The organism is Candidatus Delongbacteria bacterium, from assembly GCA_020634015.1.
Classification (GTDB): Bacteria; CAIWAD01; CAIWAD01; order CAIWAD01; family CAIWAD01; genus JACKCN01.
Genome location: JACKCN010000007.1, coordinates 1 through 190,150 on the forward strand (window position 1 = coordinate 1; position 190,150 = coordinate 190,150).

The 190,150-nt window shown below is 64.3% G+C and carries 158 protein-coding genes, 4 tRNA genes, 1 other RNA gene and 1 pseudogene; 41 read left to right on the top strand and 123 right to left on the bottom strand.

The annotated features are described in order from the left end of the window. Positions 1–252 precede the first annotated feature (252 nt). The 3 genes from H6678_12840 to H6678_12850 all read left to right on the top strand — a co-directional run bounded on the left by H6678_12840 (position 253) and on the right by H6678_12850 (position 8,212). A complete protein-coding gene (locus tag H6678_12840; GenBank protein MCB9474683.1) occupies positions 253–1,356 on the top strand; it encodes a fibronectin type III domain-containing protein in 1,104 nt (367 codons plus the stop codon). Positions 1,357–1,365: 9 nt separating this feature from the next. Further along, a complete protein-coding gene (locus tag H6678_12845) occupies positions 1,366–5,304 on the top strand; it encodes an SUMF1/EgtB/PvdO family nonheme iron enzyme (protein MCB9474684.1) in 3,939 nt (1,312 codons plus the stop codon). A 1,963-nt stretch (positions 5,305–7,267) separates the two neighbouring features. Next, positions 7,268–8,212: an SUMF1/EgtB/PvdO family nonheme iron enzyme gene (locus tag H6678_12850; protein MCB9474685.1), complete on the top strand. Its 945-nt coding sequence runs from the start codon at positions 7,268–7,270 to the stop codon at positions 8,210–8,212. 149 nt (positions 8,213–8,361) lie between these two features. Here H6678_12850 and H6678_12855 read toward each other — a convergent pair whose 3' ends face one another. The 6 genes from H6678_12855 to H6678_12880 form a co-directional block, all read right to left on the bottom strand. Further along, positions 8,362–9,075: a hypothetical protein gene (locus H6678_12855; GenBank protein MCB9474686.1), complete on the bottom strand. Its 714-nt coding sequence runs from the start codon at positions 9,073–9,075 to the stop codon at positions 8,362–8,364. Next, positions 9,072–10,028 carry a PD-(D/E)XK nuclease family protein gene (locus tag H6678_12860; protein MCB9474687.1) on the bottom strand — a complete coding sequence of 319 codons (957 nt, stop codon included), beginning with the start codon at positions 10,026–10,028 and terminating at the stop codon, positions 9,072–9,074. The genes H6678_12855 and H6678_12860 overlap by 4 nt, the downstream gene beginning before the upstream one ends. After that, the gene (locus H6678_12865; GenBank protein MCB9474688.1) at positions 10,021–10,809 is read right to left on the bottom strand and encodes a DUF932 domain-containing protein; all 789 of its coding nucleotides are present in this window, start codon (positions 10,807–10,809) and stop codon (positions 10,021–10,023) included. The genes H6678_12860 and H6678_12865 overlap by 8 nt, the downstream gene beginning before the upstream one ends. A gap of 78 nt (positions 10,810–10,887) precedes the next feature. Continuing rightward, the gene (locus H6678_12870; protein ID MCB9474689.1) at positions 10,888–11,922 is read right to left on the bottom strand and encodes a site-specific integrase; all 1,035 of its coding nucleotides are present in this window, start codon (positions 11,920–11,922) and stop codon (positions 10,888–10,890) included. 148 nt (positions 11,923–12,070) lie between these two features. Next, positions 12,071–12,158: transfer RNA gene (locus H6678_12875), tRNA-Ser, on the bottom strand. A gap of 30 nt (positions 12,159–12,188) precedes the next feature. Continuing rightward, positions 12,189–12,271, bottom strand: a tRNA-Ser gene (locus H6678_12880). 179 nt (positions 12,272–12,450) lie between these two features. Here H6678_12880 and H6678_12885 point away from each other — a divergent pair. Genes H6678_12885 through H6678_12905 form a run of 5 tightly spaced genes read left to right on the top strand, consistent with a single transcriptional unit; the run spans position 12,451 to position 17,625 of the window. After that, positions 12,451–13,578, top strand: coding sequence for a glycosyltransferase (locus H6678_12885; GenBank protein ID MCB9474690.1), 1,128 nt, complete (start codon positions 12,451–12,453; stop codon positions 13,576–13,578). Then, positions 13,578–14,921: an SPASM domain-containing protein gene (locus H6678_12890; protein ID MCB9474691.1), complete on the top strand. Its 1,344-nt coding sequence runs from the start codon at positions 13,578–13,580 to the stop codon at positions 14,919–14,921. The genes H6678_12885 and H6678_12890 overlap by 1 nt, the downstream gene beginning before the upstream one ends. Next, complete coding sequence (locus H6678_12895) at positions 14,922–15,851, top strand: flippase-like domain-containing protein (GenBank protein ID MCB9474692.1); 930 nt, start codon at positions 14,922–14,924, stop codon at positions 15,849–15,851. After that, a complete protein-coding gene (locus H6678_12900) occupies positions 15,848–16,984 on the top strand; it encodes a glycosyltransferase (protein MCB9474693.1) in 1,137 nt (378 codons plus the stop codon). Before H6678_12895 ends, H6678_12900 begins: the two co-directional genes overlap by 4 nt. Then, on the top strand, positions 16,981–17,625 hold the full coding sequence (locus tag H6678_12905; GenBank protein ID MCB9474694.1) for a polysaccharide deacetylase family protein: 645 nt from the start codon (positions 16,981–16,983) through the stop codon (positions 17,623–17,625). Before H6678_12900 ends, H6678_12905 begins: the two co-directional genes overlap by 4 nt. On the opposite strand, the gene H6678_12910 is transcribed toward H6678_12905, so the two are convergent. Then, the gene (locus H6678_12910; GenBank protein ID MCB9474695.1) at positions 17,620–18,957 is read right to left on the bottom strand and encodes an HDOD domain-containing protein; all 1,338 of its coding nucleotides are present in this window, start codon (positions 18,955–18,957) and stop codon (positions 17,620–17,622) included. The genes H6678_12905 and H6678_12910 overlap by 6 nt on opposite strands. Positions 18,958–19,139: 182 nt before the next feature. On the opposite strand from H6678_12910, the gene H6678_12915 reads away from it, so the two are divergent. The 3 genes from H6678_12915 to H6678_12925 are packed head-to-tail and all read left to right on the top strand — an operon-like array spanning position 19,140 to position 22,434. Then, positions 19,140–20,387 carry a hypothetical protein gene (locus H6678_12915; protein MCB9474696.1) on the top strand — a complete coding sequence of 416 codons (1,248 nt, stop codon included), beginning with the start codon at positions 19,140–19,142 and terminating at the stop codon, positions 20,385–20,387. A gap of 54 nt (positions 20,388–20,441) precedes the next feature. Then, entirely contained in the window at positions 20,442–21,632 is a 1,191-nt protein-coding gene (locus tag H6678_12920; protein MCB9474697.1) for a class I SAM-dependent rRNA methyltransferase, read from the top strand. Then, positions 21,523–22,434, top strand: a complete 912-nt coding sequence (locus tag H6678_12925) for a hypothetical protein (protein MCB9474698.1) — start codon at positions 21,523–21,525, stop codon at positions 22,432–22,434. Before H6678_12920 ends, H6678_12925 begins: the two co-directional genes overlap by 110 nt. A gap of 111 nt (positions 22,435–22,545) precedes the next feature. On the opposite strand, the gene H6678_12930 is transcribed toward H6678_12925, so the two are convergent. Next, positions 22,546–23,871 carry a GTPase gene (locus H6678_12930; GenBank protein ID MCB9474699.1) on the bottom strand — a complete coding sequence of 442 codons (1,326 nt, stop codon included), beginning with the start codon at positions 23,869–23,871 and terminating at the stop codon, positions 22,546–22,548. Positions 23,872–24,137: 266 nt separating this feature from the next. On the opposite strand from H6678_12930, the gene H6678_12935 reads away from it, so the two are divergent. Further along, on the top strand, positions 24,138–26,597 hold the full coding sequence (locus H6678_12935) for a TonB-dependent receptor (protein ID MCB9474700.1): 2,460 nt from the start codon (positions 24,138–24,140) through the stop codon (positions 26,595–26,597). A 221-nt stretch (positions 26,598–26,818) separates the two neighbouring features. Here the strand turns inward: H6678_12935 and lpdA are convergent, their stop codons facing one another. The 4 genes from lpdA to H6678_12955 form a co-directional block, all read right to left on the bottom strand. Continuing rightward, positions 26,819–28,219, bottom strand: a complete 1,401-nt coding sequence (gene lpdA / locus H6678_12940) for a dihydrolipoyl dehydrogenase (GenBank protein ID MCB9474701.1) — start codon at positions 28,217–28,219, stop codon at positions 26,819–26,821. A gap of 25 nt (positions 28,220–28,244) precedes the next feature. Further along, positions 28,245–29,513 (bottom strand): 2-oxoglutarate dehydrogenase complex dihydrolipoyllysine-residue succinyltransferase, encoded by a 1,269-nt coding sequence (gene odhB, locus H6678_12945; GenBank protein MCB9474702.1) that lies wholly within the window; start codon positions 29,511–29,513, stop codon positions 28,245–28,247. A 25-nt stretch (positions 29,514–29,538) separates the two neighbouring features. After that, positions 29,539–32,280, bottom strand: coding sequence for a 2-oxoglutarate dehydrogenase E1 component (locus H6678_12950; protein ID MCB9474703.1), 2,742 nt, complete (start codon positions 32,278–32,280; stop codon positions 29,539–29,541). 357 nt (positions 32,281–32,637) lie between these two features. Continuing rightward, positions 32,638–32,955, bottom strand: a complete 318-nt coding sequence (locus H6678_12955; GenBank protein MCB9474704.1) for a Dabb family protein — start codon at positions 32,953–32,955, stop codon at positions 32,638–32,640. A 170-nt stretch (positions 32,956–33,125) separates the two neighbouring features. Here H6678_12955 and H6678_12960 point away from each other — a divergent pair, with 170 nt between their 5' ends. Genes H6678_12960 through H6678_12995 form a run of 8 tightly spaced genes read left to right on the top strand, consistent with a single transcriptional unit; the run spans position 33,126 to position 40,869 of the window. After that, positions 33,126–33,905, top strand: a complete 780-nt coding sequence (locus H6678_12960; GenBank protein MCB9474705.1) for an SDR family oxidoreductase — start codon at positions 33,126–33,128, stop codon at positions 33,903–33,905. A 24-nt stretch (positions 33,906–33,929) separates the two neighbouring features. Then, positions 33,930–35,396 carry an aldehyde dehydrogenase gene (locus tag H6678_12965; protein ID MCB9474706.1) on the top strand — a complete coding sequence of 489 codons (1,467 nt, stop codon included), beginning with the start codon at positions 33,930–33,932 and terminating at the stop codon, positions 35,394–35,396. A 2-nt stretch (positions 35,397–35,398) separates the two neighbouring features. Then, complete coding sequence (locus tag H6678_12970; protein MCB9474707.1) at positions 35,399–35,833, top strand: RidA family protein; 435 nt, start codon at positions 35,399–35,401, stop codon at positions 35,831–35,833. 14 nt (positions 35,834–35,847) lie between these two features. Beyond that, positions 35,848–36,354: a 3-hydroxyanthranilate 3,4-dioxygenase gene (locus tag H6678_12975; GenBank protein MCB9474708.1), complete on the top strand. Its 507-nt coding sequence runs from the start codon at positions 35,848–35,850 to the stop codon at positions 36,352–36,354. 1 nt (position 36,355) lies between these two features. After that, positions 36,356–37,393 carry an amidohydrolase gene (locus H6678_12980; protein MCB9474709.1) on the top strand — a complete coding sequence of 346 codons (1,038 nt, stop codon included), beginning with the start codon at positions 36,356–36,358 and terminating at the stop codon, positions 37,391–37,393. Further along, on the top strand, positions 37,390–38,217 hold the full coding sequence (locus H6678_12985; GenBank protein ID MCB9474710.1) for a cyclase family protein: 828 nt from the start codon (positions 37,390–37,392) through the stop codon (positions 38,215–38,217). Before H6678_12980 ends, H6678_12985 begins: the two co-directional genes overlap by 4 nt. Further along, positions 38,214–39,500, top strand: a complete 1,287-nt coding sequence (gene kynU / locus H6678_12990; GenBank protein ID MCB9474711.1) for a kynureninase — start codon at positions 38,214–38,216, stop codon at positions 39,498–39,500. The genes H6678_12985 and kynU overlap by 4 nt, the downstream gene beginning before the upstream one ends. Position 39,501: 1 nt before the next feature. Beyond that, positions 39,502–40,869 (top strand): FAD-dependent monooxygenase, encoded by a 1,368-nt coding sequence (locus tag H6678_12995; GenBank protein ID MCB9474712.1) that lies wholly within the window; start codon positions 39,502–39,504, stop codon positions 40,867–40,869. A 122-nt stretch (positions 40,870–40,991) separates the two neighbouring features. Here the strand turns inward: H6678_12995 and H6678_13000 are convergent, their stop codons facing one another. After that, on the bottom strand, positions 40,992–41,273 hold the full coding sequence (locus H6678_13000) for a hypothetical protein (protein MCB9474713.1): 282 nt from the start codon (positions 41,271–41,273) through the stop codon (positions 40,992–40,994). A 524-nt stretch (positions 41,274–41,797) separates the two neighbouring features. Between H6678_13000 and H6678_13005 the strand changes: the two genes are divergently transcribed. Beyond that, the gene (locus H6678_13005; GenBank protein ID MCB9474714.1) at positions 41,798–43,525 is read left to right on the top strand and encodes a T9SS type A sorting domain-containing protein; all 1,728 of its coding nucleotides are present in this window, start codon (positions 41,798–41,800) and stop codon (positions 43,523–43,525) included. 52 nt (positions 43,526–43,577) lie between these two features. Here the strand turns inward: H6678_13005 and H6678_13010 are convergent, their stop codons facing one another. The 23 genes from H6678_13010 to flgB all read right to left on the bottom strand — a co-directional run bounded on the left by H6678_13010 (position 43,578) and on the right by flgB (position 62,397). Continuing rightward, positions 43,578–44,348, bottom strand: coding sequence for a hypothetical protein (locus tag H6678_13010; GenBank protein MCB9474715.1), 771 nt, complete (start codon positions 44,346–44,348; stop codon positions 43,578–43,580). A 44-nt stretch (positions 44,349–44,392) separates the two neighbouring features. Continuing rightward, positions 44,393–44,465 (bottom strand) — tRNA-Gly (locus tag H6678_13015). A gap of 48 nt (positions 44,466–44,513) precedes the next feature. Beyond that, positions 44,514–45,302, bottom strand: a complete 789-nt coding sequence (fliR, locus tag H6678_13020) for a flagellar type III secretion system protein FliR (protein MCB9474716.1) — start codon at positions 45,300–45,302, stop codon at positions 44,514–44,516. An 82-nt stretch (positions 45,303–45,384) separates the two neighbouring features. Continuing rightward, entirely contained in the window at positions 45,385–45,636 is a 252-nt protein-coding gene (gene fliQ / locus H6678_13025) for a flagellar biosynthesis protein FliQ (protein MCB9474717.1), read from the bottom strand. Positions 45,637–45,694: 58 nt separating this feature from the next. After that, the gene (fliP, locus tag H6678_13030) at positions 45,695–46,450 is read right to left on the bottom strand and encodes a flagellar type III secretion system pore protein FliP (GenBank protein ID MCB9474718.1); all 756 of its coding nucleotides are present in this window, start codon (positions 46,448–46,450) and stop codon (positions 45,695–45,697) included. Further along, positions 46,447–46,911, bottom strand: a complete 465-nt coding sequence (gene fliO / locus H6678_13035) for a flagellar biosynthetic protein FliO (protein ID MCB9474719.1) — start codon at positions 46,909–46,911, stop codon at positions 46,447–46,449. The genes fliP and fliO overlap by 4 nt, the downstream gene beginning before the upstream one ends. Continuing rightward, positions 46,911–47,897 (bottom strand): flagellar motor switch protein FliN, encoded by a 987-nt coding sequence (fliN, locus tag H6678_13040; GenBank protein ID MCB9474720.1) that lies wholly within the window; start codon positions 47,895–47,897, stop codon positions 46,911–46,913. The genes fliO and fliN overlap by 1 nt, the downstream gene beginning before the upstream one ends. Then, positions 47,897–48,961, bottom strand: a complete 1,065-nt coding sequence (fliM, locus tag H6678_13045; GenBank protein ID MCB9474721.1) for a flagellar motor switch protein FliM — start codon at positions 48,959–48,961, stop codon at positions 47,897–47,899. Before fliM ends, fliN begins: the two co-directional genes overlap by 1 nt. A 204-nt stretch (positions 48,962–49,165) precedes the next feature. Continuing rightward, entirely contained in the window at positions 49,166–49,867 is a 702-nt protein-coding gene (locus H6678_13050; GenBank protein MCB9474722.1) for a flagellar motor protein MotB, read from the bottom strand. A gap of 24 nt (positions 49,868–49,891) precedes the next feature. Beyond that, complete coding sequence (locus tag H6678_13055; GenBank protein MCB9474723.1) at positions 49,892–50,659, bottom strand: motility protein A; 768 nt, start codon at positions 50,657–50,659, stop codon at positions 49,892–49,894. Between the two features lie 287 nt (positions 50,660–50,946). Beyond that, the gene (locus tag H6678_13060; protein MCB9474724.1) at positions 50,947–52,836 is read right to left on the bottom strand and encodes a flagellar hook-basal body complex protein; all 1,890 of its coding nucleotides are present in this window, start codon (positions 52,834–52,836) and stop codon (positions 50,947–50,949) included. A gap of 54 nt (positions 52,837–52,890) precedes the next feature. Further along, on the bottom strand, positions 52,891–53,655 hold the full coding sequence (locus H6678_13065) for a hypothetical protein (GenBank protein MCB9474725.1): 765 nt from the start codon (positions 53,653–53,655) through the stop codon (positions 52,891–52,893). Further along, positions 53,652–54,728: a flagellar hook-length control protein FliK gene (locus H6678_13070; GenBank protein ID MCB9474726.1), complete on the bottom strand. Its 1,077-nt coding sequence runs from the start codon at positions 54,726–54,728 to the stop codon at positions 53,652–53,654. The genes H6678_13065 and H6678_13070 overlap by 4 nt, the downstream gene beginning before the upstream one ends. Further along, positions 54,725–55,411: a hypothetical protein gene (locus H6678_13075; protein ID MCB9474727.1), complete on the bottom strand. Its 687-nt coding sequence runs from the start codon at positions 55,409–55,411 to the stop codon at positions 54,725–54,727. Before H6678_13075 ends, H6678_13070 begins: the two co-directional genes overlap by 4 nt. 42 nt (positions 55,412–55,453) lie before the next feature. Then, on the bottom strand, positions 55,454–55,996 hold the full coding sequence (locus tag H6678_13080) for a hypothetical protein (GenBank protein MCB9474728.1): 543 nt from the start codon (positions 55,994–55,996) through the stop codon (positions 55,454–55,456). Then, positions 55,983–56,459, bottom strand: coding sequence for a flagellar export protein FliJ (fliJ, locus tag H6678_13085; GenBank protein ID MCB9474729.1), 477 nt, complete (start codon positions 56,457–56,459; stop codon positions 55,983–55,985). Before fliJ ends, H6678_13080 begins: the two co-directional genes overlap by 14 nt. Further along, entirely contained in the window at positions 56,456–57,772 is a 1,317-nt protein-coding gene (locus H6678_13090; protein ID MCB9474730.1) for a FliI/YscN family ATPase, read from the bottom strand. The genes fliJ and H6678_13090 overlap by 4 nt, the downstream gene beginning before the upstream one ends. Then, the gene (locus tag H6678_13095) at positions 57,769–58,554 is read right to left on the bottom strand and encodes a hypothetical protein (GenBank protein ID MCB9474731.1); all 786 of its coding nucleotides are present in this window, start codon (positions 58,552–58,554) and stop codon (positions 57,769–57,771) included. The genes H6678_13090 and H6678_13095 overlap by 4 nt, the downstream gene beginning before the upstream one ends. Before the next feature lie 3 nt (positions 58,555–58,557). Then, positions 58,558–59,583 carry a flagellar motor switch protein FliG gene (gene fliG / locus H6678_13100; GenBank protein ID MCB9474732.1) on the bottom strand — a complete coding sequence of 342 codons (1,026 nt, stop codon included), beginning with the start codon at positions 59,581–59,583 and terminating at the stop codon, positions 58,558–58,560. Between the two features lie 3 nt (positions 59,584–59,586). Then, positions 59,587–61,140, bottom strand: a complete 1,554-nt coding sequence (gene fliF, locus H6678_13105; protein MCB9474733.1) for a flagellar M-ring protein FliF — start codon at positions 61,138–61,140, stop codon at positions 59,587–59,589. Between the two features lie 9 nt (positions 61,141–61,149). Beyond that, positions 61,150–61,467 carry a flagellar hook-basal body complex protein FliE gene (gene fliE / locus H6678_13110; protein ID MCB9474734.1) on the bottom strand — a complete coding sequence of 106 codons (318 nt, stop codon included), beginning with the start codon at positions 61,465–61,467 and terminating at the stop codon, positions 61,150–61,152. A gap of 1 nt (position 61,468) precedes the next feature. Then, a complete protein-coding gene (flgC, locus tag H6678_13115) occupies positions 61,469–61,966 on the bottom strand; it encodes a flagellar basal body rod protein FlgC (protein MCB9474735.1) in 498 nt (165 codons plus the stop codon). An 11-nt stretch (positions 61,967–61,977) separates the two neighbouring features. Next, complete coding sequence (gene flgB / locus H6678_13120) at positions 61,978–62,397, bottom strand: flagellar basal body rod protein FlgB (GenBank protein ID MCB9474736.1); 420 nt, start codon at positions 62,395–62,397, stop codon at positions 61,978–61,980. A 316-nt stretch (positions 62,398–62,713) separates the two neighbouring features. On the opposite strand from flgB, the gene H6678_13125 reads away from it, so the two are divergent. Beyond that, complete coding sequence (locus H6678_13125) at positions 62,714–63,589, top strand: hypothetical protein (GenBank protein MCB9474737.1); 876 nt, start codon at positions 62,714–62,716, stop codon at positions 63,587–63,589. Positions 63,590–63,709: 120 nt separating this feature from the next. Here the strand turns inward: H6678_13125 and H6678_13130 are convergent, their stop codons facing one another. From H6678_13130 to H6678_13155, 6 genes are all read right to left on the bottom strand, one after another. Then, positions 63,710–65,704 (bottom strand): Ig-like domain-containing protein, encoded by a 1,995-nt coding sequence (locus H6678_13130; protein MCB9474738.1) that lies wholly within the window; start codon positions 65,702–65,704, stop codon positions 63,710–63,712. Between the two features lie 20 nt (positions 65,705–65,724). Then, positions 65,725–70,878, bottom strand: a complete 5,154-nt coding sequence (locus tag H6678_13135) for a right-handed parallel beta-helix repeat-containing protein (GenBank protein ID MCB9474739.1) — start codon at positions 70,876–70,878, stop codon at positions 65,725–65,727. 201 nt (positions 70,879–71,079) lie between these two features. Then, positions 71,080–72,216: a response regulator gene (locus H6678_13140; GenBank protein ID MCB9474740.1), complete on the bottom strand. Its 1,137-nt coding sequence runs from the start codon at positions 72,214–72,216 to the stop codon at positions 71,080–71,082. A gap of 145 nt (positions 72,217–72,361) precedes the next feature. Then, positions 72,362–73,408, bottom strand: a complete 1,047-nt coding sequence (locus tag H6678_13145; protein MCB9474741.1) for a homoserine dehydrogenase — start codon at positions 73,406–73,408, stop codon at positions 72,362–72,364. 797 nt (positions 73,409–74,205) lie between these two features. Beyond that, positions 74,206–76,434, bottom strand: coding sequence for a T9SS type A sorting domain-containing protein (locus H6678_13150; GenBank protein MCB9474742.1), 2,229 nt, complete (start codon positions 76,432–76,434; stop codon positions 74,206–74,208). 221 nt (positions 76,435–76,655) lie between these two features. Then, positions 76,656–76,877 (bottom strand): T9SS type A sorting domain-containing protein, encoded by a 222-nt coding sequence (locus tag H6678_13155; GenBank protein MCB9474743.1) that lies wholly within the window; start codon positions 76,875–76,877, stop codon positions 76,656–76,658. A 128-nt stretch (positions 76,878–77,005) separates the two neighbouring features. Here H6678_13155 and H6678_13160 point away from each other — a divergent pair, with 128 nt between their 5' ends. Next, positions 77,006–77,164 (top strand): hypothetical protein, encoded by a 159-nt coding sequence (locus H6678_13160; protein ID MCB9474744.1) that lies wholly within the window; start codon positions 77,006–77,008, stop codon positions 77,162–77,164. Between the two features lie 1,136 nt (positions 77,165–78,300). Here H6678_13160 and H6678_13165 read toward each other — a convergent pair. From H6678_13165 to H6678_13200, 8 genes are all read right to left on the bottom strand, one after another. Next, entirely contained in the window at positions 78,301–80,115 is a 1,815-nt protein-coding gene (locus tag H6678_13165; protein ID MCB9474745.1) for an excinuclease ABC subunit C, read from the bottom strand. A 9-nt stretch (positions 80,116–80,124) separates the two neighbouring features. Next, positions 80,125–80,526 carry a methylmalonyl-CoA epimerase gene (gene mce / locus H6678_13170; GenBank protein ID MCB9474746.1) on the bottom strand — a complete coding sequence of 134 codons (402 nt, stop codon included), beginning with the start codon at positions 80,524–80,526 and terminating at the stop codon, positions 80,125–80,127. Between the two features lie 142 nt (positions 80,527–80,668). Then, positions 80,669–81,478 (bottom strand): hypothetical protein, encoded by an 810-nt coding sequence (locus H6678_13175; protein ID MCB9474747.1) that lies wholly within the window; start codon positions 81,476–81,478, stop codon positions 80,669–80,671. Between the two features lie 34 nt (positions 81,479–81,512). Then, positions 81,513–82,358, bottom strand: a complete 846-nt coding sequence (locus tag H6678_13180; protein ID MCB9474748.1) for a hypothetical protein — start codon at positions 82,356–82,358, stop codon at positions 81,513–81,515. Next, positions 82,355–83,227 (bottom strand): hypothetical protein, encoded by an 873-nt coding sequence (locus H6678_13185; GenBank protein ID MCB9474749.1) that lies wholly within the window; start codon positions 83,225–83,227, stop codon positions 82,355–82,357. The genes H6678_13180 and H6678_13185 overlap by 4 nt, the downstream gene beginning before the upstream one ends. Beyond that, positions 83,224–83,967 (bottom strand): hypothetical protein, encoded by a 744-nt coding sequence (locus tag H6678_13190; protein ID MCB9474750.1) that lies wholly within the window; start codon positions 83,965–83,967, stop codon positions 83,224–83,226. Before H6678_13190 ends, H6678_13185 begins: the two co-directional genes overlap by 4 nt. Positions 83,968–84,154: 187 nt before the next feature. Then, positions 84,155–84,508, bottom strand: coding sequence for a hypothetical protein (locus tag H6678_13195; GenBank protein ID MCB9474751.1), 354 nt, complete (start codon positions 84,506–84,508; stop codon positions 84,155–84,157). A gap of 74 nt (positions 84,509–84,582) precedes the next feature. Then, a complete protein-coding gene (locus tag H6678_13200; GenBank protein MCB9474752.1) occupies positions 84,583–85,314 on the bottom strand; it encodes a hypothetical protein in 732 nt (243 codons plus the stop codon). Between the two features lie 402 nt (positions 85,315–85,716). Here H6678_13200 and H6678_13205 point away from each other — a divergent pair, with 402 nt between their 5' ends. Beyond that, a complete protein-coding gene (locus H6678_13205; GenBank protein MCB9474753.1) occupies positions 85,717–88,947 on the top strand; it encodes a C39 family peptidase in 3,231 nt (1,076 codons plus the stop codon). A 45-nt stretch (positions 88,948–88,992) separates the two neighbouring features. Here the strand turns inward: H6678_13205 and H6678_13210 are convergent, their stop codons facing one another. The 30 genes from H6678_13210 to H6678_13355 all read right to left on the bottom strand — a co-directional run bounded on the left by H6678_13210 (position 88,993) and on the right by H6678_13355 (position 119,480). Beyond that, complete coding sequence (locus H6678_13210) at positions 88,993–89,424, bottom strand: DoxX family protein (protein MCB9474754.1); 432 nt, start codon at positions 89,422–89,424, stop codon at positions 88,993–88,995. A 34-nt stretch (positions 89,425–89,458) separates the two neighbouring features. Continuing rightward, positions 89,459–90,085, bottom strand: coding sequence for a methyltransferase (locus tag H6678_13215; protein ID MCB9474755.1), 627 nt, complete (start codon positions 90,083–90,085; stop codon positions 89,459–89,461). Beyond that, the gene (locus tag H6678_13220) at positions 90,082–92,919 is read right to left on the bottom strand and encodes a hypothetical protein (protein ID MCB9474756.1); all 2,838 of its coding nucleotides are present in this window, start codon (positions 92,917–92,919) and stop codon (positions 90,082–90,084) included. The genes H6678_13215 and H6678_13220 overlap by 4 nt, the downstream gene beginning before the upstream one ends. A gap of 118 nt (positions 92,920–93,037) precedes the next feature. Next, a complete protein-coding gene (gcvPB, locus tag H6678_13225) occupies positions 93,038–94,504 on the bottom strand; it encodes an aminomethyl-transferring glycine dehydrogenase subunit GcvPB (protein MCB9474757.1) in 1,467 nt (488 codons plus the stop codon). After that, positions 94,501–95,859 carry an aminomethyl-transferring glycine dehydrogenase subunit GcvPA gene (gene gcvPA, locus H6678_13230; protein ID MCB9474758.1) on the bottom strand — a complete coding sequence of 453 codons (1,359 nt, stop codon included), beginning with the start codon at positions 95,857–95,859 and terminating at the stop codon, positions 94,501–94,503. The genes gcvPB and gcvPA overlap by 4 nt, the downstream gene beginning before the upstream one ends. 125 nt (positions 95,860–95,984) lie before the next feature. Further along, the gene (gene gcvH, locus H6678_13235) at positions 95,985–96,365 is read right to left on the bottom strand and encodes a glycine cleavage system protein GcvH (protein MCB9474759.1); all 381 of its coding nucleotides are present in this window, start codon (positions 96,363–96,365) and stop codon (positions 95,985–95,987) included. 120 nt (positions 96,366–96,485) lie between these two features. After that, positions 96,486–97,835: an acetyl-CoA carboxylase biotin carboxylase subunit gene (accC, locus tag H6678_13240; GenBank protein MCB9474760.1), complete on the bottom strand. Its 1,350-nt coding sequence runs from the start codon at positions 97,833–97,835 to the stop codon at positions 96,486–96,488. 8 nt (positions 97,836–97,843) lie between these two features. After that, positions 97,844–98,335 (bottom strand): acetyl-CoA carboxylase biotin carboxyl carrier protein, encoded by a 492-nt coding sequence (gene accB / locus H6678_13245; protein ID MCB9474761.1) that lies wholly within the window; start codon positions 98,333–98,335, stop codon positions 97,844–97,846. Positions 98,336–98,620: 285 nt separating this feature from the next. Continuing rightward, positions 98,621–99,184 (bottom strand): elongation factor P, encoded by a 564-nt coding sequence (gene efp, locus H6678_13250; protein ID MCB9474762.1) that lies wholly within the window; start codon positions 99,182–99,184, stop codon positions 98,621–98,623. Further along, complete coding sequence (gene ligA / locus H6678_13255) at positions 99,168–101,261, bottom strand: NAD-dependent DNA ligase LigA (protein ID MCB9474763.1); 2,094 nt, start codon at positions 101,259–101,261, stop codon at positions 99,168–99,170. The genes efp and ligA overlap by 17 nt, the downstream gene beginning before the upstream one ends. Positions 101,262–101,264: 3 nt before the next feature. Next, entirely contained in the window at positions 101,265–102,194 is a 930-nt protein-coding gene (locus H6678_13260) for an adenine phosphoribosyltransferase (protein MCB9474764.1), read from the bottom strand. A gap of 39 nt (positions 102,195–102,233) precedes the next feature. Then, positions 102,234–102,506 carry an acylphosphatase gene (locus tag H6678_13265; GenBank protein ID MCB9474765.1) on the bottom strand — a complete coding sequence of 91 codons (273 nt, stop codon included), beginning with the start codon at positions 102,504–102,506 and terminating at the stop codon, positions 102,234–102,236. Positions 102,507–102,509: 3 nt separating this feature from the next. Continuing rightward, on the bottom strand, positions 102,510–103,505 hold the full coding sequence (locus H6678_13270) for an NAD(P)-dependent glycerol-3-phosphate dehydrogenase (GenBank protein ID MCB9474766.1): 996 nt from the start codon (positions 103,503–103,505) through the stop codon (positions 102,510–102,512). Continuing rightward, positions 103,502–104,128, bottom strand: coding sequence for a glycerol-3-phosphate 1-O-acyltransferase PlsY (gene plsY / locus H6678_13275; protein ID MCB9474767.1), 627 nt, complete (start codon positions 104,126–104,128; stop codon positions 103,502–103,504). The genes H6678_13270 and plsY overlap by 4 nt, the downstream gene beginning before the upstream one ends. A gap of 82 nt (positions 104,129–104,210) precedes the next feature. Then, the gene (recA, locus tag H6678_13280) at positions 104,211–105,272 is read right to left on the bottom strand and encodes a recombinase RecA (protein ID MCB9474768.1); all 1,062 of its coding nucleotides are present in this window, start codon (positions 105,270–105,272) and stop codon (positions 104,211–104,213) included. A gap of 30 nt (positions 105,273–105,302) precedes the next feature. Next, entirely contained in the window at positions 105,303–105,905 is a 603-nt protein-coding gene (gene thpR, locus H6678_13285) for an RNA 2',3'-cyclic phosphodiesterase (protein MCB9474769.1), read from the bottom strand. 72 nt (positions 105,906–105,977) lie between these two features. After that, on the bottom strand, positions 105,978–107,258 hold the full coding sequence (locus H6678_13290) for a nicotinamide-nucleotide amidohydrolase family protein (protein ID MCB9474770.1): 1,281 nt from the start codon (positions 107,256–107,258) through the stop codon (positions 105,978–105,980). A gap of 160 nt (positions 107,259–107,418) precedes the next feature. Further along, positions 107,419–108,000, bottom strand: a complete 582-nt coding sequence (gene recR / locus H6678_13295) for a recombination protein RecR (GenBank protein ID MCB9474771.1) — start codon at positions 107,998–108,000, stop codon at positions 107,419–107,421. 52 nt (positions 108,001–108,052) lie between these two features. Then, entirely contained in the window at positions 108,053–109,807 is a 1,755-nt protein-coding gene (gene dnaX / locus H6678_13300) for a DNA polymerase III subunit gamma/tau (GenBank protein ID MCB9474772.1), read from the bottom strand. Between the two features lie 54 nt (positions 109,808–109,861). Then, positions 109,862–109,959, bottom strand: an RNA gene (gene ffs, locus H6678_13305) — signal recognition particle sRNA small type. Positions 109,960–110,091: 132 nt separating this feature from the next. Continuing rightward, positions 110,092–110,601: an SPOR domain-containing protein gene (locus H6678_13310; GenBank protein MCB9474773.1), complete on the bottom strand. Its 510-nt coding sequence runs from the start codon at positions 110,599–110,601 to the stop codon at positions 110,092–110,094. Then, complete coding sequence (locus H6678_13315) at positions 110,598–111,392, bottom strand: hypothetical protein (GenBank protein MCB9474774.1); 795 nt, start codon at positions 111,390–111,392, stop codon at positions 110,598–110,600. Before H6678_13315 ends, H6678_13310 begins: the two co-directional genes overlap by 4 nt. After that, positions 111,389–113,200, bottom strand: a complete 1,812-nt coding sequence (locus H6678_13320) for a protein BatD (GenBank protein ID MCB9474775.1) — start codon at positions 113,198–113,200, stop codon at positions 111,389–111,391. Before H6678_13320 ends, H6678_13315 begins: the two co-directional genes overlap by 4 nt. Continuing rightward, positions 113,197–114,027 (bottom strand): tetratricopeptide repeat protein, encoded by an 831-nt coding sequence (locus H6678_13325; GenBank protein MCB9474776.1) that lies wholly within the window; start codon positions 114,025–114,027, stop codon positions 113,197–113,199. The genes H6678_13320 and H6678_13325 overlap by 4 nt, the downstream gene beginning before the upstream one ends. Further along, a complete protein-coding gene (locus H6678_13330; protein ID MCB9474777.1) occupies positions 114,024–115,061 on the bottom strand; it encodes a VWA domain-containing protein in 1,038 nt (345 codons plus the stop codon). Before H6678_13330 ends, H6678_13325 begins: the two co-directional genes overlap by 4 nt. Further along, the gene (locus H6678_13335; protein ID MCB9474778.1) at positions 115,058–116,041 is read right to left on the bottom strand and encodes a VWA domain-containing protein; all 984 of its coding nucleotides are present in this window, start codon (positions 116,039–116,041) and stop codon (positions 115,058–115,060) included. The genes H6678_13330 and H6678_13335 overlap by 4 nt, the downstream gene beginning before the upstream one ends. Then, positions 116,038–117,015 (bottom strand): hypothetical protein, encoded by a 978-nt coding sequence (locus tag H6678_13340; protein MCB9474779.1) that lies wholly within the window; start codon positions 117,013–117,015, stop codon positions 116,038–116,040. Before H6678_13340 ends, H6678_13335 begins: the two co-directional genes overlap by 4 nt. Continuing rightward, positions 117,012–117,884, bottom strand: coding sequence for a DUF58 domain-containing protein (locus tag H6678_13345; GenBank protein MCB9474780.1), 873 nt, complete (start codon positions 117,882–117,884; stop codon positions 117,012–117,014). Before H6678_13345 ends, H6678_13340 begins: the two co-directional genes overlap by 4 nt. Before the next feature lie 3 nt (positions 117,885–117,887). Further along, positions 117,888–118,877 (bottom strand): AAA family ATPase, encoded by a 990-nt coding sequence (locus H6678_13350; protein ID MCB9474781.1) that lies wholly within the window; start codon positions 118,875–118,877, stop codon positions 117,888–117,890. Between the two features lie 180 nt (positions 118,878–119,057). After that, complete coding sequence (locus H6678_13355) at positions 119,058–119,480, bottom strand: tetratricopeptide repeat protein (GenBank protein MCB9474782.1); 423 nt, start codon at positions 119,478–119,480, stop codon at positions 119,058–119,060. 316 nt (positions 119,481–119,796) lie between these two features. Here H6678_13355 and H6678_13360 point away from each other — a divergent pair, with 316 nt between their 5' ends. Continuing rightward, positions 119,797–120,606, top strand: coding sequence for a site-specific DNA-methyltransferase (locus H6678_13360; GenBank protein MCB9474783.1), 810 nt, complete (start codon positions 119,797–119,799; stop codon positions 120,604–120,606). Positions 120,607–120,877: 271 nt separating this feature from the next. Here the strand turns inward: H6678_13360 and dnaK are convergent, their stop codons facing one another. The 9 genes from dnaK to H6678_13405 form a co-directional block, all read right to left on the bottom strand. After that, on the bottom strand, positions 120,878–122,809 hold the full coding sequence (gene dnaK / locus H6678_13365; GenBank protein MCB9474784.1) for a molecular chaperone DnaK: 1,932 nt from the start codon (positions 122,807–122,809) through the stop codon (positions 120,878–120,880). A 293-nt stretch (positions 122,810–123,102) separates the two neighbouring features. After that, a complete protein-coding gene (locus tag H6678_13370; GenBank protein MCB9474785.1) occupies positions 123,103–124,026 on the bottom strand; it encodes a lytic murein transglycosylase in 924 nt (307 codons plus the stop codon). Positions 124,027–124,075: 49 nt separating this feature from the next. Then, on the bottom strand, positions 124,076–125,008 hold the full coding sequence (locus H6678_13375; protein MCB9474786.1) for a hypothetical protein: 933 nt from the start codon (positions 125,006–125,008) through the stop codon (positions 124,076–124,078). 26 nt (positions 125,009–125,034) lie between these two features. Continuing rightward, a complete protein-coding gene (der, locus tag H6678_13380) occupies positions 125,035–126,621 on the bottom strand; it encodes a ribosome biogenesis GTPase Der (protein MCB9474787.1) in 1,587 nt (528 codons plus the stop codon). After that, the gene (locus H6678_13385; GenBank protein ID MCB9474788.1) at positions 126,618–127,133 is read right to left on the bottom strand and encodes an AI-2E family transporter; all 516 of its coding nucleotides are present in this window, start codon (positions 127,131–127,133) and stop codon (positions 126,618–126,620) included. The genes der and H6678_13385 overlap by 4 nt, the downstream gene beginning before the upstream one ends. A 401-nt stretch (positions 127,134–127,534) precedes the next feature. Further along, complete coding sequence (locus tag H6678_13390; protein MCB9474789.1) at positions 127,535–128,341, bottom strand: DUF3108 domain-containing protein; 807 nt, start codon at positions 128,339–128,341, stop codon at positions 127,535–127,537. Further along, entirely contained in the window at positions 128,338–128,955 is a 618-nt protein-coding gene (locus H6678_13395; GenBank protein ID MCB9474790.1) for a Sua5/YciO/YrdC/YwlC family protein, read from the bottom strand. Before H6678_13395 ends, H6678_13390 begins: the two co-directional genes overlap by 4 nt. Beyond that, on the bottom strand, positions 128,956–129,153 hold the full coding sequence (locus H6678_13400; GenBank protein ID MCB9474791.1) for a twin-arginine translocase TatA/TatE family subunit: 198 nt from the start codon (positions 129,151–129,153) through the stop codon (positions 128,956–128,958). A 33-nt stretch (positions 129,154–129,186) separates the two neighbouring features. After that, positions 129,187–129,627 carry a PTS sugar transporter subunit IIA gene (locus H6678_13405; protein ID MCB9474792.1) on the bottom strand — a complete coding sequence of 147 codons (441 nt, stop codon included), beginning with the start codon at positions 129,625–129,627 and terminating at the stop codon, positions 129,187–129,189. Between the two features lie 164 nt (positions 129,628–129,791). On the opposite strand from H6678_13405, the gene H6678_13410 reads away from it, so the two are divergent. Both H6678_13410 and rpsT read left to right on the top strand, forming a co-directional pair. Next, positions 129,792–129,875, top strand: a tRNA-Leu gene (locus H6678_13410). A 39-nt stretch (positions 129,876–129,914) separates the two neighbouring features. Next, positions 129,915–130,169 (top strand): 30S ribosomal protein S20, encoded by a 255-nt coding sequence (gene rpsT / locus H6678_13415; protein MCB9474793.1) that lies wholly within the window; start codon positions 129,915–129,917, stop codon positions 130,167–130,169. Positions 130,170–130,247: 78 nt separating this feature from the next. Here the strand turns inward: rpsT and H6678_13420 are convergent, their stop codons facing one another. From H6678_13420 to H6678_13515, 20 genes and pseudogenes are all read right to left on the bottom strand, one after another. Next, complete coding sequence (locus tag H6678_13420) at positions 130,248–131,648, bottom strand: cysteine--tRNA ligase (protein MCB9474794.1); 1,401 nt, start codon at positions 131,646–131,648, stop codon at positions 130,248–130,250. Further along, the gene (locus H6678_13425) at positions 131,648–132,571 is read right to left on the bottom strand and encodes a UbiA family prenyltransferase (protein MCB9474795.1); all 924 of its coding nucleotides are present in this window, start codon (positions 132,569–132,571) and stop codon (positions 131,648–131,650) included. Before H6678_13425 ends, H6678_13420 begins: the two co-directional genes overlap by 1 nt. Continuing rightward, positions 132,571–133,329, bottom strand: a complete 759-nt coding sequence (locus H6678_13430) for a hypothetical protein (protein MCB9474796.1) — start codon at positions 133,327–133,329, stop codon at positions 132,571–132,573. Before H6678_13430 ends, H6678_13425 begins: the two co-directional genes overlap by 1 nt. Continuing rightward, positions 133,326–135,319: pseudogene (locus H6678_13435) on the bottom strand (acetyl-CoA carboxylase biotin carboxylase subunit). The gene H6678_13430 and the pseudogene H6678_13435 overlap by 4 nt, the downstream one beginning before the upstream one ends. A 120-nt stretch (positions 135,320–135,439) precedes the next feature. Continuing rightward, complete coding sequence (locus H6678_13440) at positions 135,440–136,273, bottom strand: hypothetical protein (protein ID MCB9474797.1); 834 nt, start codon at positions 136,271–136,273, stop codon at positions 135,440–135,442. Beyond that, positions 136,270–139,227, bottom strand: a complete 2,958-nt coding sequence (locus H6678_13445; protein ID MCB9474798.1) for an insulinase family protein — start codon at positions 139,225–139,227, stop codon at positions 136,270–136,272. Before H6678_13445 ends, H6678_13440 begins: the two co-directional genes overlap by 4 nt. A gap of 98 nt (positions 139,228–139,325) precedes the next feature. Next, positions 139,326–142,460, bottom strand: a complete 3,135-nt coding sequence (locus H6678_13450) for a PD40 domain-containing protein (protein MCB9474799.1) — start codon at positions 142,458–142,460, stop codon at positions 139,326–139,328. Continuing rightward, entirely contained in the window at positions 142,457–143,080 is a 624-nt protein-coding gene (locus H6678_13455) for a dephospho-CoA kinase (GenBank protein ID MCB9474800.1), read from the bottom strand. The genes H6678_13450 and H6678_13455 overlap by 4 nt, the downstream gene beginning before the upstream one ends. A gap of 86 nt (positions 143,081–143,166) precedes the next feature. Further along, complete coding sequence (locus H6678_13460) at positions 143,167–147,438, bottom strand: S8 family serine peptidase (protein ID MCB9474801.1); 4,272 nt, start codon at positions 147,436–147,438, stop codon at positions 143,167–143,169. Beyond that, a complete protein-coding gene (locus tag H6678_13465; GenBank protein MCB9474802.1) occupies positions 147,419–148,357 on the bottom strand; it encodes a tetratricopeptide repeat protein in 939 nt (312 codons plus the stop codon). The genes H6678_13460 and H6678_13465 overlap by 20 nt, the downstream gene beginning before the upstream one ends. Next, positions 148,348–148,794 carry a hypothetical protein gene (locus H6678_13470; GenBank protein ID MCB9474803.1) on the bottom strand — a complete coding sequence of 149 codons (447 nt, stop codon included), beginning with the start codon at positions 148,792–148,794 and terminating at the stop codon, positions 148,348–148,350. Before H6678_13470 ends, H6678_13465 begins: the two co-directional genes overlap by 10 nt. Then, the gene (locus tag H6678_13475) at positions 148,794–149,291 is read right to left on the bottom strand and encodes a hypothetical protein (protein ID MCB9474804.1); all 498 of its coding nucleotides are present in this window, start codon (positions 149,289–149,291) and stop codon (positions 148,794–148,796) included. The genes H6678_13470 and H6678_13475 overlap by 1 nt, the downstream gene beginning before the upstream one ends. Positions 149,292–149,341: 50 nt before the next feature. Next, complete coding sequence (locus tag H6678_13480) at positions 149,342–150,439, bottom strand: sigma-54-dependent Fis family transcriptional regulator (protein ID MCB9474805.1); 1,098 nt, start codon at positions 150,437–150,439, stop codon at positions 149,342–149,344. Beyond that, the gene (locus tag H6678_13485) at positions 150,436–151,371 is read right to left on the bottom strand and encodes an NAD-dependent epimerase/dehydratase family protein (protein MCB9474806.1); all 936 of its coding nucleotides are present in this window, start codon (positions 151,369–151,371) and stop codon (positions 150,436–150,438) included. Before H6678_13485 ends, H6678_13480 begins: the two co-directional genes overlap by 4 nt. Then, the gene (gene purD, locus H6678_13490) at positions 151,368–152,654 is read right to left on the bottom strand and encodes a phosphoribosylamine--glycine ligase (protein ID MCB9474807.1); all 1,287 of its coding nucleotides are present in this window, start codon (positions 152,652–152,654) and stop codon (positions 151,368–151,370) included. Before purD ends, H6678_13485 begins: the two co-directional genes overlap by 4 nt. Positions 152,655–152,766: 112 nt before the next feature. Beyond that, positions 152,767–153,444: a hypothetical protein gene (locus H6678_13495; GenBank protein ID MCB9474808.1), complete on the bottom strand. Its 678-nt coding sequence runs from the start codon at positions 153,442–153,444 to the stop codon at positions 152,767–152,769. A gap of 94 nt (positions 153,445–153,538) precedes the next feature. Further along, complete coding sequence (uvrB, locus tag H6678_13500) at positions 153,539–155,662, bottom strand: excinuclease ABC subunit UvrB (GenBank protein MCB9474809.1); 2,124 nt, start codon at positions 155,660–155,662, stop codon at positions 153,539–153,541. Between the two features lie 158 nt (positions 155,663–155,820). After that, a complete protein-coding gene (locus H6678_13505) occupies positions 155,821–156,471 on the bottom strand; it encodes a hypothetical protein (protein MCB9474810.1) in 651 nt (216 codons plus the stop codon). Beyond that, a complete protein-coding gene (locus H6678_13510; GenBank protein MCB9474811.1) occupies positions 156,468–157,664 on the bottom strand; it encodes a hypothetical protein in 1,197 nt (398 codons plus the stop codon). Before H6678_13510 ends, H6678_13505 begins: the two co-directional genes overlap by 4 nt. Next, positions 157,664–158,023, bottom strand: a complete 360-nt coding sequence (locus H6678_13515; GenBank protein ID MCB9474812.1) for a hypothetical protein — start codon at positions 158,021–158,023, stop codon at positions 157,664–157,666. The genes H6678_13510 and H6678_13515 overlap by 1 nt, the downstream gene beginning before the upstream one ends. 249 nt (positions 158,024–158,272) lie before the next feature. Here H6678_13515 and ggt point away from each other — a divergent pair, with 249 nt between their 5' ends. From ggt to H6678_13545, 6 genes are all read left to right on the top strand, one after another. Then, positions 158,273–159,961 carry a gamma-glutamyltransferase gene (ggt, locus tag H6678_13520; protein MCB9474813.1) on the top strand — a complete coding sequence of 563 codons (1,689 nt, stop codon included), beginning with the start codon at positions 158,273–158,275 and terminating at the stop codon, positions 159,959–159,961. Beyond that, complete coding sequence (pgsW, locus tag H6678_13525) at positions 159,958–160,932, top strand: poly-gamma-glutamate system protein (protein MCB9474814.1); 975 nt, start codon at positions 159,958–159,960, stop codon at positions 160,930–160,932. Before ggt ends, pgsW begins: the two co-directional genes overlap by 4 nt. Next, the gene (locus H6678_13530) at positions 160,929–162,227 is read left to right on the top strand and encodes a TRAP transporter large permease subunit (protein MCB9474815.1); all 1,299 of its coding nucleotides are present in this window, start codon (positions 160,929–160,931) and stop codon (positions 162,225–162,227) included. The genes pgsW and H6678_13530 overlap by 4 nt, the downstream gene beginning before the upstream one ends. A 10-nt stretch (positions 162,228–162,237) precedes the next feature. Continuing rightward, a complete protein-coding gene (locus H6678_13535; protein MCB9474816.1) occupies positions 162,238–162,384 on the top strand; it encodes a hypothetical protein in 147 nt (48 codons plus the stop codon). Between the two features lie 245 nt (positions 162,385–162,629). After that, positions 162,630–163,544 carry a succinylglutamate desuccinylase/aspartoacylase family protein gene (locus tag H6678_13540; GenBank protein MCB9474817.1) on the top strand — a complete coding sequence of 305 codons (915 nt, stop codon included), beginning with the start codon at positions 162,630–162,632 and terminating at the stop codon, positions 163,542–163,544. Positions 163,545–163,763: 219 nt separating this feature from the next. Continuing rightward, positions 163,764–166,298 carry a HAMP domain-containing protein gene (locus H6678_13545; protein ID MCB9474818.1) on the top strand — a complete coding sequence of 845 codons (2,535 nt, stop codon included), beginning with the start codon at positions 163,764–163,766 and terminating at the stop codon, positions 166,296–166,298. Between the two features lie 90 nt (positions 166,299–166,388). On the opposite strand, the gene H6678_13550 is transcribed toward H6678_13545, so the two are convergent. Genes H6678_13550 through nirK form a run of 3 tightly spaced genes read right to left on the bottom strand, consistent with a single transcriptional unit; the run spans position 166,389 to position 169,298 of the window. Continuing rightward, positions 166,389–167,042, bottom strand: coding sequence for an SCO family protein (locus tag H6678_13550; protein MCB9474819.1), 654 nt, complete (start codon positions 167,040–167,042; stop codon positions 166,389–166,391). 7 nt (positions 167,043–167,049) lie between these two features. Continuing rightward, a complete protein-coding gene (locus H6678_13555) occupies positions 167,050–167,844 on the bottom strand; it encodes a formylglycine-generating enzyme family protein (protein ID MCB9474820.1) in 795 nt (264 codons plus the stop codon). Continuing rightward, the gene (gene nirK, locus H6678_13560) at positions 167,841–169,298 is read right to left on the bottom strand and encodes a nitrite reductase, copper-containing (protein MCB9474821.1); all 1,458 of its coding nucleotides are present in this window, start codon (positions 169,296–169,298) and stop codon (positions 167,841–167,843) included. Before nirK ends, H6678_13555 begins: the two co-directional genes overlap by 4 nt. 193 nt (positions 169,299–169,491) lie before the next feature. On the opposite strand from nirK, the gene H6678_13565 reads away from it, so the two are divergent. Continuing rightward, entirely contained in the window at positions 169,492–170,052 is a 561-nt protein-coding gene (locus H6678_13565) for a TetR/AcrR family transcriptional regulator (GenBank protein MCB9474822.1), read from the top strand. Between the two features lie 29 nt (positions 170,053–170,081). After that, positions 170,082–170,756, top strand: a complete 675-nt coding sequence (gene ric, locus H6678_13570; protein ID MCB9474823.1) for an iron-sulfur cluster repair di-iron protein — start codon at positions 170,082–170,084, stop codon at positions 170,754–170,756. A gap of 307 nt (positions 170,757–171,063) precedes the next feature. Here the strand turns inward: ric and H6678_13575 are convergent, their stop codons facing one another. Next, entirely contained in the window at positions 171,064–171,603 is a 540-nt protein-coding gene (locus H6678_13575) for a transposase (protein ID MCB9474824.1), read from the bottom strand. Between the two features lie 313 nt (positions 171,604–171,916). After that, a complete protein-coding gene (ychF, locus tag H6678_13580) occupies positions 171,917–173,020 on the bottom strand; it encodes a redox-regulated ATPase YchF (protein MCB9474825.1) in 1,104 nt (367 codons plus the stop codon). 171 nt (positions 173,021–173,191) lie between these two features. Between ychF and nadA the strand changes: the two genes are divergently transcribed. Genes nadA through H6678_13595 form a run of 3 tightly spaced genes read left to right on the top strand, consistent with a single transcriptional unit; the run spans position 173,192 to position 176,081 of the window. Continuing rightward, positions 173,192–174,238: a quinolinate synthase NadA gene (nadA, locus tag H6678_13585; protein ID MCB9474826.1), complete on the top strand. Its 1,047-nt coding sequence runs from the start codon at positions 173,192–173,194 to the stop codon at positions 174,236–174,238. A gap of 40 nt (positions 174,239–174,278) precedes the next feature. Beyond that, positions 174,279–175,835: an L-aspartate oxidase gene (gene nadB, locus H6678_13590; GenBank protein MCB9474827.1), complete on the top strand. Its 1,557-nt coding sequence runs from the start codon at positions 174,279–174,281 to the stop codon at positions 175,833–175,835. A gap of 48 nt (positions 175,836–175,883) precedes the next feature. Beyond that, a complete protein-coding gene (locus H6678_13595; protein MCB9474828.1) occupies positions 175,884–176,081 on the top strand; it encodes a transposase in 198 nt (65 codons plus the stop codon). A 105-nt stretch (positions 176,082–176,186) separates the two neighbouring features. Here the strand turns inward: H6678_13595 and H6678_13600 are convergent, their stop codons facing one another. From H6678_13600 to H6678_13610, 3 genes are all read right to left on the bottom strand, one after another. Further along, a complete protein-coding gene (locus tag H6678_13600; protein ID MCB9474829.1) occupies positions 176,187–176,411 on the bottom strand; it encodes a type II toxin-antitoxin system Phd/YefM family antitoxin in 225 nt (74 codons plus the stop codon). A gap of 148 nt (positions 176,412–176,559) precedes the next feature. After that, on the bottom strand, positions 176,560–176,772 hold the full coding sequence (locus H6678_13605) for a BrnA antitoxin family protein (GenBank protein MCB9474830.1): 213 nt from the start codon (positions 176,770–176,772) through the stop codon (positions 176,560–176,562). Then, the gene (locus tag H6678_13610; GenBank protein ID MCB9474831.1) at positions 176,769–177,065 is read right to left on the bottom strand and encodes a BrnT family toxin; all 297 of its coding nucleotides are present in this window, start codon (positions 177,063–177,065) and stop codon (positions 176,769–176,771) included. Before H6678_13610 ends, H6678_13605 begins: the two co-directional genes overlap by 4 nt. A 1,368-nt stretch (positions 177,066–178,433) precedes the next feature. Here H6678_13610 and H6678_13615 point away from each other — a divergent pair. Then, positions 178,434–179,111, top strand: coding sequence for an NUDIX hydrolase (locus tag H6678_13615; protein ID MCB9474832.1), 678 nt, complete (start codon positions 178,434–178,436; stop codon positions 179,109–179,111). 122 nt (positions 179,112–179,233) lie between these two features. On the opposite strand, the gene H6678_13620 is transcribed toward H6678_13615, so the two are convergent. From H6678_13620 to H6678_13635, 4 genes are read right to left on the bottom strand one after another with little or no spacing between them, the layout of a single operon-like run. Beyond that, complete coding sequence (locus H6678_13620) at positions 179,234–180,688, bottom strand: TolC family protein (protein ID MCB9474833.1); 1,455 nt, start codon at positions 180,686–180,688, stop codon at positions 179,234–179,236. 28 nt (positions 180,689–180,716) lie between these two features. Next, positions 180,717–181,958: an ABC transporter permease gene (locus H6678_13625; GenBank protein MCB9474834.1), complete on the bottom strand. Its 1,242-nt coding sequence runs from the start codon at positions 181,956–181,958 to the stop codon at positions 180,717–180,719. A gap of 24 nt (positions 181,959–181,982) precedes the next feature. Beyond that, positions 181,983–183,191 (bottom strand): efflux RND transporter periplasmic adaptor subunit, encoded by a 1,209-nt coding sequence (locus tag H6678_13630; GenBank protein MCB9474835.1) that lies wholly within the window; start codon positions 183,189–183,191, stop codon positions 181,983–181,985. After that, positions 183,191–184,582, bottom strand: coding sequence for a dipeptidase (locus H6678_13635; protein MCB9474836.1), 1,392 nt, complete (start codon positions 184,580–184,582; stop codon positions 183,191–183,193). Before H6678_13635 ends, H6678_13630 begins: the two co-directional genes overlap by 1 nt. 203 nt (positions 184,583–184,785) lie before the next feature. On the opposite strand from H6678_13635, the gene H6678_13640 reads away from it, so the two are divergent. Both H6678_13640 and H6678_13645 read left to right on the top strand, forming a co-directional pair. Beyond that, positions 184,786–185,871 carry an aldo/keto reductase gene (locus tag H6678_13640; GenBank protein ID MCB9474837.1) on the top strand — a complete coding sequence of 362 codons (1,086 nt, stop codon included), beginning with the start codon at positions 184,786–184,788 and terminating at the stop codon, positions 185,869–185,871. A gap of 345 nt (positions 185,872–186,216) precedes the next feature. Further along, on the top strand, positions 186,217–187,464 hold the full coding sequence (locus H6678_13645) for an alginate export family protein (GenBank protein ID MCB9474838.1): 1,248 nt from the start codon (positions 186,217–186,219) through the stop codon (positions 187,462–187,464). Between the two features lie 201 nt (positions 187,465–187,665). On the opposite strand, the gene rpoN is transcribed toward H6678_13645, so the two are convergent. Continuing rightward, the gene (gene rpoN / locus H6678_13650; GenBank protein MCB9474839.1) at positions 187,666–189,126 is read right to left on the bottom strand and encodes an RNA polymerase factor sigma-54; all 1,461 of its coding nucleotides are present in this window, start codon (positions 189,124–189,126) and stop codon (positions 187,666–187,668) included. Next, complete coding sequence (lptB, locus tag H6678_13655; protein ID MCB9474840.1) at positions 189,123–189,953, bottom strand: LPS export ABC transporter ATP-binding protein; 831 nt, start codon at positions 189,951–189,953, stop codon at positions 189,123–189,125. Before lptB ends, rpoN begins: the two co-directional genes overlap by 4 nt. Between the last annotated feature and the right edge of the window lie 197 nt (positions 189,954–190,150).

Here is a 190,150-nt window from a genome sequence, read left to right on the forward strand (position 1 = left end):
TCGACTAACTCCCGCATTACAGTAATTGATTGTGAAAATCTCGCTGGCGGAATTCAGGTGGGTCCGAATGCCAATGCGACACATATTTCTGGTGTCACAATACGGAATGGAAGCAGATTTAATGGGGGTGGCATAATCGCTACAAGCTCCTGCAATGTGACTAACTGCAGAATTCATGACTGCATAGCAACTGATGGTTCAAATGGCGGTGGCATATATGCATCATATACATCGTTGACGATAACGAAGTGCGTGATCTACAACTGCAGTGCGGATAACGGCGGAGGCGTCTTTCATCATGTGCCGACACATGAATCACAAAATCCTTGGTACGATATAGAAGTATCCAGATCTACAATATGCAACAATACTGGCAGACTGGTCAATACGGTTGGAGGAGTGAAATTTGATTATGCTTCAATCTTGCATGAGCATTCAAACATATTTTGGGGAAATACTGGTACTGAAGGAACTGTGTCTTCAAGTCAAATTTGGGGCAACGGCCCCAACTACCATGGGTGGAGTGACATTCAAGGATGGACGAGCGGAGTAAACGGATTGATCAACGAGGACCCGCAATTCTTGCTTGAAACTGAAGGTGATTTTCGTCTTGCCAGTACTTCGCCGTGTATCGACGCAGGACAAACAGGTTTGTTGGATCCAGATGGAGCACAAATCGAGATGGGGGCAGAGCAGTATTGCGAATCGTCAAGTCTGGCGTTCACTACACCGGAATTGATCACTACAGAACCAGGACAGGGTGCAGACTTCCAGCTAGATCTTTGGGCAACGTGTAGGCTTGTAGATGTCGACAGTCTCACAATCTCCGGTTCATCATTCTACCTTTCCAGTGGGCTATCTGTGGTTCAGCCGATGGTGTCGAACTATGTAGGTTTAGTATTCGCGCCTATAGTGCAAGGGGTTCACCGAGATACCTTGCATGTTTGGGCAGATACAGACTCAAGTAATACAGACAATCCTAGACACCATACAATTCCATTGGTCGGTGAAGCGGGCCCCATCCCCTTACCCGTTATGGATCTGTCAATCAGCATCCTTCCGGATGATTCCGCACGACTTGAATGGTCTCCTGTTACCGAAACCATCTATGGCAATCCGGTTGTACCTGACTACTACTTGATCTTCTACAACGAGCTTGATCCCCAGGTTGAGGCCTATTGGTACTACCAAGGGGCAACTGAAACACCAGGATACACGCACTTCCTTGTGACCCGCTTCCGAAGTCTGATGAGTTATCGTGTGGTTGCTTGGAAGGGGATCAATCCTGGATTGCTTGGATTTTTGCCTGGTGATCCAATCAACAGACTTTATGACTTGTCGACACAACACAACTAGGAAGAAATCATGGATAGCGAGATAAATTCTTTCACTTTTGGCTTGTTGTGCCTTTTCGTGCATTCCATCGCATTTGCACAAATACTTCGGCCAATTCACTTCTATGACTTCGACAATGGATTGGTCGAAGACCAAGTTGGTCAAGAAGATGGGACATTACTGAATGGCGCAGGTATCGTTGGTGGTCAACTCGTATTGGATGGCGTTGACGATTATGTAGAATTTGCAGAACACTTGATCCCAACCCAAGGTGATTTCACTGTATCTATGTTTGTACTGCAGGCCAATCTCCAAACATCAAATGCTGAATTCATTTCACAAGGCCAGGCCGGTGAGTTTGTTCCGTTCTATATTGGCCATCAGCATCAAAGATTGATTCGTGTTGGTGATGACTGGCAAAATAGCGGTACTCTGTTTCCCAACGACAATGCAATGCACCATGTGGCAGTAGTTAGAAGTGCAGCAGATACGAAGTTGTACTTGGATAGATCCTTTGTTTCATCTCGTGGACAGGCAATCTTGTTCTCTGCAGGAGGAACATTTACGCGAATCGGTCGGCAATATGATGGAATGGGTGAACACTTTGATGGTTTGATTGATGAAGTTGCAATTTTTGACCAAGCACTGGACCCGCTAGATATTGTCTACTTGTCGAACGGTAATCCCCAATTCCTGGGTATTGCAAACGAATCATTTGACCACGCAGGCAGCATGCCCAACGGTTGGACCATCCAATCCCAGTCAGCAACCCTTACCACCCCTTGGGTCCCTATCCAGGAAGCTGAGGATGACTGGACAATCCAAACGTCACACACGGCATTCGATCCTGTGTTCGATGAATGGCTGATCAGCCCTGTATATGACCTGACATGGTTCCAGGACATCACAATGGGGTTCACCCAGAACTACATCCATGCCGGGTCCAGTGCTGCTGTGCGCTATTCCATCAACGGTGGACTGTCTTGGAACACCTTGCAGACCTTCACCGCGTCAACCACTGGTGCTTTCAGTACCGATGTGTCCAGCTGGGCTGATGGCAGTGCCAATGTTCGGTTTGCATTCCGGTTCATCGCAAGCGCACCAACGGGCGGCTCGTTCTGGCGGATTGATGACTTCTATCTGGATGGCATCCCGGCACCACCGCATACGGATACGCCTTTGCCTTCACAACCCCCGATTCCCTGGCTTTCAACATCCGGTGTGATCGGTTGCTCCTGGCATCATCCTCAGACCGTGTCCGGATCTGATCTAGGAGTTCGGATTGATGCAAATGGAGACGGAGACTATCTGGACGGCGGAGCCGAAGACTGGACTGCACTACCCGATCAAACAGACGAAATCGATCTGCTGGTTCAATCTGCCGTCACCTTCGCGACCAATGGGCTGTACCGTTTCGAATTCCGTAGTCACAGCGGTGCAGGAGCTTGGGGATACTCCGGCACCGGTGGTGTTGAAGGCATTGCAGATGACTGGTACGTGATCGTCAATGCTGATCTGGATCCTCCTGTGTTCAGCGACTACTTGCCGATTGGTCAACCCAATCCGTCCTGGACAGCTTCCCATTCGTTCAACCTTGGCGTTACCATTGTGGACTCAGGCTCCAGCGTGGATGCTACCACACTGGATTGGCGGATCGACTGGAATCACAACGGGATCTTTGATGGGCCTTTGGAAGACTGGGCAACCCTTTCAGGGTATACGTCGGGTCCGCAGATCATTGTGCTGGAAACCTTGCAACTGACTGAAGATGGTCAGTACCGTGTGCAGTTCCGCGCAACCGATGCGGCAGGTAACACAGCCAGCAGTGACATGGTGTTGGTACGATCTGACACAACTCCACCCACCATATCCAATCTGTTCACCTCCGGAGCAAGCAACAACGCCGTCGAGCTGATCTTCTCCCTTGCAACTGACCTGAGCTTCCATGCCTATGAAGTGCATGTGTCAACGGATGCTCAAGTCACCCTTGATGATCCAATCTGGGGGCCACAACAGGATTCTGACCTGAACACCAGAACAACCACCGTGACCACTGTCGCTGGTTTGCAACCCGGTACCGGGTATTGGTTCAAGCTCTGGGCCAGGGATCAAGCGGGCAATGTCAACGTCGGATCCAATGTGGTGCAGAAGGTCACAGGCGGCACACCGCTTGCCGCTGTGCAGGATCTGCATGCTGCTGTCGATTCAAGTGGCATCCGCTTGACCTGGACTCCCCCCACTACCGATGTGAATGGAGATGTACCGGTAGCCATCGAGCGCTATGAAGTCCATGCTTCTGATTTCCCTTGGTTCACTCCCAATGCGGAAACCCGGATTGCAACCACGACAGACCCACAATACGTGATCTCCCAACAGCGAACTCAATCCATCATGGCCTTCTACCGGGTCGTTGCCATTGGCAGTGGATTGGGTGCGCCTTTGACGGGCATGCGACTGGTTCCTTCGGGTTCATTCACCATGGGTCCCGATGCCAATGGACATGGAAGTGCCCACCCGGTGACCCTGACCCATGACTTCTGGATGGACGTCACCGAAGTCACCAACCAAGACTACCTGAATGTGTTGCAGTGGGCCTATGACCAGGGCCATGTAACGGCCTCAGCCACGACGGTACAGGCTTATGGCCTGGAACTGGTCAATCTGGATGATCCGGACTGCGAGCTGGCCTTCGATACTGAAACCGGTGTGTTCACGCTGCTGGCCCGAGACCACACAACCGAATACGGGGGCCCTGGTTCAGCCTATCCCAATGGCTATGACCCCGGTAGACACCCCGTCAAGGAAGTCACATGGTATGGAGCCGCCTGTTATTGCGATTGGCGAAGTCTGCACGAAGGTCTGGTGCCGTTCTATCAAGGCAACTGGAGTACGGATTCAAGCCACAATCCCTACGCATCCGAAGGGTACAGACTGCCCACCGAAGCCGAATGGGAGTACACGGCCCGCTACAACGATGATCGCCTGTATCCCTGGGGCAACACTGAACCATTGGGATGCGAGTATGCCAACCTGAATTGTGTGGGGTGGTCGAAGACCGTCGGTCTCTATCCCTTGAGCGACAATGCATTGGGTATCAAAGACCTGATCGGAAACATCCTGGAATACACCAATGACTTCTATGGCGCTGAGTACAATCTGCTGGAAACGACTGATCCAATCGGAGTCGCTTCAGGAACACGACGGGCATGCCGTGGAAGTGACTTCGGTAATGCTCCGTTGGTGTACGCACAATCCACGACGCGTCAGGGATACACGATCGGGACAAGTCGTGCGTGGATAGGGTTTAGAGTGGTAAGGACTCGAGCAATTGTAGTTGATTCCTTGAGCATTGGGCTAGTAGGACACTACCCACTTGACGCCAATGGGATGGATTTGAGTTCCAATCTGAACCACGGCATTGTACATGGAGCTGTTGGGGCAGTGGATCGTCATGGTATCGCTGATAATGCGATGAGCTTTAACGGTGAATCAGATTACATCGACTGTGGAAGTTCGATGGACTTTGACTTCCAAGGAGCATTTTCAATCTGCGCCTGGTCACAAACAAATCATCTTCATTCAAATGCTGGGTTGGTTGGACGTTGGAATGGTGAATCAGGTGGTGTAAACCAATATGTACTTCAAGCAAACTCAACGGGAATCCATGCTCATATATTCACAACGTCTCAATTCACGCTCTCGGGAGAACCGTCGTACTTTGACGACTTGTGGCATTTCTACGTGGTGACTTGGGATGGGCAAGAATTGAGACTTTACTGTGATGCTGAACTCTCAGACGCTGTGACTACGAACAGCACTATGCAATCATCTGCTCAGGAGCTCACCATAGGCCGCTATGCAGAAGGCGTATCCGGACCACAGAACTACTTCCAAGGAAAGATCGATGAAATAAGACTGTATAGCCGTGCACTTCGACACGCCGAAGTTCTAATGCTATTCTCTGAATGAGCAGACTAAGAAAACCAGTTATCCTTTTGGTGGATGACGAATGCCGTAGCATTCGACTACGCCCTGTTGTATCATCGCGGACAACCAGCGATAGCTTTCCGAATGACCAGTACACTGGAAAACGGGAACGTGCAGAGCATTGGAGTCAGATATGAAAATCTATGTGGCCATCACAATTGCATTGGTAGTCAATACTAGCAAGGCAGAGTATTGGATTGATTTCGATCCAATCCTGTTCTCCGGCAGCGCGGCACCCGCGCACGTCTATGCGGACATCGGCTTTGCCCCTGGCAACAGCTATGAAGCCGATTTTAGCGGCCCGTCCGGCTTCCCCCTTATGTACCACGCGGTCTGGACGCGGGACGCCGAGATCCTCAGCCCCACCCCGATCAACTCGTTCACCATTGATTATGGGTGCGGCACCGAAACCGTGACGATTCCCCCATTCTCGGTCTTCTACATTCCGGGACCGGCCAATCCTCCTTGGGAACCGACCACATTCTCATCGATGTTTTGTGATGGAATAACCCCTCCTGAGCTCTATACATACCAAGAACACTTTAATGCAGGCGGGCAGCTCTCTCTTGGATGGACTGTCCAGTCCCAATCCGCCACACTGACAACACCATGGGCCCCTATCTTGGAATCCGGAAATGATTGGGCCGTCCAAACATCGCAGACCGCCTTCAGTGTCCCACAAGTGGAATGGTTGATCAGCCCTGTATTCAACATAACGGGATACCAAGACATCGAACTGGGCTACACCCACAACTACACGCATGCCAGTTCTACAGCCACTGTCAAGTACTCCACCAACGGTGGCGTAGCTTGGCAGGATCTGATGTCCTATGAGGCAACGATCAGTGGAAACGTCGTAACTGACATTTCATCTTGGGCAGACGGTGCCACCAATGTTCGATTTGCTTTTGTGTTCACGGGGCAATTCGTCGTTGGTGGGGCTTCTTGGCGCATAGATGACTTCTTTCTCAATGGCGTGCTTACCCCACCGATTGCAAATGCTCCTGTACCTTCACAGCCACCTGCTATCTGGAATGGACTTGTCGGAACGGTGGGCTGCACTTGGACACACCCGCTTGGGGTTTCCGGCTCAGACCTTGAAATTCGCATCGATTCCAATGGGGACGGGGACTATTCGGATGGAGGTTCTGAAGACTGGACTGCCTTACCTGGTACAATTGATGCAGGGACGCTGGAAGTTGCAGCACAAGTAGCCTATGCAAATGACGGCTTGCACCAAGCATTCGAATTGCGAGCCCGAAGTGGGACTAGTCTATGGGGATACAGTGGCACAAGCGGAACTGAAGGCATTTCAGATGACTGGTATGTCAGCATTGTCGAACCAGATTCCATTCCCCCCACTTCATCTACTCTGTTGACAGGCGGAAGTAGTGCAAACAGTGTGACGTTGTTGTTTTTGCCAACGGTTGAAGACCACTTCGCCCGGTACGAGTTCAGATGTTCGACTGATTCCCTGGTCGATGAATCCGATCTGCTGTGGACCGATAGCGACGATCCTACACTTGCCCAGATCGGCACTTACACGACAACGGTTACTGGTTTGGCATCCGGAACTGCATGGTACTTCCGTATGTGGGCTGTAGATCAAGCTGCTAACAGAAGCCCGGCATCCAACCGTGTTCGGAAGGTGACAGAAGGTTCGCAGGTATTTCCAGTGACTGATCTGCATGCAGCCGTTCAAGGTAACGGGATTCAACTGACTTGGACCGCACCTACCACAGATATCTACGGGCAATCCCCTGTGGCCATAGAACATTTTGAAGTGCACTCATCCGTGGATCCCTTCTTCACACCGAATGCAGGAACAAGGATTGGAACGACTTCCGGGACATCGTACTTCGTGAGCACTCCTGGTGGCGATGTTCGGTCGTGCTTCAAGGTTGTTGTTGTTGGGGCGGGGCATGGAAATCCGTTTCCTGTTCCAATGATTCTTGTACCTGCTGGCACATTCATGATGGGAGCAGACAATGGAGAAAATGCAGTACTACACGAAGTAACCCTTACAAAGTCATTTTGGCTTGGGAGATACGAAGTGACTAACCAACAGTACGTCGAGTACTTGAATTGGGCAATCAGCCATAATCGTATTCACGTTAGTGAAAGTACAATCACGGGAATTAATGTCTACTCCAATGTGACAGAACAAATACTGACAACAATTCGAAATGGATCTGGTCAGTGGTCAGAGATTAGATACATCGATAGTGAAAACCGTTTTACAGTAGAACCTAGTTCTTGGATTGCTGGTGATACAGGACCTGGGTATGCATATCCGTTAGGCTATGACCCATCCTCCTTGCCTGTTACGGCAGTGAGCTGGCACGGTGCGGCACTGTACTGCAATTGGCTGAGTAATCAGGAAAGTTTAGAAGAGTATTACGGAACTGGCAGTGGTGTGGGCATCCCAAGCAGTACCGGATCAGGAAATCCCTACAACGCCACTGGATATAGGCTGCCCACATCCGCAGAATGGGAAAGAGCGGCCCGGTACAACGACAGTAGAGAATACCCATGGGGAGACTCAGAACCTAACTGCGATCTCGCAAACTCGCGCCACGGCGGTGTTTGTTTAGGATGGACTTCTGAGGCATCTGCATACACTGAAGGGGAATCACAACTTGGCTTCAATTGTCTGGCGGGAAATGTAAATGAATGGTGCAATGATCGCGTGTATCTTTACTCCCCAAATCCTGTTACGGACCCAATTGGTAGTACTTATGCTGGAAACTCTCAAAGAGTTACTCGGGGGGGGCACTATTCTTCACCTGCATCAGAGTTACAGAACTATATGGGCCTCGATAGAGCCGATCCAGGCGTTGTAGAATGGGTCTACGGATTTCGAGTTTGCAGAGTATACGCAGTTAATTGAAGCCACAACATTGCAAACACAAAGGGATCAAGTAAGGGGCTCCCAGTTTCCCAGGAGCCCCACAGTTCACACTCTCGTCTTCCGAAACAGCAAACGAATCAAGTTGATCAGCTCGCGCAAGGCATTGGCAATGTCTTCGTTCGACCGACTCATGACTTGCCCTCCCCCGTTGCGTCACCTGGATCCGAGTAGTCATCCTTGACCACCGTGCCCAGCACATCATCGAAGACAGACCGGGCTTCCTTGACTTGTTCCAGCTCGAACTTGGTGATCAGCCGTTCCGCTGTCATTACGACTTCTGCGTAGCGATAAGGCGGACGCTGGATGTCCTTCAGCTCAAACCGTGTATTGACAGCCACGTAAGGCACTTTGCTTCGTGCCAGACGCTGCACATAACGGTTCCACTGCTTGATACTCGTCGGTGACAAGGGAAAGACCCACAGGGCTAGTTCACCCTTTTCCGTAGGGGCGAGCACCAATAACCGCACCTTGGGCTTGCAATGGCTACCAAAGCCGCTCAGGGAGCACGAGGCACACGATCCTGCTTGGGGGTTATCCACAGTAGGGTGACCATCCACCGCAGCACACAAGGGCGCTGTAGCCCCTTCTTCGAAGATGGCGCGGATGTGTTGGTGTGCAATCACAATTCCAGACAGCTTGTTGCCTTTCAGTGGTTCCTGCACATCGTTCTCGTCTTCCAGACGGGGTCCGAGATCCAGAAACAGCTTGTGTTTGCCGGAAGGTGAATGTTCGACGCGTACACGGGGCAAGGACATGCGAACACCTTCGGTCATCCGATCCAGTTCTGCTTGCAGGTCCAGTTCCAGGGATGGCAACTGTTCCAGGGTGATGATGGGGTTCATGCGATGTTCTCCAGTTGGATCAACAGATCATCCAGTTTGCCCGTTGGCAATGCTGCATCCCGTGTAGCACCTCTGCAGGCATCGGCATAGGCACAGCAGCCGCACTTCATCGGATCGGGGCTTCTGGGATGCAGACCAAGCTTGATCATCCGTGCTACGGCACTGACATCTTGTTTCAATGCCCGCAGTTGTTCTGCTGATCGTGTGGTACTGATGCGGGGATCGCCACGTTCTTCACCAGCCAGCTTGCCACCAGTAGCACGCTTGTAAGGGATGTGGTGCCGCAGGAAGTACAGGGTCTGCTTGTCTGGCATCACATTGGGGCGTATCAGCTGACCTTTGACCAAGAATGTGCCGTGCTTCAGTGCATAGGCATACAGGCCCAACTGGTAGTCCAGATCCACATAGGCTTGTGGTGGAGCTGCCTTGCTGGTCTTGAAATCCACCAGTTCCAGACTGCCATCCGGATGTTGACGCAGTTGGTCCAAGGTGCCGTTGAATGTCTGTCTCCCGACCTTGACAGCAAAGGATGCTTCGGCCAACAGGATCTTCGCATTACGGTTGTAGTCCTTGTTGCGATACCCTTCCAGAATGGCGACACCGTCCGCACGGTAGGTCTCGCGTTCAGCCAATTCGTCCTTCCACCAGATCGGCAGTGTCGGACTGTCGTTTTGTCGTGCTGTCGCCCAATGCCCGTTCAGGTCTTCGATGCGTTCCTGAGGTTGATGGGAGTCCGTGGACACTTCCCTCTCGAAGGCTTCGAGGAAGGCCGGTTCAAGATCCATGTTCCATTCTCCAGCATGCATTCGGGCTATCAGACTATGAATGGTAGTACCGAAGACGGCAGCTGGATGTCGGAAGGCCTGGCTGGTTGGATCTGTGGTTCGCAGGTGGTGTTGGTAGGAACAACGGAGCACCGAATAAATTGTGCTCTGTCTGAGCGGCTCATCCATGACGCCCTCCCGGTAAGGCGCACTTGTCCAGGAAGTAGGATGTGACCCGTCTGTTGATGCCTTCGGATGCGAAGGTGTTCATCTTGGTCAGCACATCCGTGTAGGCGTTGTAAACCTGCCACAGGCTTGTGCCTTCAAGTCCCTGAAAGATGTCAGCGATCAGGGGTCTGGATACTTCCAGGTCACGGAAAGTCTGCTGGATACCCGCGATGTTCAGACGCTTCTGTGTCATCTGCTGGAACTGGGGTGCCAAGCGGTGTACACTGCCTGCCAAGATCTTCAGACGGCTGACGGCTTCTTCCACTTCCACATCGAAGTCTTCACCGTGCGCTGCGTTGTGCTTGAAGCGGAAGCCCCCGAGCAGCTGGTCCATCAACATGCCGTTGGAACACACTAGGCGCTGCAGGTTGAAAGCAACACCGAAGCGTGCTGAACCGTCGTAGCTGTTCCAGGCATCCAGTGTCAGCGCAACGATGTCACCAGGTGCTACATCGAATGTGGCTTGCTGAAGGACCCAGCGTTGACTGAACCGTTTGCCGTCGAAGATGACGCGGCCTTCAGTGGCCTCCAGCTCGGCCTCGTGCAGGACCCGCTGGGCTGATTCGACTACACGCTGGTTCTCCACCAGGTTGTAGTCTTCGCTGACAATGCCCACTTCCTCGTGCAGGCCCTGCGGATCCAATACTATCGCGTAGCGACTGGACTGCATCCCTGACGGTGTGAACAAAGGAACCCGTTCGATGGGCGCGAACGGGTCCTTGACAGACAGTGATTTCTTCATCGATCCTCCGGTTTCTGGGTAGGTGTTTGTCACACATTCTTATGCCAGAAAAGGGGGATGGAAAACACGGATTGACAGTTACAGCCTGTCCACGGCCCATTTCAGATGATCTGGGGCCAGGTGGGCATATCGCATCGTCATTTCAAGGGTCGTATGGCCCAGCAGTTTGCTGACGGTTTCGATGCCAACTCCCTTCATTACCAGATGGGAAGCGAAGGTATGACGCCATTTGTGGACATCACCTTCCAGTCCAATCTGTCCAAGCACCTTCTTCAGCGCCTGGTAGATCTTGTCTTCATCCAGCTTGTTGCCTTTGACGCTTGAAAACAGGAATGGGTGATTGTCGCTTGCTGGTTGCCGTTTTGCGATTTCGACAGCCACCGGGTTCAGTGGAATGACTCGCGACTTGCCGGTCTTGGTGGTCCATCCATCATGTGAACTGATGTCGATGCTGGGTGGTGACGCATTCAGATTGACATCCTGGTGGCGTAGGTGAATCAGTTCTGACTTACGCAAACCAGTCAGATACAGGAACTGAAAGATATCTCGCCAACAATCGGGAGTGTGATCCAGAATGGTTTGCACTTGTTCGAAAGTCCAGTAAGGGGGTCTTTCCCCTTTGGATTCTGGGTAGGACTTCAATTTTGAAGCTGGGCTGCTTTGGATGATGTCGTCATCCACGGCCATGTTGAACAGGGATCGCAGATACTGGATATGACCATTCAACGTCTTGTTGGCTTTCCCCGACTTCAACAGGTCTTCAATGTGGGATTCCAATTGACCTCGGGTCACCTGGTCAATCCGTGTTACAGGTCGAAAGTGCTTTTCGAAGAAGGTCAGGAAGTGATTGGCGTAGATGCGGTACCGGCGTTGGCTGGATTCAGCCGTACGTCTGAATTTGACCTGAATGAATCTATCTGTCCATTCTGCCAAGGTGGGCACCACAACAGGTGTTGCCTGGGCAACTGGCCCGTCCTGATTGTCTAGGAAGATCTGCCTGGCAACCTTCTCGGCAACATCTTTCCGTGGCCCCACCACTTTCTTGATTCGCTTGCCATTGATCGTGTAGTGGACTTGGTACACAGTTTCCCCGCTGGGGTTCTTGCGGGGCACTAGTCTCGGCATTCTTGTAAGCGCCATAGGGGCCTCCGGAATCGTGTACCAAATGGGGTATCACGTCGGGAAGCTTGGCACAGATTTGGAACATTTCCAAAAAGCAAAAGCGGAACGCCTTGTTTTTCAGGACGTTCCGCTTGTGATACGGAGAGGGAGGGATTCGAACCCTCGGATGGTTTTTGACCATCACGCACTTAGCAGGCGCGCGCATTCAGCCACTCTGCCACCTCTCCAGGGATGATGTTCCGCCGTTTGGACGTCAACGGAGGAAGGGGGACTCGAACCCCCAAGGGCGCAAGCCCGGCGGTTTTCAAGACCGCTGCCTTACCAGTTAGACTATTCCTCCAGGCAGGCGCAGAATATAGCCTTCGATTCAGACAAAGCAAAGGCGACCACCCCCGAGAATCGCGCTGATCCCACTTCGCGCTCCGGAATCGGCGCCCTTGCATGAGCAGCCGGTCTCAACCATGTTGATCGGCCCTGCGAGAACGCCGTTGCATGCTGGAGACCACGGGAGAGTCGGCCTTGAATGTCTTGATCTGGACCGGACTCCTGTTGGGCCTGCCGGGCAAGCTGCTGTTGGTGGGCGAACTGCTGGCCCTGGTTCGGGCGCAGTCCGCCTTGCGCAGGGCGCGCCATGGCGGAGTGGACGGCTTTCCCGGGCCGGTGACGGTGCTGGTGGCCTTCCGCGACGAGGAGGCCGTGCTGCCCGAACTGTTCAAGGCATTGCGCGAGCAGAACCCCGTCCCGGGAGGCTTCCGGCTGGTGCTGGTGGACGATGGCTCCACGGACGCCGGGCCCACCAGAGTCCGGATGGAATTGCCGGCCTTCCCCGGCAGCCTGCTGCTGCGCAATCCGGGTCGCGGCAAGACGGCCGCGCTGGCCCATGGGCTGGAATCGATCCCCGAGGGCATCGTCGTCTACACCGACGCGGACTGCCGCCCCGAACCGGGCTGGATCGCGGGACATCTGGCTGAGCATTCCCGCGGAGCGCGGGTCGTGCTGGGCCATGTGGTGATTCCCGAACCCCGGATCGCCGCGCTGGAAAGCCTGCTGGCGTCGGCTCAAGTGCAGTCTGGATGCCTTGTGGGCCGACCGCCTTTCGCGCGTGGGGGCAACTGGTCCCTGCATGCGGCCGACCTGCGCACGGTGGGCGGATACGCGGGGCTTGAAGGCCTGGGGTCCGGCGATGACATCTATCTTCTGCAGAAACTGGTATCACAGGGCCTTCCCTGCCGCTTCCTCGCCGCCGCGGGAACCCGCGTGCATACGCGGGCACCTTTTCGTTCCGGACAGCGTACACAGCAGCGCCGGAGACGTTACGGCAAGTTGCCCGGACTGAAGGGCTGGCAACGCTGGCGGCATCTGCTGCTGGGCAGCGCCTTCCTCAGTCTGTTGCTGGAAGGACTGGCCGGCCTGGCCGGTCACGCCAGCTGGGCGGGTCCCGAACTGCTGGCGTTCTGGGCCCTGGCCTGGTGGGCTCTCGATCGCAGTGCCCGAGGACTGGGCGAACGGCGCCTGCGCCCCGACCTGCCCTGGCTGCTGCCGCTGTGGCCGATTCTGCTGTTGTATTACAGCCTGCTGGGCACTCTGGGCGGGTACCGCTGGAAGGCGGATCCCGGCCCTGGCCCGCGGCTTCAAGAGGACTCCTGATGCACGAAAATCTGCTGTTCATCAAGCATACCCTGCGGCTCTCGCGGATCTGGAACGCGTTCACGCTCTACCTCTCATATGGTCTTTCGCTCGTGTTGCGGCGTCCGATCGTCTGGGGTCTGCCCACGGTGCTGATGATCGAACCGACCAATCTCTGCAACCTCAAATGCCCGCTCTGCCCCACGGGAGCCGGTACTCTGCGGCGGCACGGGTCCTTCATGGACTTCGAACTGTACTCCAAGGTGATCGACGAGGTCTGGAGCCGCACCTTCATGATTCTGCTCTGGAACCAGGGCGAGAGTTTCATGAACAAGGACTTCCTGCGCATGGTGCGCTACGCGGCCGATCGTGGGCTCTGGACCTATGGCTCCACCAACGGCCATTACCTGGAAGACCCGGAAGCGGTGGTTCGCAGTGGACTGGGCACCCTGCTGGTCAGCGTGGACGGAGCCAGCGCCACCACCTACGAGGCTTACCGCCGCAGCGGCAATTTCGAGCAGGTGATCGGCGGATTGAAGGGGCTGGTACAGGCCAAGCGCCGGCTGAAGAGTGCCACGCCCGTGATCCATCTGCAGTTCATCATCATGCGTCACAACGAGCATGAGATTCCGGCGATCACCCGCCTGGCCCAGGAATGCGGCGTGGACCGGCTGACCCTCAAGACCGTGCAGATCTACGACGACGCCGACATTCCCATCTGGCTGCCCGACAACCTGGCCCAGAGCCGCTATCAGGTCATCGAGAGCGACGGCGAGCAGCACTTCGCGCTCAAGGGCGGCTACAAGAATCGCTGCCAGAAGCTCTGGAACCAGCCCGTGGTCAACGCCGGGGGCGAGATCGCCGTGTGCTGTTTCGACAAGGACGTGGACTTCCCCATGGGCAACATGAAGCAGCAGGGATTCCGCGAGGTCTGGCGCAGCTCGCGCTACCAGCAGTTCCGCGCCGGATTGATGGAAAACCGCAGCCGGCTCGAGATGTGTCGCAACTGCGGCGAGGGTGTCAAGCTGTTCCACGAACAGAAGGACATTCACGTGGATCTGTCGCGCACGGTCGACGAGAGCACGGTGGCGCGGCCCGACGAGAAGGAACTGGCCGAGCGCATCAAGCGCAACATCGACAGCACCCTGGAACGCATCACCCCCAGCGATCCGGCACGCACCCAGGAGCAGGAAGCCCGGTTGAAGGCCGCACAGCAAGCCCGTCCGCGCACCGCGGGCAGTCGCGAACAGCGCCGTTCGGAGCGGACCGGCGTGGCCGGCCTGTCCCTGGGTCACGGTCCTCTGCCCATCGAGGAACTGGAAGCACTGAAACGCCGCGAACGGGATGCCCGGCGGGAGCCCTGAGTGAGCAGGACCTGGAGCTGGTTGCTGCGGTTGGGCGTCACGGCCCTGGCTCTGGTTCTGGTCTTTCGCCAGGTCCAGCTGGATCAGGTGCTGGCCCAGCTCCGCATCCTGCCCGCATCGATCCTCGGGCTCTGCCTGCTGCTGCTGGTGCCCAACATCGGCTTCCAGTACCTCAAGTGGCGCACACTGCTGCGCAGCCTGCCCTCTCCTCCACCGGCGCGCGAAATCCTGCGGTCCACCTTGCTGGGCATGCTGGGCGGACTGCTGACGCCGGGTCGTGTGGGTGAGCACGCGCGCGTGCTGGTCTTCAGGGGCGTATCACGCTCGCGTCTGGCGGGGCTGTCCCTGCTGGATCGTCTGGTCTCATCCCTGGTCACCGTCGGAGCGGGCGCGCTCTGCCTCTGGCTGATGCCCCGCACGGCCTTTCCCGCACTCTTCTCCACCGGAGTGATGATCTATGGCGGAGCGTCCCTGCTGGGCCACCTGGCTGTTCTGGCTCTGCTGCTGCAGCCCAGTCGGGTGCTGGCCTGGCTCGAACGCTGGAACTGGCTGAACCGCCAGCCCCGCTGGCATCAGGTACGCGAAGGCCTTGGCGCTCTGGATGGCTCACGCCGCCTGGCGCTGCTGGGCTGGGCAGTCGCCTTCTGGCTGTGTTTCATCCTGCAGTTCAGCCTGCTGGTCGGAGGCCTGGGTTTCAGCCACCCCCTGGTGCCCGCGGCCGCCGGCAGCACCTTCTTTCTCAGCGCGCTGTTTCCCTTCAGCCTCGGCGACCTGGGCCTGCGTGAACTGTTCTCCGGCGCCCTGTACGCCTCGCTGGGCGCGGACCCCGTGATCGCGATCAGCGCCTCGCTCGTGCTCTTCAGCATCAATGCGTTGCTGCCGGCGTTGCTGGCATTGCCCTTGCTGGCAGGCGGCGGGAGGCGCTCATGAGCGCCTGGCTCTGGCTGATTCTGCCCGCGCTCTACGCCCTTGCGGTGTGGCGCCTGGGTGTGGCCCTGGCCCGACTCGCTCGCATGAAAGGCCCCACGAGTGAAGCGGGGCTGAGCCTGAGCGTGATCATCGCCTGCCGCAACGAAGAGGAATTGGTGGGTGACACACTGGCGGCCCTGCGGTCGCAGACCCTGGAACATGAGAAGCTGCAACTGATCGCCATTGACGATGGCTCCAGCGATTCCACCAGCCGAGTCCTGCAGGATGCGGCCACGCTGCCCGGCCCGAAGCTGCAGGTTCTGGCCACGGACCCGGAGCAGCGCGGCAAGAAGGCGGCGATCCTGAAAGGCCTGGAGCAGGCAAGGGGATCGATCATCGCGATTCTTGACGCCGACACCGTGGTTTCCCCACAGTGGGCAGAGAGCCTGCTCTCGGCCTTCAGCGAGCGCACAGGCCTGGTGGCGGGTGCGGCCGTGTTCCACGCCGAGCCCCGGGACCCGACATACTCTGAGAATTCGACACTGTTCCAGCGCGTTCTGCGCCTGGAGTACATGGGTCTGTTGGGAGCCGGTCTGGCGGGCTTCGCCATGGACCGCCCCTTCTTCGCCAGCGGAGCCAACATCGCCTGGCGCCGGCAGGCCTTCGAGGATGCGGGCGGATTCGAGGGCATCGCCCACATCGCCAGTGGCGACGATACCCTGTTGATCCAGCGCATGGCGCGTCGCACACAGTGGAAACTGAGGCCCTGGCTGGCCGCCGAGGCCCGGGTGCGCACGCGGGCACCTCAGAATCTTGCCCAGTTCCTGCGCCAACGGGCTCGCTGGACCAGCACGGGCGGCGACTATCCCGACCCGATCGCGATTCTGGCGGCGCTTGCGGCCTATGCCCTCTTTCTGGAACTGCCGCTGGTGCTGATTCTGGCGGTTCTCGGACAGCTGCCGGCCTGGGTGGCGATCGGTGTCTGGCTGCTGAAACTGCTGCCCGACGCCTGGTTCACCTGCCGTGCGGCCCGCGCGCTGGGCGGGAGCACGCTGCTGCACCTGTTCCCGCTGGCCTGGCTGGGCCAACTGTGCTACGGACTCTGGGTTCCCTGGCAGGCGCGTCTGGCCTTGTTGCGCTGGAGGACGCCATGACCGGCTGGTGGTACCGGGACAGCTGGCCCTGGCCACTCTGGCAGGGTGGCGTGCATCGACTGCCTCCTGCGTGTGGCAACAGTCTGCTGCTCACGTTCGACGACGGACCGTCGGAGAACAGTCTGCGGGTGTCGTCCCTGCTGGCCGAGCGCGCCCTGAAGGCCGTGTTCTTCCTGCAGGGCGAACGGGCCGCCGAGCATCCGGAGAGGGTGCGTGAGCTGATTGCCGCCGGTCACCGGATCGGCAGCCATGGCCTGCGCCACGTGCGCCATGGACGACTGTCGCCCGCGCGTGTCACACTGGAACTGACCCAGGCGCGCCAGCTGCTGGAACACCTGAGCGGGCAGTCCGTGCCCTGGTTCCGGCCGCCCTATGGGTCATGGGCGCCCTGGCTGCACGGCGCGCTGGCCGGAGCGGGGCAGCGCGCGATCTTCTGGAACCTCAACCCCAAGGACCATGCCGTCACGGCGGCGGCTCCACTCATCGACCGGGTGCTGCAACATGCCCGCCCGGCGGACATCCTGCTGCTGCACTGCACGGGACGAGGAGCGGCGCACACACTGGCGGCGCTGCCCGGGTTGCTGGATGGCTTGGAATCGAGAGGAATCGCGCTGGCCGACCCCTTCACCACGGAGCTATGAGAGCATGACCTGACGGTGGATTTCGCGCAGTGGAAGCGCGGAGAGCAAGGTTGGCAGTGCATTGGGTGACATGCCGAAGCGCGCCAGCAAGGTGGTCAGTTCCATCTCCTGCGCCATCCAGGGTTGCTGGCCTTCCCAGAGAATGCGCGAGAGCCAGTCGGACAGGCAGACCAGCGTGCAGAGGTCCCCATGCTCGGTGGCTTTGCGCGGCTCATGGTGCCAACGCACGGCCTGCACCAGAGGCTCGGCCAGTTCCCATTCCAGCGCCAGTTTCTCCCCGGCTTCGGGATGGGTGATGCCGATGACCTTGGCTTCGGCAGCCAGCAGACTCTGTTCGTCACGCAGCACACGATAGAATTCAGGTGCCACCCGGCAGACATGATGGTCGAGCACCACCTTGCCGATGTCGTGAAGCAGGCCGGCCGTATACGCGATGCGCGAGAGTTCCGGCGCCAGCAGATGGGCCAGTTCCGTGGTGATCGCCGCGCAGGCCAGCGCACCGTGGAACAGGCCGCCCCGGCTCTGGGCATAGCCCGTGTCCTGGTCGACGAAGTACCCGCTGAGCGTGGCCGCCAGAATCAGACGAATCAGTTTCTTCTCGCCCATGCGCACCAGCGCGGCATCCAGATTGCTGACTTCGTGTCCGCCCACCACTCCGGCCGCATTGCACCAGCCCAGCACGCGCGCCGTGATGACCTGATCCTTGTGGACACAGGCCGCCAGTTCCTTCATGCTGTAGGAGTCGTTGGCCAGGATGGCCAGGGTTTCCAGGGCGATCTGGGGAATCGGCTTGATCTGCTGCAGCGCATCCTGCAGGCAAAAAGCGGAATCGGCCGCCCGGGGGTCAACCAGCTCCGCCTCGGGTTCGGTGTGGATCAGGCTTGAACGGAAGTCCAGACTCTCCATGTCCAGCTCGAGCCGATAACCGCGGTTGCCGCCGGTTTCCCAGCTCAATGGAGGCAACTGACGCTGGCGCAGGAGTTCGAGGAGCCGGGAGGACAACAGGGTACCGGGCTCTTCCGACAGGCTCAGGCTGACCCCGCCCAGCTCGGCCCCGCCCGTGATCAGTCCTTCCAGATGCTCGGATCGCGCCCCGTTGCTTTCAAGTTCGTCCAGGAATCGATCCAGCATGCCTTCGCAGGATTCCGTGGACTCGAGCGCCTTGCCCAGCAGATGCAGCATGCCTCCCACACCGGCACCGCGGTCGATGAGCGCGATGCCCAGGCCGCAGCCCAGCACGGCCCGAAGCTGGCCATCCTGCCGCTGGAACACCCGGAAGTCGTCCGGTCCGAGCAGTTCCAGTGCAAAAGTTTCCTGAAGCTGGGTACTCATGGTCCCTGTTTTCTTCTGGTGTTGCAGCCCAGCATGGTGGAGGGCTCCGGCGGCGTATCGGCAGCCATGCGGGCCAGCTGAAGGGGGCCTGGCGGATTCCGGATTCTGGCCGCGATGCTCTATTTTCAGCGTCTGTCGATCGCGCCTCCAGCGGGCGTGGCAAACCCAGAGGCAACCTGACCATGAAGACTCATCGCATCACTTCCGAAGTGGGCCGCCTGCAGACCGTACTGATCCACCAACCGGGATTCGAACACCGCAAGACAGTGCCCTGGAACAAGGACGCGATGCTCTTTGACGACATCCTCGACCTGGATGCCGCCCGGCGCGAGCACCGGGGATTTGCCGACGAGCTCTCGGTCAGCGGTGTCAACGTGGTCTATCTGCTGGACCTGTTGAAGGAAGTCTGCGAGGACCGCACCCTGCGCGAAAAGGTGTACCTGAACTTCCTTGGCGAGGAACTGATGGCCCGCGTGGACCTCAAGCGCCTCGAGCCCTGGCATCTGATCCATGGCTGGCCCAACCGTTACCTGATCACTCCCGAAACTCCCGTGCCTCCACTGCCCAATCTGTACTTCACGCGCGACCCGGCCTTCGTGATCCATGACTGCCTGATCATCGCGCACCTTTTCTGGCCCGCACGCAAGCAGGAAGGCCGGCTGCTGCAGTCGGTGTTCTCGCTGCACCCCGACTGGTCACACCTCAAGGTCTACAGCGGACTGATCGAGGATCCTGAGGCGCGCGTCGAGGGCGGTGACGTGCTGGTGGCCGACGAGCACACCGTGATGGTGGGCGTGGGCGAGCGCACCAACGAGGCGGGTGTGGAACACCTGGCGCGGTTCCTGTTCGAGAATACTCCGGTCGAGCGCGTGCTGAAGGTCTTTCTGCCGGCCAAGCGCGAGTTCATGCACCTGGACACGGTGCTGACCTTCGTGGACCGCCAGCGCATTCTGACCCTGCCTTACCTCTGGGATCGGCCCGAATACTACGCGGGCGTGGCCGAGAAGGCCAAGGCGATCTGCGAGAAGTATCACCATCGCTATACCGGGCCCTCGCCCGAGGAACTGGCCCAGGGCTCGCGCCTGGAAGTGATGCACAGCGACGGGCGCCGCGAGAGTGTTTCCAATGTGCTCGAAGGACTGGCCAATCTGGAGATCATCAACCCGGACTGGACCGTCTGGGTGGGTGGGCGCCTGAACCTCTATCCTTCGCAGGAGGAGCACATCGTGGCCGCCCTGCGCGAGCAGTGGAATGACGCGGCCAACACCTTCGCGCTGGCCCCCGGACGTGTCGTGTGTTACCAGCGCAACTCGCGCACCCTGCAGGCCCTCGAGGAAGCGCACGTGGATCTGGTGACCTTCCACGGCAGCGAACTGGTGCGTGGTCGGGGTGGCGCCCGCTGCATGACCATGCCGATTTCCCGGGCCTGAGACCCTTACCATCAACCGCAAGCATCACGGTCCGTCGGGGCCGGGAAAGTCCGCGTGGAAACCCGCACCATGCGCCTGGCGCGCAACGAGGACCGTCGTCTGCGCGCCGGCCACCTCTGGATCTACAGCAACGAAGTGGACACGGCCCAGACCCCGCTGAAGCAGTTCGGCCCGGGTGAACAGGCCCGCGTCGAAACCCATTCCGGCCAGCTGCTGGGCATGGCCTTCGTCAATCCTCAATCCCTGATCTGTGGGCGAATGGTCAGCCGAGACGAGTCTCCCCTGGGACCACGTCGGCTCAAGCGTCGCCTGGAACAGGCTCTGGCACTGCGTGAGCGCCTCTTTTCCGAGCCGTGTTATCGCCTGGTGCATGGCGAGAGCGACCTGCTGCCCGGGCTGGTGGTCGACCGTTTCGGGGACCACCTGAGCGTGCAGCTGAACACGGCGGGCATGGACAGGCTGGGCGGCGAGATCGTGGACACGCTGCGCAAGCTGCTGAAACCCGCCTCGATCCTGCTGCGCAACGACAGCGGCATGCGGACCCTGGAAGGTCTGGAACGCACGGTCGAGGATGCCTTCGGTGTGACTCCCGACGAGGTGGAGCTGATCGAGAACGGCCTCCGGATGCGCGTGCCCCTGCGCCAGGGCCAGAAGACCGGCTGGTTCTACGACCAACGCCCCAACCGGGCCTGGCTGCAGGGCCATGCCCGTGATGCACGCGTGCTGGACGTGTTCAGTTATGTGGGGGCCTTCTCGCTGCAGGCCGCGGCACACGGAGCCAGCGAGGTACTGGCCGTGGACTCCTCGGCCCTCGCCCTCGATTTCGTGGCGCGCAATGCGGAGCTGAATGGTGTGGGCGACAGGGTCAGCACGCGTGTCGGTGATGCCTTTGACGTGCTCAAGGAGCTCAAGGACGAGGACCAGCGCTTCGACATCGTGGTCGTGGATCCGCCCGCCTTCATCAAACGCAAGAAGGACTCCGAGGACGGTCTGCGCGCCTATCGCCGGATCTTCGAGCTGGGCATGCGCCTGCTCAGCCCCGATGCCCTGCTGCTGGCCGCATCGTGCTCGATGCACCTCTCCCGCGACCAGATGGTGGACACACTGCGGGCCAGCGGTCGTCATCTGGACCGCCATGTCCAGATCCTGGCGGAAGGCGGCCAGGGGCCCGACCACCCGATTCACCCCGCGATCCCCGAAACCCGCTACCTCAAGGCCATGCTCTGCCGGGTCTATCTGCCCTGACCGTCAGGATTTCCTGACGCATGCTGGCAAGACGCCTGCTGCAAGGCCAGCAACCGCCGCTGGCACAGACGCCTGCTGCAAGGCCAGCAACCTCCGCTGGCACAACGCCTGCTGCAAGGCCAGCATCCTCCGCTGGCACGACGCCTGCTGCAAGGCCAGCAACCTCCGCTGGCATCATGCCTGCTGCAAGGCCAGCATCCGCCGCTGGCACAACGCCTGCTGCAAGGCCAGCATCCTCCGCTGGCACGACGCCTGCTGCAAGGCCAGCAACCGCCGCTGGCAAGACGCCTGCTGCAAGGCCAGCAACCTCCGCTGGCACAACGCCTGCTGCAAGGCCAGCATCCTCCGCTGGCACGACGCCTGCTGCAAGGCCAGCACCCTCCGCTGGCATCACGCCTGCTGCAAGGCCAGCATCCTCCGCTGGCACGACGCCTGCTGCAAGGCCAGCAACCTCCGCTGGCATCACGCCTGCTGCAAGGCCAGCATCCTCCGCTGGCAAGACGCCTGCTGCAAGGCCAGCAACCTCCGCTGGCATTACGCCTGCTGCCACGCCAGCATCCTCCGCTGGCACAACGCCTGCTGCCAGGCCAACATCCTCCGCTGGCGTCACGCATGCTGCCACGCCAGCATCCTCCGCTGGCACGACGCCTGCTGCAAGGCCAGCACCCTCCGCTGGCACAACGCCTGCTGCAAGGCCAGCAACCTCCGCTGGCATCACGCCTGCTGCAAGGCCAACAACCTCCGCTGGCGTCATGCCTGCTGCAAGGCCAGCACCCGCCGCTGGCAGGACGCCTGCTGCTAGGCCAGCATCCTCCGCTGGCATCACGCCTGCTGCAAGGCCAGCATCCTGAAGTGGCCAGAGAGAAAAGGCGCGACCCGTGGGGATCGCGCCCTTGTTCGACTTCAAGCTGGACTAGCGCGCCAGCTTCTCCAGGACGGCGGCCAGGGTGGGCTCGCCGATCTCCTGCAGTTCGTAGCCCACGCGCAGGGCGGGTTTGTCGAAGGAGATCAGGCGGCGCAGGTCGATGGGCGTGCCGATGATCACCAGATCGACCGGAGCGGCCTCGATGGTGTCCTTGAGGTCCTGGACCTGCTTGTCGCTGTAGCCCATGGCCGGCAGGATCGGGCCGGTGCCCGGGTACTTGACGAAGGTGTCATGGATCGTGCCCTTGGCGAAGGGACGCGGGTCCACGATCTCGGCAGCGCCCCAGCGCTTGGCGGCCACCCAGCCAGCACCGTAGGTCATGCCGCCGTGAGTCAGGGTGGGGCCGTCCTCGATCACCAGCACGCGCTTGCCGCGAATGCTCTCGGCATTCTCGACCGTCAGCGGACTGGCGGCTTCGATCACCACGGCCTCGGGATTGAGCTGGCGATTGATCTCGTGACACAGTTCGATCTGCTCGCGGGAGGCGCTGTCGATCTTGTTGACCACGATGGCATCGGCCATGCGCACGTTGGTTTCGCCGGGATAGAACTTCGCGGCGTGATCGGGGCGATGGGGGTCCACCACCGTGATGTGCACATCGGGAGTGTAGAAGGGCGTGTCGTTGTTGCCACCGTCCCAGATGATCACGTCCGCTTCGGCTTCGGCCTTGCGCAGGATCTTCTCATAGTCCACGCCGGCATAGATCACCAGCCCGGCGGCGATGTAGGGCTCGTACTCCTCGCGCTCTTCGATGGTCACCTTGTGAAAGTCCAGGTCCTCATAGCGCGCGAAGCGCTGCACGGCCTGGGCGGCCAGATCGCCATAGGGCATGGGATGGCGCACGGCCACCACCTTCTTGCCCATCGCCTTGAGCATGCGCACCACCTTGCGGCTGGTCTGGCTCTTGCCGCAGCCGGTCCGGCTGGCGCAGATGGCCACGATCGGCTTGGTGGAAGCGATCATGGTGCGGGCCGGGCTCAGCAGCTGGAAGTCGGCTCCGGCCGCGTTGCAGAGGCTGGCCAGATTCATCACGCGCTCGTGGGGCACATCGCTGTAGCTGAAGACGCACAGGTCGGCTTTCAGGTCCTTGATCAGACGGGCCAGCTGGCTCTCGTCCTCAATGGGAATACCGTGCGGGTACCGCGGTCCGGCCAGTTCGGGCGGGTAGCGCCGACCGTCGATGTCGGGAATCTGGGTCGCCGTGAAAGCCACCACCTCCACGTCGGCATTCTGACGGTAACAGACGTTGAAGTTGTGGAAATCCCGTCCCGCGGCGCCGAGAATGATCACTCTGCGTGCCATGCGTTCCTCCATTCATCTGGGTTGCCGAGTTTCTTCACGAGCGGCCCGAGCGTGGCAGACTGCTGACCTCGCCGGCAAACAGCACCCGGAAATCCGGAAGCGGCAGTGTCCCTTTTTTGCTCTTCCATGGACTTGATCATTGTCAGATGGAAAGGTGCCGGAACGCCATGCCCCGATCCGGGGTACGCCAGCAATGAGTCACCCTGGAAAACGTTCAGATCACCTTACCTTGGCCCACGTTTGCGGAAGAAAGCCTGCTCACAATCTCGAGGAGTTCCATGCGCACTGTGTTTTCCATCCTTCTCGCCCTGGTCATGGGCGTTCTGCCACTGGCGGCCCAGACGGCCGGCGGACGCCAAGCCGGCACGGGAGGCGCGGCACCCGGAGTTCTCAGTGGGCGCGTGCTGGACGCCGAAGTGGGCTCCCCGGTGGCCTGGGCCAATGTGGTGGTGCTGAGCACGCGGGACAGCAGCCTGATCGCGGGCACCATCACCGACACGGAAGGACGGTTCCGGCTGGACAACCTGCGCCCCGGCCCGGCACGACTGGAAGTACGTTTCATGGGCTACCACACACTGACGCTGGACAGTCTGCGTCTGCGTCCCGGTTCCCCCGCCCGTGATCTGGGCGAACTGCAGCTGCACCAGGCGGTTCTGGAAGGCGAGGAACTGACCGTGCGCACCGACAGGGCGCCCGTCGAGTACCACATCGACCGCAAGGTCGTGGCCGTGGACCAGCAACTGGCGGCCGCCGGAGGCAGCGCGGTCGAGATCCTGGAAACCGTGCCCTCGGTGGATGTGTCGATCGACGGCACGGTCAGTCTGCGCGGCAGCACTTCCTTCACCGTGCTGGTGGACGGCCGGCCCTCGGTCCTGGATGCCAACGACGCACTGGAACAGATGCCCGCCAGCTCGCTGGAGAGCATCGAGATCATCACCAACCCCAGCGCGCGCTATGACCCCGAAGGTCGCGCCGGCATGATCAACCTGATCACGCGCAAGCAGAAGCAGTCCGGCACAGGCATCCGTCTGAATGCCCGGATCGGCCAGCGCGGCAACGGGGGTGGTGACGTCACCGTGACACGCCGCGGCCAGCACGTGGATCTGGAACTGGCCGTGGACGGCAACCGACGCAACAACCCCGGAGTCAGCGAAGGCTGGGAACGCACCACACTTGCGGGACAGACCGACCTGCTCTCGTCCCGCGGGGACTTCAGCCGCGAGCGATCGGCTCTGGGCCTGCGCACGGGCCTGACCTGGCGTGCCACCGAATCCGACCAGATCCGGCTGGCGCTGCGCACGGGTACCCGCGATGGCGGACGTCGCAGCACCGAACACCTGAACCTGCAACCCGCCAGTGGCGAGGACTTCCGCAGCAACAGTGTCTCGAACTCGACCCGCGACAACCGCTTCTTCAGCACCAGCCTCGATGGGGAACATCGCTTCGCCCGCAAGGGGCACACCATTGCCCTGGGGGCCCAGCTGAGTCACCGCACGGGCGAGGAGCAATCCGAAGAACTGACCCGCGCGCTGGATGGCCGGGCGCTCTCGGGCAGCATCAGCCGCGAGGACGGGCCCCAGGACAACATGGAATTCACTCTGGATTACACGCTGCCGCTGGGGAGCGGTGAGTGGGATCAGGGCGGCGGCTCCCTGCTGGAACTGGGTGCCCGCAGCACCTTCGAAGATGGCACCGACCAGCTCTCGACTTCTGAACTGGACACATTGACCCAGTACTATGACATGCTGCCCGATGCCTCCCGCGAGATCACCACCACCGAGCGGGTCCACGCGGTTTACGGCCTGCTCAGTTCCCGCGTCGGGCCACTGGGCGTGAAGGGCGGGCTGCGCGTGGAACAGGACGACCGCACCGTGGCCGGACTGGACAGCAGCGTCACACGCCTGCAGACCGACCTCTTCCCCAGCCTGCACCTCAGCTGGGAGCTGCGTCCCGGCAATACCCTCAGCCTCAGCGGCTCCCGGCGCATCGACCGCCCGCGCGGCTGGTTCCTGGAACCCGGGCTGACCCGCGTGAACTCGTACACGGTGCGCACGGGCAACCCGGATCTCTCTCCCGAGTACATCAACTCCTTCGAACTGGGCTGGCAGCGCGTGTTCGCCGGCGGACGGTCACTGAGCACCGAAACCTGGTATCGCACCACCAGCAACCTGATGGAGTTCATGACCGTGGTCCAGCCCGACGGCAGCCGGTTGCAGTCCCCGATCAACGCGGGCAGCGAGCGCAGCCTGGGGCTGGAGCTGGGCTGGTCCCAGGACCTGAACAGCTGGTGGAACCTGAACCTGATGGGCAGCCTCTCGCGGATCCGTCTCACGGGCGACCCGCGGCTGGGCACCGGTGACTCGGACCGCTCCAGCTGGAACACGCGCATGCAGAACCGGATCAAGCTGGGTCCACTGACCCGGATCCAGCTCGATGGCAACTACCACAGCCCCCAGCCCACGACCCAGGGCGAGAGCGCGGGCTTCGCCACGGTCTCGCTCTCCGTGCGGCAGCAAAGCGCCGACCGCCGTCTGAGTCTGACCCTGCAGGCCAATGACCTGCTGGATCAGGCACGACACGAAATGACCACCCGGCGCACCGATTACAGTGCCTTCCGGCGCTTCCAGCCCGAGTCGCCCAGCCTGCAGATGATCCTGAGCTGGACCCTGGACCCCGACCGCCGCGACCGCGACAAACCCACGCGCGAGCCAATGGACTTCGAAGACGACGGCTTCTAGCCCGAAAGTCGCCGCACGTTGCCCCAGGCACTCCGCGCAGCGGAATCAGGACGTCCAAGCGATTCCGAACATGGCACCACGGCGATTTCGTTGCAGCCACCCCCTTGCAGGCGCAGCATTGAACGAAAACGGGGCCCCGCCGGGCCCCGTTTTCGTTGAATGCTGCGGACCTGAGTCAGGGAAGTCTGCGGGCCCCTCAAGGGCCCGCAGACTGAACTGACTCAGGCGTGGATGGCACGCTTGCCGGTGGCGGCCAGCGCCGCTTCCTTGACCGCTTCGGTGAAGGTGGGGTGGGCGTGAGACATCCGAGCGATATCCTCGGCGCTGGCCTTGTACTCCAGCGCGACCACTCCTTCGATGATCATGTCGGCCACGCGGGCTCCGATCATGTGCACGCCCAGAATCTCGTCGGTCGCGGCATCGGCCAGCACCTTGACGAAGCCATCATTTTCCCCGGCCGCACGGGCCCGCCCCAGGGCGCGGTAGGGAAAACTGCCCGACTTGTAGGCGCGCCCCTCGGCCTTGAGCTGCTCTTCGGTCTGGCCCACTCCGGCCACCTCGGGCCAGGTGTACACCACCCCGGGAATCGCGTTGTAGTTGATGTGCGGCTTCTGGCCGGCGATCTGTTCGGCCACCAGGGTGCCTTCTTCCTCGGCCTTGTGGGCCAGCATGGCACCGCCCACCACGTCACCGATGGCCCAGATGTGATCCACGCCCGTGCGCAGGTGGTCGTCCACCACCACGAATCCACGCTTGTCGGTGGCGACTCCGGCCTTGCCCAGTTCCAGTGCATCGGTGAAGGGCGAACGCCCCACCGCCACCAGGCAGTGGTCTCCCTTGAAAGTCACCGCGTTGCCCTTGCTGTCCTGGGCTTCCACGGTGACCCGGCGCCCCGAATTGGTGATCGAGGTCACCTTGTGCGAGAGGAAGAACTGCATGCCCTGCTTCTTGAGCACCTTCTGCAGTTCCTTGCCCAGGGCACGGTCCATGGTGGGGATCAGGCCATCCAGGTATTCGATCACGGTCACCTGGGTGCCCAGCCGGCTGTAGACGCTGCCCAGTTCCAGACCGATCACACCGCCGCCGATCACCAGCAGTTCCTTGGGCACCTTGGGCAGCTTGAGCGCCTCGGTGGACGAGATGATGCGCTTGCCGTCGAAGGGCGCAAAGGGCAGGGCCGTGGGGCGCGAGCCGGTGGCGATGATCGTGTGTGTCGTCTCGAGCCGTTCCAGCGTGCCGTTCTCGTGCTTGACCTGGATCGTGCGCGCATCCAGAAAACTGCCGATGCCCTGGTGGATCGAGATCTTGTTCTTCTTCAGCAGGAATTCCAGCCCGTTGCAGGTGTCCTGCACCACGCGGTCCTTGCGGGCCAGCATCCTGTCCCAGTCGAAGCCCACCTCACCGGTGGTGATGCCGAAGTCAGCGAAGTGAGTGCGGGCGTTGTGGAAGTGCTCGCTGGAATCCAGCAGCGCCTTGGACGGAATGCAGCCCACATTGAGGCAGGTGCCGCCGAAGGTGGGATACTTCTCCACCAGGGCGGTCTTGAGGCCCAGCTGGGCACAACGGATCGCGGCCACATAGCCTCCGGGGCCCGAGCCGATCACCGTGACGTCGTAAGTCATCGTTCCTCCGTGTTGCAGAAAAGGATCAGACCCGCAGCAGCATGCGCATCGGGTCCTCGAGCAGCTGCTTGACCCGCACCAGGAAAGTCACCGACTCGCGGCCGTCGATGATGCGGTGGTCGTAGGACAACGTGAGATACATCATCGGGCGAATCACCACCTGGCCATTGAGGGCCACCGGGCGATCGACGATGTTGTGCATGCCCAGAATGCCGCTCTGGGGTGGATTGAGAATCGGGGTGGACATCAGCGAGCCGAAGACTCCACCATTGGAAATGGTGAAGGTCCCTCCGGTCATCTCGTCAATGGTCAGCTTGTTGGTGCGGGCACGCTCGGCCAGGCGTTTGATCTCGGCCTCGATCTGGAACAGGTCCAGACTCTCGGCGTTGCGGATCACGGGCACGACCAGACCCTTGGGCGCACTGACCGCCACGCCCACGTCACAGTAGTCATGGTAGATCAGTTCGTCACCGTCGATGAAGGCATTCACCGCGGGCACTTCGGCCAGCGCCAGCGTCACGGCCCGGGTGAAGAAGGACATGAAGCCCAGCCCGACCTCGTGTTTCTGCTGGAACAGCTCCTTGTAGCGCTTGCGGGCGTCCATGATCGCGCTCATGTCCACCTCGTTGAAGGTGCTGAGCATGGCGGTCTGGTTCTTGACCGCCACCAGCCGTTCGCTCACCTTCTGGCGCAGTCGGGACATTGGCTCACGCCGCTCGTTTCTGCCGGCCGGGGAAGCCGGCTGTGCCGCAACCGACGAATCGGCCACCGGCGCCGCGGGTGCGGGGGCCGACGGAGCGACAGCCGCGGCCGGACGGGTAGCGGGGGCGGGCGCGGCGGGCCGGGCCTGATGAGCCAGCACGTCCTGTTTGGTGATCCGGCCGCCGGGGCCCGTGCCGGCCACATCGGCCGCCTTGAGTCCGGATTCTTCCAGCAGCTTGGCCGCGGCCGGACTGGGCACACCACCACGGGTGCCCGGCGCACTGGCCTCGGCGGCAGCGGCTGCGGGCTGGCTCACAGCGGCGGACTCGGCGGGTTTGCCCGGCTCTTCGCCCGTGGCCGCAGGGTCGATGCGGCCCACCACGGCACCCACGGCCACATCCTCACCGGCGGGGACCAGAATGCTCAGCCGCCCCGCCACTTCGGCGGACACGCCCAGAGTGGCCTTTTCCGATTCCACTTCCAGCAGGTCGTCATTCTTGCGGACCATGGCTCCATCGGCGTGCAGCCAGGCGGAAATGCTGACCGTGCTGATGGATTCGCCCGGGCTGGGAATGGTGATCTCGACGCTCATGAGTAACACTGCCTTTCGATTGGGCCTAGACGAAGGCCTGATGCAGGATCTCGGCCTGCTCGATTTCGTGGATCCGGTGAAAACCCGTGGCCGTCACGCTGCTTTCGCGCCGCGTGATGCCTTCCAGTTTGTGGTCGCGGAACTTGCGCAGCATGAAGGACCAGGCTCCCATGTTCTCCGGTTCTTCCTGGACCCAGACATGGCGCTCGGCCTTGCGATAGCGCGCCAGCACCGCCCGCAGCTGGTGCTCGGGCAGCGGGTAGAGTTGCTCGAGGCGCACGATGGCCACATCCTCGCGCCCGTCTTCCTGCTGCTTGGCGCGCAGTTCGTAATACAGCTTGCCCGAGCAGAGCAGGACGCGAGTGACCTTTTCAGGTGTCGTGGTCGGGTCGTCCAGCACCTCGTGGAAGCGTGTGCCTTCGGCCATGTCTTCCAGCGGGCTCTGGCAATCCTTGTGACGCAGCAGGCTCTTGGGCGACATCACGATCAGCGGTTTGCGGAAGGGCCGGTGCAGCTGGCGACGCAGCAGGTGGTAGAAGTTGGCCGGCGTGGTGCAGTTGGCCACTTGCAGATTGTACTCGGCACAGAGCTGGAGCATGCGTTCGAGGCGCGCGCTGGAATGGTCGGCACCCTGGCCCTCATACCCGTGGGGCAACAGCAGCACCAGACCGCTCATGCGCAGCCACTTGCCTTCGGCGCAGGAGAGAAACTGGTCGAAGATCACCTGGGCCGTGTTGGCGAAGTCGCCGAACTGGGCTTCCCAGATCGTCAGCCCCTGGGGTGCCGCCGTGGAGTAGCCGTACTCAAACCCCAGCACTCCGTACTCGGAAAGCGAGGAATTGAAGATCCGGAACTGGCCCTGATGGTCGCCGATGTGCACCAGCGGACGGAACTCCTCTTCGGAGTCATCCACCTTGAGCACGGCGTGTCGATGGCTGAAGGTGCCGCGTTCCACATCCTGGCCCGTGAGACGCACGGGGCGACCCTCGTCCAGCAGACTGGCGTAGGCCAGGAGCTCGCCCATCGCCCAGTCCACGCGTGAGTGGTCGCGCACCATCTCCAGACGTTCCTGGTAGATCCGGCGGATCTTGTTGAAGAAACGCGGTGCCTCGTGCAGGGTTGAAATGCGGATGCCCAGTTCGCGCAGTCGCTCCAGCTTGACTCCGGTGATCGGTGACTCCTGGAAATCCCGCGGGGTCGCCCGACGCAGACCCTGCCAGTCGCCATCCAGGGTCGAGGCCATGGGGGTCGTCTCACGCTGGCGCGCCTGCTCCAGGGCCTGTTCCAGTTCGGCGGTGAAACTCTCTTCCAGCCGGGTGGGCAACTCCGGGTTCAGGCGTTCTTCGGCCAGCAGGCGTGTCCGGTAGATCTCGAGGGGGTCGGGATGGCGCGCGATCGCCTTGTAGAGCACGGGCTGGGTGAAGCGCGGCTCGTCGCTTTCGTTGTGGCCGTACTTGCGATAGCCCAGAATGTCGATGAACACATCGCGCGAGAAGCGCTGGCGGAACTCGACCGCCAGTTCCATCACATAGATCAGGGCCTCGACATCGTCGCCGTTGACATGGAACACGGGCGAGAGGGTGGTCTTGGCGATGTCGGTGCAATAGGTGCTCGAGCGGCCGTCCAGATAGTTGGTGGTGAACCCCACCTGGTTGTTGAGCACGATGTGGATCGTGCCGCCGGTCTGGTAGCCCTTGAGCTGGGACATCTGCAGCACTTCGTAGACCACGCCCTGCCCTGAGATGGCTGCATCACCGTGGATCAGGATCGGGGCGATCCGGCGGTTGTCGCCCTCGTGGTGGAAGTCCATCTTGGCGCGCGTGCCGCCGATGGTCACCGGGTCCACGGCCTCAAGGTGCGAGGGATTGGGTGTCAGGCTCAGGTGCACATGGTGTCCCGCGGGTGTGACCACATCGCGGGAATAGCCCATGTGGTACTTGACGTCACCGGCGATGTCGTGGTCCTCGTAGCCCTTGCCCTCGAACTCCGAGAAGATGGTGGCGAAGGTCTTGCCCATCACGTTGGAAAGAATGTTCAGGCGGCCGCGGTGGGCGGTGCCGATCACGAATTCGCGGATGCCCAGGTCGGCGCCCTTGCGGATCACGGCGTCCAGGGCGGGCACCACATTCTCGACCCCTTCGATGGAAAAGCGCTTCTGCCCCACGAAGCGGCGGTGCATGAAGCGCTCGAAGAGCACGGTGCGGGTCAGCAACTGCAGCACGTGTTCCTGTTCGGCCTGACTGAAATCTCGCCGGTTGGCCTCCGACTCCATGCGCTCGCTGAGCCAACCGAAGGTGGCCGGGTCGCGCAGGTAGCGATACTCCACACCGATCGAGGCACAGTAGGTCCGCTCCATGTGGGCAATGATCTCGCGCAGGGTGGCAGGGCGCTTGAAGATGCCGCGCCCGGCCTCGAAGGTGCGTCCCAGGTCGGACTCCTCCAGCCCGAAGGCTTCCAGGGTGATCTGCCCCTCATAGACCCGACGAGTGCGCACCGGATTGGTGCGCGTGAACAGGTGCCCACGCTGGCGGTAGGCTCCGATCATGTTCAGCACACGGCTTTCCCGCATCACCTCGGAGCTGCCGCCCGCTGCATTGCCGTTGGAGCTCGAAGGCTGTCCGTCGCCATGAACAGCGCGCGCCAGATCAAAGCCCTGGAAGAAGTGTCTCCAGCCCTGATCGAGTTGCTCCGGGTTCTGCTGGTACTGCTGGTACAGTGCATCCAGGGCGGCCGGATCGGCATTGCCGACGGGCGTGTTGAAGTTCATCGGGAAACCCCTTCACGGGAGCCCGTTTCCGCAGCGCTCTGAGTCCGGGTCTCAGTCAGGCTCGAAAGACGGTTCGGGTGGGTGAGTGTCGTCATGGGCGACCGGTGCATCCGGTACGGGATTCCTTGTTGTTGTCTGTGCTCCCGTCAGGCGCAGGATTGCGGACCGGCCCATGGGACGCTGAATATACAAATCGGACCAACTGGCGGGCAGGGGCCTCGGATCCCGCATCCTGGGCGTCCGGTGAGCCTGCGCCGGCTTCCGTGCGGATGCCGGCAGAGGGCCTGAACCCGATTCCCTGGCCGGGCCTTCGTGACAGTATCGGCGGCCTGACCAGCCATGGCCAATGACCCGTGTCTACTCGTGGGCGCCGGCCAGACTGTAGTCGGCCACCCGTTTCTCGCTGCGCACCCGACTGAGCAGGTCCACCACCGCACGATGCGCCGGATGCATGCTGTAATCATCCAGCGCCTGCTGGCTGGCAAAACGGCTGTTCAGGCAGAGTTCCACCTGCTCCTCGCCGGCACCGGGGCAGAATCCCAGTTCCCAGAACTGGATCCCCGGAATCCGGTCGGGCAGGGCCGCCAGTGCGTCGGCCACTCGCTGGCGGTTCTCCTGGGCACTGCAGCCATCGGCGGTTGCTTTGAATTTCCAGAACACGATGTGACGAATCATGAATGGCTCCCGGTTGCTCATGCGCGACCGGCAAGGAGCAAACTGGACCGCGAAGCGGCAAGGGCTGGAATTGCATGCGGCAACTGATACTTTCCCCGACACCGCCGGGCGGCTTGCAAGGACCCCGGTCAACCACACCGTCCACGGACGGACAGCTTCCGGAACACCCCATGGATCTGAACCTCAGCGGACGACGCGCGCTCGTCTGCGGCGCCACCCAGGGCATCGGCCTGGCCTGCGCGCGGGAACTGGCTGCCCAGGGGGCACGCCTGACACTGGTGGCCCGCGATCCCGAGCGGCTGGCCGCACTCTGCGCCGAACTGCCCGGACTGGACCACGACTGGCTGGCGGCCGACTTCTCCCGCCCCGCCGAGCTGGAAGCCCGACTTGCGGACTGGCTGGCAGCGGGCAACCGGGCCGAAATCCTGATCAACAATACGGGGGGCCCTCCGGGCGGACCGATCAGCCAGGCCACACCCGAGGCGTTTCGTACCGCTTTCGAGATGCACCTGATCTGCGCGCACATCCTCGTGCAGGGTCTGCTGCCCGGAATGCGCGAGGCGGGCTGGGGGCGCATCGTGAACATCATCTCCACCAGCGTCAAACAGCCGCTGCCCGGACTGGGGGTGTCCAACACCGTACGGGCCGCCATGGCGGGCTGGTCCAAGACCATGGCCACCGAACTGGCTCCCTTCGGCATCACGGTGAACAATGTGCTGCCGGGCGCCACCTCCACCGGGCGGCTGGACAGTCTTGTGCGCAACCGGGCCAGTGGCAGCGGTCGCAGTGAAGACGAGATTCGCGCGGGCCTGCTCAAGGAGATTCCACTGGGCCGCTTCGCCGACCCGGCCGAGACGGCCACGGCCGTGCTGTTCTTCGCCTCGCCTGCCGCGGCCTGCATCACGGGCACCAGTCTGGCCGTGGACGGAGGTCGCACCTCCAGCCTGTGACAAGGCCCGAGATCAGGAAGTTCCATGATTCTGCCCGAACGCATTCTCAACTTCATTGACGGCGAGTTCCACGAACCGGCGGGCGGCGCCTGGCTCCAGGGCTGGGAACCGGCCACCGGTCAGCCACTCTACCGCCTGCCCGACAGCGAGGTCGAGGATCTGGACAGGGCGCTGACCGCCGCCCGGCGCGCCTTTCCCGCCTGGGCCGCCCGTTCCGTGGAAGAGCGCGCCGCGGCTCTGGACCGGGTCGCCGATGGCATCGAAGCCCGGCTGGAAGACTTCGCCTTCGCCGAGAGCACGGACAACGGCAAACCCCTGCACGTGGCCCGCAGCGTGGACATTCCCCGGGCCGTGGCCAACTTCCGCTTCTTCGCGGGGGCGATCCGCCATTTCGCCAGCGAGTCACACGCCACCTCGCCCGATCTGCTGAACCTGACCCTGCGCCAACCCATCGGGATCGTGGGCTGCATCTCGCCCTGGAATCTGCCGCTCTATCTGTTCAGCTGGAAGATCGCCCCGGCGCTGGCCGCGGGCAATTGCGTGATCGGCAAGCCATCGGAAATCACCCCGCTGACAGCCGCCCTGCTGGGCGAGGTGCTGCGCGACAGTGGGTTTCCACCGGGTGTGTGCGCCATTCTCCATGGGCGTGGCGCACAGATCGGCGCGGCGCTCTGCGCTCATCCCGAGGTGCGCGTGATCTCCTTCACGGGCGGCACCGCCACCGGAGCCGCGATCTCGCGGGTGGCCGCCCCGATGTTCAAGAAGCTCTCGCTGGAACTGGGCGGCAAGAACCCGACCCTCGTCTTCGCCGACGCCGACCGCGAGGCCGCGCTCGCCGGCGCGCTGCGCGCAGGCTTCAGCAACCAGGGCCAGATCTGCCTCTGTGGCTCGCGCCTGCTGGTGGAAGCCAGCATCTACAACGAATTCCGCGACGCGCTGCTCACGCGTGTGCAAGCACTGAAGGTGGGCGATCCGCGGCTGCCGGACACGGACCAGGGCGCGCTCGTCTCGCGCGAACACCGCGACAAGGTGCTGTCCTACATCGCCCTGGCCCGCGAGGAAGGTGGGCGCGTGCTCTGCGGGGGTGAGCCGGTGGCCCCGGAAGGACGCTGCGCCCGGGGCTGGTTCCTGCCGCCCACTCTCATCGAGGGTCTGGCGCCCGACGCCCGCTGCAACACCGAAGAAATCTTCGGCCCCGTGCTGAGCATGATGCCCTTCAGTGACGAAGCCGAGGCCCTGGCCATCGCCAACGGCACGGTCTACGGCCTGGCCAGCAGTCTCTGGACGCGCGACCTGGACCGTGCCCACCGGATGGCGGGAAGGCTGAAGGCCGGCATCGTCTGGATCAACACCTGGATGGAACGGGACCTGCGCACGCCCTTCGGCGGAGCCGGCCATTCGGGCGTGGGGCGCGAAGGCGGGGTGGAAGCCCTGCGCTTCTTCAGCGAAACCAAGAACGTCTGTCTGCGCATCAACCAGAGCGGAGAGTGAGCATGAGTCACACACCCACCGAGTTTTCCACCCAGGCCGCTCCACCCCCTGTGGGGCTCTACCCGCATGCCAGGCGCGCGGGCAATCTGCTGTTCCTCTCGGGCGTGGGGCCGCGCGCGGCCACGGGCACCGAGATCCCGGGGGTGACGTTGGACTCCTCGGGCGCGGTGGTGGCCAAGGACATCGAGGCCCAGTGCCGCTCGGTGTTCCAGAACGTGCGCACCATCCTGGAAGCGGCCGGCGCACGCTGGGAAGATCTGGTGGACGTCACGGTCTTCCTCACCGACATGACGAACGACTTTCCCGTATACAACCGGCTCTGGGCCGAGTACTTCAAGGATGTGCGCCCCTGCCGCACCACCCTTGAGATCAATTGCCTGCCCACTCCCATCGCCATCGAACTGAAGTGCATCGCGCTGATTCCCGAATCGCGCTGAACAGGAGGACCGGGATGCTGCCACCCATCAATTTCACCCAGTGGATCGAAGACCACCGTCACCTGCTCAAGCCGCCCGTGGGCAACCAGGTCGTCTACACGGACACCGAATTCATCATCATGGTGGTGGGCGGCCCCAACCAGCGCAAGGATTTTCACATCAACGAGGGTGAGGAATTCTTTCACCAGATCGAAGGCAACATGGTGCTGCGCATCATGGAAGACGGCCTGCCCCGCGAGATTCCCATCCGCGCCGGCGAAATCTTTCTGCTGCCTCCCGAGGTGCCGCACAGCCCCCAGCGCGAGGCCGGCAGCGTGGGTCTGGTCATCGAGCGTCGGCGCTACAAGGGTGAACTGGATGGATTCGCCTGGTATTGCGAACAGTGTCACGAGCCTCTGCACAGCGAATACCTGCCGCTGACCGACATCGTGACCCAGTTGCCCCAGGTCTTCCAGCGCTTTCATGCGCGCCCGGAACTGCGTCGCTGCAAGTCCTGTGGCCACGTGATGGAAACCACCTGAGATGCAGTCCTCAGCCCCCTCGATTCCGGTCGTCGACATCCATACCCATGTGCTGCCGCGCGACTGGCCCGACCTGAAGGCCCGTTATGGCTACGGCGGCTTCATCCAGCTTGAGCATTGCGGCCCGGGCTGCGCACGCATGCTGCGCGACGGGCAGTTCTTCCGCGAGATCGAGGAGAATTGCTGGGACCCGGGTGCCCGCCTGCGCGACTGCGACGCCCATGGTGTGTCACTGCAGGTCCTCTCCACCGTGCCGGTGATGTTCAGCTACTGGGCCAAAGCGGCCGACTGCCTGGACCTGTCGCGCCTGCTGAATGACCACATCGCGGGCATCGTGTCCGCCCATCCCCGGCGCTTCGCCGGCCTGGGCACGATTCCGCTTCAGGACCCACAGCTGGCGTGCCAGGAACTTCAGCGCTGCGTGACGGATCTGGGGCTTTGTGGAGTCCAGATCGGCAGTCACGTCAACCAGTGGAACCTGAACCACGAGGCGCTCTTCCCCGTGTTCCAGGAAGCCGAGCGCCTGGGCGCGGCCGTCTTCGTTCACCCTTGGGACATGCTGGGCACCAGCGAGATGAAGGACTACTGGCTGCCCTGGCTGGTGGGCATGCCCGCCGAAAGCAGCCGCGCACTGTGCTCGCTGATCTTCGGCGGAGTGCTGGAGCGCCTGCCCCGCCTGCGGCTGGCCGTGGCACACGGGGGTGGCAGTTTTCCCGCCACCCTGGGCCGGATCCAGCACGGATTCGATGTGCGCCCGGACCTCTGCGCCGTGGACAATCCGCACCCACCGCGCGAGTATCTGGGCCGCTTCTGGCTGGACACCCTGGTCCACGATCCGCGCATGCTGGACCTGCTGCTGGAAATGGTGGGCCCCCGGCGCCTGGCTCTGGGCAGCGACTATCCCTTCCCGCTGGGCGAACTGGAACCGGGTCGCCTGATCCGCGAACACAGCGGTCTGAGCGAGCACACGCGCACTCTACTGCTCTGCGACAGCGCACTGGAGTGGCTGGGACGCACACGAAAGGACTTTGGCTGGTGAGGCTCTCCTTCTCCATCGCCGGGCGCCGCTGCACGGTCGATACCACCCATGTGCACGAGCTGGCCCTGCCGCTGGATCTGGCTGGAGGCAGTCCCCGCTGGTACGGGGCCGAGGCCGCCAGTCGGCGCGCCTTCAGTGTGGGCAATTTCACGGGTGACACGCGCCTGGGTGCCAGTTGCAATGTGCGCGTGCTGGAACTGAACCCTCATTGCCAGGGCACCCACACCGAAAGCTGGGGCCATCTCTGCGACGACGCCCCCGGACTGGCCACCCTGCTGGACGAGACCCTGCTGCCGGCCAGCCTGCTCACGGTCTGGCCCGAACCGGCCGCCGACTGCCCGGACACTCTGCCGCCCACCGTGTCGCCCACGGACCGGATCCTTGGAGTGGCCGAACTGCGCCCGAGGCTGGCCGTGATCGCTGCTGGATTCAATCGCGCGCTCGTGTTGCGCTGCGGCCAGGACGACGACACCCGGCCCGATCCTCCCGCCTACGTCACGCCCGAAGGCATCCAGCTGCTGCTGGCGATGGGCGTGCAGCACCTGCTGGTGGAACTGCCCTCGCTGGACCGCCTGGACGATGGCGGCCTGCTGCGCGCACACCGCGCCTTCTGGGAACTGGACACAGGCAGCCGCCAGCAACCCCCGGTCCACGCGCGCGGTCGCAGCGTCAGCGAGCTGCTGCGGATCCCCGCAAAGCTGGCCGACGGTCCGGGTCTGCTGGAGCTGGGTCTGCCCGCCCTGGAATCCGATGCGGCCCCCAGCCGTCCGCGCTGGTACCCGCTGCTGCCCGAAGAGACCATCGACAAGGAGCTCCGACCGTGAGCCACTTTCCCGACTTCACCCTTGAAAACGCCCGCCAACTGGACCGGGCCGATTCGCTGTCCTCCTTCCGCGACCGCTTTCATCTGCCCACGGGCGCTCAGGGTGAACTGGTCTACCTCTGCGGCAATTCCCTGGGTCTGCAACCCAAGAACGTACGCCCGGCTCTCGACGAAGTGCTGGACGACTGGGCGCGGCTGGCAGTGGAAGGCCATTTCGCCGCGGCCCGCCCCTGGATGCCCTACCACAGACTCCTTGCCGCCAGTGGCGAGAAACTGGTTGGCGCCCGTCCCGGCGAAGTGGTCTTCATGAACAGCCTGAGCGTGAATCTGCACCTGCTGATGGCCAGTTTCTACCGGCCCTCGGGATCTCGCACCCGGATTCTGGTGGAAGGCGGAGCCTTCCCCTCTGACCGCTACGCCGTGGCCACCCATCTGGAGCATCATGGGCTGGATCCGGACAAGCAGATGGTGCAGCTGCGTCCACGTGAGGGCGAGGACTGTCTGCGCCCCGAGGACATCCTGGCCACCATCGAGGCCCAGGGCGACAGGCTGGCGCTGATCCTGCTGGGTGGAGTGAACTACTACACGGGCCAGGCCTTCGACATGCGGGAGATCACACGCGCCGGTCACGCGGTGGGCGCGCGGGTGGCGTTTGATCTGGCGCACGCGGCCGGCAATCTGGAACTGGCCCTGCACGACTGGAATGTGGACTGGGCCGCCTGGTGTGGCTACAAGTATCTCAATTCCGGCCCCGGCGGCATCTCGGGCGTGTTCGTGCACGAACGGCACGGCCGTGATACCACGCTGCCGCGCCTGGCGGGCTGGTGGGGCCACGACAGCGAGACCCGCTTCGCGATGCCCGAGCGTTTTCAGGCGATGGAGGGCGCCGAGGGCTGGCAGCTCAGCAATCCGCCCATCCTGCCTCTGGCCGCCTTGCGGGCCTCGCTGGAACTGTTCGACGAGGCCGGCATGCCGGCCCTGCGCGCCCGCAGTCTGCGCCTGACCGCCTGGCTCGAACAGGGGCTGGATGCGGCAAGTCGCGGCCGTTTTCGCCAGCTGACCCCGCGGGATCCCGCCCAGCGGGGCGCCCAGCTCTCGCTGCACTTCCCCGGAGGCGCCACCACCGTGATGCGGGAACTGGAAGCGGCGGGCGTGCTGGCCGACCTGCGCCGCCCGGACGTGATTCGTCTTTCGCCGGCCCCTCTGTACAATTCCTTTGAGGATTGCTGGCACGCGGTGCAGCGCCTCGATGGTCTGCCCGCCCTCAATTCCCGGAGACCCTGAGATGACATCCAGGCTTGATCTGATCGGCAGTGGACTGGCTGGCCCACTGGCCGCCACCCTGATGGCGCGCGCCGGAGTATCGGTGACCTGCTGGGATCGCCGTCCCGACCCGCGTGTGGCACAACTGGACGCCGGGCGCTCGATCAATCTGGCGCTGAGCGTGCGGGGTCTGAAAGCCCTGGCCGCTGCGGGACTGGAAGCCCGTGCCCGCGCCCTCTGCCTGCCGATGAAGGGCCGCCTGCTGCATTCGGTTGATGGCGAAACCCGCTTCGTGCCTTACGGCAGCCGTCCGGATCATGTGATCCACAGCATTTCACGCCAGGCTCTGAACCAGCTGCTGTTGAGCGCGGCGGAACACACGGGCCTGGCCCGGCTGGAATTCTCGCGCCGCCTGCACGCCGCCAATCTGGATACCGGCGAACTGGATTTTCGCTGCGGGGACGACGAGAGTCCGCTCTGCATCAAGGCGGATCACATCATCGGCAGCGACGGCTCGGGCAGCGTCCTGCGCGACGCACTGGGCACACACGCCCCCGACAACTGCCGAGTGGACCGACTGGAACACGGTTACAAGGAGCTGAGTCTGGCCGCCAGCCCCGGTGGACAGTTCCAGTTGCGCGAAGATTGCCTGCACATCTGGCCCCGCGGCGGCTGGATGCTCATTGCGCTGCCCAATCTCGACCGCAGTTTCACCTGCACATTGTTCTACCCACTGGAAGGCCCGTCCAGCTTCGCCAGCCTGAACAGTCCCGAGGCGGTGAACGAGCTTTTCGATCGTGAATTCGCCGACCTCAAGGCCCTGATGCCCGATCTGCTCGAGCAGTTCGAAGCCAATCCCGTGGGACATCTGGCCACCGTCACCACGCAGCGCTGGACTCTGGCGGACAGGCTCCTGCTCATCGGCGACGCGGCACACGCGGTGGTGCCCTTCTTCGGCCAGGGCATGAACGCCTCTTTCGAGGACGCTCTGGAGCTTGCCTGGCAACATGACAAGCTGGGCGAGGACTGGGCGGCCGTGTTCGAGGGAACCGCCAGAGCGCGCAAGGCCAACTCCGATGCGATCGCCGCGATGGCACTTGAAAACTATGTGGAAATGCGCAACACGGTGGCCGATCCGGGCTTCCAGTTGCGCAAACACGTGGAACACCGTCTGGAGCACCTGGAACCCGAGCGTTTTCTCAGCCGCTATTCGATGGTGAGTTTCAGCACCGTGCCGTATCGGCTGGCCAGGGAACGGGGACGGATCCAGCAGGAGCTGCTGGAAGAGCTGACCGCCGGCATGGAGCGCATCGGTCAGCTCGACGAAGCCCGCTCCCGGGCCCTGATTCACGAGCGACTGGTTCCACTGGCCGACCTGCCGCGGTCCTGATGCGGCAGACCGAAAACAAAACGGGCACCCGCACGTTTTTGTTGGCGGGTGCCCATTCAATCCTTAGGTTCGGCCCGGATGTGGGTTGACGGGCTTGTCAGGCCTGTCAGCTGCGCGCAGGATCATTCATCCAGTTCGAACTCCAGGACTTCTTCGTGGATCACCGCCGGCACTTCGCCATCGCGGAGACCCGGGACCCGGGGGAACAGGTTGAGTGACTGCAGCCAGTGCTCGATCGTCACGCTGGATGCGGTGCCCTGCACCTCGACGAAACCCTGGACAGTGCCCAGTTGCCGCTGGGCACTGTCCGCTTTTTCGGCCGCCGGTGTGGCCGCCCAGAGGGGCAGGGCCGGCAGCAGGGCCAGCAGCAGGACTGCGGACCGTGGAATGCGCGGGTGATTCATGATCGGTCTCCCGGTTGTGGGACGCAGGATTCGGATGTGTGTCCTGGCGTCCCGTTGTGCGTACAGCCCATCAGACACCCCCATTCGCCCAATGGTTTCAGTGACAATCCCTTTCCTGATCCACTTCGTCCCGAAATCCGCCTGCCGGGGCTTTTCCGCTTGTGCCTTAGGGCACCATCCCGGACTTTCTCCCGCATCGTCCAGGCCCGCACCTGTGACGAGCCGTCAATCCCGGCGGGTTTCTCCCCCCTTCGTCAGGTTCCGGACAAGGCCAGAGGATGCCAACCATCCCGGGGCAGGCGTGCCTGTCCGGGACGTTCACTGACGCATGAGAAGGCAATTGAACCAGAATTGGCATTCGTCTTCAAACAGCTACATTTCCGGCCCGAATTGCTTGTGGGGCAAACGTTTCCAAAGCATTCGCCCCTGAGGATTCAGAAGGAGTGCCGGACGGCCGATATCCTCCATATCCACAATCGCAGTTTGCTCATCTCACTAACCCATCCATACTTGGAGACCTCACAATGACAGTCAAGAGATCCCTGGTTCTTCACGCGACGGTTGGCCTTGCCCTGATGGGTGCCGCCAGTGCCATTGCCGACAAGGCCCCCGTGCTGCAGTGGTCCACTCCGGACAATGCCAGCCAGACCGTCCAGCCCCAGAAGCTGGTTCCCACCTTCAACACCGATGTGGACCTGATTCTCGAAGCCTTCGAAGCCGGCATGCCCGAGTCCTGGTTCCTCAACACCAACACCGGCAGCCCCGGCTGGCAGGTCGCCAATGCCGCCGGCGCCAGCAGTGATCTGGTGACCTTCCCGGATCACACCAATTTCGCCTACTGCAACAGCGATGCCGAGGGCGATGGTGTGACCATGGACGACTACATGATCACCGACCTGTTCGACATTCCCGCCGAGACCGACTGCTTCCTGAGCTACGACTACTACTTCCTGGCCGGTTCCGGCTCCTGGTACGACTTCTGCGATGTGCTGTTCAGCACCGGTGGTGGCGACTGGGAAATCCTTGCCTCCCTGACCGAGGCCACTGTCTGGACTTCGACGACTCTCGACCTCAGCGAATACGCCGGTTCCGAGATGTGCCAGGTCGCCTTCCGCTTCTGGGATGAGGGCACCTGGGCCTGGGCCGTGGGCATCGACAACGTGCGCATCTTCACCACCGTAGGCGACGAGTTCCCGCCCACCATCAGCGTGGCTCCGTACTACAACCACATGGACATCAACGCCGGCTTTGACGTGATGGCCGACATCGCGGATCCTTCGGGCGTGATGAGTGCGGACTTCATGTATCGCATGGGCCCCGGTGACTGGACCTCCATCGCCATGAGCCCGGTCGCCGGTGACACCTGGGAAGCCGCGGTCCCCGGAATCGGCGGACTGGCCAACCTGGAATGGAAGATCAGCGCCACCGACTTCTCCCCCAACGAGAACATGGCCGAGACCGCCTCGATGTTCACCGAAGTCAACAATGACGCCTGGCTGCACTACGATCTGCTGGGCGAGAGCACCAACGGTCTGGGCCTGGCCACTGGCGCCTGGCAGGCCGCGACCCTCTTCGATCCGGGTGTCTGGCCGGTCACGCTGACCGAAGTCGAGTCCGGCATCTTCCTGAACGGTGGCCCCACGAACATCACCTTCAACCTGATCATCTACAATTCCGATGGGACTGACGGCGCCCCGGGCACCGTGCTGCACACCCAGTCGGTGACCACCCCCAATGCCGAAATGGGCATCTGGACCCTGGATGCGCCGCTGGAAGTGATCGATCCCTTCTATGTGGCCATTTCGATCAGCGCCGGTGGCTATGTCTACACCGACAACGTGGGCTACCACTTCGACAACACCAGTTTCCTGTCCACGGGCACCGACTGGCAGACGGTGGAAGAGATCAACTTCCAGATCAACTGGATCATGCACGTGCACGCCACCTACGCCACCGTGGACGTCGCTCCCGAGCAGGTGCTCGTGCCCAATGGCATCCAGCTGCTGAACAGCTATCCCAACCCCTTCAACCCCAGCACCGAGATCGCCTTCCACCTGAACCATGCCCAGCAGGTCAGCGTGGATGTGTTCAACGTGCAGGGTGAGAAAGTCCGCACCCTGGCCAACCAGGCCTTCGAGGCGGGCGATCACAGCCTGACCTTCGATGCCAGCGACCTGGCCTCGGGTGTGTACGTGGCCGTGCTGAAGAGTGGCGCCGAGCAGCGCAGCATCAAGCTGACCCTCGTCCGCTAGTCCATTCTCGAGCCTACAAAGCCCCCCGGGTCCAGAGGATCCGGGGGGCTTTTCATTTGCGGTCATGGCCGATCGGATGCTGGCTTTGCAGCAGGTGTCTTGCCAGCGGAGGGTGCTGGCATGGCAGCAGGCGTTGTGCCAGCGAAGGGTGCTGGCGTGGCAGAAGGCGTGGAGCCAGCCGCGGATGCTGGTCTGGCAGCAGGCGTTTTGCCAGCGGAGGGTGCTGGCTTGGCAGCAGGCGTGACGCCAGCGGAGGGTGCTGGCCTGGCAGCAGGCGTGAAGCCAGCCGCGGATGCTGGCCTGGCAGCAGGCGTGACGACAGCGGAGGGTGCTGGCCTGGCAGCAGGCGTGACGCCAGCCGCGGATGCTGGCCATGCAGCAGGCGTGACGAGCGGCGGAGCGGAGCAGGCGTGCTGGCAGCAGCCAGGCAGTGCTGGCAGGCGCAGGCGTGACGCCAGCCGCGGATGCTGGCCATGCAGCAGGCGTGACGCCAGCCGCGGATGCTGGCCATGCAGCAGGCGTGACGACAGCGGAGGGTGCTGGCCTTGCAGCAGGCGTGACGCCAGCGGAGGGTGCTGGCCTTGCAGCAGGCGTGACGCCAGCGGAGGGTGCTGGCCTTGCAGCAGGCGTCCTGCCAGCGGAGGGTGCTGGCCTTGCAGCAGGCGTCGTGCCAGCGGAGGGTGCTGGCCTTGCAGCAGGCGTGCCAGCGGAGGGTGCTGGCCTTGCAGCAGGCGTGACGCCAGCGGAGGGTGCTGGCGTGGCAGCAGGCGTCCTGCCAGCGGAGGGTGCTGGCCTTGCAGCAGGCGTCCTGCCAGCCGCTCATGGTGTGTGATCGGACACGAAAAACCCCGCCGTAGGCGGGGCACAAGCGAGCGACGAGGTTCGAACTCGCGACAACCAGCTTGGGAAGCTGGCACTCTACCAACTGAGTTACGCTCGCAGGGCCGCAAACATAACAAACTGCCCGCTGGTGTCACAAGGGGCAGGCTCAGCCCGCCAGGCGCCTCACCAGTGCATCCAGCAGGGCGGCGGTGTGCAGGGTTTCCTGTTGCAGCCACTGGCTCAGCATGGGCAGCAGCATCACCAGCATGAAGATGCCCAGCCCGATCTTCACCGGAAATCCCACGATGAAGATGTTCATCTGGGGCACCGTGCGCGCGATGATGCCCATCGCCACCTCCGAAAGCAGCAGCGCCGCCAGGATCGGGGACGCGAGCTGCACTCCCAGAGTCAGCACGCGAGCACTCTGGCGAATGCCCTCCTGCATCAGCAATCCATCCAGGTGTGCATGGCCGATGGGCAGGATCTCCACACTCTGCCAGAGCGCCTGCAGCACCAGATGGTGTCCGTTGATCAGCAGAAAGAGCACGATCGCAAGCATGTACTGCATCTGGGAAATGATGCTGACCTGCTGGCCCGAATCCGGGTCCAGCACGCCCACGATCCCGAATCCCATCTGCATGCCCACCAGCTGGCCGGCGAACTGGACGGCAAAGAAGACCAGCTGGGCCATGAAGCCGATGAAGAGCCCGAGCAGGGCCTCCTGAACGCCCAGGCCCAGCATCTGGTACCAGTTGCCGATCACGGGAAAGTCACCGGGGTGCGTGAGAGCCAGCGGAAAGAGCAGCGCAGCAAGCGCCAGCCCCAGGCTCAGTTTGGCCTGCACGGGCACCTGTACCCCGCCGAACACCGGTGCCGCTCCCACCAGACCCAGACAGCGGATCAGCAGCAACACGAAGAGCTGCACCGAGTCCAGGGGCCAGGAAACGAAGATCACCGGGAGTCTCCTTCACAGGGAAGAGGATCGAAGAGGGACCGGAGCGAGCGGATGGTCCGGGCTCCGCATGCCGCAAAACGGCTCACACACCGCCCATCAACTGGAAGATGTTGCGGGTGAAGGCCAGCATCGACTGGATCATCCAGGGGAACAGCACCAGGATCACGGCCACCACGGCCAGGATCTTGGGGATGAAGGTCAGGGTCATCTCGTGAATCTGGGTCACGCTCTGGAACACGCCCACCGCCAGACCTATCACAAGCCCGGCCACCAGAATCGGCGCGCTCAGCAACAGCGACAGCCAGAGGGTTTCCTTGAGGATGTAGACGGCCATTTCCTGGGTCACGCGAGGTTCCTTTCTGCGGCCGACCGCCCAACGCATCCGGCGATCACTAGACCCTGAAGCCCGAGACGATCGAACCAACCAGCAGATTCCAGCCATCCACGAGCACGAAGAGCAGCACCTTGAAGGGCAGACTGATCATGATCGGGGGCAGCATCATCATGCCCATGCTCATCAGCACGGACGACACCACCATGTCGATCACCAGGAAGGGCAGAAACACCAGAAATCCCACCTGGAAACCCAGCCGCAGCTCGCTGATCATGAACCCGGGGATCACCACCGTCAACGGCAGCTCCTCGGGAGTCGACGGCCGGGGCAGCTTGGCCAGACGCACGAAGAGTCCCAGATCTTCCTCCCGCACCTGCTTGAGCATGAAGGCCTTGAACGGCACGCTGGCCTTCTGCAGGGCTTCCTGCTGGGTGATCTCGCGGGCCAGATAGGGCTGAAGTGCCTCCTGGTTCATCTCGTCGAAGGTGGGCTTCATGATGAAGAAGGTCAGGAACAGCGCCAGCCCCAGCAGCAACTGGTTGGGCGGGAGCTGCTGGGTGCCCAGGGCCTGTCTCACGAAGTGCAGGATCACGATGATCCGGGTGAAACTGGTGGCCATGATCAACAGAGCCGGCGCCAGCGCCAGCAGGGTCATCAGGAAGAGAATCTCGATGGCCACCACCATGTCGGGAGATCCCGTGCCCGCGCCGCCGAGGGCCACGGTCAACCCGGCCGGAGCTGCCGCGGCGGCCTGTCCCAGGGCGATGGCCGGCAGACCGGCAAGGCAGACGATCAGCGCCAGCATGTGTTTCATCGTGTGCCGTCCTGAGGGTCGTTGCGGAATGTGGACAGGACCGTGGCGAAGCCCGAGGCCTTGCCCGCAGCCGGTTCGATCAGCTCCTGGGCCTCGTCGCCCTCAAACCGGTCCAGAGTATGGATCCCCGCCTCGGAGACGCCCAGCACGAGCACCTTGCGCCCCACGCGCACCAGCACCACCTGACGCCGGGGTCCCAGCCCGCGCGCGGCCACCACGCCCAGCGGCGAAGGACCGACAGGCAACACGCCCGAGGCCAGCCGGAAGCGTTTCAGCAGCCAGAGCACGGCGCCCAGCAGCAGCAGCACCAGCACCACCCGAATCGCCAACTGCCCCATGCCTTCGCCCATTCCGGACGCGCCCGCGGCGGACACATCCAGCGGAAGCGTGTCCGCAGCCCGGGCAACCCGGCCCAGCAGGACCAGCCATGGGGTGACAAGCGTCAGGCGCAGGCCGTGCATCACAGTTCGGCGGGCAGCGAAGCCAGCCGCTCCTCGATCTTGACCAGCTCGGTGATGCGCACACCGAAGTTCTCGTCCACCACCACCACCTCGCCCAGGGCGAACTTCTTGCCGTTGACGTACAGCTCCACCGGTTCGCCGGTGAGCTTGTCCAGCTCGATGATCGCGCCGGGCGCCAGGTCGATGATCTCCTTGATCAGCATGCGGGTGCGGCCCAGTTCGATCACCACGGGCAGATGGATGTCCATCACGCGTTCCAGCCCCTCGGGCAGGATGCCGGCCATGCTCATGCCCCCATGGCGCGTGGGAGGCGGGAACTCCCCGAAACTGGCGGGCCGCACTTCCTTGGGCGCGGCCGCCGGGGCGGCTCCCTGTGACTCGGCAGCAGGCGCGCCGGCTCCGGCGCTGGCCGTGCGAGCCGTGCTCTCGCCCGTGATCATGCGTCCCAGACTGTCGCGCAGGCCGGGCTCGTAGAGCTTGAACATGCGGAAGTTGCCCTGGCCTTCGATCTCCACGGCGAAGCGCACCATGTGCCAGCCCGCGAACTGGCCCTCCAGCTCGGCGGCAGGCACGACGGCGGTCTGGTCCACTTCGGCGCGCAGCTCCACACCCAGCTTGGCGTTCAGCCGGCTGATCTCGGCGCCCATGACCTGGTTGATGCCCTCGAGGATTCCGTCCAGGTGTTCCTCGGGCATGAACTCCACCTGACCATCGCCCATGATCATGAAGTCGACGATCTTGGCCACCAGGGGCTTGTCCAGCAGGAAACTGATGCGGCCGGTGAGCACACGGTTGAACACCGCGTCCACGCGCACCAGCTCCTCGCTGCCCATGGCGGCCAGGTTGGCGGCGTCCGCCGTGTCCTGCCCCTCGTAGAACACCGTGGTATCCATGTTGATCACGGTCTTGAGGATCTCGGCAGCCTGCTCGGCGAACTGGAATTCCAGATTCTGGAAGGCTTCGTTGATTGCGGTGTGATCGGCCATCAGGCGTTGCCTCCAAAGAGTCGGGCGTTGGTGTCGTTGTGGATCGGATCCTCGATCTGGCTCACTTCCTTGCTGATCCGGAAGGCCTTGTGGATGCCCACCGTACCCGGACGCCCGAGGAACTTGATCTGCCCACCCACTTCCAGGGGCAGGTCGGCGTGTTCATTGATGTTGAGCGGCAGCACGTCCCCCGGCTTGAGCTGCAGATACTGGGCCATGCTCAGGCTGGTGTTGCCCAGCAGGGAGCGCAGGGTCATCGGGCTGCAATGCAGTTTGTGGATCACCTTGCGCTTGCTGTCGGAGGTGGGCGGGCGTGTGGCCAGGCTCATCCGGCTGCCCTGGGTCAGGAAAGGCAGCACCGGTTCCAGCAGGAAGTAGGGAATGCAGATGTTCAGCGGGAAGCTGAAGTTCATCACACGGATCTCGAAGAAGATCAGTGCGATGCTTTCGCTGGCAGGCGCGATCTGCACGAACTGGGGATTGCTCTCGAAGGTCTCCATGCGCAGTTTCATCGGCTGCACCATGTCCCACACATCGTTGAGACTTTCAACGAAACGGTCGATGGTGCGTGCGATCACGCTCTGCTCGATCATCGTGATTTCACGGGGCTCCGAAAGCTTCTCTCCCGTACCACCCAGCAGGCGGTCCACGATGTAGAGCACGAACTGCGGGCTGAGCTCCACGATCATCGAGCCGTTGTAGCTGGTGCTGCCCACGACGTAGATGCAGGACAGTTCGGGCAGGCTGATCTTGTACTCGGCGTAGGTCACCTGATCCATCGAGAGCAGGTTGATCTCGACCAGGCTGCGCATGGTGCTGGAGAGGAAGGTGCCCATGATGCGCGCGAATCCTTCGTGGATCGTGCGCAGGGCCCGCATGATGTCCTTGGTGATGCGGTCGGGGTGCTTGAAATCGTGGGGGCCCACATTGGCCTGCAGCGCCAGGGAACGCTTGGTATTGCCCTGGCCTTTGCCCCCCCCACCCTTCTTGCCTTCGCCAGGGTCGGAGCCCTGCACGGAAGACAGCAGGTCGTCAATCTCGTCCTGGCTGAGAATCTGGTCCATCGACATCCCGGGAGTTTGGGTCCTGCGAACTCGCTTTCCCGGGGAGATTGGCAAAGGTCGTGCCGAAAATGCGGAAGTTTGGAACTTGGCGTGGGGGCAGTGCCGAAGCCGATTCAGCGGAGGTGGCGAGGTCCGGGGGAGGGCTGGAACCGAGCGTGCAGGCAAAGGGTGCCGGGTGACGGGGCAGTTTCGACCCGGACAGGCTCAGGCTCCGGGTTTGCGGGCCGCGTAGATTTCGACCCGCCGGTTCTTGGCCCGGTTGGCGACGCTGTTGTTGGGCACCGCGGGCCGGAATTCGCCGAACCCCACGGCCACCAGACGGCGCGGTTCGTACCCTCCGGTGCGTTCCACGTACCTCAGCACGCGGGTGGCGCGGTCCACCGAGAGTTCCCAGTTGGTGGGAAAGCGCGCGGTATGGATGGGTGCGTCATCCGTGTGGCCTTCGATGCGCAGCTCCTCCACCGGATAGGTGGTCAGCACCTTGAGCACCGCGTCAATCACCGGGATGAACTGGGGTCTCAGGTCCGAGGTCCCCGGTTCGAAGAGCACCTGGTCCTGCATCACGAATCGCACGCCCGACTTGTCCCAGAAGACCTGGACCTGGTTCTCGATCTGCTGCTCCTCCAGCTCCTCGACCATTTCCTCGACAGCCTGGTTGAACTCCATGTCGCTGGTGCCGTCCGACGAATTGAACTGCACCGGACTCATCGAGGAATTGGGGTCGAAGAAGCCCTCGCCACCCTTGAGCGAGCCCATCGCCTGGCGGAACTTCACCACCTCCATGGACGAGAAGCTCACCAGCAGGATGAAGAACACCAACAGCAGACTCATCAGGTCACCATAGGTGGCCATCCAGCCCGGAGCCGTGATTTCCTTGGGTGCGCCGTCGTCCTCGTCGTCTTCCACGGGCGTCTTTCCAGATCAGGAGAGTCAGGCCTTTTCTTCCTGCTGCCGCTGATTGGGAGGCAGGAATGTATTCAGTCGGTCGGCCACGATGCGCGGATTGTCGCCGCTCTGGATGGCCAGAATGCCTTCCACGATCATCGCCTTGCGGGACTTCTCTTCCTTGGCGCGCAGGGCCAGTTTGCCCGAGACGGGCAGGCCGATCAGGTTGGCCATCATCGCGCCATAGAAGGTGGTGATCAGGGCGGTGGCCATGCCCACGCCGATCTTCGAGGGATCGTCCAGGGCCTGCAGCATCTGGATCAGTCCCACCAGCGTGCCAATCATGCCGAATGCCGGACCATAGGTCGCCACCTGCATGAAGAAATATCCGCCGTCGGAGTGGCGAGCCCCCTGGCTGCGCAGCTCGATGGCCATGATGGCCTGGATGGTCTCCGGGTCGGTGCCGTCCACGGCCAGCCGGATTCCGTTCTTGAGAAACTCGTCGGGAATCTCGGGCAGCATGCTCTCGATGGCCAGAATGCCCTCGCGGCGGGCCTTCTCCGCGATCTCGACCAGGGTGGTGATCGAGTCCTTCATCGACGGTTCCTTGTGCATCAGCGCCTTCAGGAAAACCTTGCTGGCCGACATCATGTTGCCCATGGGGAAATTCATGAACAGCGCGCCGATGGTGCCCCCCAGAACGATCAGCAGGGAGCCCACGTCAAAGAAGAACAGAGCTCCCGGCTTGGACGCGATCGCGAAGATCACGAAGCCGTAACCAAGCAGGAGTCCGATCAGGGTTGAAAGGTCCATCCGGGGCAGTTTCCCTTGAGATCACCAGACTGTCCGAAGCCCGACCTGTCCATTCCGTCACACGGGATCCACGTGACGCCGGCCGGGCAAGGGGCCTTTTCCTTATCGGCGACACACCGCGAAACTTGGGCCGCGAGGGCTCCGGAAGCAGCTTTGGACCGTTCTGTCAGAAGAAACCGCGAGGGCCGGAAGAAATGACCCCTTCTTCCGCGGAAACCCCTTCCCCCATCCGGTCACGGACGGGAGTAGGAGAATCCGGCGCATCCACTCACGAATCAGGCCAGGGTCTAGCGCTTGATCCGGATGACTTCGTCCAGCAGGGTATCGGCCGTGGTGATGATCTTGGCCGCGGCCTGGTATCCACGCTGGGCCACGATCATCTCGGTGAATTCCCGGGTCAGGTCGGCGTTGGACATTTCCAGATAGCCGGACTGGATCGAGGTGCTGTTGTTGAGTCCGGCCTGGATCAGACGGGCCTGCCCGCTGGCCCCGTTGGCCACGTAGGCACTCTCGCCCGCGGCGGTCAGGCCCTGCTCGTTGGCGAAGTCGGCCAGCACCAGTTGGGCCAGCGTGCGGCTGTGCCCATTGGTGAAGGCGCCCACGACGGTGCCGTCTTCCTGGATTTCCAGCTGCTCGAGCATGCCCATCGCGAACCCATCCTGGGCGTAGGCCTGGGTGCTGAAGTCTCGCGAACTCTGGGTGATGCCGTTGTTGCTGCCGATGGTGCCGGGGTCCAGCACGAGAGTCACTTCGGCCGCCCCGCCCGTCGGCAGGAAACTGAGGCCACTGGCTCCGCCATCGTAGGTGAACGTGGCCAGATTGCCCGCGCTGTCAAAGGATACGCTGCCGCTGCCGCCCCCACTGATCGTGGCGCCAGCCACATCGGCGTTCCAGAGCCAGGTGTTGTCCTCGGAAGAGCGGGTGAAGGTCACGTCCAGAGGCCAGGGCGTGCCCAGACTGTCGTACACCGTGATCGAGGTGCTGTGACTCGTGGGCTGGATTTCCAGGCTGAAACTGCCGTCGGTGAACCCGCCACTGGCCGACTCGATCATCAGGCCGTTGGGCAGCTCCAGCTGGCTCACCGCTCCGCTGCTGCTGCTGGTGACCTCGGTGATCGGTCCCAGGGAAAAGCTCTGGGTCTGGCCGTCCACGGCCAGAAAACTGCCGCTGGCCATCAGCTCGCCCGTTCCCTGAAGGGACACGGGAGCGCCAAGGGCCGAGTCGAGCGCCGCACCGGTGATCTCGAGACTGTTGCCCGCGCCCCAGACCTCGCCCACCAGCTGCAGGGTTCCCGACTGCGTGTTCCAGCCAAAGCCGGGAATCTGGTTTTCCATGCGCGTCAGCAGGTCCTCGAGGGTCGAGTCCAGGGTCAGCCCGTCCAGACTCACGCTGCGGTCCGAGCTTTCCCCTTCCTGCACGCGCAGGCTGGTCAGCTGGTCCAGCAGACTGGAGTCGCTGATCCAGGTGCTCAGAGGAGACTGCAGATCCGCGGTGGTCCGGGTGGTATCCTGGAGGCCCTGGCTGATCGTGTTGACCACGGTCACATCCAGGCTGCCACCCACACCGGCGGTGGTGGTGCCACTCACCGAACTGGCGTTGGCCGTGTTGCCCGCCAGCAGCGAGGCGGTGGACTGGCTGGCATCGGCGTCCAGATTGCTGCGGAACATCACGCGACCGGTGGCCTGGGGTTCTTCCTTCATGCCCAGTGGCAATGTGATCGCCCCGTAATCGGCCAGCGGGCCGAAATTGCCCGAGGCATCGGCCATCAGGCCCATCACCGAATTGCCGCCCGCATCCACCAGCGTGCCCAGGGCATTGAAGACGAAGGCGCCGTTGCGCGTGTACATGGTGCGCCCGTTGTCTTCGGTCATGAAGTAGCCCCGCCCCATCAGGGCCAGGTCGGTGACCTGCCCGGTCAGTTCCAGGCTGCCCTGTTCGTGGATCCGGTCGATCGAGCCCACGCTGGAGCCCAGACCCACCTGCAGCGGATTGCGGCCCTGGCTGGCATCCGAGGGGCCGGTGGCGTCCCGCAGGGTCTGGGAGAAACTGTCCTGCAGATTCACCCGACTGCGCTTGAAGCCCGTCGTGTTGGCGTTGGCCACGTTGTTGCCCACCACTTCCAGCTTGGTCTGCTGGTTGCGCAAGCCGGCGACTCCCGTGTACAAAGATCTCAGCATGGTTCACCTCACCGTTGGCGGCCCCGGCAGGCGGGACCGCAATCCTGTCACACTCTAGATGTTCTGACGCAAGCGATCGCCGGCACTGTTTCCGGGCACGACCACGAAGGGATCCTCGGGATCCGGACCGGGCTCCACCCCGGCATCTCCACCGGTCTCGCGCACTTCGCTGACCTGGGAGAGACTCAGTTCCATGCCGTCCAGCACCAGCCAGGCGATGCCGTCACGGAAACGCACACTGTCCACGGGAGCCACGATCAGGGCCCGCGCGGACAGGCTGGCTCCGGCGGTGTCCTCGCCCTCGATGCGGACGTGATAGGTCCCGTCGGGCAGGGTCCGGCCGTTGGCGTCCTTGCCGTCCCAGGCAATCTCTTCGGCGGGATCGTCCACCTCGAGCACGCGCACCACGCGTCCATCCTCGTCCGTGATGCTCAGGCTGAGGTGGCTGGGGGGCGAGGAAGCTTCCCAGTGGATCACGGTTCCGGAACCATCCAGGCGCACGCGGTCGTCCACGGCCACCACGGTCTGACCAATCAGGCCCGCAGCCATGTTGCTCTGCAGGGCACCGGCCACGGCCATGTCCTGCTCGAGGCCGTTCTGCAGGCTGGCGTTCATGTTCTCCAGCTGCTCCAGGCTGCTGAACTGGGCCAGCTGGCTCGAGAACTGCTGGTTGTCCACCGGATTCAGCGGGTCCTGATTGGCCAGCTGGGTCACCAGCAGACGCAGGAAGTCGTCCTTGCCCAGGGCCGACGCGCTGCCCGTGCCGCTGTCGAGTCGGCTGCCCGTGGTGGCGTACCCGGTGGGGGAAATGGTGCTCATGGGGTCTCCTCCCGTTGCTGGGCCGCCAGGGTTTCCTGGAAGGCCGATTCCATGCGGTCGCGCGCCAGCTGCCAGCCTGACTGGCGTGGATCACGCCCGGGTTGCCGTCCCTGGGACTGGCCGTCCCGGTTGTCCGGGTTGGCCTGTTCGTGACGGGTTTCGCCGCTGGAGAGCAGGTCCACCTTGTCCAGGCGGATTCCGCTGGCTGCCAGCTGGTCCTTCAGTTCGCCCAGAGCCTGCTCGATGCGGCGCCGGGGTTCCGGGTGCTCCACCAGAATCCGGATCTGGACTCCGCCATCGCGCTGCTCCAGACTCAGCTGCAGAGTGCCCAGTTCGGGCGGTTTGAGCTGGATCAGGGCTTCGCTCTTCTCCTTGCCTTCGCCCACCAGAAAGCGGATCTGGCCGCAGAGCGTATCCAGCAGGCCGCGCAGGTCACGCACTTCCATGCGTGAGTCGCCGGCCTCGGCCACCAGAGCCTTGAAACTTGCCGCAGAGCGCACACCCGTGTCAGCGACGGCGTTCCCCGCAAGTGCTCCAGGTACCGGTACGTCGGGAATCTCGACCCGCGGGGCGGCCGGGACTCGCCGGGTCTGGACCATTCCCGGCAGTTTCAGCGCCGGGACCGTCGGGGTCACCTTCTGGCTCACGCTTCCTGCGTGTGCCAGTCGGGAAGCCAGGCCGGCGGCTTCGGTTCGCCCCAGCAGACTGGTTTCGGGCAGGCGGAACAGCAGGGCTCCCCGCCGCTGGGGCAGCAGGATCAGGGGAATCGTCCTGCCTTCGGGCAGGCGAAATCCGCTGCCCTGGCGGGCCAGCGCGGCCCGCGCGGAGGGGCCTTCGGGTTTCCTGCGATCGGCGGCGGCCTTGCTGGCGGCGCGTGCTTCCTCGATACCGGTCGTGGCATGGGGCTGTGGCACGGCGGGCGAGTTCAGCAGTCCGGCCAGCTGCTGGGCGAAGCTGGCGGCCACGGTCTGGGTGCCATCCGGGTTCTCGGCCTGAGCGTTGCCGCCGCTCTTCAGGGGAGCCTCGGTCATGCTGGCCTGCCCACCGGCGGGGATCACGGGAAGTCCGATCATCGCCGCTGGCCCGCCTGTTTGAGAGTGGCGCGTTCGCGAATCAGCCGGGCGATTTCCGCCGCCTTTTCCGGGGGCATGGCCGCCAGAATCTTGGCGGCCGTGCGCTCCTCGATGCTCAGCAGGATTCCGGCCACCGCCGCGTTGTCCATCTTCAGCATCACGGGCGCGGCCTTGGCGGGCTGCATGGATCCGAAGACCCGGGAGAGACGCTCCAGGTCCTGGTCCTTCAGGTCCACCTTGCGGTCGTCCATGGTGCCCAGCTCGGCCTGGAGCTGCTGCAGGCGCGTGGTGAGAGCCTCGGTGGAATCCTTGAGGATCGCCACTTCCTCGTTCTTCTCGAGCACGTGATCCACCAGCTCGTCCACCACGATGCTCAGGCTGTCCTGGAGCAGGCTGTCGACCACGGCCACCGTGTCGGCGACCAGTTCTTCCTGGACCTGGGCCAGAGGCACCGTGACCTGGCTGCGCACATTGCGGAAGTAGAAGAACATGCCCGTGTTGACAATGGCCATCGAGAGCAGGAAACCAGCCACGATCAGGAGCGTGGTCTTGCGTTTGCCCTTGCCTTCGGCCTTCGCGGACTCGTCACCCGCCGGGTTCTCGTCACCGGGCTTGCCGCCCTTGCCCGGATTCAGGCCGTCGGGCTCGCTGTCCTTGTCCGGCTTCTTTGACGCCTTGGCCATGATTGCTCCTCATCAGACTTGTCCGCCGGGCGGACCCGCGGTCTACGATCCCGGGGTGAAACGGGAGGCCATTTCCCTGGGCAGTGAATCCAGCAGGGCACGCCGCTGCCGGGGTTCCAACCTGCCCAGGACACGGGCTCCTTCCTGCGTTCCCAGCCGTTCCAGCATCCGGGCCGCTCCACGACTGGGCAGGTGACGCAGGGTCGAGGCCAGCAGGTCCAGATCTTCGTCGGCCAGCACGCGTACACGCGCCGGTGTGGTATCCACCGCCTCGGGCAGGCGACGGGCCGCGCCGCGTCCCAGACTGTCTTCCCGCGTCTGCTGCTCGCGCCGTGCGCTCAGCCGTTCCTGCACACGCTGGGCGATCTCGCGGTGCAGCGAATCGGCCAGCAGGGAATCACGACGCATGTGCGCCAGACTGTCCGCCGGTTGACGCAGGCGCGCCAGAGGTTCCTCGAAGCGCGTGCGGAAATCCTCTCGGTACCACCAGTACCCGGCCGCGGCCAACGCGCCCGCGAGCAGAAAGGCCAACAGGGCGGGCAACACGCTGCCCCGGCTGCCGCCGTCAGGTTCAGCGCTGCTCATGGTCTTCCCCGGGTGTGGCCCGCTTGCGGCGCCACCAGAGCCTGCCACCGGTTTCATCCAGTTCGCCCTGCTCGAGGCGCTTTTCCTCGAAGGCGCGGTCTTCCTGCCAGTTCTCCTCCAGCCGGTCGAGCACACGACGCTCCTTGAGCGCCTCCAGCAACCGCTCGCGCGCCACCCGCAGCCGTGGTTCCAGCTCCACCAGACGGCGATTGCGCAGGGCCAGCACACTCTCCTGACGGGTGAGATACCCCGACAGCAGGGACCAGCGTGAGACCTGAAGCCCCTGCTCCAGCTCCTGTCCCAGTTGTTCACGTGCCTCTTCCAGATGCCCGCGTGCCTCTTCCAGTGCCTGGATCCGCAAGCGCTGCTCGCCCAGTTCGCGGGCCAGTTCCTGGCGTCTGCGTTCTTCCAGGCGGGTTTTCAGGGCCTGCAGCCGGGCCAGTCGGAAACGAGTGGAACTCATGCCAGGGCCGCTTCCAGTTGCTCGAGCGTCGTCTCGAACCCACAACCGTCGGCGACGGCCTGGGCCAGAAAGGCCTCGATGCGGGGCATGCGGGCCAGCGCGCCATCGATCTCGGCGCTGCTGCCTTTCTGGTAGGCGCCCACCTGCACCAGATCGAGGGCATCCTCGTGTACGGCCAGATCCTTCAGCAGCTTGCGCGCCAGTTGCTTCTGCGTGTGTGAGGCCAGCACACTCATCAGGCGGCTGATGCTGGCCAGACAATCGATTGCCGGATAGCGGCCGCGGTCGGCCAGCTTGCGCGAGAGCACGATGTGCCCGTCGAGAATGCTGCGTGCGGCATCGGCAATCGGATCCATCAGGTCATCGCCATCCACGAGCACCGTGTAGAAGGCCGTGATGCTGCCCGCATCGGAGGTGCCCGCCCGTTCCAGCAGGGTTGGCAGGAGAGTGAATACCGAGGGTGTATACCCCTTGCTGGTGGGGGGTTCGCCCGCCGAGAGGCCGATCTCGCGCTGGGCCATGGCCACCCGGGTCAGGCTGTCCATCATCAGCAGCACGTCCAGACCCCGGTCGCGGAAACTCTCGGCCACCGCGGTGGCCAGCAGGGCCGCCCGCTTCTTCTGGAGGGGCGAGCGGTCGCTGGTGACCGCAATCACCACCGAGCGCGCCAGGCCCTCGGGACCCAGTTCTTCCTCAATGAACTCCCGCACCTCGCGCCCGCGCTCGCCCACCAGGGCGATCACGCTCAGGTCGGCGTTCGTGTTGCGCGCGATCATGCCCAGCAGGGTGGACTTGCCCACACCCGAGCCAGCGAAGATGCCCACGCGCTGCCCGCGTCCGCAGGTCAGCAGGCCGTCGATGGCCCGCACACCCGTGGTCAGGCGTTCGCGGATCCGGGGCCGGGCCAGCGGCGAGGGCGGTTCCCGATGCAGGGGGGCCTGGCCATTGACCAGCAGCGGCCCCAGCCCGTCGATGGGACGGCCCAGCTCGTCGATCACGCGGCCCCGCAATCCGTCGCCACAGGGCACGGTCGGACTCTGGGGACTCAGGCGCACCCGGTCCCCCGGGGTGATGCCCGTCAGTTCGCCCAGCGGCATCAGCAGAGTGGTGGCCCCTCGAAAGCCCACGATCTCGGCCTGCATGTCCTGGCGTCCCGCGCGCGAGCATTCGATGCGGCAGGAATCTCCCAGCGACCCGGCAGGACCGCGGCTCTCCACCAGGATGCCCGTGACGCGGTCGACGATGCCATGCACGGGCCAGGGTGCCCGCAGGGTCGCGCGGCTCAGCAGACGTGTGCTGGTGGCGGCGTTCATGGCTGCTCTCCCGAGGGGGGCAGCTGGGGCAGCTGGGGCAGCTCGGCTTCGCTCAGCTCTTCGGCGTCCAGCGCTTCCAGCAGCACCTGCTCCAGTTCCTCCAGCATCTCGCCGGGCACGGCTTCCACCAGGCCACGAGCCAGTTCCAGACGGCAACTGCCCCGAGGCACTTCGGGGCTGGCCAACCATTCGATGCGCCCGCCCAGATCCCGCTGCAGGGCCGCCAGACCTTCGTCCTTGAGCAGCAGCTGGCGATCTTCGGGATGCAGGCGGAAACGGTAAGTGCTCTCGCCCACCCAGTAGTCCAGCAGGCGGCGGATCTGGCCCTTGAGCGCCTCTCCGGGCAAGCCGGGTTCGCGGCCCAGCACGCGCCCGGCCATCCAGCGGGCGAAGCGCAGCAGTTCGCGATCGGCATCACGCTGCTGATGGCGACCGCGCTCGCGCATTTCCGCCTCCAGGGTCTGCAGCAGAGTGAACTGGGCCAGCAGTTCCTGGCGGGCTTCCGCGCGCCCCGACTCGCGTCCCTGCTCGAAGGATGAATCCTGAGCGGACTTGAGATCGTTGGAGAATTCCCCATAAAGGTCAACGATTTGCGAACGAAGGGCATCGCGCTCGGCCTGCAGGCTGGCGATGCGTCGACGGTACACCAGCAGGGCGATGTCCTCGCGACGCCGCCGCTCGTCGCGCTGGCTGAAGTCGGCCTGTTCCTGACGGTTGGCGGTGTCCAGCCAGACAGGGGAGCCGGCAATCGTCTGTTCGGATGAGAGCAGGGGTGTCGTCATGGATCAGACCATCATGTCGCTGCCACCGGAGTCGCCCAGTGTCAGCTGACCTTCTTCTTCCATGCGCCTCACCACCTCGATGATGCGCTGCTGCACTTCCTCCACCTCCCGCAGGCGCACCGGCGGCATGTATTCCAGTTCTTCGCGGATCATTTCCGCCGCACGGCTCGAGATGTTGCTGAGCAGCTTGTTGCCCAGTTCGTTCGAGCAGGCCTTGAGGGCCATGGTCAGATCCTTGTTGTCCACTTCCTTGAGCAGCTTCTGGATGCTGCGGTCGTCCAGGCTGATCAGGTCCTCGAAGGTGAACATCAGGTTCTTGATCTCGCTGGAGAGGCTCGGGTCCACCTGCGACAGGCCGGCCAGCACGGTCTTTTCCACCGTGTTGCCCGAGTAGTTCAGAATCTCGGCGGCGGCCTTGACACCACCCAGCTTGCTGGCGGCCTTGCTGAAGTCGATGTTGCGTTCCAGCACGCGCTCGACGCTCTGGATGGTGTCGGGGCTGACGCGCTCCATGCGGGCGAAACGCAGCACCACTTCCTGCTGCACCTCGGCCGGCAGGTTGCTGAGAATGTCCGCCGCCTGGGTGGGGGCCAGCTGGGTCATCACCAGGGCGATGGTCTGGGGGTGTTCGCGCTGCAGGAAACTGAGCAGCTGGGACGGATCCACATCCTTCAAGACATTGAACCCCTTGATCTGCAGGCTGGCCTTGACACGCTTGATGACTTCGATCGCGCGGGTTTCGCCCAGGGCCTCCTGCAGGACCGACTGGGCGTAGCTGATGCCACCTTCGGAAATGAAATCGGTGGCCATGACCATGTCGTGAAAGTCCAGCAGCGATGAATTGAGCACTTCCACGCGCACGTTGCTGAGCTGGATGATCTGGGAGACGATGGCCTCCACGTCGGAATTGTCGAGAAACTTCAGGATCTCACTCGCCGCCTCGGTGCCGACGGTGATCATGAAGGCGGCCACCCGCTGCAGGGAGGTCAGCGACTCGTACTCTTCCTGGACATTGCGTTCAATCGTCATCTCTCAGTTCCCCAACCAGGCTTTGACAAGTTTGGCCGCTTCTTCAGGGTGATTCTTGCAGTAGCCCACGACCTTGGCATGCAGCTTGAGGCGCTTGCGCTGCTCGGGCGAGCGTCCGGCCTCGGCATCCATCAGCAGGGTGCTGTCGTCCACCTCGGCCTCGGGCTCTTCGAGACCTTCCTCGGTCATGATCAGGCTGCGCTTCTCGTCGAAGGCCTGGCTGATGGTGTGGTTGATCCTGGCCAGGGTGCTGCGCAGGACGCTCAGGAAAATCAGGATGCCCGCCAGGAAGAGCACCTTGCGCAGAATGTCCAGCCAGACATCCTGGGTCTTCAGCTGCCGCAGCAACGTGTTCTCGGTTTCTTCCTGGGTCGAGTCGAAGGCGATGTTCTGCGCCACGATCTGGTCACCACGCCGATCGTCAAAGCCCACGGCGGTCTTGACGATCTGTTCCAGCTTCTGCATTTCCTCGGGCGTGCGGGGCACATAGGTGGTTTCGCCCTCGCCACCGGGCACGTAGTTGCCGTCCACGACCAGCGAGATGCTCAGCCGGCGGATGGCCCCGTACTCGCCCTTGAGGTGTTCGAGAATCTCGTTGACCTCGTAGTTGGTCACCGAATTCTCCTGGGCCGTCTGCGAGGTGTCCTGGGCGCTCGAGGACTCTTCCTGGCGCTCCTGGCTGCGCACCACCTGATTCTGGGGATCGAAGGTGCGACTGGTCTTTTCCAGCACGGTGAAGTCCAGCTCGGAGGACACGCGCACCACCGAATGCCCCTTGCCCAGCACCTGATCCAGCAGGTCCTGGGCGGCCTTGGAGAGGTAATTGTCCTTGCGCCGGGTCAGCTCGAGCTGCTTGTTGGTTTCGCCGAAGGCTCCTTCCGACTCGGTGCTGGCCTCGGTGAGCAGGCGACCCGCGCCATCCACGACCGTGACCCGACCGGGGTGCAGGCCTTCGACGCTGGAGGCGACCAGGGCCACCACGCCTTCCACTTCGGCACGGGGCACGTTGCGATTGGGGTCGGTGATCACCGTGACACTGGCGGTCACGGGAATCTCCTCGTCGCTGAACAGGCTGGGCTTGGGAGTGACCACGTGCACGGTGGCCCGAGTGACCCAGTCCAGCTCGGAGATCGTGCGCGCCAGCTCTCCTTCGAGAGCGCGTTTCTCCATCATCGCCATTTCCCGGTCGCTGATGCCCAGACGCTGCTTGTCCAGCAGATCGTAACCGGGAGTGCGTGCCACCGGTCCGCCCTTGGCGGCCAGCTTGACCCGCACACGGTAGAGATCCGCCCGATGGACCTCGATGGCCGTGCCACCCTTGGTCAGGCGGTTGGGCACGGTCTGGGCCTCGAGCTCGTCGATCACGCGGGCCGACTCGACCTCGCTGAGACCGGAATAGAGCACGGCCCAGTCGGGCCGGGTGGCCCAGTGCAGCAGGCCACCCGCCAGCAGCAGGGCCAGCAGTCCGCCTCCGCCGACCAGCAGCAGCTGGCGGCGCCCCACGCGACGCGCGTACTCGATGAGGGGACCGAAGGTCTGGTTGAACCACTCGGGCATGGACGGCTCCTAGATCTGCATCCGCATGATTTCCTTGTACCCGTCCAGCAGCTTGTTGCGCACTTCCACCAGGAAGCTGAAGCTGGTGCGCGCCTTCTGCAGGGCCAGCATGGCGTCGTGCACGTGTTCCACCTCGCCGGCCATGAACCGCAGGGCCATGTCGTTGGCGCTCACCTGCTGTTCGTTGACTCCGTGCACCACATCCTTCAGTGTGTCACCGAAGCTGGGGCCATTGCCCGGACCCGTATCGCGCAGGCGCGGCAGGCCCTGGGTCTCAAGCCCGCCCGAACTGGCGCGGATCCGTTCCAGGGGTGATACCATGGCCATCTCAGATCTCCAGGGATTTGGCGGCGATGTCCTTGGCGGCCTTCATTGCGGTCAGGTTGGCTTCCCAGGCCCGCGACGCGAGCACCAGGTTGGTCATCTCCTCCACCACGTTGATGTCCGGATAGGCCACGTAGCCGTTCTCGTCCGCGTCCGGGTGATCCGGATCGTATTCCAGCCGCGGACGCCGGTTCTGGACTTCGACGCGTTCGCTCACACCGCGCAGCTCGCGCTCGGAATCCGCGATCCGGTCGCCCGACAGATGCCCGGGATGGGTCGCCTGCAGACGGCCGCGCACTCCCTCGGGAAATCCGATCGGCTCGGGGTTCTCTTCCATCACCACGATCCTGGGCTGGTAGGGTCCGCCATTGGCACCGCGGGTGGTGGTGGCGTTGGCCAGGTTCTCACTGATCGCGTCCATCCGGCGCCGCTGGGCACTCAGGCCGCTGCGGCTGATGTTCAGGCTGTGGAACACGGTGGGATCGGCCGGGCTGGTCTTCATGGCGCGGGCTCCTAACGTGTGCCACGGATGGCCAGTTGCAGGGTGTCGAAGGACCCCCGCACCAGCCGCGTGGTGTAGTTGAAGGTCAGCAGGGCCCGGGAGAGCTCGGTCATTTCCCGGTCGATGTCCACGTTGTTGTGTCCGTTCCAGTAGTCCTGCGCGGAATCGATCTCGAGCTCGGCGTCCACCTCGGCCAGTTCACCGGGCTTGGGCAGGTGATCGGGATGGGTCCGGATCAGGCCGTCCGAATCGGTGCCCAGGGCTTCCTTGAGCTGATCCTCGAAGCTGACGGTGCGCCGCTCGTAGCCATCGGTTTCCGCATTGGCCACGTTGTTGGCGATGGCTTTCTGGCGCAGGGCGTAGGCATCCAGCCCTTTCCCGGCCAGGGGAATCACGGTACGGTCGAACAGCAGGCGTTCAGTGGTGCTCATGGGACATTCCTTGGCTGTATCGTGCGTGCCCCCACGGACTGTGTCTGGGCAGGGACGGACTGCCGGGGCTTCAAGCAATTGCCGTGCCATGCAGGTGAAATCGTCCAGGCTCTTGTAAACAAAGGGGTTCAGTTCCAAACTGCGGAAGTTTTGAACTGGAGGAACGGGGCCGGAATTGCCACCGGATTCCCGGGGAGGGGAAAATTTCGCCCCACTCGCGGGAGTGGGCGGACTTGCCAAAAACACTACCTTTGCCCGTCGCTGACCGGCCTTCCTGCCGGAATGACTCTGCACCACATCTCGAAAGGATCCTGACATGCGTGTCGTGCCACGTTTGATCGCTCTGCTCAGCCTCGCCGTGGTTCTGGGAGGATGTGTGGCGGGCCAGCAACTCATGCAGGCGATGGCGCAGGAGATGCAACGCCAGAACATGGGGCAGGAACTGGGGGTGCATCAGCCCGGCAAGACGGCGACGGCCCTGAATGCGGCCAAGCCCGACAGTGCGTCGGCCGAGCTCGATTCGCTGTTCAAGCTGATCTCGCAGGATGTGGGCATCAATCCCGACGAAGGCCATGTGCAGAAGCTGATCTGGCGCACCCGCGTGATCCGGATGAACGCCGAGACCGCACGCCAGGCGATCCAGAACTGTCGGACGGAGATCTTCAACATCGCGGCCAACACCGAGCAGCTCCGTGCTCTCAAGGAGATGGACGCACAGATCGACACCGCGCAAGGTGCGGCCAAGGACGAGCTGATCGCCGCGCGCAAGCGCTACGAGGAAGCCGCCATCGATTCGGCCCGCAACGACGGCAGCCTCGAGCAGAAGCGTCTGGGCACCGACCAGGCGGCTCGCGTGGGCCTGCTGCTGTACAACCTGGGCGTGGCGGGCATCTGCGACAATCTGGCCCTGCGCCACCTGCCCAACATTGACAACGACTTCAAGGAAGTGAAGGCCGACCTCTTCGATCGCGGCGGCTCCAACGCCCTCTGGGCGGGCATGAGCCTGGGTGTGTACGCCAAGGAATTCCTCGCCATCCCGGGCGACCTGATCCACTTCGGCATCGAATTGCCCAAGCAGCTCTTCGCGATCGGCAATCTGGTGGGCACCATTGGCGTGCTCAAGAAGAACAACCAGATCGAGGAACGGGAAGCCAAGCCCGGCGACAGTTTCCAGTCGCTTGAAGAGTTCTGAGCACTCCATGATCCCGCAATGAAAACCGCGGCCGGGGGCATGCCCCTCGGCCGCGGTTCTGCATGCATGGCGTGTGTCTCCAGTGGAGCCGGTCGGCGGAGCCCCCCGGACTCCCGTGTGCTAGCGAAGCAGGGTGATTCTCCGGGAGAGGCTGCGGCCTTCGTGCTCCAGAAGCAGCAGGTAACTGCCGCTGGCCGCGGGCGCCCCGCCGGCAGTCCGTCCGTTCCAGACCAGCGAGTGCATGCCAGCTGGCTGTGCGCTGTCGAGCAACTGGACCGTCCTGCGTCCCTGCAGGTCGTACACGGCCAGACTCACATGACCGGCCGCGGCGGTGCGGAACGCGATCCGGGTCTCGGGATTGAAGGGGTTGGGCCAGTTGGGCAGCAGCTCCAACCCACCGGGAGTGGTGACCGGGGGCTCCTCCACACCCGTGCCGGCCATCACCAGCACACTTCCGTTGCTGCGGCGCACCACGGGATAGCCCTCGTCGAACAGCGCCTCACTCAGTTGCAGACTCAGGGTCTGGCCGGGAATCGCTTCGGGGTCCAGTTCGCAGACGAACCAGATCAGGGGCAGGCCCGCCGTGTCGGGAATCTGGCCCGAGACCGAGAAGGCCGCACTCAGCGAGTCCCCGAAGAAGGCCGTGTCGCCCAGATTCTCGCAGAGACTGTTCTCGGTGACCACGCCCGTGATGTTCAGCACTCCGGCGGTCCAGCTCAGGGCGCACTCGAAGGACTGCACGCTCAGGCCCACCAGGCTGTCGCAGTGCAGGGGCACCAGCGCGCTGCCGCCCTGGGCCACTTCCACGGACGTGCCCAGCCGGAGATCCAGATCCACCACCTGCCAGAAACCGGTCTCGGCGGTCTGCCCCAGCTCGTCAATGCCGGAGATCCTGGTCTGCCCTCCGCTGAGCGCGTGAAACACACCACCGGCATCCACGATGCCCACCAGCGGGTCGCTGCTGCTCCAGCTGATCGCGCCGTTGGGGGTACCCGTCACGCTCACGGTCTGCGATTCTCCGCGCTTCAAGGTGGGACTCAGAGGTCCCAGCGTGTACGTGCCGGTGGCCGCCAGATTCACGGTGCCATTGCTGCGCAGCACGCTGTTGTTCTCGTCCAGGCTGGCCTGGTCCAGGGTCACGGCGTTGAAGAGCGAGCTGCCCGGGGTGCTGTGAAGTCGCAGAATCAGCAGCGTCCCCTCGCCATTGAGCACGCTGGCATCGGCTCCGACCACGGTGATCAGGTTGCCATTCTGCACGGCCTGCAGGCCCGCCCAGTTCTCGCAGAGGGTGCCCGCCGTCTCCACACCCAGCAGACTCAGCCGGTTCGAGCCCAGATTCACGGTGCACTGCAGACTGTTGAAACCGCGGGAGTCGGGATTGTCGAGCATCAGCTGCAATTCAAGGTCGCTGCCCGCGGTGCCCGTCAGATCGACCACCGAGATCCCATGACTGTAGACCGTGATCAGCTGGCTCTGGCCGTGTGATCCGGCACCATCATCCAGCAGGACCCGGGTCTGGCCCTGGCCGCCCGCAGTGAACACCCCGCCGGCATCCACGCTGCCAACGCCAGGATTGAGGCTGCTCCAGACCAGAGGTGGCACGGCGGCCACGCAGGTGTAGGGCACCGTGTCCCCAATCAGCAGGTTCTGCACTACGTTGGGTTGCAGGGTCAGCACCGGGGGTGGCGAATGGGTCAGGTACCCCTGATCCAGTCCGACCGAGGGTCCGCCCTCGTTGATGATCACGTTGGACATGCTGGACCAGCCAGTGCCCGAGATCAGCGCACGCACTTCCACCAGAACACCGGTTCCGCTGAGCACGTTGCTCGAGGACGCTGCCAGTTGCAGCAGATTGCCATTCGTGGACACGCTCAGGTCCGCGCCTTGCTGGTTCAGCATGCCACTGACCGGGTCGACACCCAGGGCGGTCCAGTTGCCGGGCAGAGCCAGCTCCAGTTCCAGCGCCAGAGCGGCGTCCGTCACCGGAATGCTGGCGAGAATCGGGATCAGCACTTCCGTGCCGGTGGGCACCGCGAAGGTCTGGTCTTCTATGGTCAGGCTGGCGGCCCTGCCCACAAGGGGCAGGACCAGCAGCAGGCCGAGCAGGGTTCGCATGAGTCGTTCTCCCTGGCTTGTCATTTGAGCAGGGTCATGCGCAGGGTCCCGTGGACCGTGGCTGACTCAAGACTCAGGATGTACACGCCCGACGCCACTCCCAGACCGGCCTGGTTGGTTCCGTCCCAGCGCAGTTCGTGGTGCCCGGCGGGCAGCGGCCCCTGGTGCAGCGAGCGCACACGCTGACCGGCGATGTTGTACACCGTCAGGCTCAGGTTCTGGGCCTGGGGCAGGTCAAAGGCGATATGAGTGGCCGGGTTGAAGGGGTTGGGCCAGTTGGGATACAGCTTGAAGCTGGCGGGCAGCTCGCTGGCCACCTCCGTGCTCGCTCCCAGGGTATGACCGTTGACCCAGGCACCTTCCAGTTCCAGCAGCGACTCGACGGGCTGGGCACCCAGGACGTGCACCTGCAGCTGCAGGGCCTCTTCCAGCGGACTCAGGGTGGCCAGGGCCACGCGCAGCTCGCCCGCTTCGCTGTGCCAGCGCAGGGTCACACCGGGCTGGCTGCAGCTCACGTCCACGATCTCCAGCGCCGTGTCGTCAATGCTCCAGTGAGCTTCGAATCCCTTGAGCGTGTTCTCTCCCGTCAGCTGCAGCTCCAGCACCCAGCCATCGCCTTCGGGACGGGCCTGGGCATCCAGTTCGGTGTCCGGATCGAAGGGCTCTTCCGGGGTGGCCGAGAGCTCGCCGGGGAAGGTGGTGAGGCTGCCCACCACATACTGCAGGATGTAGGCCGGGTCCACCGCGTCCACCACACCGTCACCGGTCACATCGGCCACCGCCAGCTGCAGCGGGGTCAGGACGATGCCACCCACCAGATGGCTCAGCACCAGACTGGCGTCGTAGGCATGGATCTCGCCGTTCAGGCTCACGTCACCCAGGCGGGGCAACTGCAGTACGGTGGTCCAGGGCTCGTAGTCCACATAGTCGGAGACGACGTCGCCCAGTCCGCCGGGATTGTAGAAGCCACCGTTGCCGGTGTCATCGCTGGCGTCCAGCGGTCCGCTGCTGTCGCCCCACCAGTTGTTCTCGGCCACCACGGTGATCGAGGTGTTGGTGTTCTTCACCCCGTAGTACAGGTTGTTGATGAAGTCGCAGCCGCTGATCACCGGGTTGCTGGCACCGCGGCAGGACACGCCGATGTTGCCGTCGGTGAAGGAGCAGTTGGTGATGCTGGGGCTGGCGCTGTTGGCGTCGATGGCGCCGTAGGTGTTGCCATAGCCCCAATAGCGGAACATGCACCAGTCGAAGTTGCAGAGCGCGTCCCAGGAATCGCTGTCCACGTAGATCGCGTTGTTCTGGCGCGAGGGCGAGGTGGCGTTGCCGTCGGTGTTGGTGTCGCCTCCGTAGTAGTCATCCGCGATGTGGGTGAAGATGATCTGCTGGTCGGGGTCGGATCCGCCAATGGCATTGATGCCCTTGTGCACCAGAATCGAGCGACCGTTGACGCCCTTGATCACGATGCCCGGCGCGATCGAGAGTTCGGCGCTGCTGCCCACGGTCAGGTTGTCTTCCAGCACGTAGACCAGGTTGGCGATGCCGTCGCTGGACTTCTGCACCATCGAGATGTTCTGGGCCAGGGTCTCGCCCTTGATGCCGATGCCCTGGTACCCATTGCCATAGCCGAAGACGGTGGACGAGTAGTCCACGTTGCTCACCAGCGACTGGTACACGGGGCTGTACTGGGAATTGTCAATGGTGACCGTGTTCATCACTGGCTGGCTGTTGCCGTCGAAGAACACTCCGTGCTGGCAATTGTCGAAGAGGCTGTTGTTGATGGTGGGCGAGGCACTGGTGCACTTGACGCCGGAATAGGCATGGCGGAACTCGCTGTTCTCGATCAGGCAGTTGGCGTCCACGCTGATGTCGGCGAACTGCACCCCATTCCAGTTGGTGTACAGGGGCGTGGTGGCCAGACCGTTGTCCTGGGTGTCCAGCGGGTTGCCCACCGTGTCATCGGCCAGTCCGACCAAGGTCACGCCGTCCATTGCCAGGCTGCCGTTGACCAGCACCGTTGCGCTGGCGCACTTGATCACCACGCCCGGATCGATGTCCAGGTGGGTGGTGGAATTGACAGTCAGCGTCCCGGAGAGGTAACGCGTGATGTTGGTGTAGCCACCAAAGTCCATGGGCTGCAGCACGGTGTTGACCGCGAGCGCCTCGGGATAGATCTCGACCGCCTGGACTTCCACGTTGAAGAACTGGTTGCCGCTGAAGGAAGGAGTGGACACCAGGGACATGCGTACCGGGCAGACATCCATGTTGACGAAGGTGTTGTCTTCCACGATCGGTGCCGCGGCGCCGATGATGTCCAGACCCCAGCGCCCGTTGGTGATTTCGCAGTTGCGGACTTCCGGCGAGGCCGAAAGGCAGCGGATCAGACCGTAGTACTGGCCCGCCCAGCCTCCATAGCGGACCACCGCGTGCTCCAGCACGCTGTTGTTGCCCGAGGACTCCTGGAATGTGATCCAGCCCCAGTTGGCGACGCTGGGCGAGGTGCCGCTGCCGTCTTCGTTGGTGTCGCCACCCACCGCATCGTCCAGCACCGAGGTCAGCACCACCCGGTTGTTGACCTGACCGAGCATGCTCAGGTCACCCAGCACGCTGATGTTGCCATAGGTCAGGAATTTGGCCACCACGCCTTCGTCCATGATCAGGTGGCCACTTTCCTGGATGATGAAGGTGGTCAGGAAGAGGTAGGTGAAGTTGTTCACTCCCGCCACGTTGCGCTGGGGCAGGGTGGCGGTCACGGTCAGAGGCTCGCTGATGATGCCCAGAGCGAAGTAGCCATTGTTGACGAAGGTGTTGTTGAAGGAAATCACCGGATTGGAGGTCACGGCCATGTAGATCGGTGTGCTCTGACTGCTCTGGATGGTGCAGTCGCTGATCGTGGGGGCACTGGTGCCGCGGATCGAGACTCCGAAATAGTTTGCCGTGAGAATGCTGTTGTCGATGGTCGGCGCCGAGTTCTCGCAGCGGATCGCGCCGTCGCTGCTGGTGCCACCGTAGGAGATCAGCGCATTGGAGATGTGGCAGTTGGGGTCATCGGCGGTGGCCCGGAAGTCGATGCTGCCCCAGTTGGAATAGCTCGGGCTGGTGGCGCTGCCGTCGTTGTTGGTGTCGGCCGGATCACCGTGGTTGTCGTCCTTGAGCGAGGTGATCACCACCGGGTCGGTGAGCGTGCCTACCGCTTCCAGGCTGCCGTCCACCAGAATGTCCACACCGGCGGCGCGCACCTTGAGCACCACGCCCGGATCAATGATCAGGTGGGTGCCGCTGTCGATGCGCAGGTCATCTTCCAGCAGATAGGTGATGTTGCCGTAACCGGCCAGGCTGCGCTGGAACAGGGTGCAGCTGGTGCCCAGATACTCGCCCAGGATTCCCAGACTGGTCCAGGCATTGTTGCTGTATACGATGTTGCTGAAGGTGGGCGTGGCCGCCACCGACATGGTGATCGGCGAACGGTCGTGGTTGCTGAAGGTGCAGTCGCTCACCACCGGGTTGCTGTTGCCGAAGATCATCAGGCCATGGTCGTTGTTGTCAAAGAAATCACAGTCGGCAATCGTGGGCGAGCTGTCGAAGAGGCCCACGGCCGCCCAGCGGTACATGCCGTCCAGATTCGTGTGCCAGTACCCTCCGGCGTAGCGGATGTTGAGATGGTCCAGCCCGCCGGTCGAGCTTGTATACGCGATCCCGCGCCAGTCTCCGGCTGCGGGCGAGGTGATGCTGCCGTCGTTGTTGGTGTCCGCCGGGTTGCCCCAGTTGTCGTCCTTGACGCTGGTGAAGGTCACCGGCTGGGCCAGCGTGCCATTGATGTTGAGAGTGCCGCTGTTGATCGAGAGGCCATAACTGGCGCTGGTGAACTTGACCACCACCCCGGGATCCACGGTCAGCGCGAGGCCGCTGGGCACGGTGATGTTGCCGGCCACCACGTAGGTCACATTGGGCACACTGGTGAAATTGCGCACGGGCAGGAACCCATTGGAACTGAGGGTCTCGGGAATGATCCCGATGGCGTCATAGCCATTGTTCGAGGTGCTGAAATCGTTGCCACTCATCACGGGCAGCGAGCTCAGGCTCATGTAGATCGGGGTGTTGGTGGCCACCGCGAAGTTGCAGTTGGTGATGTTGGGCGTCGAGACCCCGGTCATGTGCAGCGGATAGGTGCTGTTGCTGAACAGACAGTTGTCGAAACTGGGGCCGGCGTTCTCGGTGTAGATCGCCGAGGTGCCGAAACGCACGGTGGTGTATTCCATGGTGCAACCGGCATCGTTGGAGTCACCGTAATAGTAGATGCGCTGCCAGTTGGCGGCCGCGGGCGAGCTGGCGGGGCCGTCGCCGTTGGTATCACCCAGCACATTGTCGTCGCGGATGCTGGTGATCCAGTTGTTCTGCAGGGCCGTGCCGTTGCAGGCGAAACTGCCGTGTACATAGAGATAGGAAGAGATGGCCATCTTGAGCACGGTGCCCGCGGCCAGGCTGAGCGTGCGTCCCACCGGGATGGTCACGGAGCTGGCGAAATGATAGGCCACGTCGGTGTTGCTGTCCAGCTGGATGTCCTGGGACAGGATGCCGAAGTTGCAGTAGATCTGGGGATAATCGTTGTTCACCAGACCGTTGGTGCCGGTCAGGTTCAGAGTCATGGCCGAGGTGTTCAGCGAGAGTGGGTAGCGCGTGTTCTCCACGCTGCAGGTGTTCATGCTGAGGTTGCCACCCGTGCTGACGCTGATGCCGTCCCAGGCGGAATCGGAGATGGTGCAATGGTCCATGGTCAGTGTGTGCCCGGTGACGGCCACCTGGGCCACGCTGCTCAGGGAGCCGCCGTTGCGGATGCTGACATGGGCCAGCGAGCTGGAGAGCCCCGAACTGCGGAACTGGATTTCACGCCAGCTTCCCGCTCCACCGGTTCCATCGATGGTGATCGGGTCCACGGCGGTTCCGGCCGCCTGGATGCAGCCATCCACGAGCAGATAGTAGTTGCCGTCAACGATCAGCTCGACGCCGGGGTCGATCGTCAGGGTGTGTCCGGACGTGATCTGGGTGTTGCCCGTGATGTGCCAGGGTGATCCGGCCACGTCCAGCGTCAGGTCGCTGGCCACGGTTGTGGGCACGGAATCAGCCAGGGCCACCCGGCTCAGGGCCATCAGGCACAGGATGAACAAGGGTCTGCGCATGTCGAACTCCTTTATGGCGATGCTGGGATTGCTGCATGTGGTTCCCGCAGGAACGGCCCAAAGATTCACTTGAGGGGGCAGTCACGATGTGATACCGGACACCTTTGACAACTTAGGCAGAAAGCTGGGCCAGGCGTTCGCGCTGACTTCACCGATGATGCGGTATGGAGAACTGGACGGAAGGGAGAATCGAAGACGGGGTCAGCGGCGGTCGAGGGCGGTGTCCTTGAGATAGGCATAGGCGCCACCGCTTTCGGAATCAGGGTCGGTACAGGCATCCTTGATTGCCAGGATTTCACCCAGGTGGTCCAGGAAGCAGTCCAGCACGCGCGGGTCAAAGTGGCGCGCCCGGCCTTCACGCAGAATGCCCACGGCCTTCTCCACCGAGAAGGCCCGTTTGTAGGGACGCTCGGAAGTCAGGGCGTCGAACACATCGGCCACCGCACAGATCCGGCCCCAGAGGGGAATATCTTCTCCGGCCAGTCCGCTGGGATAGCCACTGCCGTCCCATTTCTCATGGTGGCTGAGGGCGATCACCCGGCCTGCCTGAAGCAGCGTCGAGGGCGAGCCCTCGAGAATCCGTGCTCCCAGCAGGGTGTGCTGCTTCATGATCAGGAACTCGTTCTCGGTCAGCTTGCCCGGCTTCAGCAGGACGGAATCGGGGATGCCGATCTTGCCCACGTCGTGCATCGGGCTGGCCACGCGCAGCGTGTCGACTTCGGCAGCCGGGCACCCCATGGCACGTGCAAGCAACTCACTGTACCGGCTCATCCGCTCGATGTGCTGGGCCGTGTCCTCGTCCTTGAATTCGGCGGCCAGCACCAGGCGTTTGATGGTGTCGATGTGGGCATGCCAGGTTTCGCGATTGGCCAGTTCCAGTTCGGCCGTGCGCAGCTGGACCTTCATCTCCAGCTCGTCCTTGTGCTGACGCAGCGAGTCCTGGGCGGCCTTCATGCGCAGCTGGGTACGTGTGCGCACGCGCAGTTCCGTGATGTCAACCGGCTTGTTGATGAAGTCGTTGGCGCCTGCCTGGATGGCATGCAGGCGGTCTTCGCGGCTGGCCATCGAGGTGACCATCACGATCGGCAGCTCGTTGTAGTCGCGCTGCTTGCGGATCTGGCGCACCACCTCGAAGCCATCCATGCCGGGCAGCATGACATCCAGCAGGACCAGATCGAAAGGCTGGTCCATGCGGGCCAGCGCCTCGCGCCCGGTGGTGGCCGTCTCGACAAGGCAGCCGAAGGATTCCATCAGCTCCTGTACGAGACGCAGCACAGCAGGCTCATCGTCCACGATCAGGATGCGCGGGGATCCCGGAAAGTCCGTTTCGTGCAGCATGGTCTCCTGGCGCCTGGAAAGTTCCGGAAATGCCCTGGGCCTGCCGTGACTCGGGTCGAGCGGCCGTCGACATTTTATCGGAGCGCCCATCCCCGAATTGACCATCTCCAACGGAATTTCCCGTACTGCCAGGTTTGACCAGTCCTCAGTGACGCATCTCGCCACAGAATCGCGCGATGTTGAGCAGATCGGCCAGAATGCCCGAAGCTGTCTGGGCCGCTCCGGCTCCCGGACCACGCAACAGGACGCGCCCCAGCGGCTGGGTCGTCAGTTCCAGAGCGTTCTCGTTGCCGTTGACCGAGGCCAGCAGGTCGCCGGGCGCCAGTTCCTCGAGTCCGACGCTGGCCTCCAGGCTGTCACCCACCTTGTTCAGCCGGGCAATCAGCTTCAGGGCCCCGCCCTTCTCGCGGGCCGCCAGCAGCTTCTCGGCAGTGACCCCCACAATGCCCGAGGTCCTGACCGCACTGGCCGGGAGCTCCTGGCCGTGGATCACGCGCGCCAGGATCATGACCTTGCTGCGCGCATCCCAGCCTTCCACATCGGCGCGGGGATCGGCTTCGAGGTAGCCCAGTTCCCGGGCGGCTTCCAGAGCCTTCTCCCAGGGCACTCCCGCCTCCAGCTCAGCCAGCAGATAATTGGTGGTGCCGTTGAGAATTCCGCGCAGCCCGGGCACGTCCTGTCCCGCCAGCCCCTCACGCAGCAGACTGAGCACGGGTGTCCCGGAGAACACGGTAGCCTCGGCGCGCAGCAGGCGACCCCGGCTGACCGCCAGATCTTCCAGTTCGTTCCAGCCGAAGAGCGCGGGCGCCTTGTCGGCCAGCACCAGATGGCGACTGGCCTTGAGCGCCAGGCGGCAACGGTCGAGAGCAGGCTGGCCGTCCAGCAGGTTGCCCGGTCCCATCTCCACGTGGATGTCCGCGGGCAGGATGCTGCAGAGTTCGAAGGGGTCCAGATCACGACGCAGACCCAGCCCCTCGGGATACTCGGCCAGCGACCGCTCGCGACCCAACTCGGCCAGCGCATCCAGATTGAGCCCCTGGGGGTGATACAGACTGCCCCGCGCACCGGTCTGCACGCCCACCACCCGGAAGCGCGCCGCTCCGGGCATGCTTTCGCGCAGCTTCTGGCGCTGCAGCAGTGTGATCAGCCCCTGGCCCACGGTCCCCAGTCCGAACAGCATCAGTCGCAGCATGGGCTTCGCCCCCGTTTTCCTTGAGTGTTTCCCGCCGCGTTCCGCGGCCCCGTTGGCAACGCCCCAAAGGTACCAACAACCGCCTGAAGCCGACCCGCAGAAACGTCGCCCCGGAAGAAGCCCCCCCACACACGTGATCCTGTCATCTGACTTTCCGGCGAAATCCGGGTCGCCCGGAACGGGGACTGTGGGCATCGGCCGCTCCGGAGTGCTCGAACACTCAATCTTCCCCTTTCTCTGGTATCCTGTCACAGACTCGATTCCGTGATGTCCTCCTTGGCCCGGGACGGCCTCCCGTGACGCATCGTTTTCCACCTTTCTTTGGACGGGTCCAAAGAAAGGTGGAGCCAAAGAAAGACCCTCTTCGCAGGCCCCGCGCCGCGCAAACTTGGCCCGCGATGCGGTCCGGCGATCAAGCGCGGCGGCCCACGTGAATGCCCGACCGTTCCGTCTCGATGGTTCCGCCACCGGCGTCACCGCTTTGGAAGGGGGATTGAATCTTGGGGAAATCGACGGAGTCTCGGGGTGGATAGTTATTCGGCCAGCTCATCGCGCCAGCCCGTGGATTCCCCACGGGTCATGGATGTGTGATGCCCAGTTCGGGGCCTGGCAGTAGACAATTGCCTGGCGAGGCGAAGCCAGAATCCCTTCCCTCGCGCAGCGGGGGAAGGCCTGCCGAAGGCAGGTGGGATGGGGGCTGGATGTATGACATGGCAGGCGATGGTGTGTGGATTGACGGGGCGACACATCCCAAAGCGTCGCTTTGGGCTGAGGAAACAATGCCCCTTCGGGGCGTCCTATTTCAGCAGCAGGATCTTCTGCGTCCGCGATTCCCCGCCTGCAGACAGCTTCACGATGTAGACTCCGCTGGCCAAATCACCGGCATCCCATTGCACATGATGCTCGCCCGCGCTCTCCAGTCCGGAAACGAGTGTCCGCACCTTCTGCCCCAGCACGTTGTACACGGACAGTTCAACCTGCAGCGGGCGGTTGAGGACATAGCCCAGAGTGGTCACGGGGTTGAAGGGATTGGGGTGGGCCGGGTGCAGCACGAAGGTGGACGGTTGCGTCACAAGCGCCTTGCGCGGGGAGCGCACGGCCACCAGATGCTCCAGGGTGCCCGCATGCGGTCCTCCGGTGTAGCCGATGTCGTTGCGCAGGTTGCCCTGGCTGGGCCATAGGGCGAAGCCGGGGTTCTCGGGGTCTTCGATGTCGTCGTAGGTTGTGTCGGGGTCTCCTCCGTCGACCAGTGAGCCGTTCAGTGCGGGCAGAAATCCGCCTTCGATGTCCGGGTCGAAAGGCCAGGCCGAGTCTACCACGATGCCAGGGCCCATCGTGTGTGGCACTACAGGCAGATAACAGTACTCCCACTGAGCCCAGACCTGCTGCCCGGGATCGGACTGTTCGTGCTCCAGCTCAATGAACTGGCAGTTCGACACAGCCAGATTCCGGATCACGGTCTGTGAGTAGTCTCCATAGGACGGCTTGACGATAAAGGGGACATCGCTGTTCACCACCGTGCAATTGCGCATTTCACCGGAATCGAAACAGTTCATGCTCAAGGCGGCTTGCCAACTCGCAGAAATGGGCGTGGCCAAATCCTCCGCTTGTTGCCCATCGACCAGTATGTTCTCCATCACCCACGAAAGGGCACCCGCAAACACTCCTCGGCGACGGTTTTGATAAAGCTGGATGTTGCGCATCACACCACGGCTGTCATAAGTCGTCGTCAAAGTTCCGTCGTCATTGTCACGGAAGACAAGATTCTCTAGAAGATTTCCGGTCTGGCCATCGTTGTACTCGTACAGGTAGAATACTGAACCGAGGCTGCTCAAGCCGGACTCAGGACAGTGATTCGGTTGGGCGTTGCTCTCGAAGAGGCACTTGCTGACACGAAGACCTACCCCCCCATACTGTCTCACATACAGGCAGCGTCCATCGTTGGCCGCGCGTGTGTGGATCGAATAATCATCAGGGTCGATGAGCAGGTTTTCTTGAAACTCACACTGGTTGATGGTCAGACTGTCCAGGTCACGCTGCTGATACAAGTCAATCAAAGCGCCGAATATAGCAACGGCCCGTTCTGGATGTTGCGGATCGTGTGCCAACTCGGTGATGTTGCCGCCAAAGCGACAACTGTCTAGACTGACATCCAACATTGTGATATGCTGCCCCCGATACGCAATGGGGCCTTCGTCTTCTGGCCAGACGCCATTCCCAACCCTGTTGCCCTCGTAGACCAGATGACGCACCAGACCGGTGGACTCCTCACTTCTCAGTCCCAACACATGCTGACAATGTTCGTAATTATTGCGTACAATCAAGTTGTCCACTTTCAACGAATCCCCCAGAAACCAGAGCATGGCTTCGAGTGGGGATCCTCCACAAGGTGCAAGGTGCTGATTACCTTCGAACACAAAGCCCCTTACAGATGGGGCACGAAAACGTGGACCTGCAAATACTTGAAAATCTCCCGTCGCCGAGTTGTCCCTGATCAATACATCATCCAAGTCCATTATTCCATCCGACCCAAACTTCACCCAAAACTGTGGCACATCGCTATAGCCGCGCACCTGCATGTGGCGCACTCGAAGTGGATCTCCATCGAGGTGTGCTGCACGCCCTTGATCGTGTGTTCCGTCAATCCACAGTCTATCGATTTCAAGCCCCCTCCCCATCCATAATGCCACTTGCTCGAGTCCATTCGTGAGGGAATCACTCTGGATCCTAATGTCCTGAAGCCGCGCAGAGCTTGATGATGAAGATCCGAATATTGATCTCCCGCGTGACAATCCTGGGCTTTGCTCATTGTTCTGGAATACCAGATGGCGCACATTCAGATGGATACCGTCCCGAATGGTTAATCCACCAGAGTTGCTTTGAATCTGATACTCGCCATATCCATTTTCAATCACAAATCCAGATATTGTCACACTGTCACCTGTAGAGGTCGATGTAGTCAACACACATCCTCCCCGGTCGCCATTCAATCTGCATTCCAACCAGTCCAGACTGTCGCCGCTCAACTCAAACTCCGACATCAGAGTCATGGTACGGGCTGGCAGCACAAACTGTCCGTTATACGTTCCAGGTGACACCAGCACTGTGTCACCTACACCGCATCCATTCAGAGCCGCTTGCAGATCCTGGAATTGATCAGGGACCCTAAGGCGGGCGGCATGCGCTATGTAGGATAGGCCGCCCAAAATGGCGGCCTGAATCAGCAACGTACCAGAGAAGTATCGACTCACTTCATGACCACCATCTTTGCTGTTTGCGGCGCCCCGATTCCTGCCACCACTCGAATAAAGTAAACCCCGGTTGCGAGATCAGTATCATTTACAATCAGCTCATGGTTTCCAGCAGGTAACTCCCCGTCCCAGATAATACGTACCCGAGCACCTCGCAAATTGTACAGCTCGGCTAACACACGATCATCACCGCGGAGAGTAATCGGTACACGTGTCACTGGGTTGAATGGATTGGGATAAGCAGATCCCAGCCTCTTGGAGTAGGGTTGCTCTGCGAAACTGCCTTGAGTTGATGAGTCACCGCTCTCAGGACCTTCGTCAAGTCCGGAAAAGGTCAGAAAAGGTGATGATCGCTGCGGTCATCCCCGTGACCGAGGCGATGACCGTCAGCATGACCGCCGTTGTGACCGCCGTGGTGACGGACGAAGTGGCGGTCAGAACCGCGGTCAAGGGGGTGGTCAAGGTGGCGGACAGGGTGGCGGTCGGAGCGACCGTCATCCTGTAGGGCCAATTGCCATGCGGCTTGGTGGACAGGGCTGGCGACAAGGTGCCCCACAGGACGACGGTCACGGCGATGGTCGGAATGACCGCCGTGATGACCGTGACCCAATGCCAGTGGGCGCCTGTGCGCCGAGGCTACACCAAAGTCCCCTTCCCTCGCTCAGCGGGGGAAGGCCCGCCGAAAGGCGGGATGGGATGGGGGCGGATTCGTCGCCTGGATTGGCCAGTGCAATCGCTCGGGATCCCCGCTTTCGCGGGGATAAAGTTTTTTTTGGGGGGGGGCGCCACACTGGGTGACACGTTTCGTTTGAGTGATGTGCTTTTGATCCATCCCCTTCCGCAGCGGTGACGCCGGTGGCGGAACCATCGAGACGGAACGGTCGGGCATTCACGCGGGCCGCCGCGCTTGGCCCGAAGGACCGCATCGCGGGCCAAGTTAGCGCGGCGCGAGGCCTGCGAAGAGGGTCTTTCTTTGGCTCCACCTTGCTTTGGACCCGTCCAAAGAAAGGTGGAAAACGATGCATCACGGGAGGCCGAAACCGAGCCGAGGAGTCATCACGGAACCCCGCCAAGCAACAGGATGACGATAGAGGAAGAACACGTGTAGCGGCAGGATTGACACAACGAGAATCGCGGTATAACCAATCGGGGCCCCCATTCTGGGCGACCCGCTACACGGGGGTGACAGGACATGGGGCTCGCCTCACATCAATCTTCTTCCGCAGCGGTGACGCCGGTGGCGGAACCATCGAGACGGAACGGTCGAGCAGGGAACGTGGGCCGCCGCGCTTGCTCGCCGGACCGCGAAGCGGGCCAAGTTTGCGCGGCGCGGGGCCTGCGAAGAGGGTCTTTCTTTGGCTCCACCTTGCTTTGGACCCGTCCAAAGAAAGGTGGAAAACGATGGGTCACCGGAGGCGGTCCCGGGCTGAGGAAGGAATCACGAGCCCCAGTCAGTGACAGGATGCCAGTGGAAGAGGATGGAAGATTGAGGGTTCGAAGACTCCGGTGCGGCCGACGCCCACATTCCCCGGATTTTGCCGGAACGTAAAAGGGCGTGCTCACATGTGTGGGGCTGCATCGGGCCTGGCTGGAAGCTAGGGCAAACGACTTCCGAGGCTACCGGGTGGGGAGGTGACCTTGCTACTGCTGAGCAGCAACCTCGAGAATCGCCTGTGCCTTCGCGGCACTGATGCCCCTGACGGCACACAGGTCTTCCAGGCTGGCGGTGCGCAGCTTCTTCAGACTGCCGAAATGAGCCAGCAGGCGGTCGCGCAAGGTGGGGCCCAGGCCGGGCACCTCTTCCAGAAAGTCCATCTTGCGCTCACGACTGAGGCGGGCACGGTTGTGGCCTATGGCGAAACGGTGGGCTTCGTTGCGGATGTGCTGCAGCAGACGGTTGGAGGCGCTGACCTTGGGAATGTTGCGGGGCAGGCTCTCGCCGGGCAGGAAGACTTCCTCGAAGCGTTTGGCCAGACCGATCACGGGCAGACTGGCCAGGCCCAGTTCCTGAAGCACGGTGTGCGCGCGGCCCAGCTGGCCCTTGCCGCCGTCGATGAGCACCAGATCGGGCAGGGGCTTCTGCTCGGCCAGCACGCGTGTGTAGCGGCGGCGCACCACTTCCTCCATCGAGGCGAAGTCATCAATGCCCTCTGTCTCACGGATGTTGAAGATCCGGTAGTCCTTCTTGAGCGGTTTGCCGCCTTCGAAGACCACCAGCGAGGCCACCGTGCCCTCGCCACCGAAGTGGCTGATGTCGAATCCTTCGATGCGCGTGGGTGGGCCGGGCAGGTCCAGATCGCGGGCCAGGGCCTGAAGGGTTTCGGGCACACGGTCGCGCTTGAGGCGTTCCAGTTTCAGTTCGGCCAGCAGGTGACGCGCGTTGGCTTCGGCCATGCGCATCAGGCTGGCCTTCTCGCCGCGCTGGGGCCATTCGAGGCGTGTGCTGCGGCCGCGCAGCTCCTGCAGGAATCCACTCAGCAGATCCGGGTCGCCCGGCTCCAGAGGCAGCAAGAGGCGCGGCGGGATCTGGCGTGACTCTTCGTAATACCCGAAGAGAAAGCGCTCGAGCAGTTCCTCATCCGGGCTGGCCAGTTCGCAGCGCAGGTGGGCATGAAAGCGCCCGTTCAGACGCCCTTCGCGGACACGGAAGACCACCATGCAGGCGTCGCGGTCCTCACGGGCCAGGGCCAGCAGGTCCAGATTCTCGCTGCCCCCGCCCTTCTCCACCTTCTGACCCTGATCGAAGCGTTCCAGCACCTGCAGCGTATCACGCGCGGCGGCGGCGTCCTCGAAACGCAGGGCGCTGGCGGCGGCGGCCATCTCGGCCTGGGTCTCGCGGCGGACCTCGCTGACCTGACCCTTGAGGATCCTGACCAGCGTCTCCACACGCCGATTGTAGTCCGGCTGGTCATCGTGGCCCGCGCAGGGGCCCAGGCACTTGCCGATGTGATAGTCCAGGCAGACCTTGTGGCGGCCCTCGGCGCGGCTCTTCTCGGTGATCGCCAGATCGCAGTCGCGCAGCTTGAGCCGGTCCTTCATGCTGCGCAGAAAGGCGCGCAGGCTGCCCACTTCGGTGTACGGGCCGAAATAGCGGCTGCCGTCGCGTACCACGGTGCGCGTGATGAACACCCGGGGCCAGTCTTCCTTGGTGATGCGGATGTAGGGGTATGTCTTGTCGTCGCGGTAGACCACGTTGTAGCGTGGCCGGTGGGTCTTGATCAGCGTGTTCTCAAGGATCAGCGCTTCCACTTCCGAGTCGGTGACGATGGTCTCGACCGAGGCGGCCTTGCCCAGCATCACCGGGATGTGCGTGCGCCCATCCCCTCCCCGGGCATAGCTGCGCAGGCGCGTGCGCAGATCGCGCGCCTTGCCCACGTAGAGCACACGCCCCGTCGCGTCCCGGAAGAGGTAGACACCGGGGGCCGCGGGCTGGTTGCCGGGGTCGAACTGGAACACGAGGGAACCCTAGCCTTCGCTGAGTTCCAGCAGCACGCCGGAGGTGCTCTTGGGATGCACGAAGGCGATCTTCTTGCCGCCGGCTCCCTGGCGCCAGTGTTCGTCGATCAGGCGCATGCCGCGGGACTTGAGCCGGGCCAGGGCGGCCTCGATGTCATCCACCTTGATGCAGAGATGGTGGATGCCGCTGCCGCGCTTCTCAAGGAAAGCGGCTACCGGGCTCTCGGGGCCCGTGGGTTCCAGCAGCTCGATGTGGCTCTCGCCCAGGTGGCCCATCGCCACCACCACCTTCTGGTCCTCGACATGCTCGCGCGGTTCGAAGTGCAGGCCCAGCACGTCTTCCCAGAAGGGCTGGCTCTCGTCCAGATTCTGGACGGCAATCCCGATATGGGCGATCTTCTCGCTGTTCATGAGTCTCTCCGTTGACAGGGTGACAGGGCGCGAAGGTAGGAAAGTGCGGGGCGTGGTGGCAGGACCACGTCATGAAATCAGGCGGATTCTGGATCACGCGCGCGCCACTCATCCGGCTGAATGCGTCGCGCGACTCCTTTGGTCAGTCGGAGGAGTCGGAATTGCACTGGAACAGATCCGCGGGGGTTCTGATCAGGATTTCCTGGCCGCACTCGCCCATGGTCAGGCGCAGGAAGAGCCACGCGTTGCGGCCGCAGGGCCAGCGCTCCGCGGGCAGGTCATCGTGCAGCAGCCAGTAATTCAGTTCAATCGCCTGATTGGCCTGCAGCACAGCATCCCATGCGTCGTCAAGTGGCAAGAAGTCGCTGCCCACGGGCACGAATGCACTCGCGGGAAAGTGGATCAGCGTGTCCTGCGTGCCGACCGGAATCAACCAGCCATCGCTCACCCGGATCTGCCGGGCGTCCGAGAGTGACTGATTGCTCAATTCCAGATCCAGCAACACTTCCACCTGGTTGCTGCCGCCCTCCGACCATCCCTGGACGTCGATCCGGGTACTCCATTCCAGAATGGAAATCGGGTCCTCCACGAGCAGCTGGCCCACCTGTCGGCCAGTTCGGCCCAGTGGATCACGCAGCACCACGACAGGGGAATGTGTTCCCGGCAGATACTTGCGCACCCAGATCAGGCGCGACTCCCAGTCCGTGTCAAAGACGCCGTCCCCTTCCCAGTCGACACGACTTTCCAGCTGATCCGGGAAGGGTCCCCCCTCCACGCTGACCAGCAACTCCAGCTGGAAATCCGTGCTGGGCACACCGCAGGCGGGCGAGATCCGAAGCTGGCTGACCAGTACTCCACCGCTGGTGGCATCATGGATGTCGTCACACGCGAGCAATGCCCCCAGCATCAGGATGGTGCTGGCCATGTGTGCCGGACGTCTGGTGGATCTCATCTCCCGATCCTTTCACAGGGCCAAAGCTCGTTGCTCATTCATACCAGCAGCGGAGTGCCGCATCACAGTCCAGCGTGCGCCGCTGGCCGATGCTCCCCATGCCGAAGCTGAGCCGCATGGGCTGCGGGGCCTCGCAATCGATCAGCGTGTCCGGGAACGAGGACAGGAAGGACAACTGGAACTCCAGTTGCAGGCTCTCGGCCGCATGCAGCTGGCCTTCCCAGGTTCCGGGAGCGGTCTGCACCGCGTCCAGCCGGAACTCGCTGGCCCGCAGCTCGCCCGAGGGCAGCACGAGGCTCAGCGAATCCAGACTCAGAGCGGAAATCGGCCAGGGCGTGGGGTTGTGCAGCGTAAGCAGCAGGCTGCCGTCCATGCCCATCCAGTCAGGCGTCGATGCCTCGATGAAACCGGTGAGCCGCACATCCGCCGTGATCTCCAGTTGATCGACGGGCACTTCGACCCGCAGATCGCGCAAGGTTTCGCCCGTGTTGCCCTCTGGATCTCGCACCTGGATCAGCGGCCGCGGACTGCCGGGCGCGTAGGTGTGACTCAGTGCCTGGAGCGGCAGCCAGCCGGTGTCGAAACCGCCGTCTCCTTCCCAGTCGACGCGCATGCGCAGTGAGTCGGCGGGTGTGTCCGGGTCCAGGCTTGCGCCGGGGTCCATCCAGAAGAGTGTTCCGCTCGTGCCCGTCGTGGGGCTGAATGAGAATCGCGCCGCGGGTGCTGCCGTGGCCAGTGGTTCCGGATCCAGTCCGGAATCCAGCATCCGGGATTCCTCGCCCGTGCAGGCCATGCAGACTGCACACAGCAGCACGGCACCGCCGCGCATCGAATTGGACCACGCACGGGCAGGTCGCCTGTCACCCAGGGCTGTTGTCATCTTCTCTCCACGATCTTCGGAAACGACTCCCCTTGCCTGCAAGACGGGCCAGGTAATTCCTGACAGCGCACGGATACCTGAACGGAGAGTGGCAGGACCTCGCCGGCCGGAGATGCCAGTTGGCTCTCGATGGCCAGCATGCCGTCGCAGGGCAGACTCTCCCTTGCGATCCCGTATGCGTAGGGATCGAACCAGAGCGTGAGCGATTGCTGTGGCATGATCTGTCCGTCCCAGAGCGAGTCCCCGAGCCAGGCAAGCCCGGACCACACGAACAGAGTATCCACCCCCGGGACAGCGTGCAGCACCACCTGATCCAGGCTCAGATTCCACCAATGGAAGTTGGTCTGGTTGCTGATCCGGCACTCCACCATGGCGAATGCATCACACACGGATCCAGGTTGGGATGTGCATTGGATCTCCAGACTGGCACCGATCTCGAAAGTCGCGGGGTTCAGCCAGTCCAAAGGTGGGTATACCTCGAGAGTCACCTGTGTGCTGCCGATGAGTCCTTCAGGATCGCGCACGTCCAGCACCAGCTCGTGAATGCCCGGCGCGAAGCGCTGTTCAAGTGCGCCCAGCGGAGACCAGGGCGTGTCCGGCACACCGTCATTGTCCAGATCCAGGCGGAACTGGAGCGTCGATCCCGGGTCATCCACGTCGCTGCTGGTCTGCGGGTCCAGACTGAAGTGCGTGCGACTGGTGCCCACTTCCGGGATCACGAGCAGGCGGGCCTCGGGTGCGACGTTCGTCGTGTCACCGACACCCGGATTGTCCGAGCAGGCGCTCAGCAGGGTCAGCAGAATCAGGCAACGGACCTCAGGGCCAAGACGGACCTGCCACGTGCGCCTTGCCAGGGTGCTGTATGTCATCGTGTTTCCTCCACCAGACACTCTACCGCACAGCCTGTCTCCAGGGAGTGGCTCTGCCCACATCCCGCCATTCTCAGCAATATGCGCAGCCCCAGGGTCCGTCCGCAGAACGTGGAATCCAGACCGGCATTGCCCGAAGCATCCAGCTCCAGATTCTTGACGGTCATCGCCGGCAACTCGCCATTCCAGTATTCGATGCCGTCGTAGACATCGTAGAACAGTGTGTCCAGCGGGTTTCCAGCTTCCGGGTCGAAGGCTATGATTCGTGCCAGTTCCAGATTCTGGTAGTCGGTCTGGGTCAGATTGGCCAAGCGAACCTGCAGAAGTCCCTCGAAGCCCATGGACCCATTCTGTCCGAAGAATGCATGGACGCTGCCACCACTGTTGAGCAAGGTCAGCGACTCCAGGCCCGGTTCGATGCGCACACGCCGGGAAAGCGTGGAGATCATGCCTTCCTCATCCCGGATCTCCACCGCAGGCCACCAGTCACCCACTGGATAGCGGTGAGACAACGGGCCCAGTTCCAACCACTCCGTATCCGGGATGCCATCGCCTTCCCAGTCCAGCCTCACTCGCAGACTTTCGGCCGGTGACTGGTCGTCGGTGGAGGCTCTCGGGTCGAACTGGATCGGATCGAGATCGCTGCCGCAGGTGGGCTGCAGCTCAAAACGAACCGTGGGCGCCTGATTGATGGCGCCATCGGTCCCGCGATCCGAACAGGCCACAAGACTTGCCAGCAAGAGCAAACCCAGAAACCAAGGCAGCGGTTGGCAAGCCGCAACACAAGGAGTCCGGCCTGAAGGAGGTGGAAGGGCAGACATGGGGGGCCTCACTGTCATAAAAGTCGGCAGATGCCGAGTTATGGCTTTCCCCGGTCTTGCGCAAGGGCAAAACGAACGGGATTGGTGTGAGGTTCCGCGACGCAGGTCAGGTTGTGCAGCCACGGCAACAGGCTCCCGCCCAGGCCGATCCAGACAGGTTGCGAGACGTCGATGCAGCCGGTGTCGACACCGCCAACACTTTCCCAGTCGATGCGCACCCGCAGGGAGTCGGCGGGAGCGTGCCCAGCGGAGACCAGGGCTGATTGTCCAGATCCAGCCGGAACTGGAGCGTCGATCCCCGGTCATCCACGTCGTTGCTGGTCTGCGGGTCCAGACTGATGTGCGTGCGACTGGTGCCCACTTCCGGGATCACGACCAGACGAGCCTTGGGCGCGACCTTCGCCGTGTCACCGACACCCGGGTTGTCCGAGCAGGCGCTGAGCAGAGCCAGCAGCGTCACGAAAGCATGGCCCTGGCCAACCCTGGGCGGGCGAGAGCCCCGGAGATGTTCGGGGCAAGTCATCGGGTCGTCCATCAAGGGCAACGAATCAGGCACAACAGATCCAGGCTCCGGCTCTGGTCACAGCCGGCCATCCGCAGCTCGAATCTGATCCCCAGATGCCGTCCACAAAGCTCAGGGCTCACTCCGGACCCATCCGCGAACAGGTCCAGATGCAGTGTGCGCATTCCCTGCCCGGGCAGGAAGCCATCCCAGGGCGCAGACCCCCAGTGCACATTCAGGAAGAACGTGGTCAAAAGCGATCCGTCCTCCGGATCGAAGAGAACCGGGTCATCCAGGATGAGATCGCGATAGTCCACACTTCCCAGATTCAGCATTGGCAGGTCCATCAGGGTGGAAAGGGAGACTCCCCCAAAGTGGTCGACGATGCGGTCCAGCACGATGGGATCGTCCTGCAGGATCAACAACGAGCCAAGATCGGGCTGGACCAGTACAGGAACCGTTGCCACCGAGACCAGGCCCTCTTCGTCCCTGATTTCCACGATGGGCAGCCAGTTCCCCTCCCGGTAGGGGTGTGACAACACACCAAGACCCAGCCACTCCGTATCCGGGATGCCATCGCCTTCCCAATCCAGTCGCACCCGCAGACTCTCGGCGGGCGACTGATCATCCGTGGAGGCGCTCGGGTCGAACTGGAAGTCATCCAGAGTGGACCCGCAGGCCGGTTGCAGATCGATGCGGGCCGTGGGCGCCAGATTCCTGACTCCATCGCCGCTGTCGGAACAGGCCACAATACTCGCCAGCATGAGCAGACAGATGATGACATGAATCGGCGGGCGGGCTGGAACACAGGGAGTCCGGCCTGGAATGGATGGAAGGGCAGACATGGGGGGCCTCACTGTCAGAAAAGTCGGCAGAGGCCGAGTTATGGCTTTCCCCGGTCTTGCGCAAGGGCAAAACGAACGAGTTCCAGACCCCTGCCGGCTCCAACCATCAGGCGCCTGCCCAAACAAAAGCGATGATCACGCTGGCCCATCCATGCCCTCGCCTCGAGGGCTCGATACTATAACTGTGTTCAAAGCTGACACGGATGTTCCGCCTCCCCGAACAATCTCTTGTAAGGATGGCGGTTCTGCCGATTCTTTCTGTCGACAAGTGCCAGGCCCCAACTCGCGGGCTCGGTCCATCCAGAATACACCGGGGGAAGCATGTGCAGTCACCTGAACCGGGCAGGATTCGTCCTGCTCCTCCTGCTGGTGGCCCAGAGCTGGGCCCAGATACTGATTGACGAAATCCAGCCTCTGAGTGGACTGGACGGTACTGGACACCCGGGTGAGAACCAGCTGGTACTCTACAATTCCGGGCCCACCGTGTCCCTGGCTGGCTGGACAGTGGCCGGCGACAGCCTCTGGATGCAAGTCGCTCTGCCTGCCTGGACATTGCCCGAGGGGGCCTTTCTGCGGGTCGATCTGGGCAGCGGCACGGATGATGCCGATTTCAGCGACGGTCTGGGCCTCTGGCACGCGGGCGTCGGCTCATGGTGGGAAGATGGCGGCTCCTGTGAGCTGGGCCTGTACAACGGTCTTCCCTCAAGTGCCAGCATCGTGGACTTCGTGGCCGCGGCTTCGGGCGAGTACATTCCGGGAGTCGCGGGCGGGCATGCCAGCGCGGCGGGCATCTGGACCGCCGGGCAGATCGTGGACATGGCGGACTGGAGCAGTTTCAGCCGTCCCGGAAGGCTTCCCAGCGGGCGCGATGGCAATACTCCCGGCGACTGGGGTGAACTGCTCTCCTCGCCCGTGACACCACTCTCCGAGGCCAATCCCCTGCAGCGTTTGCCGCTGGACGGCAGCCTGATCGACGGCGGACAGATCACCTTCGAGTGGCGCAGCCTGGGCGGCCCCGTGCGGCTGGAAATCGATGACAGCACCGACTGGGCCTCCCCGCTGCACAGCGTCGTGCTGAGCGACAGCCTGTTCAACACCACTTTGCCCGAGGGGCGCTGGTTCTGGCGCGTCTCGCCCGATACCATCGGCACCGCCTGGCCGGTACCCGCCTGGGGGCTGATGGTGGATGGGGGCGCCGCCTCGCGCGCCGAGCGCGCGGTGCTGCCCGTGCCACAGCGCATGCAGCACAAGGACAGTGGCATGCTCTGCATCTGGAACCAGAAGCTGGGCCGACGCTGGGGCTGCCAGCACGACGGGTCCGCCAGCTCGCCCTGGGACGGTGCGCACAACGACGAAGATCAGCACATCCTGCGTTGCGAACATTGCTCCTGGTACTGCATGCCCGCCTCTATCCAGATGCTGAACAACTTCTTCGGCGGCACCCTGTTCCAGGACGAGATCGCCTTCCACCTGCACGGCACCCATCGCCCCACCAAGCCCGAAGGTGATCTGGGGCATCGGCTGGGCGCCGAGGCCGAGACGAATTCCACGGCCGCCTGGGCCCTGGGGGGTCGCACCGTCACCCGCCATGTGTTGCCCTCGGCCGACCGCCTTGACTGGGACACCTTGACCACCGAGATCGACGCGGGGCGTCCGATTCTGGCCATCGTGACCCTCAATGGCAGCACGCGGCACGCGGTGGTCGTGGATGGCTATCGCCCCAACCCCAGCACCTCCAACCGGGGCATCCGGATCAAGGACCCCTGGCCCGGGCGTTCGGGAATGTTCGAGCACAACCGCTACGATGTGCTCTCGTATTACACCCTGCAGGCCGGCAGCTTCACCCCGCTGGCGCGGGACTCCCATGTGACCCTCGACTCGGATCACGACGGCATCGTGGACCTGGACGAGGGCCGCGCCGACCCGGGTCGCGGCGCGCGCACCTTCTGCAGCTCACCGGATCTGGCGGACAGCGACCGGGACGATGTGCCCGACAAGGCCGAGATCTTCAACTATACTTTTCACCGCCAGTATCACGCGAGCCATTCCAACCGGGCAATCGGTTTCGCCGACGGCGACAGCGACGGCCTGCGCGCCGAGTGCGATTGCGACAGCGACAACGATGTGCAGTTCGATGGGGGCGAGGATGTCAACGGCGACGGCCAGAATCCTCGTGGCGGCCTCGAGACCTGTCAGTTCAGTTCGCCGCACAGCATCGGCATCGGTTTTCTGCAGCTGCCCGATATACCCCTCTGTCGCGAGGCGGTGTATGTCTTCGGCAACACCTTTCACGCGCGCAGTGCCTATCCCTACGAACTGGTCAGCCCCTGCTCAGCCCCGGTGGACGGTCAGGCCGTCGGGCAGTCGGGTGTGCTGCGCTCCGATTCCCTGGGCGTGATTCCCCTGACCAAACTGGGCGTGTTCTCGCCGGGCTCCTACCGGGTGATCGTGGACATTCTGCGCGACCAGCTCTTTTCCTCGCCGGACAACTGGGACCCCTGGAGCTGCTTCCTGGTACCGCCTCATTTCTATCTGATCACAGGAGCCGATGAGGACACCATCGAAGTCAAGGAGCGCTTCGACGATGCTCTGGGGGGCCTGGGCATCGACATGCACAGCCGCACGGTCGCTGCGGGGGAAGACGGCCCCGACTGGGAAACCATGCTGGATTACGACCTCTGCTGCTGGGTCACGGGAGGCAACGGCAGCGCCCCCTTGACCCAGAATGACATCCAGAACCTGGTGACCTACATGGATCACGGGGGTCGCCTGTTGCTGACCGGCAACAACATAGCCAGCACGCTTTTCCAGGGTCCACCGACCCCACTGACCCAGAACTTCTTCGCCAACTATCTGGCCACACAGCCGGTGCAGCCACAGGCCAATTGTCCAACGGTTCTGCCGCAACCGGGCGGAATCCTGGATGGAATGGGCCCGCTGAATCTGCAGGGCGGACTCCATTCCTGGCAGGAAGCGGACATGCTCGCTCCCCTGCCCCAGAACGGAGGGCAACCCGTGGCTTTCTATGATCCACAGTGCCCGCAGAGCGCGGCGGCAGGAATCCTGCGCACCGATGGCCCAGTCTCCGGACGAAGCCTGTACTACCCATTCGCCATCGAGGATCTGGCCGATCCGGCGCAGTTCCAGGAACTGCTGGGCCGCAGTGTGGGCGTCCTGCATGGATTCTTCGATGGCCCCCCGGCGCCGCAGAACCTGAGGATCCGTGTGGAAGGTGGTCTGGTGCATCTGGATTGGGATGCGGTTCCCGGAGATGTGGTGAGCTACAGCATCTGGGCCGGCTATGAACAGGGGCAGCCTCTGGAGAGGATCGGGGGAAGCCAGAGCACGAGTTTCGTGGACGGAGAGACACCCCAGCATGATCTTGCCCTGTACCGGGTGGTGGCCGAAGGCGGCAGTACACAAGCGACGGCCTACCCGTCCGCACGCATCGAAGGGCGCACGGATGTACAGCGGGTCCTCGAGGAACTGGACGCCCGGCACGTGCGGCACACCTTGCGCACCGATCTTCCGCTGTTCATTCCGGGCGAATGACTCCCGGACTGCGGAGGCAGGCCGTCTGACCCGGGGTGCTAACAATCAGCCCTTGCGGTCCAGGCCCCAGGCGCCTCCACCCAGGCAGATCAGGGCGATGGACACGCTGAGGAACTCGAGGGCGTGCGAGGCACCCGACCAGCCGGCACGGGCTTCCTCGGGGGGCAGGTTCAGATGGGTCAGAGCGGCCATCACCATGGTGCAGGCCAGCAGGAAAGCCGCCAGGCGGGTCTTCAGCCCCAGCACCAGCATCAGCGAGCCGATGCTTTCGGCGAAGGCGGCCATGAAGCCCCAGAACAGGGGCAGAAAGCTGATGCCCACCATTTCCATGGCGCCGCCGACCTTCTCCCACTTCTCGGGACCGGCCAGCAGCTTGCCCAGGCCGTGATTCAGGAACATGCTGCTGCCCACTCCAACGCGCAGCACGAGCAGCCCCAGGTTCTGCAGGGTCGATCCACTCAATTTCGGTGCGTTCATCCTGTCTCCTCTTGGTGTTCGGTCCGTGCGCGCATCAGCGATCGATGACCAGCAGGCGCCCGGTGACTTTGGGCTTCTCGAGACTGTGATCCAGAATCCGCGCGCCAAATTCCTTGCGGCAGCGGGCGGCCAGAGTCTCGAAGGGCTCGCGCCCCGGATCGGAAATCAGGATGCGCGGCACTCCCAGATCCAGCGCGCGCCGGATCAGTTCGAAGAGCGGCGTCACCAGTTCGGGCCAGAAGCAGATGTCGGCCCCGGCCAGCAGGGTCCGGCCACGCAGGTCCCGGTCGCTGAGGCGCGCCATGTCCACGAACCGCGGGCTCAGGCTCACCTCGTTGATCCGGGCATGCAGGTCCAGGAAGGGCGCCACCAGCGGATCGGTGTCCACGGCCAGCACACGACAGCCGAAGCGTCGGGCGCAGAAGATGCCCAGCAGGCCCCAGCCGCAGCCCAGATCGATCACCCCGGAGCCAGCGGGCAGGCCATGGTGCTCGAGGTGGTCGATGGCCAGCCAGCCCGAGTTCCAGACCCGGGTGCCATAGTAGAATGGTTCCTCGCATTCCTGCTCGAGGAACCCGATCAGCGGGTGCGCCTTCTTCAGCGCGAAGAGATCGTAGGCGTAACACACATCCCGGTCACGGGCGCGCGTGATCACGATCATTTCTCCCAGAAATTGGACAGCTTCTTCATCAGGTCATCGGACTGGATGCAGCGCTTCGTGGGCACGGGCAGGCTGTCCAGGAACTTCGATCCGTAGGGCTTCTGCACGACCCGCTGGTCCAGCAGCAGAAAGATCCCGCGGTCCTTCTCATGGCGGATCAGCCGTCCGAAGCCCTGGCGGAAACGGATCACGGCCTCGGGCACGCTGTACTCCATGAAGGCGTTGGCGCCCGCGGCCTCCAGAGCCTGGGTGCGGGCTTCGACCATGGGTTCGTTGGGCACGTCAAAGGGCAGTTTGCTCATCACGAGCAACTGAAGCGCGTCGCCGGGCACATCCACGCCCTCCCAGAAACTGTCGGTGCCCAGCAGGATCGCGTTGCCCGCCTCACGAAAGGCATCCAGCAGGTCGCTGCGGCTGCCGTCCTTGCCCTGGGCCAGCAGGGGAATGCGGCGGTAGTCCACCCGGTTCACCAGTTCCTCGAGGGTCGTGTTGAGAAAACTGTAACTGGTGAAGAGCATCAGGGTGCCCTTGTTGAAGCGCGTGGAAATGTCGGCCACCAGCTCGGCCAGCTTGCGGCAGAACTCGCGCCGGTTGCGCGCACTGGGTTCGGGCAACCAGCCCGGCACCAGCACGCGGGCCTGGCGTTCGTAGTCGAAGGGCGTGGCCAATGTGAGACAATCCATCTCACGGCCCAGGCGGTTCAGCCCGCAACTGTTCTGCAGGTAGCTGAACGAGCCGTCCACCGCCAGGGTGGCGCTGGTCAGCAGCAGGCTCTCGAGGCGCGAGAAGAGCTGGTCGGCCAGTTCGCGCCCGATGCGCAGTGGGCAACGCAGGAACTGGCTTTCGCGAGTCACCGGATGCATTTCGAACCAGGCCACCTGCTCGCCGTCCGCGTGGTCGGCCAGGGCGTCCAGCTCGTCCAGCAGTTCCAGCAGGGTCTGGCTCTGGAAGGCCAGTTCGGCGGGCACCGCGGCCAGATCGGGTTTCTTTTCCAGCAGGTCCGCCAGTTCCAGCTCGAGGGCGCGCAGACTGGCGCGCACTCCGGGCACTCCCGCGAAGAGCGCCTGGTGTTTGTCCACGTGATGCAGCAGGGGATTGTTGGCCTGGGTGAAGCGGGCCTTGTAGGTGTAGCGTGTCGCGCTGATCGCGTCGCCGTGCAGGGCCTGCTGGCGTGTGTTGTACGCCGTCCAGTATTCCTGCAGGGGCGCCTGCAGTGCCGCCAGGCCTTCGGCCAGTTCTTCAAGCGCGCGCACCACGCGATTGCCCGCGCCATTGGGGTCCGTCGGGTCCAGCACCGCACTGCGCAACTGGCGCAGCAGGCCCTTGCCGCGGTCTTCACCATCGTAGATCGCCCGCAGGGTGCGCGAGAGCGCCGGAAAGGAGAACTCGCTGCGGAACTGGCGCTCGGCGCTGCGCACCAGATTGTGGGCCTCGTCCAGAATCAGGTGGCCGTACTCGCCCAGGATGCGGCCTTCGGTCTGCAGGTCGGAGAGCAGCAGGCTGTGATTCACGATCACCACATGGGCGTCGGCCACATGGCGGCGCACCCGGTTCAGCCAGCAGCCCTCGCCCTTGCGGCAGCCCGGGTTGGCGCAGGCCCGGGCGTCGCTGCGCAACATGGCCCAGAGCTGGGGCACCACCCAGGGATGAAAGGCCGTGCACTCCTCGATGTCGCCCGTGCGGGTCCGGTCGGTCCAGATCACCAGCGGCAGCAGGCGCAGCCGTTCGTCGATGGTGGCCCGCTGGGGCAATTCGTCCAGCAGGGCCTTCCAGCGATGTCCGCAGAGATAGTTCTGGCGCCCCTTGAGCAAGACGGCCTTGAGCGGACCGCTGAGCGCACTGCCCAGCAGGGGCACGTCCTTGTGAAACAGCTGTTCCTGAAGATTGCGCGTGTTCGTGGAGACCACCACCCCGCGTTCTCCGCGAGCCAGCAATTCGCGTCCCTGAAGAATCGCGGGCAGCAGGTAGGCGAAGGACTTGCCCGTGCCGGTGGCCGCCTCGACCAGCTGGAAACGCCCTTCACGAAATCCGCGCACCACGGCGCTGGCCATCTCTTCCTGCTGGGGCCGGTGCTGGAAGCCCGCGATCGAGCGTGCCAGCAGCCCGCCCGGGGTGAACCAGCGCGCACGCTCCGAATCTTCCGTCTCGGGGCCGATGGCTTCGCGGATGTAGACATTGTCAGCCAGGCGTCCGTCGGCGGCGGGGTGGGGAGGTCGGCTGCCTTCCCGGGCCACCCAGGCATCCAGCTGCTCCAGCCAGTCCTGCTGACGCGAGTGGGTATCGTGCGCCACCAGTCTCAACAGGCGGCGGAGCTCGGGCTTGAGGCCGGCTCCCAGTTCCACCAGTTGCTGGAACACCAGTGCGGTGGCCTCGGCATCGTCGCAGGCCCGGTGGGCGCTTTCCAGAGTCACGCCCAGGGCAGTGGCCACGGTGCCCAGGCGGTGATTGCCCAGGGTGGGCAGCAGAATCTGCGCCAGCGGCACCGTATCCCAGGCATGGCGGTGGCGATTGAAAGCCAGACCGCATTGCTCGGCGGCGCGGGACGTGAAGCCCAGATCGAAGTCCACATTGTGTCCCACCAGCGGGGCATCGCCCATGAACTCGAGCAGGCGGGGCAGCACCTCCTGGATCGGCGGTGCATCACGCACCATCTTCGGTGTGATCCGGGTCAGGCGTTCGATGGCCGGGGGAATCGCGCCGCTGGGGCGCACAAGCTGGGAGAGACGGTCGACCACACGCCCATCGACGAGGCGCACGGCACCCACTTCGATGATCTCGGCGCTGTCTTCCAGTCCGGTGGTTTCCAGGTCGAAGGCGACCACAGTGCGGAACATCGGCTCCTCTCCGGGGCCGCCGCGGCAGGCTCCCTTCGCTGATGCAGCGGGCAGATGCGGCCGGTCACCCAGGGCAACCGGCCGCAGTGGATTCATCTCAGGTATGCTGTGCGCCGGATCAGGAGCCGGCCTCCGTGTGCTCCAGACCGGCACTCCAGCCCAGGTCGGCACGCTTGATCGCCAGCACGTCATTCAGCCGACCCACGGGAGTGGTGTTGGGAGCGCTGGCCAGCAGCGGGTCCTTCTGCTCGCACTCGCGATGGATCTGCAGCATGGCCTCGCAGAAGCGGTCCAGGCTCTCCTTGCTTTCGGTCTCGGTGGGCTCGATCATCAGGGCTTCGGGCACGATCAGCGGGAAGTAGGTGGTGGGAGCGTGCATCCCGAAGTCCAGCATGCGCTTGGCGATGTCCGAGGCCTTGTAGCCCAGCTTCTTCTGGTTGCGCGCGCTGAACACCACTTCGTGCAGGGTGGGACTCTCGAAGCCCAGACGATAGGTGTCCTTGAGCCGGGCACGGATGTAATTGGCGTTGAGGATCGCGTTCTCCGACACGCGCCGCAGCCCGCGGGCTCCCAGGCGTCGGATGTAGGCGTAGGCCCGCACCAGCGCGCCGAAGTTGCCGTTCCACATGTGTACCCGGCCGATGCTCTGCTCGGGTTCGACCCAGCGCAGGCCCTCGGGCGTCTCGCGCGTGACCGGACCGGGCAGGAAGGGAGCCAGGGTCTGGCCCACCACCAGGGGACCGGCACCGGGCCCACCGCCCCCATGGGGCACGGCAAAGGTCTTGTGCAGGTTGATGTGCATGATGTCAAAGCCCGAGCGCGCGGGCTGAACAAGGCCCAGCAGGGCGTTGAGATTGGCGCCATCCATGTAACACAAGGCCCCCACCCCGTGCACCATCTCGGTGATGCGCGCGATGTGCGAATCGTAGATCCCCAGGGTGTTGGGATTGGTGATCATGAACGCGGCCACGTCCTCGTCCAGCACGCGGGCCAGATGTTCCAGATCGAGCATGCCGTGCTCGTCGGATCCGACTTCCACCACCTCATAGCCCGCCAGGGTGATCGAGGCCGGATTGGTGCCATGGGCGCTGTCGGGGATCACCACCTTGCGGCGGGCGTTGCCCCGGCTTTCGTGATACTTGCGGATCATGAACAGCGCGGTCAGTTCGCCGTGCGAACCGGCCACCGGCTGCAGGGTCACGTCGCTGAAACCCGTGATCGCGCAGAGTTCCTGCCCCAGGGCGTGAATCAACCTCAGACTGCCCTGGCACTGCTCGTCGGGCTGAGCCGGATGCTGGTTGGTGAACCCTTCCAGGAAGGCCAGCCCATCGTTGACCTTGGGGTTGTACTTCATGGTGCAACTGCCCAGCGGGTAGATGTCCTTGTCCACATGGTGGTTCAGGCTGGAGAGGCGCACGTAGTGGCGCACGACGGTGCCTTCCGCGACCTCGGGCAGGTCCAGGGCCGATTCACGCTTGAACTGCGTGGGTTCGCGCTGCTCGAAACCGCCCGTGTTGACACCCGCGCTGGCTGAGTCGAAACTGCTGCCACCGTCCTTGTGATACTCGAAAATCAGGGTGCTCATCGTGCGCCCCCTCCCGTGGCCCGTTCGATCAGCCGGGCGAAGTTTTCCAGGTCATCCTGGGTCTGGAACTCATTCACGGCCACCAGCAGGGCGTCGCTGCCGCGCCGGGAATCCAGCGCCAGTCCGGCCAGCACTCCCTGGCGCTTCAGCTCTTCCAGCACCCGGTCACGACCGGGCAGCTCGAGGGCGAACTCGCGGAAGAAGGGCGCGGCACTCAGCACGCGGCAGCCGGGGATGCGTTCGAGGCGCTCGGCCAGCCAGGTCGCCCGCGTATACAGCGAGCGCGCCAGCTGGCGCAGGCCACTGCCGCCCATCAGGCTGAGGTAGATCGTGGCGAAGGTGGCCACCAGGGCCTGGTTGGTGCAGATGTTGCTGGTGGCCTTGGCCCGGCGGATGTGCTGCTCGCGGGTCTGGAAGGTCAGCACATACCCGCGCTTGCCCGAGGCGTCCTCGGTGGAGCCGATCAGCCGGCCCGGCATCAGGCGCACCCATCTGGCGCGCGAGGCGAAGAGGCCCAGGTTGGGACCGCCGTACTGGGGCGGCTGGGAGATGCTCTGGCCCTCGCCCACCGCGATGTCCACATCGGCCTCGCCCGAACTGGTGAACAGGGCCTGGGCCAGGGGGTCGAAGACATGGATCACCAACGCACCCGCCACATGGCAACGGGCGGTCAGTTCCTTGAGATCTTCCACACTGCCGAAAGCATTGGGGCTCTGGATCACCACGGCGCAGACCGTGTCGTCCAGGCGCTCGGAGAGGGCCCCGGGATTCAGGCGCCCGTTCTCGAGGGCAATGGTTTCCAGACTGTGCGGCCAGGGCGAGCCATAGGTGCGGGCCACCTGGAGATGCTTGCGGAACAGGCCGTCCGAGAGCAGGATCCGCTTGCGGCCCGGCTGGTCCTCGTGAATCGCGCGCGCCATGCGCAGGCCTTCGGCCAGGGCGCTGCCGCCGTCGTAGAGGCTGGCGTTGGCGATTTCCATGCCGGTGAGTCGCTGGATCATGCTCTGGAACTCGTAGATCACCTGCAGCGTGCCCTGGCTGACTTCGGCCTGGTAGGGCGTATACGCCGTGATGAACTCGCTGCGGGTGGCCAGCACGCGCACGGTCTCGGGGATGTAGCTGATGTAGGCTCCGCCCCCGAGGAAGCAGTTCTGGGGTGCGGGCACCAGATTGGCGGCGGCCAGTTCGTGCACGTGGCGCACCAGTTCCGATTCACTGAGGGCCGGTGAGACCGCCAGTTCTTCCGTCAGGCGGTTGCTGGCCGGGATGCCCGCCAGCAGCTCGTCGATCGAAGCCGCTCCGATCCGGTCCAGCATGGCCTGCCGGTCCCGGTCCGAGTTGGCGATGTATGGCATGAATGTCCTTCCCCGTCCCACTCTTGCGTGGGGCGACTGCGCCCGTCAGGGCATGTGGTGTGGGCAAAGAAAAACAGGGCGTACCGGAAAAGCCGGAACGCCCTGGAAGAGTGCTCCTGCCGGTCTCAGTCGGACACCTGCTCGTCGTACTCGTCGGGACTCATCAGGTCGTCCAGTTCGGCCTTGTTGCTGATGCGCACACGCACGATCCAGCCCCCTTCGAAGGGATCGTGGTTGATCAGCTGGGGATCGTCTTCCAGCGCGCTGTTGATATCCAGGATCTCGCCGGAAAGCGGAGCGTAGACATCGGCAGTGGCCTTGACGGCCTCGATGCTGCCCAGACTGTCGCCCTTCTCGAAGTGGGTACCCACACCCACCGATTCGACAAGGACGATGTCTCCCAGTTCGCCCTGGGCGTAGTCGGTGATGCCGATGGTGGCTTCGTCGCCATCGACCAGGATCCATTCATGGTCTTCCGTGTACAGCAGATTGTTGGGTACACTCATCTGGACTCGCTCTCCTCTCTTGCGGCCGGTCTCGTGGGGTCCGGTCGGCGTCCCTGGCCCGGGGCGACGGCCTCTGGATATCGTTCCTCAGAATCGGAGCGCCGCCCGTGCGGCAGGGACTCAGGCCTGGGGATTGTATTGCCAATTCTCAAGGAAACGGATGTCGAACTGTCCACTTCTGAACACCGGGTCCTTCATCAGGGCCAGGTGGAAGGGAATCGTGGTACGCACATCCTCGATGACATACTCGGTCAGGGCCCGCTTCATGCGGTCGATGGCCTCTTCGCGCGTGTCCGCATGCACGATCAGCTTGCCCAGCAGGCTGTCGTACCAGGTGGGAATCGTGTAGCCCTGGTAGATGTGACTGTCCACGCGCACACCGGGTCCGCCGGGCAGGTTCAGTGCGCCGATGCGTCCGGCGAAGGGCATGAAGTTGCGAGCCGGGTCTTCGGCGTTGATCCGGCACTCGATGGCGTGTCCGCGCACCTGCACCTGCTTCTGGGTCACGCTCAGGGGCAGCCCGGCGGCCGCCCGGATCATTTCCTTGATCAGGTCCACACCGGTCACCAGCTCGGTCACGGGGTGCTCGACCTGGATCCGGGTGTTCATTTCCATGAAGTAGAAATCCTGCCCGTCCAGCAGGAACTCGATGGTGCCCGCGGTGACGTAGTTCACCGAGCGCGCGGCACGCACGGCGGCCTCGCCCATGCGCTGGCGCAGGGCGGGATCCACGGCCGGGCTCGGGCTCTCCTCCACCAGCTTCTGGTGGCGGCGCTGGATCGAACAATCGCGTTCGCCCAGGTGGATCACGTTGCCGTGTGTATCACCCAGGACCTGCACTTCCACGTGACGGGGCTGGGTCAGGAACTTCTCGAGATACAGCCCGGGATTGCCGAATCCGGCCTGGGCCTCGGCACGTGCCGTGTCAAAGGCGTTCTCCAGTTCGTCGGCGCTGCGCGCGATGCGCATGCCGCGCCCGCCACCACCGGCGGTGGCCTTGAGGATCACGGGATAGCCGATGCCCTCGGCCAGCACGCGGGCCTCTTCCACGTTCTCGAGCAGGCCTTCGCTGCCCGGGATGACCGGGACCTTGGCCTCGCGCATGGTGGCCTTGGCATTGGCCTTGTCGCCCATGCCGCGGATCATGTCGCCCGTGGGGCCGATGAAGACCACGTCGTGGTCGGCGCACATGTCGGCGAATTCGGCGTTCTCGGCCAGGAAGCCGTAGCCGGGATGCAGACAGTCGGCACCCGTGACTTCCACGGCAGCCAGAATCGAACGGGCATTGAGGTAACTGGCGGACGAGGGGGGAGGACCGATGCAGACCGCCTGGTCCGCGAATCGCACGTGCAGGCTTTCGCTGTCGGCCGTGGAATGCACGGCCACGCTTTCGATGCCCAGCTCGCGACAGGCCCGGATCACACGCAGCGCGATCTCACCCCGATTGGCGATCAGCATTCGCTTGAACACGCGCGCTCCTAGAGGGCTTCGATGCGGAACATGACCTGGTCGAACTGGACCGGCTGGCCCGATTCGATCAGGATCTCGACGATGCGACCGGTCGTTTCCGCTTCGATCTCGTTCATGATTTTCATCGCTTCGAGAATGCAGAGGGTCTGGCCGGTACGGATGGTGTCGCCCACATTGACGAAGGGGGCGGCATCCGGGCTGGGTGTGCGGTAGAAGGTGCCCACCATGGGTGAGCGGATTTCGATCAGGTTGCTGGCGGCCAGCGCAGCCGTTTCGGCGGGGGCGGCAGGGGCCTGGGCCGGCGTGGCCGCCGGGGCCGCGGACTGGGCCCAGGTGGAGGAATCGGTGTGCACCGGGAAGCTCATCATCGAGGGCGCCGTGCGATCGGCGGCCAGATGCTTCTCGATGCGGATCTGGAGACCTTCTTCCTCGATTTCAAGCGTGCTGATGTTCGCGCTCTCGACAAGCCGGACAAGCTTGCGGATCTCGTTGAAGTCCATGCTGTGGAATCCTCTCGCGTCGTGGTGGCAACCGGGGGTGATGACCGGCAGGCCTTTGCCAGGGAATGGACACCGGGGCGGTGGGGGCCCGCGGCGGACCCCGTCCGGGGACAGGGTGACTTCGAACAGGAACGGGCCCGCATCACGCGTGCGACAGGGGCCAATGGACACATGCCGCAGGGGATCGTCGGACGGCAGGTCCGGGCGGCCAATTACACAAACCGACCCGCCCGAGGCAAGCCACAAGAGGGAAAGTTGCGCCGGCAAGCCGGCGCAGGACAAAGACTACTTCTTCACGCGTTCCAGGTACTCGCGCTTGCGGGTATCCACGCGAATGACCTCGCCCCGGTCGACGAAGAAGGGCACGTTCACCACAGCCCCCGTCTCGAGGGTCGCGGGCTTCTTGCCGCCGGAGGCGGTATCGCCCTTGTCGTTGGGCTGGGTGTCGGTGATCATCAGCTCGACGCTGGCGGGCAATTCCACCCCCAGAGCCACTTCCCCGTTGAAGAGGATGCTGACTTCCACGTTTTCCTTCATCAGGTCCATCACGTCTTCCACGGCCTTCTCATCCAGCTGGATCTGCTCGTAGGAGGCGGTGTCCATGAAGGTGAAGTGGTGGGCGTCGCGGTACAGGTACTGCATGAAGCGACGTTCGAGGCGCACTTCCTCGACCTTTTCACCGGCACGGAAGGTGGGGTCGATCACGCGCCCGTTGGTCACGCTCTTGAGCTTGGTGCGCACGAAGGCACCACCCTTGCCGGGTTTGACGTGCTGGAACTCAACGATGACATACAGATCGTTGTTGTAGGCAAGGGTCATGCCATTGCGGAAATCAGCGGTCGAGGCCATCGAAAAGCTCCTGTGAATGCTCTGTTGTGCTTGAAGGATCGGGACCGGAAGGGCCAGAGGAAAGCAGCCGCAGCATCCCGTCCTCATCAAGGACCGCGATGCCGAGCTGCCGTGCCTTCTCCAGCTTGCTGCCAGCTTTTTCGCCGGCGACAAGATAATCCGTTTTTTGTGAGATGCTGCCGCTTACTCGCGCTCCCGCCGCTTCGAGCATGCGCTTGGCGTCCTGACGGTCGACTCGGGTGAGAGTGCCGGTGAGCACCACGGTCTTTCCCGCCAGCGGACCCGCTTCCGGAAGCGCTCTGGCGTCGCCGCGGGCCAGGTCGAAACCGGCCCGGGCGAGGGCTTCGAGACGCTGCTGGCCTTCTTCCGAGCGGAAATACTCCTGAAGACTGCTGGCCACCCGTGGCCCCACATCGGGCACCGCCTGCAGCTCCTCTTCGCTGGCCGCTCGCAGGGCCTGGATGTTGCCGAAGCGATCCAGCAGCACGCGCGCCACTCCCTCACCCACATGCCGGATGCCCAGCGCGAACAGCAGGCGTGCCGGGTCCTGCTGCAGACTCGCGCGCAGATTGGCCAGCACCTTGGCCGCATTCTTCTCGCCCATCCGCTCCAGCGACTGCAGTTGCTCCTGGTTCAGCGCATAGAGATCGGGCACATCGCGCACCAGTCCGGCCTCGAGCAGGGCGCTGACAAGCCGGCTGCCGATGCCTTCGATGTCCAGTGCCTTGCGCGACACAAAATGTTCGATTGCGGCCTGGGCCTGTGCCGGGCAGGCTCGGTTGGGGCAGCGCAGGGCCACCTGCTCCGGGTCACGCTGCAGGTCGGTGTCGCACACGGGACACCGATCGGGAGCCTGCACGGGCGGAAAGAGAGTGGGATCCTCGGCGGGGCCGGTGACCTTGGGAATGACTTCGCCACCCTTTTCCACGTAGACCCGCAGGCCCACCCGCAACTGCCGGCGCTCGATTTCCTCGAGATTGTGCAGGGTGGCCCGCGCCACGGTGCTGCCCTGGATGCGCACCGGTTCCAGTTCGGCAACCGGTGTCACGACTCCGGTGCGCCCGACCTGCCAGGTGATCTCCTTGAGCCTGGTGATCTCGCGCGTCGAGGGAAACTTGTAGGCCATCGCCCAGCGCGGGGCCCGGCGCGTGTAGCCCAGACGCTCGCGCTGGTCGAGGCGGTTCAGCTTGAGCACCACTCCGTCGGTTTCCACGGGCAGCTCGTGACGGGCCTGCTGCCAGTGCTGCAGGTAGGCGGTCACGTCCTCGAACCCACGGCAGACCCGGCCATGCGGAAACACGGGCAAGCCCAGGTCCTGCAACCGTGCGATCAGGGCGGACTGGCTGTCCAGCCCGGACAGCTCCTCGACCACATCGTAGAGGAACACCGCCAAGCGTCGTTGGCTGACCTCCTTGGGGTCCTTGAGTTTGAGTGAGCCGGAGGCGGTGTTGCGCGGATTGGCGAAGAGCGGCAGCCCCGCGGCGGCGCGCGCCTCGTTGAGGGCGGCGAAATCACGTTGTGGAATCAGGGCTTCGCCGCGCACGGTGATGCGTTCCGGTGCGCCGTCAGCCAGTTGCAGGGGCAGGCTGCGGATGGTGCGCAGGGCCCCCGTGATCTCCTCGCCGCGCTGGCCGTCCCCGCGGGTCGCGCCCAGCACGAAACGGCCCTGCTCGTAGACCAGGCTGACCGAGGCTCCATCCAGCTTGAGTTCGCAGTACCATTCGAGGGAGTCGGCACTGTCCAGGCCCAGCCCTTCGGCGGTGCGGGCCAGAAACTCCCTCAGGTCGTCCAGTGAGTAACTGTTGTCCAGGGAGTACTGCTGGCGGGCATGGATCACTTCGGGCAGTTCACCCGCGGGGGCCGCGCCTACCCGGCGACTGGGCGAGCCGGCATCGATCCAGCCCGGTTGCCGATCTTCCACCTGCAACAACAGGGTGTAGAGCCGATCGTATTCCGCGTCGGAAATCGAGGGCCTGCCAAGTTGGTGATACAGTCGCCCATGCTGGTTCAGCTCGCGCACCAGTTGCAGGTACTGCTGCCGGTCGAACTGCTCGGCGGTGGCGGGCAGGGCGCTCATCGCTCAGTCCTCTTCACCCGTGTAGCACAACAGGCTTTCCACGGGCACTCCGGCCGCTTCCAGACGCTGGCGCCCCGGCAGGAAACCCAACTCGATCACGAACAGCGCCGACTGCACGGTGGCACCCAGTCCGCGGACCAGTTCGGCGGCAGCCAGCACGGTGCCGCCCGTGGCCAGCAGGTCATCGAGCAGCAGGATCTTCTGGCCGGGAGCGCAGGCGTCCTCGTGGATTTCCAGTGCGTCGCTGCCGTACTCCAGCGCGTACTCGACCCGACGGGACTTCCAGGGCAGCTTGCCCGGCTTGCGCAGGGGCAAGAAGGGTTTGCCCAGTTCCAGCGCCAACGGAGCGCCGAAGAGAAACCCGCGGCTCTCGATGCCCGCGACGGCATCCAGGTTTGCCGCGTCCACGCGCTCGGCCAACTGGCGGATGCAGGCACTGAAGGCCCGCGGGTCGGACAATATGGGCGTGATGTCCTTGAAGGCGATGCCCGGGCGGGGAAAATCCATCACGGTGCGCACGTTGGCCGCCAGGTCGAAGGTCGTCTCACTCCCTTCATGGGTCGAGATCCACCAGACCGTGCCGCCCGCATCACGCACGGCGCCCCGGCGATTGGGATCATTGCCGCGATGCGGTTCCTGCACGGATTCCGCGCCCAGCTCAAGGGCACGCCGGTAACGGGCCTCCACGTCGGGCACGTAGACATGCACGTGCGCCTCGCGCGCCTGCCAGCCCGGAGCCGCATCGGCGAGCATCACCAGGCTGTCGGAGATCAGCACTTCAGCGTGCTGGACCCGCCCTTCGGGCGTCAGGTGCCGGCAGAGCACGCGGGCACCCAGAAGTTGAGTCAGGAACTCAATGGTGCTGTCCGCGCCCTGTACGACAAGATATGGGGCCGCCATGGGCTGGCCCGCAGGATGCCAGGAACTGTTCATCTCCGCTCCAATCTGTGTCCGCTCCCGGCCGCTTGGTGCTCAGCGGCGCACGCGAAAACCGGGTTCGGCAGGTTCCGCCGGTTCGGGGCTTTCCGTGACCGTATCCACATGGATCGAGCCCGGGTTGCTCTTCATGTGGTCCAGCAACTGCCGGACCAGGCCCGCCGGGCCCTGGGCGAGCACCTCGACCCGTCCATCGGGCAGGTTGCGCACCCAGCCATCAAGCCCCAGCAGGCGGGCCCGTTCGGCACAGGTCCAGCGGAATCCCACGCCCTGGACCCGGCCCGAAAACAGCCAGCGAGTGCCCTTCACACCTTACTCCTCGCGCAGTTCGCGGGTCATCAGAGCGGTCACTTCCTCGCGCACGTCGGCTCCGTCGAACAGGGCACGGTGCACGGCTTCGGTGATCGGCATGGGCACATTGTGACGGCGTCCCAGTTCGCGGGCGGCGTGGGTCGTGCGCACACCTTCGGCGACCATGGTCATTTCGGCCAGCACCTCGTCCAGCGAGCGCCCGCGCCCCACCTGTTCGCCCACGTGCCGGTTGCGGCTGTGGCGGCTCATGCAGGTGGTGAACAGATCGCCCATGCCGCTGAGCCCGGCGAAGGTCTCGGGGCGACCGCCCATCGCGGTACCCAGGCGCGTGATCTCGACCAGCCCACGGGTCAGCAGCGCCCCCTTGGTATTGTCGCCGAATCCCAGCCCGTCACACATGCCACTGGCGATGGCGATCACGTTCTTCAGTGCACCGCCCAGTTCCACGCCGCAAAGATCGTCGTTGATGTAGACCCTGAAGGTCTCGCCCGAGAACACGTGCTGGGCACGCCGGGCCTGCTCCAGGTCGAGCCCCGCGATGGTGACGCTGGTGGGCAGGCCGCGCGCCACCTCCTCGGCATGACTGGGCCCCGAGAGACACAGGGAATGGGTCCCGGGCAGGGCGGGCCAGACCTCGCTGACCACTTCGCTCATCCGCTTGAGACTGCCTTCCTCGACACCCTTGGCCACATCCACCAGCAGCACATCCGCTGAGGCCAGGTTGGCCAGGCGTCCCAGGGTGGCCCGCACCGCATGGCTGGGCACCGCCATCAACACCAGTTCGGCCTGGTCCACGGCCCAGGCCAGGTCGTTGCGGATCTCCAGGTCGTCGGGCAGCGGAACCCCCGGAAGCACGGGATTCTCCCGCAGCCCGGACTGATACCGGGCCACCAGGGCCGGATCGAACTCCCAGACCCTCACGGCCTGCTCGTGCTGGCGCAACAGCAGCGCCAGGGCCGTGCCCCAGCTGCCGGCGCCGATGACGGCGATCTTCATGGCTGTTTCTTCTCCACGGGAATGCGGTTGCCGATCTTCTGTTCCAATCCCTGACGGAAGCGGGAGATGTTGCGACGGTGCAGCCAGACCAGCGCCAGCGGCAGCACCACGGCCAACAGACCCAGCATGCCCCGGTTGTGGAACACGAACAGGCTGCTGACGAAATAGGCCGCACCTCCACTGAGCGAGGCCAGGAACATGTAGCGCATCAGGAACAGCACCACCAGAAACACTCCGAGTGCCACCAGCGCCGGTCCGGGGCTGAGCGCCAGGCAGACACCCGCCGCGGTGGCCACCCCCTTGCCTCCGCGAAAGCCCGCGTAGACCGGAAAGACATGTCCCAGCACGCAGGCCAGACCCGCGAGGGCGTGAGTGGTCAGCGGATCACCGGGCGTGTTCAGCAGCAGAGGCAGCAGGGCCACCGCCAGCACGCCCTTGAGCAGATCCACCACGATCACCCCGATGCCCCAGCCCCAGCCCAGCAGGCGACTGACATTGGTGGCTCCGGCATTGCCGCTGCCGTATTCGCGCAGATCCACATTCAAGCGCCAACGCACGACCAGCAGGCTGGTGGGCAGGGAACCCAGCAGGTAGGCCAGCACAAGCAGGAAGGCCAGGGCCATGGGGCCTCCGGAAATGGCGGGACATCAACCCCACCGGATAAAGGCGCGCGATTCCCCGCCAGAGGAATCGCGCGCCCGAAAATCAGTCGTCCAACGTGTCCGATGACTTGCCGGAGCTTCGAGGGTGATACACGAGCCCCACGGCCGCACGCACCTTGGCTTCCAGATCGGCGAAGAGTTCGGGACGCTCCTTGAGCAGGGTCTTGACGTTGTCGCGTCCCTGACCCAGGCGCTCTTCTCCGAAACTGAACCAGGTGCCGCTGCGCGTGATCACGCCCGCTTCCACACCCAGATCGATCAACTCGCCAGCCTTGGAAATGCCTTCCCCGAACATGATGTCGAACTCGACCGTGCGGAAGGGTGGCGCCATTTTGTTCTTGACGATCTTGACCTTGGTGCGATTGCCCGTGGCTTCCTGCCCGGCCTTGACCGTGCCGATGCGGCGGATGTCCAGGCGCACGCTGCTGTAGAACTTGAGCGCGTTGCCGCCGGTGGTGGTTTCTGGGTTGCCGAACATCACGCCGATCTTCATCCGGATCTGGTTGATGAAGATCAGGCAGGTATTCGAGCGTGAGACACTGGAGGTGAGCTTGCGCATGGCCTGGCTCATCAGGCGGGCCTGGGTACCCACATGGTAATCGCCCATGTCGCCCTCGATTTCGGCCTTGGGCACCAGGGCCGCCACCGAATCCACCACCACCACGTCGATGGCGTTGCTGCGGATCAGCCGGTCGGCGATCTCGAGAGCCTGCTCACCCCAGCTGGGCTGCGAGACCAGCAGGTTGTCGGTGTCCACACCCAGAGCCTTGGCGTAGATCGGGTCCAGCGCGTGTTCGGCGTCGATGAAGGCACAGATGCCGCCGCGCTTCTGGGCTTCGGCGATGATGTGCAGGGTCAGGGTGGTCTTGCCCGAGCTTTCCGGCCCGAAGATCTCGACGATGCGCCCGCGGGGCACACCGCCCACTCCCAGCGCGATGTCCAGTGTCACACTGCCCGTGGGAATGCTCTCCACTTCGATGATCGCGCCCTGATCGCCCAGACGCATCACCGAGCCCTTGCCGAATTCCTTGTCGATCTGGCCCAGGGTACTTTCCAGATTCTTCTGGCGTTCCTTGTCCTTCGCTTCCGCCGCATTGGTTTTCATCGGGTATCCTTATGGATTGTGTCGTTCGGTTCAGGTCGTGCCGGCCAGCGGGAAGCCCGCCAGTTCCGTGTAGTGGGGGCCTTCGGGCGCGAGCCGGCTCTCGTACAGCACCAGATGGTCGAGCCGCACGGGCAGTGGCAGGCAGCCATTGGCCAGATGGGCCACCAGCAGGGCTTCGCCGCCATCGCGTACCCGGCCGATGGTGATGTGGGGCCGGTAGCGCCGCCTGTCCAGTACCAGTCCCTGCAGCCGAAAGCCACGTTCCAGCTGTTCGACCAGCCGCGACAGCGACTCCAGTGGTCCCGTCAGTCCGGTCCAGAGCTCGCGCGGACGGCCCGGTTGGCCGAAGAAACCGGGTTCGGCCAGCTGGAAGACCAGGGCCTCGTGCCTGCCGGCAACCTGCTCCAGTGTCTCACAGAGCGCCGGAATTCTGTCGTGGGCAAGCTCCCCCAGAAAGACCGCGGTCAGGTGCAGGCACTGCTCGCTGACCCACTTGACCGCTTCGCGTCGGCTGCGCAGGCGGGCCTGCTGCTCCATCAGTTCACGCCGGACCGCTTCGGCCAGAGGAAAACCCGTGAACAGGCGTACCATCGCAGGCCCTTCCCGCAGGCGATCGTCGTGTGTGTATTGCAAGGAATCGGGGTCATCCGTCTCGTCGGATCCTTCGGGAAACGACGCGCTCAAGATACGGAAGGGGTTGGGACATCAGGCCCCTTCCACTGGCTGTGTGAGGCAGCGAAACAACCAGGCCAGGGCCTGGCCGACCGCCCGGGCACGCACCTGTTCGCGGTTGCCGCCCAGACGCAGCCCCATGCTTCGTACACCGACGTCCGGTCCGGCCAGACCCAGCCAGACGGTTCCCACCGGTTTGTCGGCGCTGCCGCCATCCGGACCGGCGATGCCGCTGACCGACAGCCCCCAGTGGGCGCCCGTTTCACGGATCACCCCAGTGGCCATCGCTTCCACGCAGGCCGCACTGACCGCGCCATCGTGCTCGAGGATCGCGTCACTCACACCCAGCCAGCGTTGCTTCTGCGGGTTGGAATAGGCCACCACCGCGCCGGGAAAGATCCGCGAGCTGCCAGGAAGGCTGGTCAGGGCGGCCGCCAGCAGGCCACCCGTACAGGACTCCGCGACCGCCACGGTCTGCCCACGGCGGCTCAGCTCGGCCAACAGCAGGGTCGGCAGGTTCTCGGGGCCTTCGTGGAGCACGTGTCCGGCCAGACGTTCGCGCAGCAGGCGCCGCCCCCGCTCCAGCAATTCCGCCGACGCGTCCGCGGGCGCCTGGAGGCGCACCAGCACCCCCTCGGGACCGGGATAGAAACCAGGATCACCGAATTCGGCGAAATCCTCCAGCGGTTCCAGTCGGCGCGACACTTCCTGTTCCGGCAGTTTCCAGACACGCGTGTAGAGCGCCTGACCCCGCTGTCCCCCGGACACCATGGTGCGCAGCCAGGGCAGCACCTGTTCGTGCATCAGGGCCCGCATCTCGCTGGGCACGCCCGGCAGGGCCAGCCAGACCCGGTCCGGGGCCGAAACGGGAGCATGGAACAACAGGCCGTCGGCGCTGCCCACCGGATTGGGAAATGTCGCTCCGGGCACCGGGTGCTGACTCTGCCCCGGGGCTGCGGTGCGCGGATCACGCCCGGCGGCGGCCAGCCGGGCCTGGAAACGCGCACGATGCTCGGCGTCGTGCTCCAGACGGGCTCCAAAGGCGACGGCCAGTGCCTCGCGGCTGCGGTCGTCCACCGTGGGCCCCAGACCGCCCGTGCCGATGGTGAACCAGCCCGGTTCCAGAGCCAGTGCGGTCACCCGCTCGGGCAGGTCGGGCACGATGCGGATTTCCTCGACCGCCAGCCCAAGCCCGGACAGCAGAGCCAACAGCTCGGCGCTGTTGGTGTCACGGCGCAGCCCGTTCAGCAGTTCGTCCCCGATGCAGACGATACGCAGACGCTGGGGCAGACGATCCGGGAACTGGGCAGTCATGGGGTCGGCTCTCCCTTGTGTGTCATGCCGGCGCCCCCGTGGGACGCGCGTGCGGGCCGGGTGTTCCGCAGGATTCCGGGCAGCGGCGTGATTTCCGCGCGCGTGTCAGGGGAACTGGACAGCTTGGCAGGCCTGTCAGGATCCGCGGCGGCCGAGGGCCTCAGCGCAGGGATTCGCGTCCATCGAGAGCCCGGGCCAGGGTCAGGGTGTCAATGAAATCCAGACTGCCGCCCATGGGAACTCCCCGAGCCAGACGCGAGAGGCGAATCGGCAGTTCCTGGAATTCGCGTTGCAGGTAGAGCGCCGTGGCGTCGCCTTCAACCGTGGAATTGGTGGCCAGGATCAGTTCCTGCACCTCGCCCGTGGCCAGCCTTTCGCCCAGGCGCCGGATGCTGAGCTGGCCGGGGCCCACTCCGTCAAGCGGTGAGAGGGCGCCTCCAAGAATGTGATACAGCCCGCGGTACTCGCCCGCGCGTTCGACGGCCATCAGGTCCTGAAGATGTTCGACCACGCAGATCAGCGTGCGGTCGCGGCGCGGGTTGAGGCACAGATCACAGCGCGGCTGCTCGCTCAGGTTGCCGCAGTCCTCGCAGAATCGGCTGGATTCCAGCACGCGCTGCAGGGCGGTCGCCAGGGCTCCGGCGCCCTCCTGGCCTTTCATCAGGCTGTGCAGGGCCAGGCGCAAAGCGGTCTTGCGGCCAATCCCGGGCAGCTTGGCGAATTCGGCCACCAGGGCTTCCATGCTGGGCGTCAACAGGCTCACGCCAACTCCCTTGGTCTGTGTGTGAGACGGATCATCGATCGAGCAGACGTCCGTTGACCCGCTCGATCAGGGTGCCGATGGCCGGGTGCTGCTGTTTCAGTTCCTCGAGGCGGCTCTCGCCATTGAGATGCGTGCGTCGCGCGGTGATGAAGCGCTCTTCGGGACTCAGATCGCCTTCCACGAAGATCAGTCGCGGAGCCTTTGCCAGCCCCAGGCCTTCGCCGACACAGGCCGCCAGGGCTTCGCGGTTGCGTTCCAGTCCCTGGCGCGCCGGTTCTCCCGACCAGCGCCCCCGCAGAGTGATCGCCTGGCCATCGCAGGACACGGGCAGAAAACTGGCGAACCCATCCGCCAGCAGGGGAAAACGCGTTGCCACCGCATCCAGCACATGCAGCCAGCCGCTGCGGATCACATCCCAGGCCAGCGGGATCTCGTTGCTCGCGGGGCGGGACGTCGGTGCGGACACGGTGGGTTCCGGCACGCCCGGGGTGGGTTCGGGGGCTCGTGGCTGCTGGCGAGGGGTGACGGGAGACGGGTTACTGAGCGGCGGGACCGGCTCAGCTTTCAGAGACTTTTTTTTTTCGGTCTCCGCCGGGAGGGGCCGGGCGGGAGCCACGGGCCGCTGCGCTCCTTCGACCTGCCCCAGACTGCCCACGGGCAGTCCCGCCAGACCACGCAGCAGTGCATGGGCATCCAGGCTGCGTTCCATGCCGGCCAGGCGCAACAGGCAAAGCTCGAAGCGCAGACGCGCGTGCCCGCCACGACGGAAGCCGTCGATCTGGGCGCCCAGCAGAGTCAGCATGCGCAGCAGGTCGCTTTCCTGAAACTGGCTGGCCAGGGGTGCCAGTGCATCGCGCTGCTCGCTGGGCAGGTCGCACAGACTGCCGTCGGGCGCCAATTGCAGCAGCAGCAGGTTGCGCAGATTCTCGGCCAATTGCAGCAGGTATTCGGCCAGATCGGCCCCACGCGCGACGATCTCGCGGGCATGGGCAAACACGCCGCCCAGATCACGACTGGCAAGCATGGCCAGCAGCTCGGCCAGGCGATCCTGTTCCACCAGACCCAGCGCGCGCACCACTTCGTCATGGTCCACGTGCCCGCTGCTGAAACTGAGCACCTGGTCCAGCAGGGACTGGGCATCGCGCATGCCGCCATCGGCACGGCGTGCGATCAGCTGCAGGGTGCGCGCTTCCACCTCAAGTCCCTCGCTGGCCACCACGGCCCGCAGGCTCTGTTCGATCTCGCCCAGGCTGAGGCGCTTGAAATCGAAGCGCTGGCAGCGCGAGAGCACGGTGGCGGGCACCTTGTGCAGCTCGGTGGTGGCGAAGATGAAGATCGTGCGCGGCGGAGGTTCTTCCAGGGTCTTGAGCAGGGCGTTGAAGGCACTGGTCGAGAGCATGTGCACTTCGTCGATGATGTAGACCTTGGTGCGGTATTCGCTGGGGCCGTACTTGACGTTGGTGCGCAGGTCGCGAATGTCGTTGACGCTGTTGTTGCTGGCGCCGTCGATTTCGATCACGTCGAAATTGTTGCCCTCGTCCATGCCCGCACACGAGGGACAGACACCGCAGGGTGAGGTGGTGGGACCGTTGACGCAGTTCAGGCACCGGGCGAGGATGCGCGCGATCGAGGTCTTGCCCACTCCGCGAGGCCCACTGAAGACATAGGCGTGTGCCACACGGTCGCTCTGGATCGCGCTCTCGAGGGTCCGAGTGACATGCTGTTGGCCAATGACTTCCGCAAAGGATTTGGGGCGCCACTTGCGGGCAAGCACGATGTAGGACATCCGGGGTTCCTTGCTGGGAGGCTGAAAGGGCCGAAGACAGGGACAGCCGGGTGCAGATGACGGGTGTAACGCGGCACAAGCCAGTATCGCTTACCGCTGCTACCTTCCGGTCCTGACGGGGTTGGGCAACCTGTCATTGCGCGTCCCCATCACCTGCACCCGGCCGTCCAGCCGTTCAGGGCGCCCAATATCGGAGAGCCGGGGGACATTCGCACCCCACCACTCCCCCGGCAAGTACCCGAATGGCTTCAAAAAACGCCGGGAACGGATCCACGGCTCCTGGATCAGCGGGCCTCGGCGGCCGCGCGAATGACCCAGGCCGTTTCATACCCAAGTTGCCGGGCCTGCTGTTTCAGATCGTTCGCCTCTTCGATCGACTCAAAACGGCCCAGCACCACCTTGCAGCCCGTCTCATTCTGCAGCAAGCGGACGGGAAGTCCCGGGAACAGCTCCCGGGCCGCGAGTTCGGCCGCTTCGGCCTGCAGCTGGTCCGGCCCGCTGTAGATCTGGACCCCGAACTCCTGGAGTGCGGGGCTGGCAGGACTCTTCTTCGCGCGCACGGGTGGGGTGTCAACCACGGGCGCAGGGGCCAGGGTGATGGGAGATTCGGGCAACAGCAGCGGATCGAATTCGGTCACACTGGTTGCCCCGCGGCCCTGGCCCGCTTCGCTCTGGCGATCCTGCGCAGGTGATGGCTCAACCGCAGGCGCAAGGCAGCCACTGAGCCCCGGTCCCAGCAGTGCCACAAGCAGGATGCCGCGTACCCGGGCGATGATCGGTCCGTTGCGTGTCATGGTCGACTCTCCACGATGGCTGCCTTGTCCTGTGGCAGCCAGCCCTCGCGCCCGTCGGGCAGGCGCAGGCGCCACCATTGTTTTCCTTCGCTGACCAGACGGACGGTCGTGCCCTCGTGCAGGTCGAACAGGGCTTCCGCATCGGCCAGTGGTGCCGCGTGCACCGTGGCACGCTGGGCCAGTATCACCAGATGCCGGCTGGTTTCCCGGTGCCGGATCTGCAGGCTCAGCAACACCAGCAGCAACAGGGCCGCCAGCCCGCTGATCCACTGCAGGCTGCGGACTGTGGCGCCGGGAGCCAGCCGCTCCAGAATGCGCAGACAGCGCAGACCGGACCAGAGCGCCAGCAGAACCAACAGGGCCACGGCGGTGCCGTCCCGGGGAAGGCTTTCAAGCACGCGGTCGAGCCAGTCCCAGATCGGCAGACGCACGGTCTGGCCCAGATCGTCACTGAGCAGATGGCTGGCGATCTCAAGGTTCTTCTGCACATCGCGGTCGAACGGGCTGATCGCTTCGGCGCGACGCCAGCTGAGGATCGCCAGCCCGGTCTCTCCCAGCCGGAAATGGCTGTTGCCCAGATTGTACCACAGTTCGAGACCGTCGAAACCCGCCCGGGCCAGACTGTCGTACCCGGCCACGGCCGCGCCCCAGTCACCCGCCTCGTAGGCCTGATTGGACTGGAGGAACAGTTCCCGCGCCTGGCTCTGCTCCATGGCCTGCACGGGGCTTGCCAGACCGCACAGCGTCAGCCACAAGGATGCCAGCAGGAGTCGCAGAGTGCGTGCGTTCATGCCTTGCCCCCTTCCAGCACGGTGCGCAACTGCTTGAGCAGGGCGTCCCCCCGGGCCAGCAGAGCCCGGGCCTGATCCACCTGGCTCGCGCCGTCACTGGCATAACGGGCCAGATCCAGCTCGCGACGGAAACGGGTCAGCGCGCCAGCGGCTTCTTCGCTGAGGCGGCCACTGGCCAGCAGTTCTCTTGCCAGTTCTTCCAGGACCAGTTCACCGGGTGGGCGGCCCAGCCGGTCGGCAAGGTAACGAGCCAGCGCGTCGTCCAGCTCCTTGAGAGTCCTGGTGGCGTCGCCGCGTGCCAGTGCCTTGCGAGCGGCCGCAAGCCGACGCCCTGCTTCTCCTCCGGCTCGGCGACGACGGGAGGACAGGGGATCGGAGGCATCCAGCCGCTGGCGACGCATCCAGGCCGAGGCTCCCAGCGGGGCCAGCAGACAGAGTCCCACCAGCGTACGCCAGCTCCAGTGGCGGTGCAGCGGCAGAGTCGCCGGCGAGAGGGTCTCGGGCGCATCGAGGATGTGACGGATGTCCTGGCCGTAGCTCTCCACCTTGCCCGCGCGCAGCCCGTAGCCGATCTGACTGTCGACCATGCTGCGCGTGCCGGGAGCGACATCCAGTGTCCAGGGGCCCGCACTCAGAGTCTTGTAGCTGCCGTCCACGGGGTCGTAATACACCAGCTGAATGGCCCCAACGGTCTGCTCACCCGAGTCACGGGCCACGATCAGTGTCTTGTAGCTGCGCGTACCGCCGAAACTTCCCTGGGCCCGACGCACGCTGCTCTCCTGCTGGGTGTCGTACTTCTCGAGCCCGCGGGAGACTTCCGGCTCCAGCAGGGGCAGCAGGGCCAGATTGCCCTCGCCGCTGACGCGCGTGGTGAGGGTGAGCGCCTCGCCGGCTTCCAGGGCGGTGCGATCCGGTTTCGAGTCCAGCCGATATTGTCCGACCACTCCGGTGAAGCCCGCGGGAGCGCCGGGCGGCAGGGGCTGCACATCCAGGGTGATCGCCCGGCAGGGCAGAATTTCGGTGCGCACCCGGCGGAACGGATCGCCGCCCAGCATGTTGTCGAAGAGGCTGCGCTGCCGTTGGCGCTGGCGGTTGTCGGGAATGTTCACCCGCGCGTTCAGCGCGGGAATCTCAAGGTTGCCGTCGCGAGTGGGAAAGAGGGCGATCTCCTTGATCACGGCCACATTCCAGCTCTGGCCATCCACCATTTCGGTCTGGGACTCGGGACGCTGGATGTCTTCCAGGTTCTCGCGCAGGAAACCGGCGCTCGAGGGCAGGTCTTCGATGTCGTACCCACTGACCTGCACGTTGAAGTAAAGCTTGTAACGCAGCAGCACCTTCTCGCCCACCACGGGACGGCGGTTGCTGACCTCGGCACGCAGCATCGCCGGGACCTGGCTCCCGGGCTGGTCGCTGATGTTGATCGTGCGTGCCGGAGCGGTCAGGGTCTTGCCATCCACGGTCACCCGGGCCATTCCGATCCCGCGGGTGCCCGGTCCGTCGGGCAGCAGGCTGAAGCTCCAGCTGCGCTCATAACTGGCCGCGCCATTGACGATGCTGGTCGAACGACTGATCGCCGGCCCCGAGAGCTTGCGAAAGCCCTTGAAGTCGGGGAACTGGGGTTGCACGTCGTGGGGCAGCGAGCTTTCGGAACTGAGCACATAGCGCACCAGCACCGTCCCTCCGTCAAGCGACACCTCGCTGTTGAAGGTGGCGGCAAGCGCGGTCCCCTGAGCCAAGGCCAGAAGCACAAGCAGGACCAGCGGAAGCCGCAGGAAAGTCCGGATCTGCCGGAGGGTCATGCTCACCAATCCTTCTCCACTCGGCGCCCGTTGGAGGGCAGGTTTTCCAGTTGACGGGCCAGTGCCGCTTTCTCCTGCTGGCTGATGGCCTGCAGGATCTGCTCCAGCTGCTCGGGGGAAATCGGCATGGCCTGGGCCGCGGCCGTTGAATCGCCGAGCTGGTCTGCCTGATCCTGTGGCTCGCCCTGCTGAGCCTGTTGCCCTTCCTGTTCGGCGCCCGGCTCCTGCGAGGGGTCCGGGGCCTGGGGCTGGTCCTGACCATTTCCCTGACCGGACTGCGAGTCCTGATCCTGCGGCTGCTGCCCCTTGTCGCCCTTGTCTGATTGCTGGTCCTGGCCGGACTCCTGGTCCTGCGGGTCCTGGCCATCCTGGGAATCCTGGCCATTCTCCTGTTGCTGCTGCTGTTGCTGTTCCAGCATCTGCTGGGCCAGTTCCAGATTCCAGCGCGCCTCATCCAGGCTTGAGTCATTTTTCAGGGCCTGGACATAGGCTTCCACGGCTCCTGCCGGGTCCTGCTGCTCCAGACGGGTATTGCCCAGATTGTACCAGCCCTTGCCCGCCCAGGCGGGGTCGCCACTCTGGGCAACCCGGGCGAAGCGGGAGGCCGCGGCGTCCAGATCGCCCTGGCGATAGGCGCTGGCGCCCAGGTCAAAATGAGCCTCGAGGTTCTCGGGGTCCTTGGCCAGAGCCTCGCCAAAATAGCCGCTGCTGGCGGGAAAATCCCCATTGCGGTAGGCCTCTTCTCCCTGGCGCAACTCGCTGCGTCCACTGGCCGTGGATCCCGCAGCCAGAATCAGGCAGCAGGCAAGAATCGAGATGAATTGTTGATTCATTGATCGATCTCCATGCCAATCAATGACTTTGATTTTCCTGTCGAAGCAGGCAGAAGCAGGGCCAATGCCTGCAGCAGCAGACCGGCCGCCAGGAACCACTGGTAGCGATGCTGCCATCCCGAGTAGAGCTGACTGCCCAGGGCCTTCTTGTCCATCTGGTCGATCTCATCGCGGATCCGGATCAATTCGTCACCCCCCGCGCTGCTGCGGAAGTAACTGCCCTGCCCCAGGTCGACCAGATGCACCAGCACCTCCTCGTTGAGGCGCGAGAGCACGATGTTGCCCTGGCGATCGGTCTTGAGCGAGCCCGGCCGGTCCGGGTCGGGCACCGGGCTGCCTTCCAGCGAGGCCATGCCCACCGCGAAGATCCGCACGCCCGCCTCGACGGCCTTCTTCGCCGCCTCTTCCCACTGGCCCTCGAAATCCTCGCCGTCGGAGAGCACCACCAGCACCCGGTGCTGACCCTGGTCCTCCTCCTCGCGATTGAACAGTTCCAGCGCCGTGTTGATCGGGGCCGCCAGATCGGTGCCCGGCCGAGGAATCAACCCCGGCTTGAGCAGGTCCACCAGAATGCCCACCATGTTGTAGTCGGAGGTCAGCGGGTTCTGCAGGAAGGCCGCACCCGAGAAGGGCACCAGCGCCACCCGGTCGCCATGCAGCGATTCCAGCAGCTGGCGGATGCTGTGGCGCGTGCGGGCCATCCGGTCGGGGGCCAGGTCGCGGGCCGCCATCGACTGGCTGACGTCCACGGCCAGCACCACGTCCACGCCCTTGCGCTCGACTTCCACCTTGCGCGTGCCCAGCTGCGGACCGGCCAGCGCCACCACCATCATCCCCAAGCCCAGCAGCGACAACAGGCCCTTCAGCCGCAGGCGACCCGCGGACCAACCGGGCAGCAGGCCCGAAAGCACGTTCCAGCGGCCGGCGGCGGCCAGCAGGCGCCGGGTACGCGAGGCCTGGCGCCAGACCAGGATCGCCAGCAGAGGCAGGGCCCAGAGCAGATTCAGCCAGACGGGAAACTCGAAGCGGATCATGCGGGCACCCTCCGGAACACGACGGAGAGTCCGAGCGCCAGCACGAAAAGGCCGAGGGCGGGCAGCAGGAACAGGCGGTACTTCTCGTCCAGCACCCGGTACTCGGTCACCGAAATGGTGGTGCGTTCGAGCCGGTCGATCTCCTCGTAGATCTGCACCAGCTGCTCCTTGTCATGGGCCCGGAAATAGCGTCCGCCCGTGCTGGTGGCGATCTCGCGCAGCAGGTCCTCGTCGATGTTGACTTCGATCTCGCGCAGCATGATGCCGCCGAAGGGCGACTGCACCGGGAAGGGAGCCATGCCCTCGGTACCCACGCCAATGGTGTAGATCTTGACGCCCAGGCTCTGGGCCAGGTCACGCGCGGTCAGCGGATCCAGACCGCGGTTGTTCTCGCCGTCGGTCAGCAGAATCATCACACGGCTGTGGGCCTGGCTGTCCTTGAGTCGGTTGAGCCCGGTGGCGATGGCCAGTCCGATGGCCGTGCCGTCCTCCACCATGCCCACGTGCAGGCCTTCCAGCAGGCCGTCCAGCACCGGGTGGTCCAGAGTCAGCGGACACTGGGTGATGGCTTCGCCGCCGAAGACCACCAGGCCCAGACGGTCTTCCTCACGGCGGGCGACGAACTCGCGCGCCACCTCGATGGCCGCTCCCAAGCGGTCGGGCTTGAGATCGCGGGCCTGCATCGAGCCGCTGATGTCCAGGCAGAGCAGCATGTCCACCGTGTCACGTTCGGTCTCGCGCGTGTCGGTGGCACTCTGGGGCCGGGCCAGAGCCAGAATCGCCAGGGTGATCGCCAGAGCACGCAGGGTGGGTTCGGCCCAGACCTTGAGCCAGTTGCCGCGTCCCTGCAGGCGGGCCCAGTCAGCGGCCCGGCTGTACTGCAGCACGGGTTCGCGCCGGCGGCGACGCAGCAGGTGCCAGAGCGCCAGCAGCCCGAAGGGCAGGAAGGCCAGCAGCCATAGCGGGGAGGCGAAACTCATCGGCCCTCCTCCTCGGGGCCCGGAGCCACCTGCACGAGCTGCGGACGGATCAGCTGGGCCCGGGCGTCGCTGGCCCAGGCCGCGGCATCGTCCAGGGCCTGGCGGTTGCGCTCGTCGCTGGGCCACTGGCGCGCGTACTTCACCATGTCGCTTTCAAGCAGCAGGCCCATCAGGGTCTGGAACAGCGGGCCTTCGAGCGGACCATCGGCCAGGGCGTCGCGCACCTCGTCGTGAGTCATTTCCCTGAAGGGTCGGCCCGTGCTGTCTTCCAGCAGGCCGCGCAGGGCCAGACTCAGGTCGGCGTAGTACTCGATCGTTTCCCCGCGGCTCCAGCGTTGCTCACGACGCAGCGCATCCAGTCGCTCGAGCCAGCGCTTCCAGGGATCCACGGGCGGTGCGGGCGCTTCCACGCGGGGCTGATCCTGTGGGCGACGTTTCAGCCAGCGCCAGCCCAGCAATCCCAGCAGCCCCACCAGCAGCGCGCCCAGCAGCCAGGGCAGGATTTCGCGCCAGCTCAGCGGCACGGGAGCCGGATCGAGGATGTCGCGGGGGGCCAGGCTGTCGCCGCGGGAGAGGGCCACGTTCAACACAGAGAGCACGCTGACCCGCAGCGAGTCGGAGGGCAGCAGGAATTCGCCGTCGCCTGGATCCACGCCCACTTCGAAAGGAGCGATGGTCTGCTCCCCCGCCTTGAAGATCGCGGCCCGCCAGCTCTTGCGGTACTCGCCCGGTCCGAGGGTATCCGCGGGAAGTTCCTCGAGCAGGTGCAGCGGTTTCAGGCTCTCGGCTTCGGGCGTGATCCAGCGCAGGCTCACCCCCTCGCCTACCCTGGCGTGCAGACTGAGCACGAAGGGATCGCCCACGTGCAGGGTGTCGGGCAGCGGGTCCACGGAGAGCTCGGCCAGGCTCGTGGCCCGGGCGGGCAGCAGGCCCAGCAGCAGATACAGGCACCACAACCAGGAACGAGGTCTCATCGGCGGCGACTCCTCATCCGGAAGAAACGGCTGACCGGCAGCACGTAGTCCTCGTCGGTGCGGATGGGAATGTGATCCACGCGCGCCTGGGTGAACAACCGTTCCAGCGCGGACCGGCGCTCGGTTTCGTTCTGTTGGAAGGCCGCGCGGGCACGCGGGCTGGAACAGTCCAGCCAGTGGCGCTCGCCGCTTTCGGGGTCCTCGACCTGCAGCAGACCCACGGGCGGCAGCATTTCCTCGAAGGGATCGCGCACCGAGACCGCGATCAGGTCGTGGCGCCGGCTGAGAACCTTGAGGCTGCTTTCGAAGCCCGTATCGAGGAAGTCGGAGACCAGAAAGACGATCGCCTTCTTGCCCAGCACGCGCCCCAGGTGCTCCAGCGCCCCATCGATGCGGGTGCCCGTGCCCGTGGGTTGATAATAGAGCAGATCACGGATCACGCGCAGGGCGTGGCGGCTGCCCTTGGCCGGTGGCACGAAGGTTTCCACCCGGTCGCTGAAGAGCAGCAAGCCCACCTTGTCCTGGTTGCGGATCGCGCTGAAGGCCAGCACGGCACCCAGTTCGGCCATCCAGTCACGCTTGAGCGCCTGGCTGCCGAAGCGTCCGCTGGCCGAGAGGTCCACCGCCAGGATCACCGTCAGCTCGCGCTCTTCCTGGAAGACCTTGATGAAGGGATGGCCCATCCGGGCGCTCACGTTCCAGTCGATCGAGCGCACCTCGTCGCCGGCCATGTACTCGCGCACTTCGGCGAAGTCCATGCCCTGGCCCTTGAAGACGCTGTGATACTCGCCGCCGAAGAGCGTCTGCACCACGTGGCGGGTACGGATCTCGATGCGGCGGATCTTGCGCAGCAGTTCCCGCGGGATCATGGCTCAGGCCACTTCGATGGTGTTGAGAATGCGCGCGATGATGTCCTCGCTGCTCAGCTCCTCCGCCTGGGCCTCGTAGCTGAGTCCGATGCGATGGCGCAGCACGTCGGCGGCAACGCCCTTGATGTCATCGGGAGTCACGAACCCACGGCGGCGCAGGAAGGCGTGCGCACGGGCCGCGCGGGCCAGGAAGATCGTGGCACGCGGGCTGGCACCCCAGGCGATCAGACCCTTGAGGTCGCCCAGACCGGCCTTCTCCGGTTCGCGTGTGGCGAAGACGATGTTGAGGATGTAGTCCTCGATCTTGCGCTCGACCAGAATCTGGCGGCAGAGCTCACGGGCCTTGAGGATGGTCTCGGGAGTGCACACGGGCGAGATCGTGGACAGGCTTTCGCCCGTCATGCGCTTGAGGATCTCACGTTCTTCCTCGCGCTCGGGATAGCCGATGCGGATCTTGAGCATGAAGCGGTCGGTCTGGGCTTCGGGCAGCGGATAGGTGCCCTCCTGCTCGATCGGGTTCTGGGTGGCCAGCACCAGAAAGGGACTGGGCAGGATGTGCGTCTCACCGCCCAGGGTCACCTGGCGCTCCTGCATGGCTTCCAGCAGGGCGGCCTGGACCTTGGCCGGGCTGCGGTTGATCTCGTCGGCCAGCACGATGTTGGCGAAGATCGGCCCCTTGCGCGTGTGGAATTCACCGCTCTTCTGGTTGTAGATCATGGTGCCCAGCACGTCGGCGGGCAGCAGGTCGGGAGTGAACTGGATGCGCGAGAAACTGGTGTCGATGGCGCGAGCCAGTGTGGACACGGTGCTGGTCTTGGCCAGACCGGGCAGGCCCTCGAGCAGGATGTGTCCGTCGGCCAGCAGCCCGATCAGCAGGCGTTCCAGCATGGGCCGCTGGCCCACCAGCATCTTGCGTACTTCCCGATCGAGATCGTCCAGGAAGCCCGCGTGCTCCTCGATTCGTCGTGACATCTCGAGAGCGTCGAACTGCATCCCTCGCACTCCTTCCTGATTGATGAACATGCCGCTCGGCGCGGCCAGGCAATTCGGCTCGGGCCCGGACCGGTCCCGGGCGAGTCCGTTCACAAGAAAATGCCGGTTCCAGCGAACCGGCATTCCGCCATTCATTCAAGCCGACACCCCGCACACGCAGCCCGGGGCCCCGGACCGTGATCAATGTCCTTCGTGGGCCTTCTCGGGTGTCGCGCTCACGGGCGCGGGATCCGTGGAATCCGGAATGATGTCGATCTCACTCAGGTTCTGCCCCAGATGTTCCAGCTCCCACTGCGCGCTCTGCAGGAGTTCGCTGTTGGGGTACTTCGCGATGAAATCGGTGTAGGCCGTGCGGGCCTGCTCCTTCTGGTCCAGCTCGTTGGCATAGAGATAGGCCACCATGAACTGGCACTTGGCCGCCTGGCTGCTGTCGGCGAATTCGCTGACGTACCGGCTGTACAGGCGCACGGCGTCGCTGAAGCGACTCTCGGCGTGGGCGGTCTGGGCTTGCTGGAAAACGTCGCTGGCGTTTTCCTTCTGGGCCGCGGGATTGCAGGCGACCATCAGGCCAAGGCACAGGGCCATCCAGACACTTCGTTTCATTATTCCACTCCTGTTGCTGGTTGCATCACTGCCGCTGCGGCCGGCAAAGGTAAAAATCGGTGACCGTACCGCAAATCGGCTTGTTCAGCTTTGCGGCGCTGCTCGAGGCATTCTCGGGGCCGCGGGTGTTGCAGGCGTTGCCCGGGCGTGACTCGTCGAATTGCTAGGTTGAGCGGCGTTCGCGGCACGCGCTCCCGGGGACCGGGTCATTCCCTCTCCCCCGGACCGGACGAACCCGTGCCCGTCCCATCGGGTTCCGCAAGCCGGAAAGTGTTTTGCCCGCTCCGGGCAACCAGCAGGGAGATCAGCCAGCTCCATGTCCGATCCTCATCCCCCCGCCCAGCCACAGGTCGAGCTCGAGGACCGGATTCACATCGGAGACAACCGTGAGCTGCTGGCCCGGATGCCCGATGCCTGTGTGGACCTGGTACTCACCGATCCTCCCTACAAGGATTACCAGTCCAACCGGCCCCGGGCCCGTGAAAAGGTCAAGAAGATCGACGCCCAGTGCTTCGACATTCCCGAATTCCTGGCCTCGATGGAACGCGTGATGCGCGACGGCGCGCACTTCTACTGCTGGTGCGACCACCTGAGTTTCCCCGATCTGGTGCTGGCCCTGCGCGAGCGCAAGGACCTGGTTCCCCGTGGGTCGGCGCATCTGGTCTACAAGAACTGCCTGGTCTGGGTCAAGAACAATCACGGCTCGGGCGACCTGCGCTCCAACTGGGCCCCCCAGCACGAGTTCGTGCTCTTCGCCAGCAAGGGCCGGGCCCGCAGCCGCGAAGCCCCGCGCAGCCCCAATGTGTTCTACAACCGCGACGACGAAGACCCATCGCGCATCCGCTTCGTCAAGCGGGTCAGCAACTACGCCTTCGAGCACGGCACCTCCAAGCCGGTGGAACTGCTCGAGCGGATGATCCTGATGAGCTCTCGCCCGGGCGAGCTGGTCTTCGATCCTTTCGCCGGCAGTTGTTCCACGGGCGAAGCCGCCTTGCGCACGGGTCGGCGCTACCTGCTGGCCGAACTGGACGAGGATCACGGCCGCCGGGGCAGCGAGCGGCTGGAACTGGTGCGCCAGGAACTGGCCCCACCCCACCCGGCGCCCGTGCAGCACACCACGGAATGAGACAGGGCGGCTCCAATGAGCCGCCCCTTTTTGTGTGCCATCGGTGCTGGGGAGCGCGGATCAGCGGCGGCCGCAGGGCGTCCGCTGCATTGGCGCTCCGGAGGCCATCCCCTGGCAGCCAGCAAACGAATTCATCCCAAGAAGCCTGTACACAAAATGAACAGGGCGGCCCGAAAGGACCGCCCTGCGAGTCACCAAAGGCGTGGGGCGCGGATCAGCGGCGGCCGAAGGGCGTCCGCTGCATCGGCGCTCCGGAGGCCATCCACCTCCATCAGCCCTTCTTTTTGTCGTCCACCACTTCGAAGTCGGCGTCCACGGCGCCGTTGTCCGTGGAACCCGCCTCGCCTTGCTCGGCGCCTTGGGGGCCGCCTTCCGCACCGGAGCCGCCGGCCTGGTTCTGGGCATTCTCGTACATGCGCTTGCTCACATCGTTCCAGAGGGTCTCAAGGGCTTCGCTGGCCGACTTGATCTCTTCGGTGTCCTCGCCCTTGAGGGCGGTTTCGATGCGTGCCACGGCGGTCTCGAGGCCGGAACGATCCTCGGCCGTGATCTGCTCCTTCAGCTCCTCCAGCTGCTTCTTCGTCTGGAAGACCTTCTGGTCGGCCGTGTTGCGAATCTCGACCTGCTCCCGGCGCTTGGCGTCGGCCTCGGCATTGACCTCGGCCTCCTTGCGCATCTTCTCGATCTCGGCGTCGGAAAGGCCCGAGTTGGCCGTGATCTTGATCGACTGCTCCTTGTTGGTGGCCTTGTCCTTGGCCTTGACCGCGAGGATGCCGTTGGCGTCGATGTCGAAGGTCACCTCGATCTGGGGCACGCCGCGGGGAGCCGGGGGAATGCCATCCAGCTGGAAGCGCCCGATGGTCTTGTTGTCGCCCGCCATCGGCCGCTCGCCCTGCAGCACATGGATGTCCACCGTGGGCTGGCTGTCCGAGGCCGTCGAGAAGACCTGGCTCTTGCTGGTGGGAATGGTCGTGTTGCGCTCGATCAGCACGGTCATCACGCCGCCCATGGTCTCGATGCCCAGCGAAAGCGGTGTCACATCCAGCAGCACCATTTCCTTGTCGTTCATGTCGCCGGCCAGAATGCCCGCCTGGATCGCGGCGCCCATGGCCACCACCTCGTCGGGATTCACGCCGCGGTGGGGCTCCTTCTGGAAGAAGGCCTTGACCGCCGCCTGCACGGCCGGCACTCGCGTGGAACCGCCCACCAGAATCACTTCGTCGATCTGGGACAGGCTCTTGCCCGAATCGGCCAGAGCCTTGCGGCAGGGCTCGATCGAACGCTTGATCAGGTCATCCACCAGGTTCTCGAACTTGGCCCGGCTCATCTGCAGGTCCAGGTGCTTGGGGCCTTCGGCGGTGGCGGTGATGAAGGGCAGGTTGATGTGCGTCTCCATCGCGCTGGAGAGCTCGATCTTGGCCTTCTCCGCGGCTTCCTTGAGGCGCTGGAGGGCCATCGGGTCCTTGCGCAGGTCCACACCCTCGGCCTTCTGGAACTCGCTGGCCAGGTGATCGATCAGGCGCTGGTCGAAGTCGTCGCCGCCCAGGTGTGTATCACCATTGGTGGCCAGCACTTCAAAGGTGCCGTCGGCGATTTCCAGGATCGACACGTCAAAGGTGCCGCCACCCAGGTCGTACACGGCCACGATTTCCTCGCCCTTCTTGTCCAGTCCGTAGGCCATCGCGGCCGCGGTGGGCTCATTGACGATGCGCTTGACGTCCAGACCGGCGATCTGGCCGGCTTCCTTGGTGGCCTGACGCTGGCTGTCGTTGAAGTAGGCCGGCACGGTGATCACGGCCTCGGTGACCTTCTCGCCCAGATAGTCCTCGGCGGCCTGCTTCATCTTCTGCAGGATCATCGCGCTGATTTCGGGCGGCGCATAATCCTTGCCGTCAATCCGCACACGCGCCACACCGCCGTTTCCGGACACGACCTCGTAGGGCACTTCCTTGATTTCGTTGGCCACCTCGTTGAACTGGCGACCCATGAAGCGCTTGATCGAGAACAGGGTGTTGCGCGGATTGGTCACCGCCTGGCGCTTGGCCGGGCTGCCCACGATGCGTTCGCCGTCCTTCTTGAAGGCGACGATCGAGGGAGTCGTGCGACCGCCCTCGGCGTTGGCGATCACGGTGGGCTCGCCACCCTCGATCACGGCCACGCAGCTGTTGGTGGTGCCCAGGTCAATTCCGATGATCTTTCCCATGGTTGGATCTCCTTCTATTTCTTGCTGATTCTTGTGCTCACGATGAACCGGGTGTCCGGCCCCGGGGGCGACGCCAGGAGTGTGGCCCGCCCCCCGCCCCGTTGCGCTTGCTCCGGGATGCCCTCAGGTTTGGCAAGGACCGTGCCAGAACGGGAATGCAAACCAATGCTTGTATTTGTTGAACTTGCAGCGGGCTTGTCAGGACCCGGCCCGGACGATGACACCACGCCTGACACCTGTGCGCCAGATTGGCAGTATTGTGCGATCGAGGCGCAATCAAGCGGCAGGTTCTGTCAGGGGGTGGCAGGGGCGCCCGCGGACGCTCTGGCGGCGGCGAACTCGCCCAGGCGGATGACCGTATCCACATAGGCATCGCTGTGATTGTAGCGGCGCAGCACACGGCGCTGTTTCTCCGGGGGCACCCCGGCTTTCCAGCCATTCTGCTTGAGATAGTTGCCCATGCTGGCCACGGCATCCGGCAGGTGAAACAGATTCACCGCGCCATCCCCGTCCCCGTCACGGCCATAGGCCTTCAGGCTGCTGGGCATGAACTGGCACAGTCCCAGCGCACCTGCCCAGCTCCCGGCCTGCAGATGCCAGTCCGGCGAGCCGCCGTATACATCCCAGAAAGCCTGCAGTTCACCGAGCGAGCGTGTCGCGCGCGAAACGGCGCGCTTGCTGATCCGTGCGCGCAGGGCGTTGCGCTCGGCGGAGCCACCGGCACGCAGCTCACGAGCCAGGGCGCTGTCGGCGTTCTGCTCGATCACCCGATTCAGGCGGGCAAGCTGCAGGCTGAGATTCAGGTCCACCAGATTCCACTTGCCCGTATAGGCTCCCAGGCGGGTTTCGATCATCAGGATCGCGCCCGTGATCCGTGGGGGAACGCCCCAGATCTGCTCGGCAGCCCGCAGCAGGCTGTCCTGATCCACCAGAAAACCGGCGAGACGCGTGATCACCGAATCCTCGAAGAACTTCTGGTAGGGGTCGGCGCTGTTGGTTGTGTGCAGGTTGATCTCGATCGCCCGGGGCAGGAAGCTGCGTTCGGCAAGCGCCAGGCTGTCGATGGTGGACTCGCTGAAGTCGGCCCGTCGCAGGCATTGACGCAGAAAGTCCTGTTCATCCTGATTGAAGGGACGCTCCCCGGCCGCCTGCCCACGCGTGACACAGAGCAACAGGGCAAGCAGCAACGAGCGCAGCATGGGGGTGGTTCCTTGCATGATGGTTCCGTGTGTTGCCTGCACCCGGCCGACGCAGAACGGGTGGACCTCAGAGCCGGGCCAGTCGATCCAGTTGTTCCGGCCCGCAGAGCGACAGATTCAGGGTGGCCGCCTGCCGGGCACGTGCCAGGCGCAGCTCATCAGGGAGCCCGCAAAGGGTTCCCGCCAGCAGGGCGGCACCCAGGACGTCTCCGCAGCCCGTGCTCTCCACCACGCACGCCTCCAGGGCCGGCCAGTGGCGGGACATGCCGGGACGCGAATGCATGAAGCCACGTGCCGCGTCCGTGATCACGATCTCACCGATACCCAGCCCGTGAAGTTCCCCCAGCAAGTCGCCCGTGTCGGCCAGGGTCAGGGGTGAGTGCGGTGCCAGGCACGCGCATTCGTCCAGAGTCAGCTGCAGCAGGTCGAGATCACGCAACCACTCCTGCCAGCGGTGCAGAGGTCGCAGGCGTCGGGCGCGACCGGCGCGCGCATCCAGGCTCAATGAATGCAGGTCCAGCTGCAGGAATGGCGGACGGGCCGTGTCGCGCAGGATACGCCGCCAGTGGCTCCAGCCGCGCAGACTGAACTCCCGGCCCGAGGTGAAATTCAGCAGCACCGCATCCCAGGGACCGGCGGGACATTCGTCCAGGGTGTATCCACCAACGGTCAGCCAGCTGCGCTCGCGTTTGTGTTCGGGGTCGCGGCAGTCCAGTTCGACCCGGTTGGAGGCTCTGTCCCTCCAGAGCACCTCGCCGGGAGCGTTGCCACTCCCGGCGAGGATCGCGGTCAATTCGTGCGTCAGGTCCAGACCCGCCAGCAGCCGTGCGTTCAACCGCGCAGCGGGCAGCAGAGCCTTCAGGGCCAGCAGGCTGTAACACGCTCCGCCCAGACTGTCCTGCCGGGTCAGCCGGCCGCTGGAGTCGGCGAACAGCAGCTGGTCACGATTGATGGTTCCCAGCAGCAGGACCCGCAGTGTCCGGGCGTCAGCGTGGGCCACTGCGTGCGGGGGGCGTCCGGAACGACTCAACGATCATCGTCGTCGTCATCGTCCCAGTCGTCGTCCTCTTCAACCTCTTCGTCCCACTCTTCCTCGCCGTCGCCTTCGACCTCTTCGATCTCTTCCCAGTCATCATCATCATCGTCGTCATCATCCAAGTCACGGTCGCGGTTCACAACGGGCAGAACATCCAGATCGTCCTCATCCCCCTGTGCCTCACCGTAGAATACGGCGGGGCCCTTCGGCCGCTCAACACCCTTCATCGTGTCCTCCTGGTCTTCACTTTCTGACTCAATGAACCGGCCCCGGCGGAAGTCCAACCGGATCGGTACTCCCTCAAAGTCGAATGCACGTCTCAGCTGATTTTCCAGATAGCGATGATACACGGTGGTCAACATTTCCGGGTGGTTGCAACGGAAGACGATCCATGGCGGATCGTTGCGCACCTGGATCACGTCCCGGAAACGGATCCAGTTGCCTTCTCGCGCGGGTGGCGGGCGGCGTTCGATGGCGCCCAGCATCTTGCTGCGCAGTTCTTCGGGGTCCAGCCACTGGGCCCGGTTGGCCGCGATGCGCTCGGCCATTTCCAGCACGCGCGGCGCGCGTTGCCCGGTGAGGGCCGAAATGAACAGCACGGGAACCCAGCGCAGGGTGTGGATGTTCCGAAGCATCTCCTCCTGCATCTTGCGTGCGGTATTGGTTTCCTTTTCGGGGACCGTGTCCCACTTGTTCACCACCAGCGCCACGCCCTTGCGCTGGGTCACGGCCTCTTCCAGCACCTGGATGTCCTGGCGGGTCAGGCCTTCGGCCGGTTCCACCAGCAGCATGCAGACCTGGGCGGTCTCGATGGCCGACAGCGTGCGCAGACGCGAGTAGAACTCGATGTTCTCGCGAATCTTGGTCCTGCGGCGCAGGCCCGCCGTGTCCACCAGTACGTACTTGCGACCGTCCACGGTCACCGGGGTGTCAATGGCGTCCCGTGTGGTGCCAGCCACGGGCGTCACCAGGACGCGATTGTCGCCCAGCAGACGGTTGACCAGCGAGGACTTGCCCACGTTGGGCCGCCCGATGATCGCCACGCGCAAGCCCTGATCGGCGATCTGGCTGGGCATTTCGGGCAGCAGCTCGATGATGCGATCCAGCAGGTCGCCCGTGTGACGACCACTGTTGGCGGCAACTCCCATCGGCTCGTCAAGGCCCAGAGTCCAGAACTCGGGGGTCTCCAGTTCAAGTTTCTGGTTGTCGACCTTGTTCACCACCAGCAGGAAGGGCTTGCCCGTGCCCCGGATGATGCGGGCCATCATTTCATCGGTACGGGTCACACCGGTCTGCACGTTGCAGAGCAGCAGCAGCACATCCGCTTCGGCAAGGGCCAGATCCACCTGCTCGCGAATCGCCAGATCGAAGAGTTCCTTCGAATCGGGCACGTAACCGCCCGTGTCCATCAGGCGAAACTCGACACCGTTCCAGTCCATGCGGGCCAGATGACGGTCGCGGGTCACACCGGGATGGTCGTCCACAATGGCGGCGCGGGTTTTGGTCAGGCGATTGAAGAGGGTGGACTTGCCCACATTGGGCTGTCCGATGATGGCAACGACCGGGAGACGCTTCATCGAGGAGTTTCCTCACTTGCGGAAGAGGACCCGGATCTGCCGGGCGGCATCTGGAACAGGCCGCGCCCCCACTTCCAGGCCAGGGCGGCCAGCGGCACGGCCAGGAGCACCCCGAAGGGACCCAGCACGGCTCCACAAACGACCAGCGCCACCAGCACCCCCAACGGGTGCACACCGACGCTGCGCCCCAGGATCAGTGGGGAAAGCAGCAGGCTTTCGAGCAGTTGCACGGCCAGAAATGTGCCCGCCACCACGGAAACCGCGGCCAGCGGAGCTTGTTGGAAAACGGCGACCAGCAGACTGACAAGCAGTGAGACGGCCAGACCGAAGAATGGCACCAGGGACAGCAGCCCGGTCATCAATCCGAGCCAACCGGCACCGGGGAGCGTGCCCCAGGCCAGCCCCCCCCAGGTGAGCAGCCCGATGGCCAGACTGACCAGCAGTTGCCCGATGGCCCAGGCCCTGAAGATCTGGATCACCTCGCGCAGTCGCTGTTCAAGACCCTGTCGCACGCGCTCTCCTGATTGCTCCGGAAGGTCGTCCATCCGCTGGCGGCGCAATGTGTGAAATCCTGCAATCCGGGCCAAGCCATCGCCGACGCCCTGAGCGGTGATGTTCCGAATGCCGCATAAAAAAGTTCGGGCGCTTGATGTTTGTCAGAAATTTCCTTGCAAATCCATCTGCCCCATGTTACTCTTGGGCCGGTTCGCATCGATAGCGGCGAACTGCCCGAACACGGGCAACCGTGTGGAACAAGGTGCCAGCCTTGAACCTGGGCAGAGAGTCGCTGGGCAAATCGGTGAGTTCCTCCTTCTTCTTTCCTACAAGCAGGTTTTAGGGCACAACTGAGAGGGCTGGATCCCCAATCCAGCCCTTTCTGCTCTCCGGGATTTTCCCCAAGAACATCAAGCCATCAATGACGCAGGTGACGGCGCGCCAGCTGGTGTACTCGTTCCGCTTCGGCAGGGTCCAGCGGCAGGTCCGCGGGCAGGGGCGCGGTGTAGCTTTCCATCTGGGCGGAAATGCTGCCGATGAAGATCTTGGACTTCATCTGCACCGGAATCCGGCGTTCGTCCGCCGTGAGCCAGATGAACACTTCGCCCTCGGACTTGAAGAGACCATCTCCCACCAGCACCGGCTGCACCTTGAAACAGTCGAACTCCCCGGCCTTGACCTTGACCTTCTCGCGAGCCAGCACCTTGATCGCCAGGGAATAGTTCTTGAGTTCGTCCACGGTGCTCACATATTCGACCTTGCCCACTTCCAACGGGCGGGTACGCAGCCAGTAGAATGCCGAGAGCACATCCTGCACATGGTGGGCAAGTGTCTCGACGCGCACCGGTTCGCCGGCCTTGATCTTGCGGATCTGTCCGGCTTCGGGGTCAATCTCGAAGCGCCGGTCCTTCTTGTAGCGGCCCTCGCGCAGATTCTTGGAAAGCCCGCGGCTGGTGAGATCACGCACATCCATCAGACTGGTCACCCGGTCGCGAACCGGGTAGAGCGCACTGATCACGTCATTGGAAAGCGCCTCGCTCTCCAGTTCCCAGCAGAGCCTCCCGCGCACGCTGAGCGTGTCCTTGACCCGCAGCCAGCTGGTGCCGGCATGGATCAGGCCCCAGCCGATGCGGAACTGGATCACCTCGCCCGAGCCGAACGGGACTCCGGCCTGACCGCGCGGGGCAGCAAGCAACAGGATCCAGAGGAACAGCAGGGCTCTCATGACGGCTCTCCAAGTCGCTCGGTCAGTTCTTCAAGGGAACAGGCCCCGGCACGCAACAGGCTCCAGCCCGATGCATCCAGCCGGATCACGGAACTGCCCCGGGCCAGCGGGGGCGAACCTGCCAGCCGGCCTGCGATTCCGTCGACCAGACCAGGATCCAGTTCATCGACGGACCTCATATCGGCAGCACCGCTCAGATTCGCGCTGCTCAGGGCCAGAGGCCACTCCAGCAGATTCAACAACGACGATGCGGGGGAAGGTCCCGGGACCCGCACTCCAACGGTGTCCTTCCAGCGCGGAAATCGTCGCGCGAAGCGGACCGGGGTGGGCATCACCACGGTGACGGGCCCCGGTAGCAGTCGGGACAGGCGTTCCAGCAGGCGGGGTTCGGGTTCCAGCATCGTCTCCAGGGCCGTCAGAGTGCCGAAAGCCAGCGAAATGGCCTTGCTGGGTGCGCGGCCCTTCAGATGATACAAGCGGTCCACCGCGGATCCGGAATCCGCTCGGCAAGCCAGTCCGAAGAGCGTATCCACGGGCAACAACAGAACCTCACCGCGGGTCAGCAGGTGCAGGCAACGGGAGTCATTCAGGATTGGAAGTGCGTCAGCAGCCATTCAGGGAGCTTTGGTGTCCTTGGGGTCGTCCTGCTGGATTTCCTTCTTCAGCTCCTCCACCGGAGTGCGCATGCCGCGCTTGAACTCGGTGATGGCCTTGCCCAGGCCGTGCGCGATCTCGGGGATCTTCTTGCCACCGAAAAGCAGCAACACTCCCAGCAGGATCAGCAGCATTTCCCATCCACCCGGGAAACTCATGACAACCTCCACGGTTCTCGATTGGGGTCCGTGTCACAGACCAGTGCGCACACACCGCAGGAACTCCGCATCCCCTTCGGCGGCCAGCAGGGCTTCCCGGTAGGATTCGGCGCGCAACAGGCCCGACAGGCGGGCGACCAGCTTAAGGTAAGGGGTGATTGCCCGCAAGGGCACCCCGAAAAGAAAGAACAGGTGCGCCGGACCATCGGGAGCGCCAAAATCCACGCCCTGCCGGCTGCGTCCGACCAGCATCACGATGTCGTCCACTTCCGCGCTGCGGGCATGGGGCAAGGCACACCCATGCTCCAGCCCGGTGGGAGTGTCCCGTTCGCGGGCCAGCAGGTCCAGGATGAACCGCTGGTGGTCGCGCACATGAGGACAGCCCTCGAGCCGTGCGCCCAGTTCCTGGATCAATTCCTCGGCAGTGCCTGCCTTGAGTTCGGAGCATACCGCCCAGGGTTCGGGCAACAACATGAACAGACTTCCCGCTTGCTTTTCTGCGCTGACGATCAGGGGCTGAAAGTAGGAAGATCCCCGGCGGGCGGCAAACTTGCTTGGCAGGAAAGCTGTTTTTTCAAGGGGGTGGCATTGACTTTCCCTGATTTGAGTGCGAAAATGGGCGTCTTGCACGAGCAAGGGCCGGAGTGGCGGAATTGGCAGACGCGCATGTTTCAGGTACATGTACTCGAAAGGGTGTGGGGGTTCAAGTCCCCCCTCCGGCATAACCGCAATCAATCAATCAGTTCAGGGGTTCGAGCCGCATGGCCCACCACAAGTCCTGCATCAAGCGAATCAAGACCGCAGCCGAAGCCAACGCCCGCAATCGCGCCTGGCGCAGTCGCATGCGTACCGAAATCCGCAAGCTGCGCGAGATGAGCGAAGCCGGTGCCGCCACCGAGCAGTACCGCAAGATCACCAGCATGCTGGATCGCCTGGTCTGCAAGAACGTGCTCAAGGCCAACAACGCCGCCAACCGCAAATCGCGTCTGGCCCACTTCGTGGCCACCCTCGGTTAGTCCCCGAGTCACAGCAACACAAGAAAGCCCGTTCCAGCGAACGGGCTTTTTGCATGCCTTCCTCCGCTCCCGATCCGCTCAGTCGCGGCTCCAGACTGGCCCCTGGGGCGTGTCCTTGACCGTGTAGCCCAGCTCGGAAATCTGCTGGCGCAACGAATCGGCCCGGGCCCAATCCTTGTCGGCCTTGGCCTGGCTGCGGGCCTGGACCAGGGCTTCCACCTGCGATTCGAGGTCCGTGTCACGCTCCTCGGCCAGGATCGCGAAGAGGCTGTCCACCTCCTGCACCCACCCGAGCATGCGGACTCCGTCCTCGGCCGACAGCTTGCCCGCGTCGGCCAGGGCGTTCGCCTCGCGCAGAAACGTGAAGAAGTGCCCCAGCGCGCCGGATGTGTTGAGGTCGTCGTCCATCGCCTCGGTGAAATCCCGGCGGCAGGTTTCGACCAGGCGGGCAGTCTCCTCCGCGGCTCCACTGCCGTCCAGCCCGGCCGCGAGGCGCCGGGCGAACTCGCGGATCCGGCGCACGGCGGCCGCCCCCTGTTCCAGGCCCTCGGTGCTCAGGTTCATCTGCTGGCGGTAGTGTACACGCAGAATGGTGAAACGGATCGCCACCGGGTCGAAGCCCTGCCCGACCAGGTCACGCAGGGTGAAGAAGTTGCCCTTGCTCTTGGACATCTTGGCGTTTTCGACCAGCAGGAATTCCGAGTGCATCCAGTAATTCACGAAGGGATGCCCCGTGGCGCACACGCTCTGGGCGATTTCGTTCTCGTGATGCGGGAAGCGGTTGTCCACTCCGCCGGTATGGATGTCGAAGTGCTCACCCAGGTACTTGATGCTCATGGCCGAGCATTCCAGATGCCAGCCCGGGCGGCCCTTGCCCAGCTCGGTTTCCCAGAACACGTCGCCGTCCTCGGGTACCCAGGCCTTCCAGAGCACGAAGTCGCGTACATCGTCCTTCTCGTACTCGTCGTTGTCCACACGCCCGCTGGACACCATCTGGTCGGGGGCCACATTGCTCAGTCGCCCGTACTCGGGATAGCTGGAGAGCCGGAAATAGATCGAGCCCTTGTGCTCGTAGGTGTGGCCGCGCTCGCGCAGCTGCTTGATCATCTCCACCATCTCGGGTGTGTGATCCGTGGCGGCCGGGTAGTGCTCGGCGCGTTCGATGCGCAGGGTGTCCAGATCCTCCATGAAAGCTTTCAGGTAGATCCCGGTGTACTCACCGAGACTCTGGCCTTCCTCCTGACTGCGGCGAATCGTCTTGTCGTCCACATCGGTGATGTTCATCACCTGGGTCACCTCCAGCCCGCGAAAGCGGAGAAAACGGCGCAGCAGGTCCTCGAAGAGGAAGGTGCGGAAGTTGCCGATGTGGGCGTAGTTGTGCACGGTGGGTCCGCAGGTGTACAGGCTGACCTTGCCCGGAATGAGTGGCACGAAGTCCTGCTTTTCCCGACCCATGCTGTTGTAGAAACGAATCGCCATCAGGCACTCTCCCCATGATCGCGGCCCAGGCGTGGATAGACCAGCCCGAAGCGGCGGCGGTAGTAAACGCGTGCGGCACACCAGAAGCCCAGCATCAGGGCGCCGAACCAGGGCCAGCCCGGCACAAGCGCCAGGGCCTGCAGCAGGATCGACCAGCGACTGACCGGCCCCGCCTCGCTGGAATCGGGCTGCCGCGCTCCCCAGGCGGTCAGACCCAGGGCGCCCAGGGCGGGCAGCGCCACCACCCATTGCCCGAGCGCCAGACCCGTGGCGCAGGACGCCAGCAGAAACAAGGCCGCCAGTTGCCAGGTGCGGGCTTCGCCGTAACACACCGGAAAGGTGCGCTTGCCATTCTGGCGGTCGCCTTCCCTGTCGGGCAAGGTGGTCAGCAGGCCCACACCCAGGCAGGCCAGCAGGATCGGCAGGGAATGCAGCACTCCTGAGCCGGGATTCTCCAGCCCTCCCAGAAGGGCCGCCTGAAGATACAGCGCGCTGGTGGCCGGTGCCAGCGTGACCATGCCCGCCCAGGGCCGGTTCTTGGTGGCCAGCGGCGGCAGGTTGTACACAAGGCCCGAGAGCACGAAGAAGCCCACGGTCAGCAGGCTGTTGAGCCAGCCCAGCCAGAGCGACACTCCAATGCCGCTGAGCAGCAGGCCCAGCGCCAGTGTCCACGCGGCCCGCACGCTGACCAGCCCCTGGTCCAGAATCAGCAGCTTGCCGTTGGCGCGGTCGCTCTCCAGATCGTGGAGCTGGTTCACGATGACCGCCGCACCCGAGATGCAGGCGTACTCCAGCATCAACAGCCAAAGGTTCAAGGAATCCGCCGGGGCATTGCCCGGGCAATGGAATCCCAGAATCAGGATGATCCAGTTGACGAAGAACAGGGTGGGGCGGCTGAGGAAAAAAAGATCCGCCAGGCGCATCAGGATTCCGGCCCCCGATCCAGTCCGAAGACGGCATCCAGCGGATACTCACCCAGATCGCTGTGCGCCACCCGTGCCTCGAGCCCCGAAATACGGGCCACTTCACTGTGGCGCAGGTCCGGGTCGATGCGGGCCGGGCTCAACTGCACGCACACCGTCTGATTCTGTTCGGCGGCCAGGCTGAAGGCCGCCATCAGGGGATCGGGGTCGGGCCGGTACCAGCCCGGCTCCAGCTCCAGCAACCCCGCGGGGCGAGCCAGTCGCAGACGCCCATGGTGCCAAAGATAATCGGCCGCATCGGCGAAGGCGTCAAGATCGCGCCGGAGGCGGCGCTCCTGTTCGGTGGTGTTGGCCGTCTGCAACTTGAGCCAGCGATCCGCACCCAGCAGACGGTTCACACCGAGGGTGCCCTGGATCACGGCGCCACTGCGCACGGGTTCGGCCCGGTCCATGCCGGGCAGCCGGCGCTTGCCGGGAGTCACCAGGTTGTGGCAGCCCAGACCGGGCAGCGCGCGCTCCAGCTGAGCCGCTTCGTCCACGCTCAACCAGAGCCGTGTGCGCTGGGGATCATGGGCTTCCTGGACCGTGCCCAGCAGCGGGCCCAGGTCGGGGCCTTCCAGAATCTGACGCCAGTCCTCGCCCGATTCGCACCCTCCGGCCACCACGCGCACCCCTCCGGCGGGCAGGGACCAGACGCGGACCAGCAACCAGGGACAGGCCGGCAGCAGCGACCGGGCGGTGGTGGGTGTCTGTGTCACGCGGGGTCGATCTCCAGCAGCAGCGCCCCTTTTTCCAGCTGGGCACCGGCCTCCACCGCGATCCGTGTGACGACGCCCGCGCAAGGAGCCTTGATTTCGTTCTCCATCTTCATGGCCTCCACCACCACCAGACCCTGGCCTTTCTCGACCCGGTCGCCGGGGGCCACTTCCAGCGCGATCACCTTGCCGGGCATGGGCACCTCGACCCGGCCGCTGACCCGGTCGCTGAGCCCCAGGCCCAGCTCGGCGAAGCGGTGTTCCAGCTCGCTGAACACGGTCATGGAAAACTCCCGGCCATTGACGCGCCAGAGTGTGGCGTCGAGTTTTTCCACCCGGTAGATCCGGTCGCCCAGGCGCAGGGTCAGCTCCCCGTCGGCGAAATGGCCCTGGACCTCGAAGGAGCCCAGCGGCGAATCCAGGCGGCCCGCGTCACCGCGGCCATGCCAGCCCAATTCCAGCTGCGTGTCGCCAGCCTGGATGCGGTAGCCCTTCATCGTGCCCCCCTGTATTTCCAGGCCCACCGGGAATCGCCCTCGCAGGTGCAGTCCTCCGCGGAGGACGCCCCCGTGTCGGCCTTGCCCTCCGATTCCCTGAGGATGCGCCAGAGCGACGCCGCCAGCAGATTCAGCGAATCGTCGGGATCATCGCCTGAATACTGGGCGCGTCCCAGCAGGCCGGTGTCGTACACTCCGCGCACGAAATCGGGTTGACGCAGCACCCAGGCCAGAAAGTCCAGATTGTGAGGCAGGCCCGACAAGCGAAACTCGGCCAGCGCCCGCAGGCTGCGTGCCACGGCCCCCTCGCGGGTCTGGTGCCAGCAGATCAGCTTGGCCACCATCGGGTCGTAATGCACCGTGATCTCCATGCCCGCCCGCAAGCCCGAATCCATGCGTACTCCGGGGCCTTCGGGCAGCCTGAGGGCGCTTACCGTGCCGGTGGCGGGCAGAAAGCCCGCGCGCGGGTCCTCGGTGCAGACCCGGCATTCGATGGCGTGTCCGCGGGCCTGGATGTCGGCCTGGTCGATCGCGAGGGGCAGGCCGGCGGCCACCCTCAACTGCTGTTCGACCAGATCGATGCCCGTGACCATTTCGGTGACCGCGTGTTCCACCTGAAGCCGCGTGTTCATTTCAAGGAACCAGAAATTCTGCTCGCCATCCATCAGAAACTCGATGGTGCCCGCATTCTGGTAGCCCACGGCGCGCGCGGCCTGCACGGCCGTCTCGCAGATCGCCTGACGGGTGGCCGGCAGCACGAAGGGGCTGGGGCTCTCCTCCACCACCTTCTGGTGGCGGCGCTGCACGCTGCACTCACGCTCACCCAGATGCAGCACACGCCCATGGGAGTCGGCCAGGATCTGCACCTCGATGTGATGCGGGTCGCGCACGAACTTTTCGATGTAGACCTCGCCGTTGCCGAAGGCGGCCAGCGCCTCGCGCGTGGCGGCATTGACCGCGGCAAGCAGATCCTGCTCGCGCTCCACCAGCCGCATGCCCTTGCCCCCTCCGCCGGCGGCCGCCTTGATCATCACGGGAAAGCCGATCTCGCGCGCGATCTTCAGTGTGGTCTCCGGCTTGTCGAGGGCCGCCTCGGTTCCTGGAACCACCGGAACTCCCGCGGCGATCATGGTGCTGCGGGCGCGCGTCTTGGAGCCCATCGCCTCGATCACGGCGGGCGTGGGTCCCACGAACCTGATGCCCGCCTCGCCGCAGGCCCGCGCGAAGTCGGCGTTCTCGGAGAGGAAGCCGTAACCGGGATGGATCGCGTCCACCCCCAGGCGCAGGGCGTGCTCCAGAATCCGGTCGCCGCGCAGATAGCTCTCGCGGCTGGGGGCGGGGCCCAGGCAGACCGCTTCGTCGGCAGCCTGGACGTGGGGCAGGTTGCGGTCGATCTCCGAGTGCACGGCCACGGTGGCGATACCCAGTTCCCGGGCCGTGCGGATGACTCGCAAGACGATCTCACCGCGATTGGCGATCAGAAGTTTCCTGAACATGGTCATTCCGATTGGGGTGTGTCACAAGCGACTCTCGCGCCTGCCTGCCATCGGGCGGCAGCGCGCGAGCAACGGGCCAAGATAGAGGCTCGCTGGCTGAAATGGAATCTGACGGCAGGGTCAAAGACGGCAGACCAGCCGGCGCAGCTCCTCGACCACCTTCGGCTCTGCAGGGGGGCCATTCGGCACGGTCTGACCGAACCAGTCGGGGGCCTGCGCTCCCGTGCATTCCAGCTCGAGCCGGCGGCAGCCCCGCCGGTAGAGGGCATGTACTAGTGAGGGGAACTGGATCGCGCGCTGCGGGTCCAGCTCGGGATTCTCCCCGGCCAGGATCTCGGCGCCTCCATCCCCGTCGTTGAGCGCGGCCAGTACGGGCTGGGAACCACCGGTGGAGAGCAGCGAATCGCCCGCATCGCGCCAGCTTTCCCTCTGTCCCTCGGGCAACTCGAGCACCAGGGCGTCCAGTCCTTCGATCCAGCCCGAGCGGACTTCCTCGCCGGGACTTCCCGCCGAGGCGAGATCCAGACGGAATCGCGTGCGCGGACTTTCGGCCACGAATCCCCGCTCGAGGGCCGCGGGCTCGGGGTCCGGAGTGATCCGGGAAGGCAGGTGCCAGACCAGCTGACGGGCCCCGGCCGCCCGGGCGGTATCGATGGCCGCGGCCAACAGGCGCTTCGCCAGACCACGCCAGGCGCCCTGCCAGGGCAGATTGAGTTCATCGACCAGCAGACCCTGTACGCCGCGATCCTCGCGCAGCAGCAACATCGAGCCCAGCGGGACCATGCCTTCGCGAGCCAGCAGGCACCACTCGGGGCGGCTCTCGCCACTCTTCCAGAGGCGCCGGATCCGGTTCTCGTGTGCGCGCCGCTCACGCAAGCCCTGGGCCTGCACGGCCGAGCTCCAGAGCCGCAGTTCGTCGGCCCGGATGCCGCTTACCCGGAATTCCATGCTCATGGTCGGCTCGCGTCGGGAAAGACTTCGGCCGAGTCCACGCTCAGTCCGCGCGCCTCGCTGGCAAGCTGGCTGGCGGTGGTCAGCACGACACGGGCTCCGGCTTCGCCCGGGCGAAGCCAGCGCGTGGCACAGGCCTTCAGGTCGGCGTCACCGCAATCGAGCAGGCGCGCACGGAAGGCATCACGCGAGGTGTCGCTCTGGCCCAGCAGGAACATCGAGAGCCCGGTGCCGGCCGCCATGCCGGGTCGCACGGGCGAATCCAGCTGGCGCAGCGCGGCGATGCGTGCTTCCTTGAGTTCGGCGGCACTCCAGCTGCCGGCCACCAGTTCCTCGCGTGTCCGGCGATAGTCGTCCAGGGTACCGGCAATCCGGGGATCGCGCCAGGAAAGCAGCACCAGCGACCGGTAGTTGGCCAGATAACTGGCGGCCGCCCCGTAAGCGCCGCCTTCGGCACGAATGCGGGTATACAGAGGCTTGACCATCAGTTTGGTCAGCAGGAAAAGCAGCGGCGCGTCGGGGTCGGTGTAGGCGGGAGCGGGCATGCCCTCGGCCACGAAGGCCCCGTTGACATCCGTGATCCAGGCTTTCAGCTCCGCGGGCATGTCGGCCACGACAGCCAGTTCCGCGCTCGCCGCCGGCCTGGTGGCGCGGGCCGCGATGCGATCCAGCAAGGGACGGAACAGCTCCTGCGCCCTGTCCATGCCCTGGGCACTGCCCGCGAGGGCCAGCACGGGTGATTCGGTGGTGAACACGCGCTCCAGTTGTGCGCGCAGCGCCTCGCCGAGCTCCCGGCCTTCCGGATCCAGGGCGTGCACGCGCTGGACGCCCTCGATGCCGTCCACGAGCGAGTGCAGCCTGCCCATGGGTGAGACCAGCGCCAGAGCTTCGGCATTGACATAGGACGTCGCACTGGAAACCACACCGCCACGCAGGTTGCTGCGTACCAGACCGCACAGCTCGCGCAGGCGTTCCGGCGCATCCAGATCGGGTTCGAAGAGCACCTGCTCGAGCAATTCGATGCACTCGGGCAGGCGCCGCTCGAGGCAGCGCGAGCTGAGCAGCATGCGGTGCACGTCCCGCTGGCCGTCACTGGCCATGCCGTGAAATCCGCCCAGACCGATGCCGCCGGTGACCGACTGGATCCGCCGTGCGGTGGCCTCGATGCCCCGGCCGGCCAGCGAGAAGCGCGGCAGCAGGGACAACAGGTCCTCGTCGGCCAGTCCAGCGCCCAGGGCGTCCACGGAAAGGGCCAGCCTCAGATGCACGATGCCGTTGGTGGGCTGAGCAAAACGCAACACGCTGGCCGCGCCCTTCAGAGTACCGTGTGCCACGGGCAGGCGACGCGCCTCCCGCGAAATCAGCGCGGGGTCCAGATCGGGCAGACAGGAAAGATCCTGGGGATCGTCGCGGTAGGCCTTGACCCGGCGGGCGTCCTCGAGAATCGCGGCGCGGCCGGCGTCATCAAGGCTCGCGGCGCGGCGGGCCAGCTCCTCGTCTTCCTCGCGCTGTTCGCGCTCGCTGCCACCGGCTTCGGGCAGCATCACCAGGCTCAGGCGCTCGGGATTCTCCAGCAGGTGAGTCCTGATCAGTGTGGGCAGGAAGCGCGGGTCACGGGTGGCCAGACGGATCTGCTCGAGCTGCTCGTCGGAATGCAGCAGCTCAAAGGGATCGGAACCGTTCATCCAGGCCGCCAGCACATCAAAGGACAGACTCAGGCCCCAGGGCGAGCGCCCACTGTCGGTATTGCGCAGCTCGAACTCCCAGCGGTCCAGGACCGCCTCGATCGCGTCGCTCTCGATGCCCTCCCGCTCCAGTCGGCGCAGCTCCGCGTCGATCACGTCTTCCATCTCGCCCACGCGCTCCGGGTCGATGCCTTTCAGTCCGGCGCCGAACCAGCTCTGGGCGCCCCAGGAATTGAATCCCGCGGGGGCCAGACCACTGCCCAGACCACATTCCAGCAGGCGCTTGTTCAGCGGGGCGCTCAGATTGCCCGCGATCACCTCGAACAGGAAGCCCAGCTCGAGGGTCCGGACGCTGTCCGCCGTGTCCGGCAGGCGCCAGCCCACCGCGGCCATGCGCTGCTCGGCGGCGGCACTGCCTTCGGCCACCGGCAGGGTCCGTGTCACGCGCCGTGGTGCGGACCATGGCGTCTGGTGCCAGTCGAAGGGCACCGGATCGCGGGACTCGAAGTCGGCGAAGACCCGATCCAGTGCGGCCAGCAGGTCGGCCGGGTCCTGATCACCGAATGTGATGCACCAGCTGTTCGAAGGATGGTAGTGGCGCTCGTGGAACTCTCGCAGACCGTGCACGTCCAGCTCGGGGAAATGGGCCGGAATGCCTCCCGACTCCACCGAGTAGACACCTTCGGGAAAGAGCTCGCGTCTCATCACGCGATGGAACCAGCCATCCGGGTTGGCCAGCGCGGCCTTCATCTCGTTGAAGACCACGCCCTTGAACTGCAGCGGCGTGGACGCGTCCTCGGGATTCTCGTTCTCCAGTCGCCACCCTTCCTGAAGGAAAGTTTCGTCCTTGAGCAGTGGATGGAAACAGGCGTCCAGGTAACAGGACATCAGGTTGCGGTAGTCGGTGTCGTCCGTGGAGGCGAAGGGATAGAACGTGTGATCCGAGGACGTCATAGCGTTGAGATAGGTGTACAGGGAGCGGCCGCTCAGATGGCGAAACAGGTGCACCGGGTAGGCCTTCGAGCCCTCGAGCACGCTGTGTTCGAGAATGTGGGCCACCCCGGAATGGTCTTCGGGCAGGGTGCGAAAGCCCATCACGAAGGTTTTTTCACCCTGGCTCGACTGCAGATGCAGGTGCCGGGCACCGGTGCGCTCGTGCACCAACTGCCAGGCCCGCAGGTCCAGGCTCTCTAGCAGCTCCTGCTTGATCAGGCGGTAACCATGGGTACGTGTTCCGGGAACGGGGGAGATGAAGTCGGGAAACTGGGTCACGGCACATCCAGAGTTGGTGCCCGCCGGTCGCGCACTCAGCGTGTGCGGGACTTCACGGGCAGAAAAATGTCAACAGGTCGAAGTCGGACGGCGCATGACTAGAAGTCCGCCCCCAAAGTCAGGTAGAGTTGCGGCCCCAGTGGGTTGCCGTCGAGGGTGCTCGACCAGGCCCAATCGAATTTGAGCAGCGCGAAGCCTACGTTGAGGCGCGTGCCCCAGCCGTAGCCGAGCATCAGATCCCGCAGATGGCCATCGGAGTCCGCGGCGTCGTACCCCTTGTCCTGATACCAGGCCGTGCCCACGTCGGTGAAGAGCACACCCCGCAGATTGAACAGGGCCATGTTGAAGGGCCAGCCGGTGACCAGGTAGTGGATGATCGGAAAACGGAATTCCAGGTTGGCCAGGGCGTAGCGGTCGCCCTCGCCCTGATAGATCGCCGTACCGCGCAGGGGCTGGATGAAACTGCTGTAATACAGTTCGGTGATGTCGCTGCGCAGGGTGTTCTCGGTGGTGTCGCTGTATGCCTTGTAGTACTTGGAATTGATCCAGCCCGGCGCCCCTCCCAGGAAGAAGACCTGGCGCTGGCTGCCATAACTGGCGCCCATGCTGGCCCGGGCCGCGATGCCCAGGTCGGGGCTCAGCCTGAAGTACTTGCGCATGTCCAGTTCCAGGCTGTGGAAGTCGTTGCCCACCGCGGCCCGGGTATCCACGGCATAACTGCGCGTGTAGGACAGGGCGGCGCGGCTGCCGTTGGCCGGTCCGGTGCTGCCCCAGAGTGAATTGTCGAAGACCAGCGAGGTGGTGCTGGTGAGGAAGTTGCCCTTCAGGTAGTCATGAAAGGTCTCCACTCCATAGCCATAGGGGTCCACCTCCGCCCGATTGAGACTGTCACGCGTGATCGTGGTCCAGGTGACCGTCTGCCCCAGGCGCATGAACTGGTTGAAGGGATAACTGGCACTGGCGAAGGCGCCGAACTGGTTGTCCTGATAGAAGCGGTCGTGGACTTCCGAATCCAGATAGCGCACATAGCGGAACACACCCCCGCCCACATCCGTGCGCCGCGCCTGATAGATGTAGTGCAGGTGGAAGTTGGAGAGCTCGATCCGGTCGTAGACGTTGAGGTAGAGATTCAACCGGTGGTTGCCCAGCAGGTCGCTGAAGACGATCTCGCCCGCGCCCTGGAAACCGTAGAGGTTGTCGTAGTAGGCGTCGGCCTCGGCCAGGTCGGGGCTGAAGCGAATGCGGTAATCACGGGGCACGTAGTTGCCCGCCTCGTCCTGGCGTGGGACGGGTGCGACCTCTTCGTCGGCCTTGTCCTTGTCTTCGCGCGTTTCCTTCTGGCGCTCCTCGAAGGTGTCCAGGGTGGTGAAGTCAAAGTGTTTCCACTCGCCCTCGCGCCCGATCAGGGCGTCGGCCACGTCCTCGCGCAGGGGCTCGCGTGTTTCCCCGGCCACGGCGGGTGTCTGGTCCAGACGGTTGAAGGGCAGCAGGGCCTCGTCGTCGTCGGGCATCTCGTCCAGATAGGGCAGGCGGTTGATGTCCTTGAGCAGGAAGATGTCGTAGCCACCCTGCTCGAAACTGCTGAAGAGCAGCTTGCCCGTGCGCGACACGCTGGGCTGGAAGATGCCGGTCAGCATGTTGGTGCGCCGCAGAGGCACGGCCTGCTGGTCGGCGGGCACCGAGTACAGGTTGAAGGCACCACCGGCGTCGGAGACGAAGAGGATCTCGTCCTGCCAGGTGTACACGGGTGTGCGCTCCTTGAAGGGGCTGTGGGTCACGCGCCGCAGGCGGTTCTCGTCCAGCACGGCCTCGTAGACGTCCATCTGGCCGTAATCCTCGGCGCTCATGTCGAAGAAGCGGTCGGTGCTCAGGTCGTCGTTGCGGTCGCTCACGAAGACCAGACGCTTGCCGTCGGGGCTGAAACTGGGGTCGAAATCGCTGTAACGATCCTCGGTGACCTTCTCGATGTCGCCACTGTCCAGGTCCAGGATCCAGATGTCGGAATGCCCCTTCTGCAGGGCCACGAAGGCGATGCGGTCGCCGGCCGGACTCCAGCTGGGCGAGAACAGGCCTTCCAGATCGAACTTGTACTCGGCCAGTACCTTGCCCGACTCGGGATCGAGAATGAACAGCGCGTCCTGGTCGCCGGCCTTCGAGGCGATCGCGATGCGGTTTTCATCGGGGCTCCAGCTGATGCCCGGGCGCAGCCAGTGCAGGCTCTCGAACTTGCCCGACTGCTGGCCGTGCAGGATCCGGTGTGCCTTTTCCGGCTCGGTGATCGAACTGGAGTACAGATCGAAGTAGCCGGTGCGGTCGGAGAGCCAGATCATCCGGTCGCCGCTGGGGCTGATCGCGGGACTGTTGTTGACGAAATTGCGCAGTTCCCGGTGATCCGTGATCCGGTCGGCCAGATCCCAGGCGATCTGGCGGTCCTTGATCGTGGGCCAGTAGATCCGGTTGAGATAGGCCTTCCACTTGACCGAGAGTTCTTCCACCCCGTAGCCCAGGCTGCTCTCGAAGGCCCGTTCCACATTGTGCATCGACTTCACACGGTGCATGATCTCGGCCACCTTGGGCTTGCCGAATTCATACTCGATGTAGTTGAACACGCTCTGTCCGCCCTTGTAGGACAGGAAACCGTAGAGCTGGGGAATGTCGCCCAGGTAGCCCGAGATGCTGGCATCGGCCATGAACATGTTGGCTTCGCGATCCCAGCCGCCGCGGCTGGTCCATTCGGAAAGGCCCTCGGCGAACCAGAGCGGCAGCGGAAAGCGGATCGCCCCGCGCAGGATCGAGTCGCCGTAGATCATGCTCAGCGAGATCGCATGGGTCAGCTCGTGGTGGATCACATGGCGGTAGTCTTCCCAGCTGCCCTGGAAGGGAATCACCACCCGGTTCTTGAAGAACTCGGTGAACCCGCCCACACTCTCCTCCACCAGTCCGCTGGAGACATTCGTGTTGGCAAAGTCGTTGTGGCTCTGGTAGGTGATGATCACGATGCGCTCGTTGTCGGGCAGTTCCCAGTCGAAATCACGGCTGAGCTGCTGGTAGGCGCTGTCGGCCACCTGGGCGGTGAACACGGCCTGGTCGTAGCCACCCTGGTAGTAGTACACATCGAACCACTGGCTCTCGATGAAGCGCCACACCTTGTGATCGTACTGCACCTTGTTCTGCCCGAAGGCCGAGGCCAGCAGGGGCAGAAGCAGGGCCAGCAGGGCACACGCGAATCTCATGGAGTGGAATCCTCTCTCAGGCTCAGGCCCAGCCCCGTGAACAGGGGGGCCACTTCTTCACGCAGGCGGCTGGCCAGCTCGGCCACGCCCGCGGCATTCTCGATCACCCGATGGGCGCGCCACGCCTTGTCTTCCTGGGGAATCTGGCTGGCGATGCGCTCGTGTGCTTCCTCGGGGGAAAACCCCCGGGTGCGCAGCAGGCGGTCGATGCGCTGCTCATCGGGGGCCAGCACCACCCAGATCTCGTCGCAGGACTCCTCGATGCCCCATTCGAAGATCAGGGCCGCATCCAGCACCACCAGCGGCTGGTCTTCCAGCGCTTCCAGGCGCGAGTCAAGGCTGCGGGCCAGTTCGGGATAGACCATCTCGTTCAGCTCCTGCAGCGCCCCCGCGTCCCCGAAGACCAGACGCCCCAGTTCCCGGCGCAGCAGGCTGCCATCCTCGGCGAAGACGCCGGGCCCGAAACGCTCGCGCACCCGGGCCAGCAGTGCGGCATCGCTTTCCAGCACCTCGCGGGCCACGGCGTCGGCATCCACCACGGGAATCCGTTGGTGGCGGAACCAGTTGGCCACAAGGGTCTTTCCCGCCGCGATGCCCCCCGTCAGCCCGATCAGGTACATGGATCTCCGCCCTTGTCGAACAGTCAACGCGAATGGCCGGCCCAAGATAGTCAAAGCCTGCGGCCCGGGGCGGTTTCCCACGGGGCTCAGCGAATCAGGGCCAATCGCCCCTGCACACGACTGCCATCGGGGGCCACCACACTGTAGAGATAGACTCCGGATGGCAGGGCGTTGCCTTGATGATCCTGCCCCAGCCAGCGCACGGCGCCCGAACCCTCGTGTTCCTCAAGGGTTTCCAGCAGTTGTCCATCCATGGCGTGCAGGCGAATCGTCGACCCCCGGGGCAGCCCCGCGAAGACCAGACCGCTGCCGCCCTCCGCACCGGGTCCGGATACGCGCCAGGGATTGGGATAGACGCGGAACTCCGCCAGCCCCTCCACGGCGGCCTGAATCAGCACCCGGGCGCCGTCCCCCACCAGTGGCGTCCCGTCCGCGGCCCGCAGCCCCTGACTGATCAGCAGCAGGCGTGGGCTGCCTGCCCGCAGCGGACGCGAGGGATCGAGGCTCAGCACGACCGCGCGTTCCGATTCGACGGCGGGAGCGGCAATCTGTTCCCGAAGTGGCTCGAATCGATACGATTCGGCAAGCGCCAGACCCTGGGAATCCATCGCCCGGCTGAACTCCAGGCGCACGCGATTGCCGGGCAGCACCTCCGCCCGCTGGATCACGGGGGCGGGCAGAGCCTGCGGCTCGCGCGCTAGACCCAGTACCAGACTGTCCATCCAGGCTCCGCTGGTGCCCACGAGGCCTTGCAGCTCGAGGGTCCAGTCTTCAGGCTGGCTCACTGCGGGCAGCTCCAGGCGCAGCAGGCGCCCCTGGCCACTCAGCAGCATGCTCGCGGGCCGCCTGGGTTGGCCCGCCGGATCGCGCAGCTGAATCGCCGATTCCAGCCCAGCCCGCCGCAGGGCGGCGCTGAAACGCAAGGTCAGCCCGGTGTCGCCGCTGTGTTCCCACTGCTCCAGCTCGGGGGGATTGGCGCCCTGCAGTTCCAGACTGGGCGAGAGGGCGCTGCTCTGGCCGGCCCGCAGGCTGCGCAACCGGTAACTGCGGCGCTCGCCCGCCACCAGGCTGCTGTCCTGCCACTCAAGCCCTTCGCCCGCGAGGCGCGCCAGCACCGTGTTCGCCGGCTCGCCCGCCAGCACCAGAACCGAGTCGGGCACAACCCCGGAATGGCTCCAGGCCAGCAGGATCCGGTCACGGGCCAGCGGACGGCTGCGGCTGTCCCAGAGCGGCGGGCGTGGATCGTCGGGTTCGTCCGCGCGCCAGAGGCGACTGCCGGCACTGGCCGCGCCGTCGGCGGGCAACAGCAGTTCCTCCTGGCCATCGCCGTCCCGGTCCAGCACCAGCAGGCTTGCGCCATTGACGCCCGCACCCAGTTGACGGAGGGCGCCCAGACGCCTGCCCCCCTCAGACAAGGACACGCTGTAAGCCAGCGGTGTCAGCAGCAGCGCCAGTTCGGCCTCTCCATTCTCAGGATGCCAGAGGGCCAGTGCATTGGCGAAACCTTCGCCGTCGGCCACTCCCACAAAGTCGAGGGAGTCCAGGGGCAGCAGGTCCCCGGCGGGCTCGGGTCGCCCCAGCAACAGCAGGCGCCAGACCTGGCCGCCCGCTTCGCTCTCCTGGCTGGGCGCCGGGCTGTGCAGCAGCAGCGCCACACCCTGAGCCGCACCCTGGGGCACCGCACACAGCCAGGCGCCGGGGCCCGTCCAGCCCGGAAAGTCCAGCTGCGAGTCCAGCCTGCTGGTGCCGCCGGTGAAGGCATGGCTGAAGAGATGTCCGGAACGGTCGGCCAGAAACAGCTCGCTCTGGCCGTCCCCGTCCGTGTCGGCAAGGCAGCCACCGGGCGGGCCCTGGGCGCTGGGCTGGCCTTCCCAGGGGCTGGGCAGATCCAGCAGCCAGTGGGGAGTCGGTGCGCGGTCACCGGCAGGATCCTCGACGCAGCTCCAGAGTGAGTTGCGGCGCAGGTCGTCCGCAGTCTGCAGCAGCAACAGATCCCGCGGCGAGAGCGCGGGAATCTGGATCAGGCCCCCCGCCCAGTGCTGCCCGTCCTGCCACACGAGGCTGTCGGGAAGTCCGCCCTGGCGTGCTTCCCAGAGTTGGGCGCGGCCCGAGATGCCCAGCAGGAATTCGCTGTTGCCGTCGCCGTCGCTGTCGCCCACCCCCTTGGGCAGCAGGTGGCCGAAGTCTCTGGCATCGGGAGTCACGGTACCGTCCGGGGATATCGCATACACGCGGCAGACATCGGGCACCAGCCGGTTCTGGCTCCAGGGGGCCAGCAGGGTTTCGGGAGTGCCGTCGCCGTCCCAGTCCCCGGCTTGGCCCAGCCAGACACCCGCGGGAAGGTCAAAGGACTCATCCGCACGCACGGCCGGTGGGTCTTCCGTGGGCCAGGTCAGGGAAACAGGCTCCGTGCGTGTGACAAGCCCCGCCTCGTTGACCAGTTCCAGCGTGATCCGGGCCGTTCCGCCCGCCGGGCCATCCAGCAGCAGCCGGTGCTCTCCGGCCAGAAAACGCGTGCGCCGGATGCCGCCGGGTTCCAGTTCCGCGGTCAGGCTGGCGCGCTCGTCGCACGCCAGTTCCAGCAGAAAGGGTTGTTGCCCGGCCTGGCGCACGCTGCGCCAGCTCTGTTCCAGAATCACCGGCGCCGTGTCATCCAGTGCGAAACGGCTGTGCGCCAGCACCCGGTTGCCGTTCAGGCTTTCCAGCTCCAGCCAGAGGGAGTGGCTGCTCTGCGGGTCCAGCTGGGCGAGGATCGCGGAATGCAGCGTGTCAGCCACCCAGGGAGTATCGCTTGCGGCCAGACTCAGTCCGCTGGCCCAGCTGTCGCCCAAGCGGAGCTCGGCATGGGAAAAGAGCGAGCCCCAGGCGCTGAGCACGATGCCCTGCTCCAGCAGACTCGCGGAGGGCAGCTGGGTGCCATTGGCCGGAGAGAGAATCGCGACCCGGGGCGCTCCCCCGAGGGACAGCAGGACCGGCGGATCAAGTACCCCCGCCGCGCTTTCCTCGTCCCAGCCCTCGGCGCCGATGTCCCGCGCGCTCAGCAGCAGGCGATCCTTGACCCCGGCCGGGCTCAGGTCGGGCTCCAGGCTGAGCAACAGGGCACAGGCCGCGCTCACCCAGGGCGCCGAGGCGCTGGTGCCCGAAAAGCTCTGCCAGCCTCCGCCCAGAGCGGTGGTGAGAATGTTCACCCCGGGCGCCAGCAGATCCAGTCCGGGGCCGTAACTGGAGGATCCCGCGCGCACCAGGCGCGGTGGTCCCTGCAGCAGGAGGGCCGATCCCACTGCGATGGTGCTCGGAAAACCGCTGGGCCAGTGGGGACTGGCATCTCCCGTGTTGCCGCTGGAAGCCACAGCCACCACGCCCCGCGAACGGGCGTACTCCAGCAGATCCTCGAGCAGCGGACTGGCGGCCGTGTCACCGAAACTCAAGTTCAGCACACGCGCCCCGCGGTCGATGGCGTAGAGAATCGCGGCGGCCACGTCATCTTCTTCCAGCCAACCCAGCGAATTGGCCGCGCGCAGGGGCAGCATGCGGCAGCCGGGGGCCAGCCCGGCGATGCCCAATCCATTCTGGCGTGCGGCACCGATGATGCCCGACACGGCCGTGCCGTGGCCGTGCTCGTCCCAGGGCTGGTTGTCCTGTTCGCGGTGATCCCCGGGCGCGGGAAATTCCGGGGAGTCGGTGAAGTCCCAGCCCAGCAGGTCGTCCACGAAGCCGTTGCCGTCGGTGTCCAGCCCGTCCAGATCGTCCGGATCCAGGCGCCAGCCGCCCTGCCCATCGGGCTGGATCACGCCGTCCCCGTCCAGGTCTTCCCCCGCATTGATCGCCCACTGCTCGCGCAGATCGGGATGCCAGGGGTCCACGCCCGTGTCGATCACGGCCACGATGAGGCCCGGATCCCCCTCCGTGATCCGCCAGGCGCTCTCGGCCCCCAGCCAGTCCAGGGCCCATTGCTCACTGCGCAGGGAATCGTCCGGGGTCACGGGGTCCTGGCAGAGCGCAAGCCGGCGGTTGGGCCAGATTCGCTCCACCGAGTCCAGCGCACGCAGCGCCAGCTCCAGTTGATCGGGGCGACCGCTTTCCAGCAGATGCCAGCCCAGGGATGCCTCGTGGGAAGAGCGATGCAGCGGGGTATCCGCGGTCAGCAGACCCGCCGGAAGGCCGGCCAGTTGGGACGCACTGCGTGATCCCGCGGCGGCAGGGTCTTCGCGGAAGCGCACCAGCAGACCGTTGGCGTGGGTGGGCCCGGTGAGCAGCACCATCAGCAGCGGGAGGAGTACGGCCCGGGTCCGCCCGGCAAGGGCGTGTCCGGTGTGCCGGGCAGGGGCCGGCCCGCGCTCAGGAATTGCGCTCGGCAAGCCGTGCTTCCAGGCTTTGCCGCCATTGCACGAGCGACTCGTGATCGCCTTCGACATTGCCGGGTTCCAGCAGGTCGCACACCACTCCCAGAGCCAGTTCCAGGTAACCCTGTTCCTCGTAGACCCGCGCCAGGGCGCGGCTGCGGATCGGTTGGGGCGTGCCCTGGGCCGTGCGTGTGACGAACAGTTCGCCATGGTCCGGTGCGGCGGGAACCGCCGGCGGTTGGGGAACCGGGGGAGCCTCGGGTGGGGCGATGTCCTCGACCGGGCCGCCTTCGACGGGGCCGCCCTCGACGTCCACCGTCCGCCGCGGGTCCTGCGGGTCCGGGTCCTTTCCGGGGGACGGGGGGCGTGTGGGTGACGGTTCGCGCGTATCCCCGGGAAGAGCCTTGCCCGGGGCCGGCTGCGGAGCTTCGGGGCTTTCGTGCACATCGATCAGGCGCCGGATCAGTGTGGCGATCTCTTCGTCACGCGCGCGCCGTTCGCCTTCGGTGGGTGCGAGGATCTCACGGAATTCCGGCTCGTGAATCAGGCCCGCGCTGCGCATCCGGTCCCGCAGGCGCGGATTGAGCCGGTCGCGGCTCCAGGCTTCTTCCAGCAGGCCGTTGACCGTATCACGGCTGGCACTGGCCATGCACTCCACCAGCAACTCGAAGGAAGCATGACCCGAGACACAACAGGAGCTGGCCAGCAGCAGTTCGCGCCGCGCGTCGTCCACCTGGCCCATCGACAGCAGCAGTTCGCCCAGCACCTGATGGCCGCTGGAATAGGCCGGATAACGCTTGATGCCCTGGCGCAACAGGCGCAGGGCCTGGCGGCTCCGGCCTTCCATGGCCTCCAGTTCCGCCAGACGGGCGAAGACCCAGGGACGACGGCCAAGCGAGCGCCGCAAGGAGCGGATCTGGGCTTTCAGGTGCATGGGGAGTCCTCCCTGGGCTGACCGTTGAAGGGCGCCGAATGGGCGAGTTCCGGGTCCAGCTCAAGCCATTCCAGTGCCGACGGCAGTGCGTTGAAGACCTGGCTCGTCACCGCACGGTCGCGCGAGAGCTCGACGAAACGGCGGCAGATGGCCAGCAGGGCCGGGTCCTGCGCCACGATCGCGCGGCGGTAGAATGGGTAGTGCTCGCCCAGACGATCCTGCAGGGTCACGGCCTGTTCGACCAGATCATCCTCCGGAATGACCCGGGCCGCGCCCAGATCCACCAGGGAGATCAACCGACTGTCCACGCTCATCAGCTGGCGCACCGTGAGGTGCGCCTGGAACGCCAGCCGCCGCAGAACGCCCAGGTTCAGGTCCTGATCCACGCGCACGTGCACCAGTTTCAGGTCGGGCAGAAAAGTCAAGGTCTCGCCCATCACCAATCCGCCAGCATCTTCTGGTTGATCGAGAGCACCAGCTTCTCCACCGCACGCCCGATTGCCTGGTCACGGGTTTCGCTGGCGGGATCGTAGGTGCCCCACTCATTGAACGTGGTCTTCCACAGTTCCTTGTCTTCCACCAGATCGACAAAAGCCACTTCCACTTTCAGGGTCACCCGGATCCCGGTCACCTGATCCTGGTCGGTGAACTGCTCCACCTTTTCCGTTACCGCCAGCAAGCGCGAATCCAGCCTGGAATTGGCGCCGTCCAGCGCGCTCACGCTGAGCAGCCCATCGGCCAGAAAACGGTCGGTGAGCAGGTCGGTCAGGGTTTCGGCGATCCCCGACTCGGCGGTCCTGTTTTCGACCAGCGGAATCGCGATGGTCTTGAGGTGGGGCGGCAGGGTGCCCTTGAGCGAATAGGCACAGCCCGCCAGCAGGACCAGGCCGACAAGCAGGAAGGTTCGAAGGGTGGCTGGGCGCAGGTCTCGCATGGGGTCGATTCGTCCGTTGGGGCCGGATCCCGCGTGAGTGCGGGCGGCGGTCAGAGTCCGTAGCGCCGGATCTTGCGGTAGAGCGTGCGCTCGGAGATGCCCAGTGAGCGGGCCGCCAGATTGCGATTGCCACCATGGTCGGCCAGCACTTCGCGGATGTGGTCGCGTTCCAGTTCCTCGACGGTCATCTGGGTCAGATCCAGCTCCTGGCGCGACAGACGTTGTGCTTCCTGCTGCTCGCTCAGCAGGGTCTTGATCTCGGCCAGTTCGTGCTGGATGAAATAGAACATCTGGCGCAGCAACTCGGGCGTCATGGCCGAGCCCTCGGACTGGCTCTCCATGGGACGCAACACGGGCAGCAGCGCGCTGGAGCCGTCCTGGGCCAGGCGCTCGTCGACCAGACGGGCGTCGATGGCTCCGCCCCCCGAGAAGATCAGCAGGGATTCGACGAAGTTCTTCAGTTCACGCACATTGCCTTGCCAGTAGTGGCCCTGAAGCCGTTCGAGAGCCTCGGGGCGCAGCTGCGGTTCGGCCATCCTGTTGCTCTGGCAGAAATGGGTGATCACATGGCGCACGATGTCCGGAATGTCTTCGGGCCGGTCACGCAGCGGAGGCAGCACGATGTTGATCGCCTTGAGCCGGAAGTAGAGATCCTGGCGGAAACTGCCCTGCTGGACTTCGGTGGCCAGGTCGCGGTTGGTGGCCGCCACCACGCGCACGTTGACGTTGAGCGGAACCTGTCCGCCCACCCGCATGAACTCGCCGGTTTCCAGCACCCGCAGGATCTTGACCTGACTGAAGAGCGGCATCTCGCCGATCTCGTCCAGAAAGATCGTGCCGCCATTGGCCAGCTCGAACATGCCCTTGCGCTGACGATCGGCCCCCGTGAACGCGCCCTTCTCGTGTCCGAAGACTTCGGACTCGAAAATGCCTTCGGGAATCGCGCCGCAGTTCACCGTGATCAGTGGCCCCTCGGCGCGACGGCTGTTCTCGTGGATCGCGCGGGCCACCAATTCCTTGCCCGTGCCCGACTCGCCCGTGACCAGCACACTCAGATCCGTGGCCGCCACCTGGGCGATCACGCTGGCCACCTGCTGCATGGCCGGACCGCTGCCGGCGATGCCCACTTTGCGCAGCAGGGATATCACCCCCGGCCTCCCTGACGTTCGCGGAACCAGCGGGCCGTGGCGCGCAGTCCGTCCTCGAAGCTGACTTCGGGCTGCCAACCCAGCACGGCGCGCGTGTGACGGATGTCGAGGCAGCTGGTGCGCTGCTCGCCCGGGGCCGCCGGACCGAAGCGTTCAGGAGTGTCCGGCGCCAGCTCGTCACGCAGGATGCGGAACAGGGCCACCACGTCGCGCTCGACCCCGGTGCCCACGTTGCAGGTCAGTTCCTCGCGATCCACGGCCAGCGCCAACCGACAGGCGCGGGCCACATCGGAAACGTGCACATAGTCGCGGCTCTGCAAACCGTCGCCATTGATCACGGCCGGCTCGCCGGCCAGCAGGCGCTTGCAGAAGATGGCCACCACGCCCGCTTCGCCGTGGGGATTCTGGCGTGGGCCGTAGACATTGCCGAAACGCAGCACGGTATGGGCCAGCCCGTGCTGTACCCGGTAGAAGTGCAGGTACTTCTCGAGGCTGAGCTTGGTGATGCCGTAGGGACTCACCGGGCGGCAGTCGGCGTCCTCGGGAGTGGGACGGTGCTCGGTGTCGCCGTAGATCGCTCCGCCCGTGGAGGCGAAGACCACGCGCCCGACTCCGCTGGCCACGCACTGCTGCAGCAGGTTGAGCGAGCCCAGCACGTTGGTGCGGGCGTCGGCCACCGGGTCGGCCACGCTGGCGCGCACATCGATCTGGGCCGCCAGGTGGTACATCACGTCAAAGCGTTCACGCTGGAACAGCCCGGCCAGTTCCGGGTCACCGATGTCGGCACGATGGAACACGGCGGTGCGGGCGATGAACTCCTCCTGCCCCGTGCTCAGATTGTCGACGATGTGTACCTGATGACCATCGGCCAGCAGCCCGTCGCAGAGATGGGATCCGATGAAGCCGGCTCCCCCGGTCACGAGAATCTTCATGACGTGTGTTCCTCACTGGCCGCGCTTGCGGCGATGTCGCGTCGATGCTGCATGCCGGCGAAACCCGTGCCGGCCAGGGCCGTGTAGACCTGCGTGCGGGCCTGGCCCAGGCTGGGGGCACGGGCCATCAGCGAATAGACCCGCCCACCCGCGGTCACCAGGCGGCCGTCGGGATCGAGGGCCACCCCCGCGCAGAACACCTGCACCGGGTCCAGACCGGCCAAGCCATGGATCGGCAGCCCGGTGGGGCTGGGGCCAGGATAGCCCTCGCTGGCCGCGACCACGCAGACCGCGCTGCCCGGCCATGAGTCGGGGCAATGCCAGTCGGCCAGGCCCTGGCCGCTGCCCACCCGCCAGGCCAGGGCCAGCAGGTCTTCTTCCAGCAGGGGCAGCACGACCTGGGTCTCCGGGTCGCCAAAGCGGCAGTTGTATTCGATCACCCGGGGCCCATCCTCGCAGAGCATCAGGCCGATGAAGAGCAGGCCCTGGAAGGGACAGCCTTCGGCGGCCATGCCACTCAGGGTGGGTTTGAGAATGGTTTCCACGATCCGGGAGCGCAGGGCCGGAGTGGCCAGCGGCGAAGGGGCGAAGGCACCCATGCCGCCCGTATTGGGGCCCGTGTCGTTCTCGCCCACTCGCTTGTGGTCCTGGGCGGGGGCCAGAATGTGAGCGCGTGTGCCGTCGCAGAGTGCGAAGAAACTCAGCTCGGGGCCCTCGAGGCGGCGTTCGATGACCACCTCGCGCCCCGCGTTGCCGAAGCTGGCGCCGCTGAGCATGCCACGTACCGTCTCACGGGCGTCGTTCAGGCTGCCGGGCAGCACCACGCCCTTGCCGGCGGCCAGGCCATCGGCCTTGATCACCACAGGCCAGGGCGCGTTCTCCAACCAGGCGCAGGCGGTCTCGGGATCGGTGAAGCGTTCATGCTCGGCGGTGGGAATGTCATGGCGGGCCATGAAGGCCTTGGCCCAGGCCTTGCTGCCTTCGAGGCGGGCGGCGGCGCGCGAGGGGCCGAACACGTGCAGACCCCGGGTCCGCAACTCGTCGGCCAGACCCTCCACGAGAGGTTGCTCGGGACCGATCAGCACCAGATCGACGCCCGAGTTGTGACACCAGGCGGCCAGTTGCTCCGGTTCGGCGGCACCGGGACCCTGGATGCGTTCGCCCCAAGGTCCCATGCCCGGGTTGCCGGGCAGGATGAAGAGTCTGGCCAGCAGCGGGCTCTGCTGCAGTTTCCAGGCCATGGCCGCCTCGCGGCCACCCGACCCGATCAGCAGGCAGGTCAGGCTGTGTGGGGCGGGCATCGAGTCGATCACGAAGTCTCTCCCGTCTGGGCAGAGGGTCCGGCAGACCCGACCGACTCCCAGGAGTGTGCCGGCCAGCGGGCCCGATGGGCGCTCAGTCCTGCTTGGGTGGCTCGAGGAACTTTCGCGGGCTCTTCAGCACTTCCTCGAATTCCGGTTGCTCGTGCAGGGTCTTGAAGAGCTGGTCCTTGCGGAAGATGCCGTAGCCTTCCTCGAAGCGCTTCTTGATGGTGCGACTGCCCAGCAGGGCCATCGCCAGCCAGGGAAAGGCCTTGTCATACTCTTCGAGGCGATCGAAGACCTGGGCCCGCTCGAAGGCGTAGATATGGGGTTCCAGCGTGTAGCGCCGTTCCATGAAATCAAGAATGCGCAGGGCTTCGGCCGTGGCGGTACGCTTGATCAGCAGCTGCACATAGGTCGTGGTCGTGTGTTTCATCGACTTGCTGTCGCGCCGCGTGCGCGTCGAGTCGTCGACCTTGAAGGGCCGGAAGTAGGCTTCGCGTGCCCGTTCGTACATGCCCTTGCGCTCGGCGATGATCAGCTCGAGCAGGCAGACGCGCCAGTGATCCTTGAGGACCAGGAATGGCTCAAGTTCCTTGGCCAGCACGGAGGGCTTTTCCGTGAAAGCCACCTTCTCGAGCTGGGAGGCCACACCCTTGTCGAACCGGGCCAGCAACTTCTTCATCTCTGCCGTGTCCGGGTGCTCGGGAGTGCCGTTGCTGAGCGCCCAGGTCCACCAGCCTTTGGCGGCCGCTTCCGTGGCGGTGCTCATGGATGATCTCCTTGTTTGGATCGACCGTACACGCTGTGCGGACGGTCGTGAATCCCGTGTGGCCGTGCGACATCCGTCCCCGGCCACTCCCGACTCAACGCCCCCCGGGGGGCTTCATCCGTTTCAGTTTGCGCACCGCTTCCCCGGCCTGACGCCGGTTGCGGCTCTTGCTCTGTTCGCGGCTTTCGTTCTGGGGGCGAAAGGCCTTTTCGCCCTCCGTCCCTTCCAGTTCCAGCAGACGATCTCTCAATTCGGCCGCCCGTTCGAAGTCCAGGGCGGCGGCGGCGCTCTCCATCAGCGAGCGCAGCACATCGGTATCCTCGACGGCCTTCTCCCAGGGCGCCATCCCCTCGGCCACCTGGGCCGCGCGTTCGGCGCTGCGGTTCCAGGCTTCCAGCCGACGGGCCTCATCCAGCACGGTGGTCGAGGCCAGCACTTCGTGTGAGGACTTGCGCACCGTGCGTGGCACGATGCCGTGGCGCGTGTTGTACTCCGCCTGCATCGCCCGGCGTGTCTCGGTCACCTCCAGCACCCGGGCCATGGCGTCCGAGATCCGGTCGCCGTAGAACAGCACGCGGCCGTGGACGTTGCGCGCGGCACGTCCCACGATCTGGAACAGGCTGCGGGCGCTGCGCAGGAAACCTTCCTTGTCCGCATCCAGCACGGCCACCAGCCCGACCTCGGGCAGGTCCAGACCCTCGCGCAGCAGGTTGATGCCCACCAGCACGTCAAACTCGCCCAGACGCAGGGCCCGCAGCAATTCCACGCGCTTGAGGCTCTCGATGTCGCTGTGCAGATAGCGCACGCGAATCCCCAGCCTCGCCAGATAGGTGCTCAGGTCCTCCGCCATCCGCTTGGTCAGCGTGGTCACCAGCACGCGCTCGTCACGCGCGATGCAGGCACGGGCTTCCTCGACCAGGTCCTCGATCTGTCCCTTGCTGGGCCGAACCGTGATCTCGGGGTCCAGCAGCCCGGTGGGCCGCAGCACCTGCTCCACCACCTGTCCTCCGCAGCGCTCCAGCTCGTAGTCGCCCGGAGTGGCCGAGAGGAACAGGGTCTGGGGGCAGAGTTCCACGAACTCCTCGAAGCGCAACGGTCGGTTGTCCAGCGCGCTGGGCAGGCGGAAGCCGTGATCCACGAGCGTCTGCTTGCGGTTGCGGTCCCCGTTGAACATCGCCCGCACCTGCGGGATGGTGGCGTGACTCTCGTCGATCACCACCAGCATGTCCTCGGGGAAATAGTCCAGCAGGCAGTAGGGACGTGTGCCCGCTTCGCGTGCGTCCATGTGCCGGCTGTAGTTCTCGATGCCGCTGCAGTACCCGATCTCCTGCAGCATTTCCAGGTCGAAGCGTGTGCGCTGACGCAGGCGCAGGGCTTCCAGGGGCTTGTGGGCCTCCTCGAGGGCCTTGACCTGCTCTTCCAGTTCGGCCTCGATCGTGAGCACGGCGCGTTCGATGCCCGGCTGGGTGGTCACGAAGTGCTTGGCCGGGTAGATCAGGCTGGCATCCTTTTCCGCCAGCGTGTCCCCGCTGAGGGGGTGGATCTCGCGGATCGACTCCACCTCGTCGCCGAAGGTGTCGATGCGGATCGCCGTCTCCTCGTAGGCGGGCTGGACCTCGATCACGTCCCCGCGCACCCTGAAGGTGCCCCGTTCCAGCTGGGACCCCGCGCGCACGTAGTGGATGTCCACCAGCTTGCGCAGAAAATCCTCGCGGTCGAAGGGCTGGCCCACTTCGGCCACCGCCATCCGGGCCTTGTAGTCCTGGGGGCGCCCCAGTCCGTAGATCGAACTGACGCTGCCCACGATGATCACGTCCCGGCGCTCCAGCAGCGAGCTGGTGGCTTTCAGCCTCAGGCGGTCGATCTCCGAATTGATCGATGCGTCCTTCTCGATGAAGGTGTCGCTGCCCGGGACATAGGCTTCCGGCTGGTAGTAGTCGTAATAGCTGATGAAGAATTCGACGGCGTTGGAAGGGAAAAATGCCTTCAGTTCGCCGTAAAGCTGGGCAGCCAGAGTCTTGTTGTGTGACAGCACCAGGGTCGGTCGCCCCAGCCGCTGGATCACATGGGACATGGTGAAGGTCTTGCCACTGCCGGTGACTCCCAGCAGGACCTGAGCGTCTTCGCCGGCCTGGAAGCCCTTCACCAGTGTCTCGATGGCCTCGCCCTGATCCCCCTGGGGGACGAACTCCGTCTCCAGCTTGAACTGACCGCTCATTCGCCTCCACCGGAGTCCTGCCCTGCAGGGTCGGGGTGCCGGATCACGCACGCGGGCGTTTCCTTGGCACGGAGCCCTGGATTGAAGCGCTGAAGGTACCGTTCGGCCGGAATTTCCGCAAATTCAGCCCTTTGCGGCAGGGGCGGAGCGAGGGGCGTTCAGGGAGTGCTGCCCAATCGGCCAGAATCCCAGAGTCCGTCCTGACAGGGCAGGACACGCCCGCCGAACACACAGGGGCGGACTTCCTTGAGAAACTCGACCCACTTGATCAGGATGCCCTGCGAGGGTTCGGAGCCCGAGAGGTAGATGTTGACCGAATAGAAGTTGTCCATTCCCTGCAGCATCAGCTGGACCACGGCGCGGGTATCCACGGGATTGTCGGAGGGGCAGTCATAGACCGTGATCCGGCGAGGCGCATCCAGGTCCTCGCGCAGCCAGTCGGTCGCGCTGGCACCGGGGCACTGCTCGCGCAGCGTATCGAGAAAGTGGGCGCGAGCCCGCGAGATGTCCGTGCGCCAACTGGAATGGAACACGAAGACCTCCGCCGCGTCGGCCCAGCGATCCAGCTCGTCCTGGGTGCGCCCGAGCTCGATCAGTTCGACGTGGGTATCCTGATTGGCATCCCGGTTGACCACCGTCCAGCCTTCGGTCTCAGGAAAGGCCAGATCGATCCGCTCGATGCGGTCGGGCACCCGGCGTACGGCCTCGCGGGAGTCGTGCGGGCTGGGATTGACCGGAGTCGGGTCCAGAACCGGGCTCTCGGCGCCAGCGACCAGCGCGGACAGGCACAGTGCAAGCAGACTGTTCATGGGCTCACCGGCAGGGCGGTTGTCCAGTCACCCGTCCAGGAGCGTTCGAAGACCGATTCCAGCTGTCCCGGAACCTGTCCGCCTTCAAGCACCAGCCCCAGGTTGCGGCTGCTGTGGAAATAGTCGCGTTCCCAGTTGGAGCTGCCCAACCAGGCATTCTTCGAGTCGGTGACCATGTACTTGCAGTGCTCCACTCGCGAAAAGGGAATCGCGCCACCCGAATGGGCCGGTACCCGTGAGACGCGCACCTCCACCCCGGGCAGGCTGTCCAGACTGCGCAACCAGGGCAACTGGGTCGGTTTGAGGCTCCAGTCGCTGACCAGCAGGCGCACGCGCAGCTGACGCTGGGCGGCATGGCGCAGGGCGCGGTCGAGGGTGTCCCAGTACTCACCATCCCTGGATTCCAGGCCGTAGGTCAGTACCTGGACATCCACGGATTCTTCGGCTTCCTCGATCAGGCGCACGATCTGGTAGCCATTCCAGAGGCGACGGGTGGGCAGGTATTCGAGAGGCGAACTGACGGGCGTGACCCGCGTGTGGTCGATGACCACGGGGAAGGGATCGGGATACTCGTCCACCAGAGCTTCGGCGGAGGCACGGTCGGGGCTGTCGCAGAGTGCCCAGTCCAGATTGAAGAGGCGCTGGATCCAGCCGCCCGTGAACTCGTCGTCGACCACCAGGCCCAGCTCGTGGATCTGGCTGAGGGCGCGCCAGTCCCAGTTGGCGCTGCCCACATAGGCCCTGCGGGAATCGGCCAGCATGAACTTGGCGTGCTGCACTCCTCCGTCCAGACGCTTCAGGTCCAGGACGGCGGTCTGGATTCCCTTGACCCTGCCCAGCCGGTCAACGGTTTGCGGGTACGTATCGAGGAAGACCCGGTCGACCAGGATGCGCACCGCGACACCGCGCGCCGCGGCCGCCTCGACGGCCTGCAGGACCGGGGTCAGGCTCTGGCGCCCGGCCTCGTTGCCCGGGGGTTCCAGCTCGCCGTCGGCGATGTAGAACTGTTCGATGTCCAGAGTCTCGCGGGCTCCGTTGATCAGCTCGAGCCAGGCGGTCTGGGTCGCGCGCAGGCCGGGCTCGCCGATCCGGGTTTCCAGCGGCACGCTCTCGACCAGTTCCAGGCTGGACGCGAACGCGGGTAGCGACAGGGCGCTCATCAGCAGCCAGGCCCAGAGGCCGGAATACGTCATCAGGTTCCTTCTCCGCCGTCGGCACAGCGGTGCCAGAGAATCAGTGTGTTGCCTGAAGGATCAAGGACCGTGGCGGCCTGGATCGCCCCCGGCTTGGATGCGAGGGCCGGATCCGGTTCTACCAGCAGTTCGCCGCCCTGTTCCACCACCCGGTCAATGGCGGCCGGCAGATCGGGGCAGCAGAAGGAGAGCGCGGGGGCGTCCCCGTACTCCCGGGGAAGCAGGGCGATGCGCAGTTCCCCGAAACTGAGCTGGCAGAAGCGTGGACTTTCCAACCGCACTTCGGCCCCCAGATTGAGGTAGAAATCCCGCGTGCGTTCCATGTCATCCACATAGAGGATCGTTTCAACCAGTTCCATCGCCGTCCCTTTCCTTGTGACGCACCGGCTCCTGCCCGTGGAGCCCGCCGACCGAGGCGCGCAAGGTAGGGATCGGGGCGGGTTGCGACAAAGTCCGCCTCCACACTCGACCCCTCGCGCGGGTCGCGCGGCGGGCAATAAAGCCGGAATCCCTAAGTTGGCGGCCTGCCAGGACGAGGCGTGGGCGGTCCGGGAGTCGCTCTTCCGATCCACGCCCCTCCCGAATCCGCCCGCTGAGAAAGGTGAAGCATGTCCCGATCAAGAATCCGCGCTCTGCTCTGTTCCCTGCTGTTGTCAATCCCCCTGCTCGTCCCGAGGCTGCAGGCGGCCCGCGCGATGGTGGTCTCGGCACATCCGCTGGCCTCGGAAGTCGGCCTGCAGGTCATCGCCGAGGGCGGCAGCGCGGCGGACGCGGCGGTGGCGGCGTTGTGCGTGCTGAATGTGGTGGAACCCCACGCCTCCGGACTGGGCGGTGGCGGCTTCGCCTTGTGGCGGGGCGCGAATGGATACCCCGAGTGCATCGATTACCGCGAAGTCGCACCCGCGGGCCTGGACACCACCGTGTATTACGACCCGGCCGACAGCCTGCACCTCGCGCGGATCGGGGGAGGACCGACGGTGGGCGTGCCCGCGACGGCCCTGGGTCTGCACCGCCTCTGGCAGCGCCACGGACGCCTGCCGATCTCGCGCCTGCTGCAGCCCGCGATCGATCTGGCCCGCCGGGGCTATCCGGTGAGCGAGGCTCTGGCCACCCAGATCACCGAGCACATGGAAGGCATTCTCGAGGACGAGCAACTGAGCACACTGTTCCTCATGGACGGTCTGCCGCCCAGCCCGGGTGACACCCTGCACAACGAGCCGCTGGCGCTTGTGTTCGAAGACCTGGTGCGCCAGGGGCTGGATTCCTTTCCCGCCAGCCAGGGCGCGGCGCTGGCCGCCACGGTGCAGGCCGCGGGTGGCTGGATCACCGCCGCGGACCTCGAGAACTATCAGGTGCTGATCCGTGAGCCGCTGCGCTCAAGTTATCGCGGAATGGAACTGCTCAGTCCGCCGCCGCCCGCCACCGGCGGCCTGGCCCTGATGGAATGCCTCAACATTCTCGAACCCGTGGACCTGAACTCCCTGGATGAGGTCCAGTGGCGACACCTGTTCTGCGAGGCTCACAAGAAGGCCGCCCGTGATCGCAGCGCGCGCGCCGGGGACCCGGCTTTCTACACGACTCCGCTGGATTCGCTGCTGGACAAGACCCTGGCCCGCCGTGTGCTGGACCAGATCCATCCCGATGGAGTACACGGCACCTGGCCCGCCCTGGGCAGTCAGTCCTATGGAGAACGCGCAGCCAGCCTGCCCGTGCACGGCGAGGTCTTTCCGCCCAAGGATCACGGCAACACGACTCACATCAGCATCTGGGACGAGCAGGGCAACCTGCTGAGCCTGACCCAGAGCATCAATTACTTCTTCGGCAGCGGGCTGATCGTCAACGGGTATCTGCTCAACAACCAGATGAGTGATTTCTCCTTCGAGACCGATGACCCGCTCAACCGCCCGGCTCCCGGAAAACGCCCGCGCAGCAGCATGGCGCCGCTGATCGGCCTGCGCGAGGGCCAGCCCGTGCTCTGTCTGGGCACACCCGGTGGGCCGCGGATTCCCGGTGCCATGGAACAGATCCTGATCAATCACATCGATTTCGGCATGAGTCTGCAGCAGGCGATCGACGCCCCGCGCATGCACCCGATGGGCCTGACCCTGGTGCACGAGACCCGGCTGGCGCCGGAGCTCATCGCTGCCCTCGCGGATCTGGGTTACAAGCCCTATCCCTATGGGGACTTCAATTCCTATTTCGGCGGGGCACACGGCATCGCGCGGGCCGCCGACGGCACCCTCGAAGGTGGCGCCGATCCTCGACGCGGTGGCCAGGTGGCCGGGTACGACCGTTGAGCGCCCGGCTGACACACCCTCTCCACCGCTTGCCCCTGGGACTGCTGGCCCTGTTCCTGCTCTCCTCCCTGCCGGCCCGGGCGATCACTCCGGGCGAGGCCGAGCAGGCCGAAGCGCAATGGCTCAAGGCCTGCGCCGTGATCCGCGAGGCCCGTTATCCCAACGGCAGCAAGATCCCCGCCCGTGATACCAGCGGCAGTGGGCTGCTGGGGCACGAGGACGGCGAGCTGACCACCAGTCTGGGCCGGCTGGAATCCAAGCAGGCCACCCTGCAGAGTGGCTGGGTCTGGATCGTGGCCGACCTGGTCAACCAGGCGGGCGTGGCACGCGGCGACTCCGTGGGCATCACCATGACCGGTTCCTTCCCCGCTCTCGACATTGCCGTGTTGATGGTGCTGGAAGCGGGGGGCGTCCACTGGGTGGGCGTGTCCAGTTTCGGGGCCTCCACCTGGGGCGCGAACACGGCCGAAGCAAGCTGGCCCTGGATGGAGCAGCTGCTGCTCGAGAAAGGACTGCTGTCGCACGGCTCCCGCTGGCTCACGCCCGGCGGCTCCAGCGACCGATTCCTGGGCCTGCCGCTGGAGCAGTGTCTGGGCCTGGCCGAGTTGATGCGGGACTTCGACAACTCCTTCCATCCCTCCAGTCTGCAGCAGGCGGTGGAACTGCGCAGGGTCTATTTCGGGCACCCGGCCGCCTATATCAATGTGGGTGGCGGACATGCCGCCATCGGCACCAACGGTTTCGGGCGGCTGGCCCACCCCGGCTTGCTCAACCGCAGCGACGAGCTGCTGGCCGAAGGCCTCAAGGACAGCCGGGGAGTGCCCGGGCTGCTGCAGCACTATCTGGAGGCGGGCACGCCCGTGATCCAGCTGATGGACATCGGCGACCTGGCCACCCGCTGGAACCTGCCGGTGCCGCCCACGGAACTGCATTCACCCCACGTGGACCGTGTCAAGCCGGGTGAGAAATGACCCTCTGGATCCTGCTGGGCATGGTGGCCTGGTTCGCCGCGGTGACATTTCGCTGGAACTGGCCCATCGGGCTGGGGCTGGCCTCGGCGGCCGCTCTCGGGGGGCTGGTGGCGGGGGTGCCGCCCTGGGCGCCCGGTGGTGACGGCCTGCTGCGCCATCTGGTGGAAGGTTCCTTCGTCTACATCGATCCGATCCTGATCATGGCCACGGCCCTGGTGTTCATGAAGGCCATCGAGGCCAGCGGTCTGCTGCCCGCGCTCTCGGTGCGCATCCTGCGCGGACTGGCCCACCGCCCGATGCTGCTGGCGATCCTGATGGGCGCCTTCATCGCCTTTCCGGGCATGCTCACCGGACTCACCACCGCCAGCGTGCTCACCACGGGCGCGATCGCCGCCCCTCCCCTGATGAAACTGGGGCTCGACCGGCGGCGCACGGGAGCGTTCATCGCGATCTGCGCGATCATCGGAATGGTGGCACCTCCGATCAACCTGCCCGTGATGATCATTGGCGGCGGGGTGGACATGCCCTACATCGGCTTCACCGTTCCGCTGCTGGTGCTGACCCTGCCGACCCTGGTGTTCACGGCGCTCTTCCTGGCCTGGCCGAGCCTCCGCAAGGGCGATGCCCGGGCTGTGCTCGCCGGACTCGACGATGGTCCCTGGCAGCGTCACGGAGTGAAACTGTTGTTGCCCCTGCTGTTGGTGCTGGTGCTGATGAGCGCCCCTCAGCTCTTCCCGGGGCGTGTGCCCTCGCTGGGACTGCCGCTGGTGTTCCTGCTGGGCGCCCTGCTGGCCATGGTCACGGGCGACCGAGTGCGGCTCGTGGACTGTGCCTCGGCGGCCGTGCGACAGGCCCTGCCCGTGATGGCGATTCTGGTGGGCGTGGGCTGTTTCATCCAGGTGATGACTCTCACGGGCATGCGTGGCGAGCTGGTGCTGAGTTGCCTGGAACTGCCCCACTGGCTGCTCTTCGTGAGCATGCTCTTCGCCCTCCCGATGTTCGGTGCGGTCAGCGCCTTCGGCAGCGCCAGCGTGCTGGGTGTGCCCTTCCTGCTGGCCCTGCTGGGCCGCCCCGAATTGTGGGTGGCCGCCGGGCTGTCCATGCTGGCGGCCCTGGGCGACCTGATGCCCCCCACGGCCCTTTCGGGCATTTTCGCGGCCCAGGTGGTGGGCGAAGAAAAGTACACGCGCGTGCTGCGCCATTGCCTGGTGCCCGCGTTGCTGCTGGCGGGCTGGGGTCTGGCGACGATCCTGTTCGCCGCCCAGTTTGCCGCCGTGTTCACCCCGGCACCCTGATGGAGGTCCCGTGCTGTTCGTGATCTACCTCTGCATCACCGGCCTGCTCTGCGCGCTGATCGTGCGCGAGCTGCTGCGCTCGCGCGATTGGCGCGAGCAGGGCGTGGCCGCCCTGGTGCTGGTCCCCCTCCTGCTGCGCGTGTTGCTGATCAAATGAGCTCGCAGTCCACATCGCGGGGCGCGCGCATGCGTGGCCCCCTGCTGCTGCTGGCCAGTCTGCTGGTCTGCCTGCTGGCCGGTCGTGATTTCCTGCTGCAGAGACACGCGGAAGCCCTGGTGGCGGGGCCGGGCGTCTGTGAGTCCAGGGTGCTGAGTGACTGGTTCAGCCCGCTCGCCGGCGGACGCGGTGACACCGAAGTCTTTCTGCTGGCTGCCTCCGAGGAAGATGATGGTGGGCCGCGAGTGCTGGTGCTGGGCGGCGTGCATCCCAACGAACCCGCCGGTTATCTGGCGGCCGTGCTGCTGGTCGAAAACCTGCAGGTGGACACAGGCAGGCTCTGGGTGATTCCCCGGTCCAACGCCAGTGCCTTCAGCGCCACCGAACCCCAGGAAGGCCATCCCCAGCACTACACGCTGGCGGCCCGCGATGGCAGCCCGCGCGAGTTCCGCCTGGGCAGTCGCCTGACCAATCCGCTGGACCAGTGGCCCGACCCCGAGATCACCGTGCATCACCCCAGCGGGCAGAAGCTCTCGGGCAACGAGACCCGCAACCTGAACCGCTGTTTTCCCGGACGCCCCGGGGGCAGTCACACCGAACAGGTGGCCTGGGCGATCAGCCAGCTGATCGAGCGCGAACGCATCGAACTGGTGATCGACCTGCACGAAGCCTCACTCGAGTATCCGGTGATCAATGCCATCGTCTGCCACGAACGCGCCTCGGAGATCGCCGGAGCGGCCCTCTTCGGACTGGAAATGGATGGTTTCGAGTTCAATCTGGAACCTTCGCCAAAGAATCTGCACGGACTGAGCCACCGCGAACTGGGCGACCGCTTCGACGGGCTCTACGCCCTGCTGATGGAAACCGCGAACCCGATCCAGGGCCGCCTGCGCGGCCGGACCCAGGTCTCGCAGATCATCGAGGGCACCGACGCCTGTTACCTGCGCGCCCAGGCCATCGGCATGAACCGCGTCCCATTCACGGCCGACGGGATTCCCCTGCGCCTGCGGGTGGCCAGGCATCTGGCCGGGTTCCGGGAGCTGCTCGCCGGCCTGACCTGGACCGACCCCGACCGTGAGATGCTCTTCCGCGGCCTGCCCGACAAGGACACCCTGCTGGAACAGGGTCTCGCCCCCTTTCTGAATCCTGCTGTCCGCTGAGCCTTTCGCCAGGGCCGTGAATCCTGCCAGCTTCTCGCCACACAAGGGACTTCCCCCACGCTGCCGTGTGATCCGCAGCTTCCTGTCTTCCCCGGCTGACGCGGCTCAAACATTCCTTTCTCCACTCCATCAAGACGGTCCGGCAGCATCCGATACAGACGCTTGACAGATCTCAGTGGCTGCCAACATCATTGTCCCGTACAAGCAAAGGCCCAAGACATGAACTCCTCGATGACCCTGCGCACCCGTCTGGTCGGGCTCTTTCTGATTCTCGGCCTGGTGCCGCTGGTGATCTTCGCGATCCTGCTCACCAAACAGGCCGGCCTGGCTCTCAACCAGACCTCCGGCGAGGCCATGGAGGCCGTGGCCACCCAGACGATCTCCTCCATCGAAAAGCAACTGGCGGAACGTTATGGCCAGGTCCAGTCCTTCGCCAGCACCACGAAACTGCTGCCCGAACAGATCCCCAATCTGCCCAACAGCATGAACATCTACGTGGGCGCGTACTACATATATGACCTCATGCTGGCCCTCGATCCGGAGGGCAAGGTGCTGGCCGCGAACACCAAGGACCAGGCAGGCAAGCCCGTGGACAGCTCTTCCCTGCTGGGCACCAACATGGCCGACCAGGCCTTCTTCAGGGAGTGCATGTCCGGCTCGATCGGCGTGGGCCAGACCTGGTACGAGGATGTGAACCGCTTCCCCGAAGTGGCGGAGGCGCTCGGAGGATCGCCGATGAACCTGCGTTTCGCCGCGCCGATCCGATCCCTTGAGGGAGACCCGATTGGAGTATGGGTCGCGTACATCAGTTGGGACCGTACGGCTGCCGAACATATCCGTGGGGTTCAGGCGGATTTCGAGCGCGATGGCAAGGCGTCCTTCGAGTGCAACCTGCTGCGGGCCGATGGCATGCTGATCCAGGACAAGGACCCGGCTCGCATCCTGAGTGTCAATCTGAAGGACGCGGGATTGCGCGCCGCCCTGAAGATCGCCGATCACGAAGATGGCTACATCATCGAAGAACACCAGCGCACACACCTTCCCCAGATCAATGGCTACGCGGTCAGCAAGGGTGTACACGGCCGCAAGCTCTTCGACTGGGGTGTGCTGGCCCGGATCAACGTGGCCGAGGCCAACGAGAAGATGGCCACGATGAAACACGCCAGCATCACCCTGATCGTGATCTTCGGTGTGATCCTGCTGGTGGCCGCCTGGCTGGTGGGCAGCAGCATCTCGAAGCCTGTGCAGAAGACCGCCGAGCTGCTGGATCGCGTGGCTGATGGACAGCTGGACGAGACTCTCAACATCAAGCGCAAGGACGAGCTGGGCCGGATGGCCACGTCACTCAACCGCACCATCGAGGTGCTGCGCGAGGCCGAGGCCTTGCGCCAGGCCAATGCGGGCCAGCAGCGCGAGATGCTGCGAGTGCGCGCCATGGTGCAGAACAGCACGCTGGCGATGCTTTATGTGGACACGGACAACACGATCCGCTACTCCAACCCGGCCGCGCTCACTCTTCTGCAGAAGACGGGCGACATTTCGGCGGACAGCCTGGACAACGGGCGCCTGGACAAGGTGCTGCCCATGGGCCGCACCCTCGTGGAACAGGGCACACATTCGGCCAACCTGCCCTGGACGGGGACCTTGCCGCTCAAGGACAGCCAGCTCTCCTTCAGCCTGGACGAGATCGTGGACGAGAAGAAGGAACGCCAGGGACTCTGCATCTCGATCGAAGACATCACCGAGCAGCTCGCCAACGAGCAGCGTGTGCGCACGGCCGCTGAGCGCGAACGCCAGGAAGCCGCCGAACTGCAGCGCAAGGTGGACCAGCTGCTCACCACCGTGAGCGCGGCCGCCGCCGGTGACCTGACCCAGGAAGTGCCGATCACGGGCAGCGACGCCATCGGCCAGGTGGGAACGGCACTCAACGGCTTCTTCCATTCGATGAGGACCAGCATTTCCACCATCGGAACCAACCTGAGCCAGCTCCAGGACAGCAGTTCCTTGCTGGGCTCGATCAGCGCCGAAATGAATACAAGTGCCGAGGCCACCAACCAGAAGGCCGTTGAGGTGGCCAACACCACCCAGCAGATCAGCGGCAACATGCAGACCAGTGCCACGGGCGCCGAAGAGATGGGAGCGTCGATCCGCGAGATCAGCCGCAACACGGCGGAAGCCGCCAAGGTGGCCGCCGCGGCCGTGCAGCTGGCTCAGTCCACGGGCGCGGCGATGAGCCAGCTCAACATCAGCTCCGAGGAAATCGGCGAGGTGGTGAAGGTGATCAGCGGCATCGCCGAACAGACCAACCTGCTGGCGCTGAACGCCACCATCGAGGCGGCACGCGCCGGGGCCGCGGGCAAGGGCTTCGCCGTGGTGGCCAACGAAGTCAAGGAACTGGCCAAGGAAAGTGCCAGAGCCACCGAAAACATCAGCCTGAAGATCGCCACGATCCAGGAGAACACGGGCCGCGCCGTGACCTCGATCGAGCAGATCACCAGCATCATCGACAAGATCAACGACCTGCAGAATTCGATCGCCAGCGCCGTGGAAGAACAGAGCGTGACCACGGGCGAGATCACGCGCAGCGTGCACGAAGCCGCCACCGGCTCGCACCAGATCGTTGAGAACATGGAACAGCTGGGCGTGGTGGCCCAGGCCTCCAACCGGGGCGCCACCAGCACGGCCGACGCCGTGGAACACCTGAACAGGATCGCCGAGGACATGGGAGAACTGATGCGGCGCTTCCACGTGTGATCCAGCATCATCCGCACACAGAAAAGGCGGGCCCGCGAGGGTCCGCCTTTCTGTTTCACGGTTGTCCCGTTCGTGCGTCGATTCAGGCGCTCAGTGAGTGCCGGCTGTCAGGATCGCCTCGCGGCAAGGGTCCAGATCCCCACCCAGTTCACGCATCTGCTTCATGACCCGTCCTTCGGAATCCAGCACACTGATCACGCTGGCGTGGGAAAAGTTGCCCGCCGCATCTTTCTGGTACGGCACATCGAGCACAACCGACAGTGCGCGCACGTCTTCCGGCTGGCCATGCAGCAGTGTCCAATGGGCAGGATCCAGTCCCTGCGCCCGAGCATAGGCCTTGAGTGTGGCCGGATCATCGCGCGCGCTGTCGAAGCTGATGAGCACGAATCCCGGGCGTGCCGTCATTGTGCTCTGCTCCAGTTCCCGCAGCTGCTGCAGGATCCGCGGGCAGGCGTACTGGCAATGGGTGAAGATCATGGCCACGACCCGCACCTCGCCGGCCAGATCGCTCAAGTGCATCTCGTGACCGTTCTGATCCTGCCACACGGACTGCATCCGGTAGAGTGAGGTTTCGGGCAGGGCGTTCCGGCTGGCGGTCGGGGGGGCCGCCGCGCAGCAGGCGTGTGGCGGAGTCGCGGCTTCCTTGGTCGGCGGTGCCGGCGGGGCCGCACCCAGCAGCAACAGCAGTGGCAACAGCGACAACAGGGTCCACCCGGACCCTTGGTGACAAAGGCGTTGGGTCATGGTCTCCTCACTTTGTATCCGCTGACGTCGGGGAAAGGGGATCCCGGGCGCAGCGGAATCCCAGGCTGGATACACAATCCTTGCCCGAGAGCCCACTGCGGAAGGCGTAGCGCATGAAGGCGGCGTAGTCGTTGCGATCCGTCGCCTGCTGGGCGCCGCCCGCACAGAAGAAGCGGCGATCCACGTCCCCATCGGCGCGGGACTCGCCCGTGATCAGGGCAGAATTGAAGTCCTCGACCCACTCCCAGACCAGCCCGTGCAGATCCCAGACCCCCCGGGCGTCCGCTGCGGTCGAGCCGATCGATGGCAATGGCAGATGTGTCGGGTGTCCATACCAGTCCAGGATCCGCTGGCTCACACCGGGGTCCGGGTGCCCGTTGCCGGCTCCCGCGGCATACTCCCACTCCGCCGTGGTCGGCAGGCGCTTTCCGCGCCACTCGGAATAGGCTCTGGCCGCGAACCAGGAGATCTGTGTCACGGGACTGTTGCGCAATTCCAGGGAATCGGGTCCCAGTTGCAGATCCCCGGACCAGAGGGCCAGATAGCCCGGACCGGCGAACAGGGCCGGAACGCGAGACCGGCGCCATTCCGGACGGGCCTCGACGAATTCCAGAAACTGCGCGTGTGTCACGGGAAAGCGATCCAGATCGAAGGCGTTCACATGGCAAGCGGGATCCTCTTCCCCACCGACGTACAGCGGCAGGTAGGATCCGCTCGGAATGCGGACCATGTCCGCCGCACGCGTGGCAGCGGCGGCGGACAGGGCCAGACCCAGAATCAGGCTGATGACAAGCCGTTTCATTTGCGCTCGGCCGCGACCTGGGCCGGCTCGACCCGGCCACCCGTGTTGCCCCAGGAGTGCAGCACATAGGTCAGTACGCTGGAGATCTCTTCGTCGTTGAGGTTCAGGGCCGGCATCACACCGTTGAATGTCTGCCCATTGACGGTCAGTGGCCCCTGAAGCCCGTGCAGAATCGCCCGGACACCGCGCATCGGATCCGCCTGCAGATAATCGGAACCGGCCAGGGGTGGGAAGGCCCCGGGGATTCCCTTGCCATCCAGCTGGTGACAGGCGGCGCAGTTCAGAACGAAGATCCGCTGCCCTTCGGCGATACGCTCGTCCAGGCTCAGGGGATGGTCCCGCACCGGAGAACTCTCAGCCGTGAGTTTCTGCAGCGCCCCGCCTTCGGGCAGATAGACTTCTTCGGACTGCAGCCCCGAATAGATCTGGGGATCCTCGTCGCCCTCCACCTTGAGCATGCCCAGCGCGCCCTTGTTGAAGGCCCGGAAGATGGCGTGATCCACCAGCAGGAACGTACCCGGTACGTCCACCTTGAATTCGACTTGGGCCGCTCCACCGGGTGGAACCAGTGTGGTCTGCACATCGTGCTGGTCGGCCACCGTACCTCCCATGGTGTGCACCAGGTCAAAGATCTCGCCGATCACATGGAATGAAGAGACCAGATTGGGTCCGCCGTTGCCCACGTAAAGGCGCACGGTCTCACCCGTGCGCGCGCGCAGTGCATGCTCATCGTTCAGGGCACCCACGGCCCCGTTGAAGACGACGTAGTCCGGGTCCTCGTGCAGGGCTTTTGCCATGTCGAATGGCTGCAGTCCCGGTTGACCGAACGTTCCCGCCGTATAGAACTCTCCCTGCATCACATAGTATTCGTGATCCACGGGCGGCAGGCCTTCCTCGGGCTCCACAAGGATCAGGCCGTACATTCCGTTGGCGATGTGCATGCCCACGGGTGCCGTGGCGCAGTGGTAGACGAACAGGCCGGGGTTCAGCACCCGAAAGGTGAAGGTCGAGGTCTTTCCCGGGGGGGTGAAGGAAGAGGTTGCCCCGCCCCCCGGCCCGGTCACGGCGTGCATGTCGATGTTGTGGGGCATCTTGTTGTCGGGGTGATTGCTCAGGTGGAATTCCACCTCGTCGTTCTGGCGCAGCCGCAGCATCGGGCCGGGCACGGTGCCACCGAAGGTCCAGAACGTATACTCCACACCATCAGCCAGCTTGCCTTCGAACTCCTTCACTTCAAGATGCACGATCACCTTGGTCGGATGATCCCGGGCGATCGGTGGCGGTACATCGGGGGCGTGCGCCAGCACGGCCTCTTCCTGCCCGCTCAACGCGGCCCGCTCCACGGGGCTCAGCCCCCAGCCCTCCCGACCGTCTTCTCCCTTGTGGCCGGATTCGCACCCTGCGGACAGCAGCAGGAGCACGGCGGCTCCCAGACAGGGCAGAATCGTGTGCATGGGTCGCCTTGGCATGTCTGTTCCTCCTGTTCGGATCCAGGCTCTTGGATCCCTGGATTCCAGCCACCAGATTTTGGCGTCGAAGGCTGGGTTCGATCACTTGCTTGCAAGTAAGCACTTACTTACATTTGGCGCAATGGAAAAAACACCACGAAAAAGCGGCCAGGCCCGCCGTGAAGAAATTGCCCGGGCCGTGCTTGAGATTCTGGGCGAACAGGGCATCGCCGCCGTGACCACACGGAATCTGGCCCAGCGCGTCGGCCTGACCACCGGAGCGCTGTTCCGCCACTTTCCCACCACGGAAGCCATGCTCTGCGAAGCGGTTCGGGTGGCCAGGGCCCAGGTCGATGCCACGTTTCCCGATCCGGGCCTGCCGCCCCTGCGCAGGGTGCTGACTCTGGCCCGGGCGCGCGTCGCCCTGATGGGCGGCAGTCCCGGTGTGGCCTGGCTCTTCCGCTCCGAACAGGCCCGGCAAAGCCTGCCCGAGGAATGTGTCGACCAGCTGCAGGAGCTCTCGATCCGGTCACGCGGCTACCTGCTGGACGCTCTGCGTGAGGGGGTGACGAACGGCAGCATCCGACCGGACATTCCCGCGGAGGACCTGCTGGTCCCCGTGCTGGGAACCATCCACGCGCTGATCGGAATGCGCGGAATCCACGACTCACCCGTGAATGGGCAGGGTCAGACCACCGAACGGGTTCTGGCGGCCCTCGAACTCATGCTGTCACCGCCCTCGCCCGTGGCTCACGATTGACGCATCGCAACCAAGGAACCGGAGGACCCATGACATTGGAACAAGGAATCAAAGTCGGCGTGCTGGCGGCCAAGCACCCTCTGAGCACACGCGTCTTCGCCCGGCATCAGATCGACTTCTGCTGCGGAGGGGGGCAGCCACTGGACCGTGTCTGCCGGGAGAAGGGACTGGACCCTGACCGGATTCTGGCGGAAATCACCCGGGAGCTGGAGGGCCCGACCGAGTCCCCCACGAGCTGGCTCAGGGCTCCGTTGCCGGATCTGGTCTCGCACATCCTGAACCAGCATCATGAGCCGCTGGTCGAAGAATTGCCCCGCCTGGAAGGCATGGCCCGCAAGGTGCTGGCCGTACACGGGGAAAAGGATCCGGAGCGTCTGGAAGAACTCCTCACGGTATTCATCGCCCTGCGCCAGGACCTGGAACAGCACATGCGCGAGGAAGAGACGGCGCTATTTCCCCTGATCCTGGCCGGCAGAGCACCCGGCATGGAGATGCTGGACGGCATGCGGGAGGAACATGAAGCGGTGGGACACATGCTGGCGAGGCTGAATCAGCTGACCGACGGCTACCGGGTCCCCGCGGCCGCCTGCAACACCTGGCGCGCCCTCTGGCATGGCCTGGCCGCGCTGGAACCGTCGCTGCACGAACACATCCACCTGGAGAACAACATCCTCTTTCCCCGCGCGATCGCCGAGGCTCACTGAGCCGCCGCAAGGTGGACATCTCGCCACAGGATGACTGAAACACGCACCGCCCGGCCAGTGGCCGGGCGGTGCGTCGTTTTGAGAAATGGGATGTGGAGTCCGCTGGCACTCCGCAGGGTGGGCATGGGTCGCAGGCCGCGCCCACCTTCCAAAGCATCGCGCAATCCAGGCAGTGACCGAGCGCCGCGGAACTTGCAACAGAAGTGCATCTCATCGCCATCCTGAACCACGACCTCGCGCAGTTCGCGCGCACGCACATCGTAGGGTGGGCAAAGGCCGCAGGCCGTGCCCACCTTCCTCACCCACATCAAGGATCCTTCCCGACTCCACCAGGAACCTGTCTCTGCAACATTCCCTGTCCCCAACCAGGCGGGTGCCAGCCTTTGGCCATCGCTCGTCGCACTGTGCTCCAGGGCCACTCCTCCGGCGCTCGACACACTCCATGCTTCACTGGATTGAAGTGCACATACTCAATGATCGCTTCGGTCGCTGCATCGTCGTCAATCAGATGCTCCCAGTAACGACGTTGCCAGACACCTTTCTCACGACGCCGTGTCATTGACTGCGTCACCCGCCCGGCAAGGCATCCGCGACTGAAACTGTGCTTTATTTTTCGCCACCTGAGCGGATAGTCATGATCATCGGCAGGAAGTCGCCAGACCGCATGCAAGTGGTCAGGCAGGATCACCAGTGCAAGTGTCTCGAATGGGTGATTGAGGCGGACCGTGCGATATCCGCTGCAGAATCTCCGGACTGCGGCCGGTGATTCAAGCCAGGGATATCTGTCATGTGTCACCAAAGTGAAGAAGTAGAGACCCCCTGGAACACGCGTTCGACGAAAATTCAATGAAGCGCCTCGGGTTCTGATACGTCAACGCTACAGAACGACTTCATCCAATACATGTTCCGAAGGATCTTGAGGAGACGAGAGAACGAAAAGAGTGGTGTCAGGTTTTCGCCACACTTTCGATGTATCGAGTGGTGAAATTCAGGGAGATGGGAAGGCCAGTAGTCCTTGCCAATCCTCCGGGCAGGCCGGGGGGTGATGGGCACGGCCTTCGGCCTTTGCCCATCCTACCGTGGTGCTCCAGATTGTGGGTGCTGGGCAGGGCCGTTGGCCTTTACCCATCCAGCGGCGCAACGAAGGTCCGGATCGACTCTCAGACGTTGAAGCGGAAGTGCATCACGTCGCCGTCCTGGACCTCGTAGTCACGCCCTTCGACGCGCAGGCAGCCCGCGCTGCGGCAGGCGCTCTCGGTTCCGTGTTTGACATAATCATCAAAGGCGATCACTTCGGCACGGATGAAGCCCTTCTCGAAATCGCTGTGGATCACACCCGCGGCCATGGGGGCCTTCCAGCCCTTGTGGATGGTCCAGGCGCGCACTTCCTTCTCGCCGGCAGTGAAGTAGCTGATCAGACCCAGACTGGCGAAGCCGATGCTCAGCAGCTGCTCCAGCCCGGTCTCCTCCACCCCGTAGGCGGCCAGCAGCTCGACGCGCTCCTCGTCGCTCACGCCCGCCAACTCCTCTTCGGCGCGGGCGCAGACACGCACGACCGCATGGCCATGGGCGGCAGCATAGTCGCGCAGACTCTGCACCATGCTGTTGTCGCCGTGCAGTCCGGCCTCGTCCACATTGGCGCAGTAGATCACGGGCTTGGCGCTCATCAGCCCCAGCCCGCGCACGGTGGCCGCCAGTTCCTCCTGCTCCCTCAGCGCGGGCCAGCTCACGGCGGGTTTGCCGGTTTCCAGGTGGGCCACCAGCCCCTGCAGGCCCTCGAGGGTCTTCGCAGCGGCCTTGTCGTTCTTCGCTTCCCGGGTCAGGCGCTGGATCCGGGATTCCAGAGTCTGCAGGTCGGCCAGGATCAGTTCGGTCTCGATGACTTCCACGTCGCGCACCGGATCCACGCTGCCGTCCACGTGCACCACGTCATCGTCCTCGAAACAGCGGACCACGTGCAGGATGGTATCGGTCTCGCGGATATTGCCCAGGAACTTGTTGCCCAGACCTTCCCCGCGGCTGGCACCCTTGACCAGTCCGGCGATGTCGCAGAAGTCGATGGTGTTGTAGAGCACGCGCTGCGGCCTGACCAGTTCGGCCAGCTTGTCGGCCCGCTTGTCGGGCACCGGGACGATGGCCTTGTTGGGCTCGATGGTGCAGAAGGGATAGTTCGCCGATTCCGCATTCTGGGCGCGGGTCAGAGCGTTGAACAGTGTGGACTTGCCGACATTGGGCAGTCCGACGATACCGATGCTGAGGCCCATGGGGGCATTCCTCCGGGTTGCAAAGGCGCTGAAGGTAGGCAAATCGGCTCGAATCGGCCCGCTCCTCGCGGCGCAACAGGGGCGAAAGCAGCTTGGGCGATCCGCCTTTTCTATCTTGCACGCCTGATTCATCGGCCGCCCATGCGGCCCCCCAGTCAAGGATGCTGCCCCATGTCCAGCAATACCCTGCAGGACCCCGTGATCGAGAAGCTGCGCGGCCTGGTCCCCGAGATCGAACTGGCCAGCCGCGCCGAAGTTGTGCACGAGATCGAGGCGCTCAAGATCCAGCGCCAGGCCCTGATCCTGGGGCACAACTACATGGAACCGGCCCTCTTCAACACGGTGCCGGACATCACGGGCGACAGCCTGGAACTGTGCCGCAAGGCCGCCGAAACCACCGCCCCGGTGATCGTGTTCTGCGGCGTGCGATTCATGGCCGAGACGGCCAAGATCCTCAACCCGGAACGCACCGTGCTGTTGCCCGCGCAGGTGGCGGGCTGCTCGCTGGCCGCCAGCATCACGGCCGAGGATGTGCGTCAGCTGCGTCGTCGCTACCCGGGCGTACCTATCGTGGCCTATATCAATACCTACGCCGAGGTCAAGGCCGAGGTGGACATCTGCTGCACTTCAGGCAACGCCGCGCGGGTGGTGGAAAGTCTGGCCGGCGACACGGTGATCTTCCTGCCCGACGAATACCTGGCCCGCAACGTGGCCCGTGATACCGGCCGACACGTGATCCTGCCCGTGATGCACGACTCGGCCGATGGCCCGGCCTTCCCGCCCGACACCGACATCGAGCGGGTGATGATCGGCTGGCGCGGGCGCTGCGAGGTGCACGAGCAGTTCAGCGTGGCCGATATCGAGATGGTGCGCGCCCAGTTCCCCAACACCCGCATCCTGGCCCACCCCGAATGCAGCCCCGAGGTGACTCTGGCCTCCGACTTCTCCGGCAGTACCAGCGAGATGACCGCGTACGTGCGCGAGACCGAGGCCGAGAGCTTCCTGCTGCTGACCGAGTGCTCGATGAGCGACAACATCGCCGCGGCCAACCCGCACAAGAAAATGCTGGGGCTGTGCTCGGTGCGCTGCCCGCACATGAACGAGATCCGGCTGGAAGACGTGCGCGACTCGCTGATCCACATGCGGCAGGAGATTTTCGTGCCGGAAGACATTCGCGTGCGCGCCCTGCGCTCCGTGACCCGCATGCTGGAACTGTAGCCCTGATCCGCTTTCTGTGTCGCATCGCATGGGAGTGAGCATGAACCGCATCGACTGTCCCGTGCTGATCCTGGGCTGCGGCATCGCCGGCAGCACGGCGGCCCTGCAACTGGCCGACGCGGGCATTCGGGTCACCGTGGTCACCCGGGCCTCGCTGCCCGAGGAAAGCAACACCTACCACGCCCAGGGCGGCATCATCTATGAGGGCGACGACGACTCGCCCGAGCTTTTGCAGGAAGATCTGCTGCGCGCGGGCGACGGCGTCAACAACCCGCTGGCGGCCAGACTGCTGGCCGAAGAAGGCCCCCGCCGTGTACGCCAGGTGCTGATCGACCGGGTGGGCGTGCCCTTCGACCGTGGCCCCGACGGCGACCTGGCCCGCATCCGCGAGGCGGCCCATTCCAGCGTGCGCATCCTGCATGTGGGCGACAGCACCGGCCGTTCCATCGAAGTAGCCCTGCTCAACGCGATCCGCGAGCACCCCAATGTGACCCTGCTGACCCGGCGCACCGCCGTGGACCTGCTGACCCCCGCCCATCACAGTCTGAACCCGCGCGATGTCTACGAACCCCTGAGCTGCTGCGGCGCCTATGTGCTCGATCACGCCAGCGGCCGCGTGGACACGATTCTGGCCGCTACCACGGTACTCGCCACGGGCGGACTGGGCCAGGTTTACCTGCGCACCACCAACCCAGAGGGCTCGCGCGGGGACGGTCTGGCGATGGCCAACCGCGCTGGCGCCCGCGTGGTCAACTGCGAGTACGTGCAGTTTCACCCCACGGCCCTGTACCACGACGGCAAGGCGCGCTTCCTGATTTCCGAGGCGGTGCGCGGCGCGGGCGCGAAACTGATCAACCGCGACGGCGAAGCCTTCATGGCCCGCCATTCTCCCCAGTGGAAGGACCTGGCCCCCCGCGACGAAGTGGCCCGCGGCATCCACCGCGAGATGATCGCCAGCGGCAGCACGAATGTCTGGCTGGATCTGGCCTCGGCCCTGCCCGCCGCCGAGATCCGCACCCGCTTTCCGATGATTCACAAACGCTGCCTGGAAGTGGGCGTGGACATCACGAGCCAGCCGATCCCCGTGGTGCCCGCCGCCCACTACTTCTGCGGCGGTGTCTGGACCGATCTGGAAGGCCGCACCAGCATCGAGCGACTGTACGCCGTGGGCGAAGTGGCCTGCACGGGCCTGCACGGCGCCAACCGCCTGGGCAGCGCCTCGATTCTGGAAGGCCTGGTCTGGGGCTGCCGGGTGGCCGAGCACATCGAAGCCCGCAAGGACACACCGGCCCCCGTCGAGGTGGCCGACTGGGAAGGCCCCGGCGAGAACGAGCCCGACCCCGCCCTCGTGCTGCAGGACATGAATTCGATCCGCCACATGATGTGGAACTACGTCAGCGTGGTGCGCACTACTCCCCGCCTGCGCCGCGCCCTGCGCCACCTGCGCACCCTTGAAACCGAGATCGAAAGCTTCTACCGCCGCTCCCGCATCTCCGACACCCTGATCGGCCTGCGCAACGCCGTGCGCAGCTCAGTCCTGATCACGGCCGCCGCGCTGGCGAATCGAAAGTCGATGGGGTGTCATTACCGGGAATAGTCGCCGATATGATCGCCAAGGATGACCGCAAGGGAACAGGATCGACCGTTGCGAAATGACTTCTCGCATCCGGAGCTTCGCCGCCGCGTGCGTGTGCTGCGGATCTTTCCAAACTGGGCCTGTTGCCTGCGGCTGGTCTCGGCTCTGGCGATGGAGTTCGACGAGGATTGGCAGACCGACCGGCGCTGTCTCAACATGGCGCCATCGGCCGAATCCGAAGAAACGGGCTGGAAGAACGCCGGCTGAAGTATAAAAGATTTCCGACTGGACTCGCGCCAGGGTCATCGGTGGGTGCAAGGGCCGTGACAAGGCGAGGCATCTGCTTCATGCAGCTGCTGGCCCGCCTGGATGTCACACAGGTCGTTCGCGCATTTCCCGTTGGATCTCCATGAGCTCTTCCATGCTCATATCAGTATCGATCCCGTCGACATCAAGTGGTGACTCATTGATCTTCATCGGACGAATGGTGAACAATTGACCATCTTTCCTTCGCACAAGCACTTCGCCATCCAATTGGGCGCGATCCAGAAGAGAAGCAAGCTTTTGTCGCGCTTCAGAATATGTGTACGTGATCATTGATCAATCTCCAATACTTTGACGTCTGCCTGCCTTGCCTTGCCTTGGCGACCAGCCCGCCGTCCCGAGTCAATAGTGGCGTCCGAGTGGGTTGGTGGGCACGCTGCGCTTTGCCCACCCTACGGGGGATCACAAACCAAACTTCTGTTCAGGAGGCCCAGTTGATTCTGGGTTTCTTCTTCGTGAGAGCGCACTCGCGCAGGAAAAGGTTGATCAGTGTCTGGTAGGGAATGCCGGATTCCTCGGCGAGCTGCTTGAAATAGATGATGATCTCCGGCTCCAGCCGGATGGTGACCGATGTCTTGAGCTTCCTGGCGTAGGGATTGGGCTTGGCAGCACTGAAATCGTATTCATCTTTCATGGTCGTACACCCTTCGCGTAGAATCGGGTCTCATTGCGGGTGGCCTTGCGGGCCGAAATGATCCGGATGTGATGCTCGTCTTCCCGGTAGCAGTGGCACACGACCAGCAGCCGCAGGGTTACGCTCATTCCCAGCAGGATGAAGCGATCCTCCTCCCTGGAATGCTCGGGGTCCGCAATCAACAGAGCCCGTTCATCCGAGAAGGCAGTCTTCGCCTCCTCGAAGGAAATGCCGTGCTTGCGCTGATTGGACCTCGCCTTCGGCTCGTCCCAGCTGAATTGAATCGTCTCCACCGCGGACAGTAACAAGTTTACAGTGTATGTACAAACCAAAAGTCCTGATCCCTGGAACCTGATGACTTCAAGAGTCCAGGCTCTCAAGGCAATGCCTCAGGGCTCACTGGTTGCGGTCCCGGAATTCTGGCCGATTCGCGCCCGCCCGTGGATTCCCCACGGGCTATGATGTGTGACGCCCCGTTCGGGGCTTGGCTGGAGAGAGTGTGCGTTGGCGTCCGAGTGGGTGGGTGGGCATGCTGCGCTTTTCCTGCCTCGCGGGTCGGTGATGGAGACATGGACTCTGGCCGGAATCATCAACATGGCCAGGTCCCCATTGTGTCGGGCATCCGCGTCCGCCCGTGGATTCCCCACGGGCTATGATGTGTGATGCCCTGTCAGGGGCTTGGCTGGGAAGGTGTGCGTGGCGTCCGAGTGGGTGGGTGGGCGCGCTGCGCTTTGCCTGCCCTCGATGGTGATGGAGACATGGACTCTGGCCGGAATCATCAACATGGCCAGGTCCCCATTGTGTCGGGCGTCCGCATCCGCCCGTGGATTCCCCACGGGCTATGATGTATGACGCCCCGTTCGGGGCTTGGCTGGGGTGAGTGTGCGTTGGCGTCCGAGTGGGTTGGTGGGCACGCTGCGCTTTGCCCACCCTACGAATGGGTGACGGTTTCATCGACTGTCGCCCTGACCATCCTCCTGCAGGATTCCCATTGTGTCGGGCATCCGCGCCCGCCCGTGGATTCCCCACGGGCTAAGGATGTATGATGCCCCGTTCGGGGCTTGGCTGGGGTGAGTGTGCGTTGGCCTCCAATTTGGTTGGTGGGCACGCTGCGCTTTGCCCACCCTACGAATGGGTCGGTTATGGCTGGCCCTGACCATCCTCATGCAGGATTCCCATTGTGTCGGGCATTCGCGCCCGCCCGTGGATTCCCCACGGGCTATGGATGTGTGATGCCCTGTTCGGGGCTTGGTGGGGAGATTGTGCGTGGCCAAGCACATCGCTTCCCTGGCACGGGGAACACGAGCGTGATGGGATCAGCCTTCGCAGGGATGAATCGCGAGTCGCGCGAGTGCCCCATCCCCAAAGCGAACGCTGGGCTTCAACGCTGCGCGAGGGAAAAGCCTGGCGTTCGCCCCGCAGCGCGAACATGGCTGACATGAACACGAGTACGGATGCCGTCCATTTCAGATCAATCCCCAACTATGCGGTGACGCCGGTGGCGGAACCATCGAGACGGAACGGTCGGGCATGAGTGTGGGCCGCCGCGCTTGGTCGCCGGACCGCATCGCGGGCCAAGTTTGCGCGGCGCGAGGCCTGCGAAGAGGGTCTTTCTTTGGTTCCACCTTGCTTTGGACCCGTCCAAAGAAAGGTGGAAAACGATGCATCACGGGAGGCAATCCCGAGCCGAGGAAGGCATCACGGGCCCCGTCAGTGACTGGATTCCGGTAGAAGGGGCAAAACCGGTGGGGGGTTCGAGGAGTCCGGTGCAAGCAACACCTCATGGCCCCCGGATTCCGCCGGATAGTCAGATGACGAGAACACGTGTGTGGGGCTGCATCCGGGCTACGGCTGGAAGGTACGGCCACCGTTTCTTGCCCACTGATTCATCATCTTCCACGACATCAAGAACAGGAGTCGACAGAATGACACAGATCCCGACTTTCGGCAAGCCAGTCCCCGGGGCCCGGTCGCGGGAAGGATCCTACGCACTGATCTTCGACCCAGCCGGTCGCCTGCTTGTCGTGCTGGGCCGACGCGGCCTCTTCCTGCCCGGTGGCGGTGTGGACCCTGGTGAGACGCCCGAGCAGGCTCTGGCCCGGGAGCTGCGGGAGGAATGCGCGCTGGCGATCGGCAGGCAGGAATGGCTGGGAGAAGCCCTGCAGCACTTCGTGGTGGATGGTGAGCCGATCCGGATGGTGGCGCGCTTCTGGCGTGTCACGCCAGCCAGCGGGCCGGGACCCGCGGAAGATGTCTGGGAATGGCGGGAGCCGCAGGAGTGCCGGGGGCGGTTCTTTCATGCGTGTGCTGACTGGGCGCTTGAGAAAGCGCTGGGGTGAGGGGGGCGCGCGGTATCCGCTCGGGGCTCCCGCCTTCGCGGGAGTGACGGGGTTTCCTGGGTGCGGTGTAACTGCTCGGGATCCCCGCTTTCGCGGGGATGACGCGGCGGGGGGCAGGAAACTCAGGGCAGAGGGACGCGGTCGGCGCCCGTGAGCCGTTCGAGGGCGGCCACCTGGAGCACAAGGTTGATCCGGGCCGACAGTTCCTGAAGCCGCACGCTGGAGAGGGTGCGCTCGGCGTCGATCAGGTCCTGGCTGGTGATCTGGCCGGTCTCGAAGCGCTGCTGGCTGATCTCGTGATCACGCAGGGCCAGGTCCAGCTGGCGGGCTCGCAGGGGCAGCTGGGCCTGCAATTCCAGAATCCGGTTGAGCTGGCTGCGCACCTGCCGCTCCAGATTTTCCACACTTTCATCGAAGGCCAGTTGCTGGCGCCGCTCGCGGATGCGCATGCGCTGCAAGGCTCGCGTGTTGCGTCCCCAATCCCAGAGAGCCCAGTTGAGGCGCAGGGTCACCGTGCGGAAAAGGTCCGCATCGGCCATGCTCAGGTTGCGTGTGCTGTCCTGGATGCTTTGGTCCCAGGAGAGAGCCAGATCCACGGCGGGCAGCAGCGAACGCCAGGCTTCGCGCCGCGAGCGAGTGGCCGCGCTGAGTGCGTCGCGTGATTCAAGCAGGCTCAGGCTCTGCTGGCGGGCCAGCTCGAGCTGGGCGTCCACATCCAGACTGGGACTGGGCTCGGGGACGGTGGCGTCCAGGATGAAGGCCTGCTCCGTGGGCAGCCCCACCAGCTTGCGGAAATCCTCCTCCTGCAGCTGCAGGGCCAGGGAATCGCTGGCGAAGGAGCTGCGCCGCTCCAGATTCTCCAGTTCGCTCTTGAGGAAATCGCTCTCGCCGATGATGCCGGCCCCGTACTTGCGGCGGGCCAGTTCCAGACTGCCTTCCGATTCGCGCAGCCCGGTGCGGCCCAGATCCAGACCGAGGCGTGCCTGCAACAGCGCGTAATAGGCCTGTACCACACGATAACGGAACGCGGCCTCCTGCTCGCTGACCTGCAGCTGGCTCAGGCGAAGCGAACGGCTCTCCTGACGCAGATCGTCCCAGAGCCAGCGAGCGCCGAAGATCTGCTGGCTCACCGAGAGCGAATAGTTGGTGCTCCAGCGGGTCAGGTAACTGTCCGTGTCCGAATCGCGCCAGCCGAGGTAACTGCTGGCATCCACGGTGGTGCCGAAGGGCAGCTCGGTGGACAGGCTCAGGGTGCCACTGCGGCGCTCGGTCTTGATCCGGGTTTCTTCATAGACCTGAAGGGAGCTGTTCCAGAGTTCGGCCCGGCTGTCGGTGATTCCCGGAAGCACTCCCTGAACGCGGATCCGCGGCAGCAGGCGCAAGCGCAGATCGCTGCGATCCAGTTTGTTCTCCCGGAGGCCCAGGTGCACGCGCTCGCCCTCGCGATGGCTGCCCAGGGCACGGTCGATGGCCTCATCAAGACTGAGGGCCAGGGGCTGGCTCCAGGCCATTCCCGAAAGAAGCGCCAGGCTGGCGCACACGATGCTCCAGGTGCGGGCGAAAGCCAGCAGGCCCATGACCGGATTCCGTGACGGCAGGTGGTGTCTACTCATGACGCAGGGCCTCGATGGGATCCAGGGCGGCCGCACGGCGGGCCGGGTAAATGCCGAAGATCAGTCCGGTGCCCGCGCTGACCGCAAACGAAAGCAATACCGACCAGGGTGTGACCACCGTGTGCCAGCCGGCGAAAGCCGAAATGCCCCAGGCCAGGCACAGGCCCAGCACGATCCCCAGCAGTCCGCCGCCCAGTGACAGCACGACCGCCTCGGTGATGAACTGCTGCATCACGTGGGCGGCCGTGGCACCCACGCTGCGGCGGATGCCGATTTCTCGCGTGCGCTCCAGCACGCTGGAGAGCATGATGTTCATGATGCCGATGCCGCCCACGATCAGCGAGATCGAGGCGATGGCCCCCATCACGAGGTTGAACATGCGTTGAGTGGCCTGGGACTGGCGGATCAACTCCCAGGGCACCTGGATTTCCGTGTCACGCGCGCCCATGTGACGCCTCTCGAGCACACGCCGGACACGCTCGGAAGCCGGTGCGGCCTCCTCGGTGGTGGCCACCGTGATCACCAGCTGGTCCAGGCCTTCCTTGCCACTGACCGGCGGCATCCGGCTTCGCAACGTGGACAGCGGGATGTAGATGTCGCGGTTGAGGTCGCGCAGGCTCAGTTCCTGCTTGCCCTTCTCGGAGAGCGCACGAGGTTGCACCACACCCACCACGCGCATCCACTGGTCGTCCAGTTTCACCAGCCGCTCCAGTGGGGAATTGGTTGGAAAGAGCTCGCGCGCCACCTGGCTGCCCAGCACGCAGACCCGAGTACGGCCGTGTTCGTCGGCGTCGGTGAGCCAGCGGCCATTGATTTCCATGCCCGGAAACTGGGCCAGATACTCGGGTTCCACACCTCGCAGGGGCACCTTGACCCGACGGCGTCCCACGCCCGCCTGGGCATCCGAATTGACCACCGCACTGATGGTGGCGTCGGGCAGCAGCCCCTGCAGACTGATCACGTCACGCCGCCCCAGCCCGGGACTGCCCTTCTCCAGATCTTCGGAGGGCACACGGTCGCGCGGCACGGCCATCACCAGGATGTTGCGCGCGCCCAGCAGGCGGATGTTCTCGAGGGCTTCCCGGCGCGCTCCTTCGCCGATCGAGAGCATGGAAATGACCGCGCCCACGCCGAAGATCACTCCCAGCATGGTCAGCAGGCTGCGCAGCTTGTGCGACAGCAGTGAGGCGATGCTGATGCGCAGGGCCTCGAGCAGGGCGCCCCGGTCAGGCATGCAGCATCCCGAGAACTTGGTGACTCACTGCGCGTCCTCGCTGGACCAGTTGGCAGGATCGACCAGGCTCAGGCGGTCACCCGCGTCGAGGCCACTCAGCACGACCATCCGGTCGCCGTCGGTGGGGCCCACCTCGACTGGGACGCTTTCGATCGATTTGCCCGCGATGCGGAACACGTGCCAGCCCTGTTCATCGCGGAAGAGGGCTTCCACGGGCACGGCCAGAGCCTCATCGATGCGCGTGCCGAAAATCGTGGTCTGAGCGTTCATGCCGGGTTTGAGGATGGGATCTCGCTGGTCGAGCACGGCGGTCACGTCAAAGACCTTGGTGTTGCTGTCGCCGTCCTTCTCGCGGGCCAGCACGCCCACTTCGGTGATCCGGCCGGAGAAATGACGGTCGGGCCAGGCATCCAGCACCACCGAGACCGAGTCGTCCAGCGACACCAGATTCAGGTCCACTTCATTGATCTGCAGTGTGACACGCATGCTCGAGAAATCGGGCAGTTCGATCAGGCCGGCGCCACGCCAGGGCTGGTCGCCCACCTTGATCTTGCGCGGTTCGCCGCCCAGCCAGACCGGCAGATAGACCACCATGCCCGGGCCGGGCGCGGTCAGCACCAGGTCGTCGTATTCCTTGCGGGCCTTGCGCAGATTGTCGCGCGCGGTCTGGATCTTGAGATCGGCTTCCTTGAGTTCCTCGGCGTTGATGCCCACCTGGGCGATGTAGTTCGAACGCGATTTCTCGTAGGACAGGGTGGCCTGGCTGAACTGCAGGTCCGCCTCCTGGCGCACCATCTCGCTTTCGTAGACGGTGCGTTCCTGGCGCAGTTTCGAGAGCAGCCAGGAAGTGGAATCGGCCACCAGCGAGCTCTGCATGTTGCGCAGCTCGGCCTTGAGGCGGGCTTCCACCTTGTTGTAACTGGCCTGGGCGATGTCCAGTTCGTTCAGCCGGTCATCAATTTCCTTCTGCAGCTCCGTGCGGTCGAAGATGACCAGCGTGTCACCCTTCTCCACGCTGCTGCCCTCGGGAATCAGCGTCTGCACCTGCAGCTGGTTGCGCAGCCGCGGAGTGCTGATGGTGGTGGAATTCACCGCCTGGATGGTGCCCGCTTCCGTGAGACGGATCTCGAAGCGGTCGGGCGTGACCACCACGGAAGGAGGCTGCTCGCTGCCGCAGCCGGTCAGCAGCAGGCACAGCGGAAGCAGCAGGGCCCAGCCCGCGCGCCCGGACATCAGGCCTTCGCCTGCATGCGCGAGGGCAACAGATCCAGGAACCGGGCGATGGTCTCGATGCCGCGGTGGAAGTTGGGCAGGTCCATGTTCTCGTTGGGGCTGTGGATGCGGCAATCGGGCAGGCTGAAGCCCAGCAGCACGGTCTTGACGTCCAGCACCCGGTCGAAGGTGGCCACGATGGGAATCGAGCCGCCCTCGCGCTGGAAGAAGGGGCGTTTGCCGAAGACCTGCTCCATGGCGTCGGCACCGCAGAGCACGGCGGGATGGTCGATGGGCACCTCGGCCGCGCTGCCGCCGTGGTGGTTGATGAACTCGGCCTTGATGCCCGCGGGAATCCGGGCCTTGAGGTGGGCGACAACCGCCTCACTGACCTGCTGGTGATCCTGATTGGCCACCAGGCGGAAACTGAACTTGGCCCCGGCCTTCGAGGGCAGCACGGTCTTGGCGCCTTCGCCCGCGAAACCGCCCCAGATGCCGTTGACGTCGATGGTGGGACGGGCGCCCAGATGCTCGATCACGGTCCAGCCGGGCTCTGGACGCAGACCGTCCACGTCGAGGTCGGCCATGTACTCGGTCTCGTTGAAGGGCAGGCGGGCCACTTCGGCGCGCTCCTCCGTGTCGAGATTGCGTACCGGATCGTAAAAGCCTTCCACGGCCACCCGGCCCTGGGTGTCCCACAGGCTGGACAGCAGCTCGCAGAGCACGTTCGCCGGGTTGCGTACCGGGCCGCCGAACTCGCCGGAGTGCAGGTCGCGGTTGGGGCCGGTCAGACGCATTTCCAGATAGGCCAGTCCCTTGAGAGCCGTGCAGATCGAGGGCAGGCCCTCACCGAACATCGCCGTGTCGGAGATCAGCGCCACATCGCACTTGAGCAGATCCTTGTGTGCGTGGATGAAGGCTTCCAGGTTGGGGCTGCCGATCTCTTCCTCGCCCTCGAACAGCATCACGATGTTCACGGGCAGGGTGCCGTTCTCGGCCAGCAGGGCCTCGACGGCCTTGACGTGGATGTAGAGCTGGCCCTTGTCGTCGGCACTGCCCCGCGCGATGAGCTTGCCGTTGCGGATCACGGGCTCGAAGGGTGGGCTGTCCCACAGATCCAGGGGGTCCACGGGCTGCACGTCGTAGTGGCCGTAGACCAGCACCGTGGGTGCTCCGGGAGCCCCGCGCCACTCGGCCGTCAGGATCGGATGCCGGGGCGTGGGATGAATCGTGCAATTGGTCAGCCCCGCCTCTTCGCAGCGCATCTTGAGGTGCTGCACACAGGCCAGCAGATCCTGGCTGTGCTCGGGAGCGGTGGAAATCGAGGGGAAACGCAGAAACTCGATCAGTTCCTGCTCGTAACGCTCGCGCTGGCCGCGGATGCGGGCCAGGGTGGCTTCCAGTGTCTTCATGGTGGTTCCTGTTTTCTCCGGTTGGGGCGTTCTGGCCATGGCTCCCGTGAGACGGTGTCGGGGCCGGAAAATGCTCCGCCAAGGTACGGCAATCCCGGCTGGCAGGCCACCGGCAGCGAGCCGGGATGGGGGGTTTTCCTTAGCTTGGCCCCTTCGCCGAAACCGCCCTGGAACCAGGGCATCCGAACGCCGGGAGACGCGCCATGACAGTCGAACGGGCCGAGGCCCAAGCCACGGAAGAATTCTTCACCAACCGGACCGGGGATGCCGCGGATCACCGGCGCCGGCTGGGCCCTTGGAGCGTCTCGTCGATCGGCTGGGGCACCAATTCCGGGGAACTGCGCAACATCGTGGACCTGAAGGTCGAATCGGCCCTTCCCGAGGTGATAACCGGGGGCATCAATTTTCTGGACACCTCGCCCGCCTACCGCCACCGGCGCAGCCAGGCGGCCATCGGACGCGCACTTCCCCGACTGCTCTCCTCGGGCGCGGTACGGCGCGAGCAGTTGGTGTTCGCGAGCCATGTGGGCTTCGTGGCCCTCGACCGGCGCGAGGAAGATGCCCAGGAGTTCTTCCGTCGCCAGGTGCTGCCCGACTCTGGCCTCGAGGACGCGGATTTCGTGGCCGGAGCATGGTCGATGCACCCCCGCTGGATCCGTGCCCAGCTGGATCTGGCCTGCCGGCTGCTGGGTCTGGAACACATCGACCTGCTCTACCTGGATGCTCCCGAGATCGCGCTGAAACAGGAAGGCCCCGAGCGCTGGAAAGCGCTGCTGATGAGCGCCTTCGCCGAGCTGGAATCCCTTGTCAGCGAAGGCCGCATCGGTGCCTGGGGCATCGCCTCGCTGGAAGGCTTCACCGGCAACGACACACGCCGTGCCCCATTGCAGCTTCCCACCCTGCTCGAGTGGGCGCGACACGCGGGTGGCGGGAGCACGGGACTGTGCACCATCCAGGCGCCCTTCAGTCTGGCACAGCTGGACTTGCTCAATCCGGCCGGCGAAGGCCAGCCCACGCTGCAGGAGACTTTGTCCAGCACCGGGCTGTGCTTCACCGGCATGCTCAGCCTGGGCCAGGGCCAACTCTGCCAGGACCTGCCCCAGTATCTGCATCCTGCCATGCCGGGCTGTCGTACGGATGCCCAGCGCGCGCTCCAGTTCGCGCGCAGCACACAGGGGGTCACCAGTGCCCTGGTGGGCATGAAGACACGCGAGCACATCCAGGAACTCTGCCAACTCTCGGCACTGCCCGCCATGCCCCGGGAAGAATGGCTTGCCCTGTTCAGCTGATGCTCCACGGACCTTCGCGAAACGGGAGCTGCCGCAAGGAAAATTTTTGGGCGGATTGTCGCGTGTCGAGCGTCCGGCGGACTGAGTGACGCCCGATTCTGAACAAACCCTGTGCTCCCTCAAAGCTGAAACACGCCCGAACCCGGGACTTAGGCTCCCCCAAGTTCCGTGTTTGTCAAAGCCGTTTCCGACACGTGCGGCTATTGGGATTCTGAATTTCACTTCACTAACTTGGTGACACAACAAACCGGGCGCGCTCCGGAACCCTGATTCCCACGGACAGGAGGCGCACCGGGCGAGACCCGATTCACACATGTCCGGCCACCTGTGCGGAATGTGTGATCCATGTTTCATTTCCTGGAGGAAAGCATGAAGATGAACGGTATCGTCTTTTCCGCCCTTGCCATCGCTCTTTGCGGAGCCGTGGTACAGGATTCGCTGGCGACCGAGCTGAAGTTCGACGGACAGGTCCGCTATCGCAGTGAGTTCTCCAACTACTCCTTCGACAGCAATGTGGACTCCTACGGCATGTCGGCCCTGCGCACGCGCATCGGTTTCTCCGCCGCCCCCACCGAAGGTCTGGCGATCTACGTCCAGGCCCAGGACAGCCGCACCATGGGTGGCAACGGCACCAGTGGCACCCTGGTCAATGACATGAACTTCGGCATCCACCAGAGCTACCTGAGCTGGGACTGCCGCCTGATCAGTGGCCTCAACCTGCTGGCCGGCCGTTTCGAGATGCCCAAGGCCGACGAGCGCTTCTTCGGCAGTGTTGGCTGGAGCAATGTGGGACGCAGCTTCGACGGGTACGTGCTCGGTTACGAGACTCCCTTCACCATGGTCCAGTTCTACGGCATCAAGGTGGTCGAGAACTTCACCGCCAACCAGGATGTCACCGTCTGGGGTCTGTACTTCAACAACCTGTTCGACAAGCGCGTCGACCTGTTCTACAACAACGATGACTTCGGCCAGAACGCCGCCGAGGAAACCAATGTGCGCAGCACCATCGGTCTGCACTACGACAACGCCGGCGCCGAGTACTTCGACGGCAAGCTGGGCGTGAACTTCAACTTCGGCATGCAGATGGGCAGCAACGAGTGGGGCGGCACCGCCATGGACTACGCTGGCCAGCTGATCGGGCTGGACGCCACCTGGGCCCTGGACATGGGCTTCCTGAACAAGGTGGGCTTCGGCTACGAAATGCAGAGTGGCGACGACAGTGCCGACAACAGCATGGATGCCTGGCAGAACCTCTATCCCACGGCGCACAAGTTCAACGGCTACATGGATCTGGTCAACACCGGACCCAACGGCCTGAACGACATCCAGGTGAACTTCTGGGGCAGCATCGCCGACTTCGTGAACTACAAGCTGGACTACCACATGTTCAGTGCTGCGGCCGACTACTCAAATGGAACCACCATGGATACGGCCATCGGTTCCGAGATCGACCTGACGCTGAGCAAGAAGTTCGACAACTTCACGATCAACGCCGGCTACAGCATGTTCACCGCCGACGACCACTTCGCCGGCAATCCCAACGACGGCATGAACTGGATGTACCTGCAGTTGACTGCCGGTTTCAAGGACTGATCGGTCCTCCAGATCTCGATTGACAGGCGGCCCCCGAATGGGGGCCGCTTCCTTTTTGCCCGCACGTACACGCCGATTGCCCCACCGGAATCCGAGGTGAGCAACCGGTCAGGAATGCGTGTGGCCGGACAGGCGCTTAAGCGCGACTCGTGAGGCTGGATGAAATGAAAAGGGCCCGCCTTGGCGGGCCCCCGGGCAGGGTCAGATCTCGCGGCGCAGGCGCTTGACGGGTATCTCCATCTGCTCACGGTACTTCTGCACCGTGCGCCGGGCCACCTTGTAACCATCCTCGGCCAGCATCTCGGCAATCTTCTGGTCGGAGAGCGGGCGCTTCTTGTTCTCGCTCTCGACGATGTCCTTGAGCTTGCTCTTGATGATCTTGGTGGACACATCCTCGCCGCTGTCGGTGGTCATGCCCTCGCTGAAGAAGTACTTCAGCTCGAACACACCCCACTCGGTCTGCACGTACTTGCGGTTGGTGACACGGCTGATGGTGGAGATGTCCATCTCGATGTCCTCGGCCACATCCCGCAGGATCATCGGGCGGATGTACTCCTTGCCGAAGAGGAAGAAATCCATCTGCAGCTTGACGATGCTGCGCATCACCTTGAGCATCGTCTCACGGCGCTGCTGGATCGCGTTGATGAACCAGCGTGCGCTCTCGACCTTGCGCACGATGAACTCGCGCACGTTCTTGTCCACCTTGGTCCGGCCCGCGCGCAGCATGTTCTCGTAGGTGCGGCTGATGCGCACACTGGGCATGGTGCCCTCCACGAGGCTCACCACGAACTCCTCGTCCTTGCTGCCGTCTTCAAGTTCGCGTTCGACCTTCTCGACCACCAGATCGGGAATGATGTAGTTCTCCTTGTCCTTCATCTCGCCCACCCCGGGGCGGGGATTGAGGCGGCTGATGAAGAGGAAGGCGTCCTTGATCTCGTCCAGATTCACCGAGAGTTTGCGGGCCAGGATCTCGTAACGCTTGGCGCTGAAGTTCTCGAAGTGATCGGCGATGATCTCGCGGGCCACTGCGTGATTCACCCCGAGCTGGGACAGCACTTCCATCTGCACCAGCAGACATTCGCGCAGATCACGGGACGCAATGCCGATTGGGTCGTAGTGCTGGACTCGCTGGAGCACGCGCAACACGTCGGCGGCGTCCACTTCCAGCATCATCGCCACCTGGTCCACGCTCACGCCCAGGTAGCCACTGTCCTCCAGATTGCCGATGATCTCAAGCCCGATGCGCTGGTCGGCGCGACTGAGCTGGTTGTCCATCTGCAGCTGTTCGATCAGGTTTTCCTGCAGGGTCTGGATCTGGGGCCGCGGAATGTCCAGCAGTTCCTGGGTGCTGGGAGGCGTGTTGCGTGCATACTCGGGAGTGGTGTCCTCGTTGAGCAGCTCGTTCCAGTTGTCCTCGTCACTCACCGCCTCATCCCAGTCGACTTCTTCCTCGCTGTCGCTCTTGTCCTTTTCGTCGGTCTGTTCGTCCTGGACGTCCAGGCCAGACTCGTCGAACTCGAGCACGGGGTTCTCCTCGACTTCCAGTTTCAATCTGGCCTCGAGCAGCATCATCGGAAGCTGGAGCAGTTCACTGCGCAGGATCTGCTGGGGAGTCTGCACCATGTCCTGGCGCATCACCACTTCCTGCCGTAGTTGCATCATCGTGCGGTTCTTCCTTCAGTCTTCGGTGTCTCTCCGGCCGTCGTGGGCGGGATCGCGCCCGTCACGGGATCGACCGGCGCCAGTTTCACCGGCTCACGGCGTTCAAGGCGGAAATTCTCGCCCAGGTAGAGCCGTCGCACCTGCTCGTCGTCGGCCAGTTCCTCGGCACTGCCCGACTTGAGAATGCGCCCTTCGTACAATAGATAGGCGCGGTCGGTGATGCTGAGCGTCTCATGCACGTTATGATCGGTGATCAGGACCCCGATATTGCGCGATTTCAGCTCATGGACGATGCTTTGGATGTCGCCCACCGCAATCGGGTCCACGCCCGCGAAGGGCTCGTCCAGCAGGATGAAGGCAGGATTGTTGACCAGTGCGCGGGCGATTTCGACCCGGCGACGTTCACCCCCGGAGAGGGTGTAGGCCAGCGATTTCTTGAGATGGCTGACCCGCAGCTCGGCCAGCAGCAGTTCCAGCCGCTCGCGGCGTTGCCCGCGGTTCAGCGGCAGAGTCTCGAGAATCGCCATCAGGTTCTGTTCGACGGTCAGCTTGCGGAAGATGCTGGCTTCCTGGGGCAGGTAGCCCACTCCACGCCGCGCACGGCGGTACATCGGCAGGCGGGTCACATCCTGGCCGTCCAGCAGGATCCGGCCGGAGGTGGGGCGGATCATGCCGGTCATCATGTAAAAAGTCGTGGTCTTGCCCGCGCCGTTGGGACCCAGCAGCCCGACGATCTCGCCCGTGCCGACCTGGATCGAGACACCGCCCACGACCCGGCGCTTGCCATAGAACTTGTGCAGTTCTTCGCTTTCGAAGACCCGATGCATGGACACTCGTCTCCCTCTACAAGGTGCTGGCTGGCAGCCCCTGTGCGGTACGGATGATCACGGATTCTCTGGCTCCGGCAACCGGCACTCTTGTTCCCCTGGAGTGTGATCCGGTTCGACGCCACACGCGTGGGTGTGTGCGGTCGGCTGCGATGTTAGCAATTCCACGGGGTGAAACCAGTGGGATCCGCCGCCAA

Bases quoted from the DNA above. Each gene is read 5' to 3' on its own strand.
- H6678_12845 (MCB9474684.1), top strand. From the start codon at position 1,366: ATGGATAGCGAGATAAATTCTTTCACTTTTGGCTTGTTGTGCCTTTTC.
- H6678_12850 (MCB9474685.1), top strand. From the start codon at position 7,268: ATGATTCTTGTACCTGCTGGCACATTCATGATGGGAGCAGACAATGGA.
- H6678_12855 (MCB9474686.1), bottom strand. From the start codon at position 9,075: ATGAACCCCATCATCACCCTGGAACAGTTGCCATCCCTGGAACTGGAC.
- H6678_12860 (MCB9474687.1), bottom strand. From the start codon at position 10,028: ATGGATGAGCCGCTCAGACAGAGCACAATTTATTCGGTGCTCCGTTGT.
- H6678_12865 (MCB9474688.1), bottom strand. From the start codon at position 10,809: ATGAAGAAATCACTGTCTGTCAAGGACCCGTTCGCGCCCATCGAACGG.
- H6678_12890 (MCB9474691.1), top strand. From the start codon at position 13,578: ATGCACGAAAATCTGCTGTTCATCAAGCATACCCTGCGGCTCTCGCGG.
- H6678_12900 (MCB9474693.1), top strand. From the start codon at position 15,848: ATGAGCGCCTGGCTCTGGCTGATTCTGCCCGCGCTCTACGCCCTTGCG.
- H6678_12905 (MCB9474694.1), top strand. From the start codon at position 16,981: ATGACCGGCTGGTGGTACCGGGACAGCTGGCCCTGGCCACTCTGGCAG.
- H6678_12910 (MCB9474695.1), bottom strand. From the start codon at position 18,957: ATGAGTACCCAGCTTCAGGAAACTTTTGCACTGGAACTGCTCGGACCG.
- H6678_12915 (MCB9474696.1), top strand. From the start codon at position 19,140: ATGAAGACTCATCGCATCACTTCCGAAGTGGGCCGCCTGCAGACCGTA.
- H6678_12925 (MCB9474698.1), top strand. From the start codon at position 21,523: ATGTCCAGATCCTGGCGGAAGGCGGCCAGGGGCCCGACCACCCGATTC.
- H6678_12930 (MCB9474699.1), bottom strand. From the start codon at position 23,871: ATGGAGGAACGCATGGCACGCAGAGTGATCATTCTCGGCGCCGCGGGA.
- H6678_12935 (MCB9474700.1), top strand. From the start codon at position 24,138: ATGCGCACTGTGTTTTCCATCCTTCTCGCCCTGGTCATGGGCGTTCTG.
- lpdA (MCB9474701.1), bottom strand. From the start codon at position 28,219: ATGACTTACGACGTCACGGTGATCGGCTCGGGCCCCGGAGGCTATGTG.
- odhB (MCB9474702.1), bottom strand. From the start codon at position 29,513: ATGAGCGTCGAGATCACCATTCCCAGCCCGGGCGAATCCATCAGCACG.
- H6678_12950 (MCB9474703.1), bottom strand. From the start codon at position 32,280: ATGAACTTCAACACGCCCGTCGGCAATGCCGATCCGGCCGCCCTGGAT.
- H6678_12955 (MCB9474704.1), bottom strand. From the start codon at position 32,955: ATGATTCGTCACATCGTGTTCTGGAAATTCAAAGCAACCGCCGATGGC.
- H6678_12960 (MCB9474705.1), top strand. From the start codon at position 33,126: ATGGATCTGAACCTCAGCGGACGACGCGCGCTCGTCTGCGGCGCCACC.
- H6678_12965 (MCB9474706.1), top strand. From the start codon at position 33,930: ATGATTCTGCCCGAACGCATTCTCAACTTCATTGACGGCGAGTTCCAC.
- H6678_12970 (MCB9474707.1), top strand. From the start codon at position 35,399: ATGAGTCACACACCCACCGAGTTTTCCACCCAGGCCGCTCCACCCCCT.
- H6678_12975 (MCB9474708.1), top strand. From the start codon at position 35,848: ATGCTGCCACCCATCAATTTCACCCAGTGGATCGAAGACCACCGTCAC.
- H6678_12980 (MCB9474709.1), top strand. From the start codon at position 36,356: ATGCAGTCCTCAGCCCCCTCGATTCCGGTCGTCGACATCCATACCCAT.
- H6678_12995 (MCB9474712.1), top strand. From the start codon at position 39,502: ATGACATCCAGGCTTGATCTGATCGGCAGTGGACTGGCTGGCCCACTG.
- H6678_13000 (MCB9474713.1), bottom strand. From the start codon at position 41,273: ATGAATCACCCGCGCATTCCACGGTCCGCAGTCCTGCTGCTGGCCCTG.
- H6678_13005 (MCB9474714.1), top strand. From the start codon at position 41,798: ATGACAGTCAAGAGATCCCTGGTTCTTCACGCGACGGTTGGCCTTGCC.
- H6678_13010 (MCB9474715.1), bottom strand. From the start codon at position 44,348: ATGAGCGGCTGGCAGGACGCCTGCTGCAAGGCCAGCACCCTCCGCTGG.
- fliQ (MCB9474717.1), bottom strand. From the start codon at position 45,636: ATGGCCGTCTACATCCTCAAGGAAACCCTCTGGCTGTCGCTGTTGCTG.
- fliP (MCB9474718.1), bottom strand. From the start codon at position 46,450: ATGAAACACATGCTGGCGCTGATCGTCTGCCTTGCCGGTCTGCCGGCC.
- fliO (MCB9474719.1), bottom strand. From the start codon at position 46,911: ATGCACGGCCTGCGCCTGACGCTTGTCACCCCATGGCTGGTCCTGCTG.
- fliN (MCB9474720.1), bottom strand. From the start codon at position 47,897: ATGGCCGATCACACCGCAATCAACGAAGCCTTCCAGAATCTGGAATTC.
- fliM (MCB9474721.1), bottom strand. From the start codon at position 48,961: ATGGACCAGATTCTCAGCCAGGACGAGATTGACGACCTGCTGTCTTCC.
- H6678_13055 (MCB9474723.1), bottom strand. From the start codon at position 50,659: ATGGACCTTTCAACCCTGATCGGACTCCTGCTTGGTTACGGCTTCGTG.
- H6678_13060 (MCB9474724.1), bottom strand. From the start codon at position 52,836: ATGCTGAGATCTTTGTACACGGGAGTCGCCGGCTTGCGCAACCAGCAG.
- H6678_13065 (MCB9474725.1), bottom strand. From the start codon at position 53,655: ATGAGCACCATTTCCCCCACCGGGTACGCCACCACGGGCAGCCGACTC.
- H6678_13070 (MCB9474726.1), bottom strand. From the start codon at position 54,728: ATGATCGGACTTCCCGTGATCCCCGCCGGTGGGCAGGCCAGCATGACC.
- H6678_13075 (MCB9474727.1), bottom strand. From the start codon at position 55,411: ATGGCCAAGGCGTCAAAGAAGCCGGACAAGGACAGCGAGCCCGACGGC.
- H6678_13080 (MCB9474728.1), bottom strand. From the start codon at position 55,996: ATGAGCAGCGCTGAACCTGACGGCGGCAGCCGGGGCAGCGTGTTGCCC.
- fliJ (MCB9474729.1), bottom strand. From the start codon at position 56,459: ATGAGTTCCACTCGTTTCCGACTGGCCCGGCTGCAGGCCCTGAAAACC.
- H6678_13090 (MCB9474730.1), bottom strand. From the start codon at position 57,772: ATGAACGCCGCCACCAGCACACGTCTGCTGAGCCGCGCGACCCTGCGG.
- H6678_13095 (MCB9474731.1), bottom strand. From the start codon at position 58,554: ATGACGACACCCCTGCTCTCATCCGAACAGACGATTGCCGGCTCCCCT.
- fliG (MCB9474732.1), bottom strand. From the start codon at position 59,583: ATGACGATTGAACGCAATGTCCAGGAAGAGTACGAGTCGCTGACCTCC.
- fliF (MCB9474733.1), bottom strand. From the start codon at position 61,140: ATGCCCGAGTGGTTCAACCAGACCTTCGGTCCCCTCATCGAGTACGCG.
- fliE (MCB9474734.1), bottom strand. From the start codon at position 61,467: ATGGCCATGGTATCACCCCTGGAACGGATCCGCGCCAGTTCGGGCGGG.
- flgC (MCB9474735.1), bottom strand. From the start codon at position 61,966: ATGAAGACCAGCCCGGCCGATCCCACCGTGTTCCACAGCCTGAACATC.
- flgB (MCB9474736.1), bottom strand. From the start codon at position 62,397: ATGAGCACCACTGAACGCCTGCTGTTCGACCGTACCGTGATTCCCCTG.
- H6678_13125 (MCB9474737.1), top strand. From the start codon at position 62,714: ATGCGTGTCGTGCCACGTTTGATCGCTCTGCTCAGCCTCGCCGTGGTT.
- H6678_13130 (MCB9474738.1), bottom strand. From the start codon at position 65,704: ATGCGAACCCTGCTCGGCCTGCTGCTGGTCCTGCCCCTTGTGGGCAGG.
- H6678_13135 (MCB9474739.1), bottom strand. From the start codon at position 70,878: ATGCGCAGACCCTTGTTCATCCTGTGCCTGATGGCCCTGAGCCGGGTG.
- H6678_13140 (MCB9474740.1), bottom strand. From the start codon at position 72,216: ATGCTGCACGAAACGGACTTTCCGGGATCCCCGCGCATCCTGATCGTG.
- H6678_13145 (MCB9474741.1), bottom strand. From the start codon at position 73,408: ATGCTGCGACTGATGCTGTTCGGACTGGGGACCGTGGGCCAGGGGCTG.
- H6678_13160 (MCB9474744.1), top strand. From the start codon at position 77,006: ATGATCGCTGCGGTCATCCCCGTGACCGAGGCGATGACCGTCAGCATG.
- mce (MCB9474746.1), bottom strand. From the start codon at position 80,526: ATGAACAGCGAGAAGATCGCCCATATCGGGATTGCCGTCCAGAATCTG.
- H6678_13175 (MCB9474747.1), bottom strand. From the start codon at position 81,478: ATGAGATCCACCAGACGTCCGGCACACATGGCCAGCACCATCCTGATG.
- H6678_13180 (MCB9474748.1), bottom strand. From the start codon at position 82,358: ATGACAACAGCCCTGGGTGACAGGCGACCTGCCCGTGCGTGGTCCAAT.
- H6678_13185 (MCB9474749.1), bottom strand. From the start codon at position 83,227: ATGACATACAGCACCCTGGCAAGGCGCACGTGGCAGGTCCGTCTTGGC.
- H6678_13200 (MCB9474752.1), bottom strand. From the start codon at position 85,314: ATGCTGGCGAGTATTGTGGCCTGTTCCGACAGCGGCGATGGAGTCAGG.
- H6678_13205 (MCB9474753.1), top strand. From the start codon at position 85,717: ATGTGCAGTCACCTGAACCGGGCAGGATTCGTCCTGCTCCTCCTGCTG.
- H6678_13210 (MCB9474754.1), bottom strand. From the start codon at position 89,424: ATGAACGCACCGAAATTGAGTGGATCGACCCTGCAGAACCTGGGGCTG.
- H6678_13215 (MCB9474755.1), bottom strand. From the start codon at position 90,085: ATGATCGTGATCACGCGCGCCCGTGACCGGGATGTGTGTTACGCCTAC.
- H6678_13220 (MCB9474756.1), bottom strand. From the start codon at position 92,919: ATGTTCCGCACTGTGGTCGCCTTCGACCTGGAAACCACCGGACTGGAA.
- gcvPB (MCB9474757.1), bottom strand. From the start codon at position 94,504: ATGAGCACCCTGATTTTCGAGTATCACAAGGACGGTGGCAGCAGTTTC.
- gcvPA (MCB9474758.1), bottom strand. From the start codon at position 95,859: ATGCCATACATCGCCAACTCGGACCGGGACCGGCAGGCCATGCTGGAC.
- gcvH (MCB9474759.1), bottom strand. From the start codon at position 96,365: ATGAGTGTACCCAACAATCTGCTGTACACGGAAGACCATGAATGGATC.
- accB (MCB9474761.1), bottom strand. From the start codon at position 98,335: ATGGACTTCAACGAGATCCGCAAGCTTGTCCGGCTTGTCGAGAGCGCG.
- efp (MCB9474762.1), bottom strand. From the start codon at position 99,184: ATGGCCTCGACCGCTGATTTCCGCAATGGCATGACCCTTGCCTACAAC.
- ligA (MCB9474763.1), bottom strand. From the start codon at position 101,261: ATGAGCGCCCTGCCCGCCACCGCCGAGCAGTTCGACCGGCAGCAGTAC.
- H6678_13260 (MCB9474764.1), bottom strand. From the start codon at position 102,194: ATGAACAGTTCCTGGCATCCTGCGGGCCAGCCCATGGCGGCCCCATAT.
- H6678_13270 (MCB9474766.1), bottom strand. From the start codon at position 103,505: ATGAAGATCGCCGTCATCGGCGCCGGCAGCTGGGGCACGGCCCTGGCG.
- plsY (MCB9474767.1), bottom strand. From the start codon at position 104,128: ATGGCCCTGGCCTTCCTGCTTGTGCTGGCCTACCTGCTGGGTTCCCTG.
- recA (MCB9474768.1), bottom strand. From the start codon at position 105,272: ATGAAAACCAATGCGGCGGAAGCGAAGGACAAGGAACGCCAGAAGAAT.
- H6678_13290 (MCB9474770.1), bottom strand. From the start codon at position 107,258: ATGACTGCCCAGTTCCCGGATCGTCTGCCCCAGCGTCTGCGTATCGTC.
- recR (MCB9474771.1), bottom strand. From the start codon at position 108,000: ATGGAAGCCCTGGTGGCCGAATTCGCCAAGCTGCCCGGGATTGGCCGC.
- dnaX (MCB9474772.1), bottom strand. From the start codon at position 109,807: ATGTCCTACATCGTGCTTGCCCGCAAGTGGCGCCCCAAATCCTTTGCG.
- H6678_13310 (MCB9474773.1), bottom strand. From the start codon at position 110,601: ATGACACGCAACGGACCGATCATCGCCCGGGTACGCGGCATCCTGCTT.
- H6678_13315 (MCB9474774.1), bottom strand. From the start codon at position 111,392: ATGAACGCACGCACTCTGCGACTCCTGCTGGCATCCTTGTGGCTGACG.
- H6678_13325 (MCB9474776.1), bottom strand. From the start codon at position 114,027: ATGAATCAACAATTCATCTCGATTCTTGCCTGCTGCCTGATTCTGGCT.
- H6678_13330 (MCB9474777.1), bottom strand. From the start codon at position 115,061: ATGATCCGCTTCGAGTTTCCCGTCTGGCTGAATCTGCTCTGGGCCCTG.
- H6678_13335 (MCB9474778.1), bottom strand. From the start codon at position 116,041: ATGAGTTTCGCCTCCCCGCTATGGCTGCTGGCCTTCCTGCCCTTCGGG.
- H6678_13340 (MCB9474779.1), bottom strand. From the start codon at position 117,015: ATGAGACCTCGTTCCTGGTTGTGGTGCCTGTATCTGCTGCTGGGCCTG.
- H6678_13345 (MCB9474780.1), bottom strand. From the start codon at position 117,884: ATGATCCCGCGGGAACTGCTGCGCAAGATCCGCCGCATCGAGATCCGT.
- H6678_13350 (MCB9474781.1), bottom strand. From the start codon at position 118,877: ATGCAGTTCGACGCTCTCGAGATGTCACGACGAATCGAGGAGCACGCG.
- H6678_13355 (MCB9474782.1), bottom strand. From the start codon at position 119,480: ATGAAACGAAGTGTCTGGATGGCCCTGTGCCTTGGCCTGATGGTCGCC.
- H6678_13360 (MCB9474783.1), top strand. From the start codon at position 119,797: ATGTCCGATCCTCATCCCCCCGCCCAGCCACAGGTCGAGCTCGAGGAC.
- dnaK (MCB9474784.1), bottom strand. From the start codon at position 122,809: ATGGGAAAGATCATCGGAATTGACCTGGGCACCACCAACAGCTGCGTG.
- H6678_13370 (MCB9474785.1), bottom strand. From the start codon at position 124,026: ATGCAAGGAACCACCCCCATGCTGCGCTCGTTGCTGCTTGCCCTGTTG.
- der (MCB9474787.1), bottom strand. From the start codon at position 126,621: ATGAAGCGTCTCCCGGTCGTTGCCATCATCGGACAGCCCAATGTGGGC.
- H6678_13390 (MCB9474789.1), bottom strand. From the start codon at position 128,341: ATGAGAGCCCTGCTGTTCCTCTGGATCCTGTTGCTTGCTGCCCCGCGC.
- H6678_13395 (MCB9474790.1), bottom strand. From the start codon at position 128,955: ATGGCTGCTGACGCACTTCCAATCCTGAATGACTCCCGTTGCCTGCAC.
- H6678_13400 (MCB9474791.1), bottom strand. From the start codon at position 129,153: ATGAGTTTCCCGGGTGGATGGGAAATGCTGCTGATCCTGCTGGGAGTG.
- H6678_13405 (MCB9474792.1), bottom strand. From the start codon at position 129,627: ATGTTGTTGCCCGAACCCTGGGCGGTATGCTCCGAACTCAAGGCAGGC.
- rpsT (MCB9474793.1), top strand. From the start codon at position 129,915: ATGGCCCACCACAAGTCCTGCATCAAGCGAATCAAGACCGCAGCCGAA.
- H6678_13420 (MCB9474794.1), bottom strand. From the start codon at position 131,648: ATGGCGATTCGTTTCTACAACAGCATGGGTCGGGAAAAGCAGGACTTC.
- H6678_13425 (MCB9474795.1), bottom strand. From the start codon at position 132,571: ATGCGCCTGGCGGATCTTTTTTTCCTCAGCCGCCCCACCCTGTTCTTC.
- H6678_13440 (MCB9474797.1), bottom strand. From the start codon at position 136,273: ATGAGCATGGAATTCCGGGTAAGCGGCATCCGGGCCGACGAACTGCGG.
- H6678_13450 (MCB9474799.1), bottom strand. From the start codon at position 142,460: ATGAGATTCGCGTGTGCCCTGCTGGCCCTGCTTCTGCCCCTGCTGGCC.
- H6678_13455 (MCB9474800.1), bottom strand. From the start codon at position 143,080: ATGTACCTGATCGGGCTGACGGGGGGCATCGCGGCGGGAAAGACCCTT.
- H6678_13465 (MCB9474802.1), bottom strand. From the start codon at position 148,357: ATGCACCTGAAAGCCCAGATCCGCTCCTTGCGGCGCTCGCTTGGCCGT.
- H6678_13470 (MCB9474803.1), bottom strand. From the start codon at position 148,794: ATGGGCGAGACCTTGACTTTTCTGCCCGACCTGAAACTGGTGCACGTG.
- H6678_13475 (MCB9474804.1), bottom strand. From the start codon at position 149,291: ATGCGAGACCTGCGCCCAGCCACCCTTCGAACCTTCCTGCTTGTCGGC.
- H6678_13485 (MCB9474806.1), bottom strand. From the start codon at position 151,371: ATGAAGATTCTCGTGACCGGGGGAGCCGGCTTCATCGGATCCCATCTC.
- H6678_13495 (MCB9474808.1), bottom strand. From the start codon at position 153,444: ATGAGCACCGCCACGGAAGCGGCCGCCAAAGGCTGGTGGACCTGGGCG.
- uvrB (MCB9474809.1), bottom strand. From the start codon at position 155,662: ATGAGCGGTCAGTTCAAGCTGGAGACGGAGTTCGTCCCCCAGGGGGAT.
- H6678_13505 (MCB9474810.1), bottom strand. From the start codon at position 156,471: ATGAACAGTCTGCTTGCACTGTGCCTGTCCGCGCTGGTCGCTGGCGCC.
- H6678_13510 (MCB9474811.1), bottom strand. From the start codon at position 157,664: ATGACGTATTCCGGCCTCTGGGCCTGGCTGCTGATGAGCGCCCTGTCG.
- H6678_13515 (MCB9474812.1), bottom strand. From the start codon at position 158,023: ATGGAACTGGTTGAAACGATCCTCTATGTGGATGACATGGAACGCACG.
- ggt (MCB9474813.1), top strand. From the start codon at position 158,273: ATGTCCCGATCAAGAATCCGCGCTCTGCTCTGTTCCCTGCTGTTGTCA.
- H6678_13530 (MCB9474815.1), top strand. From the start codon at position 160,929: ATGACCCTCTGGATCCTGCTGGGCATGGTGGCCTGGTTCGCCGCGGTG.
- H6678_13545 (MCB9474818.1), top strand. From the start codon at position 163,764: ATGAACTCCTCGATGACCCTGCGCACCCGTCTGGTCGGGCTCTTTCTG.
- H6678_13550 (MCB9474819.1), bottom strand. From the start codon at position 167,042: ATGACCCAACGCCTTTGTCACCAAGGGTCCGGGTGGACCCTGTTGTCG.
- H6678_13555 (MCB9474820.1), bottom strand. From the start codon at position 167,844: ATGAAACGGCTTGTCATCAGCCTGATTCTGGGTCTGGCCCTGTCCGCC.
- nirK (MCB9474821.1), bottom strand. From the start codon at position 169,298: ATGCACACGATTCTGCCCTGTCTGGGAGCCGCCGTGCTCCTGCTGCTG.
- ric (MCB9474823.1), top strand. From the start codon at position 170,082: ATGACATTGGAACAAGGAATCAAAGTCGGCGTGCTGGCGGCCAAGCAC.
- ychF (MCB9474825.1), bottom strand. From the start codon at position 173,020: ATGGGCCTCAGCATCGGTATCGTCGGACTGCCCAATGTCGGCAAGTCC.
- nadA (MCB9474826.1), top strand. From the start codon at position 173,192: ATGTCCAGCAATACCCTGCAGGACCCCGTGATCGAGAAGCTGCGCGGC.
- nadB (MCB9474827.1), top strand. From the start codon at position 174,279: ATGAACCGCATCGACTGTCCCGTGCTGATCCTGGGCTGCGGCATCGCC.
- H6678_13600 (MCB9474829.1), bottom strand. From the start codon at position 176,411: ATGATCACGTACACATATTCTGAAGCGCGACAAAAGCTTGCTTCTCTT.
- H6678_13605 (MCB9474830.1), bottom strand. From the start codon at position 176,772: ATGAAAGATGAATACGATTTCAGTGCTGCCAAGCCCAATCCCTACGCC.
- H6678_13615 (MCB9474832.1), top strand. From the start codon at position 178,434: ATGCATCACGGGAGGCAATCCCGAGCCGAGGAAGGCATCACGGGCCCC.
- H6678_13620 (MCB9474833.1), bottom strand. From the start codon at position 180,688: ATGGGCCTGCTGGCTTTCGCCCGCACCTGGAGCATCGTGTGCGCCAGC.
- H6678_13625 (MCB9474834.1), bottom strand. From the start codon at position 181,958: ATGCCTGACCGGGGCGCCCTGCTCGAGGCCCTGCGCATCAGCATCGCC.
- H6678_13630 (MCB9474835.1), bottom strand. From the start codon at position 183,191: ATGTCCGGGCGCGCGGGCTGGGCCCTGCTGCTTCCGCTGTGCCTGCTG.
- H6678_13635 (MCB9474836.1), bottom strand. From the start codon at position 184,582: ATGAAGACACTGGAAGCCACCCTGGCCCGCATCCGCGGCCAGCGCGAG.
- H6678_13640 (MCB9474837.1), top strand. From the start codon at position 184,786: ATGACAGTCGAACGGGCCGAGGCCCAAGCCACGGAAGAATTCTTCACC.
- H6678_13645 (MCB9474838.1), top strand. From the start codon at position 186,217: ATGTTTCATTTCCTGGAGGAAAGCATGAAGATGAACGGTATCGTCTTT.
- rpoN (MCB9474839.1), bottom strand. From the start codon at position 189,126: ATGATGCAACTACGGCAGGAAGTGGTGATGCGCCAGGACATGGTGCAG.
- lptB (MCB9474840.1), bottom strand. From the start codon at position 189,953: ATGCATCGGGTCTTCGAAAGCGAAGAACTGCACAAGTTCTATGGCAAG.